The 183428-nt window shown below is 71.9% G+C and carries 163 protein-coding genes, 3 pseudogenes and 1 riboswitch; of the genes and pseudogenes, 46 read left to right on the top strand and 120 right to left on the bottom strand.

From position 1 onward, the window contains the following. Window positions 1–444: 444 nt before the first annotated feature. Window positions 445–1701 (bottom strand): tyrosine--tRNA ligase, encoded by a 1257-nt coding sequence (gene tyrS, locus AB0M08_RS15280; RefSeq protein WP_364492882.1) that lies wholly within the window; start codon window positions 1699–1701, stop codon window positions 445–447. A 61-nt stretch (window positions 1702–1762) separates the two neighbouring features. On the opposite strand from tyrS, the gene AB0M08_RS15275 reads away from it, so the two are divergent. Next, window positions 1763–2551 (top strand): UDP-galactose-lipid carrier transferase, encoded by a 789-nt coding sequence (locus AB0M08_RS15275; RefSeq protein WP_364492880.1) that lies wholly within the window; start codon window positions 1763–1765, stop codon window positions 2549–2551. Window positions 2552–2578: 27 nt separating this feature from the next. Then, complete coding sequence (locus AB0M08_RS15270; protein ID WP_364492878.1) at window positions 2579–3103, top strand: hypothetical protein; 525 nt, start codon at window positions 2579–2581, stop codon at window positions 3101–3103. A gap of 55 nt (window positions 3104–3158) precedes the next feature. Here the strand turns inward: AB0M08_RS15270 and ptsP are convergent, their stop codons facing one another. The 8 genes from ptsP to AB0M08_RS15230 form a co-directional block, all read right to left on the bottom strand. Beyond that, window positions 3159–4811 (bottom strand): phosphoenolpyruvate--protein phosphotransferase, encoded by a 1653-nt coding sequence (gene ptsP, locus AB0M08_RS15265; RefSeq protein ID WP_364492876.1) that lies wholly within the window; start codon window positions 4809–4811, stop codon window positions 3159–3161. Continuing rightward, a complete protein-coding gene (locus AB0M08_RS15260) occupies window positions 4801–5079 on the bottom strand; it encodes an HPr family phosphocarrier protein (RefSeq protein ID WP_364492874.1) in 279 nt (92 codons plus the stop codon). Before AB0M08_RS15260 ends, ptsP begins: the two co-directional genes overlap by 11 nt. A 20-nt stretch (window positions 5080–5099) precedes the next feature. Then, window positions 5100–6140, bottom strand: coding sequence for a zinc-dependent dehydrogenase (locus AB0M08_RS15255; protein ID WP_364492872.1), 1041 nt, complete (start codon window positions 6138–6140; stop codon window positions 5100–5102). Beyond that, window positions 6137–6583 carry a PTS sugar transporter subunit IIA gene (locus tag AB0M08_RS15250; RefSeq protein ID WP_364492870.1) on the bottom strand — a complete coding sequence of 149 codons (447 nt, stop codon included), beginning with the start codon at window positions 6581–6583 and terminating at the stop codon, window positions 6137–6139. Before AB0M08_RS15250 ends, AB0M08_RS15255 begins: the two co-directional genes overlap by 4 nt. After that, entirely contained in the window at window positions 6576–6884 is a 309-nt protein-coding gene (locus tag AB0M08_RS15245) for a PTS lactose transporter subunit IIB (RefSeq protein WP_364492868.1), read from the bottom strand. Before AB0M08_RS15245 ends, AB0M08_RS15250 begins: the two co-directional genes overlap by 8 nt. 29 nt (window positions 6885–6913) lie before the next feature. Next, the gene (locus AB0M08_RS15240) at window positions 6914–8119 is read right to left on the bottom strand and encodes a PTS mannitol transporter subunit IICB (protein ID WP_364492866.1); all 1206 of its coding nucleotides are present in this window, start codon (window positions 8117–8119) and stop codon (window positions 6914–6916) included. Window positions 8120–8210: 91 nt separating this feature from the next. Continuing rightward, entirely contained in the window at window positions 8211–9152 is a 942-nt protein-coding gene (locus AB0M08_RS15235) for a 1-phosphofructokinase family hexose kinase (RefSeq protein WP_364492864.1), read from the bottom strand. Next, window positions 9149–9910 carry a DeoR/GlpR family DNA-binding transcription regulator gene (locus AB0M08_RS15230; RefSeq protein WP_364492862.1) on the bottom strand — a complete coding sequence of 254 codons (762 nt, stop codon included), beginning with the start codon at window positions 9908–9910 and terminating at the stop codon, window positions 9149–9151. The genes AB0M08_RS15235 and AB0M08_RS15230 overlap by 4 nt, the downstream gene beginning before the upstream one ends. Window positions 9911–10593: 683 nt before the next feature. Between AB0M08_RS15230 and AB0M08_RS15225 the strand changes: the two genes are divergently transcribed. Continuing rightward, entirely contained in the window at window positions 10594–11295 is a 702-nt protein-coding gene (locus AB0M08_RS15225) for a hypothetical protein (protein WP_364492860.1), read from the top strand. A gap of 41 nt (window positions 11296–11336) precedes the next feature. Then, a complete protein-coding gene (locus tag AB0M08_RS15220; RefSeq protein WP_364492858.1) occupies window positions 11337–11909 on the top strand; it encodes a redoxin domain-containing protein in 573 nt (190 codons plus the stop codon). Between the two features lie 20 nt (window positions 11910–11929). On the opposite strand, the gene AB0M08_RS15215 is transcribed toward AB0M08_RS15220, so the two are convergent. From AB0M08_RS15215 to AB0M08_RS15205, 3 genes are read right to left on the bottom strand one after another with little or no spacing between them, the layout of a single operon-like run. Further along, complete coding sequence (locus tag AB0M08_RS15215; RefSeq protein WP_364492856.1) at window positions 11930–12577, bottom strand: nucleoside monophosphate kinase; 648 nt, start codon at window positions 12575–12577, stop codon at window positions 11930–11932. A 58-nt stretch (window positions 12578–12635) separates the two neighbouring features. Then, entirely contained in the window at window positions 12636–13277 is a 642-nt protein-coding gene (locus tag AB0M08_RS15210; RefSeq protein ID WP_364492854.1) for a hypothetical protein, read from the bottom strand. Between the two features lie 39 nt (window positions 13278–13316). Further along, the gene (locus tag AB0M08_RS15205) at window positions 13317–13958 is read right to left on the bottom strand and encodes a type II toxin-antitoxin system PemK/MazF family toxin (protein WP_364492852.1); all 642 of its coding nucleotides are present in this window, start codon (window positions 13956–13958) and stop codon (window positions 13317–13319) included. A 164-nt stretch (window positions 13959–14122) separates the two neighbouring features. Between AB0M08_RS15205 and AB0M08_RS15200 the strand changes: the two genes are divergently transcribed. Further along, complete coding sequence (locus AB0M08_RS15200; protein WP_364492850.1) at window positions 14123–15079, top strand: hypothetical protein; 957 nt, start codon at window positions 14123–14125, stop codon at window positions 15077–15079. Between the two features lie 10 nt (window positions 15080–15089). Here AB0M08_RS15200 and AB0M08_RS15195 read toward each other — a convergent pair whose 3' ends face one another. Further along, on the bottom strand, window positions 15090–15326 hold the full coding sequence (locus AB0M08_RS15195) for a hypothetical protein (RefSeq protein WP_364492848.1): 237 nt from the start codon (window positions 15324–15326) through the stop codon (window positions 15090–15092). A 163-nt stretch (window positions 15327–15489) separates the two neighbouring features. Between AB0M08_RS15195 and AB0M08_RS15190 the strand changes: the two genes are divergently transcribed. From AB0M08_RS15190 to AB0M08_RS15180, 3 genes are all read left to right on the top strand, one after another. Beyond that, window positions 15490–16491, top strand: a complete 1002-nt coding sequence (locus AB0M08_RS15190; RefSeq protein ID WP_364492846.1) for a helix-turn-helix transcriptional regulator — start codon at window positions 15490–15492, stop codon at window positions 16489–16491. Then, on the top strand, window positions 16484–16690 hold the full coding sequence (locus tag AB0M08_RS15185) for a DUF397 domain-containing protein (protein ID WP_364492844.1): 207 nt from the start codon (window positions 16484–16486) through the stop codon (window positions 16688–16690). The genes AB0M08_RS15190 and AB0M08_RS15185 overlap by 8 nt, the downstream gene beginning before the upstream one ends. A gap of 145 nt (window positions 16691–16835) precedes the next feature. Beyond that, window positions 16836–17621: a CAP domain-containing protein gene (locus AB0M08_RS15180; protein ID WP_364492842.1), complete on the top strand. Its 786-nt coding sequence runs from the start codon at window positions 16836–16838 to the stop codon at window positions 17619–17621. A gap of 8 nt (window positions 17622–17629) precedes the next feature. Here AB0M08_RS15180 and AB0M08_RS15175 read toward each other — a convergent pair whose 3' ends face one another. Beyond that, complete coding sequence (locus tag AB0M08_RS15175; RefSeq protein ID WP_364492840.1) at window positions 17630–18004, bottom strand: DoxX family protein; 375 nt, start codon at window positions 18002–18004, stop codon at window positions 17630–17632. Window positions 18005–18121: 117 nt separating this feature from the next. Here AB0M08_RS15175 and AB0M08_RS15170 point away from each other — a divergent pair, with 117 nt between their 5' ends. Then, a complete protein-coding gene (locus AB0M08_RS15170; RefSeq protein ID WP_364492838.1) occupies window positions 18122–18607 on the top strand; it encodes a MarR family transcriptional regulator in 486 nt (161 codons plus the stop codon). 21 nt (window positions 18608–18628) lie between these two features. Next, window positions 18629–19492 carry a class III extradiol ring-cleavage dioxygenase gene (locus AB0M08_RS15165; RefSeq protein WP_364492836.1) on the top strand — a complete coding sequence of 288 codons (864 nt, stop codon included), beginning with the start codon at window positions 18629–18631 and terminating at the stop codon, window positions 19490–19492. A 7-nt stretch (window positions 19493–19499) separates the two neighbouring features. Here AB0M08_RS15165 and AB0M08_RS15160 read toward each other — a convergent pair whose 3' ends face one another. After that, window positions 19500–20129: a DNA-3-methyladenine glycosylase gene (locus AB0M08_RS15160; RefSeq protein WP_364492834.1), complete on the bottom strand. Its 630-nt coding sequence runs from the start codon at window positions 20127–20129 to the stop codon at window positions 19500–19502. Window positions 20130–20162: 33 nt separating this feature from the next. After that, window positions 20163–22328, bottom strand: a complete 2166-nt coding sequence (locus AB0M08_RS15155; RefSeq protein ID WP_364492832.1) for an ATP-binding domain-containing protein — start codon at window positions 22326–22328, stop codon at window positions 20163–20165. Window positions 22329–22467: 139 nt separating this feature from the next. Between AB0M08_RS15155 and AB0M08_RS15150 the strand changes: the two genes are divergently transcribed. Beyond that, complete coding sequence (locus tag AB0M08_RS15150) at window positions 22468–22977, top strand: hypothetical protein (RefSeq protein WP_364492830.1); 510 nt, start codon at window positions 22468–22470, stop codon at window positions 22975–22977. Window positions 22978–23166: 189 nt separating this feature from the next. Here the strand turns inward: AB0M08_RS15150 and AB0M08_RS15145 are convergent, their stop codons facing one another. From AB0M08_RS15145 to AB0M08_RS15125, 5 genes are read right to left on the bottom strand one after another with little or no spacing between them, the layout of a single operon-like run. Then, entirely contained in the window at window positions 23167–23979 is an 813-nt protein-coding gene (locus AB0M08_RS15145; RefSeq protein ID WP_364492828.1) for an ABC transporter permease, read from the bottom strand. Continuing rightward, window positions 23976–24833, bottom strand: coding sequence for an ABC transporter permease (locus tag AB0M08_RS15140; RefSeq protein ID WP_364492826.1), 858 nt, complete (start codon window positions 24831–24833; stop codon window positions 23976–23978). The genes AB0M08_RS15145 and AB0M08_RS15140 overlap by 4 nt, the downstream gene beginning before the upstream one ends. A 1-nt stretch (window position 24834) precedes the next feature. Continuing rightward, a complete protein-coding gene (locus AB0M08_RS15135; protein WP_364492824.1) occupies window positions 24835–26016 on the bottom strand; it encodes an ABC transporter substrate-binding protein in 1182 nt (393 codons plus the stop codon). A gap of 34 nt (window positions 26017–26050) precedes the next feature. After that, window positions 26051–27037 carry an ABC transporter ATP-binding protein gene (locus tag AB0M08_RS15130; protein ID WP_364492822.1) on the bottom strand — a complete coding sequence of 329 codons (987 nt, stop codon included), beginning with the start codon at window positions 27035–27037 and terminating at the stop codon, window positions 26051–26053. Next, complete coding sequence (locus AB0M08_RS15125; protein ID WP_364492820.1) at window positions 27034–28449, bottom strand: aldehyde dehydrogenase family protein; 1416 nt, start codon at window positions 28447–28449, stop codon at window positions 27034–27036. Before AB0M08_RS15125 ends, AB0M08_RS15130 begins: the two co-directional genes overlap by 4 nt. Window positions 28450–28560: 111 nt before the next feature. On the opposite strand from AB0M08_RS15125, the gene AB0M08_RS15120 reads away from it, so the two are divergent. From AB0M08_RS15120 to AB0M08_RS15100, 5 genes are all read left to right on the top strand, one after another. Next, window positions 28561–30030 carry a PucR family transcriptional regulator ligand-binding domain-containing protein gene (locus AB0M08_RS15120; protein WP_364492818.1) on the top strand — a complete coding sequence of 490 codons (1470 nt, stop codon included), beginning with the start codon at window positions 28561–28563 and terminating at the stop codon, window positions 30028–30030. 101 nt (window positions 30031–30131) lie between these two features. Then, window positions 30132–32228: a toll/interleukin-1 receptor domain-containing protein gene (locus AB0M08_RS15115; protein ID WP_364492816.1), complete on the top strand. Its 2097-nt coding sequence runs from the start codon at window positions 30132–30134 to the stop codon at window positions 32226–32228. A gap of 7 nt (window positions 32229–32235) precedes the next feature. After that, window positions 32236–32892 (top strand): class I SAM-dependent methyltransferase, encoded by a 657-nt coding sequence (locus AB0M08_RS15110; protein WP_364492814.1) that lies wholly within the window; start codon window positions 32236–32238, stop codon window positions 32890–32892. A gap of 51 nt (window positions 32893–32943) precedes the next feature. Continuing rightward, complete coding sequence (locus AB0M08_RS15105; protein WP_364492812.1) at window positions 32944–33435, top strand: NUDIX domain-containing protein; 492 nt, start codon at window positions 32944–32946, stop codon at window positions 33433–33435. 71 nt (window positions 33436–33506) lie between these two features. Next, the gene (locus AB0M08_RS15100) at window positions 33507–34088 is read left to right on the top strand and encodes a hypothetical protein (RefSeq protein WP_364492810.1); all 582 of its coding nucleotides are present in this window, start codon (window positions 33507–33509) and stop codon (window positions 34086–34088) included. A 19-nt stretch (window positions 34089–34107) separates the two neighbouring features. Here the strand turns inward: AB0M08_RS15100 and AB0M08_RS15095 are convergent, their stop codons facing one another. Beyond that, window positions 34108–34359 carry a hypothetical protein gene (locus tag AB0M08_RS15095; RefSeq protein ID WP_364492808.1) on the bottom strand — a complete coding sequence of 84 codons (252 nt, stop codon included), beginning with the start codon at window positions 34357–34359 and terminating at the stop codon, window positions 34108–34110. A gap of 189 nt (window positions 34360–34548) precedes the next feature. Further along, entirely contained in the window at window positions 34549–34917 is a 369-nt protein-coding gene (locus AB0M08_RS15090; protein ID WP_364492806.1) for an STAS domain-containing protein, read from the bottom strand. Between the two features lie 128 nt (window positions 34918–35045). Here AB0M08_RS15090 and AB0M08_RS15085 point away from each other — a divergent pair, with 128 nt between their 5' ends. Continuing rightward, complete coding sequence (locus AB0M08_RS15085) at window positions 35046–36041, top strand: hypothetical protein (RefSeq protein WP_364492804.1); 996 nt, start codon at window positions 35046–35048, stop codon at window positions 36039–36041. Here AB0M08_RS15085 and AB0M08_RS15080 read toward each other — a convergent pair. Continuing rightward, window positions 36031–36228, bottom strand: a complete 198-nt coding sequence (locus AB0M08_RS15080) for a hypothetical protein (RefSeq protein WP_364492802.1) — start codon at window positions 36226–36228, stop codon at window positions 36031–36033. The two genes, AB0M08_RS15085 and AB0M08_RS15080, sit on opposite strands and share 11 nt — an antisense overlap. A gap of 215 nt (window positions 36229–36443) precedes the next feature. Between AB0M08_RS15080 and AB0M08_RS15075 the strand changes: the two genes are divergently transcribed. Beyond that, the gene (locus AB0M08_RS15075; RefSeq protein ID WP_364492800.1) at window positions 36444–37331 is read left to right on the top strand and encodes a sulfite exporter TauE/SafE family protein; all 888 of its coding nucleotides are present in this window, start codon (window positions 36444–36446) and stop codon (window positions 37329–37331) included. A gap of 25 nt (window positions 37332–37356) precedes the next feature. Here AB0M08_RS15075 and AB0M08_RS15070 read toward each other — a convergent pair whose 3' ends face one another. Then, a complete protein-coding gene (locus AB0M08_RS15070) occupies window positions 37357–37977 on the bottom strand; it encodes a DinB family protein (RefSeq protein WP_364492798.1) in 621 nt (206 codons plus the stop codon). Between the two features lie 116 nt (window positions 37978–38093). On the opposite strand from AB0M08_RS15070, the gene AB0M08_RS15065 reads away from it, so the two are divergent. Both AB0M08_RS15065 and AB0M08_RS15060 read left to right on the top strand, forming a co-directional pair. After that, the gene (locus AB0M08_RS15065) at window positions 38094–38786 is read left to right on the top strand and encodes a GntR family transcriptional regulator (RefSeq protein ID WP_364492796.1); all 693 of its coding nucleotides are present in this window, start codon (window positions 38094–38096) and stop codon (window positions 38784–38786) included. Between the two features lie 39 nt (window positions 38787–38825). Continuing rightward, on the top strand, window positions 38826–39764 hold the full coding sequence (locus AB0M08_RS15060) for a hypothetical protein (protein ID WP_364492794.1): 939 nt from the start codon (window positions 38826–38828) through the stop codon (window positions 39762–39764). 102 nt (window positions 39765–39866) lie between these two features. On the opposite strand, the gene pulA is transcribed toward AB0M08_RS15060, so the two are convergent. The 4 genes from pulA to AB0M08_RS15040 all read right to left on the bottom strand — a co-directional run bounded on the left by pulA (window position 39867) and on the right by AB0M08_RS15040 (window position 48992). Beyond that, complete coding sequence (gene pulA, locus AB0M08_RS15055) at window positions 39867–45233, bottom strand: pullulanase-type alpha-1,6-glucosidase (RefSeq protein WP_364492894.1); 5367 nt, start codon at window positions 45231–45233, stop codon at window positions 39867–39869. Between the two features lie 107 nt (window positions 45234–45340). Continuing rightward, window positions 45341–46186, bottom strand: coding sequence for a sugar ABC transporter permease (locus AB0M08_RS15050; protein WP_364492792.1), 846 nt, complete (start codon window positions 46184–46186; stop codon window positions 45341–45343). Further along, window positions 46183–47742, bottom strand: coding sequence for an ABC transporter permease subunit (locus tag AB0M08_RS15045; protein WP_364492790.1), 1560 nt, complete (start codon window positions 47740–47742; stop codon window positions 46183–46185). Before AB0M08_RS15045 ends, AB0M08_RS15050 begins: the two co-directional genes overlap by 4 nt. Continuing rightward, entirely contained in the window at window positions 47742–48992 is a 1251-nt protein-coding gene (locus AB0M08_RS15040) for a maltose ABC transporter substrate-binding protein (protein ID WP_364492788.1), read from the bottom strand. Before AB0M08_RS15040 ends, AB0M08_RS15045 begins: the two co-directional genes overlap by 1 nt. A gap of 225 nt (window positions 48993–49217) precedes the next feature. Between AB0M08_RS15040 and AB0M08_RS15035 the strand changes: the two genes are divergently transcribed. Then, window positions 49218–50267: a LacI family DNA-binding transcriptional regulator gene (locus tag AB0M08_RS15035; RefSeq protein ID WP_364492786.1), complete on the top strand. Its 1050-nt coding sequence runs from the start codon at window positions 49218–49220 to the stop codon at window positions 50265–50267. Window positions 50268–50638: 371 nt separating this feature from the next. Here the strand turns inward: AB0M08_RS15035 and AB0M08_RS15030 are convergent, their stop codons facing one another. From AB0M08_RS15030 to argH, 3 genes are all read right to left on the bottom strand, one after another. After that, on the bottom strand, window positions 50639–54427 hold the full coding sequence (locus AB0M08_RS15030; protein WP_364492784.1) for a DUF4132 domain-containing protein: 3789 nt from the start codon (window positions 54425–54427) through the stop codon (window positions 50639–50641). Between the two features lie 47 nt (window positions 54428–54474). Further along, complete coding sequence (locus AB0M08_RS15025; protein WP_364492782.1) at window positions 54475–57165, bottom strand: DUF4132 domain-containing protein; 2691 nt, start codon at window positions 57163–57165, stop codon at window positions 54475–54477. A 104-nt stretch (window positions 57166–57269) separates the two neighbouring features. Continuing rightward, entirely contained in the window at window positions 57270–58700 is a 1431-nt protein-coding gene (gene argH, locus AB0M08_RS15020) for an argininosuccinate lyase (protein WP_364492780.1), read from the bottom strand. Between the two features lie 95 nt (window positions 58701–58795). Between argH and dapE the strand changes: the two genes are divergently transcribed. Both dapE and AB0M08_RS15010 read left to right on the top strand, forming a co-directional pair. After that, complete coding sequence (gene dapE, locus AB0M08_RS15015) at window positions 58796–59854, top strand: succinyl-diaminopimelate desuccinylase (RefSeq protein ID WP_364492778.1); 1059 nt, start codon at window positions 58796–58798, stop codon at window positions 59852–59854. Between the two features lie 86 nt (window positions 59855–59940). Then, window positions 59941–60354 (top strand): hypothetical protein, encoded by a 414-nt coding sequence (locus AB0M08_RS15010; RefSeq protein ID WP_364492776.1) that lies wholly within the window; start codon window positions 59941–59943, stop codon window positions 60352–60354. A gap of 22 nt (window positions 60355–60376) precedes the next feature. On the opposite strand, the gene argG is transcribed toward AB0M08_RS15010, so the two are convergent. The 12 genes from argG to AB0M08_RS14950 form a co-directional block, all read right to left on the bottom strand. Continuing rightward, window positions 60377–61612, bottom strand: a complete 1236-nt coding sequence (argG, locus tag AB0M08_RS15005; protein WP_364492774.1) for an argininosuccinate synthase — start codon at window positions 61610–61612, stop codon at window positions 60377–60379. Beyond that, window positions 61609–62502 (bottom strand): hypothetical protein, encoded by an 894-nt coding sequence (locus tag AB0M08_RS15000; protein ID WP_364492772.1) that lies wholly within the window; start codon window positions 62500–62502, stop codon window positions 61609–61611. The genes argG and AB0M08_RS15000 overlap by 4 nt, the downstream gene beginning before the upstream one ends. Continuing rightward, complete coding sequence (locus tag AB0M08_RS14995; protein ID WP_364492770.1) at window positions 62502–62993, bottom strand: arginine repressor; 492 nt, start codon at window positions 62991–62993, stop codon at window positions 62502–62504. Before AB0M08_RS14995 ends, AB0M08_RS15000 begins: the two co-directional genes overlap by 1 nt. Further along, entirely contained in the window at window positions 62990–63934 is a 945-nt protein-coding gene (gene argF, locus AB0M08_RS14990; protein WP_364492768.1) for an ornithine carbamoyltransferase, read from the bottom strand. Before argF ends, AB0M08_RS14995 begins: the two co-directional genes overlap by 4 nt. Then, on the bottom strand, window positions 63931–65085 hold the full coding sequence (locus tag AB0M08_RS14985) for an acetylornithine transaminase (RefSeq protein ID WP_364492766.1): 1155 nt from the start codon (window positions 65083–65085) through the stop codon (window positions 63931–63933). Before AB0M08_RS14985 ends, argF begins: the two co-directional genes overlap by 4 nt. Then, window positions 65082–65948 carry an acetylglutamate kinase gene (gene argB, locus AB0M08_RS14980; protein ID WP_364492764.1) on the bottom strand — a complete coding sequence of 289 codons (867 nt, stop codon included), beginning with the start codon at window positions 65946–65948 and terminating at the stop codon, window positions 65082–65084. Before argB ends, AB0M08_RS14985 begins: the two co-directional genes overlap by 4 nt. Continuing rightward, window positions 65945–67120, bottom strand: coding sequence for a bifunctional glutamate N-acetyltransferase/amino-acid acetyltransferase ArgJ (argJ, locus tag AB0M08_RS14975; RefSeq protein ID WP_364492762.1), 1176 nt, complete (start codon window positions 67118–67120; stop codon window positions 65945–65947). Before argJ ends, argB begins: the two co-directional genes overlap by 4 nt. Beyond that, window positions 67117–68118: an N-acetyl-gamma-glutamyl-phosphate reductase gene (gene argC / locus AB0M08_RS14970; protein ID WP_364492761.1), complete on the bottom strand. Its 1002-nt coding sequence runs from the start codon at window positions 68116–68118 to the stop codon at window positions 67117–67119. Before argC ends, argJ begins: the two co-directional genes overlap by 4 nt. A gap of 912 nt (window positions 68119–69030) precedes the next feature. Beyond that, on the bottom strand, window positions 69031–70002 hold the full coding sequence (gene egtD / locus AB0M08_RS14965; RefSeq protein WP_364492759.1) for an L-histidine N(alpha)-methyltransferase: 972 nt from the start codon (window positions 70000–70002) through the stop codon (window positions 69031–69033). Beyond that, complete coding sequence (egtC, locus tag AB0M08_RS14960; RefSeq protein WP_364492757.1) at window positions 69968–70741, bottom strand: ergothioneine biosynthesis protein EgtC; 774 nt, start codon at window positions 70739–70741, stop codon at window positions 69968–69970. Before egtC ends, egtD begins: the two co-directional genes overlap by 35 nt. Next, entirely contained in the window at window positions 70741–72024 is a 1284-nt protein-coding gene (gene egtB / locus AB0M08_RS14955) for an ergothioneine biosynthesis protein EgtB (RefSeq protein WP_364492755.1), read from the bottom strand. The genes egtC and egtB overlap by 1 nt, the downstream gene beginning before the upstream one ends. Continuing rightward, a complete protein-coding gene (locus tag AB0M08_RS14950; RefSeq protein ID WP_364492753.1) occupies window positions 72021–73361 on the bottom strand; it encodes a glutamate-cysteine ligase family protein in 1341 nt (446 codons plus the stop codon). Before AB0M08_RS14950 ends, egtB begins: the two co-directional genes overlap by 4 nt. A 272-nt stretch (window positions 73362–73633) precedes the next feature. On the opposite strand from AB0M08_RS14950, the gene AB0M08_RS14945 reads away from it, so the two are divergent. Both AB0M08_RS14945 and AB0M08_RS14940 read left to right on the top strand, forming a co-directional pair. Continuing rightward, window positions 73634–75874, top strand: a complete 2241-nt coding sequence (locus AB0M08_RS14945) for a glycoside hydrolase family 3 N-terminal domain-containing protein (RefSeq protein ID WP_364492751.1) — start codon at window positions 73634–73636, stop codon at window positions 75872–75874. A 197-nt stretch (window positions 75875–76071) separates the two neighbouring features. Then, window positions 76072–76905, top strand: coding sequence for a class I SAM-dependent methyltransferase (locus AB0M08_RS14940; RefSeq protein WP_364492749.1), 834 nt, complete (start codon window positions 76072–76074; stop codon window positions 76903–76905). Here the strand turns inward: AB0M08_RS14940 and AB0M08_RS14935 are convergent. The 6 genes from AB0M08_RS14935 to AB0M08_RS14910 all read right to left on the bottom strand — a co-directional run bounded on the left by AB0M08_RS14935 (window position 76863) and on the right by AB0M08_RS14910 (window position 87977). Continuing rightward, a complete protein-coding gene (locus tag AB0M08_RS14935; RefSeq protein WP_364492747.1) occupies window positions 76863–77558 on the bottom strand; it encodes a GNAT family N-acetyltransferase in 696 nt (231 codons plus the stop codon). The genes AB0M08_RS14940 and AB0M08_RS14935 overlap by 43 nt on opposite strands. Window positions 77559–77656: 98 nt before the next feature. After that, entirely contained in the window at window positions 77657–79858 is a 2202-nt protein-coding gene (locus AB0M08_RS14930; RefSeq protein ID WP_364492745.1) for a hypothetical protein, read from the bottom strand. Further along, window positions 79855–80970, bottom strand: coding sequence for a VWA domain-containing protein (locus tag AB0M08_RS14925; protein WP_364492743.1), 1116 nt, complete (start codon window positions 80968–80970; stop codon window positions 79855–79857). Before AB0M08_RS14925 ends, AB0M08_RS14930 begins: the two co-directional genes overlap by 4 nt. Then, window positions 80957–83584, bottom strand: coding sequence for a DUF5682 family protein (locus AB0M08_RS14920; RefSeq protein ID WP_364492741.1), 2628 nt, complete (start codon window positions 83582–83584; stop codon window positions 80957–80959). The genes AB0M08_RS14925 and AB0M08_RS14920 overlap by 14 nt, the downstream gene beginning before the upstream one ends. Further along, entirely contained in the window at window positions 83581–84675 is a 1095-nt protein-coding gene (locus AB0M08_RS14915; protein WP_364492739.1) for an AAA family ATPase, read from the bottom strand. The genes AB0M08_RS14920 and AB0M08_RS14915 overlap by 4 nt, the downstream gene beginning before the upstream one ends. Continuing rightward, window positions 84672–87977, bottom strand: coding sequence for a DUF4132 domain-containing protein (locus tag AB0M08_RS14910; protein ID WP_364492737.1), 3306 nt, complete (start codon window positions 87975–87977; stop codon window positions 84672–84674). Before AB0M08_RS14910 ends, AB0M08_RS14915 begins: the two co-directional genes overlap by 4 nt. Before the next feature lie 106 nt (window positions 87978–88083). On the opposite strand from AB0M08_RS14910, the gene AB0M08_RS14905 reads away from it, so the two are divergent. Then, entirely contained in the window at window positions 88084–88779 is a 696-nt protein-coding gene (locus AB0M08_RS14905; RefSeq protein ID WP_364492735.1) for an ElyC/SanA/YdcF family protein, read from the top strand. 37 nt (window positions 88780–88816) lie between these two features. Here the strand turns inward: AB0M08_RS14905 and AB0M08_RS14900 are convergent, their stop codons facing one another. After that, window positions 88817–92191: a DUF4132 domain-containing protein gene (locus tag AB0M08_RS14900; RefSeq protein ID WP_364492733.1), complete on the bottom strand. Its 3375-nt coding sequence runs from the start codon at window positions 92189–92191 to the stop codon at window positions 88817–88819. A gap of 105 nt (window positions 92192–92296) precedes the next feature. Next, a complete protein-coding gene (locus AB0M08_RS14895; RefSeq protein WP_364492731.1) occupies window positions 92297–93682 on the bottom strand; it encodes an FAD-dependent monooxygenase in 1386 nt (461 codons plus the stop codon). Window positions 93683–93794: 112 nt separating this feature from the next. On the opposite strand from AB0M08_RS14895, the gene AB0M08_RS14890 reads away from it, so the two are divergent. The 5 genes from AB0M08_RS14890 (at window position 93795) to AB0M08_RS14870 (ending at window position 97329) form a co-directional block, all read left to right on the top strand. Further along, window positions 93795–94391 (top strand): TetR family transcriptional regulator, encoded by a 597-nt coding sequence (locus AB0M08_RS14890; RefSeq protein WP_364492729.1) that lies wholly within the window; start codon window positions 93795–93797, stop codon window positions 94389–94391. A gap of 274 nt (window positions 94392–94665) precedes the next feature. Then, entirely contained in the window at window positions 94666–95412 is a 747-nt protein-coding gene (locus AB0M08_RS14885) for a GNAT family N-acetyltransferase (RefSeq protein ID WP_364492727.1), read from the top strand. A gap of 215 nt (window positions 95413–95627) precedes the next feature. Then, window positions 95628–96362: an SDR family oxidoreductase gene (locus tag AB0M08_RS14880; RefSeq protein WP_364492725.1), complete on the top strand. Its 735-nt coding sequence runs from the start codon at window positions 95628–95630 to the stop codon at window positions 96360–96362. A gap of 389 nt (window positions 96363–96751) precedes the next feature. Then, a complete protein-coding gene (locus AB0M08_RS14875; protein ID WP_364492723.1) occupies window positions 96752–97003 on the top strand; it encodes a toxin HicA in 252 nt (83 codons plus the stop codon). Then, window positions 97000–97329, top strand: coding sequence for a toxin-antitoxin system HicB family antitoxin (locus AB0M08_RS14870; protein ID WP_364492721.1), 330 nt, complete (start codon window positions 97000–97002; stop codon window positions 97327–97329). Before AB0M08_RS14875 ends, AB0M08_RS14870 begins: the two co-directional genes overlap by 4 nt. Window positions 97330–97381: 52 nt before the next feature. Here AB0M08_RS14870 and AB0M08_RS14865 read toward each other — a convergent pair whose 3' ends face one another. The 12 genes from AB0M08_RS14865 to AB0M08_RS14810 all read right to left on the bottom strand — a co-directional run bounded on the left by AB0M08_RS14865 (window position 97382) and on the right by AB0M08_RS14810 (window position 107904). Then, a complete protein-coding gene (locus tag AB0M08_RS14865) occupies window positions 97382–98071 on the bottom strand; it encodes a class I SAM-dependent methyltransferase (protein WP_364492719.1) in 690 nt (229 codons plus the stop codon). Then, window positions 98071–98661: an isochorismatase family protein gene (locus AB0M08_RS14860; RefSeq protein ID WP_364492717.1), complete on the bottom strand. Its 591-nt coding sequence runs from the start codon at window positions 98659–98661 to the stop codon at window positions 98071–98073. The genes AB0M08_RS14865 and AB0M08_RS14860 overlap by 1 nt, the downstream gene beginning before the upstream one ends. 16 nt (window positions 98662–98677) lie before the next feature. Then, complete coding sequence (locus tag AB0M08_RS14855) at window positions 98678–99988, bottom strand: MFS transporter (RefSeq protein WP_364492715.1); 1311 nt, start codon at window positions 99986–99988, stop codon at window positions 98678–98680. Window positions 99989–100154: 166 nt separating this feature from the next. Then, window positions 100155–102623, bottom strand: a complete 2469-nt coding sequence (gene pheT / locus AB0M08_RS14850) for a phenylalanine--tRNA ligase subunit beta (RefSeq protein ID WP_364492713.1) — start codon at window positions 102621–102623, stop codon at window positions 100155–100157. Window positions 102624–102627: 4 nt separating this feature from the next. Continuing rightward, window positions 102628–103689, bottom strand: coding sequence for a phenylalanine--tRNA ligase subunit alpha (gene pheS, locus AB0M08_RS14845; RefSeq protein WP_364492711.1), 1062 nt, complete (start codon window positions 103687–103689; stop codon window positions 102628–102630). Between the two features lie 175 nt (window positions 103690–103864). Then, complete coding sequence (locus AB0M08_RS14840) at window positions 103865–104638, bottom strand: RNA methyltransferase (protein WP_364492709.1); 774 nt, start codon at window positions 104636–104638, stop codon at window positions 103865–103867. 67 nt (window positions 104639–104705) lie between these two features. Further along, window positions 104706–105098 (bottom strand): 50S ribosomal protein L20, encoded by a 393-nt coding sequence (gene rplT, locus AB0M08_RS14835; RefSeq protein WP_122980136.1) that lies wholly within the window; start codon window positions 105096–105098, stop codon window positions 104706–104708. A 38-nt stretch (window positions 105099–105136) separates the two neighbouring features. Next, window positions 105137–105331: a 50S ribosomal protein L35 gene (gene rpmI, locus AB0M08_RS14830; RefSeq protein ID WP_364492707.1), complete on the bottom strand. Its 195-nt coding sequence runs from the start codon at window positions 105329–105331 to the stop codon at window positions 105137–105139. A 57-nt stretch (window positions 105332–105388) separates the two neighbouring features. Then, entirely contained in the window at window positions 105389–105997 is a 609-nt protein-coding gene (gene infC / locus AB0M08_RS14825; protein ID WP_364492705.1) for a translation initiation factor IF-3, read from the bottom strand. A gap of 294 nt (window positions 105998–106291) precedes the next feature. Next, on the bottom strand, window positions 106292–106750 hold the full coding sequence (locus tag AB0M08_RS14820) for a PH domain-containing protein (protein ID WP_364492703.1): 459 nt from the start codon (window positions 106748–106750) through the stop codon (window positions 106292–106294). Window positions 106751–106755: 5 nt separating this feature from the next. Then, complete coding sequence (hisG, locus tag AB0M08_RS14815; protein WP_364492701.1) at window positions 106756–107598, bottom strand: ATP phosphoribosyltransferase; 843 nt, start codon at window positions 107596–107598, stop codon at window positions 106756–106758. Window positions 107599–107640: 42 nt separating this feature from the next. Further along, window positions 107641–107904 carry a phosphoribosyl-ATP diphosphatase gene (locus tag AB0M08_RS14810; protein ID WP_364492699.1) on the bottom strand — a complete coding sequence of 88 codons (264 nt, stop codon included), beginning with the start codon at window positions 107902–107904 and terminating at the stop codon, window positions 107641–107643. Between the two features lie 78 nt (window positions 107905–107982). Between AB0M08_RS14810 and AB0M08_RS14805 the strand changes: the two genes are divergently transcribed. The 3 genes from AB0M08_RS14805 to AB0M08_RS14795 are packed head-to-tail and all read left to right on the top strand — an operon-like array spanning window position 107983 to window position 110433. Next, a complete protein-coding gene (locus tag AB0M08_RS14805) occupies window positions 107983–108855 on the top strand; it encodes an ABC transporter substrate-binding protein (protein WP_364492697.1) in 873 nt (290 codons plus the stop codon). Then, complete coding sequence (locus AB0M08_RS14800) at window positions 108852–109691, top strand: amino acid ABC transporter permease (protein ID WP_364492695.1); 840 nt, start codon at window positions 108852–108854, stop codon at window positions 109689–109691. The genes AB0M08_RS14805 and AB0M08_RS14800 overlap by 4 nt, the downstream gene beginning before the upstream one ends. Window position 109692: 1 nt before the next feature. Further along, window positions 109693–110433: an amino acid ABC transporter ATP-binding protein gene (locus AB0M08_RS14795; protein ID WP_364492693.1), complete on the top strand. Its 741-nt coding sequence runs from the start codon at window positions 109693–109695 to the stop codon at window positions 110431–110433. A 5-nt stretch (window positions 110434–110438) separates the two neighbouring features. Here the strand turns inward: AB0M08_RS14795 and ribH are convergent, their stop codons facing one another. From ribH to AB0M08_RS14770, 5 genes are all read right to left on the bottom strand, one after another. Next, window positions 110439–110915 (bottom strand): 6,7-dimethyl-8-ribityllumazine synthase, encoded by a 477-nt coding sequence (gene ribH / locus AB0M08_RS14790; RefSeq protein WP_364492691.1) that lies wholly within the window; start codon window positions 110913–110915, stop codon window positions 110439–110441. A 45-nt stretch (window positions 110916–110960) separates the two neighbouring features. Next, window positions 110961–112169 (bottom strand): bifunctional 3,4-dihydroxy-2-butanone-4-phosphate synthase/GTP cyclohydrolase II, encoded by a 1209-nt coding sequence (locus AB0M08_RS14785; protein ID WP_364492689.1) that lies wholly within the window; start codon window positions 112167–112169, stop codon window positions 110961–110963. Further along, window positions 112162–112761 (bottom strand): riboflavin synthase, encoded by a 600-nt coding sequence (locus AB0M08_RS14780; RefSeq protein WP_364492687.1) that lies wholly within the window; start codon window positions 112759–112761, stop codon window positions 112162–112164. The genes AB0M08_RS14785 and AB0M08_RS14780 overlap by 8 nt, the downstream gene beginning before the upstream one ends. 24 nt (window positions 112762–112785) lie before the next feature. Next, the gene (gene ribD / locus AB0M08_RS14775) at window positions 112786–113865 is read right to left on the bottom strand and encodes a bifunctional diaminohydroxyphosphoribosylaminopyrimidine deaminase/5-amino-6-(5-phosphoribosylamino)uracil reductase RibD (RefSeq protein WP_364492686.1); all 1080 of its coding nucleotides are present in this window, start codon (window positions 113863–113865) and stop codon (window positions 112786–112788) included. 193 nt (window positions 113866–114058) lie between these two features. Beyond that, window positions 114059–114231, bottom strand: a riboswitch (FMN riboswitch). Between the two features lie 99 nt (window positions 114232–114330). Next, window positions 114331–115509 carry an aminotransferase class V-fold PLP-dependent enzyme gene (locus AB0M08_RS14770; RefSeq protein WP_364492684.1) on the bottom strand — a complete coding sequence of 393 codons (1179 nt, stop codon included), beginning with the start codon at window positions 115507–115509 and terminating at the stop codon, window positions 114331–114333. An 88-nt stretch (window positions 115510–115597) separates the two neighbouring features. Between AB0M08_RS14770 and AB0M08_RS14765 the strand changes: the two are divergent. The 3 genes and pseudogenes from AB0M08_RS14765 to AB0M08_RS14755 all read left to right on the top strand — a co-directional run. Beyond that, window positions 115598–115753, top strand: a pseudogene (locus AB0M08_RS14765) (TetR family transcriptional regulator); the annotation flags it as partial. A 36-nt stretch (window positions 115754–115789) separates the two neighbouring features. Beyond that, window positions 115790–116170: a TetR-like C-terminal domain-containing protein gene (locus AB0M08_RS14760; RefSeq protein WP_364492892.1), complete on the top strand. Its 381-nt coding sequence runs from the start codon at window positions 115790–115792 to the stop codon at window positions 116168–116170. Continuing rightward, a complete protein-coding gene (locus AB0M08_RS14755; protein WP_364492682.1) occupies window positions 116167–116832 on the top strand; it encodes a lysophospholipid acyltransferase family protein in 666 nt (221 codons plus the stop codon). Before AB0M08_RS14760 ends, AB0M08_RS14755 begins: the two co-directional genes overlap by 4 nt. A gap of 94 nt (window positions 116833–116926) precedes the next feature. Here the strand turns inward: AB0M08_RS14755 and AB0M08_RS14750 are convergent, their stop codons facing one another. The 20 genes from AB0M08_RS14750 to pyrR all read right to left on the bottom strand — a co-directional run bounded on the left by AB0M08_RS14750 (window position 116927) and on the right by pyrR (window position 138995). Further along, on the bottom strand, window positions 116927–117898 hold the full coding sequence (locus AB0M08_RS14750; RefSeq protein WP_364492890.1) for a response regulator: 972 nt from the start codon (window positions 117896–117898) through the stop codon (window positions 116927–116929). Window positions 117899–117923: 25 nt separating this feature from the next. After that, complete coding sequence (gene rpe / locus AB0M08_RS14745; RefSeq protein ID WP_364492680.1) at window positions 117924–118598, bottom strand: ribulose-phosphate 3-epimerase; 675 nt, start codon at window positions 118596–118598, stop codon at window positions 117924–117926. Window positions 118599–118645: 47 nt separating this feature from the next. Continuing rightward, the gene (locus tag AB0M08_RS14740) at window positions 118646–120115 is read right to left on the bottom strand and encodes a transcription antitermination factor NusB (RefSeq protein WP_364492678.1); all 1470 of its coding nucleotides are present in this window, start codon (window positions 120113–120115) and stop codon (window positions 118646–118648) included. Beyond that, window positions 120112–121038 carry a methionyl-tRNA formyltransferase gene (gene fmt, locus AB0M08_RS14735; protein WP_364492676.1) on the bottom strand — a complete coding sequence of 309 codons (927 nt, stop codon included), beginning with the start codon at window positions 121036–121038 and terminating at the stop codon, window positions 120112–120114. The genes AB0M08_RS14740 and fmt overlap by 4 nt, the downstream gene beginning before the upstream one ends. Before the next feature lie 4 nt (window positions 121039–121042). Beyond that, the gene (def, locus tag AB0M08_RS14730; protein ID WP_364492674.1) at window positions 121043–121600 is read right to left on the bottom strand and encodes a peptide deformylase; all 558 of its coding nucleotides are present in this window, start codon (window positions 121598–121600) and stop codon (window positions 121043–121045) included. 49 nt (window positions 121601–121649) lie between these two features. Then, complete coding sequence (locus AB0M08_RS14725) at window positions 121650–123650, bottom strand: primosomal protein N' (RefSeq protein WP_364492672.1); 2001 nt, start codon at window positions 123648–123650, stop codon at window positions 121650–121652. A 66-nt stretch (window positions 123651–123716) separates the two neighbouring features. After that, a complete protein-coding gene (locus tag AB0M08_RS14720; protein ID WP_364492670.1) occupies window positions 123717–124280 on the bottom strand; it encodes a histidine phosphatase family protein in 564 nt (187 codons plus the stop codon). 412 nt (window positions 124281–124692) lie between these two features. Further along, entirely contained in the window at window positions 124693–125883 is a 1191-nt protein-coding gene (gene metK / locus AB0M08_RS14715; protein ID WP_364492668.1) for a methionine adenosyltransferase, read from the bottom strand. A gap of 42 nt (window positions 125884–125925) precedes the next feature. Next, window positions 125926–127143, bottom strand: a complete 1218-nt coding sequence (gene coaBC / locus AB0M08_RS14710) for a bifunctional phosphopantothenoylcysteine decarboxylase/phosphopantothenate--cysteine ligase CoaBC (RefSeq protein WP_364492666.1) — start codon at window positions 127141–127143, stop codon at window positions 125926–125928. Between the two features lie 108 nt (window positions 127144–127251). Further along, window positions 127252–127515 (bottom strand): DNA-directed RNA polymerase subunit omega, encoded by a 264-nt coding sequence (gene rpoZ, locus AB0M08_RS14705; RefSeq protein ID WP_364492664.1) that lies wholly within the window; start codon window positions 127513–127515, stop codon window positions 127252–127254. Between the two features lie 11 nt (window positions 127516–127526). Next, the gene (gene gmk / locus AB0M08_RS14700) at window positions 127527–128126 is read right to left on the bottom strand and encodes a guanylate kinase (RefSeq protein WP_364492888.1); all 600 of its coding nucleotides are present in this window, start codon (window positions 128124–128126) and stop codon (window positions 127527–127529) included. A 32-nt stretch (window positions 128127–128158) separates the two neighbouring features. Beyond that, a complete protein-coding gene (gene mihF / locus AB0M08_RS14695) occupies window positions 128159–128476 on the bottom strand; it encodes an integration host factor, actinobacterial type (RefSeq protein ID WP_067705076.1) in 318 nt (105 codons plus the stop codon). Window positions 128477–128650: 174 nt separating this feature from the next. Beyond that, on the bottom strand, window positions 128651–129481 hold the full coding sequence (gene pyrF, locus AB0M08_RS14690; protein ID WP_364492662.1) for an orotidine-5'-phosphate decarboxylase: 831 nt from the start codon (window positions 129479–129481) through the stop codon (window positions 128651–128653). A 21-nt stretch (window positions 129482–129502) separates the two neighbouring features. After that, window positions 129503–130780, bottom strand: coding sequence for an adenosylmethionine--8-amino-7-oxononanoate transaminase (locus AB0M08_RS14685; RefSeq protein ID WP_364492661.1), 1278 nt, complete (start codon window positions 130778–130780; stop codon window positions 129503–129505). Continuing rightward, window positions 130777–131805, bottom strand: coding sequence for a quinone-dependent dihydroorotate dehydrogenase (locus AB0M08_RS14680; protein ID WP_364492659.1), 1029 nt, complete (start codon window positions 131803–131805; stop codon window positions 130777–130779). The genes AB0M08_RS14685 and AB0M08_RS14680 overlap by 4 nt, the downstream gene beginning before the upstream one ends. Next, the gene (gene carB, locus AB0M08_RS14675; RefSeq protein ID WP_364492657.1) at window positions 131802–135158 is read right to left on the bottom strand and encodes a carbamoyl-phosphate synthase large subunit; all 3357 of its coding nucleotides are present in this window, start codon (window positions 135156–135158) and stop codon (window positions 131802–131804) included. Before carB ends, AB0M08_RS14680 begins: the two co-directional genes overlap by 4 nt. A 3-nt stretch (window positions 135159–135161) precedes the next feature. Further along, window positions 135162–136268 (bottom strand): glutamine-hydrolyzing carbamoyl-phosphate synthase small subunit, encoded by a 1107-nt coding sequence (gene carA / locus AB0M08_RS14670; RefSeq protein WP_364492655.1) that lies wholly within the window; start codon window positions 136266–136268, stop codon window positions 135162–135164. After that, the gene (locus tag AB0M08_RS14665) at window positions 136265–137533 is read right to left on the bottom strand and encodes a dihydroorotase (RefSeq protein WP_364492653.1); all 1269 of its coding nucleotides are present in this window, start codon (window positions 137531–137533) and stop codon (window positions 136265–136267) included. The genes carA and AB0M08_RS14665 overlap by 4 nt, the downstream gene beginning before the upstream one ends. After that, window positions 137530–138438: an aspartate carbamoyltransferase catalytic subunit gene (locus tag AB0M08_RS14660; RefSeq protein ID WP_364492651.1), complete on the bottom strand. Its 909-nt coding sequence runs from the start codon at window positions 138436–138438 to the stop codon at window positions 137530–137532. The genes AB0M08_RS14665 and AB0M08_RS14660 overlap by 4 nt, the downstream gene beginning before the upstream one ends. Then, a complete protein-coding gene (gene pyrR / locus AB0M08_RS14655; RefSeq protein WP_364492649.1) occupies window positions 138435–138995 on the bottom strand; it encodes a bifunctional pyr operon transcriptional regulator/uracil phosphoribosyltransferase PyrR in 561 nt (186 codons plus the stop codon). Before pyrR ends, AB0M08_RS14660 begins: the two co-directional genes overlap by 4 nt. 312 nt (window positions 138996–139307) lie before the next feature. Here pyrR and AB0M08_RS14650 point away from each other — a divergent pair, with 312 nt between their 5' ends. Beyond that, window positions 139308–139796 carry a transcriptional regulator gene (locus AB0M08_RS14650; protein ID WP_014446326.1) on the top strand — a complete coding sequence of 163 codons (489 nt, stop codon included), beginning with the start codon at window positions 139308–139310 and terminating at the stop codon, window positions 139794–139796. A 140-nt stretch (window positions 139797–139936) separates the two neighbouring features. On the opposite strand, the gene nusB is transcribed toward AB0M08_RS14650, so the two are convergent. The 15 genes from nusB to AB0M08_RS14575 all read right to left on the bottom strand — a co-directional run bounded on the left by nusB (window position 139937) and on the right by AB0M08_RS14575 (window position 154349). Continuing rightward, a complete protein-coding gene (nusB, locus tag AB0M08_RS14645; RefSeq protein ID WP_364492647.1) occupies window positions 139937–140371 on the bottom strand; it encodes a transcription antitermination factor NusB in 435 nt (144 codons plus the stop codon). Then, window positions 140371–140928 carry an elongation factor P gene (gene efp / locus AB0M08_RS14640; protein WP_364492645.1) on the bottom strand — a complete coding sequence of 186 codons (558 nt, stop codon included), beginning with the start codon at window positions 140926–140928 and terminating at the stop codon, window positions 140371–140373. The genes nusB and efp overlap by 1 nt, the downstream gene beginning before the upstream one ends. 78 nt (window positions 140929–141006) lie before the next feature. Further along, window positions 141007–141426 (bottom strand): type II 3-dehydroquinate dehydratase, encoded by a 420-nt coding sequence (aroQ, locus tag AB0M08_RS14635; protein WP_364492643.1) that lies wholly within the window; start codon window positions 141424–141426, stop codon window positions 141007–141009. Next, window positions 141423–142496, bottom strand: coding sequence for a 3-dehydroquinate synthase (gene aroB, locus AB0M08_RS14630; protein ID WP_364492641.1), 1074 nt, complete (start codon window positions 142494–142496; stop codon window positions 141423–141425). Before aroB ends, aroQ begins: the two co-directional genes overlap by 4 nt. A 64-nt stretch (window positions 142497–142560) precedes the next feature. Continuing rightward, window positions 142561–143064, bottom strand: a complete 504-nt coding sequence (locus AB0M08_RS14625) for a shikimate kinase (protein ID WP_364492639.1) — start codon at window positions 143062–143064, stop codon at window positions 142561–142563. Beyond that, window positions 143064–144242, bottom strand: coding sequence for a chorismate synthase (aroC, locus tag AB0M08_RS14620; protein WP_364492637.1), 1179 nt, complete (start codon window positions 144240–144242; stop codon window positions 143064–143066). Before aroC ends, AB0M08_RS14625 begins: the two co-directional genes overlap by 1 nt. Window positions 144243–144421: 179 nt before the next feature. Beyond that, window positions 144422–145330 (bottom strand): shikimate dehydrogenase, encoded by a 909-nt coding sequence (locus tag AB0M08_RS14615; protein ID WP_364492635.1) that lies wholly within the window; start codon window positions 145328–145330, stop codon window positions 144422–144424. Between the two features lie 229 nt (window positions 145331–145559). Continuing rightward, window positions 145560–146735: an endolytic transglycosylase MltG gene (gene mltG / locus AB0M08_RS14610; RefSeq protein ID WP_364492633.1), complete on the bottom strand. Its 1176-nt coding sequence runs from the start codon at window positions 146733–146735 to the stop codon at window positions 145560–145562. A gap of 147 nt (window positions 146736–146882) precedes the next feature. Then, window positions 146883–148064 (bottom strand): endolytic transglycosylase MltG, encoded by a 1182-nt coding sequence (gene mltG, locus AB0M08_RS14605; protein WP_364492631.1) that lies wholly within the window; start codon window positions 148062–148064, stop codon window positions 146883–146885. After that, a complete protein-coding gene (gene ruvX, locus AB0M08_RS14600; RefSeq protein ID WP_364492629.1) occupies window positions 148065–148526 on the bottom strand; it encodes a Holliday junction resolvase RuvX in 462 nt (153 codons plus the stop codon). It lies immediately after the preceding gene. Window positions 148527–148777: 251 nt separating this feature from the next. After that, window positions 148778–151459, bottom strand: a complete 2682-nt coding sequence (alaS, locus tag AB0M08_RS14595; RefSeq protein ID WP_364492627.1) for an alanine--tRNA ligase — start codon at window positions 151457–151459, stop codon at window positions 148778–148780. Further along, on the bottom strand, window positions 151456–151746 hold the full coding sequence (locus AB0M08_RS14590) for a hypothetical protein (protein WP_364492625.1): 291 nt from the start codon (window positions 151744–151746) through the stop codon (window positions 151456–151458). Before AB0M08_RS14590 ends, alaS begins: the two co-directional genes overlap by 4 nt. A 140-nt stretch (window positions 151747–151886) precedes the next feature. Continuing rightward, the gene (locus AB0M08_RS14585; protein ID WP_364492623.1) at window positions 151887–152339 is read right to left on the bottom strand and encodes a DUF948 domain-containing protein; all 453 of its coding nucleotides are present in this window, start codon (window positions 152337–152339) and stop codon (window positions 151887–151889) included. A gap of 79 nt (window positions 152340–152418) precedes the next feature. Further along, the gene (locus AB0M08_RS14580) at window positions 152419–153393 is read right to left on the bottom strand and encodes a hypothetical protein (RefSeq protein ID WP_364492621.1); all 975 of its coding nucleotides are present in this window, start codon (window positions 153391–153393) and stop codon (window positions 152419–152421) included. Window positions 153394–153914: 521 nt separating this feature from the next. Next, the gene (locus AB0M08_RS14575; protein ID WP_364492619.1) at window positions 153915–154349 is read right to left on the bottom strand and encodes a hypothetical protein; all 435 of its coding nucleotides are present in this window, start codon (window positions 154347–154349) and stop codon (window positions 153915–153917) included. A gap of 349 nt (window positions 154350–154698) precedes the next feature. On the opposite strand from AB0M08_RS14575, the gene AB0M08_RS14570 reads away from it, so the two are divergent. Beyond that, window positions 154699–156555, top strand: coding sequence for a hypothetical protein (locus AB0M08_RS14570; RefSeq protein WP_364492617.1), 1857 nt, complete (start codon window positions 154699–154701; stop codon window positions 156553–156555). A gap of 899 nt (window positions 156556–157454) precedes the next feature. On the opposite strand, the gene AB0M08_RS14565 is transcribed toward AB0M08_RS14570, so the two are convergent. The 8 genes from AB0M08_RS14565 to AB0M08_RS14530 all read right to left on the bottom strand — a co-directional run bounded on the left by AB0M08_RS14565 (window position 157455) and on the right by AB0M08_RS14530 (window position 165923). Beyond that, window positions 157455–159377: a replication-associated recombination protein A gene (locus AB0M08_RS14565; RefSeq protein WP_364492615.1), complete on the bottom strand. Its 1923-nt coding sequence runs from the start codon at window positions 159375–159377 to the stop codon at window positions 157455–157457. A 123-nt stretch (window positions 159378–159500) separates the two neighbouring features. Further along, window positions 159501–159719 (bottom strand): hypothetical protein, encoded by a 219-nt coding sequence (locus AB0M08_RS14560; RefSeq protein WP_364492613.1) that lies wholly within the window; start codon window positions 159717–159719, stop codon window positions 159501–159503. After that, window positions 159719–161032 carry an MFS transporter gene (locus tag AB0M08_RS14555; RefSeq protein WP_364492886.1) on the bottom strand — a complete coding sequence of 438 codons (1314 nt, stop codon included), beginning with the start codon at window positions 161030–161032 and terminating at the stop codon, window positions 159719–159721. Before AB0M08_RS14555 ends, AB0M08_RS14560 begins: the two co-directional genes overlap by 1 nt. Window positions 161033–161034: 2 nt before the next feature. Further along, the gene (locus AB0M08_RS14550; RefSeq protein WP_364492612.1) at window positions 161035–161679 is read right to left on the bottom strand and encodes a helix-turn-helix domain-containing protein; all 645 of its coding nucleotides are present in this window, start codon (window positions 161677–161679) and stop codon (window positions 161035–161037) included. Window positions 161680–161808: 129 nt separating this feature from the next. Then, window positions 161809–162297 (bottom strand): GyrI-like domain-containing protein, encoded by a 489-nt coding sequence (locus AB0M08_RS14545; protein WP_364492610.1) that lies wholly within the window; start codon window positions 162295–162297, stop codon window positions 161809–161811. 63 nt (window positions 162298–162360) lie between these two features. Beyond that, window positions 162361–164163: an aspartate--tRNA ligase gene (gene aspS / locus AB0M08_RS14540; RefSeq protein WP_364492608.1), complete on the bottom strand. Its 1803-nt coding sequence runs from the start codon at window positions 164161–164163 to the stop codon at window positions 162361–162363. A 405-nt stretch (window positions 164164–164568) separates the two neighbouring features. Next, window positions 164569–165474 (bottom strand): hypothetical protein, encoded by a 906-nt coding sequence (locus AB0M08_RS14535; protein WP_364492606.1) that lies wholly within the window; start codon window positions 165472–165474, stop codon window positions 164569–164571. A 104-nt stretch (window positions 165475–165578) separates the two neighbouring features. Further along, window positions 165579–165923 (bottom strand): hypothetical protein, encoded by a 345-nt coding sequence (locus AB0M08_RS14530; RefSeq protein WP_364492604.1) that lies wholly within the window; start codon window positions 165921–165923, stop codon window positions 165579–165581. A gap of 195 nt (window positions 165924–166118) precedes the next feature. Between AB0M08_RS14530 and AB0M08_RS14525 the strand changes: the two genes are divergently transcribed. Beyond that, on the top strand, window positions 166119–167846 hold the full coding sequence (locus AB0M08_RS14525) for a serine/threonine-protein kinase (protein ID WP_364492602.1): 1728 nt from the start codon (window positions 166119–166121) through the stop codon (window positions 167844–167846). Between the two features lie 174 nt (window positions 167847–168020). Here AB0M08_RS14525 and AB0M08_RS14520 read toward each other — a convergent pair. Continuing rightward, a pseudogene (locus tag AB0M08_RS14520) lies at window positions 168021–168086 on the bottom strand (hypothetical protein); the annotation flags it as partial. A gap of 145 nt (window positions 168087–168231) precedes the next feature. On the opposite strand from AB0M08_RS14520, the gene AB0M08_RS14515 reads away from it, so the two are divergent. The 6 genes and pseudogenes from AB0M08_RS14515 to AB0M08_RS14490 all read left to right on the top strand — a co-directional run bounded on the left by AB0M08_RS14515 (window position 168232) and on the right by AB0M08_RS14490 (window position 172927). Further along, a complete protein-coding gene (locus AB0M08_RS14515) occupies window positions 168232–168534 on the top strand; it encodes an urease subunit gamma (RefSeq protein WP_364492600.1) in 303 nt (100 codons plus the stop codon). After that, window positions 168531–168836 (top strand): annotated as a pseudogene (locus AB0M08_RS14510) (urease subunit beta); the annotation flags it as partial. The gene AB0M08_RS14515 and the pseudogene AB0M08_RS14510, both read left to right, overlap by 4 nt. 98 nt (window positions 168837–168934) lie before the next feature. After that, window positions 168935–170653: an urease subunit alpha gene (locus AB0M08_RS14505; RefSeq protein WP_364492598.1), complete on the top strand. Its 1719-nt coding sequence runs from the start codon at window positions 168935–168937 to the stop codon at window positions 170651–170653. Beyond that, entirely contained in the window at window positions 170653–171312 is a 660-nt protein-coding gene (locus AB0M08_RS14500) for an urease accessory UreF family protein (RefSeq protein ID WP_364492596.1), read from the top strand. The genes AB0M08_RS14505 and AB0M08_RS14500 overlap by 1 nt, the downstream gene beginning before the upstream one ends. After that, window positions 171302–172030: an urease accessory protein UreG gene (ureG, locus tag AB0M08_RS14495; protein ID WP_364492594.1), complete on the top strand. Its 729-nt coding sequence runs from the start codon at window positions 171302–171304 to the stop codon at window positions 172028–172030. The genes AB0M08_RS14500 and ureG overlap by 11 nt, the downstream gene beginning before the upstream one ends. A gap of 153 nt (window positions 172031–172183) precedes the next feature. Further along, window positions 172184–172927 carry an urease accessory protein UreD gene (locus AB0M08_RS14490; RefSeq protein WP_364492592.1) on the top strand — a complete coding sequence of 248 codons (744 nt, stop codon included), beginning with the start codon at window positions 172184–172186 and terminating at the stop codon, window positions 172925–172927. A 293-nt stretch (window positions 172928–173220) separates the two neighbouring features. Here AB0M08_RS14490 and AB0M08_RS14485 read toward each other — a convergent pair whose 3' ends face one another. The 7 genes from AB0M08_RS14485 to AB0M08_RS14455 form a co-directional block, all read right to left on the bottom strand. After that, entirely contained in the window at window positions 173221–174123 is a 903-nt protein-coding gene (locus tag AB0M08_RS14485; protein WP_364492590.1) for a sigma-70 family RNA polymerase sigma factor, read from the bottom strand. A gap of 353 nt (window positions 174124–174476) precedes the next feature. After that, window positions 174477–174725: a hypothetical protein gene (locus AB0M08_RS14480; protein ID WP_364492588.1), complete on the bottom strand. Its 249-nt coding sequence runs from the start codon at window positions 174723–174725 to the stop codon at window positions 174477–174479. A 347-nt stretch (window positions 174726–175072) separates the two neighbouring features. After that, entirely contained in the window at window positions 175073–176983 is a 1911-nt protein-coding gene (locus tag AB0M08_RS14475) for a protein kinase (RefSeq protein ID WP_364492587.1), read from the bottom strand. A 362-nt stretch (window positions 176984–177345) separates the two neighbouring features. Next, window positions 177346–180105, bottom strand: a complete 2760-nt coding sequence (gene cphA, locus AB0M08_RS14470) for a cyanophycin synthetase (RefSeq protein WP_364492585.1) — start codon at window positions 180103–180105, stop codon at window positions 177346–177348. Beyond that, window positions 180102–180902, bottom strand: a complete 801-nt coding sequence (locus tag AB0M08_RS14465; protein WP_364492583.1) for a cyanophycinase — start codon at window positions 180900–180902, stop codon at window positions 180102–180104. Before AB0M08_RS14465 ends, cphA begins: the two co-directional genes overlap by 4 nt. 95 nt (window positions 180903–180997) lie before the next feature. After that, the gene (locus AB0M08_RS14460) at window positions 180998–182716 is read right to left on the bottom strand and encodes an MFS transporter (protein ID WP_364492581.1); all 1719 of its coding nucleotides are present in this window, start codon (window positions 182714–182716) and stop codon (window positions 180998–181000) included. 89 nt (window positions 182717–182805) lie between these two features. After that, complete coding sequence (locus AB0M08_RS14455) at window positions 182806–183240, bottom strand: helix-turn-helix domain-containing protein (protein ID WP_364492884.1); 435 nt, start codon at window positions 183238–183240, stop codon at window positions 182806–182808. Between the last annotated feature and the right edge of the window lie 188 nt (window positions 183241–183428).

The raw sequence follows: 183428 nt of genomic DNA, 5'->3' as shown, positions 1-183428 counted from the left end.
TCTCCAACCCATCCCCAAAGAGATAGGCCGGGGTAATGCCATATTGGCACTGGCTTATCAAGCACCCTGTTGAGTTCTCAAAGAACAACCGCACACCTTCGAACGATCCGCATTTCCGCGGCCCGTTCCCCGGGGCACTCGCTCTACTTTACTCTCTCGTTTTCCGCTCCGTCAAATCCGCGTTTTCGTGGTCGAAACCAGTCGCGAATTCGAAGGAATCAAGAATCCGTTCGAGTCCCGCGAAACAGTACACGGTGATTCACCGTAACTATTTCTTGGGGTCTGCCCCAGGACGGCCGCTCCGGGCCTCTTTCGAGTCCCGCTCGCTCGCCCGTCTCCCTGGCGGCTTGGAAAACATTACAGGCTCGTGTCCCGGACACCAAATCGGCCCGCCGCGACGTGGGTCACAGCGGGCCGATCATGAAAAAAGCACAGGTCAGCGGGTCATTTGACGATCTCGACGCCGGCGAACGTGCGCTTGCCCCGGCGGAGGACCAGGAAGCGGCCGTGCAGCAACGCCGATTCCGGGATCACGGCCTCACCGTCGGTGATCCGCTCGTTGTTCACGTACGCCCCGCCCTCGGTGATCGTGCGGCGGGCCTCGTTGGCGCTGGCCACCAGACCCGACTCCTTGAGCAGCGCACCCGCCGGGGGCAGCTCACCCCGTACGGTGAAAAGCCCTGCCTCGGAAAGCGCGGCACGCAGCGTCTCCGCGGAGAGCTCTTCCAGGGACCCGCGCCCGAAGAGCGCCTGGCTCGCCGCGACGGCCTGGCGCGCCTCCTCCGCACCGTGCACCAGCGCGGTGAGCTCCTCGGCCAGGGCACGCTGCGCGAGACGGGCCTGAGGACGCTCCGCGGTCGCCTTCTCCAGCTCCTCCAGCTCCTCCCGGGACTTGAAGCTGAAGTACTTCAGGTACCGGCTCACGTCGCGGTCGTCGCTGTTGATCCAGAACTGGTAGAACGCGTACGGGCTGGTCATGGCCGGGTCGAGCCAGACCGCGCCGCCCTCGGTCTTGCCGAACTTGGTGCCGTCCGCCTTGAGCACCAGCGGGGTGACGAAGGCGTGCACCGGGCCGGCGCCGCGACGCCGGACGAAGTCGACGCCGGCGGTGATGTTGCCCCACTGGTCGGAGCCGCCGAACTGCAGCGAGCAGCCGTTGCGCACGTGCAGCTGGTAGAAGTCGTTCGCCTGGAGCAGCTGGTAGCTGAACTCGGTGAAGCTGATGCCGCTCTCCAGGCGGTTGCGGACCACGTCCCGGGCCAGCATCTTGTTGACCGGGAAGTGCTTACCGACGTCCCGCAGGAACTCGATCACCGACATCGGGCCGGTCCAGTCGAGGTTGTTGACCGGGATCGCCGCGTTCTCCCCGTCGTAGGTGACGAAGGGGGCGAGCTGCTCGCGGATCCGGAGCACCCAGGCCTCGACCACCTCCGGCGGGTTCAGCGTGCGCTCGGCGGACTCGCGCGGGTCGCCGATCTGTCCGGTCGCGCCGCCGACCAGCAGCAGCGGCCGGTGCCCGGCCCGCTGGAGCCGGCTGGCGGTGAGGACCTGCATGAGGTGACCGACGTGCAGCGAGGCGGCGGTGGGGTCGAAGCCCACGTAGAACGTGATCGAGCCGTCGTCGAGCGCTTTGCGCAGCTCGTCGGGGTCGGTCGAGTCCTGGATCAGTCCGCGCCACTGCAGGTCGTCTACGAAAGTCACGCCACGGATTGTCCCGCACCGCTCGCTGCGGAGCACACCGGGTTTCGGGGATGCTGAGCGGATGGGTCACCTGGGTAGTGCCGAACCACCGGTCGAGATCTCGAAGAAGAAGGCCGTGGCCCGCCTCGCCGCGGCGCAGCAGCGGTTACTGCGGTTGCGACTGCTGCTCGGCGGGCAGATCGGGCGCAAGACGATCGGGCCGCCGCTCTGCGTGCTCTTCGAGGGGTGGGACGCGTCTGGCAAGGGCGGCGCGATCAAACGACTGACCGCGCCGCTGGATCCCCGGCACGTCCGGGTGTCGCAGTTCGCCGCGCCGACGTACGACGAGAAGCGGCACCACTTCCTGCAGCGCTTCTGGAACGTCCTTCCGGGCCGGGGCGGGATGACCGTGCTGGACCGCTCCTGGTACGGCCGGGTGCTGGTGGAGCGGGTCGAGGGCTTCGCGACCGGGGAGCAGTGGAAGCGGGCGTACGACGAGATCGTGGAGTTCGAGCGGACGCTGACCGCCGAGGGCATGATCCTGATCAAGTTCTGGATGCACGTCTCGGACGAGGAGCAGCTCCGCCGGTTCCGGGACCGGGCCGGTGATCCGCTGCGGACGTGGAAGCTCACCGACGAGGACTGGCGGAACCGGGAGAAGCGTGCGGAGTACGAGAAGGCGATCGAGGAGATGCTCGACCGCACCGACCGCCCGAAGGCACGCTGGCTGGTGGTCCCGGGCGACGAGAAGCCGTACGCCCGGCTGGCCGTGGTCGAGCACGTCTGCCACACCATCGAGAACAAGCTGGCCAAACGCGGCTACGACCTCTCCGAGGCAGCCTTGGACAACGGGCGCGTTTTACCTGATTAGCACGTTTTTGACCGATATGCTCTGTGGATGACCATGAGCAGGAAATTCCCATCCCGCGGGCTGCGGACAGTCGCCCTGCTGGTCGGCTTCGCCGGCGCCACCATCGGTGGCGCCGGGGCCGCCGTCGCGGCGGAACCGGCGGCCGCGGTCGTGCCACCGGGAACCACGGCGCCGGCCAAGTCCACGACGAAGCAGGCGACCGCGATCGCGGTGATCCGGACCGGCGGCATCAGCGGTGACCGGTCGATCTACGCGCTGGCCGGCAAGGGTGGCAACAAGCAGTCCCTCGAGGCCTACCGCCTCGCGTCCAGTGCGGCGTTCCTCGCGGTCAAGCCGCGATACGTCGCCAAGAACGCCTGCTGTGACCGGTTCTCGTACCAGATCGAGGTCGGCTACAGCGACGGCACCAAGAAGAAGCTCACCGTCCTGGAGGGCACGCCCGGGACACCGAAGGTGGTGAACGATCTGATCCGCGCGGTGACGAGCGTGCCGCCGCCGAAGATCGTCATGCCGACGGTGCCGAAGTTCCCGGCCGGCTTCCCGTTCTCCTGATCCGGCACCTCCGAGCGAGTCCCGCCTGCGCCGTTCGGGCGCAGGCGGGAACAGTTCAGCCGACCAGCTTCCGTGCCTGGGCAGCGTCCGGCGCGGAGACCGCGAGCCCGGCCAGGCGGCGGCACTCCTCGTACGTGTGCCGGGCCAGCGAGGCGCGTACCGCCGGCAGTGCCCGCGGTGACATCGACAGGCTGGTGACGCCGAGCCCGGCCAGCACCGGGGCGAGACCCGGATCCGCGGCCGCCTCGCCGCACACCCCGACCGGTTTCCCGGACTCCCGGCCGGCCTCCCCGCAGATCGCGATGAGCTGCAGCAGCGCGGGCTGCCACGGATCCAGCAGGTCGGCCAGGTCGCCGCACATCCGGTCGGCGGCGAAGGTGTACTGGCTCAGGTCGTTGGTGCCGATACTGAGGAAGTCGACCACCCCGAGCAGGTCGGCGGCGCGCAGCGCGGCGGCCGGCACCTCGATCATCACGCCCGCCGTGGGCAGTCCGGCCTCGTGCACCGCCGCGGCGAAGTCGGCCGCCTCGGTGACCGTGGAGACCATCGGCGCCATCACCCAGACGTCGGCGTCGCACTCACCCGCCGCCGCGGCGATCGCCGCCAGCTGGGTGGTGAGCACGTCCGGCCGCTGCCGGGCCACCCGCAGTCCGCGTACGCCCAGCGCCGGGTTCGGTTCGCCCTCCTGGTTCAGGAAGGGCAGCGGCTTGTCGGCGCCCGCGTCGAGCGTGCGGATCACCACCCGCCGGCCCGCCATCGCCCGGAAGACCTCCCGGTAGGCGACGGTCTGCTCCTCCAGCGTCGGCTCGGTCCCCCGGTCCAGGAAGAGCAGCTCGGTGCGGAAGAGACCCACCCCTTCCGCGTACGCCTCGTCGGCCGCCGGGACGTTCTTGGCCGAGCCGACGTTGGCGAGCAGCTTGACCGCGTGCCCGTCCGACGTCGCTCCCGGGCCGGTGAGCCCCGCGGCCTCCGCCCCGGCCTGCGCGGCGGCCTCCCGGGTGGCGGTCACCGTGGCCTCGTCGACGTCCAGGTCGACCCGGCCGGTCGCGCCGTCCACCAGCACCAGCGTGCCCTCGGGCACGGCGAGCGCGCCGGGGCAGGCGACCACGGCGGGCAGGCCGAGGGCCCGGGCCAGGATCGCGGTGTGACTGGTCGGGCCGCCGATCTCGGTGACCAGGGCGAGCACCTGCTCGGGGTCGAGGTCGGCGGTGTCCGCGGGCGCCAGGTCCCGGGCGGCCAGCACGTACGGGTGACCGGGCTGCGGCACGCCGGGCATCGGCAGCCCGAGCAGCACGGCCACCGCGCGGTCGCGCAGGTCGTCCAGGTCGGCGACGCGTTCCGCGAGATATCCACCGGCTTCGGCGAACATCTCGCGGAACGCGCCGAAGGCGGCGTCGACGGCGTGCGGCGCGTCGCTGCCGGAGCCGATGTGCTCCTGAACCGCGTCGCGCAGCTCCTCGTCGGCCGCCATCAGGGCCTCCGCCCGCAGCACCTCGGCAACGGTGCTGTCGGTGGCCCGGTCAGCGCGGGCCTGAAGTTCGGCGACGACGGCCGCCAGGGCCGCGTACGCCCGCTCGGTCTCCGCGGCGGGGTCGCCGACCGGCGCCGGCGCGGGGAGCGCCGGCGCCGCGGCGATCCGCAGCAGTGGGCCGGCCGCGAGGCCCGCGCAGACGCCGATGCCGGAGAGGCTCACCGTCTCAGGCGGCATCGTCGGCGTCCAGGTCCCTGGCGAGCAGCGCGGCCAGGCCGTCCAGGGCCTCCTCCGCGCCGTCACCCTCGGCCTCGAGGATCACCTCGGTGCCCTTCTTGGCGCCGAGCGCGAGCACCGAGAGCATGCTCTTCGCCGGCACCGGCTTCTTCTCCCCGGTCCGGATGGTGACCTTGACCGGCGCGGCCGCGGCCGCCTCGACGAAGAGCTTGGCGGGGCGGGCGTGCAGCCCGCTCGCGGAGCCGACGGTCACCGTACGCGTGGGCATCGGTGTTCTCCTTTTCCGGACTACGGTTCGATGGTGACCTTGATGGCCTCGCCGCGGGCGACGATGCCGAACGCGTCGATCGCGCTCTCCAGCGGGAGCCGGTGCGTGATCAGGTCGGCGACCGGCACCGCGCCGGTGGCGACCAGGTCGAGCGCCTGCTTGTTGTGCGTGGGGCTGGACCCGTTGGCGCCCACGATCATCAGCTCGCGGTAGTGCACCAGGTTCGAGTCGCAGGTGATGGTCGGGTTGTCCTTGGGCAGCCCGCCGAAGAAGCTGATCCGGCCCTGCCGGGCGGCCATCTGGATCGCCTGCTCCTGCGCCTTGCCGGAGGCGGCCGCCGTGATGATCACGTCGGCACCGCGGCCGTCGGTCAGCTTCAGGACCTCCTCGATCGGGTCGACCTCGGCGGCACAGATCGCGGCGTCCGGCTTGACCAGGTTCGCGGCCATCTCCAGGCGCTGACGGCTCAGCTCGACCAGGAAGACCCGGGCGGCGCCGCGGGCGCGGGCCAGCCGGACGTGCAGGCAGCCGATCGGGCCGGAGCCGATCACCACGACGTCGTCGCCCTCGCCGACCCGGGCCAGGTTCTGCGCGTTGAGGGCGCAGGCCAGCGGCTCGGCCACCGACGCCTCGGCGAACGAGACGCCCTCCGGGATCCGGTTCAGACCATCAACCTTCAGGACCTCTTTGGGTACGACCATGAACTGCGCGAAACCGCCCTCGAAGTGGTAACCCATCGAGACCTGGTTCGGGCAGATGGTCATCCGGCCACGGGCGCACTCGCCGCACTCGCCGCACGGGATGGCCGCGATGACCTGGACCCGGTCGCCCTCGGCCCAGCCCTCGACGCCCTCGCCGACCGCGACCACCTCGCCGGCGATCTCGTGGCCCATCACCCGGGGCGGGTGGATGTGGTGGTGCCCGAACTTGGAGATCTTGACGTCGGTGCCGCAGGTGGAGCAGTTCCGGACTCGGATCTTCACCTCACCGGGGCCGGCCTCGGGCTCCGGCGCGTCCTCGAAGCGGACGTCGCCGGGGGCGTGGAAACGCACGACCTTCATGAGTTGCTGTCCTCCTGTACCGGCGCGAGCAGCCGGATGACGGTGTCGGGATCGGTGGCCTCGCGCAGTTCGCGGGCCTGGTCGTCGTCGAGCAGGATCTCGGCGAGCGCGGCGAGCAGCTCGACGTGCCCGTCGCCCCTGGCGGCGATGGCGACGCAGACCGAGACCCGGTCACCACCCCACTCCACGCCGTCCGGGAAGCGGAGCACCACGAGGGCGTCCCGCTTCACCAGGTCCTTGCCGCCGAGGGTGCCGTGCGGGATGGCGACGCCCACACCGACGTACGTGGAGATGGACTGCTCCCGGGCGAGCATGGTGTCCACGTAGCCCGGGTCGACGGCGCCGATCTCGACCAGCGCCTGTCCGCAGCGGCGGATCGCGTCCTCGCGGTCCGCCGCCTTCTCCGCGAGCCGGATGCCCCGGCGGTCCAGCAGCTCAGACATTGATATCGGTGCCCTGCTGGATGGCCTTGACCACCTTGGTCACGGCCGGGTCGCCGAGGAAGATCTGGAACGGCACGATCGGCTTGCCGGGCGCGATCGAACGGGCCCGGGCGGCCAGCCCGTTGTGGCAGACAACCAGGTCGGCGTCGGCCGGGATGCTGTTCACCGGGGTGTGCTCCACCGTGACGCCGCTCTTGCCGAGCTGCTTGCGGAGCGTGCTGGCGAGCATCACGCTGCTGCCCATGCCGGCGTCGCAGGCGACGACGAGCTTGTGGATGTCCTTGCCGTTGATGGTGGCCATGACCGGGTCCTCCGTCCGAGGGGGGTTGCTTAGGCGGTTTCCTGGGTGGTGGTGACGGGCTTGCCCTCGGCGGCCGTGGGGGGCTCGGTCGCCGAGGAGTCGGTGTGCTCGGCCACGGCGTCCGGGTTCTCGGCCGCGGCGTCCGCGGCGGCCTGCTCCTCGGCCACCTCGTCGATCTCCTGGTCGGCCTTGAGCTTGCCGAAGCCGAGCAGGGCGGAGGCCACCGCGAAGGTGACCGCGGCCGCGATGATCACGCCGAGGATCATGCCGGCGTAGCCGCTCTTCGCGGTGACCGCGAAGTAGGCGAAGATGCTGCCCGGCGCCGGGGTGGCGACCGTGCCGGTCCCGGTGATCATGAAGGTGGCGACGCCGGACATGCCACCGGCGATCATCGCGAGGATCAGGCGCGGCTTCATCAGCACGTACGGGAAGTAGATCTCGTGGATGCCGCCGAAGAAGTGGATGATGATCGCGGCCGGGGTGCTGGGCCGCAGCGACTTCGGGCCGAAGAAGAGGTACGCGAGGAGCAGGCCCAGACCGGGGCCGGGGTTCGACTCGATCATGAAGAGGATCGACTTGCCCTGCTCCGCCACCTGCTGCACGCCGAGCGGCCCGAACACGCCGTGGTTGATCGCGTTGTTCAGGAAGAGCACCTTGGCCGGCTCGACCAGGATCGAGGCGAGCGGCATCAGGCTGTGGTCGAGCAGCCAGTCGACGGCGTTGCCGGCCGCCTTGGTGAGCCCGTCGACGACCGGGCCGATGGCGAGCTTGCCGAGGATGGCGAACGCGCCGCCGATGATGCCGGCGGAGAAGTTGTCGACCAGCATCTCGAAGCCGGGGCGGATCCGGTCCTCGATCGCGTTGTCGAACTTCTTCAGCACCCACGCGGTGAGCGGGGCGATGAGCATGGCACCGAGGAACATCGGCACGTCCGCGCCGACCACGACGCCGAAGGTGGCGATCGCGCCGACCACGGCGCCGCGCTGGCCGTGCACGATCCGGCCGCCGGTGTAACCGATCAGCACCGGGAGCAGGTACTTGATCATCGGGTCGACGAGTTCGGCCAGCGTCGCGTTCGGAATCCAGCCGACCGGGATGAAGAGGGCGGTGATCAGGCCCCAGGCGATGAGTGCGCCGATGTTGGGCATGACCATGCCGGCGAGGTGGCCGCCGAGGGTCTGCACCCGGGCCCGTATGCCGGTACCGGTGACCTCGGGGGTGTACGAAGAGGCCATGAGGGGTCTCCATTCAAGGATTGGGGTCGGCCCCCGCGCTGAAGGTGAGGTTTTATACGGGTGCGGCGGCCCAGGACGGGAAGCCGCGGACTCAGTTCCGGTGGAGTCGCCGGAGGGGATCGGGGTGGGTGTCGATCCGGACCAGGGAGCGGTCCAGATCGGCGGGGCCGGGCATCCGGCTCCCGGGGAGGCCGACCGAGGCGGAGCCCCAGGCCAGGCCTTCGATCAGGGCGGCCTCGCCGCGCGCGCCGGCCGCGAGGAAACCGGCCAGCATCGCGTCGCCGGCGCCGACCGTGCTTCGCGGCACGGTCACCGGGGCCGCGCCGGCCAGCACGCCGGAGTCCGCGACCAGCACCGCGCCGTCCGCGCCGAGGCTGGCCAGCACCGCGCCGGCGCCCGCCTTGCGCAGCTTCTCGCAGGCCTCCAGCACGTCGCCCACGGTCCGCAGCTCGCCGCCGACCGCCTCGGCGAGCTCCTCCCGGTTCGGCTTGACCAGCGCCGCGCCGGCCGCGACGCCGGCGAGCAGCGCGGGACCGCTGGAGTCGACGGCCAGCCGGGCGCCGGCGGCGACCAGTTGCTCGCAGAGCCCGGCGAAGGCCGGCAGGGAGTCGCCCGGCGGCAGGCTGCCGCAGAGCACCACCCAGTCGGCGGCGCCGGCGGCGGCCAGCACGGCGGAACTGACCTGGGCGAACTCGGCGGCGGTGAGGACCGGACCGGCCTCGTTGACCTTGGTGACCGTGCCGTCCGGCTCGGCCAGGGTGATGTTGGAACGGGTCCGCCCGGCGATCGGGACGGCCAGCATGTCGACGCCCTCACCCTTGAGCAGGTCGACGAGTTGCTCGCCCTCGGCGCCGCCGGCCGGGACGACCGCGGTGGAGCGGACCCCGTTGGCGAGCAGCGCCCGGGAGACGTTGACACCCTTGCCGCCCGGGTCGATGTGCGAGTCGACGGAGCGCAGCACCTCGCCGCGGACCAGCGCCTCGACCTCCAGAGCCCGGTCGACACTGGGGTTCAGGGTGACGGTGAGGATCATGCCTGCACCATCCGGACGCCGGCGCCCTCGACCTCGGAGGCCAGCTCGTCGTCGAGCCCGTTGTCGGTGATCAGCAGGTCCAGCTCGGCGGGGCCGCCGAACCGGGCCAGATAATCGTTGCCGATCTTGGTGTGGTCGGCGAGCAGCACCACCCGGCGGGCCGCGGCGATCATCGCGCGCTTGACCGCCGCCTCGGCCGGGTCGGGGGTGGTCATGCCGCGTTCCACGGAGAACCCGTTCGTCCCCATGAAGGCGACGTCCACGTACATCTCGGCGAGCGGGCGCAGCGCCCAGTCGTCCACAGTGGCCAGGGTCTTGCCGCGTACTCTGCCTCCGAGCAGCAGCACCGTGAGGTTGGGCTTGAGGCCGAGCAGGGCGGCCAGGACCGGGGAGTTGGTCACGACGGTGAGTTCGCGGTCGGCGGGGAGCAGCTGGGCGAGGCGGGCCGTGGTGGTCCCCGCGTCCAGGATGATCGCGCCCTCCTCCGGGATCTCGGCGAGGGCGGCCTTGGCGATCCGCTCCTTCTCGCCGATCAGCACGGTGTCGCGGGTGGCCAGGGTGGGCTCGAAGCCGAGCCGCTCCACCGGGATGGCGCCCCCGTGCACCCGGCGCAGCACACCGGCCCGCTCCAGAACGGTCAGGTCACGGCGGATCGTCTCGGCCGTCACCGTGAAACTCTCGGCCAGGGTCACCACGTCGACCCTGCCCGCGGCACGGGCACGGCGCACGATCTCCTGCTGCCGTTCCTCCGCGTACATCCACTCACCGCCCGGACTTGATTTGGCTTTGTCTTTGTTTACGCCCGACTGTGCCCGAAAGCAATATGTCAAAGAGATTTCGGTCTCCCTACCCCCCAAGTTTCTGTCCAGTAGACGGGTGCATGCTGCGATTTCGGGCGCACACGGAGTTACCCGTCACATGATCATGATTCCCGCGCCGATGCCCGGGTGTGTTGGTTTTCCGGCGGGCGGCGCGGCCCCGTCAGGCGACGGCGACGGCCTCGCGGGCGCAGGCACGGAGCCACGCGTGACCCCGCTGATCAATTCCGGCGGGGGTCTCCCCCGGCCGGGGTGGGCCCCGCCTGTCCGGGCTTGATCGACATTTCATGATCAACCGTGGGGATGATCTTCGCGGCTGGTGGTCAGGGGTGTCTCGGCGGGCTTGAGGGACCTCCGGGCACCAGCTTTCCCGGCGCGGCTGGCGTTCACGGGTCTCTCGGAGCGCCCGAGACACCCCGGATCGCCAGCCCACCGCTCTGAGGCACCCCGGATCGCCGGCCGACCAGCCGAGGCACCCCGGACCGCCGGCTCACCGCCCGCGGGGTACCGCCCGGCCGGTCCACACCCGGCGCCTCGGCCCGGACTCGGGCGAGCAGCTCGGGACCGACCGAGACCGCCACGGCATCATCGAGGGCCCCGAGCGGTGCTGGACCGACGTCGCCGTGCTGGGCGGGTTCGGCGCCGGGGCACTGCCGCTCGTGAGCTTCACCACCTACGCGCTGCGGGTCCGGGACCCGCTGCTCGACCCTCGGGTCCTCCGACTGCCCTCGATGCGCGCCGGCGCACTCGGCGCGGGGGCGACGTTCTTCGCGCTCCTCTACGCCAACGCCCAGTTCCTGCCAGATGTGAAGGGGTACTCCGCGCTGCTCACCGGGGTCGCGATCGGGCCCCTGGCGATCGGGACGGGCGCCGTCTCGCGCCGGGCGGTGCCGCCGACCCTCCGGTGCGGCCCGCGCCGGATCATCGCGACCGGGCTGGGTCTGATCGTCGGCGGGCTGTTGCTACTCTCCACCGTGGACGCCGGGACGGCGTACCCGATCCATGCGGCCCACCTGCTGCCGATGGCTGCCGGGATCGGGCTGTGCGCGCCGGCGCCGACCGGTGGGATCCTCTCCGGGCCGCCGGCCGGCGGCGTGGGCCTGGGTTCCGGGCTCAACTCGGCGGCCCGCGAGGTCGGGGCGGCCCTCGGCGTCGCGGTGATCGGGACGGTGCTCACCCAGCACCATGCGCCGCGGTCCGCGGACGGCTTCCTCAGCGGACTGACCGTGGGCTACCGGGGTACTCGCGGTCGCCGCCGTGGTCGTGGTGGCGGGCCGGCCCGCTCCGGCCCGGCAGTCATCGGAGTCTATCCCGCCGGGGTTTAGGCCCTTAAATCCTATGGGCTTAGTAGGGTAAGGTGAGCGTCATGAAGACGACCGTGCACGACCTGCGACGCGTCGACGAGGTGGCGTTCCGGGAGCTGCTCGACCGCAACGCGGTGTGGCACCGGATGGTGGCGGCCGGCGATCGCCTGCCCCTCCAGCCACTGCTCGAGGTCGACCTGGGCCCGATCCACCTGGACCGGCTGCTGCACACCGGGCCGCTCGTGCTGCTCTTCGTCCGGTACGCCGGGTCCGAGGACTGCGACGCGGCGCTCCGGGCGTACCAGGACACGCTCCTGCCGGCGCTCACCGAGCTCGACGCCCACCTGGTGGCGGTCAGCCCGCAGGCCCCGGACCGGCTGGCCCCCGTGAAGCACCGGCACGACCTCGGCTACCTGGTCGCCTCCGACCCCCGGCACCGGCTGATCGACGCGCTCAACATCGGTTTCAGCAGCCCGGCGGCGGGCCGGGTGCTCGGCACCAAGCGCTCGGTGCTGCCCTTCGCGGCCGCCGTGGTGGTGGACCGGGCGGGGGTCGTCCGCTTCGCCGAGATAAGGGCCGACTGGTCGGTCCCGATCCCGGCGGAGCGCATCGTCGAGGCGGTCCCGGCACGCTAGCCCGCGTTTCGGAACCCGGGCTAGCCCTGGTAGGACGGCAGGTTCAGCGTCTTGCGGATCGCGGCCTGGACCTCCTCGACCGGCGGGCGGGCGTCCACGTCGTGGACGACCTCCTTGCGGCGGAAGAGCTCCAGGACCGGACGGGTCTTCTCGTGGTAGTCGCGCAGCCGGGCCTCCAGGGCCTCCGGCGTGTCGTCGGCGCGGGTGACCAGCTCGTGGCCGCAGATGTCGCAGCGGCCCTCCTGCTCCGGACGGTCCGCGATCAGGTTGTAGTCCATGCCGCAGTTCGGGCAGAGACGGCGGCTGAGCACCCGGCGGCGGACCTCGTCGTCCGGGAGCTCCAGGTGGATCACCGCGTCGATGTCGTAGCTCTCCATGAAGAACTCGGCCTGCCGCCCGTTGCGCGGGAAGCCGTCGATGACGAAGCCGTAGTTCCAGTCGTGCTCGTCGAGGCGGCGGCGGACCACCGACTCGACCAGGTCGTCGCCGACCAGCTCGCCGGCCGCCATGATCCGGCGAACCTGGGCGCCGAGCTTGGTGTGGTTGCGGACGTGCCAGCGGAAGATGTCGCCGACGCTGATGTGGACCAGTTCGAGGTCACCGATCAGCATCTGGCTCTGGGTGCCCTTGCCACTGCCCTGAACGCCCATGATCACGTACTTGCGCATCTGGCCTCCCTAAGCCGTGTCTCGTGGATCACGCGAGTGCGCGGCGCGGTCCAAGGGGTCAGTCCGCCGCGCCGATCCGCAGCGGTCCGGGTGCGAGCCCGGTCAAGGTCGTGGGGTCGATGCTCCAGGCGCCGGCCACGTGGAACACGTCGCGCTCGGCGACCAGCACCGTACCCTCCTCCGGATCGAAGTCACCGGGGAGTCCGGCGTCCCGCTCCGCCGGGTCCGGGTCGCCGAACCAGGAGGTGACCTCGCCGGTCTGGCCGACGTAGCCGAAGGTGCGCACCAGGTCGCCGCCGACCGCGCGCTGCCAGCGATGAGATTCGGTCACCCGATGAGTGGCGAAGAATTGCGCTTCGGTACGCAGGAGCGCCGACAGAGCGACCAGGTCGGGGACGTGGGTGATGAGGCGGCGCCCGGCTGCCAGGATCCAGCGGGTGTTCCGGGCTCCGGGCAGCGCCGGGGTGACCACCACCCGGTCGTCGGTGAGGTGCGCCAGGTCGAGGCCGTGGCGCCAGGGTGCCGTGCCGAGGTCCCGGAACCCGAGAGCCGCCAGCACGGCAGCCTGATCGATCGCGTCCCGTCCGGCGGGCTCCGCACCATCGGCGGGCTCCGCACCATCGGCGGGCTCCGCTTCGGTGACGGCGATGGCGAGCCAGGCCTGCTTGGCGCCGAAACCGGCCATCACGTCCATATCCATGCCCGCCACGCTATCCGGCGAATGCCCCATGCCGCCCTCTTACGCCCATCCGTAATCTCGCCGCAGCTTCGCGGCCACCCGATCGAAGCGTGCCCGGTCCAGGATCGCACCCTCGCGGCGGATGCCGTCCTCCTCGACCTCGAGGACACGGTCCAGGCGGAGCCAGCTCGGACGGTTGTCACGGTCCCACTCCCCCGCGCCGAGCGCCAGCCAATTGCGCTGGCCGTCGCGCTCGCTCTGGCTGGAGAGCATCAGGCCGAGCAGCGTGGCGTCGTCGCGGCCGACGACCAGGACGGGGCGGTCCTTGCCCTGGGCGGGGTCGTCCTCGTACGGCACCCAGGTCCAGACGATCTCGCCCGGGTCCGCGTCACCGTCCAGGTTGGGGGCGTAGGCGATGGCCCGGCCGCGGTCGGCGGTCGGGACGTGGCGCGGTGGGCGGGGCTTCGGGGCGGCGGGCTTGGGCGGCGCGGGCTTCGGGCGCGCGGCGGGCTTCGGTACCGGCCTCTCCGCCTCGCGCGGGGGTGCGGGGCGCGGAGCGGGCGGGGCCGGGCGGGGCGCGGGGCGGGCGGGCGGAGGGGTGGACGGCGCCGACTTCCGGGGCGGGACGGTCCGTCCCCGCTTCGGTTCGGCGGGGGACGAGCCGAAGAGACGGCGCAGGAAGGAGATCAGCGTTTCGAGCACCGCTGAACCTTAACGCTCCCCCTCACCTGCGGCTTCCGGAGCGAATCCGGCGGGCCGGAGCCGCGGCGTTACCGCGTGGTAACAATTGTCGTCGCGCCCCGTGACGAGCCGATTCCGCGTCGATATAGTTCGTCGCCTCAGGGATGGGGCCGGGGAGCGAGCGCATGGAGCAGGCAGGGAAGCCACCCACCGGGCCGGCGGACGACGGCACGGACGATCCACAGTCGGCAGCGGAACCCCCGGGCCCGCAGGAGTCGCAGACCGCCGGGGAGGCCGAGCCGGACCCGGAGCCCGAGGCGGCGCAGACCGTCGTCCTGCCGATGACCGACGAGCTGGCGCGGCAGCTGAAGGACTCGGTCGACCGCGCCCGGGCGGCGGACGGTCCGGTGGTGCGACCGGCGACCGGGGAGAACCCGGCCGGCGCGACGACCGCCGGGGTGTCGCGTACCCGGAGATGGGCCTGGATCGTGGCGGCGGTGATGGTGCTGACCGGGGTGGCCCTGGTCCTGCCCGGCGGGGGCGGCGACGGCGCGCAGAACGTGGCGGCGACGTCGGCGGACCCGGCCGAGGCGCTCTGGCCCTCCGCCACCACGGTGGACGCGTCGGCGCCGGTGAGCGTGGCGGCCACCCACGCGGCGCGCACCGAGGACGACCTCGACGACGTCTGCGGCGGGACCTACTACCCGGCCTCGCCGAAGTACGCGGGGAAGGCGCCGCACCCGATCGTGATCAGCGCGCGGGAGCGGCTGGACCTCTCCGGGCGCACCACCCGGACGCTGAACCGGGCGGCCTTCGCCGGAACCGCGAAGGACCGGAAGACCTGGGCGCCCTCGGTCGGCAGGACGCAGCTGGTGGCCTGTCTGGATCTGCTCAGCGGGGGCACGCAGGTCGCCGAGTGCACATCGGACGACGCGAAGCCGGTCACCCTGCCGATGAAGTCCGCGAAGTACCGGCTCACGGTCTACGAGGTGCGGACCCGCCGCGAGGTGTCCACGACCACGCTGACCGGTGGGGACAAGTCCTGCCCGTGGGTGACGATCACCGGTGCGGACCACACGCTCTACACCACCGTGGACGACGACCAGCTCTACAAGGCCCTGCGCAAGCGCGCCGAAAAGTGATCCGGAGCGGTCAGACCCAGCCCAGGAAGCGTTCGTAGAGGTCGGCGGGCGGCCCGCCGCAGCCGGCCGCCCAGTCGTCGATCGCCTCGATCATGCACGAGCCCAGGTAGACCGAGAGTCCCTGCGGGAACTTCTGGTACTGCTCGGCGAGCTCGACCTTGGCGGTGGCGCACGGCCACGGCCTGCCACAGACCAGGCAGTCCCACGAGGGGCGCTCCCCCACGTGTTCGGTCCGCGGCACCAGCATATCCACTCCCCGTGATTCAGTGACTACACATCGGAGCGTTGCGTGCCCTAGGCTCGGCCTCAAGCCAGCGCGGCGAGAATCCCAGAAATGGATTCTCATCGTCTCTCTCGAGCCGATCGGATCGTCTCGTTCGAGACACTCCACGGCGAGGAAGGGTTCTGAGATGGGCGATACCGGGTCAACCGTGCCAAGGCGGCAAGTCGGGCGCCTGCTGCGGCAGCTGCGCGAGCAGGCGGGCGTCTCGCTGATGGCGGCCGCGCAGGAGCTGGAGTTCTCCCGCGCCCGGATGTACCGGATCGAGAACGGCGAGGTCCCGGTCCGCAAGCACGACGTGATCGCGATGTGCGGGGTCTACGGCGCACCCGGGCACATGACCGAGGTGCTGATCGGGCTGGCCGCCGAGTCCAAGGCGAAGGGGTGGTGGCACGCGTACGGCGACGTGGTCCCGGCCTGGTTCGAGCTCTACGTCGGCATGGAGCAGGCCGCCGGCCGGCTGCGCTCCTTCGCGCCCAGCGTGATCCCCGGGCTGCTGCAGACCCGCGAGTACGCCCAGGCCGTCTTCGCCGGATGGCACGGAACGGGCGGGACCGGCACGGAGAGCGAGACCGGCATAGCGCGCGGGACCGGCACAGCGGGCGAGACCGGCACAGGGGGACGGGACGGCGCGGAGAACGCGAGCACGGTGGCGGGCAGGGAGGCCGCGGAGAACGCCGTGGCGGTGGAGAACGCCGTCGCCGTACGTCTCGAGCGGCAGTCGCTGCTGAACCGGAACCGGCCCCAGGCGCCGCGGCTGGAGGTGATCCTCGACGAGGGTGTGCTACGCCGATCGATCCCGGACACGCTGGGCATGCAGAAGCAGCTCGCCCACCTGGTCAACGTCTCCACCCGGCCGAACATCAGCGTCCGGGTCATCCCGTTCCGCGCCGGTCCGCACAAGGCGGCCGGATGCGGCCAGTTCACCGTTCTGGAGTTCCCGGCGGTCGGCACCGCCTCCCCCGAGCCGACGACGATCTACTGCGAGAACCTCACCGGCGCGTTGTACCTGGATAAGCTCGCTGAGGTCGAGGCGTACGAGTCCATCTGGGCCCATCTCGAGGCGGTCGCCCTGAGCCAGGCCGACTCCGACGACCTCATCGGCACGATCATCGAGGAGAGCGATGGCTGATCTGACCGGTGCCGTCTGGCACAAGAGCACACGGAGCGGCGGCAACGGGGGCGACTGCGTGGAGGTCGCCCGCAATCTTCCGGGCATCGTCGCGATCCGGGACACCAAGGACCCGCACGGCGACACCCTGGTCTTCACCCACGCCGAGTGGGCCGCGTTCCTGGCCGGTGTGCGCGACGGGGAATTCGACGTATCGTGACGTCGGGATGGACGGGCCACGACCCGGTCTTATGACTGCGTGTGCCCTTCCTTAAGCATTCCTTTCCTTCGGTCACCTCGGCGAACGGCCCGCGCATAGTGATGGGGCGCCGTCCCCCCTGCCCGAGCCACCGAGGTGAATATCCGTGCCGTTCTCCGCTGCCGCCCGATTCCGGTTGACCCTGGTGGCGGGCACGACAGCCGTGGTGATCGGCTCCGGATTCACGGTGGCCGGCCTGGCGCAACATGCCGCCGAGAAGGCGAACACCGTCTCGGCGGACGTCCCGCTCGCCGCCGCCGTCTCGGCCTCCCCGGGCGGCGCGAGCGAGGGCGAACTCCTCCTCGAGGACCTCGCCTCGGCATCGCCGTCCCTGTCGGCGAGCGCATCCCCGTCGGCGTCCTCTTCCTCCGCTGCAGTGAAGAAGAAGGCGTCGTCCTCGCCGGCGAAGACCACCTCGCCCGCCGCCACCAAGACCACGAGCAAGACCGCCGCGGCGGCCGTCGCCACCGCGGACTCGATCCTCGACCAGGTGGTGGCGCACATCAACGAGGCCCGGGCCGACGAGGGGCTGGACCCGCTCACCCTGGACGACGACCTGTCGAAGGCCTCGGCGCTGCACAACCAGCTGATGATCGACGGCTGCGGGCTGTCGCACCAGTGCTCGGGCGAGTCCGGGATCGGTGACCGGTTCAGCGCGCAGGGCGTCTCGTGGAGCACCGCCGGCGAGAACATCGGGTACGCCTCCAGCGGCAGCAGCACCAGCGCGATGGTGAGCGCCGCGAACGGCCTGACCGACTCGATGCTGGCCGAGGTCGCGCCGAACGACGGTCACCGGAAGAACCTGCTGAACGCGGACTTCGACCGGATCGGGCTGAGCGTGGTCCGTGACGGCGACGGCATCACCTGGATGACCCAGGACTTCGTGGGCTAGCCCGCGGGTTAGAAGGAGTACGGGCCGAAGCGGCCCCAGGCGACCACCGCGGCCAGGAGCAGCAGCACCACGTTCGGGACGATCATCGGGTTCTCCTTGCGGCGGGCGTGCACCACGATGGCACCGATCATGGTGAGCACCAGGCCGACGGCGGCGAGCGGGACCAGCACCGGCGCGATGTCCAGGGCCGCCGGGAGGATGAGCCCGATCGCGGCGAGCAGCTCCAGCGCGCCGATCGCCTTGACCGCGCCGGGGCTGAAGTCGCCGGCCCAGCCCATGCCCGAGGCGACCAGCTTCTCCCGCGGCTGCGACAGCTTCATCGCGCCGGCGCCCAGGAAGGCGACGGCGAGCAGCCCGGCGATGATCCAGAGAACGATGTTCATGAGTTCCTCGTTATCCCGTATGACTTCAACAGTTGAGTGCAAGCTAGACCTCATGACTTAAGCACGCAAGCGAATCCGGCCGCCGATGAGTTAAACGATTGAGCTATGCTCGGCGGCATGGACACCGAGCCACGCTGGTTGAGCAGCGACGAACGGGAGACCTGGCTCGCCCTGATGAGCGTGCTGATGCGACTCAACTCGGCGCTCGACACGCAGCTGCAGCGCGACGCCGGCATCAGTCACTTCGAGTACGGGATCCTCGCCGCGCTCTCCGAGCGACCCGAGCGGACGCTGCGGATGAGCGACCTCGCGATCCTCGCCGAGGGCTCACTCGCCCGCCTCTCGCAGGCCGTCGGCCGGCTGGAGAAGCGCGGGTGGGTACGCCGCACGCCGGATCCCGCCGACGGCCGCTACACGCTCGCGGCGCTCACCGACGACGGGATGGCGAAGGTCGCCGACACCGCACCGGGGCACGTGGCGCGAGTCCGGGAGCTGGTCTTCGACCCGCTCACCAGGGCCCAGGTACGACAGCTGGGCGATATCGGACGGCGGATCATGCGGGCGGTCGACCCCGACGACCCGTGCGGCGCCACCCGATCCTGATCAACCGCGAGGAGTCACACGATGGATCACCTCTTGAGCGCGGCGGGTCCTGCTGCTGCGTACGATCGATTCCTGATCGAAGCGCAACCGCGCGCCCAGCGTCAGCGGAGCTGGCAGGCCGGGGACGCCGCCCTGCCGGCGCTCTATCTGAGCCATGGCGCGCCGCCGCTCTTCGACGACGGGCCCTGGCTCCGGGAGCTCTTCGGGTGGGCGCAGTCGATGCCGAAGCCGACGGCGATCCTGATCGTCTCGGCGCACTGGGAGAGCGCGCCGCTGATGATCAGCGCACCCCGGGCCGAGCTGGTGTACGACTTCGGCGGCTTCCACCCGCGCTACTACGAGATGCGGTACGACACGCCGGACGCGAGCGCGCTGGCCGACCGGATCGCCAGGACGCTCCCGGTGCACCGGCATCCGCGGCGCGGACTCGATCACGGCGCGTGGGTACCGCTGATGGCGATGTACCCGCTCGCCGACGTGCCGGTGCTGCAGCTCAGCATGCCCACCCAGGATCCGGCGCGGCTGATGGCGATCGGCGATCGGCTGCGTGAGCTGCGCGCCGAGGGCGTACTGGTGATCGGCAGCGGGTTCATGGTGCACGGGCTGCCGTTCATCACCCGCGAGATGATCTTCAAGGGCGCGATTCCGTCCTGGTCCTCGGAGTTCGACGCGTGGGCGGCCGAGGCGCTGGGCCGGGGCGACGTCGACGAGCTGGCGGCCTATCAGGATCGGGCACCGGGGATGCCGTTCGCGCACCCGACGCCGGACCATTTCACCCCGCTCTTCGTCACGCTGGGCGCGGCGGACCGGGCGGATCGGCCGGTGACCACCGCGATCGAGGGGTACATGATGGGCTTCTCCAAGCGCTCGTTCCAGACGACGTGACCGATTCCTACCGGCTCGCCGGCCCGGGCGGCGAGACCGCCCGGGGGACGTGGCGGCGGTAGGCGCTGACCGTCGGGTCACCGGCGATCCAGAATCGCCACGCCAGGTCGTGCGCGGCGGTGACGCCGACCCGAGGACCGGCGAGGATGCGCTCCTCCGGTACCGGCTCGGCCGGGGGATGCAGGGTCAACGGTCCGGTGCCGTCGACCACCGACGTCCCGTAGGCCGTGAGCGGCAGGCCGAGCGCCTCGACGAGGCGGGCCGGCCCCGAGGCGAGATCGGCGTCGCGCCTGGCCGCGGGGCGCCGGGAACGGGCGACGTCGGCGCCGTCCACGACCTGCCCCGCGCGCAGCAGGACCGCCGCGGGCTGCCCCACCGGCCCGCACGTCACGTTGGCACAGGTGTGCAGTCCGTAGATGCGGTACAGATAGAGGTGACCCGCCGGGCCGAACATGGCCGCGTTACGTGCCGTCCGCCCTCGATGGGCATGGCTGGCGGGGTCGCCGCCCAGTCCCGCATACGCCTCGGTCTCGGTGAGCCGGATCGTGACGCCGCCGGCGACCGCCAGCCAGCCGAGGAGCCGGCGCGCGGTGCCGGCGACCGCGGTCGCGGGATCGTCGAGCCAGGCGTGCGTCACGTGTCAAGGAAAGCAGACGGGGCGTATCGCCGGTCAACGATGATGACGGCACGTGGTGAAGACGCCCAGGCGCTGAGTCGGACGGGTCAGCGCGACGTAGAGGTCGTTCTCGCCGCGCGGGGACTCGGCCACGATCAGGTCCGGATCGACCACGATCACCGCGTCGAACTCCAGTCCCTTCGCCTCGACCACGGTGAGCTGGACCTTCTCCGCGTCCGGGTCCCGCCCGGCCAGCTCACCCCGGAACGAGGCCGGGACGATCACCGCGAGCCGGCCGGTCTCCGCCGCGATCAGCTCGGCCAGCCGTTGCGGGGTGCCGGTCTCCTCCCACGGCTCGACACCCGAGTTGCGGACCGGGCGCGGGGTGACGATGCCGGGGAGACGGCGGGCGGCGTACGCCATGATCTCGGCCGGGGTGCGGTAGCTGACCGTCAACTCGACCATCCGCCAGCGGTCCGCGACGTACGGGCCGAGCACCTCGGACCAGCTGGACGCCCCACCCAGCGCGCCGGTCTGGTCGAGGTCGCCGACCACCGTCATCGAGCGGCTCGGGCAGCGGCGCATCAGCAGGCGTACGGCCATCGGCGAGAGCTCCTGCGCCTCGTCGACGATGACGTGCCCGAACGCCCACTGCCGGTCGGCCGCGGCCCGGCTCGCGGCGGACCGCCACGGGCGGTGCTCAAGCCGCTCGGCCAGCACGTCGGCCTCCATCACGTCGGCGAGGTTCGGGATCGCGGCCTCGTCGTCGTCCTCCAGCTCGTACGACTTGGACCCGGCGGTGATGTCGAGGATGCCCTGCGCGTAGGCGATACGCCGTTCGGTCTCGCCGTCGTCCCGCCGTTCCCCGACGGGGCCCAGCAGCTCGGCGGCCTCGTCGAGCAGCGGGACGTCGGCCGGGGTCCAGCCTCCGCCCGGCTCGCGGCGCAGCGGCTCGTGCCCGGTGTCCCGGTAGAAGTCCTCCAGGAACCGCTGCGGGGTCAGCACCGGCCAGAGCTCGTCGAGGACCGCCCGGATCGCGGGCTCCCCGGCCAGGTCGGCGCGGATGTCCGCGACGTCGCCCTCGTCGAGCACGTTCGGCGACGGCAGCACGTCGCCCTCACCGAGCGGGTCGTCCCAGAACGGGTCGTAGCCGATCCGGTCCGCGAGCTGCCGGGCGAGCCCGTCGAGGACCCCGGCCACGAAGATCGCGCGGGCCGCGTTGTGCAGCAGGCCGGAGTCGCGGGCCCGCCGCCGGGCCGGCTCGCAGATCACCCGGCCGAGCACGAGCACGGTCCGGTCGACCTCGATCTCGATCGGTTCGTCCGGCACGCGCTGCCGGTCGCGGAGCCCGGCGGCGAGCACCTCGACCATCTCGGCCCGGCCCTTGAACGCGGCGACCGCGGGCGGCTCCGGGCGGCGCGCGGTGACGCCGGGGAACAGGTCGCCGAGCGTCGCCAGCAGCACCCCGGTCTCGGCGAGCGAGGGCAGCACCTGGGAGATGTAGCGCAGGAAGGTGGCGTTCGGGCCGACGATCAGCACGCCGCGCGGGGCGAGCTGCTCCCGGTACGTGTAGAGCAGGTACGCCGCCCGGTGCAGGGCCACCGCGGTCTTCCCGGTGCCCGGGCCGCCCTGCACGACCAGCACGCCGTTGAGCCCGGTCCGGATGATCCGGTCCTGCTCGGCCTGGATGGTGGCGACGATGTCCCGCATCCGGCCGGTCCGGTTCGCGGTCAGCGCCGCGATCAGGGCCGCCTCGCCGACCAGCGTCTCGGTGCCGCCCTCGGCGCGGCGCAGGTCCAGGATCTCGTCGTCGATCGCGACCACCGTACGGTCCCGGGTCCGGATGTGGCGGCGGAGCGTGACGTCGTGCGGGGTGATCGCGGTGGCCACATAGAACGGGCGGGCGGCCGGTGCGCGCCAGTCGACCAGCAGCGGATGCTCGGTGTCGTGGATACCGATCCGGCCGATGTGCAGCCGGTCGCCGTCGGCCAGGTCGAGCCGGCCGAAGCAGAGGCCCTGCTCGACGGCCTCGTACTGGGCCAGCCGTTCGGCGTAGTCCCAGGTCGCGGCGTCGCGCTGGGCGAGCGCCTGCTTGTTGACGCCGTGCTCCCGGCGCAGCTCGCCGATCCGGGCCCGGGTCCGCTCGCGCAACCCGTCGAGGCGGTCATACAGCACACTCAGGTGAACCTGCTCCTCGGCAAGGCTTGACAGACTTGACACCCATGCCTCCAGGGCTTATTCTGATAGTGGATTTCTCGGCTTGAGGCACATTTGCCCAAAGCAATACCCGAGCATAGCAGCCTGCGCCCGGCCGAAACAGGCCCGTGGAGCGCGGCGGAAGATTAGCGTTTCCGTGGTGATGTCGGGTCGGACGCTGCTCTGGTACAGCGTGCTCTGCGGAACCGGCGTGATCTGGTCGAGTGTGCTCGTGGTGGCCCTCGCCCTGGGTCACCGGCCGGTTCACAGCGTGGTGGCGGTGGGTGTCGCGGCCCTGCTGACCGTGCCGGGCTTCGCGGTGGGGGTGACGGCGAACCGGCGGGCGTACATGACGCGGCAGCCCCGGCGGTTCTGGAGCCTGCAGTCCTGGGTGCCGCCGCACGTGCCGGTCGCGGCCGCGGTCTTCGCCGGGGCGCTGCTCTTCGGCTTCTGGCTCTCCATCGTGCTGGCCTTCGTGGCGCTCGACGGCAGCCCGGAGGTCCGCGGCGGGCAGTACGTGCTCGACGACCACAGCCGGATCGTGGTGGTGTCGGCGGAGACGTACGAGCGGCAGATGGACCACGAACAGCAGATCTCGCTGAGCGTGCTGGGCGCGTTCGCGATCGGCGGCTGCTTCCTCTGCTACGCCCGCGCCACCGACCACGAGACGTGACCGGCCGCCGCACCCGCGGCTCCGCGCGCACGCCGCGTTCGTGCCCCGTGCCGCGCTCACACCCCGCGCCCACGCCGCGCCCGCTGCGCCGCGCACGCGGACGGGCGGGCGCCGGCGGGCGGCGCGCACGCGGGCGGGCGGGCGGCGCGAGCGCGGGGGTGGGTAGGGCGCGGGTGCGGGGTGGGTGGGTCAGGTGCGGGTGGCGGCCTCGGGGCCGGCCAGACGCTGGGCCAGCCAGACCGGGAGGACCGAGAGGACGATCAGGACCGCGGCGACCACGTTGACGACCGGGGCCTGGTTCGGGCGGAACAGGTTGTTGAAGATCCAGATGGGCAGCGTGGTGACGCCCGGGCCGGCCGTGAACGTGGTCACGATGATCTCGTCGAAGCTGAGCGCGAAGGCCAGCAGCCCACCGGCGAGCAGCGCCGACCGGATCAGTGGGAAGGTGACGTACCGGAAGGTCTGCAGGGGTGAGGCACCCAGATCGGCGGAAGCGTCCTCCAGGTTGGTGCCGGTGCGGCGCAGCCGGGCCAGGACGTTGTTGTAGACGGTGACCACACAGAACGTCGCGTGGCCGACCACCACCGAGAAGAGGCCCTTGCCGATGCCGAGGTCGCCCATCACCGAGCGCCACGCGCTGTCCAGGGCGATGCCGGTGACGATGCCGGGCAGCGCGATCGGCAGCACGATCAGCAGCGAGAGCGTGTCCCGGCCGAAGAACGCGAACCGCTGCACCGCGAAGGCCACCATGGTGCCGAGCAGCAGCGCGATCGCGGTGGCGCCGAGACCGGCCTGGACCGAGGTGAGCAGGGCCTGGCGGGCGCCCTCGTTCTCCCAGGCCGACGACCACCACGCGGTGGTCCAGTCGTGCGGCGGCCAGGCGAAGGTGCGGTCGCCGTTGAACGAGTTGACCAGCACCAGCAGCAGCGGCACGTAGATGAAGGTCAGGCCGATCGCCATGAACGCGCGCAGCGCCCAGCGCGCCGGTGCGGACAGCGTCACAACTCCTCCAGGGCGCCCGAACGGCGGACCGCGACCAGGTAGACGACCATGATCAGCACCGGGACGGTGGCGATCGCGGCCGCGAAGGGCAGGTTGTTGGCCGCGCCGATGTTGGCGTAGACCAGGTTCCCGATCAGCTGGGACTTGCCGCCGACGATCTGCACGGTGATGTAGTCGCCGAGCGAGAGCGAGAACGTGAAGATCGAGCCGGCGAAGACCGACGGGATCAGCATCGGCAGGACCACCGCGCGGAACGTACGCCCGGCGCGGGCGCCCAGGTCCGCGGAGGCCTCCAGCAGCGAGTCGGGCAGCCGCTCCAGCCCGGCGTAGATCGGCAGGATCATGTACGGCAGCCAGAGGTACGAGAGCACGATGATCGTCGCCGGGAGGCCGTAGCCCGGACCGTGCCCCGGGCCGCCGAGGAGCGTGTCGATCGGGCCGCCGTTGGCCAGCAGGATCCGCCAGGCGTACGCCTTGACCAGGTAGGACGCCCAGAGCGGGGTGAGGATCGCGATCACCAGCCAGTGCCGGGACCGCGGCGAGGCGACCTTGGCCATGAAGAACGCCATCGGCACCGCGAGCACGGTGCAGATGACGGTCACCGCCGCCGCCACCCCGAGACTGCGCAGGGTGACGGCACGGTAAACCTCGCCGGTGAAGACGGTCCGGAAGTTCTGCAGGGAGAACGTCCGGACCACCTCCCCGGTGAACCCGTTCACGGTCCAGAACGCCGACACGAGCAGCACCGCGAGCGCGCCGAGATACGCGACGACCAGCCAGAGCAGGGGCGCCGAGAGCAGGCCGGCCAGGCGCAGGCGCGGGTGCCGGTGCAGGTACGAACCGAGACTGGTCACGCTATCCCTTGATCTCCGTCCAGGCCTGGGTCCAGGCGCTATAGTCCTTGCACGTCACGTCGGTACGGCCGTCGACACACTGTGCCAGTGGGGTGGTCCAGTACCAGACCTGGTCGAAGTAGGACTCGTCGTCGGCGTGGTACGTCTCGCAGAAGCTCTTGTCCGCGGTCTGATCGCAGGCCAGCTTGTTCGCCGGCGCCTCACCGAACCACTCGGCGACCTGGGCGTTCGCGGTCGGCGAGACGATGTAGTTCATCCAGAGGTAGCCGCAGTTCGGGTGCTTCGCCTCGGCCGCGATCATCCAGGTGTCCGACCAGCCGGTGGCGCCCTCGCTGGGCAGCACCGACGCGACCTTGGCGCCGTCCGCCTCGGCCAGGTTCGCGATGACCTGCCACGAGGTGCCGATCACCGAGTCACCGGACTTGAACGCCTGCACCTCCTTGGTGTAGTCGCTCCAGTACTCGCCGATCAGCTTGTTCTGCGCCTTCAGCAGGTCGACCGCCGCCTGGAACTGGGTGTCGTCCAGGGCGTACGGGTTCGTGATCTTCAGGTCGGGCTTGGTCTTCATCAGGTAGAGCGCCGCGTCCGCGATGTAGATCGGCGAGTCGTACGCGGTGATCTTGCCGGTGTACGGCGAGTTCGCGTCGAAGACCGAGGACCACGAGGTGGGCGCCGGGGTGACCGTGTCGGTGCGGTACATCAGCACGTTCGCGCCACGGCCGTGCGGTACGCCGTACGCGGTGCCGTCGACGGAGTTCCAGGTCTTGTTCTTCAGTCCGTCGAAGACGTCCTTGTAGTTCGCGATCAGGTCGGTGTTGACCGGGGCCACGTCACCGCCGTAGATCAGCCGCAGCGACGCGTCGCCGGAGGCCGAGACCACGTCGTAGTCGCCGGTCTTCATCAGCGTGACCATCTCGTCGGAGGTCGCCGCCACCTTGTTGTTGACCTGGCAGCCGGTCTCCTTCTCGAACGGCGTGACCCAGTCGACCGTCTTGTCGGTGGTGCCGTCCTCGACGTACCCCGCCCAGGAGACGATGTCGACCTCGCCCTCGCCGGCGCCGAGCGACGCCAACTTGTCGATCTTCGGGAGCGAGAGACCGCCCGGGCCGGAGCCGCTCTCCTCGGTGCCGCCGCCACCACACGCGGAGAGCGTCAACACGCCCACCGCCAGCATCGCCGTCATCCATCTGCCGCTATGCCGCATCGCGCTTCCTCTCTCAGGGGATTTCGATCACGTGCTCGTCAAGCCAGCTGAGCCGGACACGCTGCCCCCGCAGCGCCTTCGCGGGAACGCGGCGGTTCTGCTCCACCACCGTGACCCGGGTACCGGCGTCCAGGTCCACCACGTAGCGGGTGACCGCCCCCGCGTAGATCACCTCGGCCACGGCGCCGGGCGCGCCGCCCTCGCCGTCCAGGTCGATCTTCTCCGGGCGTACCGAAAAAGATCCCTCTCTGTTGAAGAGGGCCTTGGCCACGTCGCCGGTGAAGACGTTGGAGGTACCGACGAACCCCGCGACGAACGCGGTGGACGGTCGCTCGTAGACCTCCTCGGGAGTACCCACCTGGACGATCCGGCCCTGATCGAAGACGGCCACCCGGTCGCTCATGGTGAGCGCCTCGTCCTGGTCATGGGTGACGAAGACGAAGGTGATGCCGACTTCGCGCTGGATCGCCTTCAGCTCGACCTGCATCTGTTCGCGCAGCTTGAGGTCGAGAGCGCCGAGTGGCTCGTCGAGCAGGAGCACCTTGGGGCGGTTCACCAGCGCCCGGGCCAGCGCCACGCGCTGCCGCTGCCCACCGGACATGGCGGCCGGCCTGCGCTTGCCGAAATCGGCCAGCCGGACGCTGGCGAGCGCCTGCTCCGCGCGTTGGATCCGCTCCTTCTTCGGTACGCGCCGGACCTTGAGGCCGTACTCCACGTTCTCCTGCACGGTCAGGTGCGGGAAGAGCGCGTAGTCCTGGAAGACCGTGTTCACGTCGCGCTCGAACGGGGCCAGCCGGGTCACGTCGCGCCCGCCGAGTTCCACCGTGCCGCTCGTCGGCAACTCGAACCCGGCGATCATCCGGAGCACCGTGGTCTTGCCGGAACCGGACGGGCCGAGCATGGAGAAGAACTCGCCGTCGGCGATCTCCAGGTCGACGCCGGCGACCGCCTCGACGGCCCCGAACGACTTGCGCAGGCCGGACAGCTTGATGGCGTTCATGCGCTCACACTCACGAATCTCAGCTCGGTCATCTCGTTGATCGCGTACGCGGGACCCTCCCGGGTGTTCCCGGCCGCCCCCGAACCCCCGTACGGCTGCTGGTCGGCCCGGAAGGTGGGCACCTCGTTGATCAGAACCCCGCCGAAGTCGAGGTCGTTCGCGGCGCGCAGGGCCGCACCGAGGTCCGGGGTGAAGATCCCGGCCTGCAGCCGGAAGTCGCTCGCGTTGGCGAGCGCGATCGCCTCGTCCAGGTCGGCGTACGGCGTCACGGTGATCACCGGGCCGAACACCTCGCCGCGGTAGACGTCCAGGTGCCGGGGCGGGTCGGCGACCACCGCCGGGGTGATCAGCGTGCCGTGCACCTCGCCGCCGGTGACCTCGGCACCGGCCCGGCGCGCGGCGTCCAGCCAGCCGGCGACCCGCGCGGTGGCGGCCGCCGAGATCAGCGGGCCCACCTCGGTCCGTCCGTCGAGCGGGTCGCCGAGCCGGAGCGTGCCGGCCGCCCCCCGCAGGCCGTCCAGCACCGCGCCGTAGACCGAGCGGTGGGCGAGGACCCGCTGGGTGGAGACGCAGCTCTGTCCGGCATAGGAGAAACCACCGCGGCGTACGGCGGCGACCGCGCGCTCCAGGTCCGCGGCCGCCTCGATGATCACCGGGGCGTTGGAGCCGAGCTCCAGCAGCACCCGCTTGCCGGCCGCGGCCCGCTGGATCCGGCGCCCCACCGCGACGCTGCCGGTGAACGAGACCACCGCGGGCACCGGGTGCTCGACCAGCGGCTCGCCGGTCGCCGGGCCGGTGCCGGTGACCACCGAGATCCAGTCCTCCGGCAGCCCCGCCTCGACCAGCAGGTCCACCAGGCGGATCGCGGAGATCGGGGTGAGCTCGGCGGGCTTGAGCACCACCGGGCAGCCGGCCGCGATCGCCGGGCCGATCTTGTGGGCGACCAGGTTCAGCGGGAAGTTGAACGGGGTGATGGCGGCGACCACCCCGGCCGGGTGCCGGACCGCGAGGCCCAGCCGCCCGGCGGCGGCCCGGGACGCGTCCATCGGGATCATCTCGCCGGCCAGCTTGCGGGCCTCCACCGCGGCGAAGCGCAGGGTGTCGGCGCAGCGGGCGGTCTCGCCCCGGGCGTCGGCGATCGGCTTGCCGGCCTCCCGGGCGACGGTGACCGCGAACTCCTCGGTGCGCTCGGTGAGCAGCCCGGCGGCGCGCTCCAGTACCTCGGCGCGGGCGTGCTGCGGGAAGTCCCGGCGGGCCAGCACCGCGGCGGCGGCCGTACAGGCCTCGGCGACATGCGCGGCGGTCAATGCGGGCACCCGGCCGACCGGGGTGCCGTCGTACGGACTGCGCACCTCGATCCACTCGGCGGCACCCACCGGGCGGCCGCCGATCCGGGCCGGAACCTGCAACACTTGTGAACCTCCTGCGACGTTCCGGTCACCGTAGGGGCAGCGGAGCGTACTGGTAAATGGACATGCGTCCAGTCCTTACGCGCGGACGTTGTGCAGTCGTACAGTCCCGCCATGACGCTGCGCCTGGCCGACGTGCTCGCGGACCCCGACCTGAGCCTGCGCCTGGCCGACGGGGAGCAGGCGGCACTGCACCGGCCGGTCCGCTGGGTCGCGGTCACCGAGCTCGCCGACCCCCGGCCGTTCCTCAGTGGCGGCGAACTCGTGCTCACCACCGGGCTGTCCCAGCGATCGGCGCGGGCACAGCGCGAATTCGTGGCGCGGGTCGCCGGGGGCGGGGCGGCCGGGCTGGGCTTCGGGATCGGGCTCAGCCACGAGAAGATCCCGGCGGGGACGCTCGCGGAGGCGCGCTCGCTCGGGCTTCCGGTGCTGGAGATCCCGTACGAGACACCGTTCATCGCGGTTGACCGGTTCGTCGCCGACCGCATCCTGGAGGAGCAGTACGGGCGCTTCGCCGACCTGCTCGACGAGCACGACACGCTCGCCAAATCGCTGCTCTCCGGGCGGGGACTGGGCGCGCTGATCGAGTCACTGCACCAGATCCTCGGCGCGCCGGCCATGGTCCTCGACGTGCACGGCGGGGTGCTGGCGACCGCGCCGTCCAGCGCGGCGTGGCCGGTCGAGCAGATCCTGTTCACCGCGTTCTCCCGGGACGGCGCGGCCGCTCCCCGCGACGGCGAGCCGGTCGCGCTGCCGGTCACCGTGGAGGACGGTGTGGAGGCGTACCTCTGCTACCGCCGGCCACGCCGATCCGCGGACGTGCTGCCGTACGCGGTCTCCCTGGTCGGACTCGAGCTCGCCCGGCGGCGCGCCGAACTGGCCGGCAAGCGGCGGCTGGCCGGCCAGGTGCTGGAGGACCTGGTCCGCGGCATCATCGGCGCACCCGAGGCGGAACGCCGGCTGGCCCCGTTCGGCATCCGCGCCGCCGACGAGCACGCCGTGCTGGTCGCCACCGTCCCCGGGGGCCGGGGCCTGCTGAGCAGCCCGCCGCTGGCCGGCGCCACCACCGGCGTGATCGAGGACTGCCTGATCGCGGTCCTCGACCCCGGCCGCCCGGCCCGGGAGACCGCGCACCAGTTGCACGCCCACCTGAGCCGGGACGGCGCCACCGCCCGGGTCGGCATCGGCGGCTGGTACACCGGGATGACCGGTCTGCGGTGGAGCTACTACGAGGCGCACGAGGCGATGACCCGTGGCCCGGGCATCAACGAGCGCGAGCAGATGAGCCTCTCCGGACTCCTGCTGGCCAGCGAGGACGTGCCGCTGCGCGACCTGGCCAAGGACGTGCTCCGCCCGCTCCGCGAGTTCGACACCGCACACGGCGGCGCCCTGGTCGAGACCCTGCGCACCTACCTGGACGCGAACGGCTCGGTCGCCGCGGTCGCCGACCGCCTGATCGTGCACCGCAACACGGTCCGCTACCGCCTGGACCAGATCGAGAGACTCACCGCCCGCTCCCTCGACGCCACCGCCGACCGCGTCCAGTTCTGGCTGGCCCTCGCCGCCACCCGCCTCGACAACTGACACGACCCGCCCAGGTCAACACAGGGGTGGCCATCGACGCCATCGCAGGTGACACTCACCTCCTCAGACCTCGAAGACATTGCCTGACCTGGGGAAGGGCCATGGAGGAGACGCTCCGCAGCCCGTGGGACTACGACGCTTTCATCAGTTACACGCGCTTCGACAACCACATCGCCGGGATCGTGACTGCGGTGATCCGGGAACTCCGCCGACAGTTCCGCCGGCTTTCCGGACATCCTTTCCGCACATTCCTCGATGAGGAGGACATATCGATCTCGACGATCTGGCAGGACCGGCTCGAACTCGCACTCGAGCGGAGTGCCGTCCTGATCATCTTCGTGACACCGTCCTACCTCACCTCTGGCTGGTGCGCCCGGGAGTTCGACAAGTTCTCGGCGCTCGAGGAGCATCGGCGCATCGCCTTCGGGCTCGCGCCGCATCAGTCGCTCGTCTTCCCGATCACGGTCACCGAGGTCACCCTCCGAGGCGGCGAGCCGCCCGGCGTCGAGGAACGCTATCGGCGAATCCGCGGGCGCCAGGCCGTCGATCTCACCTCCTGCAAACCGGGTAGCACCGCGTTCACCACAGCGATCGAGCGTCTCGCCCGGGATCTGCGGGAGAGTCTCCAACAGCTGATCCCTCACGACCGGCCCGCCTCCGCGAATCACGTACCCGACTTCGCGACTGCGGATCAGGGCGTGCCGATCGTCGCGACCCACTCCGGCACCGACCGGGAAAGGTTGACCAGGCTGCTCGCGGACGCGGAGAGCACGATCATCGTGGGCGTGACGAATTCCTGGTTGCCGGAGTGCCTCGAAGCAGCGATACACATCAAGCGGCAGAGGCCCTCGGGAAAGCGCTTCTGGGACGACCTCCAGATCGTCTTCCTCGCCGAGGAGGTCCTGCCGTTTGTGAAGGACGAGCTCTCCACCGAGTTCCCGATCGCCGCACAGGCCCTGCGCGAGCGTGTCCGACGGGCCGGACAGGCGAAACGGCACATCATGTCGCTGCTCCTGCGCGAGGGGGCCGCAGGCCGCTGGAGCCTGCACTCCTACCCCTTCGCGCTCCCGTTCACCGGCAACATCTTCGTCTTCCGCGACGGGCACCGGCGCGTGCAACTCGGCGTCACCCGCCCGATGCGCGGTGAGGACGACAGCCTTCGGATCGACTTCCTCGATCGGTTCGACCAGTCCTTCGAGGCCGCGTTCCGGGAGATCGTAGAGAACAGTCGCGAGGAGCACGAGCTGGTCCTCGTGGGCTCACCGGGATCCGGACCGGATCGTTTCCTCTGCCGATCGGTCCGGTTCCGGCGAAGCGTACTGGAGGGCGGTGGCAACGCGTCGGACTGGCTGCCGGCGGTCGTCGTGCTCACCTGGCGGATCGGAACCTCTGGCCCAGAGGCACTCCTGCAGGTGAACACCCCGACGAACTCGACTCGCGAAATGGGGAAGGTTTCACACGTCAGCGGCTACATCAATCAGGTCGACCACGTAGACATCGGCCACGGCGCCGGAGAACGGGAGACCTTCGAGATCTCGTGGGACGAGGCGACGGCTGCCGCGCATCGTGAACTGCGGACGGATTTCGGCATCACGGAAACCCCGATGCCCCCCGAACGAATCAGCGCCGTACCTTTCTACTACTGCGACAAGGAGAACTTCCTCTTCTACATGCTGTCGCAACAACTGGACGCCTCGACGTCCTTCGGAGAGCACACACGGATGTTCGCCTGGGCCCCGGCCGATCTGATGCGAATCAGAGGGCATCAGGTACTCCGCGGTGTCCTACGCCTGTTCGGGCACCCGATGGCCGGCGAGCAGCGGCGGCGCGCCACGGCCCTGGTGCTGAACAACCTGATCGCCCACGAGGAGGACGCCGTGGCACAGTCGCTGTCCCGGCACGCAGAGCTGAGTTCTCCCCCCGATTCCCTGAAGGAACTCGTGACGAAGCGACTGCAGGCGACCGCGTACTCGAAATACGCCCGGGGACGCGAGATCCAGGTGACAGGCATTGCGGGACTGCAATACCGCGCTTTCTTCTCACACATTCTCCCCGCATATACAGCACTCCGGATTCAGGGAGCGGGCGAGATACTGACGAGCATCCACGCGGATCGTGACCGAGCCGAGGCGGTGGCCGCGCTGTCGGTGTCATACCTGAACGAGGACTACATCACGTCGTTCCCGATGGAGGTCTGAACCGCGGATGAAGGTCGTACGCTTCTTCGAGGAAGCCTACCGTCGGCCCGGAAGGTACTGGTGGAAGGGCGCGCACGCGTATTCGACCGATCCTGACGACCACGCGGGTTCGCTGATGGCCCAGGCCGTACTCCGGCATGCACGCGCAGCACCCACGGGCAGGGCGCTCGACATGGGCAGCGGCGAGGGGGCGGACGCCATTCGGCTGGCACGTTTGGGCTGGGACGTGGACGCGGTGGAACCGGCCTCGACGGGCGTGCAGAAGATCAAGGAATTCGCGGCCGGGCAGAACGTCCATGTGAATGTCTTTCAAGGAAACATCCTTGAGTGGGACTACCCTGGCGAGGCCTACGATCTTATAGTCTGCAACGGCGTTCTGCACTACATCGAGGACAAGTACACGGCGTGCCGGAGGCTTCAGAGCGCAACCAGGGTGGGCGGGCTGAACGCCTTGTCGTTATGGAGCGACTTCACACCGGTTCCACAGTGCCACGAAATCGTTCCAACTTTTCCGGACACTGAATTCGGATCCGTATACGAAGCCTATCGAAGCTGGGAGAAGACGTTGCTCTACTTCGAACGGAACCGGGCGGAGATGGGGCACAACGACATGCCTGATCATCGGCACAGCTTCATCAAGATCATCGCCCGCCGATCCGGCTGACCCGGTAGTCACGGCGGTATGCACCTCAAGACAACAGGCGGAGAGATACCGATGAGTAATCTGCGTGACGTCGTCAATGAACGGGACGAGGTGATCAGGCAGGCAGGCAAGGAGGAGATCCAGGAACAGGGATTGATCTGCCGGGTCGCGTTCATCATGCTCGTCAATGACGAGGGTGAGCTCCTGCTACACCAGCGCGCGGCAACCAAGAGGTCCTACCCGCTGTACTGGTCGGGGGCCGCGGCGGGGCACCTCAACGCCGGCGAGTCGTACCTGGAGTGCGCGATTCGGGAGACCAAGGAGGAGATCGGCCTCACCGTGGATCTCACGGAGATCGGGCGCTTCTACTCGGAGCCCGATCGCGAGATGGTCGGCGTCTTCCTGGGACGCTGCGACGATCTCGAGGACCTCACGGTGGAGCCGATGGAGGTGGAGAAGGTCGAGTTCTTCAGCCTGGAGCGACTGGACGAGCGAAGGCCCACCATGATGATCACCAGCTACGTGGAGCGATCACTCCCGCTCGTCCTGTCCCACCTGCGGTGATCGGCATCCGGACGGCGTGAAACGGTCTTGACGGGTGGTGCGGCGTGATTGCTACGCTGCCGCCCTCATCGATGATCAATGACACGGGGTCGATCATGTCCTTCGCGCTGCCCGCTGGGCTGGTGCACTACGGCACCGGGGTGCCGTCCGTCTGCGTGCGGCACGGGGAGACCGCCGTCAAGCACCACAAGGTCACCTTCATCTCCAAGCCGCCGGGCTGGGCGTATCTCATGATCCTGTTCGGCTTCCTGCCGTACCTGATCGTGGTGATGTCGCTGCGCAAGACGGTGCAGTCGCCGCAGTGGCCGTTCTGCGCGCGCTGCCTCGATCTGCGGCGCAAGCAGTGGATCATCGGTGCCGCGCTGGCGATCGGCGTGCCGGTGCTGATGTACGCGCTCGGCCAGACCGCCCTCAGTAGTCCGGCGCTCTTCTTCGTCGGGCTCTTCGCGTTCATCATCGGGATGATCGTGGTGGCCCGGTCCGCGTGGGGGCTGATGGCCGGTGGGGTCGCCGCCCGGGACGGTGCGACGGTGATCTTCGCAAAGCCGCACGCCACGTTCGTGACCGAGGCGACCGCGGCGTGGCAGCGGGCCGCCGAGCAGTACGCCGCCCAGCAGCAACAGCAGGTGCCGGCGCCGTACCAGCAGCCCTGACGTGACCGGGGCGGCCGGGTCAGAGGATCCGGCCGCCGGAGGCGGTCAGCGTGCCGGAGTCCGCCCCGTCGACGGTGAACGCGATGGACTCGTCGTGGCTGATGGCGGTCGACGCGGACTCGGCGAACCGCTCGGCGACGTCGATCGCCCGCAGGACGGCGTCGAGCCGCTCCCCCGGTGAGACGCGCCGCCGGGAGTCGCCGATGTCGGTGCGGAGCAGGGAGAGTTCGGTGACACAGTCGTCGATCAGCGCGAGCACCTCGTCATGCATGAGGGCCTCCGTTCACCCGGGCAAGCAACGATCGTAGGCTCAGCGCCGAGCCCGGCAGCAGCGTTTCGCCACTCGGCGTCGAGCCTACGTTCACTTCTCGTTCCACTGGTTAGGCGAGAGTTAATTTCTCTCACGGCGGCGGGAAGCACCCATCCCGGACAGCGGACCCCGTACCGGAAAGAGTCTTTGTCACTCAGCGTGACTGACCAACCGGCCAGAGAGCGCCGGGGTGCCGTCATCGTCCTCCCGGCGGGCGCAGAGGCCGGTCGCCTCCAGCGCCTGCCGGACGTGGCCCTCGGCGCCCACGATCCGGTAGCCGTGCCCGCCCCGCATCGCCCTCGTGTAGCCGACCAGCAGGACCTCGATGCACTCGCTGCCGAGCAGGGTCACCCCGGTCGCGTCGATGACGATCCGGGCACCGCGGGCACGGTCGAACGACTGCCGCAGCTCCCGGCGCAGATCCTGCACCGCGGCACGGCCGAAGTCGCCCGTGAGGTGCAGGAGGACCGTCGCGGACCGGTTCGGATCACGGTGGATCGCACAGCGCACATCACCCATGGCACCCGGTGTACCCGGGCCAGATGGACGGCCGGGGAACACCGGGTGAGCCCGCACGCATCGAGGGTGAGGTTCTCATCACTCAACACCCTGCGTGACCGTGGAGGATCACCCGTTACCGTGGGCCGGTGGTGATCGAACCCTGGTCGGTGGTGGCCGAGCACGAGGCCCTCGCCCTGGCCGGGCCGGGGGCGACGCTGCTGACGAGCGACGAGGTCGCGTACGCGGTGGGCCAGAACACCATCGTGGTGATCGGCGGCGGCGACCGGACCACCGAGGAGATGGCGGTGCCCGGGCCGGTCCCGGACCTGGTCGAGGCGCGGCTCAGCGGGGTGCTGCGGCCGGCGTTGCTGGCCTTCGCCCGGATCGACGAGGGATGCCTCGCGCTCGGCACCGCGCACGCCACCGACCTGGGGTACCGCCGGGGACGGCTGCACGGGATCCGGCTGCACTTCGAGGCGCCGATCCCGCCGGACCTGCTCGACCACGTCTCCCCCGGCGTGGAGTGGCTGGACCTGCTGCCGGACGACCCGCACGGCGCGCTGGAACGGTTCATCACCGGCTGGTACGACGACATCCCGCCCGCCGCGCCGTTCCCCGGGCGCGACGTCTTCAACCAGGCGGCCGCCGGGCGCGCGGAGGTCTACGGCTCGGCGACCCGGATCTTCCCGGAGGCGATCGCCGACGGGCCGTGGCCGGATCACCTGGTCGCCTTCGGCGAGGCCGGGGACGGGGTGTTCACCCTGCTCCGGGAGGCCGAGGGGGACGATCCCCGGGTCTACTACCACGGGCTGTCCGACCGGCTGCTGCCGGAACGGGACCGGCTCAGCCGCTTCCTGCTGCACTCCACGATCGGCCGGGCCGCGATGGACGCGCCACTCGGCGGGATGGCGTTCGTCGACCGGGCGCAGGCCCACCGGGTGCTCGCCCCGCTGCGCCGGGTGCCGCTGCGGCCGATGCGCTGGCCGTGCGCGTTCTCCCGCTGCTACGTCGGGCCGGGCATGGCGGTGCTGATCGGCGAGGACGACACCGACTGGTTCGAGATGTACGTCGGCGCCCGGCACCGCGGGCTGCTGCGCCGGCTGCGCAAGCTCGGCCTGGACTGGGAGTCGTTCAGCGACTAGGCCGTAGCTGACCGGCCGCGTCGGTGAGCTCGGCGATGGCGGCCCGCAGCTGGTCCGCGCCGGGCCGGTCGCCGACCAGGTCCCGCACCGCGGTGAGCAGCTCGGCGGTCGCGCTCAGCTGCCCCGCGGCGGCGTCCGCACGCCGGGACAGGTCGTCGCGCAGGTAGAGCAGCAGCTGGTCGTCCACCGCGATCCCCCGTCGTCCGGTTCTCCCGCACCCCTCGATCGGGCGGGCCGGGCCGCCCCTGAGGCACTCACCGGTTGTTTTCCCCTCACCGACCCCCTATACGTCCGACTTATCGGCCAGTCTTCGCAAGAGACATCGCCGCTGATCGCTGATACTCGACAAACTCAACTGATTTAGTAGACAAGGTGGGGGATCTTGACGCAGACTCTCTGCCCATGGACCCCACCATGGCGCTCGCCGGTCTCGGCGTCGGAATCATCGTCGGCCTGACCGGCATGGGCGGCGGCGCCCTGATGACCCCCATCCTCGTACTCTTCTTCGGCATCAACCCGGTCGCCGCGATCGGCAGCGACCTGGTCGCCAGCGCGATCATGAAGCCGTTCGGCGGGGCGGTGCACGCCAAGCTCGGCACGGTCAACTGGAAGCTGGTCGCCTGGCTCTGCGCCGGCAGCGTGCCGAGCGCCTTCCTCGGCGTACTGCTGCTGCGGGCGTTCGGCGACGACGAGAGCCTGCAGAACGGCGTCAAGATCGCGCTGGGCGTGGCGCTGCTGCTGGCCGTGGGCGGGATGCTGCTCAAGGCGTGGACCAGCCGGCGCAACGGCGACGGCCCGGCCGCCCCGATCACGATCAAGCCGATCCCCACGGTCATCATCGGGATCCTCGGCGGGCTGGTGGTCGGGCTCACCTCGGTCGGCTCCGGCTCGCTGATCATCGTGGCGCTGCTCGCGCTCTACCCGACACTGCGCTCCAACGACCTGGTCGGCACCGACCTGGTCCAGGCGATCCCGCTGGTCACCGCGGCGGCGCTGGGTCACATCCTGTTCGGCGACATGAAGTGGGGCATCGCCGGCGCGGTGGTGATCGGGTCGATCCCGGGCGTGCTGATCGGGTCGCGGATCTCGTCGCGGGCGCCGGGCGGGCTGGTCCGGTCCGCGCTGATCATCGTGCTGCTGGCGAGCGCGCTGAAGCTCTTCGACGTGCCGACGCTGGTGGTCGGGGTGGTCGCCGGGGCCGCCACGCTGGTCGCCGTCGGCCTGGGGGTCGCGAAGAAGGCCCGCACCACGGCGACCACGAACGCGCCGGAGCCCGTCTCGGTCACCTGACCGGCCCTCCCGCCGATCGGCCGCGTCACCGCGCGACCGATCGGCGGTACAGGTCCCGGAGCAGCGCGATCTCCGCCCCGTGATGGATCACCTCACGGTTGATGTGCAGGATCAGCACCGCCATCGGCTGGTCGCCCCACGCACCCTCGGCGGGACCGCACGCTTCGAGCAGGTCTCGCTCACTCCGGGTGCCGACACCTTCATGCCATTTCCGGTACGCGCCATCCAGCTGGTCGAGCGCGGAAGAGGCGGTCGCCGCCCACGGAAAGGTGCCGTAGCTCATCGGTTCACCGCCGAAGTGCCCGGCCACCCGCATCCCGAGAACGCCGACGATCAGGTGTCCGAGCCGCCAGGCGATCGTGGTCACCGGCGCCGGCTCGGGCGCGGGATACTCCCAGTCGATGACCAGCCCGTCCTCGCCGCCGTTCGCGTCCCCGCCGCCGTTCGGGCCGCTGCCTTTCGGGCCGCTGCCTTTCGGGCCGCTGCCTTTCGGGCCGCTGCCTTTCGCGCTCCGGCGCCGGATGCTCCAGCAGTCCGGGACCGGCTCCCAGAGGTACTCCTCGTCGGTCAGCCCCTCGAGCCGGGGCCGCAGCTGATGCCGCCAGTGAAAGTCGAGCTGATCCCGAAGTAGGGCATTCCACTCCATCACCTCAGGCTAACCGCCATGCCGCGTACTCCGACGTCGTCCGGGTTCGCGGGCGGCGGGCGGCGGGCGGCGATCCCATTAGGGTTGCAGCGCCGCATCGGCAAGAAAGGACATCCGTGACATCGCTGCGTGATCGTGCGTACCAGGAGCTACGCCACCGGATCCTCACCACCGAGCTGGCTCCCGGACGGCGCCTGGTGGAACGCGATCTCGCCGCGGAGCTGCGGGTCTCCCGGATTCCGCTGCGCGAGGCGCTGCGCCTGCTCGAGGCCGACGGCCTCGTCGTCCTGGTGCCCCATCGAGGTGCGCTGGTCGCTCCTTTCACCCCTTCCGACGTACGCGACCTCTTCGACGTCCGGGAGTCGTTGGAGGCGCTCGCCGCCCGGCTCACCGCGGAACGGCGGGACGAGACGGGCCTGGCGCGACTGCGGACACGGCTGGCCGACGCGCGCGCGGCGACCACGGCGGGCGACGAGGCGGGGATAGCGGCCGCCAACGCCGGATTCCACGAGGACATCGTCGAGCTGGCGGCCAATCCCCTGCTCAGCGGCGTGATGCGGCCGCTGGCGGCGCGGACCCACCGGCTGTTCCGGCTGACCGCCCAGCGCGACCCTGCCCGGCAGTGCGCGGAGCACGAGGAGCTCTACGCGGCGATCGAGGCGGAGGACGCCACCCGGGCGGCGGCGCTCGCGCACGAGCACGTCGCGAGCGGCCGGGAGACGAGCCTGCGGCTGGCGGCGGAGTGGTCGCTGCCCGAGATCGACCCGGCCGCCGTCGCGGCCCGGCGCCGCCGCCGCGCCACCGTATGATCCCTTCCCGCGAGCGGTAAGTCAGCGGGAGGACGACGCATGCCCATCGACCGGCTCTTCATCGCCCGGGACGCGAAGAGCACCATCGTGTCGCTGCGGCGGCTCCGGGTGACCGGGGAGGACATGACGGTCTCCCGGTGGGGCGGCATCGAGGCGCGGGAGTCCGCGGCGCAGACCGTGCACCCCGCACCCTCCGGTGCCCGGCCCGCGGTGGCCCTGCTGCCGCCGGTCCTCGCCACCGGCGTGCTCTGGGCGGCGGGCGTGACACCGGGGCTCGCCGTGGGCGCCGGTGGCGTCCTCTTCTTCGCCCTCGCCTACCTGGATCCGGTGCTCCGTGCGCGCCGGCAGGCGAAGACGGTACCCCGGGCGGAGCAGAGCGGGACGGATCGGGACGGGACGGATCGCGGTGGGATCGAACAGGGTGGGGCGGATCAGGGTGGGGCGGGCCGGGGCGGCGCGCTCTTCCGCACGCTCTTCGACGAGCCGGAGCGGCGGCGGTTCCAGGACGCCCTGACCGTCGCCGAATCGGTGGCCGGCACCTGGCCGGCGCTGGCCGGGCTGATCGACGAGCGGGACGCCCGATGGGCGCTGAACCAGGCGCTCTGGGACCTGGCCGACGTGCTCGCCCGGCATCAGGACATCCGGCGGATCCTCGCCGCGCTGGAGGAGTACGCCGACGACGACCTTCCCCGGGCCCAGCGTGACGTCACCGAGCAGCTGACGACGGCGCGTGCGGCGCTGCGCCGGCTCGACGAGCAGATCGCGTCCCGGGAGGCGAGCCTGGCGGCGGCGGAGCGGGCCGGGCGTCGCCTCGACCGGGAGCGGCGGCTGGACGAGACGCTGCGCGAGTCGGCCGCGTCGATCGACATCCAGGCCGTCGGCAGCCCGGGCGTCGACACCGCCGGGGAGCTGGCCGAGCAGACCGACGCGGTGGTCCAGGCGTACCGGGAACTGGCGGCCGAACACCGGAACGACTGAGCACCGGGCGGGCGAGCACCGGGCGGCCGAGCGCGGGAATGGTGACCGGCCCCGCCCACCCGGGATGGAGGTCGGGTGAGCGGGGCCGGGGATCGGGCTCGGTCAGCTCTGGACGAAGACCGAGACGGTGCGGGCGGGGACGGTGAAGGTGCCGGTCGCCGCGGCGAACGACGCGGTGCGGACCAGCGGATCGGCCGAGGACTGCTGCACCGGGTGCAGGGTGATCCTCTTACCGGCCAGCGCGGCGACCTCCGGGGTCGCCGTCGAGGCGGTGGCGTTGAAGACCACGGTGATCGACGTGTACTTCCCGCCGAGGCCGCGGGCGTCCAGCGTCATGGTGATCACGCCGGGCGTCTCGGCCGTGCCGGAGAGCGGGAAGGCGAGCCGCTTCTGCACCTCGGCCGCGGTGGCCAGCCCGAAGACCGGCGAGGACTTCCGGATCCGGAGCAGCTCCTGATAGCGGGAGTCGGCCAGGTCGATCGCCGCGCAGTCCGCCTTCAGGGCCGCATCGGCGAGCAGGGACTTGGCGTACGGCCATTTCGACTCGTTGTCGGCCGCCGGCGGCAGCCCCTTGCCGAAGCCGTTCCCCTGGGTGCAGTCCCACTGGATCGCGTTGAACCAGTCCCCCGAGTCGTACGAGTTCCGGTCCAGCGACTTCGACCGGAGTCGCTCGCTGCCCGCCGCCACGAACCCGGCGCCCTGGCCGAGCACCGTGGTAGCGAGCGCCACCGACTGCATCCGGGCCCGGTCGATCGCCGAGGTGGACTGCGGCAGCTTGTAGGCGAGCGCGTCGTACAGGATCTCGTTGTCGTGCGCGTCGACGTAGGTGATCGCCTCGTCCGGCGCCGCGGTGTACCCCGCCGGTGAGCCGTTGTAGTCGACCTGCGCCCCGGTGACCGTGGCGCCGCTGGTGTCGGTGAAGGAGTAACCGGCGAGGTTACCGCTCAGGCCGACTTTGATCAGGTCCTGGTAGTGCAGCAGCCGCGCGCGCCGGGAAGCCGCGTCGCCGTTGACCGCGTCGCCGTTCGGCTGGTCCGCGAGACCCGAGGCGAAGCCCTGGATCCGCGGGTTCTCGTCGAACGGGCCGCCGCCCCGGACCGCGTCGCGAAGCCGGTCGTTGAAGGTGCCGATCCCGGTGCCGGCCATGTTCGCCTGGGTGGCCTGGACGAAGCGGACGTCGTCCGCCACCTCGCCGAAGTTCCAGCCCTCGCCGTAGACGTAGATGCTCTTCCCGTCCACGCCGTCCCTGGCGAGGGTGAGCTTGTCGAGGGCCTTGCGGACGGCGAGGATGTTCGCCTTCGGGTGGTGGCCCATCAGGTCGAACCGGAATCCGTCCACCTTGTACTGCTTCGCCCAGGTGACGATGGAGTCGACGACCAGCTTGCCCATCATCGCGTTCTCCGGCGCGGCGTTGGCGCAGCAGGTGGAGTTCGCGACGGTGCCGTCGGCGAGCAGCCGCTGGTAGTAGCCGGGCACGATCTGGTCGAGCACCGAGCCGTCGGCGACCCCGGCGGCCGAGGTGTGGTTGTAGACGACGTCCATCACCACGCGCAGACCGGCATTGTTGATCCCCTGGACCATCGTCCGGAACTCCTTCGTCCGGTTCGACGGGTCGACCGCGTAGCCGCCCTCCGGGACCGTGTAGTGCAGCGGGTCGTAGCCCCAGTTGTAGCCGTCGGTCGCGGCGGTCTTCGCGACGCAGGCCTGCTGCTCGGACGAGTCGGGGGCCATCGCGGCCAGGTCGCAGTCGGGCTGCGCCTGGTCGGCCCGGTTCTCCGGGATGGTCGCGAAGTCGAAGACCGGCAGCAGGTGGAGATGGGTGACGCCCGCGGTGGCCAGCTCCTTCAGATGCCTCATGCCGCTCGATGTGGTCGAGGTGAAGGCGCGGTAGGTGCCCCGCTCCTGTTCTGCCACCGATTCATCCGATATTGAGAAGTCTCGTACTGAAAGCTCCTGGATCTGGATGCTCTTCGACGCCGCGGGCTTCTTGAGCGAACTCCATCCGGTCGGGGCCAGCGCCGGGTCGTCGAGATCGAGGAACCGGCTGAGCGTCGAGTCGGTGGAGAGGGCCACCGAGTACGGATCGGTCACCGAGGCGGTCACGATCTTCTGCGCGGCGGGCTGCCAGGCGGTGACCCGGAACGTGTAGTACTTGCCGTACCAGTCCTTGGCGCCCTTGACCGACCAGACACCGGTCGCGTCGTCGCGGGTCATGGCCTTGACCGTCGTCGCGGAGCCGTCGTGCAGTTCCAGCGCGACGCTGCTCGCGGTCGGCGCCCAGACCGCGGCCGATGGGGTCCCGTTCCGGAAGGCCGGCCCGAGCGTCGCCTCCGTCGCCGAGGAGTAGATGTCGTCGAGCACCCCTGCCGTCTGCACCCCCGTCGCGGCGAGCAGCTTCCCGTCGGTGTCCCGCTCGGTGATCACGACCTGTCCGCGAAGGATCGTCTCGGCGTTCCTCAGTGGAGCGTGGAAGGCGCCGTACTGCCAGAGGTGCGGGAACTCCGCGCGCTGCGCCTCGGTCAGCCCGTTGCGCCGCGAGGTGAGCCGGACGCTGTCGTAGTCGCCGGTCAGCTCGCCGTCGGCGACCCCGATCCCGCCGGTCGCGGAGTAGACCAGGTCGTAGACCTTGCCGTCGGTGCCCGCGCCGACCGGTTCCAGGGTGCTGCCGGTGCTCGTCTTCCAGGCCACCGTCGACCGGTCGATCCAGACCGCCGACTCCTTGCTCAGGTCGGTCGAGCCGGTGCCGCCCGCGGTCGCCACCAGCGGCAGCAGCCGGTCCGCCTGCCCGGCGAGCAGCCAGACCTCCGGGCCCGCCGTGGTGACGTCGAGACGCTGGTCGGCGGGGAGATCCTTGGTGTCGCCGTTGTGGATGATGTAGCTCAGGCCGGTCGCGCCCGCCGCGAGCGGCACCTCGAAGACCGCGCCGTAGGAGTCGATCCGGGCCGGCTGCAGCGGGCTGCCCCAGTCGGTGCCGGTCGCCGCGCCGTCCCAGACGTACAGGCCCCAGCCGGTGTAGTCGCCGTCCGCCTTCCGCCAGTGGATGATCGCGGTCGTCGCGTCCGGAGCGGGGTCGGGTTCGCCGGTGGCGGCCTGCCGCGAGGTGTAGACCGTGGTGTCGCCCTGTTTGAGCCAGACCTCGGGCGTCGTCGTGGGATCGAGCGAGCGGTCGGCGTCGGTGTCCTTCACCCCGTCCTTGCTCACCACGATGAACCCGACGCTCTTCGCGTCAGGAGCGAGTTTGACGTACGCGAATCGTCCGTAGGAGTCCTCGCCCGCGAACGGCTGTCCGGCGGGCCAGGTGGTGGACATCGAGGAGTCGGTGTCACCCCAGGTGTAGAGGCCGTAATCGTCGTACGCGTCGTCGGTGCGCTGGTAGTGCACGATGGCGTACCCGACCGACGACGCCGCGGCGGGTGTGGCGACCGTGATGCCGGTGGCCGACGAGGCGAGCCGTCCCCTGCTGTCCTTCACCACTGCTTTGTATTTCACCGTGGTGCCGCCGGGCAGGCCGTCCAGGTCGTGGTAGATCCGGTACGGCGCCCTGTCCGCGGTGCCGAGCAGCTGCCAGGAGCCGCCGCCGACCTGGACCGCGTAGGTGACCGTGGCGAGCGGGTCGCCGGTGGTCGTCGCGGTGAGCTCGGTGCGGGTCGCCGCCGTCGCGCCGCTCGTCGCCGCGATGGTGATGGTCGGCGCGGCGGTGGCCTTCGCGATCGCGGTGCCGGCCTTGAGGACGACCGAGGAGAGCGCCGGCACGGTGATCGTGATCGTGCCGTCGGCGCCCGCGGTGACCGCGGAGGCCCCGCCGTAGAGGCCGGCGAAAACCGCGCCCGGCGACGAGGTGGCGAAACTGACGGTCTGCGTGATGGTGGCGTTGTTCGAGGCCACCACGTACTCGGCCCGGGTGGACCGGTCGATCCGGGAGGCCGCGAAGACGCCCTGGCCGCCGGCCGCGTACCGGGTGATCTGCTCGCCGTTCACCAGGGCCGGGTTGGCCCTGCGGAGCGCGGCGAGTGCGGCGATCGTCCGGTAGAGCGGGTGCGACGTGTCGTAGTTGTCGACCGCGTGGGTCCGGTCGGTGCCGATCAGGTCGTCGTCCAGGTAGTCCGCGCTCTTGGTCGCGAACATGTCCTGCCGGGCGTCCTTGTCGCCGCCGGCGCCGGTGAAGCCCTGCTCGTCGCCGGAGTAGACGACCGGCTGACCCCGGGTGAGGAACATCAGCTCGTGGGCGAGCTGGTCCCGCTTGAGCTGGGTGTCGGCGCTCGCCGCCCCGGCGATGTAGTAGCCGATCCGGCCCATGTCGTGGTTGCCGAGGAAGGTCGGCAGCCGCTCGGCGCTGGTGTCCCGCGCGGTGTAGAGGTCGTCCTTCGCGTACAGGTCGGAGAGACTGCTCGCGGAACCCGCCCCGGTCACGAAGTTCTTCGCGGCCTCCTGGAAGGAGAAGTCGAGGGTGGCCGGGAGCCCGCCCTCGCGGACGTAGGTGGACTCGATCTCCTGGTCGGCGCTGTAGACCTCGCCGAACATGAAGAAGTCCTTGCCGCCCGCCTTCTCGATGCCCTGGGTGAACTGCGGCCAGAACTCCAGGTCGGTGTGTTTGACCGTGTCCAGGCGGTAGCCGTCGATGCCGGTCGAGGTGATCCAGTCGGCGTAGATCTTCGTCATCCCCTGGACGACCTCGGGACGCTCGGTCCACAGGTCGTCCAAGCCGTAGAAGTCACCGTATTCACTGTTCTCACCGGAGAAGGTGGAGTCACCCCGGTTGTGGTACATGGTGACGTCGTTCAGCCACGAAGGCACCTTGACCGATTTATCCGACTTATTGGCAAATGTCGGCGTGTATGGGAACGACGTCGCATCTACCGACGGGAATCCGCTTCCGCCCGACGCATAGTTGGCGTCCTCGAACGGCTGCCCCTCGGTGTCCGTGTACGGTGACGTCGATTTATCGACATATCCGTATTCGTCCTCGGCGTATTTGATCACGTCGGCCGTGTGGTTGACGATGATGTCGAGGTAGATCTTCATGCCCCGCTGGTGCGCGAGCCTGACCAGCCTCTTCAGGTCCGCGTTGGTGCCGAAGTGCGGGTCGACCCGGGTGAAGTCGGTGATCCAGTAACCGTGGTAGCCGGCCGAGACGTCCGACCCGCTCCCCTGCACCGGGCGGTTCTCGAAGACCGGCGCCAGCCAGATCGCCGTGGTGCCCAGACCCTGGATGTAGTCGAGGCGGTCGATGACGCCCTTGAGGTCGCCGCCGTGGTAGAAGCCCTTGTCCGTGGGGTCGTACCCGGTGGAGAGCCGGTCCCCGGCCAGTCCGCCCCGGTCGTTGGTGGTGTCGCCGTTCGCGAACCGGTCCGGCAGGACGAAGTAGTACTGCTCGTTCGTGGCGGGCTGGTCGGAACCCCAGCTCGCGATGACCGACGCGCTCGGCTCGGCCGGTGCGGCGACCGCCTCGGCCGCCGGCACCGCGATCATGGGAAGAAGAAGGCTGAGCAGCGCGGCCCCCAGCCGGCGTTTACTCGATGCCACGATGTGCCCTTCCGATTCGGTGGGATCGGTTCAGGAGTTACGCATGTCGATGGTCAGCCCTTGACGGCACCCGCCGAAAGCCCTTCGACGATGTAGCGCTGCAGATACATGAAGACGCCCACGGTCGGGATCGCGGTGAGCAGGGTGCCCGCGCAGAAGATGCCGAAGTTGGTGTTCCGCTCCGAGCCCTGGACCAGGCCGTAGAGCCCGACCGCGAGGGTCTTCGAGCCGCCGTCGCGCAGGAAGACGTTGGCGATCAGGAACTCGTTGATCGTGCCGATGAAGGCGAGCAGGCCGCTGACCGCGATGATCGGCGAGACCAGCGGCAACAAGATCTTGAAGAAGATCTCGGCGTGCGAGGCGCCGTCGACCGTCGCCGACTCGTCCAGTTCCTTCGGGACCGTGTCGAAGAAGCCCTTCATCAGCCAGGTGCTCACGCCCAGCGCGCCGCCGAGGTAGAGCAGAATCAGGCCCCACCAGGTGTTGAAGCCGATCGGCGGCCACCACTCGGTGATCTTCGAGAAGATCAGGAAGAGCGCGACGATCGCCAGGAACTGCGGAAACATCTGGATCAAGAGCAGCGACAGGAGTCCGGTACGCCGTCCCGTGAAGCGCAGCCGGCTGAACGCGAACGCGGCGAGTGCCGAGAGGAAGACCGCGATCGCGCTGGCCAGCCCGGCGATCACCACCGAGTTCAGGAACCAGGAGCCGAAGTCGGTGTCCCGGAACAGCCGGGTGAAGTTGTCGATCGAGAACCCGCGGGGGACCAGGTTGCTCGTCGACAGGGTGCCCAGCGGGTTCAGCGCCGCGGAGAGCACGAAGACGATCGGCCCGAGCGAGAAGAGCACGGCCGCGATCGCGACGAGGTGCCGCCACCCGACCTCACGGAACCACTTCACGAGTACACCTCTTCCTGCGAACGGGTCTTGCGGAAGCTCACCGCGGAGACGACCGCCACGATCAGGAAGATGAAGATCGAGACGGCGGCGGCGTAGCCGTACTGCGCTCCGGAACCGCCGAAGGCCAGCCGGTACGTGTACGTGATCAGCAGGTCGGTGGCGCCGCTGTTCGGGTTGTCCGCCGGGAACGGCCCGCCCTCGGTGGTCAGGTAGATCGCGTTGAAGTTGTTGAAATTGAACGCGAACGACGAGATCAGCAGCGGGGTGAGCGCCACCAGCAGCAGCGGCATGGTGATCTTCCGGAACGCCTGGAACGGGCCGGCACCGTCCACCCTGGTCGCGTCCCGCAGCTCGCCCGGGATCGACTGCAGCGCACCGGTGGTCACCAGGAACATGTACGGATACCCGAGCCAGAGCTGGACCAGCAGCACCGCGAGCTGGGCCGTGATGCCGGTGCCGAACCAGTCCACGCCGATCCCGAGCACGTTGTTGATCAGGCCGAAGTCGGTGTTGAACATGTCCCGCCAGACCAGCAGCATCGCGAACGACGGCATGGCGTACGGCAGGACCATCAGGATCCGGTAGAGGCCGCGGAACCGGACCCGGGTGGACTGCAGGGCGATCGCGCAGAACATGCCGAGCAGGAAGGTCCCGCCGGTCGAGCCGAGCGCGAAGACCAGGTCCCAGATCAGGGTACGGAGGAAGTCCGACCCGATGGTGTCGTCGGTCAGCACCCGGGTGAAGTTGGTGAACCCGACGCCGGTCTGCCAGCCCTGGGCCAGCTTCTCGCCGTCGCTCGCCACGAACGATCCGGTCGCGCCGTCCGCCGTCCACACCTTGCCGGTGTTCGCGTCCCGGATGCTGTCGGTCGCCGCGTCGTACGCCCGGACCGCCTGTCCCTCATACGCCCGGGAGAGGCCGGAGGAGCGGATCGCCCCGCCCCCGGTCGGCACGGTGAAGTCGGTGATCTCCTTGCTCCGGGCGCTGGCCTGCCCGGCGTTGAGCACGGTGTAGCCGTCCCCGGTTCCGTCCTTGAGGCCGTCGGCGTCGCCCACCTGCACCGCGCCGGTCTTCGGGTCGGTGATCCGGAAGGCCAGGGGACCGGTGAGCGGGTCACCCTTGACCAGGATCTGGAGCCTGTACTCGGTGGAGCCGGGCACCCGGGTGACCGACGCTGTCTGGATGGCGGTGATCGCGTCGGCCTTGCTGCCCCGGTGACCGTCCCCGAAGTTGGTGAACGCGGTACTCGCCGTGTAGAGCACCGGGTAGATCTGGAAGACGATCAGGAAGATCGTGCCGGGCACCAGGTACTTCGCCGGGACGTGCCGCCGGGTGAGGTACAGGTAGAGCAGCGCGGCGGTGGTGAGCGCCAGGATGCCCACGCCGGTCCAGTGCCCGCCGCCGGCCAGCGGGAACGCAGCCCAGACCGCGATCGCCACGACCACGCCGAGCAGCAGGACCTTGATCAGGAGCCCGCCGGCCGTCTGGTTCCTCTCGGTCACCGTCGCGGGGGCGGGAAGGGCCCGCGTGGCGGGCCCCTCGAGCTGCGTCGTCATTACTTGATCGCGGCCTGGATCGTCTTGGCCGCGGCCTCGACCGTGGTCTTGGCGTCCGCGCCACCGATCACGGCGGCCTCGGCCTTGCCGAACGGCTCCCAGATGGCGGCCATCGCGGGGATCGCCGGCAGCGGGATGGCGTTCTTACCGGCCTCGGTCCACTTCGCCAGGTCCGGGTCCTGCGCCTTGACCTGCTCCAGGGCGGCGGTCAGCGCCGGCGGGCGGGCCTCGGCGTCGTAGAGCGCGACGGCCAGGTCCGGGGTGGTCACGTAGTTGGTGACGAACTCCTGGGCCAGCGCCTTGTTCTTGCCCTTCGCCGCGACGTAGAAGGTCTGCACCCCGAGGAACGGCGTGGCTTCCTTGCCGCCCTTGAACGCCGGGACCGGGCTGATGTCGTACGCGATGTTCGCCTTCTTGACGTCGGCGGTCGCCCACGGCCCGGAGACCAGGTACGCGCACTTCTTGCCGGTGAAGGTGGCGATCGCGTTGTCCGGGGTGATCGAGCGGGTCAGGGCGCCGTCACCCTTCTCGCCGAGCGCGCGCAGCTTCTCGAACGCCGCGATCGAGCCCGCCGTGCCGACACCCAGGTCGGCGGCGTCGTAGTCGCCGGCCGCGTTGGTGCCGAAGAGGTAGCCGCCGGCCGAGGCGTAGAGCGGGTACGCGTGGTACGCGTCGCCGGTCTGACCGGACTGCAGGCAGAGGATGTTGGTGACCTTCTTCTCCGCCTTCAGCTTCTTGCCGGCGGCGACCAGGTCCTCGATGGTGGCGGGCGCGTCCGGGGCCAGGTCGGTGTTGCGGATCAGGCCCAGGTTCTCGGTCGCGTACGGGACGCCGTAGGTCTGGCCGTTGAAGGTGACCGCCTTGAGGGCGCCCGCCTCGAACCCGGCCTTCTGCTCGTCCGAGAGCTGGACCGGGTCGATGGCGCCGTTCTGCACCAGGTTGCCGATCCAGTCGTGCGCGCCGACCATCACGTCCGGGCCGCTGCCCTGCTGGGAGGCGGTGAGGAAGGTGGTCTGCTGGTCCTTCGAGATCGCCTGGATCGTCACGGTCACGCCGTTCTCCGTGCCGAACTTGTCGGCGAAGGGCTTCAGCGCGGCGGCCCGCTTGTCGTCCGCCCAGATCACGAGTTCGCCGGAGGCGGCCTGCGCGGAGGGGTTGCTTCCCGCCGCCTCATCCTTGTCACCACACGCGGCCACACCGAGCGTGGCCATCATGCAAACGGCAATCACACCCGCGGTTCGGATGCGCATCGAGCTGCTCCTGTCATCGGGTTCCGGGCACGCGGAAGTGACCGGGCAATGAGATAAAGGGGTGTCCGGAGCGCGGGCACAGCTACGCGGAAGAGGCGCCAGCAGCCCGAACTCACGAGATCGGTTACGTGTCGTCCTTGTTGCGGGGACGTTAGCAAGCACTTGCAGTCAATGGAAGACCTTGCAGAACGATGACCGGTAACAGCTCGGCACTACAGTGACAACATGCGCGCACGGATGGCGGACATCGCCAGGCAAGCCCAGGTCAGCGAGGCGACGGTCTCGCGTGTCATCAACGACCGGCCGGGCGTATCCCCGGAGACCCGGCAGGCGGTCCTGACCGCACTGGACGTTCTCGGTTACGAGCGCCCGGAACGGCTGCGCAAGCGCAGCGCCGGCCTGGTGGGCCTCGTCGTGCCCGAGCTGGAGAACCCGATCTTCCCGGCGTTCGCGCAGGTCATCGAGTCGACATTGGCCCAGTCCGGGTACACGCCGGTGCTCTGCACGCAATCACCCGGCGGCGTCACCGAGGACGAGTACGTGGAGATGCTGCTCGATCGGCAGGTCTCCGGCATCATCTTCGTCTCCGGCCTGCACGCCGACACCACGTCCGACCGCGAGCGCTACCTCCGCCTGGTCGGCCGGCCGCTGCCGATCGTGCTGGTCAACGGCTTCACCGCGGGCATCGACGCGCCCTTCATCTCCTGCGACGACGAGCTCGCCGGGGACCTGGCGGTCAGCCACCTGGTGGCGCTCGGTCACCGGCGGATCGGCATGATCTCCGGACCCAACCGGTTCACGCCGGTGAAGCGCAAGCTGGCCGGTTACCGTGTGGCGCTGAAGCGCGAACTCGGCATCGCCGACTCCGATGTGGACGAGCTGGTCGAGCTGACGCTCTTCGGCGTCGAGGGTGGCGAGGTCGCGGCGGATCACCTGATGGCGAAGGGCGCGACCGGCATCGTCTGCGGCTCCGACCTGATGGCGCTCGGCGCGATCCGGGCCGCCCGCCGGCGGGGACTCAGCGTGCCCGGCGACGTCTCGGTGATCGGCTTCGACGACTCGCCGCTGATGGCCTTCACCGACCCGCCGCTGACCACGCTCCGTCAGCCGGTCACGGCGATGGCGGTGGCCGCCGTCCGCTCCCTCGTGGACGACATCAACGGTCACGGTTCGCCCAGGTCGGAGTACCTTTTCCGCCCCGAGCTGGTGGTCCGCAACTCGACCGCGGTGGCACCCGCCCGCCGCCGCGTCCCGGCCGACACCACCGCCGCGTGATCATGTTTCTGAAAGTTCTTGCATGAACACCGCAGCGCTTCCGCGGGCCACCCGTGAGAGCGTGTTCACGCCCACAGCGGTCGCTCGGAGTGACGACTGAGGGTCGGCCCACGCCCGCGTTTCTCCGGCCGGGGCCCGCATTTCTCCGGCCGGCGGGGATGCCCACCGACCCGGGGCGGTCATCCAGCGGAAGCTCTTCCATGTCCGGCGGTTCCCGGGCAGCTCAGCGCCACCCTCCCGAAAAAGTGACACAGACCACAGGGATGCCGAAACCTCACGCCAAGTGAAAGCAATGTCGGAAAATTCCTTCACTTGCGGCTCCCTTCCACCGCTGCACCCTTCCGCTGGCGTCTCCTCCGGTGCGGCCGGGCTCAGACGGTCAGGCGGGTCAGGTCGCGGAGCAGCTCCGACACCGCCACCGGGTTCAGCTCGCCCAGGGTGCGGTGCCCGCGCGTCCCGACCGGGCCCAGCGTCTGCTCCGGGTGCAGTTCCAGCACACCGGGGATCACGCCCGGCTCCAGCGTCAGGATGAACTCCGGCCCACCCGGGTACGTGACCACGACCTCCGACTGCACCCCGTCGCCGTGCGGGCTCACCCGCCGCCACCCCACCCGCTCCAGCCCGAGCACGGCCCCGGTCGGCACCACCCGCCCGGCGAACCGGGTCAGCCGGCGAGCCGCCACCTCGTCCTCCCCCAGAACGCCGACCTCACGCCCCAGCTGCGCGAACGGCTGCAGGATCGCGTAGTCGCCGAACACCTCGACCCACCCCGCGAGCGCCTCCCCGAGATGCAGCGGGTGCGCCACCCCGACCCGCGCATCGGCCGCGAGGGTGACGGTCTCATCGTCCACATCGGCCAGCGTCCCGTCCTCGGCCACGCGCACCGACCCGACCAGCCCTCCCACAGCCCCGTGGACGCCCGCCGCCCCATCAGCACCCGCAGCCCCGTGGGCGCCCGCCACCCCATCAGCACCCGCAGCCGCGCGGACGCCCGCCGCCCCATCAGCACCCGCCGCCGCGCGGGCGCCCGCCGGTTCGTAGACGCCCCACACCAGCCGCCGGGCCAGATGCCGGAGAAGTGGGTGATCGAGCAGATAGCGCCGAAAATCCCCCACCGCCCAGCGCCGACCGGAGATCATCGCCCGTTCCAGCCGATGGATCTGGTCCCCGGAGATCGTCTTCAGGTCCTTCTTCAGCGCCGTGAACCGCCGGTTCGCCGCCGCGGCCTTCGCCGCGTCATCCTTCGCACCGGGTTTCGGCAGCGTCGTCAGCCGCCGGCCGTTCTCATTCCTGACGTACGGCCGGAGCTGCTCGTCGAAGCCGATCATGAATCGACGGCTCCCGTAGTCGGCGACGTCGTTCCCCGGTTCCGACAGCCCGAGATCCGGCGTCACCCGGTCGGCGAGGGCCTCCGTGGTGAGCCCGAGCCCCATCGCCACCTCGGTCAGGTGCTGCTCCGCGCGGGCCTTGAACGCCCGGTACGTCGACCGCTCGGCGATGTGGTGCAGGTGCATCAGCGCGCTCTCGGTCCCGATCCGGGCGAGCACCGCCAGCCCGGCGCCGGCCCGCTGGTGCGCACTCTGCCCCGGCCAGACCAGGAGCCGTGCGGTGAGCCGTCGTACGGTCTCGTCATCCGCGATCCGCGCCAGCGCTTCCAACGGGCAGTCCTCCCGGAGCTTCCCACCCGCCGACTCCCAGCCCTGGAGCAGCGCCCACCCGAACGCCGCCAGATCACCGGGCTCCACCGCGTCCCGGACCGCTCGCACCGCGGGATACTCGATCTCCTGCCCCGCCAGCATGATCGCCGTGACGAGATCCGGCACCGACGCCGCCGGAAGAACCGCCCCAGGGCCGCCACCGTCACCCACGCCCGCACTCGCATCCTCACCGCTGTCACCGCCGTCACCGCTGTCACCGCCGTCACCGCCGTCACCGCCGTCACCGCCGTCACCGCCGTCACCGCCGTCACCGCCGTCACCGCTGTCACCGCGCAGGCGGACCGGGGGCAGCAGCGCCGGGTCCACCCAGGACGGCAGCCGGAGGATCCCGGCCGGGAGGATCGACAGGGGATCGGTGGCGAACAGCCGCTCGACCGCCTCGGCGACCGCCGGTCCGTGTTCCTTGGCTGCCGTCTCGATCGCCGCGCCGTGACCCATTTCGATCATCGCGAGCACGGCCAGCCGGAAGACGGTCCGTTCGTCCTCGGCGGTCGAGGTCGCGTTCCAGGTGAGCACCGGGGCGGCGGCCTCGGCGTGCCGGTCCAGCCAGTCCAGGGCGACCTCGCGCGCGTCCCGCTTGGTGGCCAGCGCCCAGGCGGCCAGCGTCACGGCCCGGGTGCAGACCAGCGGCCGCATCACGCGCACCGCCTCGGCCGGGCACACCGGGTAGAGCGACCAGAGCGGGCGTACCGCCCGGGTGCCGAAGCGGGCCACGATCCGCCCCATCCACGCACGGACCGGAACCGCGGCGGCCATCGGCCCCTCCGGGTGCGGCATCCAGCCACCGATCAGTGGCCCGGCCAGCTCCTCCGGCGCGGTGACGAAGAACCGGATCTCCTCCCCGAAGTCCTGCTTGCGCATCCACCCCGGGCTGTGGTCCGCCAGCCGCCGGGCGACCCGCTCCGGATCGGCGAGCGGCTCCGGCTCGAACCCCGCGAGCAGTTCCGCACGCTCCCCCGGCGCCCACTCCTCCCGCTCCGGGATGACGTGCTCGGCGATCCGCCCGCGGTACCCGCTCGGCAGCTTGATCACCCGCTGGGCGTCCCGCCACGGTGGCGCCGCGAAGACCGGCGGCAGCTCCGCCACGGCGGCCACCGCGGGCGCCTCGCCCGTGAGCAGCGCCCGGATCCGCCCGGCCGCGGCACCGCTGTGGCCGGCGGCGATCCGCTCGGCGAGTTCCGGCTCGGCCCGGACCACACCGTGCAGCAGGTCGCCGAGGCCGGCTCGGTCCGGCTGGGCGGCCAGCAGCGGCAGCGCCGTCGCCGGGAAGCGCAGCGCGGCCTCGCCCAGGTACGTCCGGACGTGCCGTCGCCGCGCCCGGTCGATCAGTCCGGTCATCGCGGTCTCCCCCGGCAGGACCGCGAGCAGGGCGAGCAGTGGTTTCCGGTGCAGGTTGTCCGATTCCGGCAGCTGGTCGAGCCAGCTCAGCAGTGGCCCGGCCGCCGCGGCGCCCACCCCCTCGACGAAGCTGGGCGCGATGCCGGGCCAGTGCGTACCGAGGCGGAGCCCGTATCCGGCGAGGGCCTCGGCCTGCTCGGCGGTCCCGGCCGAGGTGAGCAGGAGGCCGCCGCGATACCGGTCCGGCTCGTCCGCCAGCGCGGCGATGTCGGCGGCCACCCACGCGGTCTCGGCCGGCGCCAGCACCGAGGTCGCGCACCGCTGAAGCTCGCCGTGTTCCCGGTACCCGGCCAGCGCCGTCACCGTGTCCGCGTAGACGTCGCCGGGCGCCTGGGCGAGGTAGGCCCGCACCCGCAGCAGGGCGAGCAGCTCCGGATCCCGGTCGACCGCGACGACCCGGCGTTCCCCGGCCCGGCGGCGCCGCACCCCGAACGACGGCACCGGCGTCCCCGTCAGCGGCATCCGCATCGGCCGGTCCTCGTCGTCCACGATGACCAGCGCGAGCAGCTCGGTCACCGCCTCCGCCGCGAACCGCACCCCACGCTCCAGCGTCCAGGCGTCCGCGAACCAGGCCGTGCTCCCGGTCTCCTTGGTGACCGCCTCACTGATCAGCGCCACCACCGCCGCGCCGGCCGGCTCTCCCGCGGAGCCCGCGATCGCGGCGGCCGGCGCGACCGAGCCGGACTCCACGACGGCGTGCGAGCCGGCGGTGGCGGCGTGCGAGCCGGCGGTGGCGGCGTGCGAGCCGGCGGTGGCGGCGTGCGAGCCGGCGGTGGCGGCGTGCGAGCCGGCGGAGGCGGCGTCGGCGGAGGCCGCGTCGGCGGAGGCGGTGGACTCGGTCGCGAGCCAGGTGGTGAGGGCTCGCGCCAGGGTGGGGTCGGTGTGCGGGTGGGCGAGCGCCGCGGCGAAGTGGCCCGCCCGGAGCTTCATCGTGGACCGGACTCCCGACGGTGCCGTCCGCTCCGGCCGGCGGCGGGGCGGAACGGCACCCCCACGGCGCGGGTGCACACGGTTCGGCCACGGCTTCGGGAGTTCGAAGAGCATGCCGGCACGCTACCGGCCGGGTGCGACCGGACCCGCGGGGCCGGGTGTCAGGAGGTCAGCCGGATCAGGTCGCGGAGCAGTTCGGAGACGGTGACGGGAGTCAGGTCGCCGAGCGTCGTGCCGGCCGGGGCCTGGAGCAGGACCCGGCCGAGGGTCTGCTCGGGGTTGATCTCCACCATGCCGGCCACGATGCCCGGGTCCAGGTCCAGCGAGAACGCGGCGTCGGCATAGGAGACCCCGACCGCGGACTGGACGCCGTTGTCGCCGGCGCTCTCCCGCCGCCAGCCCCGGCGTTCCAGGCCCAGCACCGCCCCGGTGGGGACCGGCCGCCCCCGGAACCGGGTGAGCTCGCGGGACGCCGCCTCCTCCGCGGTGAGCGTGCCGGTCTCCCGGGCGAGCTGCGGGAACGGCTGCAGGATCTCGTAGTCGGCGAAGAGTCCCGACCAGCGAGCCAGGGTCTCGGCGTCCAGCTCGATCGGGTGCACGAGCCCGATCAGGCCGGTCTCCGCGAGCTCCACCGTCTCGTCGTCCACATCGGCCGGGGAACCGTCCTCGGCGACACGGAAACAGCCGGGTGCGCCGGGCGAGCCGGGTACGTGGTGGGACCAGAGGAGGCGGCGGGACAGGTGCCGGAGCAGGGGATGATCGACGAGGTACCGGTGGAAGTCCGGAAGCGACCAACGGCGCCCGGCGACCATGGCCCGTTCGAGGCGGCCGATCTGCTCGACCGCGACCGCGCGGGCGTCCTTCTTCAGCGCGGTGAACCGGGCGTGCGCCGCCGGGGCCAGCGCCGCGTCGTCGCGGGCGCCGGGCCGCGGAAGCGACGTCAGGCGGCGGCCCACGGCGTCCAGCACGTACGGCCGCATCTGCTCGTCGAAGCCGACGGTGAAGCGGCGCGGACCGTACTCCAGGGTGAGGCTGCCGTCCCCGGCCAGACCGAGGTCCGGCACGAGGCGGTCTGCCAGTTGCCCGGTGCCGAGGCCCAGGGCCTCCGCCACCTCGGCCAGCCGGTACGTGGCGGCGGTCTTGATGGTCGCGAACCGGGACCGCTCGGCGATGGTGTTCAGGTGGCGGAGCGCGAGTTCGGTGCCGATCCCGGCCAGCACGCGGACCCCGGCCGTCGCGCGGGCGTGGGCACTCTCGCCAGGCCAGATCATGATGTACGGCGTCAGGACCCGGACGGTCTCGTCGTCCCCGGTCAGCGCGAGGGCCTCGAGGATCCAGCTCTGTCCGCTCGCCGCGCCGTCGGAGATCCACGCCTGGAACAGCGCCCGGGTGAACCCGGCCAGGTCGGCGGGCTCCAGGAGCTCGCGCACCACCTCGACGCCGGGGTAGGGCGTGCCGGGGCGGCCCAGCGCGAAGACCATCGCCAGGTCACGGGAGACCTCGGCGGGGAGCACCGTCCCGGAGCGGAGGCGGACCGGGGGCAGGAGATCCGGATCGATCCAGTCCGGCAGGCGGGGCAGCTTGGGTGGGAGGAGGGCGAGCGGGCCGGTGGCGGTCTTCGGGGCGCGCCAGGGCGGGCTGGTCAGCAGGTCGGGCAGCTCGGCCGGGGTGGCGACCGGGCGCTCGGCGCCGGCGAGGACGGACCGGATGCGGGCCGCGGCACGGTCCGAGACGGTGTAATCCCCCGCGCGGGACGGGCCGGCGAGCTCCCGGGCACGGGCCGGGTCGGCGAGGACCAGGGCGCGAAGGATCGTGGTGACGCCGGACCGCTCCGGTGCCTCGGCGAGCAGAGGCAGGGCGAGGGCGGGGAAGCGCCGTGCCGCCTCGATCAGGGCCGGGCGGACGTGGCGCTCGGTGGCCCGGTCGATGAGACCCCGCACCGCGTCCTCGACGGGGAGCAGCGCGATCAGGGCGAGCAGCGGGCGGCGTTCGTCGGCGTCTTTCGGGGCGAGCCGGTCGAAGAAGCGGAACAGTGGGGCGACGGCGGCGTCCGGGCCGACGCCGTCGATCAGGGTGGCGTAGCCGCCGCGCCAGGCCCGGGGGTACGCCTCGGCGAGCGCGCCGGCCTGCTCGGCGGTGCCCGCGGCGAGGCGGAGCAGGGCCAGGCGGCAGGTGTCGCCGTCCGCGATCGCCGCGGCGCAGTCCTCGGCCACCCAGGCGGTCTCGGTGGGCGCCAGGACGGAGGTGGCGCAGCGCTGGTACGCGCCCAGCGAGCGGTAGTCAGCCAGCGCCTTGACCGTTTCCGCATAGGTGCCGGCGGGAGCGGTCGCCAGCGACAGCCGTACCCGGAGAAGGGTGTTGATCTCTGGGGTGTGGAAGTAGTGGGACCAGCGGTGCTCGTCGGAACGGCGGCGACGGACGCCCGCGGTCTCGGTGCCGTCGTGGCGGACCGCCCGGCGAAGCTCCCGATCGTTCTCGGCCACCAGGTGGAGGCCGAGCAGTTCGGTGGCGGCCTCGGCGGCGAACCGGATGCCGTGCTCGGCGAGCCAGACCTCGGCGAACCACGGGTGCCGGGCCGCCTCCGGCCAATCGGCTGCCGCGGCGGCCGTCGCGATCAGCGCGGCTCCGGCGGGAGTGGCCCGCGGATCACCGGTGAGCCAGGCGGCGGCCGGGGCACGCAGCGCGGGATCGGTGTATTCGCTGGCGACCACGGCCTCGGGGAAACCGGGGACCTTCGCCAGGATCTCGTCGACGACCTTCCGGGCGGCGGGATCCGGATCGACCGGGAGCGCGCTGGTGCCGCGGCGGGGACGGATCTCGGAACGCCAGGGTTCGGGTAGCTCGAACGACATGGCGGCACGCTACAACGGCGGTACGACGGAACCGCGTGCGGTGATCCGTACGGCAAAAAGATCGGAAGCGGTCAACGGACCGCTTCCGATCTCTCTGAGCGGAACTACCGCGGTACGACCTTCGCGACCGCCCACTGGCGCCACGTGTCGAGCTTGTGCTGGACCGTGGCGAGCTGGTCGGCGACCGGGCCCGGACCGGTCGAACCCGGCGTGGTGCGGGCGGCCAGGGCGGACGCGACGGAGAGGACCTCGCGGACCGACGGGTCGAGGTGCTCGCTGATCGTCTTCAGGTCGTCGTCGGTCACGTCGTTCAGCTCGCAGTCGCGCGCGGAGCAGAGCGCGACCAGCTTGCCGGTGATCTCGTGCGCGTCGCGGAACGGCACACCCTTGCGGACCAGCCAGTCGGCGACCTCGGTGGCGAGCGAGAAGCCGACCGGCGCGGCGGCGGCCAGCCGGTCCACCCGGACCGTCATCGTGGAGATCATGCCGGCCAGCGCGGGGAGCAGCAGTTCGAGGGTGTCGACCGCGTCGAAGGCGGGCTCCTTGTCCTCCTGCATGTCCCGGTCGTACGTGAGAGGCAGGCCCTTGAGCATGGTCAGCACCGCGACCAGACCGCCGATGAGGCGGCCGGACTTGCCCCGGGCCAGCTCGGCGATGTCGGCGTTCTTCTTCTGCGGCATGATCGAGGAGCCGGTGGCGAAGGCGTCGTCGAGCTCGACCCAGCCGAACTCGGTCGAGGTCCAGAGCACCACCTCCTCGCCGAGGCGGGAGAGGTGCACGCCGATCAGGCTGGTGATGAAGAGGAACTCGGCGACGAAGTCACGGTCCGCGACGGCGTCCATCGAGTTCGGCGCGGGGGCGGTGAAGCCCAGCTCCTTGGCGACGGCGGCCGGGTCGAGCGGCAGCGACGAGCCGGCGAGCGCGCCGGAGCCGAGCGGGCTGATCGCGGTCCGCGTGTCCCAGTCCCGGAAGCGCTCCAGGTCGCGCAGCAGCGGCTGCACGTGGGCGAGCAGCCAGTGACCGAAACTGACCGGCTGGGCGTGCTGCACGTGGGTGAGACCGGGCGCCGGGGTGTCGACGTTGCGGGCGGCCTGCTCGGTGAGCGCGTCGGCCAGCTCGATCACCGACTGGGCCACGCCGCGGGCGTGGTCGCGCAGGTAGAGCCGCAGGTCGGTGGCGACCTGGTCGTTGCGGGACCGGCCGGCGCGCAGCTTGCCGCCGAGCGCGCCGAGGCGCTCCAGCAGACCCCGCTCCAGGGCGGTGTGCACGTCCTCGTCCTCGATCGTGGGACGGAACTCGCCCGCGGCGCAGGCGGCGTCGAGGTCGTCCAGCGCGGCCAGCATCTTTCCGAGCTCGTCCGCGTCGAGCAGACCCGCGTTCGCCAGGACGCGGGCGTGGGCGCGGGAGGCGAGCAGATCGTACGGCGCGAGGCGCCAGTCGAACTGGACGCTGACGCTCAGCCGGGCCAGCGCCTCCGCCGGGCCACCCGCGAAACGAGCACCCCAGAGCCGTGTGGGCTCTTCGCTCTCCGGCACACCTACTCCTCGTTGTTCACGTTCGGCATTCTTCGCTGACCCTACCGCTACCAGGTCGCTGCATAATAATGCCCCGACTCTGATAAAGTTGCAACATGGCTAATCTCGATCTCACCGGCGACGTGGTCACCCTCACCCAAGCGATCTGCGACGTCCCCTCGGTCAGCGGGGACGAGACGGCACTGGCCGACCTCGTGGAGGCGGCGCTCCGCGGGTACGCCCACCTGGAGGTGCTGCGCGACGGTGACGCGGTGGTGGCCCGCACCCACCTCGGCCGGGACACCCGGATGGTGCTCGCCGGGCACCTGGACACGGTGCCGATCGCGGACAACCTGCCGACGGTGCTCGACGGGGAGATCCTGCGGGGCCGGGGCACCACCGACATGAAGGCCGGCGTGGCCGTGATGCTGCGGCTCGCGGCCGTGCTCACCGAGCCCCGGCACGACATCACCTACGTCTTCTACGACCACGAGGAGGTCGCCGCCCGGCTGAACGGGCTGGGCCGTCTGGTGCGCAACCACCCGGAGTGGCTGGCCGGGGACTTCGCGGTGCTCGGCGAGCCGTCCGACGGGACCGTCGAGGGCGGCTGCCAGGGGACCATGCGGGTGAAGATCTCGGTGCCCGGGGTGGCGGCCCACTCGGCGCGCTCCTGGAAGGGAAGCAACGCGATCCACAGCGCGGGGGCGGTGCTGGACGTGCTGCGGGCGTACGTGCCGCGGCAGCCGGTGGTGGAGGGGCTGAAATATCACGAGGGCCTCAACGCCGTGAAGATCGAGGGCGGCATCGCGGGGAACGTGATCCCGGACCTCTGCACGGTGTACGTCAACCACCGGTTCGCGCCGGACCGCAGCACGGACGAGGCCGAGGCGCACCTGCGCGAGGTCTTCGCCGGGTTCGCGCTGGAGGTGACCGACCGGGCGCCGGGTGCGCGGCCGGGGCTGGAGGCGCCGGTGGCCAAGGAGTTCGTGCAGCTGGTCGGCCGGGAGCCGCAGGCCAAGCTCGGGTGGACGGACGTGTCGCGCTTCGCCGAGCTGGGCATCCCGGCGATCAACTTCGGCCCGGGCGACCCGCTGCTGGCCCACACCGACGGCGAGTTCGTCCAGGTCGGCGAGATCCACGCGGCCTTGCGGGTCCTGACCGACTGGCTCTCCTGAGGTCAACGACGGCTCGCCGAGGAGGCCGAGCCGCGTGGGTCCCTCTGCCCGTCCGATGCGACACTCTCGACGGGGAGAGGGGCCGGATGGAGCCGCACCGGGAGTTGGTCGAGACGTCGCTGGCCCTGCGCAGTCAGGTCGGCGGGCACTACCCGGCGGGCTGGCGGGAGCTCTGGTGGGCCGCCGTGCGGCGCCAGGCCGACCTCGCCGATCAGAGCGAGGACGAGGCTCACGACGCCGTGCGGGACATCGTCGGGCAGCTCGGGCGGCTGTCCGAGGAGGCCGCCTGGTTCCGCGAGGACGACGGGCTGCGGCAGCGCGCGATCACCGAGACGCTGCTCTACGGCACCGGCCTGACCGAGCGGGTGCCGAGCCGGGCCGCCCAGGAGCTGTGGCGCGCGGCCGGCCGTCCGCCGGCCGGGCCCGCGGAGATCGAGGACGCGGTGGCCGCGCGGAACCGGTGGATCGACGAGTGGCACGCCTGGGCGCTGCGGGACTGACCGCTGCGCCCGGGCGTGACGGTCACTCGGCGGGCTGGGCGGCGGCGCGGGCGATGGCGCCGGGGACCGCGTACATGTGGGCGAAGGCGCGGGCCTGCTCGCCGGTCCACGCCGAGGAGCCGTGGCCGTAGACGACGCCGGAACGGGTGGCCGCGTCGAGCAGGCTGTGCGGGCTCCGGCTGCCGAGCAGGACGATGTTGCCCTTGTGGAGCAGGACACGGACGGTACCGGTGACCCGGGTCTGGCTGGAGTCCAGGAACGCCCGGAAGTCGTCCATGATCGGGTCGAAGTAGACGGCCTCGTGGAGCAGGTCACCGTACGTGTTGCCGAGGGTGGCCTTGGTCGACTGCTGCCGGTTGGAGAGGACCAGCTTCTCCAGCTCCCGGTGCGCCGCGATCAGGATCAGCATGCCGGGGGCCTCGAAGCCGACCCGGGCCAGGTTGCCGACCATGGTCGAGCCCATGTGGATGCCGCGGCCGACGCCGTGCTCGCCGCCGAGCGTGTTGAGCTTCTGCAGGATCTCGAAGTTCTCCGCACCGGCGCCCACGAGCGGCTCGCCGTCGACGGTGGCGGCCTTGACCTCGCCCTTCTCGAAGGTGAGGTGCAGCTCGACGCCCTGCTCGGGCGCGTCGGCGATCGACTTCGTGTACGTCCACGCGTCCTCGGGGAGGTACTCCCAGGAGCCGTACGTCTCCTCGCCGCCGATCGAGGTGCCGATCAGGCCCTCGTTGATCGAGTACTTCTTGACCTTCTCGGAGACCGCGTAGCCCCGGCTGCGCAGGAACTCGGCCTCCTCCTCGCGGATCAGCCGCTCGTCGCGTACCGGAGTGATGATCTCCAGATGCGGAGCCAGGGCACGGATGACCGCGTCGTAGCGGACGTGGTCCGCGCCGGCACCGGTCGAGCCGTGCGCCACCGCGTCCGCGCCGACCGCCAGCGCCACCCCGACGACCTTCTCCGCCTGGATCAGCCGCTCGGCGCCGACGCACGACGGGTAGGCGCCGTTGCGCAGGTAGTTCGCCTTGATCGCGTACGTGACGACCCGGTCGTAGAGCTCGGCGCGCGCGTCGACGACGTGGTGCTCGACGGCACCCAGCTCCTCGGCGCGGGCCCGGACGACGTCGGCCTCACCGCTGTGCAGGCCACCGGTGTCGACGTTCGCGGTCACCACGTCCCAGCCCTTCTCGCGGAAGTCCACGAGGGCGTACGAGGTGTCCAGCCCGCCGGAGAAGGCGAGAACGATCTTGCGCTTGGTCATCGGGGCAGTTCCTTCTCGAGAATCGGTACATATGTCTTACCGTCCCGTCGGACGTGACCGGGCGGCAGGACATAGAACTCCGAGCGGCCCGCCTCGATCTGCTTCTGCATCGCCCGCTGGCGGACGTAGTCGAAGGGGTCGAGCAGGAAACTCGGCTCGGGCAAGTCTCCCCCGGCGGGGAGGGTCAGGTCGCTCTGGTAGACGAACGAGCCCGGGGATGTGTGGAACGGCACGGTGGCGACCAGCACCTTCAGCGCGCCGAACTCGGTGTGCACCTTGAGGGCGCTGTTGTCGTACTGGGTGACGCCGTCCAGCTTCTGCGCCCGGTACGAGGAGAGCGCCAGCGCCTTGGCCGCCCGGCCCAGCCCGACGGCCGGCATCAGCGACCAGAGCGACCAGCCGACCCAGCGACCCGGCTCGGCCGAGGGCGCCGCGCAGTACCCGCCGACCGGGACCGGCCCGCGGTACCCGCTCTCCTTCATGTCCGACTGCACCTTGCGCAGCAGCTGCTTGACGTCGGTGTCGAAGCGGAACGTGGAGCGCTCCACCATCGCCGCGAACTCGTCCTGCGGCAGGCCCGCGATGATCGCCGCGGCCGGCATCAGGATCAGGTCGACCATCACCCACTGCGGCATCGGGATACCCCGGTCACCGAACGCGATGCCGTTGATCACGTTGAAGTAGTTCAGGAAGTCCCGGATCGACCAGTCCTTCTCGGCGGTGTCGGTGAAGTCGAGCCAGCTCAGCTTGTGGCCGTACGGCTGCTCGTTGAGGTGCGGCCGTACCGTCTCGTTGGAGGCGAGGAAGAACTCCACGCCGAGCCCGGCGAGCTTGCCGGTGTGGTCGGCGAAGTCCGGGAACCGGGTCTCCACCGCGGGGGTAAAGGTCATCAGTGTTCCTCACGGTGATCTGACTCGGCCCGGCTCCAGTTGCCGAGCTTCTCAGCGAGCGCGGCGCCGTCGTCGCGGGCCACGACGAGGATGGTGTCGTCGCCGGCGATGGTGCCGACGACGTCCGAGAGGCCGGACCGGTCCAGCGCGCTGGCCAGGAACTGCGCGGCGCCCGGCGGGGTGCGCAGCACCGCGATGTTGCCGCTGGAGTCCACGCCGGTGAGCAATTCCTTGAGCAGCCGGATCAGCCGGGCCGGGCCCTGTCCGGTGGTCTCGCGCAGGGGGCGCTTGCCGTCCTCCGGGATCAGGTAGGCGCCGCTCACCTTGACCGCGTTCAGCTCCTCCAGGTCACGCGAGAGCGTGGCCTGGGTGACCTGCACGCCCTCGGCGGCGAGCAGGTCGGCCAACTCGGTCTGCGAGTGCACGGTCCGGCTCCGGATCAGTTCGACGATCCGGGCGTGCCGCCCCGCGCGAGTCACCGGAGAGCTCATGCTTTCCCCTGCTCCTCGTTCACCGCCAGCAGCCAGGTGAGCAGGGCCTTCTGCGCGTGCAGCCGGTTCTCCGCCTGGTCGAAGACGGCGCTCTGCGGCCCGTCCATCACCTCGTCGGTGATCTCCTCGCCGCGGTGCGCGGGCAGGCAGTGCAGCACGATCGCCTCGGGCGCGGCCACCTTGAGCAGCGCGGCGTTGAGCTGGTACGGCCAGAACGGGGTGAGCCGGTCCTTGCCGTCCTCCTCCTGACCCATCGACGTCCAGGTGTCGGTGGCGAGCACGTGCGCGCCGTCCGCCGCCTCGCGCGGGTCGCGGAGCACCTCGACCGAGCCCCCGGTCCACGCGGCGATCTCGGCGGCCCGGCTCACCACGGAGGGCGCCGGGTCGAAACCGGACGGGCCGGCCACCCGGACGTGCATCCCGGCGGTCGCCCCGGCCAGCAGGTACGAGTGCGCCATGTTGTTCGCCGCGTCGCCGACGTACGCCAGAACCCGCCCGGCCGTGCCGCCCAGCCGCTCCCGGACGGTCTGCAGGTCGGCGAGGAGCTGGCACGGGTGGTACCCGTCGGAGAGCGCGTTGATCACCGGGACCTTGACGCCCGAGGCCAGCTCGGAGAGGCGCTCGTCGCCGTGGGTGCGGTAGACCATGGCGGAGACGTACCGGGCGACGACCTTACCGGCGTCGGCGAGGCTCTCGCCGCGGCCGAAGTGGGTGTTCTGGGTGTCCACGATGATCGGCTGACCGCCCAGCTCGGCGATGCCGGCCTCGAACGAGAGCCGGGTGCGCAGGCTGGCCTTGTCGAAGAAGACCGCGACCGAGCGGGGCCCGGCGAGCGGCGTGTAGCCGAACCGGTTCGCCTTCATCTGGGCGGCCAGGTCGAGGACGTCCGACTGTTCCTGCGGGGTCAGGTCGTCGTCGCGGAGCAAGTGGCGGGTGGTCACCGGATACCGTCCAGGGCAGCGATCAGGGCGTCCGCCTGATCGGAGGAGATGATCAGGGGCGGGGCGAGCCGGATCACGTCCGGCTTGGCCGCGTTCACGAGGAACCCGGCGTCGGTCAGCTTCGCCGCGACATCGGCGGAGACCGGACCGTTGAAGACGATGCCGAGCAGCAGGCCGGCGCCGCGGACGTGCTTCACGAGCGGGTGGTTCAGCCCCTCGATGCCGCGGCGCAGCTGCTCGCCGACCCGCTTGACGTGGTCGAGCAGGCCCTCGTTGGCGATCGTCCGGATCACCGCGAGGCCGGCCGCGCAGGAGACCGGGTTGCCGGCGAAGGTGCTGCCGTGCATGCCGGGCTGGAACAGCTCACCGGTCTCGCCGAACGCGATGCAGGCGCCCAGCGGCAGGCCGCCGCCGAGGCCCTTGGCCAGGGTCACGATGTCCGGCTCGACGCCCTCACTCTGGTGGTGGAACCAGTGCCCGGTCCGGCCGACGCCGGTCTGGATCTCGTCGAGGGCGAGCAGGGCACCGTTGCGCGTGCAGATCTCCCGGGCCGCGGCGAGGTAGCCGGCGGGCGGGACGACCACGCCGTTCTCCCCCTGGATCGGTTCCAGGATCACCATTGCGGTACGACCGGTGACCGCGTTCTCCAGAGCGGCCACGTCGCCGTACTCGACATGGGTCACGTCCCCGGGCAGCGGCAGGAACGGCGCCTGCTTCGACGGCTGCCCGGTCAGCGCCAGCGCGCCCATGGTCCGGCCGTGGAAGGCGCCGTCGGTGGCGACCACGTGGGTGCGCCCGGTCAGCCGGGAGATCTTGAAGGCGGCCTCGTTCGCCTCGGCGCCGGAGTTGCAGAACAGCACCCGGCCGGGGCGCCCGGCGAGCGCCAGCAGCAGCTCGGCCAGGGCCAGGGAGGGCTCCGAGACGTACAGGTTGGAGACGTGTCCCAGCTGCTGGATCTGGCTGGTGACCGCGGCGACCACGGCGGGGTGGGCGTGGCCGAGGGCGTTGACCGCGATGCCGCCGAGGAAGTCGGTGTACTGCTTCCCGTCCTCGGCGGTGAGCACCGCGCCCTCGCCGCGGACCAGGCCGATCGACGGGGTGCCGTAGTTGCTCATCATCGTCTGCTGCCAGCGTTCCGGCAGAGTGCTCATTGGGGGACCACCATGGTTCCGAATCCTTCTTCCGTGAAGACTTCGAGCAACGTCGAGTGGGCGACCCGGCCGTCGACGACGTGTGCGGAGGGGACCCCGCCACGCACCGCGCGCAGGCACGCCTCCATCTTGGGCACCATCCCCGACTCCAGCGACGGCAGCAGCTTCGCGAGCGCGTCCGCGTCGATCTCACTGGTCAGCGAGGAGGTGTCCGGCCAGTTCGTGTAGAGGCCCGGCACGTCGGTCAGCACCACCAGCTTGCGGGCGCCGAGCGCGACCGCGAGCGCCGAGGCTGCGGTGTCGGCGTTCACGTTGTGCAGCAGGCCGTCCGCGTCCGGGGCGACCGTGGCGATCACCGGGATCCGGCCCGCCGCGATCAGGTCGTCCACCGCGGAGGTGTTCACCCGGTCGACGTCGCCGACCTGACCGATGTCGACCTCCTCGCCGTCGATCATCGCGCCCCGGCGGACCGCGGTGAAGAGCCCCGCGTCCTCACCGGAGAGGCCGACCGCGTACGGCCCGTGCTGGTTGATCAGGCCGACCAGCTCGCGCCCGACCTGGCCGGTCAGCACCATCCGGACGATCTCCATGGTCTCCGGGGTGGTGACCCGCAGCCCGCCGCGGAACTCCGACTCGATGCCGACCCGCTTGAGCATCCGGTTGATCTGCGGCCCGCCGCCGTGCACCACGACCGGCTTGATGCCGACGTGCCGCAGGAACACCATGTCCGCCGCGAACGCCCGCTGGAGCTCCGGGTCGATCATGGCGTTCCCGCCGTACTTGACCACGATGGTCGCACCGTGGAAACGCTCCAGCCAGGGCAGCGCCTCGATCAGGATCTCCGCCTTCTTGGCGGCCTTCATGAGGAGTACGCCGAGTTCTCGTGGACGTACGCGTGCGACAGGTCGGTGGTCCAGATCGTCGCGTTCATCTCGCCCTCGTGCAGGTGGATCGTCACCCTGACGTCCCGCCCGGAGAGGTCGACCTTGTTCCGGTCCTCGGCGGCGGCGCCGTTCCTGCAGACCCACACACCGTTGATGGCCACGTCGATCCGGTCCGGCTCGAAGGCGGCGGTCGTGGTGCCGACCGCGGCGAGGATCCGGCCCCAGTTCGGGTCGTTGCCGAAGAACGCCGTCTTGACCAGGTTGTTCCCCGCGACCGAGCGGCCCACCTGCACCGCGTCGGCCTCGCTGGCCGCGCCCGCGACCTCGATCGCGATGTGCTTGGTGGCGCCCTCGGCGTCGGCGATCAGCTGCTGGGCCAGGTCGTGGCAGACATCGGTGACCGCGGCGGTCAGCTCGGCGAGCGTCGGCTGCCGGTCCGAGGCGCCGCTCGCCAGCAGCAGCACGGTGTCGTTGGTCGACATGCAGCCGTCCGCGTCGATCCGGTCGAAGGTGACCCGGGTGGCCGCGCGCAGCGCCGCGTCGAGCGTCTCGTTGTCGGCCGACGCGTCCGTGGTGATCACCACGAGCATGGTGGCCAGCGCCGGGGCCAGCATGCCGGCGCCCTTGGCGATGCCGCCGACCGACCAGCCCTCGCGCTGTGCCACCGCGTTCTTGGCCACCGTGTCGGTGGTCATGATCGCCTCAGCGGCCCTCGGCCCGCCGTCGGTGGCGAGCGCCTTGGCGGCCGCGTTCACGCCCGGCAGCAGCTTGTCCATCGGCAGCAGCTCGCCGATCAGGCCGGTCGAGCAGACCGCGACGTCACCGGGGCCGATCATCACCGGCTTGGCACCGGTGGTCCGCAACACGGTGGCGGTGTGCTCGGCGGTGCTGTGCGTGTCCCGGAAGCCCTGCGAGCCGGTGCACGCGTTGGCGCCGCCGGAGTTGAGGACCACCGCGCGGATCACGCCGCCCTTGAGCACCTGCTGGCTCCAGAGCACCGGCGCGGCCTTGACCCGGTTGCCGGTGAAGACGCCGGCCGCGGTGAAGTCCGGGCCGTCGTTGACGACGAGGGCGACGTCGGGGTTGCCGCTGGCCTTGAGCCCGGCGGCGACGCCGGACGCGCGGAAGCCCTTGGGCTGGGTGACGGTCATGGAGCGACTCCGTAGACACTCAGGCCCGTCGTCTCCGGCAGGCCGACCATGATGTTCGCGTTCTGTACGGCCTGGCCCGCGGCGCCCTTGCCGAGGTTGTCCAGCGCGCTGACGACGATGATGCGGCCGGAGTCGACGTCGACCGTGGCCTGCAGGTGGCACGAGTTGGAGCCGGCGGTCGCCGCGGTGTGCGGCCAGACGCCCTCCGGCAGCACGTGGACGAAGGCGTCTCCGGCGTACGCCGCCTGGAGTGCCTCGCGCGGGTCGCCGCCGTTCCTCCGCTTCGCCGTCACCGTCGCCAGGATGCCCCGCGGCATCGGCGCCAGGATCGGCGTCATCGAGAGCGAGGCGGCCCCGGTGGCCTGCTTGATCTCGGCGACGTGCTGGTGCGCGCCGACCTTGTACGGCGAGAGGTCGCCCATGATCTCGCTGGCGAGCAGGCTCACCTTGGCGTTGCGCCCGGCGCCCGACGTGCCGGAGCTGGCCACCACGACCACGTCCTCCGGGTCGGCGACGCCCGCGGCGATCAGCGGGGCCAGCGCCAGGATCGTCGTGGCGGCATAGCACCCGGTGTTGGCGACCCGGTCACTCACCGCGATCGCCTCCCGCGCACCGGGCAGCTCGGGCAGCCCGTACGTCCAGGTGCCGGCGTGCCCGCCGCCGTAGTAGCGGGTCCACTGCTCGGCGCTCTCCAGCCGGAAGTCGGCGCCGAGGTCGACGACCCTGACCCCGCTCGGCAGCTGGGCCGCCACGCTCGCGGACTGCCCGTGCGGCAGCGCGAGGAACACCAGGTCGGCCTCGCCCAGCGTCTCGGCGTCCGTGCTGCCGAGCGTCAGGTCCAGCCCGGTGAGCTGCGGATGCACCGACGCCACGTGCTGTCCGGCCTGACTGTGCGCGGTAGCCGCCACCAGTTCGAACTCAGGATGCCCGGCGAGCAGGCGCAGCAGCTCGCCCCCGGCGTATCCACTGGCTCCCGCGACCGCGACCCGGATTCCCATACCCACCTCCGCATGACTATGCAGAGAACCGTATCAACTCACATTGCCTCCGGCAACCACCATCCCGATCGTCACTCCGCGTCCCCCGACACACCCCCATCTCCGCGAAACCCACCGGGGCCCGGACAGCACGATGGCCGGCGTTCAGGGGTGATCCCGCTGGTCAATTTCGGCCAGGGCCCTCACCCGGTCGTGCTGCCCCGTGTTCGTGCTCTCGCCCCGACACGGCGTTGTCCACAGGCGGCCTGCCAAGATCACTCGTTTTCGGGCAGGATGCCTGTTGGGATGGGGGATTCCCCCGGTATGGGGTGGGCCCCCTCTCCGGGCGTTTGCTCTGTCAAGATCCACATTGATTCGTGATCTTCGATTGAGTCGCGGGTGGGCCGGGGGCGGTCCAGGTTCACGATCATGCTCTGTGGGGGCGGTGGGGATCCACGTTCGCCGTCCGTGTCCTCGGGGCGCCCCTATGGCGGCTGTGCGTGCACATGATCATGGATGGCGTGCACCCGTCGCCCCTGTTCCGGGTTGATCGTGTGCATCTGCGGCCCGGCCCGCGTCGTTGGTGTGCACGTGCCGCCCGGCCGGAGTCGTTCGTGTACACGTGCGGCCCGGCATGCGCCGTTCGTGTGCACGCGTGGCCCGGCCCGCGCCGTTCGTGTGCGCCCGCGGCCCGGCACGCGCCGTTCGCGCGAACGGCCCGCGCTGCCCGGGCCGTTCGCGCCGTGCGCCGTGCGCCGTGTCAAGATCGGCGGACGGGGCGGGAAACGGGCATACGCGCCGAATGAGCCATCAGGGGTGTCTCGACAACGGTGAGACACCCCTGAACACCAGCCAGAACCGGGAGGCGCGCTACGGCCCGGGGTGGACGCGGTGGCCGCGCGCTCCGGCGAGGAGGGCCTGACCCGGGGCGGCTCAGGGGTGGACGGCTTGGGCCAAGGTCAGGGCGAACCAGGAACGCGGGTCGGTCCACCAGTGGCGGATGGCGAAACCGGCCGACTCCAGCTCGGCGGTGAGGCCCACCCGGCGGAACTTGGTGGAGATCTCGGTACGGATCTCCTCGCCCTCGGTGAAGGAGAGGTCCAGGGACAGGTCGCGGATGTGCACCCGCTGCGGACGCAGGGAGCGCAGGCGCATCTCGATCCATTCGTGGGACGGGTTCCAGGCGGCCACGTGGTCGAAGGCCCCGGGGGTGAAGTCGGCTGCGAGGGCACGGTTGATGACGCGCAGGACGTTGCGGTTGAACTCGGCGGTCACGCCCGCGGCGTCGTCGTAGGCGGGGAGCAGGACGGCGGGGTCCTTGACCAGGTCGGCGCCGAGCAGCAGCCACTCGCCCTCGTGCAGGACGGAGCGCAGGTCGGTCAGGAAGGCGGCCCGCTCGCCGGGGACCATGTTGCCGATGGTGCCGCCGAGGAACGCGACCATCCGGTGGTCGCCGTCGGGCAGGTGACGCAGGTGACGGGTGTAGTCGCCGACCACGCCGCTGATCGCCAGGCCCGGGTAGGCGGCGGTGAGCGCGGCGACCGCGGCGACCAGGGCCGGCTCGGAGACGTCGAGCGGGACGAACCGGCCCAGCGTGCCGCGCTCCAGCATCGCGTCGAGCAGCAGCCGGGTCTTCTCGGACGAGCCGGAACCGAGCTCGACCAGGGTCTTCGCCTCGGCCAGGCGGGCGATCTCCGGGGCGTGCTCGACCAGCACGGCCCGTTCGGTACGCGTCGGGTAGTACTCCGGCAGCCGGGTGATCTCCTCGAAGAGGGTGCTGCCACGGCCGTCGTAGAACCACTTCGGCGGCAGGGTCTTCGGGGTGCCGCTCAGACCGGCGCGGACGTCGTCGCGCAGGGAACGGGCCAGGTCACGCTCGTCGAGGTACTTCTCCATCGAAGCCATCTCCCAACGGGGTAAGGGACAGAGAGGACGGGGTGGCGACCAGCAGGTGACGGTCGGGGACGGGTCGCCAGGACGGGTGGTCGTCGAGGGGCTCGGAGCTGACCAGGACGGCACCGTCGCCCGCGCGCACCGACAGGGCGTGGCCCCAGGTGGTCGCGATGATCCGGGTGCCGTCGGTGAGCAGCAGGTTCAGCCGGGAGTCCGGCGCGACCCGGGCCACCTCGGCGATCAGCGAGGGCACCACCTCCTCCGGTCGTTTGCCGGCCCGCATCTGGTGGCGTACCAGGGAGAAGAGCGTGACCGCGTCGACCGGGGCCTCCGCCGTCAGGAGGTCCTCGATCGGGAGATCGGCCGCCAGGCCGGCGATCGATTGCGGCCACCCCCGCACCACGCCGTTGTGACTGAAGAGCCAGCGGCCGTCGACGAACGGCGCGGCCGCACTCTCCGTCACCGGCATGCCGACGGTGGCCGAGCGGACCGCGGCGAGCATCGCGGAGGCCGGGGTGACCGCCGCGAGCCGGGGTAGCGCGGCGTCCGACCAGATCGGCATGGCGCTGCGGTAGCGGACCGGCGGACCGGCCCGCGGGTACCACGCCACGCCGAAGCCGTCCGCGTTGACGGTGCCGCCGCCCCGCATGTCGGCGGGTGCCCAGGCCTGCTTGGCCAGGGAGTGCGGCGCGTCGAGCAGGAACGCCGAGAGCGGTACGGCCGGACCGAGATAGGCCAGGTGACGGCACATCAGGTGAGGTCCCGGGCGCAGCGGAAGCCACTGAAGATCTGCCGCCGGATCGGGTGGTCCCAGTTCCGGAAGGTGCCCCGGACGGCGGCCGCGTCGGTGCCGAACGAGCCGCCGCGCAGCACCCTGTAGTCGCCGCCGAAGAAGACCTCGGAGTACTCGCGGTACGGGAACGAGGAGAACCCGGGGTAGCCGGAGAAGCCGGAGGATGTCCACTCCCAGACATCGCCGATCAGCTGGTGGACGCCGAGCGGCGACGCGCCCGCCGGGTAGGCGCCGACCGGGGCGGGCGAGAGGTGCCGCTGGCCGAGGTTGGCGTGTTGCGGGCCGGGCGGCTCGTCACCCCAGGGAAAACGCCGGGAGCGCTCGGTCGCCGGGTCGAACCGGGCGGCCTTCTCCCATTCGGCCTCGGTCGGGAGGCGCTTCCCGGCCCACGCCGCGTACGCTTCCGCCTCGAAGTAACCGACATGCACGACCGGTTCGTCCGGATTTATCGGAACGATCCGGCCGAACTGCCGGCAGTGCCCCTCCCCGACCCAGTGCATCGGCGCCGTGAGTCCGGCCGAGAGCCGATGCGCCCAGCCTCGCTCGCTCCAGAACTCGGGGCGCTCGTAACCGCTCGCGTCGATGAACGCGCTGAAGTCCCGGTTCGTCACCGGGGCCACGTCGATCAGGAACGCGGGCACGTCGATGGTGTGCGCCGGGCGCTCGTTGTCCAGCGCCCACGGCTCCGTCGACGTCCCCATCGTGAACGGCCCACCGGGGATCATCGCCTCACCCCGCACCCGGTGGCTCCCCGGGGGCGTGGGCGCGAACGGCAGGACCGGGTCCCCCGCCCGCAGCTGATGGGTGGCGAGCATGGTCTCGTCGTGCTGCTGCTCGTGCTGCACGATCATCCCGAACGCGAACCCCTGATCGACCAGGGGCCGGTCGTCCAGCCGGACCCGGTCCAGCACGTCGAGCGCCTTCTCCCGGACCTGCGCCACGTAGCGCCGGGCCTCGCCCGGATCGAGCAGCGGCAACGCCGGCCGGTCGCGCCGGGCGTGCTGGAACGCGTCGTAGAGGTGGTCGATGTCCTCGCGCACCGGCTCGCGCCCGCCGACGTCGCGGACCAGCCAGAGCTCCTCCTGGTTACCGACGTGCGCCAGATCCCAGACCAGCGGCGACATCAGCGGGGAGTGCTGCCGGACCAGGTCGTCGGAGTCCACCGCGCCGGTCAGCAGCGCGGTGCGCTCCCTGGCCCGGGTGAGCTCCGCGGCGATCGTCAGTCGAAGGTCCCGGGTCATGTCGCATTTCCTTTCGCGAGGCGTCCGGTCCGGCTTCCTGTCGCGTACGCCCGGCGCCGGGCGTTCCCGGCCACCGCCGCGTCGAGTCGGCGGGACACCGCCCCGGCGACCTCGGCCCGGACCGGCTCCGGCAGTCCCGTGCGGTCCAGCCGCGCGCAGGCGAGTTCGGCCACCCGGGCCGCCGCCACCCGGATCACCGGGTCGGCCAGTCCGAGCCGGGCGGCGGCCCGCCATCGGCCGGCGGCCGGCCGGACCAGTTCCCGGGCCCGCTCGGTGGTCGCGTCGTCGGCGAGCAGGGCCGCCACCACGGCGACCGGGGCCACCCACTCCGCACCCGGCTGGGTGTCCAGGTAGCGGACCTCCAGGTAGCCACGCGGGCGGACCGGCGGGAACAGGGTGCCGAGGTGGTAGTCGAGATCGGCGAGGGTGGGCGGGCGGGCGACGTGGTCGCTGGTCCGGGGCGTCCCGCCACGGCGGGTACCGACCCGGCGCAGCGCGACCCGGCCCGGCCCGGCACGGCGCTCCTCGAGACCACCGGCCGTGATCCAGTCGGCGAAGGTCACGCCGGGCGGCGCGTCCCAGCGGTCGTGGTCACGGCGTACGCAGAGAAGGGGTGAAGCGAGTGCGTAGTGCGCCCAGGCGGTGGCCGGGTCCGCGGACGTGCCCGGGTGGGCCGGGCCCGCGCGCCGGGGATCGATGCCCAGCCAGGCGGCCATCCGGGCGGAGGCCCAGCGGGTGTCCCGGCCGGCGTGGGTGCGGGAGTTGGCGAAGAGCGCGACCAGCGCCGGGCCGATCTCGTGCAGCGCCGCCCAGCGGAGCGGCACGCTCGCACCCTCCCCCGCGTCGAGGCAGACCTGCAGGCCGGCGGTGCTGCCCATCATGGTGCGGCCGGGCCGGTCGAAGGCCCGCTCCATCGCGGCGTAGCGGGGTGTGTCGAGAATCCGGCGCGGTGACCGATACGGATCGATGCCGTGCTCGCCGAGGACCAGCCCCCGGCGGGCGAGCAGCTCGGTCAGTGACTCGCGGTCGGCGCAGACGGCGTCGTACAGGGCGGTCAGGGAGCCGGCCGGCGCCGAGGAGATCTCGACCTGACCGCCGGGTTCGACGGTGACCGCGCCACCGGCGGGCAGCGGCTCGGGCTCCGGATTCCCCAGGCTGGCGGGGGCGTGCGGGCCGAGGGCGGCGCGGAGGTCCCCGGGCGGGACGGGGGCTGCGGGATCGCCCGCGCAGTGCAGGGTCCACTCCAGTTCGGCGCCGATCGTGCGGGGTGGGCCGGTCTTGAAACAGATGCCGGCGATGTGGGCGACGGCCTCTTCGGTCCCTCTCAGGGCTCTCATGCTCTCCCCCTCAATGTCTGGGCTTGATCACTAGAAGTGATTGAGAGACTCCTATCCGTTGATTCCTCCTTCGGACCCTACCGGGATCCCGGCGCATTCGCCGCCCGCGCTCCTGTTGTTCCTCCACCGGTTCCCCGGTCCTTACCTACGATCACGTTTTTCTAGAAAGTTCCGGAACCGTTGCGGGGTGCCGGAACCGGTTCCGGACTGGAAGACTCCGATCAGTTCGCCATCGTCATCGGCCGGCCGTCCGGCGTCTCCGGGGAGGACAAATGCCCGCAGATTTCCCGTTCCAGAACCCCACCCTCCCCGTCGAGGAACGGGTCGAGGACCTGCTGGCGCGCATGACGCTGGCCGAGAAGGCCGGGCAGATGCTGCAGCTGGACGCCCGGCAGGACCTCTCGGAGATCATCCTGGCGAAGCTGGCCGGGTCGATCCTGCACACGTCACCCGCCAAGCTGATCGAGGCGGGCGAGCTGGTGGCCCGCACGAGACTGAAAATTCCGGTGCTCACCGCGGAAGACTGCATCCACGGGCACTCGTTCTGGCCGGGCGCGACGATCTTCCCGACCCAGCTGGCGATGGCCGCAACGTGGGACCCCGGCCTATTGGAGAGGGTGGCCCGGGCGACCGCCGTGGAGGTCTCCGCGACCGGGATCCACCAGACCTTCTCGCCGGTCCTCTGCATCGCCCGGGACCTGCGCTGGGGACGCGTCGACGAGACGTTCGGCGAGGATCCGCTGCTGATCGGCGACCTCGGCGCCGCGATGATCCGGGGTTACCAGGGCGGCGGGCTCACCGATCCGACCGCGATCCTGGCCACCGCGAAGCACTTCGCCGGGTACTCCGAGACGCAGGGCGGACGGGACGCCAGCGAGGCGGACATCAGCCCCCGGAAGTTGCGATCGTGGTTCCTGCCGCCGTTCGAGCGGGCGGCGCGCGAAGGCTGCCGGGTCTTCATGCTCGGTTACCAGTCGATGGACGGCGTGCCGATCACCGCGAGCCGCTGGCTCCTCAACGATGTGCTCAAGCAGGAGTGGGGATTCACCGGCACGCTGGTGACCGATTGGGACAACGTCGGCCGGATGGTCTGGGAGCAGAGGGTCTGCGCGGACCACGCGGAGGCGTCGGCGGTGGCGGTCTCCGCCGGCAACGACATGATCATGACAACCCCCGCGTTCTTCGAGGGGGCCCAGGAGGCGGTGCGGCGCGGGCTGCTGCCCGCCGACGCCCTGGATTCCGGGGTACGCCGCATCCTGCGCCTCAAGTTCGAGCTGGGCCTGTTCGAGAACCCGCGCACGCCGGACCCGGACCGCCAGCGCGAGGTGATCGGCTGCGCCGAGCACACCGGCCTGAACCTCGAGGTGGCCCGGCGGTCCCTGGTGCTCCTCCAGAACGACGGGGTGCTCCCGCTCTCCGGAGCCGGGCGGATCGCCGTGCTCGGGCCCAACGCGGACGACGTGCCGGCGCAGCTCGGGGACTGGGCCGGCGACTCCGGGCAGGTGGACTGGCTGCCGGACGGGCATCCGCGCGAGCTCACCGCCACCGTGCTGGACGGGCTCCGCGCGGTGGCCGCCCCGCACTGGGAGATCCGGTCCGCCCGGGGTGCCGCCATCGGGCGCCTCGTCCCGGACCCCGAGGGCCCGGCGTTCCAGGACGGTCAGCCCCGCCCGCCGATCCTCTCCCCCGCCCCGGCGTCCCCCGCGGAGATCGCCGAGGCCGCCGCGCTCGCCGAGGACGCCGACTACGCGATCGTGGTGGTCGGCGACACCGTCGACCTCACCGGCGAGCACAAGTCGACCGCCACGCTGGAGCTGATCGGCGGCCAGATCGCGCTGCTCGACGCGGTCGCCGCCACCGGCACCCCGATGATCGTGGTCCTGATCGCCTCGAAGCCGCTGGTGCTCCCGCCGTCCGCCCTGCACGCGGCCGCCATCGTGCAGGCGTTCAACCCGGGCATGCGCGGCGGCCAGGCGATCGCCGAGCTCCTCCTCGGCCTGATCGAACCGAGCGGCCGGCTGCCGATCTCGATGGCCCGGCATGTGGGCCAGCAGCCGGTCTACTACAACCAGGTACGCGGCCAGCACGGCACCCGGTACGCGGACCTCACCCAGGAGCCGGCGTTCGTCTTCGGCGACGGCCTGAGCTACACGACGATCGTCTACGACGGCCTGACCGTCGACGAACCGGAGGTCACGGCCGACGGCATGATCGCGGCCTCGGTCCGGTTGACCAACACCGGCTCCCGGCCGTCCCTGGAGACGGTTCAGGCGTACGTCAGCGACCTGGTCACCAGCGTGACCTGGGCCCAGCGCGAGCTGAAGTCCTACCGCCAGGTGGTGGTCCCGCCGGGCGAGAGCGTGACCGTGGAGCTGTCGATCCCGGCGCCGGCGTGCTCCCTGGTCACATCGGACGCCCGCCGCGTGGTCGAGCCCGGCGACTTCGAGCTCCTGGTCGGCCCCAGTTCCCGCCCGTCGTCCCTGCTCTCCGCCAAGTTCCGCATCAGCGCCTGACCCACGCTTCTGGCTGGCGCTCACGGGTGACCCCGCCGGCCAGGTTCCGGCGGGGTCACCCGTGAACACCAGCCAGAAGTGCACGCCCGGAGCCCTGGCCGGTGGTCACGGGTGGCCGTCCGCTGTTCGGGGGACGAAGTGGCTGAAACCCGTCTTTGGCATGGTTCGGGAGCGCCGAGATGCTTACCGTCGGTGACATGACGAGCACAGAAACAGCCGTGAAGGTCAAGCACCGCGCGATGTGGGCGTCCGGGGACTACCCGGCCGTCGCCTCCGAGCTGGTCGCGCCGCTCGGGCCGGTCCTGGTGGAGGCGGCCCGGATCGGGGCCGGGCAGAGCGTTCTCGACGTGGCGGCGGGCACCGGGAACGCCGCGATCCCGGCCGCGCTCACCGGCGCCGAGGTCACCGCCAGTGATCTCACCCCGGAGCTCCTCGCGGTCGGGGAACGACTGGCCACGGCCCGGGACGTCAAGCTCCGCTGGGAGCAGGCGGACGCGGAGGCGCTGCCGTTCGACAGCGCCTCCTTCGACGCGGTGATCTCCTGCATCGGCGTCATGTTCGCGCCGTACCACGAGGCGGCCGCCGGGGAGCTCCTGCGGGTCTGCCGTCCGGGCGGCACCATCGGGCTGATCAACTGGACGCCGGAGGGCTTCATCGGGCAGATGTTCGCCGCGATGAAGCCGTACGCCCCGCCACCACCCGCCGGCGCCCAGCCACCGCCGCGCTGGGGCGACCCCACCCATCTGGCCGCGCTGTTCGGGGATCGGGTACGCGACGTCCGTACCGAGCACCGCACCCTGCGGATCACCGGCTTCGGCGACGGCGAGGCGTTCCGCGACTACTTCAAGAGCCGGTACGGCCCCACCATCGCCGTCTACCGGTTCATCGCGGACGATCCCGGGAAGGTCGCCGCGCTCGACGACACCCTGGCCGAGCTGGCGAGACGGTTCGACCAGGGCTCCGGCGCCATGGAGTGGGAGTACCTGATCTACACCGCCCGGCGGGCCGCGGCGACCGGCACCGACGAGTAGCCCAGCTTCCGGTAGGTCGCGATCGCGGACGTGTTGACGTAGTCGACGATCAGGGCGGTCCGCTCCCGGCCCTCGCGGAGCAGCTCGTCGGTCATGAAGCCGCACAGCTCCCCGGCCAGGCCCCGGCCCCGGGCGCCCGGATGCGTGGTCACCCCCGCCAGGAACCCGATCTCGTCGGTCGACCACGCGTCCGCCGCCACCGCGACCAGCCGCCCGGCCGCGTCCCGGATCCCGGCCCAGCGCCGCACGTCGGGATCCCCCGGCTGCGCGTAGCTGTCCGGGAACGACTCCGCGATCAGCGCCGCCACCTCGGCCTCGTCGCCGGGCGCGAGCCAGCCCGGCCGGTTCTCACCGCCCCGGCGCACCGGCTCGACCGTCTCCATCCAGGCGAACCGGGCGGTCATCTCCAGCTCCGGCACTCGCGCGACCACCGCCGTCACCAGGTCCTCGTTCCCGAACGGCCGGAACATCCCGTCCACCTCGGCCATAACCTCACGAACCAGACCGGCCACCGCGTCGGCGTCCCCACCGAGCACCAGCCGATCCCAGTGCGCCAGCCCCGGAGAGGCCACCACGACGGCGTCCGGCCGCCTCCAGACACGGGCGTCCCGGGACTTGGCCGCCCACCGGACGAAGAGTTCCTTCTCGATCACCCACCCATGCTGCCCCATCGAAGATCATCGAGGCGCCCCCGCGGCGGGCGCGCTCCTCGTCAGGCCGGCCCCGCACCCCTCGGCCGTGCCTTCTCCCGTCAGGTCAGCTCGGTCGCCAGGCCGAGGCGCAGGTAGGCGTCGACCCAGGCCCCGACGGCGGCGTCGCCGGGGTCCGGGCCGAGCAGGGCGGCGAAACGGTCCAGCGCGGCCGCCACCCGGTGCAGGCCCAGGCGGTCGATCTCCTCGCGGGTCTCGCGCAGCCGGGCCGGGAAGCCGCCGGGCAGGTGGGCCAGGCCCGCGTGCGCCGCCTCGGCCAGCGTGCCGCGGGCGCGGAGGATCGCCTCGGCCAGGAGACTCGGTTCCGCCGCGGGGGTGGTCCAGGCCGGGAGCCCGGCCCCGCTGCCCGGCGCGCTCAGATCCGGGACCACCGGGCGTCCGTCTCCGGCTATCGCGTACGGGTCCAGCACCAGTCCACCCCCGCCCCGGTGCACGCTGCCCGCCACGAATCGCGGGGTACCCCCGTCGCCGTCGCCGGAGAACGCGGCGGCGATGGCGTCGAGCCGTCCCGGAGCGGCCGACGCGTGTGTCGCGGTGACGATGGCCCGTACCCCGGAAAGGTCGTGAATCTCCACGCTGAGGCGCTGCTCACCCGGGGCGTAGCGGATGCCGCGCACCTCGCCGACCGCCAGGATCCGGACCAGCTCGGCGCGCACCCGGGCCCGGACCGGGCGGGGCGGCAGCGCGGCGAGCTCCGCGGCCAGCCTCGCGTAGTCGTGCACCAGCAGATTCGGCGGCATCGCGTCCCAGGCGCCGGTGCCCGCGGTGACCGTGGACTTCGCCACCCGGCCGGCGGTCAGTCGCACCGTGCGGCTGGCGCTCCGGATCGCCGACTCGGTGACCAGCACACCCGCGGCGAGGTCGCCGATCGCCGCGCCCGCGTACCGCCGCCGGGCCAGGGCCGGGCCGTCCTCCTCGGCGGTCCAGGTACGCGACGAGATGAGCACCACGCCGGTGGCCGGGTCGGCGTGGAAGACCTCCACCCGGCGCTGGTCGTCGACCGCGGTGACCCGGGCGCCGAGGCCGTCCAGGCGTACCCGGCGCAGCGGCGTCTCGGCGGCCTCCTCGGTGCCGAGCACCCGGGCCCGCACCGACGCCGGCGCCGCCTGTCCCGCTGTCTGTGCCGCTGTCTGTCCGGGTGCCGGTGTGTGCCCGGGTGCCGGTGTCTGCCCGGGTGCCGGTGTCTGCCCGGGTGCCGCCGCCTGTCCCGGTGCCGGTGGCACGCGGTGTCCGGTCGCGGCCGCGCGGTGCCGGGCGAAGAGCTCGGCGATCAGGTCGGCGGCGGTCTCCGGCGAGTACCGGGCGCTGCGCTCGCGATAGCCCGCGAGCTGGTCGGCTAGGTCGGCGGTGGCGTCGTGCGGCCAGCGCAGACCGGCCCGTTCGAGCTGGGCGAGGTGACCGGCGGCGGCCGCCTCCAGACCGGCGCCGGCGTGCGTCACCCCGCTGCGCAGCAGGTCCGCGGCGAACCCGGTCAGCGCCTCCAGCCCGGTGCCGGACGCGGCCGTCGCGCCGCCCGCGCCGCCGACGTCGACGAGGCAGTCGGCGGCGCCCGGGTGATCGGCGTCGGCGGCCCGGAACGCCCAGACGGCGAGGGCGATCACATCGTCCCGGACACCGGCCCGCGCGTCGGTGTGCACGTACCCGAGATCGTGCGGCACCAGGAACCGGACCGTGGCGGAGGGCAGCTCGACCGAGGGCGCGGGGCCACGGCGGATCCGGGCGGTGTAGCCGGAGCGGGCGGCACGGCGGGCGGTCTCGACCAGGCGCGCGCCGATGCGTACCGCAAGCTGCTCGTCGCTGAAGTCCCCGGGTGACCAGAACCGGTCATCCGGCGCCGCAGCGTCGATCGGCGTGGGCGCAGGTTCCGATGCCGGTACGCCGGTCGGCGCAGGTTCCGATGCCGGTACGCCGGTCGGCGCGGGCCCCGGCTCCGGGGTCGTGGTCTCGGCGGTGGTGGAGTTCCGGGCCTGCTGGTAGGCGAAGACCAGGCCGATCAGGTGGCGGCAGACCGTGACCGCGCCACAGGAGCAGCTGCCCCGGTCCAGGCCGCCGGCCGGCAGCTCCGTGCGCGCGCCGTCCGGGAACTCGGCCACCACCGTGTTATCCGAACCGGACAGCGCCGGCGGCTCCCGGTCGACCTCGCGGGCCGCCCGCTTGACCAGGCCCCGGTTGGCCAGCGTGGCGAGGGCGTCGGCGTCCAGCGCGAGCAGGTCCGCCCGCACCGGCAGGGTGTCCACGCTCATCGGCCCACCCGCTCGGCGACGAAGGCGGCCAGTTCTCCCGGTGTCATCGCGCCCACCCAGGCGCCCACGTCCGCGAGCCGCTGGGCGCACTCCCGGTCGTACGCCGGATCCGCCTCCTCGTCGAGCGCCGCCAGTCCGAGCACGATCGTCCCCTGTTCGCAGAGGTCGCGGACCGCCCGGACCAGCGTCGCCGCGGAGCCGCCCTCGTAGAAGTCGCTGACCACGGCCACGATCGTGCGGCGCGGCTGCTCGATCAGCCCGCTCGCGTACCGGACCGCGCGCCCGATGTCGGTGCCGCCGCCGAGCTGGGTCCGCATCAGCAGCTCGACCGGGTCGCTGACGTCCGAGGTCAGGTCGACCACCTCGGTGTCGAAGGCGACCAGGTGCGTCCGTACGCCGGGCAGCCCCCAGAGGCAGGCCGCGGTGACCGCCGAGTGGATCACCGAGGAGAGCATCGAGCCGGACTGGTCGACGAGCAGGATCACCTGCCACTGGGCCAGGTGCCGCCGGCTGCGGGAGAGGAAGTACGGCGTCTCGACGTAGATCCGCCGCTCCCCCGGGTGGTAGTGCCCGAGGTTCGCGCGGATCGTCCGCTTCGCGTCGAAGTCGCGCGCCTGCCTGAACCGGCTGGCCCGCCGCGCCCGGGCACCCGAGAAGCTGTGCCGCACCTCGGTCGAGAGCCGCTCGACCAGGTCCCGGACCACCGCCTCGACGATCCGGCGGGCCAGGCGCAGCACCTCCGGGTTCATCAGGTGCTTGGTCCGCAGCACGGCACGCAGCAGCGCCGGGTTCGGCTCGACCCGCCCCAGTACCTCCGGGTCGGTGACGATGTCGGTGATCTCGTACCGCTCGACCGCGTCGCGCTGCAGTCGCTCCACGGTCTCCTTCGGGAAGAGCCGGGTGATCCCGTCCAGCCAGTCCACCGTGGTCAGCCGCGACGGTCCGGAGCCGCCGGTACGCCGGATGTCGCGCCGGTCCAGCTCCTCGTCCCGGCCGTAGAGCCAGTCCAGCGCGGCGTCCCGCTCGGCCGCCTCGCCCTCCGGCCCGCCGAGGCACCCATCGGCCGGATCGCCGAGGATCAGCCGCCAGCGCTCCAGATCAGGATCGGTCATCGGTCCGCCCTCGCCTCTCCGGTCCCGGGCTCACCGGTCCCGGGTCACCGGCTCCGGGCTCTCGTGTTCCCATCGCCGCGCCGGCCGTGACCGGCTCGATCAGGCCCGACCGGGTCAGGCGCTCCTCGATCAGCTCGTCCAGCGCCAGCCCGGCGGCCACGATCTCCGCCGGGATGCCGGAGCGCAGCAGGTCCCGGCCCGCGCCCGCGATCCCGCGCCGGGCGAGGAGCTGCTCGGCGATCGCCTCCCGCTCCCGGGGCGGGAAGAACTCGAAAGCCTGACGCAGCGCGGGCAGCGCGACCAGGAAGTCGTCGGCACCGAGGCCGCCGACGAGCTCGTCGAGCAGCCCCAGGATGCCGCCGGGCGCGAGCACCGATTCCCGCGCGACGGCGAAGAGCCCGGCCAGCCAGTCCCCCGCCCCGCCCCCGGCGAAGGCGCCACGGACCGCTCGCGCGGTGTCCGGCCACACGGGCCCCGGTCCGGCGGGCTCCGGTTCGGCAAGCCCCGGCTCGGCAGGCCCCGGCTCGGCAGGCCCCGGCTCGGCGGGCCCCGGCTCGGCAAGCCCCGGTTCGGCAGGCCCCGGCAGCGCGGTCGCGGCGAGGACCTGGGACAGGCCGAAGAAGGCGCCGCGCAGGTCGGGAGGCGCGGCACGATCGGCGGCGATCCGGTCGGCGACCTCCCTGGCGGCGGTACGGCCGATGCCCTGATCCGGCCGGCCCGCCCCGGACCCGCGGCCGTCAGCGCCGGGACCAGCGCCCGAGTCGTTGCCGGAACCGGGGCCGGGACCGTGCAGCAGCGCGTCGCGGACCGCGACCACGGCGCGGATCCGGCGGACGTCGGCGGTCTCCCCCGCGCCGTGCAGACCGTCGGCCAGCCAGAGGATGCGCCGGGTCGCCGACGCGACCACCGCGGCGAGCGTGCCGCTGCCCGCCGTACCGAGAAGCCGGTCGTGGCGCCACAGCGCGAGCGTCACCGAGAGCACCCGCCCGAGCTCGGCCGGGTCGGTGCCCGCCGCGACCCCGCGGGCCAGGCGTTCCGGCACGTCGCCGGGGAGATCGGCGACCCCGCAGAGCGCCGCGTCGAAGAGTGCGTCGGCGAGCCGCCCCAGGTCGCCGGTGGCCGCGTCGACCCGCTGGCCGATCCGGGACGCCGCCGCGGACTCCAGGGTGGTGCCGTAGCCACCCGCCTCGATCAGCGCGACCAGCCGGTGCTCGTGCGCCCGGACGGTCCACCGCTCCACCAGCACCGGGTCGATGCCGGTCGCCGGGCCGGACGTCCGGGCGTACCCGGGGATCTCCAGGACCCGCAGCCGGTGCAGCACCCGGCTGCGTGCCCGCCCCTCGGGTTCGAGCAGTTCGGCGCTGCGCTCGCCGGGTTCGTCCAGGCCGTACCGCGAAAGCTCCGCGGTGGCGGCGTGCACCAGCGGCGGCAGCGGCGTGTCCGCGTGCAGCCGGCCGACCCGCTCGCCGCTGAGCGCCGCGGTCATCTCGACCACCGCGGGATGCTGCCCGGCGGTGAGGGTGCCACGGACCGACCAGGGCAGCGGTACGTCGAGAGCCTCGTTGACCAGCGCGGACGCCAGCCCGTCCAGCACGTCGACCCGCGCCGGTACGCCGTGCCCGCGCAGCCGGGAGAGCGCCTCGGCGGTGGCCCGCGCCGCGATCAGGTCGGCGGTGGAGACCGGCTGTCCCCGCTTCCGCAGCCGCCCGGCGACGGCCGTCATCAGGTACCGCCCCGCCTCGAGGGGGCCGTCCGCCCAGAGCCGCTGGTAGTACTCCGGCGACGGCATCCCGGACTGGTATCCCCCGAACGCGTCCAGCCGCCGGAACGAGTACGGCACCAGGTAGCTGCCCGCGCTCGCCCCCTCCGGCACGGCGGGGATCTCCGGCCACGCGTCCTCGCCACCGCCGGCCGGGATCTCGGCGCTCGGCGAACCACCGCCGACCGGGATCTCAGCGCTCGGCGAACCACCGGCGGGAGCGGCGAGACGGAGCAGGGCCGGGCGGTGGAAGCCGCCGACGACCGCGACCACCGGGCGCCCGTCCGCCGCCCGCAGCGCCGCCCGGATCCAGCGGGCCATGTACGCCTCGCGGATCGTGTCCGGCCCACCGGCCGCCGCCTCACCGCGGATGAGCTCGAAGTACGCCGCCAGCCGCTCGGCCAGGCCCTCCGCCGGCTCCATCTCGATCAGGTGGTCCCAGAGCGCGTCCGTGTTGTCCACCCCGAACGCCGCGCAGAGCCGGTCGATCGCCTCCGCGTAGCGCAGCTCGGCGTCCGCGTACCGGTTGCTGCGGTCGGCGAACGCCTCGTGCCAGGCCGGCAGGTCGATGAACCGCAGCTCGGCACCGGCGTCCCGCCCGGCCCGCAGCGCCACCCACTCCGGCGAGTACGCGCAGAACGGCGCCCACGACCCGTGCCGCCGCTCGGCGTCGGCGTAGCTGGTGAAGACCGCGACCGGCAGCTCGTGCTCCAGCAGCAGCTCCCCGATCCGGCCGTTCATCTCGGCGGGCCCCTCGACCAGCACATACGCCGGCCGGAGAACGGCGATCGTCGCCTCCACGAGCCGGGCGCAGGCCGGGCTGTGGTGCCGCACCCCGATGACGGTGAGACTCATGTGCCCGGGAGTTCCCGCCGGGCGTCGTGCAGGGCCCGCCACTGCTCCCCGGTACGCCACGAGGTGTGCTGTTCCAGGTAGCGCCGCAGCTTCGCGAGATCCTCCGGGCTGTCCTTGGCCGCCGTGCCCGCCAGGCAGGAGACCAGGTCGGCGGCGGTGCCCGGCGTGCCCCGCAGGAACCAGCCGCGGAGCCCGACCGCGTGCGCCACCGCGACCGCCTCGGCCGTGCTCATCACCGCGGTGAGGCGTTCCATCTCGTCGCCCCGCGCCGTACGCCCGGACCGCAGCTCCCGGAACGTGGTGACCAGCACCTCCAGCACGTCACGCCGGGGCGGCACGGCGACCCCGGAGCGATCGAGCAGTGCGCCCGCCTCCGCCTCGACCAGGGCCAGCTCGGTGTCGAAGTCGGCGATCGGGAAGACCGTCTCGAAGTTGAAGCGCCGTTTCAGCGCCGAACTCATGTCGTTGACGCCGCGGTCCCGGGTGTTCGCGGTGGCGATCACGTTGAAGCCGTCCCGGGCGAAGACCATGCCCTGATCGCCGGGGAGCTCGGGGACGGCGAGAACCCGGTCGGAGAGCGGCGAGAGCAGCGAGTCCTGCACCTCGAGCGGGCAGCGGGTGATCTCCTCGAACCGGACCGTACGCCCCTGGGCCATGCCGCGCAGCAGCGGCGCCGGGACCAGCGACCGCTCGGTCGGCCCCTCGGCGACCAGCAGCGCGTAGTTCCACGAGTACCTGATCTGGTCCTCGGTGGTGGCCGCACCGCCCTGGATGGTGAGCGTGGAGTCACCGCTGACCGCCGCCGCGAGCAGCTCGGAGAGGAGCGACTTGGCGGTGCCCGGCTCGCCGACCAGCAGCAGGCCCCGGCTGGTGGCGAGGCTGACCAGGGCCCGGTCGATCAGCGACGGGTCGCCGACGAACTTGCGGGTGACACCGAGCGCCTCGTCGCCGACGATGAACGCGCGGGCGGCCCGCAGGCTCAGCGCCCAGCCCGGCGGCTTCGGCGCGGTGTCGCCGGCACGGAGCCGGGCCAGCTCGTCGGCGAACCGCACCTCGGCCGGCGGTTTCTGTACGGCACCGTGATCGGTCATGCGAGCACCTCGGTCAGGTCGCGCAGCGCCTCGGCCGCGACGATGGGGGCGAGTTCCTGGAGCCGGTGGCCGGAGCCGGACCGGTTCCAGCGGTGCCCGGCCCGGTCCTCCACCCAGATGTCGCGCACCGACTGGTCCGGCATGAGGTCCGGCACGCCGACGGCGATACCGGGCTCGATCTCCACGATCAGGCTGAGGCCGCCGGGGACGTCCCGCTCGAACCAGCCCTGGTTCCCGGCGTCCTGCGGCGCACCCCGCCGCCAGCCGCGGCTCTCCAGGCCGAGGAGGGCCGTGGTCGGCGCCGTACGCCCGGTGAAGCCCGCGCCGAGCAGCTTGCGGACCTCCTCCGGGTCGTGGGCCGGCATCTCCCGCCCGAGCTGCGGGAACGGCTGCAGGATCGCGTAGTCGGCGAAGACCTCGGACCAGGCGGCCAGCTCCTCCCCGAGCTCCAGCGGATGCGCGACGCCGATCCGCTCGCCGGCGCCCAGGGTGACCGTCTCGTCGTCGACGTCGGCGAGCGTCCGGTCCTCGGCGAGGCGCACCCCGCCGATCGGGGTGCCGTCCGCGTCGAGGCGCAGCCAGACCAGCCGCCGGACCAGGTGCCGGAGCAGCGGGTGCCCGGCGAACCAGGTCTGGAAGTCGCCCGCGCTCCAGCGCCGCTGGTCGACCATGGCCCGCTCCAGACGGCGGACCTGGTCGGCGGCGATCGCCCGGACGTCCTTCTTCAGCCCGGCGAACCGCTGGTACGCCGTCGTACCCGCCTCCGGGTCGTCCTGCGCCCCGGGCTTCGGCAGCGCCTTGAGACGCTTGCCGGCGGCATCGGTCACATACGGCTTGAGCTGCTCGTCGAAGCCGACCGTGAAGCTCCGCCGACCGTAGTCCAGCACCAGGCTGCCCCCGGCGTCCAGCCCCAGATCGGGCACGAGCCGGTCGGCCAGCTCGTCGGCGGTGAGCCCGAGCTCGGCGGCCAGCCCGGCGATCTTCTCCTGTGCCCTGTCCCGCAGGCCGCGGAACTTCACCTTCTGCGCGATGCCGTGCAGATACATCAGCGCGACGTCGGTGCCGATGCCGGCGAGCACGTCGAGCCCGGCGACGGCGCGTGCGTGCCCGCCCTCACCCGGCCAGGACCGGATGATCGGGGCGAGCCGGCGGACCGTCTCGTCGTCGCCGAGGTGGGCGAGGGCCTCCATCGCCCAGCCCTGTTTGGCCGGGTGCCCGGCGTGCCGCCACTCGCCGAAGAGCGTCCATCCGAACGCGGCCAGGTCACCCGGCTCGGCCTCGGCGAGGACCGGGTCGAGGCCCGGGTACGCACTGTCCACCCGGGAGATCGCGAGCATGGTGAGCAGGCTCTCCAGAGCGGTGGCGGGCAGCGCGCCCCGCCCGCCGGTGAGCCGGATCTGCGGCAGCAGCGCCGGGCTGGCCCAGTCGGGCAGCACCGGCATGCTCCGGGGCAGGACGCTCAGCGGGTCGACGCCGAGGATCTCCTCGACGGCGGCGGCCGCCTCCGGACCGTGGCCGGCGGCGACCGACCGGACCAGGGCCGGGTCGAGCAGGCCGAGGGCGGCCTCGGCGGCGGTCCGCGCCGCGCCGGCCGGGCCGGCCGCGACCGGGACCAGGGCCCGGGCGGCCGTCTCGGGGTGCCGGGCGAACCAGGCGAGCGCGTGCTTGCGGGTGGACTTCATCCGCTGCCAGACCGCCATCCGCTGGGCCAGCTCGGGCGCGGCGAACGGCAACAGCACCGGCAGGGTGGCGGCCGCCTGATGGCTCGCGCAGTGCAGCAGGGCGGGCAGCGCCGCGGTGCCGTAGCGGGCGGCGATCTCCCGGCCCCACTCGCCGACGCCCCAGACGTCCCGCGGCCGCCAGCTCTCGATCACCGGACGGGTGAGCGCGTCGGGGGCCTTGAGGAAGGTGTACGCCTCCAGCCAGTAGGTGCCGGAGCCGAGGCTCGCCAGCGTCGCCGCGAAGTCCGCGGCGTCGTGGTGGTAGTGCACGGTCCAGCCGCCCCGGGCCCAGGCCTCGCGCTCACCCGGCGCCCAGACCTCGGTGACCGGATCGTCGCAGCTCAGACCCTTGACGACGAGTGGCTTCCGGCGCACCGGGGTAAGCCACGGCGGGCTGACCAGCACCGGCGGCACGTCCGCGGGGCCGGCCTGCTCGACGCCGCCGGCCCGCAGCGCGTCGAGGATCGCGCCGAGCCGCTCGGCGGCCGCCCCGTCCAGCCGGGCGTGCACCGCGGCGGCGAGCTCCGGGTGGTGGGCCGCCTGGCGCTTCAGCAGCCGCGCCGCCGTCGGCCCGTCCACGTCGGCGAGCAGCCGGATCACCGGCTCGGGGAACCTCCCGGCGGCCTCGGCGAGCGCCGCGACCACGTGCGGGCGGTCCCGTCGCTCCACCAGCGCGCCGATCGCCGCGTCGCCACCGACCGCGGTCAGCATCGCGAGCAGCTTCTTCTCCAGGTCGGACGAGTGGGAGTCGTCGAACCAGCGCACCAGCGCCGGGACCGCGGCCGGCCCGTTGTGCGCGACGAACGTGTAGATCAGCTCCGGTTGCCGCAACAGGACGTAGGCACGCAGCTCCCGGGCGAGGCCGAGCCCGGCGCCGGCCGGGCCGCCGACCACGGTGAGCAGCACCGACTTGATCTCGTCGAAGCGCTGCTTGCGCCCCAGCAGCCGCGCCGCCTGCTCGTCGACCCAGGCGGTCTCGTCGGGCGCCATCACCGAGATCACCGCTTGCTGCGGCATCGACACGGTCCGTACCGCGGTGAGGGCCGCGACGACACCCGTGTACCCCTCGTGGTCGCTCGCGACGATCACCCGCCGCAGCCGGTAGGCCAGCCGCAGCGCCAGGACGGTGGAATATCCCCGCAGATCGCGCTCGTCGGCGCCGCGGGTGATCGGCCGCCCGACGGCGAACTCCCCCGGCTCCAGCGCGGCCAGCTCGGCGGTCGCCGCCGCCGCGAAGGCCACGCCGTGCCGGTCCCGCCAGAGCTCCGCGAACGCCTGCAGCTCGTCCAGCCGCTGCCAGCCCAGCACCCCGGAGATCGCCTGCACCACGACGGCCGCGCCGAGCGGGGTCGCCGCCGGGTCCTCGGCCAGGTAGGCCCGCCCGGCCTCGCTCAGATCGCCCTCGGTCTTCCGGTGCCCGAGCGAGGTGAGCACGTCACCGTGGTAGGCGATGAGCAGCTGCGCCGCCGCGTCCACGTGCACGCTCTTCACCGTCGCGAGCGGCGGCGCGTCCGCCCGGCGCGGCAGCACGAACCTCCGCCACGCGACCGGCACGACGAACGGCTCCACCACTTCGGTCACGGCACGACCCTCCCCCCGGAGAACTTCGGAACGCGCTGAACCCTAACGACCCCCTCCGACAAAACCCGGTCCGTGGTCCTTGCCCCGGCCTGCCATCCTGGGCCCGGTGCGGAAGATCTCACTCACCCGGCTGCGCCGGTTCGTCACGCTGCGCCGTCTGGTCGCCCTGGGCGCGCTGAGCGCGGTGGCCGTTCTGAGCGTCATGGCCGCGGCGGTTTTCTGGGTACGCGCGGAGTCCCGGACACACGTCTACACGGCCGGGAGTGTCCCGTCCGCGCCCGTGGCGATCGTGCTCGGGGCGCAGGTGGACGCGCAGGGTGAGCCGTCGCCGTTCCTCGCCGCGCGGCTGGAGATCGCGCGGCAGCTGCTCGTCGCCGGCAAGGTGAAGGCGATCCTGGTCTCCGGCGACCACGCCGAGTGGTCCTACGACGAGCCCGGCGCGATGCTCGTCTGGCTGGTCGCCCGCGGCGTCCCCGCCGACCGGATCGTGATGGACCACGCCGGCTTCGACACCTACGACTCGTGCTCCCGGGCCCGCCGTATCTTCGGCGTCACCCGGGCGATCGTGGTCACCCAGTCCTTCCACGTACCGCGCGCCGTCGCCCTCTGCCGCACCCTCGGCATCGAGACGGACGGCGTCGGCGACGACACCGTCCGCGTCTACCGCCAGGTGTGGCTCCGCGGCGAGCTCCGCGAGTACGGCGCCGCCGTCAAGGCCGTCGCCGATGTCGTCACCCGCCGCGACCCGGTCTTCCTCGGCCGCCACGAGACCGGCGTCGAGTCCGCCGTCGCCCTCGGCTGACCCACCCCGTCCTCGTCGGGCGGTCACCCCGTCCGTGTCAGGCGGTCACCTCGGTCAGCTCACGGATCAGCTCGGCGGCGGTGATCCCGTCGAGCGTGCCGAGGGGCGGCGCCTCCTCGGGGCGGTGGTGATGACGGCCGCCGGGCGGTTCCAGCCAGATGCGGGTGATCTCCTGGTCCGGCCACTCGGCGGGTGCGCCGACCACGATGCCCGGCAGGATCTCCAGGATCAGCGTGCGGTCGCCGGGAAGGTCGCGTTCGAGCCAGCCCTGGATGCCCGCGTCCTGGGGCACACCGCGCCGCCAGCCGCGCCGCTCCAGGCCGAGCAGCCGGCCGGTCAGCACCTTCGCGCCCACGAACCCGTCACCCAGGTCGGCCCGGACCTGCTCCGGGGTGCGGGCCCGCACGTCCCGGCCGAGCTGCGGGAACGGCTGCAGGATCGCGTAGTCGGCGAAGACCTCGGACCAGCCGGCCAGCTCCTCCCCGAGCTCCAGCGGGTACGCGACGCCGATCCGCTCGTCCGCGCCCGGGGTGACCGTCTCGTCGCGCACGTCGGCGAGCGTGCCGTCCTCGGCCAACCGGACGCCGCCGATCGGGGTGCCCGCCGCGTCGAGGCGCAGCCAGACCAGCCGGGCGGCGAGGTGCCGGAGCAGCGGGTGCCCGGCGAACCAGGTCCGGAAGTCGCCGGCGCTCCAGCGCCGCTGGTCGACCATCGCGCGTTCGAGCCGCCCGATCTGGTCGGCGGCGATCGCGCGGACGTCCTTCTTCAGCCCGGCGAACCGCTGCCACGCCGCCGGGGCGGTGACCGGGTCGTCCTGCGCCCCGGGTCTCGGCAACGCTTGGAGACGCTTCCCGGCGGCATCCGTCACATACGGCTTGAGCTGCTCGTCGAAGCCGACCGTGAAGCTCCGCCGACCGTAGTCCAGCACCAGGCTGCCCCCGGCGCCCAGCCCCAGATCGGGCACCAGCCGGTCGGCCAGCTCGTCGGCGGTGAGCCCGAGCTCCTCGGCGAGATCGGCGATCTTCTCCTCGGCGCTCTCCCGGAGCGCACGGAACTTCACCTTCTGCGCGATGCCGTGCAGATACATCAGCGCGACGTCGGTACCGATCGCGGCGAGCACGTCGAGCCCGGTGACGGCGCGCGCGTGCCCACCCTCACCCGGCCAGGCCCGGATCACCGGGGCGAGCCGCCGGACCGTCCCGTCGTCGCCGAGCAGCCCGAGCGCGGCGAACGCCCAGCCCTGCCGCGCGGGATGCCCGGCCCGCCGCCACTCGTCGAAGAGCCCCCAGGCGAACTCCGCCAGGTCCCCCCGATCACACGCCTCGGCCACGAGCTCCAGCCCGGCATAGGGCCGATCGAGCCGGGAGATCGCCAGCATGCTGATCAGGTGCCGCACCGCCGAGGCGGGCAGCGTCCCCCCGGCGTCCGTCCCGGGCGATCCCTGGGGAGGGCCCGGGACGAGACGGATCGCCGGGAGCAGCGCCGGGTCGGCCCAGTCCGGGAGCTTGGGCATGCTGCGCGGCAACATGTCGAGCGGGTCGACGGCCAGGATCTCCTCGATCGCGGCGAGCACCTCCGGACCGTGCACGGTGGCGGCCGACCGGACCAGCGCGGGGTCGAGGACGCGCAGGCCCGCCTCGGCGGCGGTCCGCGACGATCCGGCCGCACCGACGGCGACGGGGATGAGCGCCCGGGCGGCGAATCCGGGATGCCGGTCGAACCACATCCCGGCGGCCCGGCGGCCCCGCTTGCCCTCGGCGTGCCACCCGGCCATCACGAGGGCGACCTCGGCCGAGGCGACCGGGACGAGCAGTTCGGCGATGTCCGGCCGCCGCGCCACCCGGTCGGCCAGGACCGGGACGGCGTCCGGGCCGAAGCGGGCGAGCAGCGGCCAGCCCCAGTACCCGATCGCGCACTCCTCGGCGGGACGCCAGGCGGCGACCGCCGGACGGGCCGACTCCTGCGGGCCCTTGAGGAGGAACCAGACCGCCTCCTCCTCGCCGAGCGTGCCGGCCGCCATCTCCCGGGCGAACTCGTCGAAGGGCCGCGGCACCACGGACCAGGCGCCCGGCTCGTAGAACGCGGCGAAATCCTCGCGCTCGCCCTCCTCCCAGACGACCCGCGGCGCCTCGGCGGCGAGCGGCAGCCGGACGACCAGCGGCGTGCGTCTCGTCCGCTTCGTCCAGGGTGGAGTGACCAGGACCGGTGGCAACCGGTCGGCGGGGGCGGCGCCGGCGGTGCGCGCGTGCAGCGCGGCGAGATGCTCGTCGAGGCGGGACCGGGCCGGCCCGGCGAGGTCGTCCCGCAGTGCGACGGCGAGCTCCGGGTGCCTGGCGACCTGGGCGCGCAGCATCCGCACGGCGGCCGGATGATCGGTCGCGGCGAGCCGGCGCACCGCCGCCCGGGGGGAGCGCGCGACCGCGTCGAGCGCCGCGGGCAGGGCCTGCGGCTGGTCGAGGCGGGCCAGCAGGGCGGCGATCGCCTCGTCCCCGCCGACACCCGCGAGCAGGCCGAAGAGGCGCTTGCGGTCCTCCGCGTCGGCGTGGTCGCGGTCGGCCCAGTCGGTGAGCGCCGGGACGACGGCCGGGGACCGGGACGCCGCGAAGGTGTAGAGGATCTCCGGGGTGAAGAGCACGTAGTAGGGAGAGAGCGCGCGGGCGAGCGGCAGCGCGTACTTCTTCTCGGTCACCGCGGTGAGCAGGAGCGCCTTGAGGGACTCGCGGGCCGGGCGGCTGATCAGCTCGGCGCTGATCTCCGCGGACCAGGCCTGTTCGTCCGGCACCAGCACCGAGATCAGCACCCGCTGCACGAAGGACCGGCCCCGGACGGCGGCCAGCGCGGCGACCACCTCGGCGTACTCCTCCGGCGGGGCGGCCACGATCACCCGCCGCAGCTCCTTGACCATCGCGGTGGCCGTCTCGCTCCCGTACCCCTGAAGATCGCGGTCGGGCACCGAGGTGATGATCGGGCGGTGCCGGGCGAACGGTCCGGGCCGGAGCTCGGCGAACTCGGCGAGCGCCGCGGCGGCGAACGGCAGCCCGTACCGCGCGCGCCAGGCCGCCGGGAAGACGAGCAGGTCCTCGCGCTCCCCGTGCCCGAGCCGGCAGACCAGCGCCATCAGCACGGCGGCCGCGCCGAGCGGGTCGGCGGGCCCGGCGCCGTCGAGCAGGCGACGGCCGGCCTCGGCGACCTCGCCCCGGGTGCCCGGATGGCCGAACGACCCGAGGATCTCGTCCCGGTGCTCCGCGACCACCTCGTCGGCCCGCCCCAGCGCGACGGCCATCTCATCGGAGACGATCGCCGCGGCGGAGGTGCGGGCCGAGGTGGGGGAAAGAGCGGTGAGGGACGAGCGCCGGGGCAGCACGAACCGCCGCCACGCGGAGGGGATCTCCCACGTGTCCTCGATCGTCATGACCCGGCTCCCCCCTCTGTCGTCCGCCGGAAGTCCTGCCGGGGAACGGGCGGTTCGCCGGGAAGCGGGAAGGTCTGCCGGAGGAGACGTACGAACGGGCGAACCCTAGCGCTCGCCTCCGACAAAACGCGCCACGGCCGCCTCGGCGCCGGAGACCGGGCCCCGCCACGCCACGTAGCCGTCCGGCCGGATCAGGGTCGCCGCCGTGCTGTCCGCCTTTTGAGCGGTCACGGTGAGGCGGTCGGCGTACCCGAAAGGACGGGGTGACGGGGTGAGAAGCACGAACCTGGACCCACGCAGCGCCTCGTAGAGGCGGCCGCCGTCGCGGAGGGTGACGTCGGCGGCGCGCGGTGACCCGGGGTATCCGATGCCGATGCCGGAGACGGTGCCGGTGGCGCGGCGCTGGAGCGCGGGGACCGCCATCAGCGCGGAGCCGATCAGGTCGCGGGCCAGGCGAGCCGCGCGGGAACGGATCTTGGCGAGACGGATCAGGGCGCCGCTGGTCCGCAGCACCAGGGCGCCGACCGGGTGGCGCTCGGTCTGGTACGTGTCGAGCAGGCCCGCCGGTCCCCAGCCGCCGATCGTCGCGATCAGCTTCCAGGAGAGGTTGGCGGCGTCCTGGAGTCCGGTGTTCATCCCCTGCCCGCCGGCCGGTGAGTGCACGTGGGCGGCGTCCCCGGCGAGGAACACCCGGCCGGAACGGTACGCGGGCACCTGGCGCTCGTCGCTGTGGAAGCGGGAGAGGAAGCGCGCCTCGGTGATCCCGAAGTCGGTGCCGAGGGCACGGCGGGTGACCGCACGGACCTCCTCGAGGGTGACGGGCTCGGTGTCGGGGACCTCACGGTGACGGTCCCACGCGAAGATCCGGTACCAGCCGTCACCGAACGGGGCGACGAAGGCGAGGGCGTCGCCGACCGCGTTGACCGCCAGCACGTCGGCGGGCGGGTGCTCCAGCCGCACGTCGGCGAGCATGATCGAGGTGAGCACGGCCACGCCGGGGAAGGGCAGGCCGAGCGCGCCCCGGACCGCGCTGTGCACGCCGTCGGCGCCGACCACCCAGTCCGCTGTCCGTTCCTGATCACCGAAGGCCAGGGTGACCCGGCTCGCGTCCTGACGCAGGCCGGTGAGCTCCGCGCCGCGGACCACGGTCGCGCCGGCCTTCCGCGCGCGCTCCTCGAGGATGCGCTCCACGTGGTACTGCGGGGTGATCAGCAGGTACGGGAAGCGGGTCGGCAGCCGCCCGAGGTCCAGGCGGATCCGGTCGAAGAGGCGCAGCCGGTCGATCGTCCGCCCGGTGCCGACGAGCTCCTCGGCGAGGCCCCGGGCGTCGAGCATCTCCAGTGTGCGGGCGTGCACGCCGAACGCCCGGGTCAGGTTGGACGCGTCGGTCCGGCGCTCGAAAACGGTCACGTCCACGCCGGCGTCCGCGAGGTCACCGGCGAGCAGGAGGCCGGTGGGCCCGGCGCCGACGATCGCCACGGTGGTGTGCATGTCTCCACTCTCCCCAGCTCGTTTGTCAACGCTTGTTGGCAAAACCATAGGCACGTCGGGAAGATCAGGTCAACAGTTGTTGGCCAACAGTTGTTGACATATGCTGAACACCATGACCGCCGCACGCCGATCCGACGGCACCCGGGCCGCGATCCTCACCGCCGCGCGGGAGCGGTTCGCCGCCGACGGGTTCGAACGGGCCACCATCCGGGCCATCGCCGCCGACGCGAACATCGACCCGTCCCTGGTCATGCGCTACTACGGCAACAAGGAGAAGCTCTTCGCCGCGGCCGCCGAGTTCGACCTGCGGCTGCCCGACCTGACCGCGCTGCCACCCGAGCGGATCGGCGCGGTGCTGGTCGAGCACTTCCTGGAGCGCTGGGCCGGCGACGAGACGCTGCTCGCGCTGATCCGCGCCGCGGTCAGCCACGAGGCCGCCGCCGAGCGGATGCGCGAGGTCTTCGCGACCCAGGTCGGGCCGGTCGCCGCCCGCCTCGCGCCCGATCCGGCGACCGCCGCCGTCCGGGCCGGGCTGGTCGCGACGCAGATGCTGGGCTTCGCGCTGTGCCGGTTCGTGCTGCGGGTGCCACCGGTGGTCGCCCTCGACCGGGCCGAGGCGGTCGCCTGGCTGGCACCGACCGTGCAGCGCTACCTCCTGGGCGAGGCGCCCACCGTCCCGATCGATCCTCCGGCCGACTTTGCACATTGACGCCCGTGGAGACGTGGGCCAAGGTGGATCACGGACGCGGCCGCACAGACCGCGTCGGCGCGGGCCGCGCAGGCGGCCGGCCCGCGCCGGCGCCGGCCACCGATTGACTCACCGCCCGCCGCATGACAGGGTCATGAGATCACCGAGCCCTCCGGGGCTCCACGCTTTTCGAAAGAGTGACGCCAATGATCACCGCGGTCTCCAGCGGCCGTTGCCGCTAAACGCTGCACTTTTCTTGGCATTCGCACCATCTTTCGAAAGGCATCACCTCACCATGGATCTGCGCATCCAGCGCTCCGTCGTGTCCAACCTCCGCTCCCGCCCGCAGGCCGTCGAGGTCGGCCCGTTCGTGCTCGGGCTGGACGAGAGCACCGACAGTCCGTTCATCAACTACGCGACGCCGCTGCCCGGCGTCACCGTCACCGCCGCCGACGTGACCGATCTGGTCACGGCCTTCGGCAACCGCAAACCCCGTCTCGAGTACGTTGTGAGCAGTAGCCCCGAGCTGGAGCCCCTGCTCCTCGACGCCGGTTTCGCCGTCGAGGTCCGCAATCAGTACCTGGTCTGCACGCCGTCGACCCTGACCACCCCGGAGAGCCCGGCCGGTTTCGACCTGTTCGAGCCGGACACCGACGCCGACCTGGCCGGCATGATCGGCGCGCAGAACGTGGCGTTCGGCGGCGAGGACTCCGCGACCCCGGCCGACCTCGACCGGATGCGCCGCAACCGGGCCCGCGGCGCGGTCGCCGTGGCCGCCGTCACCACCGACCGCACGCGCTACGCGGGTGGTGGCACCGCGGTCGCCCCGCACGACGGGGTGAGCGAGGTGGCCGGCATCGCGGTCCGCCCGGAGTTCCGCCGCCGCGGCCTGGCCGGCGCGATCACCGCCGCCGTCACCCGCCGCCTCTTCGGCCAGGGGGTCGACCTGGCCTGGCTGGAGGCCTCCGGCGACGACTCGTGGCGCGTCTACGAGCGCATCGGCTACGCCCCGGCGGGCCAGCGCCTCTACATCTCGCGGTAGCCGACATCCCCGCCGGCCGGCGACCCGGCCGGCGGGACACCGCCGGGTCGGCGCTCCGGGCTGGTCCCGGCCGGGCCACGAGCCGGCCGGGGGAAGGCGCGTGGGCGTGGCTGTCACGCATCGGCCCGGAACGTCGTTGCGCGCTGCCGCCCTCCTGACGTCATCCACGGGAAGCGATACTGACGGTCACCCGGCGGAAGCGATACCGTGCGCGGGTGGGGATCAAGGGGAGCGCCCTGGTGACCGGGGCGTCGCGAGGACTCGGCGCACACATCGCCCGGCGGCTGGCCGCCGACGGCTGGCCGGTCGCGGTCAACTATCACGCGGAAGCGGCGGGCGCGAAGCGGGTCGCGGCCGGCATCGTCGCCGCCGGCGGCCGGGCGGTCGCCCTGCACGGCGACGTCACCGACGAGTTCGACGTACGGCGGCTGGTCGCCACCACGGCCGAACGGCTGGGCCCGGTGCAGGTCGTCGTCGCCAACGCCACCGGCCCACAACCGGTCTCCCCGGCCGAGCTGGTCAGCTGGCAGGACCACCTGGACCAGCTGGAGTTCTTCGTGAAGAGCCCGACGCTGCTGCTCCAGGCGACCCTGGCCGGCATGCGCGAGCTGGGCGGCGGCCGCTTCATCCACATCGGCTCGGACTCGCTCCGGCGCGCCTTCCCTGGGACGTCGGCGTACAACGCGGCGAAGGGGGCGCAGCTCGCGCTCGCCCGCACCTGGGCACGCGAGTTCGGCCGCCACGGCATCACCGTCAACGTGGTGTCCCCCGGCTGGATCCCGGTGGAGCGGCACGGCGAGGTCGACGCCCCGGAGTACGTCGCGGACGTAGCTCTGCGCCGGATGGGCACCCCGGAGGAGGTCGCGGACGTGGTCGCGTTCGTGGCTTCCGACGCCTCCCGTTTCATCACCGGCGAACAGCTCACCGTCAACGGCGGCCACCACGGTTAGCCGGTAGCAGGCGCAACAGGCGCTCGGCGCCCGACTCCGTGAGATCCGCAGAGACGCCGGACTTACGGGGCGGGCGCCGGCTACTGCGACGGGTCAGCACTACACCAGGGTGAGCAAGGAGGTGAACAGTGGAACGCCTCCGTGAGGCGCCCCGGTACCAGCGGCGATCTCCTCGGCCGGTACACGCCCAAGACGAGGCGGTGAAGGCCATCGTGACCGCCTGGGACGCCGGCGTTGCGCTCCCGAACGGATGCCGGGCTGGACGGCACCACCGCGCCCACCGTATTCGGTGGCAAGCCGCGAAGCGGCGCGGCAGCTACGCCTTGGCCGCTCACCCCGCCCAGATTTGTAGTATCACCGGCGATACTAAACGGAGTATCGTGAGAGGTGTGGCGGACAGGCTGGCGAAAATCTTGGCGGAGATGCGCCGGAACCCGAACAACGTCCGGTTCGCGGATCTGTTGTTCGGGTTCCGGCATTACTTCGGGGAACCACGATCGCAAGGCACATCGCACTACGTGTTCAAGATGCCGTGGCCCGGCGACCCCCGGGTCAACATCCAGGACAAGGGCGGCAAGGCAAAGCCTTACCAGGTCAAGCAGGTGCTGACCGCGATCGAGAAACTGGGGGAGCGATCGTGAGCGTGGCGGACCACTACACCTACCGGGTCCACTGGTCGGCGGAAGACGATGAATACGTCGGCACCGTCGCCGAGTTGCCGTCCGTCTCCTGGCTCGCTGAGGACCGGATGGAGGCCTTCATCGGTGTCCAACGCGTCGCCGAGGAGATCGTCGCCGACATGGAAGCCTCCGGCGAAACCCCGCCCGTGGCCATCGCCGACCGCCACTACTCCGGCAAGTTCCAGGTCCGCGTACCCGAAGAGGTCCACCGTCGGCTGGCCATCCGGGCCGCCGAGCAGGGCGTCTCCTTGAATGCACTGGCCTCCTCGCGCCTGGCCGGCGCCTGAAGGTTCTGCGGTGATCACGGACCCCGGCGGCAACCACTGAGCAACGGATCGCTTAAAGCGGTTTCGCCGCTGCCCAGGTGTGGTCGGCGGTGAGATAGCGGGGTTGAGACAGGCCGGCCGTGTTCAGTACCTCCTCGAAGGCGGGTGTGGAGAGGGGGCGGGAGCGGAACTGCTGGGTCCAGGTGGCGTCGGGGAAGGTGTACTCGACGTGGACGGTGTGGATGCCCTCGTCGTCGGGGGTGCTGTGCAGGACGCGGGCGGTGCCGTCGCCGAGTGGGGACGACCGGGGGACCCGGGTGTGCCAGTCGGTGCCCTCGCGCTGGATCAGCACCACGCCGGACGGGGCGACGTGGCGGCGGCAGGTCGCCAGCAGTGCGCGGCGGACGGCCGGGTCGGGGGCGTGCACCAGGAACGACGAGAGGAGCACCACGTCGAAGCGGGTGGGCAGGTCGAGGTCCTCGATCGGTGAGCAGACCGGCGTCGCGGCAGCGCCCAGACGGTCCAGCATGGCGGGTGACTCGTCGACCGCTGTCACGGCGTACCCGAGAAAGGAGAGTGGGCGGGTCACCCGGCCGGCGCCGCAACCGAGCTCGAGAAGGGTGGCCGGCGGCGGAACCGCCGCCGCGATGATCTCCGGCTCCCGGCCGGGTGGGATGCGTGAGTAGAGATCGACCGCGCAACCGTCGGGGGTGAACGTGCCCGGTCCCGTTCCGGAGTACCCGGGCCGATGCCGTGTCGTCATCACCCCAGGCTATCGAGGAGCGTCAGGATCTCGGCGGTGGTGCCGAGCTCGCCCAGGCGGGGGAAGATCCGGGTGAGGCTGTTGTGGTGGGCGTCGGGGTCGATGTCGGTCATCGCGTCGGTGGCGAGGGTGACGTGGTAGCCGTGCTCGTACGCGGCGCGGGCGGTGGACTCGACGCCGATGCTGGTGGCGATGCCGGTGAGGACGATCTGGGTGACGCCGCGGCGGCGGAGCTGGAGGTCGAGGTCGGTGCCGTAGAAGGCGCCCCAGTTGCGCTTGGTGACGATGATGTCGCCGGCACCGCGGATCTCGGCGGTGATCTCTTCCGGGTCGGGTGCGGAAGCCACGGGTGCGGGCGGTGCCGGGCGCGGGCCGACCGGGCGGCCGGGTGGCATGTCGGCACCGTCCGGGGCGAAGGCGACCCGGACCAGGACCACCGGGAGGCCGTGGGTGCGGAACGCGGTCGCCAGCTCGGCGGTGCGCGCGACCACCTCGGCGGCCGGGAGCGGGGTGACCGGACGGGCGAGGATGCGGTGCTGGAGGTCGATCACCACGAGGGCGGTCGTCGGGTCGATCGTGGAGAGGGGCATGCGGGAGTGCCTTTCGTCAGGAGGAGGCGGACCGGGAGAGGGAACGGTCGGCGGCGATCAGGAGCAGGAGCGCGGTCGCGACCGCGAGCAGGAAGAGGGTGAAGTGGTGCAGGCCGGTGGCGCCGGCCGCGCCGTGCCGGAAGAAGACGCCGTACGCCGCGGAGGCGACCATCGCGCCCAGGTAGTTGAAGGTGCGGAGCAGGCCCGCGGAGGCGCCGATCCGGGCCGGGTCGGCCTGGTGGTACAGCGCGTTCTGGTTGGCCAGGGTGTGCAGGCCCTGCGGGAGGCCACAGATCACCGCGATCAGGAGCAGCAGCCAGATCGGGCTCCGCGCGTCCGACCGGAGCATCAGCAGACCGGCGGCGACCTGGGCGACCGCGCCGGTCAGCAGCTTGCCGCGGACCCCGGGGCTGCGGCCGGCCAGCGCGGCGGCGCCGATCGCGACCACCGACATCGGCATCAGGATCAGGCCGGTGTGCGAGGCGCTCAGGCCCCGGCCCGCCTCCAGCCACTGGGTGAAGCCGTAGAGGATCGCGTAGCCGACGGTCTGGGCGAGCAGGGTGCGCGCGTACGTGGCGATCAGCGGCGCGTTGCCGCCGAAGACCCGCAGGTCGATGAAGGGGTCGGCGGTACGCAGCTCGCGGAGCGCGAAGGCGGCGCCGAGCAGGACGGCGAGCCCGGCCGGCCAGAGGCGCGGGACCGCCGGGTCCATCAGGAAGATCATCAGCACGGTGAGCATCCCGGCGAAGAGGCCGATGCCGAGCAGATCGAATCCGGTCGTGGCCGGGGCCGCCGGCGTGCGGGGCAGGCGCCGCAGGCCGAGGATCAGGCAGGCGGCGGCGAGCGGGACGTTGACGGCGAGGATGGTGCGCCAGCCACCCGCGCCGATCAGCAGGCCGCCGAACGTGGGGCCGATCACCACGATGGTCTGCGCGGAGACGGTGAGCAGGGTGAGCACGCCGGCGGGGCGGTCCGTGCCGGTGCGCTCGGCCTCCCGGCGGACCAGGTACATCGCGGCGGGATAGCCCGCGCAGGTACCGAAGCCGAGCAGGACCCGGGCCGCGATCAGCACGCCGAGCGAGGGGGCGAGCGCGCCGATCATCCCGGCGACGCCGACCATGCCGGTGCCGATCAGGTAGAGGGGGCGCGGGCCGAACCGGTCGACGAGCCGGCCGACCACCGGCTGCCCGGTCGCGGTGGCCAGGTAGAGCGCGGAGACCAGCCAGGCGGTCTCGGCCGGGACCGCACCGAACGCGGCACCGATCGGGACCAGGGCCACCGCGATCATCGACGAGTTGACCGGGTTGAGGACGGCGCCGAGCACCATCGGCGCGATCAGCCGCCGGTCGAACCCGCGGTCACCGGCCTCGCCGCGACGGACATGACCATGACGCCCACGCTAAGTTCGTCCGCCCGGACCGGCCAGACGGGGTGGGGCAGGACACAACGAAGGCCGGGCCACTCACGGTGGCCCGGCCTTCGTCCGGGAGTGATCAGGCGCCGCGCAGGGTCGCTCCGTGGCGCGAGGTGGTGAGCGCGACCGCGGCGTCGCGCGCGGCGATCGTCTCCTCCGAGGTCAGCGTCCGGTCCGGGGCGCGGAACGTCAGCTTGTACGCCAGCGACCGCTTCCCCTCGCCCAGCTGCTCGGACTCGTACACGTCGAAGAGCGCGACCGACTCCAGCAGCTCGCCGGCGCCCTCGGCGAGCGCGTCGAGCACCTCGCCGGCCGGAACCTTCCGGTCCAGGACCAGCGCGACGTCGATCAGCGCCGGCGGGAACGTGGAGATCCGGCGGGCCTCGACGACCGGGCGGGCCGGGAGCAGGTCGAGGTCGATCTCCAGCGCGCTGGTGCGCTTCGGCAGGTCGAGAGCGGAGAGCACGGCGGGGTGCAGCTCGCCCGCGTACCCGACCCCGACGCCGTCGACCAGGATCGCGGCGCAGCGGCCCGGGTGCCACGGTGCGTACTCGGCGGCGCGTACCGAGACCCGGCCGTCCTGCACGCCCGCGGCGCTGACCGCGACGCGGGCGGTCTCGATCGCGTCCGCCCAGCCGGCGGCGCGGCCCGCGCCCCACCAGCCGGCCGGTTCGGCGTCGCCGGCCAGCACCGCGGCGAGGTGCCACGGCTGGTCCGGGACGATCGCGTTGGCCCGCGCCCACTCCTCGTCGGTGGGGCGCCGGTCGACGCCGAGCACCGGCGGGGCGGCCGCGGTCAGGCGCGGCAGGAAGACGGTGCCGGTCTCGAAGAGCGCGACGTCCCGGTGCCCACGGCCCAGGTTGCGCTTGAGCGTGGTCAGCAGCGGGCCGATCAGCGCGGTCCGGAGCTGCGGCTCCTCCTCGGAGAGCGGGTTGGTCAGGCGTACGGCGCTGCGGCGCGCGTCGTCCGCCGCGAGGCCGAGCAGGTCCGGGGCGGACGGCGACTCGAACGGGTACGAGATGACCTCGACGTACCCGTTCTCGGCGAGCGCCCGGCCGATCGAGCGCCGCGCCCGCTGGGCCGGGGTGAGCCCGTTGCTGGCACCGGCCGGCGGGAGCACGCTCGGGATCTCGTTGTAGCCGCCGAGCCGGGCGACCTCCTCGACCAGGTCGATCGGGGTGAGCAGGTCGGGACGCCAGCTCGGCGGGAGGACCTCGTCGCCGGTGACCGTGCAGCCGACCGTGGTCAGCAGCTCGGCGACCCGCTCCGCGGAGTAGGGCAGGCCGATGATCCGCGACGGCAGGTCCGCGGGGAGCGTGACCGGCCGCGGCGCGACCACGTGGTCGATGTCCAGGATCCGCTCGTCGACCTCGCCGCCGGCGTGCTCGGTGAGGATCTCGACGGCGCGCTGCAGGGCGACCAGGGCCAGCTGCGGGTCGACGCCCCGCTCCCAGCGCTTGGCGGCCTCGCTGAAGAGCTTGTGACGGCGGGCCGTACGGCCGACCATCACGGCGTCCCAGTGCGCCGCCTCCAGCAGCACGTCGACCGTGCCCTGCTGCCACTCGCTGGTCTCGCCGCCCATCACGGCGGCGAGCGAGATCGGGCCGGTCTCGTCGCAGATCACCATGTCCTCGGCGTCGAGCGCGCGGGCCACACCGTCCAGGGTGGTCAGCTTCTCGCCCTGCCGGGCCCGGCGCACGACCAGGCCGCCGCGGAGCGACGCGAGGTCGAAGACGTGCATCGGCTGACCGAGCTCGATCATCAGGTAGTTGGTGATGTCGACGGGCAGCGAGATAACCCGGATGCCGGCCGCGACCAGGCGGCGCTGCATCCACTCGGGCGACTGCGCGTCCGGGTTCACGCCGCGCACCACGCGGGCCGCGAACCGGTCACACCCGACGGTGTCCTCGACGGTGAGCGGATACGGCGACTCGGCCGTGGCACCCGGCGCCGGGATGCCGGCCGGGTCGGTGAAGGCCACACCGAAGTGGGTGGCGAGCTCCCGGGCCATGCCCCGGACGCTCATCTCGTAGCCCCGGTCCGGGGTGATCTCGACCTCGACCAGCACGTCGTCGAGGCCGACCACCGGCCGGGCGTCCGTGCCGGGGGTCGCGGTGCCCTCAGGGAGCACGATGATGCCCGAGTGGTCGCCGGAGAGCCCGAGCTCGGCCGCCGAGCAGATCATGCCGTGCGAGTTGCGCCCGTACGTCTTCCGCGCACCGATCTTGAACCCGCCCGGCAGCTCGCCGCCGGGCAGGATGACCACGACGAGGTCGCCCTCGGCGAAGTTCCGCGCCCCGCAGACGATCTCCTGCGGCGCCTCGCGGCCCACGTCGACGGTGCAGAACCGGATCGGCTTCTTGAAACCGGTCAGCTCCTCGACGGTCAGCACCCGGCCGACGACCAGGTCGCCGAGGATGGTGCCGGCCTGGTCGACGATCGACTCGACCTCCATGCCGAGGTCGGTCAGCGCCTGGTCGAGCCGGGCGACGGTGAGGTCGGCGGGCAGGCCGGCGTACTCGCGCAGCCACGACAGTGACGTCTTCATCGGATCAGGCCTCCATTCCGAAGTTCGTGGTGAAGCGCACGTCGCCCTCGACCATGTCGCGCATGTCGCTCACGCCGTTGCGGAACATCAGGGTCCGCTCGACGCCCATGCCGAAGGCGAATCCGGAGTACCGCTCGGGGTCGATGCCGCAGGCGGTGAGCACCCGCGGGTTGACCATGCCGCAGCCACCCCACTCGACCCAGCGCGGGCCGTCGCGGTGCTGGGCGAACCAGACGTCGAACTCGGCGGACGGCTCGGTGAACGGGAAGTAGTGCGGCCGCCAGCGGGTCTTCGCGTCCGGGCCGAACATCGACCGGGCGAAGTGGTCGAGCGTGCCGCGCAGGTGGGCCATCGTGATGCCCTCGTCGATGACCAGGCCCTCGATCTGGTGGAAGACCGGGCTGTGCGTGGCGTCCAGCTCGTCGGTCCGGTACGCCCGCCCGGGGCTGACCACGTAGATCGGCGGCGTCCGGGTGAGCATGCTGCGCACCTGGCCGGGCGAGGTGTGCGTCCGCATCACCAGGCCGGGCAGGTCCACGAAGAACGTGTCGGAGGCGCCGCGCACCGGGTTGTCCGGGCCGATGTTGAGCGCGTCGAAGTTGGCCCACTCCAGCTCCAGCTGGGGACCGTCGACGATGTCGTAGCCCATGCCGCCGAAGACGTCGCCCATGTGCTCCATCAGCGTGGTCAGCGGGTGCCGGGCGCCGCGCGGCCGGCGGGCCCAGGGCAGGGTGACGTCGACCCGCTCCTCGACCAGCACCCGGGCGGCACGGTCGGCCTCCAGCTCGGCCTGGCGGGCGTCGTAGGCACCCTGGACGGCCTGGCGGGCCACGTTGACACGCTTGCCGGCGTCGGACTTCGCGGCCGGGGGCAGCGAGCCGATCTCCCGGCGGGCCAGCGACACCGGCGAGCGGTCGCCGAGGTGCGCGGGCTTCAGGGCGACGAGCGCGTCGAGGTCACCGGCCTGCGCGAACGCCTTCTCGGCGTCGGCGACCGCGGCCTCGAGAGCCTCGGGCGCGAGCAGGGCGGCCTGCTTCGGATCGTACGGATCGTTGCGGTAAGACATGGTCGGGCGAACTCCCTCACACCGGATGAGCCATCGGGCAGTGTACGGAGGCACGGCTGAGCCGCAGCCCGCCGGTCACGGGGAGTCGCGCAGGAGTGTGTCAGATCCGGCGCCCGCGACCAGCGGGCCGGATAAACAGTCCCCTCAGACCTGACATGCGGCCCAGCTTACCTGCTCAGCGATGCGCGCGGGCACTCGCATATAGGCAGACGGCAGCGGCGGCGGCCAGGTTGAGGCTCTCCGCACCGCCGTAGATCGGCACCCGGACCCGGCGGTCGGCGGCCGACAGCAGCTCGTCCGGAAGGCCGTGCGCCTCGGAGCCGAAGAGCCAGGCGGTCGGCTCGTCCAGCAGACCGCCGTCGAGCAGCGAGTCCACGTCGTCCTCGCCGGTGCCGCTGGTGGCGAGCGTCTGCAGTCCGGCCGCCTGCAGCAGATCCAGGACGTCGAGCGGGGCGCGGACCACGTCCACGTGGAAGAGCGAGCCGGCCGACGCCCGGACGCACTTGCCGTTGTACGGGTCGACCGCGTCGCCCGCGAAGATCACCGCACCGGCGCCGGCGGCGTCCGCCGTACGCAGGACGGTCCCGGCGTTGCCCGGGTCGCGGATCTCGGCGACCACCGCGACCAGCCGGGGCTGCTTCGCCAGGGCCTCGCCGAGCGAGACGTCGACCCGCTCGCAGACGGCGACCAGGCCCTGCGGGTGCACGGTCTCGGTGAGCGCGGCCAGCGCGTCGTCGGTGACCGGCGAGACCTCGGGCGCCAGGGCGGTGAGGTCAGCGTACCGGTCCAGGCCGGACGGGGTGCCGAAGAGCTCCAGCACGGCACCGGCGGCGAGGGCCTCACGGACGGCCTGCGGCCCCTCGGCGAGGAAGCGGCCGGACTGGTCCCGGTCCTTGCGGCGCTGCAGCCGCCGGGCCGCGACGATTCTGGGGGTACGCGGTGTGAACATGGGCTCCGGTTTCGGGGGCAAAGGAAACGCCCCCCGAGTGTTCGGGGGGCGTTCCGTACGCGAGAACTCAGGCAGCCTGAGCGGCGGCGCCGCCGGTGCCCTCGGCCGCGACGGCCGCGCGGGCGATCTCGACGATCGCCGCGAAGGCGGCGGCGTCGTTGACCGCGAGGTCGGCCAGGATCTTGCGGTCGACCTCCACCTCGGCCAGCTTCAGGCCCTGGATGAGGCGGTTGTAGGTCAGGCCGTTGGCCCGGGCCGCGGCGTTGATACGCGTGATCCACAGCTGGCGGAAGTCGCCCTTGCGGTCACGACGGTCACGGTACGAGTACTGCATCGAGTGCAGCACCTGCTCCTTGGCCTTGCGGTACAGGCGGGAGCGCTGACCGCGGTAACCACTCGCGGTCTCGAGCAGGGTGCGGCGCTTCTTCTGGGCGTTTACCGCCCGCTTGACGCGTGCCATTTCAAGTACTCCTTACAGGGGAACGTGTCAGGCGCGCGTCAGCGGCCCAGAAGCTTCTTCACTCGCGCGGTGTCGGCCTTGGCCACCGTGACAGTGCCGGTCATCCGGCGGGTAACCTTGGAGGACTTGTGCTCCAGGAGGTGACGCTTACCGGCCTGCTCGGTGACGAGCTTTCCCTTGCCGGTGACCTTCACCCGCTTACCCATGCCGGTGTGGCTCTTCATCTTCGGCACTTGTAACGCCTCTTTCTGATCTTTCCTCGCGCCCGGGGAGCGCTACGGAAAAGCTGACTACTCTACGGTGGTCTCGGCCGGTTCGGCCGACGGAACCTCGGTGCCGTCGCCCTCGCGCGGCTCACGAGCGGGCTTGGCACCCGCGGCGACCGCAGCGACCGCGGCTGCCTTGGTGGCCCGGTGGGGGGCCAGCACCATGATCATGTTCCGGCCGTCCTGCTTGGGACTGGCCTCCACGAAGCCGAGCTCGGAGATCTCCTCGCTGAGCCGGCGGAGAAGCCGGAAGCCCAGCTCGGGGCGGCTCTGCTCACGGCCGCGGAACATGATCGTCACCTTGACCTTGTCGCCCGCCTTGAGGAACCGCACCACGTGACCCTTTTTGGTCTCGTAGTCGTGCGGGTCGATCTTCGGACGGAGCTTCATCTCCTTGATGACGGTCTGCTGCTGGTTGCGCCGAGCTTCGCGGGCCTTGAGTGCGCTCTCGTACTTGAACTTGCCGAAGTCCATGAGCTTGCACACCGGCGGCCGCGCCATCGGAGCAACCTCGACCAGGTCCAGGTCTACATCCGCGGCCAGCTGGAGAGCGCGCTCGAGCGGCACGATGCCGACCTGCTCACCCTCCGGACCGACCAGGCGGACCTCACGAGCCCGGATCTGTTCGTTCACGCGTGGTTCGACGCTGATGGGGCCTCCTCAGAACGTACCTACTCTGCCAATGTCGGTCGGCCCCGGTCACCGTCCCGCAGATCTTGGGACAGCCCGGGAAAGCAGAAGGCCCCAGCGCATGCCGGGGCCCGCTCGACCGGTCATCGGCGTCCATACGGAGGACGCGCCCCAAGCAGGAAATATTCCCTGATCAGGTGACCGGACCCGGCTGCTGAACAGCTCGGGTGGGAGCCGGCGGGCTCCTCTTTCGCGCCGTACTCGAGGCACGGCGTGGTCGACTTCCCGGTCAGTCTATCAGGCCGTACCGGAGGCCGAATGCAAGGCCCGCAGCGTACGGACTCCGTCGACCGCGTAGTCCTTGTCGACCGCCTGGAGCGCGTGGATCGGCACCTGATCGTCGTTGGCCAGCTCCAGGTGCGCCCAGGCCGAGTTCCGGTCGAAGCGCACCGCCCGGACCACGTCCCAGGGCAGGTCGTACCCGCCGATCACGTTGCGCACGTGGACGCCCGCCTCGTCGGCGATCACCCGCGGCCGGCAGAACGTCAGGATGCCCAGCCCGATCAGGATGCCCAGCCCGATCATCGCGGCCTGGTCGCCCCGCTGGAAGCTGCCGGAGCCGACCTGTCCCGCGTTCTCGAAACCGGCCTGCCCGTGCAGCCCGAAGCTGAGCACGGTGAAGAAGATCGCCACACCGGCGGCGATCGGCGCCGCCACCCAGCGGATCCGCTTGGGGCGGTAGATCACGTCAGCCATTGTCATCACAGCCTGCAGTTGGCGATGTCCGTCACCAGGATGGCACGGGCACCGAGGTCGTACAGCTCGTCCATCACACGGTGCACCTCGGAGCGCTGGACCATCGCCTGGACGGCGACCCAGCCCTCGCGGTGCAGCGGGGAGACCGTCGGCGACTCGATGCCGGGGGTCAGCCCGGTGGCCTGGTCGAGCAGGTCCGCGCGTACGTCATAGGCCAGCATCACGAAGTTGCGCGCGACCAGCACGCCGTGCAGGCGCCGCAGCAGCTGGGCGGCGCCCGCGGGCGCCTCGACCTCGCGACCGATCAGGATGGCCGAGGAGCGCATCAGCGGCTCGCCCAGGGTGACCAGGCCGGCCTGGCGCAGCGTGGCACCGGTCTCCACCACGTCGGCGATCAGGTCGGCGACGCCGAGGCGGACCGCGTTCTCCACCGCGCCGTCCAGCCGGACCACGTCCGCCTTCAGTTCGTGCTCGGCCAGGTAGCGACCGACCACCCCGGGGTACGCGGTGGCGATCCGCTTGCCGCCGATCTGGTCCACCGAGGTCAGCGTGCCGGCCGGAACCGCCCAGCGGAACGTGGCGCCGCCGAAGTTCAGGTCGAGCAGTTCGGACGCCGGGACGCCGGAGTCGGCGAGCAGGTCCCGGCCGGTGATACCGAGATCCAGATCACCCGTCCCGACATAGGTCGCGATGTCCTTGGGGCGCAGGTAGAAGAACTCGACCTTGTTGGCCTCGTCACGGCAGATCAGATCTTTGGGGTCGGTCCGCTGCCGGTAACCGGCGTCCCGCAACATCTGTGACGCCGGGGCGGAGAGGGTTCCCTTGTTCGGAATGGCGATACGCAGCATCGACGTGCTCCTTCGTTCTCGTTCGACGGGTGGGAGGGCACGTCAGAGATGTCGGTAAACGTCCTCGAGCTTCAGACCGGAGGCGATCATCAGGCATTGTGCCTGGTAGAACAGCTGGGAGATCTCCTCAGCGGTGCGCTCGGGGCCCTCGTGCTCGGCCGCCATCCACGACTCGGCCGCCTCCTCGACGACCTTCTTGCCGATGAAGTGGACCCCCTTGTCGAGCGCCGCGACGGTGCCCGAGCCGGGAGCCCGTTCCGCCGCCTTGCTTTGCAACTCGGCAAACAGTTCTTCGAACGTCTTCACGGGAGTTGATTCTGGCAGCTCATCACGTTCTGACGACGAAGGCCCCCACTCACTGGGACGTCTTCTAAGCTGCCCGGCATGACCACCCGTTTCACCTACCTCCTCACCGGCGGCGCCGTCCTCGCGCTCGCCACGCTCACGGCCTGCGCGCCGGCTGACGACGACACCACCAGCTCGAGCGCCTCCCCGTCCGCCTCGTCCGCCACGTGCGACCCGGCGAGTCTCAGCACCCTGACCGCCGGCAAGCTCACGATCGGCACCGACAACCCGGCGTACGAGCCGTGGTTCAAGGACAACAAGCCGGCGAACGGCGAGGGCTTCGAGTCCGCGGTGGCGTACCGGGTGGCCGAGCGGCTGGGCTACTCCAAGGAGAACGTGGTCTGGACCTCGGTGACGTTCAACAACGCGATCGCCCCGGGTGCGAAGAAGTACGACATCGACCTCAACCAGTTCTCCATCACCGACGAGCGCAAGCAGGCCGTCGACTTCTCCTCGCCGTACTACCTGGTCCGGCAGACGGTGATCACCACCAAGGGCTCGAAGATCGCGAACGCGAAGACGCTCGCGGAGCTGGCCGGCGCGAAGCTCGGCGCCCAGGTCGGCACCACCAGCTACTCCGCGATCACCGACGTGATCAAGCCCACCGAGAAGCCGTCGGTCTTCAACAGCAACGACGACGCCAAGGCCGCGCTGCAGAACGGCACCATCGACGGCCTCGTGGTCGACCTGCCGACCGCGTTCTACATGACCGCCGCTGATCTCGACGACGGCGTCATCGTTGGTCAGCTTCCGCAGGTCGGGGTGCCCGAGCAGTTCGGTATCGTGCTGGACAAGGGCTCGTCGCTGACCGGTTGTGTCAGCCAGGCCGTGGACAGTCTGCGCCAGGACGGCTCCCTCGCGGAGCTGGAGAAGACCTGGCTCTCCGAAGCCGGAGCACCCGAACTCTCGTGACCCACGCACCAAGTCCGCGGCAGCGGGAGCGGTTCGCCTACCGTCGCCGGCAGGCGATCCGCTCGGTCCTGCTCGCCGCGCTCTCCACCGCCGTCCTCGGCACGCTGCTGGCCGTCGGTATCACCGGTGCACCGGGCTGGGACCGCGTCAAACAGTCCTTCTTCGCCTGGGACAAGGCCGTCGAGTACCTGCCGGACATCCTCGACGGGCTCTGGCTCAACCTGAAGCTGCTGGTCGTCTGCGCCACGGCGGCCCTCGCCCTGGGACTGCTGGTCGCGGTCCTGCGCACCCTGCGAGGTCCGGTCTTCTTCCCGGTACGGGCCGTCGCGACCGGTTACACGTACGCCCTGCGCGGCATGCCCCTGATCATCGTGATCTACCTGTTCGCCTTCGGCATCCCCGGGCTCCGCCTACAGGGCACGCCGGACGTGCTGGTGCTGGGCGGCGCGGCGATCGTGATCACGTACGGCGCGTACCTCGCCGAGGTGTTCCGGGCCGGCATCGAGTCGGTGCACCCGAGCCAGATCGCCGCCGCCCGCTCACTCGGGCTCAGTTACCGCCAGGCGATGCGGCACGTGGTGCTGCCCCAGGCCGTCCGCCGGGTGGCCCCGCCGCTGCTGAACGACACGGTGGCCCTGCAGAAGGACGTCGGCCTGATCTCCCTGGCCGGGCCGATCGACGCGATCCGGGCCGCCCAGATCGGCGTCGCCCAGGACGCCAACTTCACCCCGTACATCGTCGCCGGGGTGCTCTTCGTCCTGCTCGCCCTGCCGCTGATCGGGATCACCGACTGGGTGACCCTGCGCGCGGCCCGCCGCCAGAACGCGGGGACGTGACGTGGTTCTCTCCTGTAGGAACGTCCGCAAGAGCTTCGGCGGCAACGTGGTCCTCGACGACCTCAGCCTGGACGTCGGCGAGCACGAGGTGGTGGCCCTGATCGGCGCCTCCGGCTCGGGCAAGTCGACGCTGCTGCGCTGTGTGAACCTGCTCGCCGAGATCGACGACGGAACGATCCACCTGGACGGCGAGGAGATCACCGATCCCAGGATCAACCCGGATCTGGTACGCCAGAAGATCGGGCTGGTCTTCCAGTCGTACAACCTCTTCCCGCACATGACCGTGCTGGAGAACATCACGCTCGCGCCGGTCCGCGTACACAAGAGGAAGAAGGACGAAGCGCAAGCACAGGCGATGCAGTGGCTGGAGCGGGTCGGTCTGGCGGCGAAAGCCGGCAGTTACCCGGACCGGCTCTCCGGGGGCCAGCAGCAGCGGGTGGCGATCGTGCGCGCGCTGGTGAACAACCCGCGGGTGCTGCTGCTCGACGAGGTCACCTCGGCGCTCGACCCGGAGCTGGTCGGCGAGGTGCTCACGATGATCCGGGACCTCAAGGGCGAGGGCATGACCATGGTGCTGGCGACCCACGAGATGGGCTTCGCCAAGCAGGTCGCCGACCGGGTCGCCTTCCTGGAGGCCGGCCGGGTCCTCGAACAGGGGCCGCCCGAGCAGGTGCTGGGCGACCCCGTCGAGGCACGCACGCGCCAGTTCCTGGCGCGGATCATCGAGGCCGGGCGGCTCTAGGCGGCCTAACCCTTCTCGATCTCACGGATGGCGAGCGCGGCGTCCAGGACGGCGACCGTGCTCTGCCATCCCTTGTCCTCGATCGAGTCCTCCAGACCGGCGCGGTCCCGGGCCTGGCCCAGGCTCTGCACGGTGAGCACGCCGTGCGCGACCGGGGTCTTCTCGTCCAGCGAGACCCGGGTCAGGCCGGCCGTGACGGCGTCGCAGACGTACTCGAAGTGCTGGGTCTCGCCCTTGATCACGACGCCGAGCGCCACCACCGCGTCGCAGCGCCGGGTCAGCGCCTGCGCCACGATCGGCAACTCCACCGAGCCGGCCACCCGGGCGACGTAGACGTCGGTGACCCCGCACGCCTCGGCGGCCGCCTGGGCCCGCTCGATCATGTGGTCGACCAGGTCGTTGTGCCAGCGCGAGCCGACGATGCCGAGCCGCAGCCCCGCGGCGTCGACCGTCTCCATGTGCGGATCACCAAAGCCGGCCATAAAGATCCCCCTTTTTCATCATCTTCCCGCGCATCACCGCGACGATCAGCCCAACGCCTCGAAGAGGTGGCCCATCCGGTCCCGCTTGGTCCGCAGGTAGTGCACGTTCTCCGGGTGCAGCCGGACCGGCAGCGCCTCGCGGCCGGTGACCCGCAGGCCGTAGCCCTCCAGCCCGGCGCGCTTGGCCGGGTTGTTGGTGAGCAGGCGCATCGAGCGCACCCCGAGGTCGTAGAGGATCTGCGCGCCGGTGCCGTAGTCCCGCGCGTCGGCGGGCAGGCCCAGCTCCAGGTTCGCGTCGACGGTGTCGAACCCGCGGTCCTGCAGCTGGTACGCCTGCAGCTTGTGCAGCAGCCCGATCCCGCGCCCCTCGTGCCCGCGCATGTAGAGCACCACCCCGCGCCCGGCCGCGGCCACCCGTTCCAGGGCGGCGTCCAGCTGCGGTCCGCAGTCGCAGCGCTTGGAGCCGAAGACGTCCCCGGTCAGGCACTCCGAGTGCACCCGGACCAGCACGTCCTCGCCGTCGCCCAGTTCGCCGTAGACCAGCGCCACGTGTTCGCCCTGGTCGGCCTCGGTGCGGTAGCCGACCGCGGTGAAGACGCCGTGCTCGGTCGGCATGCTGGTCTCCACCACCCGCTCGACCTGCCGGCCGTCCCGGTCGCGCTGGTACGCCACCAGGTCGGCGATGGTGATCAGGACGAGGTCGTGCTCGGCCGCGAACCTCTCCAGGTCGGGGCGGCGCTGCATGGTGCCGTCGTCGTTGACCATCTCGCAGAGCGTGCCGGACGGGCTGCACCCGGCCAGCACCGCCAGGTCGACCGCGGCCTCGGTGTGGCCCGGACGGCGCAGCACCCCACCGTTCTTGGCCCGCAGCGGCACGATGTGGCCGGGCCGGTTGAGGTCACCGGGCTCGGTAGACGCCGCGCCGAGCAGGCCGATGGTGCGGGCCCGGTCGGCGGCCGAGATGCCGGTGGTCCCGCCGACCCGGGCGTCCACGGTCACCGTGTACGCCGTCTTGAAGTTGTCCTCGTTCGTCGCGACCATCGGCGGCAGGTGCAACCGGTCGGCCTCGGCCTCGGTGATCGCCACGCAGATGTAGCCCGACGTGTAGCGGACCATGAACGCGACCAGCTCCGGCGTGGCGAGCTCGGAGGCGAAGATCAGGTCGCCCTCGTTCTCCCGGTCCTCGTCGTCCACCACGATCACCGGCCGGCCGGCCTTGATCTCGGCGATCGCGCGCTCGATGCTCTCAGACATTGCGGCTCCCCAGCATCTTCTCCACGTACTTGGCGATCACGTCGACCTCGAGGTTGACCGGTTCGCCGACGGCCTTGCTCCCCAGCACGGTGTGCTGGGAGGTGGCCGGGATCATCCCGACCGAGAACGTGTCCTCGGTGACCGCCATCACGGTCAGCGACACCCCGTCCACGGTGATCGAGCCCTTCTCGACCACGTACTTCGCCAGCTCGGCGGGGAGCGTGAAGGTCACCACCTCCCACTGGTCGGCCGGTTCGCGCCCGGCGACCGTCGCCACCCCGTCCACGTGCCCCTGCACCAGGTGGCCGCCGAGACGGCTGCCGAGCGCGGCGGCCCGCTCCAGGTTCACGTTGCTGCCGGTCGTCAGATTCCCGAGCGACGAGCGGCGCAGCGTCTCACCCATGACATCGGCGGTGAAGACCCCGCCGACGTTGTCGATCACGGTGAGACAGACGCCGTTGACGGAGATCGAGTCGCCGTCGCGCGCGTCCGAGGTGACCAGTGGCCCCTTGATCGCGATGACGGCCGAGTCCTCTGCCCCCTCGGTCAGGCGGACGACCTCACCGAGTTCTTCGACGATGCCGGTGAACATGGGGATATGTCCCTTCATTCCGTTTTAAGGGTGGCGGGTGGGGTGGTCGGATGGCTCTTTGGACCGGAGCGTGGCGGTGAAGCGCAGGTCGCCCCCGATCTGCGCGATGTCGGTGAAGTCCAGTTCCAGGGCGTCGGCGATGGTGCCGACCCCCGCGTCCAGCAGGGCGGCGCGGCCCGCGCCCAACAGCTTCGGCGCGACGTATCCGATCACCCGATCGACCAGTCCGGCCGCGAGGAAGGCCCCGGCCAGGGTGGGACCGCCCTCCAGCAGCACGTTGCGCACGCCGCGGGCGAAGAGCTCGGTGAGCATGGTGGAAAGGTCGACGCGCCCGTCCGGTCCGGGTCCGGTCGCGTCCGCGGTGACGATCCAGGTGGGTGCCGCGGCGTCTCGCACGCGTGCGCTTTCCGGGGTACGCCCGCAGGAGTCGACCACGACGCGAAGCGGTTGGGTGATCGCCAGCGAGTTGTCGCGGAGGTCCCTGACGGTGAGCTGCGGGTCGTCGGCGAGCACGGTGCCCACCCCGGCGACGATCGCGTCCACCGTGCTCCGCAGCACGTGCACGTCGGAGCGGGATTCGGCCGAGCTGATCCACTGGCTGGTGCCGTCCACGGCGGCCGAGCGCCCGTCCAGCGTCGCGGCGAACTTCCAGGTCACGTAGGGGCGGCCGCGCCGGACGGCGGTCAGCCAGGCGATGTTGCCCAGCTCCGCCTCGGGACGGCGTACCCCGGTCTCCACCGGGATGCCGGCCGCCCGCAGCCGGGCGGCGCCGCCCGCGGCCACCGGGGTCGGGTCGTCGACGGCGATCACCACGCGGCGGACCCCGGCGGCGATCAGCGCGTCCGAGCAGGGGCCGGTGCGCCCGGTGTGGTTGCAGGGCTCCAGGGTGACCACGCAGGTGCCGCCCCGGGCCAGCTCACCGGCCTGGGCGAGGGCGACGATCTCGGCGTGCGGGCCGCCCGCGTAGGCGTGGAAGCCCTCGCCGACCACCTCGCCCCCGGCGTCGAGCAGCAGGCAGCCGACGACCGGGTTGGGGCTGGTCGTGCCGAGTCCCCGGGCGGCCAGCGCGATCGCGCGGCGCATCGCCTCGTCCTCGGTCACCATCTCCGGCTCGTCCTCTCACGCGCTTCTGCGCCGCACACGATCGCTCGTGGGCGGTCCGGTCTGCGCGTGATCCCTCACGCGCGGCCTGGTCACGCGCGTCGAGAGAGTGGGAGAACGCCAGGAATCGGGCACACGGGTACGCTTCGCGCACCCCGGTTGGGCAGCGCCCATGAGGGCACACCCGTCCGATTCCGCGCGCTGTCTCCCATCCGGACTGTCTGAACGGGCATACGCCCGTTCAACCGTCGGCCCCGGAGTCTCACCAGGTCCACCGGATCGTCATGGTCGACGTCCGGGTCGCGGGCTTACCGATGCGAGCATCGGATCACCGCCGGTTCGGAATCTCACCGAGTCCCGCCAGCGCGTGGTGGGTTACCCACGAGTCTTGCACTGATTCTTCGTTTTGCCACCCCGCGGGCGAGGGATCTCACAACCGTTTACCAGTACGCCGGTGTTAAGCCTTGGTCACAGCGACCGCAGCGCCGCGACCAGGGCTGCGGCGTGCTGGAGCTCGTCCTCGGTGTTGTAGTAGTGCGGCGAGAAGCGGACCAGCGGCGGCAGACCCCGGTTCTCGGTGTCGAACTGGGTGTGCGCCGGCGTGGTGACCGTGACGTTGACGCCGGACTCGGCGAGCCGGGCGACCACCCGCTCGGCGGGCATCCCGTCGACCGTCGCCGTGACGATCGCGCAGTGCTCCCGGCCCAGGTCGCGAATGGTCACCCCGGGGATGTCGTCCAGCTCGCCGCGCATCCGGTCGCCGAGCTCCAGGGTCTGCTTGCCGATCTCGTCGATGCCCAGTTCCAGGGCCTGCCGGACGGCGGCGCCGAGACCCAGCACGGCCGCGTAGTTGAGCTCCCAGGTGGCGAACCGCCGGGCGCCGGGCGCCCAGTCGAAGCCCCGGCCGCCGTCCCACACCCCCGACTCGATCTCCACGGCACCCGGGTCGAGGCTCTCCAGGAGGGAGTCGCGTACCCAGAGGAAGCCGGTGCCACGCGGCCCGCGCAGGAACTTGCGCCCGGTGCCGCAGAGGAAGTCGCAGCCGATCTCGCCGACGTCGACCGGGAACTGGCCGACCGACTGGGTGGCGTCCAGGAGATACGGCACCCCGGCGGCGTTCGCGATCCGGCCCACCTCGGCGGCCGGGTTGACCAGGCCGCCAGCGGTCGGCACGTGGGTCAGGCCGATCAGCCGGGTCCGCTCGTCGATCAGGCCGGCCAGCGCGAACGTGTCGATCTGGCCGTACTCGTCGTCGGGGACCACCACGACCTCGGCACCGGAGCGGCGTACGGCGTGCAGATAGGAGAGGACGTTGCTGCCGTACTCGTTGCGCCCGGTGAGGATCCGGTCGCCCGGCTTCAGCGGGAGCGAATGGAAGGCGGCCTGCCACGCGTGGGTGGCGTTGTCGAAGAGCGCGATCTCCCCGGCGCGGCCGCCGAGCAGCCGGGCGAGTCCGGAGTAGACCTCGGCGACCCGGCCCCGGGCGGCGTCGGCGGCCTCGTAGCCGCCGATCTCGGCCTCGGCACGGAGATGCGCCGTGATCGCGTCCAGTGTGGGCCGCGACATCAGGGCCGCACCCGCGTTGTTGAGGTGGAGCCGGAACTTGCAGCCCGGCGTGAGCTCCCGGAGCGCCTCGACGTCCATCATCTCCGCACGATCTCACGCGCGCCATACCCCGGGCGAGAGCCGCGTCCGCGTGGTAGACAGTGTCTACGGACCCTGGTAGACAGTGTCTATGGCCTCTGACGACGACTTACGCGATCGACTAGTACGCGTAGGCGCCGCATTGCTGCGTACGGAAAGTCCGGGCGCCCTCTCACTCCGTGAGATCGCACGCCGCGCCGGTGTCTCACACGGCGCGCCGCGGCGGCATTTCCCCACGCACCTGTCGTTACTCTCGGCCATCGCGAGATCCGGCTTCGCCGACTTGTCCGAGAGGATTTCCGGGGCCCTGAACGCCGCTCCGGACACCCCGCGCGAGCGCATCGCGGCACTCTCCCGGGCGTATCTGAGCTTCGCCACCACCGAGCGGGGCATGTTCGAGCTGATGTTCCGGCACGATCTGCTCCGCAGCGACTACCTCGGCCTCCGGGACGCGGCCCTGCCGCTCTTCCGTCTCCTGGTCGGGCTGGTCGCCGCCGCCTCGCCCGAACCCTCGCCCCAGGTCGTCGCGGGGGCGATCTGGGCCGGGCTGCACGGCACCGCACAGCTCTGGAACTGGGGCAGCCTGACCCTGGCCACCGGAGCGACCGACCCGGCCCCGTTCGTCGACGCCCTGCTCACCGCCCACCTCGGAAGGCAGCCGTGACCGCATCCCCGCCGCTCTACAACTTCGCCGACCACACCCTCGGCAAGAGCCTGCGCACCTTCTGGCCGCTCACCGTCACCGGCCTGGAGAACATCCCGTCCGACACCGGTGCGATCCTCTGCTCGAACCATCTCACCGTCGCGGACCAGCTCTTCATCGGCATCACCGCGCGGCGGCACGTCACCTTCTGGGCCAAGGCGGAGTACTTCTCCGCCCCCGGCCTGCGCGGGTGGCTCAACCGCACGGTGGTCAACGGCATGGGCTCCATCCCGGTGGAGCGCGCCGGCGGGCGGGCGGTGCTGGCCGCCTTCGACGCAGCCGTGCCGATCCTGCGCGGCGGCGGCCTGGTCGCGGTCTTCCCGGAGGGCACCCGCTCGCCGGACGGCCGCCTCTACCGGGGCCGCACCGGGGCCGTCCGGCTGGCCGCCCAGGCCGGGGTCCCGATCGTCCCGGTCGGCATCACCGGCACCGACCGGATCCGGCCCCGCGGGTCCCGGTTCGCCCGGCCGCACCCGATCAGCCTCTCGTTCGCGCCGCCGATGCCGGTCAAGGTCGAGTCCCCGGCCGACGCCCGCGTGCTCACCGACGAGCTGCTCAGCGTGATCCAGTCCCTGACCGGCCAGGAGTACGTCGGCGAGTACGCCCCGCCGCGCAAGCGCTGACCGTCGCGGTTTCCGGCTGGTGCTCAGGGGTGCCTCAAAGCCCGCGAGGCACCCCTGAGCACCAGCCAGAAGAGCGAGCCGCGCTACGGCCGGGTCAGTCGGTGTCCTTGCGGCGGTCGATCGCCACGTAGGACCCCGGCTGGGACTTGGCCACCTTCTTCATCTCGGAGGCGACCGCGATCACCACCCGGGGGTCGTCGAACCGACGGTCCCGGGTGGCCTGGGCCACCCCGATGGAGAGGGTGACCAGGGCGGCACGCTGCTTGTTGCCCCGGCGGTCCGGCACCTCGATGTAGCCCCGGCGCGCGTCCTTCTCGTCGTAGAGCCGGTCCGCGGCCGACTCGAAGTCGGTCACCATCGCCTGGGTCAGCGGGAGGACCTGCTCCGGGTGGCAGATGAAGACGAAGTCGTCGCCGCCGATGTGGCCCAGGAAGATCGACGGCTTCCCGGTGCTGGAGCTCGCCCGCTGCAGGCTCCGGGCCATCGCGGTGATGAACTCGTCGCCGCGGTCGAAGCCGTACACGTCGTTGACGCTCTTGAACCTGTCGATGTCGATGTAGCCGACCGAGTAGTCCCCGCCGCCCCGGATCCGGTCGACGATCTCGCGGCGCACCCGGGCGTTGCCGGGCAGGCCGGTCAGCGGCGAGACCTCGCGGAACTCCTTGTTGCGGCGCAGCGTAGTGGAGACACGCGCGACCAGCTCCGCGGTGTCGAACGGCTTCACCAGGTAGTCGTCGGCGCCGGACTTGAGCCCGATCACCTTGTCCACGGTCATGCTCTTCGCGGTCAGCATGATCACCGGGACCGCCGAGGTGAGCGGGTCGGCCCGCAGGTGCTGGATCAGCTCGAGGCCGTCCATCCGGGGCATCATCCAGTCGACCACGGCCAGGTCCGGACGGTGCGTCTCCATCAGGTCGAGCGCCTCCTGGCCGTCGCGGGCCCGCAGCACCTCGAAGCCCTCCACCCGGAGGTTGAACTCGACGAAGCTGGCGATGTCCTGATCGTCGTCGACGACCAGGATCAGGTCCGGACCCTCGTCGGCGTCGAGCCCGAGATCGTCGACCACGGGCCCCGGCTCGGCAGTACTCACATCACGTCCCCATGCGGTTGGCGGCCAGTGCCCGAAGCTTACGCACCGCCTCCGCCGGATCGGCAGCCCCATAGACGGCGGTGCCCGCGACGAACGCGTCGGCGCCCGCCTCGGCCGCCTGCTCGATGGTGTCGGCCGCGATGCCGCCGTCCACCTCGATCCGGACGTCCAGGTCGCCGACCTGCACCCGGCGCCGGACGTCGCGCACCTTGCCGAGCAGCTCCGGCATGAACGACTGGCCGCCGAACCCGGCCTTGATCGTCATGATCAGCACGGTGTCGAAGTACGGCAGGAGCTCCAGGTACGGCTCGACCGGCGTGTCCCGGTCGATCGCCAGCCCGGCCTTGGCACCCGCCGCGCGCAGCGTCTTCGCGAGCGCCACCGGGTCCTCGGAGGCCTCCGCGTGGAACGTCACGTTGTACGCCCCCGCCTCGGCGTACCCGGGCGCCCACCGCTCCGGATCGGTGATCATGAGGTGCACGTCGAACGGGATCACGGTCGCCTTGCGCAGGCTCTGCACCACCGGGAGGCCGATCGTCAGGTTCGGCACGAAGTGGTTGTCCATGACGTCGACGTGTGCCCAGTCGGCCGCGCCCTCGATGCGGCGCACCTCCTCCGCCAGGCGGGAGAAGTCGGAGGCGAGGATGCTCGGCGCGATGATCGGCGGTGGTGTCACCGCGCCAGTGTAAGACGCCGCACCGAGCACCCTCGTGGACAACCCCGTCAGCCGGTCCGGCGCAGGACCGCCAGGAACATCGCGTCGGTGCCGTGCCGGTGCGGCCACAGCTGGACGGTCGGCCCGGGGCCGAGGCCCGGCATCCCCGGCGGCAGCAGCGGCCGCGCGTCCACGAAGTCGACCTCGACGCCGCTGCGCCGGGCACCCTCGCTCACCGTCACCTGGGTCTCCACCATGTGCGGGGAGCAGGTCACGTACGCCACCACGCCACCCGGCCGGACCGCCCGCAGCGCCGCGACCAGCAGCTCACGCTGGAGCTTGGTCAGCGGCGGCAGGTCGGCCGGCTGACGGCGCCAGCGCGACTCGGGCCGGCGGCGCAGCGAGCCGAGACCGGTGCACGGCGCGTCCACCAGGACCCGGTCGAAGGACTCCTCCGGCAGGTCCGGGTCGCGGCCCACCGAACGGCCGTCCATCGGGAAGACCGTGACCGGCATCCCCTCGGTGGCCTGCTCGACCAGGCGGGCCCGGTGCTCGGCCACCTCGACCGCGGTCACCTCGGCGCCCCGCCCGGCGGCGATCGCGCCGATCAGGCCGGTCTTGCCGCCCGGGCCGGCGCAAAGGTCCAGCCAGCGGGTGTCCCGCCCCTCGATCGGCGCGGCCAGCAGCGCCGCGGCGACCAGCTGGGAGCCCTCGTCCTGCACGTGGGCGCGGCCCTGGCGGATGGCGGCCAGATTGCGCGGCGCGCCGCCGTTCAGATAGACCGCGTACGGCGAGAAGGCACCCGGCACCCCGTCGACCTCGTCGGCCAGCTCGACCGCGTCGGCCCGGCCCGGGCGTGCGCAGAGGTGCACGGCCGGCGGCTGGTTGTCCTCGATCAGCAGGCGCGCGGTGTCCTCCAGGTCACCGCCGAGCGACTCGGCGAACGCCCGGATGACCCACTCGGGGTGGTGGTGATGCACCGCCAGGTTCCCGATCGGGTCGTCCTCGTACGACGGGGCGACCCGCTCCAGCCACTGCTCCAGCGGCGTCTCCGAGATGGTCCGCATCACCGCGTTGGCGAAGCCGGACGCGCCCGGCGCCACCGAGCGGACCAGGTCGACCGTCTGGTTCACCGCGGCGTGCGACGGCACCCGGGTGTAGAGCAGCTGGTACGCCCCGAGGCGCAGCGCGTCCCGGGCCGGCGGGTCGATCCGGGCCACCTCGCGGCCGGCCGCGGACGCCACGATCTTGTCGAGGGTGCCGAGCGCGCGCAGGGTGCCGTAGGTCAGCTCGGTGGCGAACGCCGCGTCCCGTCCGTGCAGGTTCAGCCCGTCCAGGATGTCGGAGAGCACCAGGTTCGCGTACGCGTCGTCCCGGTGCACCGCGGCGATCGCCTCGTACGCGGCCTGGCGTGCCGGGTCGGACGGCGGCCGCCCGGCCCGGGGTGCGCGCCCGCTGCGGGCGTCGCGGGGGTGGCCCGGCCCGGCCGGCCGGCGGGGGCCGGCGCCGTGTGGCCTGGAGGCCCGATGTTCCGTCACGCCAGCTTCTCCCCTGCTTCGAGCCGCAGTCCGCGTGCCCAGTCGGTGGCTTTCATCGGCTTCTTGCCGGCCGCGCGTACCTCACCCAGCTGCACCGGGGTGGTCGCCGTACCGGCCAGTACCTGGGTGCGTTCCACCCGCAACTCGCCCGGCTCCAGATGCGGAGCGTTCGCGATCGGGCGCACCGGTCCCAGTTTGATCCGGTCGTCGCGGAGCGTGGTCCACGCACCGGGCGCCGGGGTGCAGGCCCGGATCCGCCGGTCGACCGCGAAGGCCGGGTCGGTCCAGCGGACACGGGCGTCCTCGGCCGTCACCTTCGGTGCGAACGTGATCCCGTCGTGCGGCTGCGGGTGCGCCCGCGCGGTGCCCGCCTCGATCGCGTCCAGCACCGCGACGAGCAGACCGGCGCCCTCCCGGGCCAGCCGGTGCAGCAGGTCGCCGGAGGTGTCGTTGAAGCGGATCTGATCGGTGACCGTGCCGTAGACCGGGCCGGTGTCCAGCCCCGCCTCCAGCTCGAAGACGCTGGCGCCGGTCACCTCGTCACCGTGCAGGACCGCGTGCTGCACCGGCGCGGCGCCGCGCCAGGCGGGCAGCAGCGAGAAGTGCAGGTTGATCCAGCCGTTCTTGGGGATCTCCAGCGCGGTGGGCGGGACCAGCGCGCCGTACGCCACCACGGGCACACAGTCCGGCGCCAGCTCGCGCAGCCGCTGCTGGAATTCGGGCTCCCGGGGTCGTTCCGGGGTGAGCACCTCGATGCCCCGCTCGTCGGCCCAGGCCCCGGCGGGCGACCGGACCAGGCGGCGGCCACGACCGGCCGGGGCGTCCGGGCGGGTGACCACGGCGAGCAGTTCGTGGCCGGACGCGGCGATCGCGTCCAGGCTGGGCAGCGCCACCTCGGGCGTGCCGGCGAAGACCAGGCGCATCAGCTCACCGCCCCACGCCGAAGATGCCCCGGCCGTGCGGGGACTCCTTGATCGTCGGGGGCCGGCCCGCGTCGTACCACTCGGCGGAGCGGATCTGCTTCATCGCGTCCTTGCGGGAGGCCGCGTCCAGCCGGTCCAGGAAGAGCACCCCGTCCAGGTGGTCCGTCTCGTGCTGCACGCAGCGGGCCATCAGGCCGGTGCCGACCAGCTGTACCGGCTCGCCGTGCTCGGTGAAGCCGTTCGCCACCACGTTCTGGCGGCGCTTGGTGTCGATGTAGACGCCGGGGATGGAGAGGCAGCCCTCGGGGCCGTCCTGCTCCTCGTCGTCCGGGAAGGAGAGCACCGGGTTGACGATGTGCCCGACCACCTCGTCCACGTCGAAGGTGAACACGCGCAGGCCGACGCCGAGCTGCGGCGCCGCCAGTCCGGCCCCGCCCTCGTCCAGCATCGTCTCGACGAGGTCCTTGACCAGGTTGCGCAGTTCCTTGTCGAAGTCGACCACGGGATCGGCGGGTGAGCGCAGCACCGGATCGCCGAAGAGTCGGATGGGCTGGACGGTCACGCGGCGGAACTCCTGATTCTCGGGAACGGCACCCGACCATCCTACGGATTCAGAAGAGGTCGGCCGGGTCCACCTGTATCCGGACGGACAGCGCGGCCTTCTTGGCGCTGCGCACGCCCGCGGCCTCGTGCAACGCGTGCGCCAGAGCCGCCGCCCGCCCCCGGCCGACCCGCAGCAGCATCCGCTCCTGCGCCGGGCCCGCGCCGTCCCTCTCGTCCACCGGCACCGGCCCGAGGATCTCGGTCTCCTCGGGCAGCCGGGCCAGCGCGAGCAGGTCGGCGACCGCCTCCGGCTGCCCGGTGACGCTCGCCATCCGGGCCGCGGGCGGGAAGCCCAGCTCGCGGCGTTCGGCCAGCTCACGGGCGGCGAACCAGCCCGGGTCCCAGCGCAGCAGCGCCTGCACCGGGGCGAGCGAGCCGTCCGCCACCACGATCACCCGGCCGCCCTCCGGCGCCGGCCGGGCCAGCGCGGAGGCGTTCAGCCAGCGCCGCATGGTCTCCTCGGCGGCCCGCAGATCCGAGCGGCTCAGCAGCGCCCAGGTGTCGAGCAGCAGGACCGCGCCGTACCCGCCCTCGGCGACCGGCTCGGCGCCCGGTGTGGCGACCACCACGGCGGCCTCGGCGGGCACCGTGGTCAAGATCTCGTCCCGCCCCGACGTGCGGACCGGCACACCGGGGAACGCCCGTCCCAGCTCCTCCGCGGTACGCCGGGCCCCCGTCACCGAGGCTCGCAGCCGCTGCGCCCCGCAGGCCGGGCAGGAGTAGGCCGCCGACGCCCGCCCGCACCAGTGGCAGACGGGCACGTCCCGCGCCCCGGAGAGGCCGAGCGGCCCGGCACAGTGCGGGCAGCGCGCCGGCGTACGGCACTCGGCGCACGCCACCGAGGGCAGATAGCCCCGCCGGGGCACCTGGACCAGCACCGGGGCACCCGCCTGGAGCGCCTGCCGTGCGGTCTGCCAGCAGAGGCTGGGCAGCCGGGCGCTGACCGCACCCGGGTCCCGGGCCAACTGCGGGTCGTCCCCGGTCGGCGCCATCCCGGGCGAGCGCCGCCGCAGCACGACCCGGTCCGCGGCGATCTCCCGCGCCCAGCCGGTCTCCAGGAGCAGCTGGGCCTCCCCGGTCCGCGCGAAGCCGCCGACGAGCGCCGCGCAGTCGGCCAGCTGGGCCCGGGTGAGCAGCACCTCGCGGGCGTGCGGGTACGGCGTCCGCGGCTCGGCGTGCACGTCGTCCCCGTCGTCCCAGATCACCACCAGCCCGAGCCGCGCGACCGGCGCCCACACGGCCGCCCGGGTGCCGACCACCACCGGCACGCGATGCCGGCTCGCCGCGAGGAACCGGCGGTAGCGCTCGGCCGGCCCGAGCGCGGCGTTCAGCGCGACGTGCCGCCCGGCACCGAGCACCGCCTCGAGCGCCCGGTCGACCCGGTCCAGGTCACGGGCGTCGGCGACGACGATGACGACGCCCCGCCCGCCCCGCACGGTGGCGGCGGCCGCCTCGGCGATCCGCGCCGGCCACTGCTCACCGGGGAGCGCCGACCAGACCGCCCGGGCCGCCCGCCCCTCCTCCAGAGCCCGCAGATAGGGCGGCCCGGCCGGGTAGGCATCCCACCCGCCCGGCGCCGGTGGCGGGTCGCCGCCGGACTCCGGGGTCTCCACGACGGGCACCGCCTGCGCCTCGACCCGTGCGTGCCGGGGTGGCACCGCGAGCCGCAGCACGTCGGTGAGGCTCCCCGCATACCGCTGGGCGACCGCCCGCGCCAGCCGGACGATCTCCGGATCGAGCACCCGTTCCGCCGAGACGACCCTCTCCAGGTAGGCCAGCCTCCCCTGATGCCCGGACGCCTCGGCCCGCTCCAGCAGGAACCCGCTCACCTGCTGCCCGGCGAACCGCACCTTGACCCGGACCCCCGGCTGGGCGGCCTCGTCGTCCTCGGCCGCGACGAGATAGTCGAACGGCCGATCGAGATGCGGCAGCGGCACATCGACGCACACCCGGGCGACCGGCAGCCTCTCGGCCGGTTCCCGCTCCGCACGTGCGCCCTTGGTACCCATCGCCGAACATTCTGCCCGCCGGGTCCGACACTTCGCCGACGCCGCCGCCGCGCTGTGGATACCGCGTCAGTGTGCGAGGCAGCTCACCGTCTCGCCGACCAGGTCGATCTCCAGGATGTCCGGGAACCGCAGCCCCGCCCAGAAACGCACCGGGTCCGGATCGAGCGGGTACCGGCTGGCCATCCAGACCGTCGGGGCCAGCCCGTGCGTCCCGATCACCAGCGTCCGCCCGTGCTCGGCAGCCGCCGCCGCGTGCCGTATCACCGCCGCGTCGAACCGCTCGATCACCCGGTCGTGGCTCTCCCAGCCGTCCGGGCACTCCCCGCTCAGGTAGGCCAGCATCGCCGCCTGATACTCGTCATCGGTGAGCCACACGTGCGGCCGGTGCACCTCGGTGAGATCCGGATCGGTCACCACCCGCTGCGCACCCGCGATCTCCTGCATCGTCTGCGCCGCCTTGGGCTCGGTGCTCGCCACGTAGTAGGCCGGATGTTGAACGTGCAACCTGATCAGCCGGGCCGCCACCCTGCTCTCCTGCGCCAGCTGCCACTGCTCGGCCGGAACCCCCGGATCGACCGCGGGCATCGCATGCCGCACCAGAAACAGCCGTTCACCTCGGACAGCCGTCATCGCCGAAGAGTAGCCGCCCATCCCACCCATGACTCTCATGCGAACAGACACGCAAATCCCCCCGCCTCCGGATCACCCCACTTCGATGCCGCTCCCCTCCAGTGCCTTTTGAACCCCATTTCTCCCGTACGCCCACCGCCTGCCGCGCCCCACCCCAGCCGGCACTCGGCCACGAAACCCGCCGCCCGTTCCACGCCCACCGCCGGCCGCAACCGCAGCCCACCACCCCGGCCGGCACTCAGCCACGGAATCGCCCGGAGATGACATGCGCCGGCGCCGGCAAGCACGCGGCGGTCAGGAGCGGCCGCGGCGGACACGAAGAAGCCGGCACCCCACGTGGGGTGCCGGCTTCTGTCGAGCGGTGAGCCGAACAGCGGCCCGGAGGCGGCTCCGGCAGGGAGCCGAACCGGGATCAGGAAGCGGCGTTCTTCAGGTCCTGGGCGCGGTCGGTGCTCTCCCACTTCAGCTCGGGCAGCTCGCGGCCGAAGTGGCCGTACGCCGCCGTCTGCTGGTAGATCGGGCGCAGCAGCTCCAGGTCGCGGATGATCGCGGCCGGGCGCAGGTCGAAGACCTCCTTGATGGCCTTCTCGATCCGCTCGACCGGGACGTTCTCGGTGCCGAACGTCTCGACGAAGAGGCTGACCGGGTGGGCCTTGCCGATCGCGTAGGCGACCTGGGTCTCGCAGCGCTCGGCCAGACCGGCGGCGACCACGTTCTTGGCGACCCAGCGCATCGCGTACGCCGCGGAGCGGTCGACCTTGGACGGGTCCTTGCCGGAGAACGCGCCGCCGCCGTGCCGGGCGTACCCGCCGTAGGTGTCGACGATGATCTTGCGACCGGTCAGGCCGGCGTCGCCCATCGGGCCGCCGATCTCGAAGCGGCCGGTCGGGTTCACCAGCAGGCGGTAGCCCTCGGTGTCCAGGCCGAGGCCCTCCAGCTCGGGCGCGATCACGTGCTCGCGGACGTCCGGGGTCAGCAGCGACTCCAGGGAGATGTCCGCGGCGTGCTGCGAGGAGACCACGACGGTGTCGAGGCGGACCGGGCGCAGCCCGTCGTACTCGATGGTGACCTGGGTCTTGCCGTCCGGGCGCAGGTACGGAATCGTGCCGTCCTTACGCGCCGCGGAGAGCCGGCGGGCCAGACGGTGGGCCAGCGCGATCGGCAGCGGCATCAGCTCGGGGGTCTCCGAGCAGGCGAAGCCGAACATCATGCCCTGGTCGCCGGCGCCCTGCTGGTCGAGGATGTGCTCCGAGTCGCCCTCGCGCAGCTCGATCGCCGAGTCGACGCCCTGGGCGATGTCCGGCGACTGCGAGCCGATCGAGACGCTCACGCCGCAGGACGCGCCGTCGAAGCCCTTCTTCGACGAGTCGTAACCGATCGCCAGGATGGTGTCCCGCACGATCTTGGGGATGTCGGCGTAGGCCTGGGTGGTGACCTCGCCCGCTACGTGCACCTGGCCGGTGGTGATCAGGGTCTCGACCGCGACACGGCTCCGCGGGTCCTGGGTCAGCAGGGCGTCGAGAATCCCGTCGCTGATCTGGTCAGCGATCTTGTCCGGGTGGCCTTCCGTGACCGACTCGGAAGTGAACAGACGGCGTGCCACGGTGCTCCTCAGTTGTCGAATACAGGTAACGCGGAAGTGTAGTCAGCCCGCATGGACGTCCCGGACCTGGGCATCCAGGCGTGCCACGACGTGGTCGAAAATCATATCTGCCACATCGTCTTTAGGGAGTTCACCGGCGGTCACGGTGGAGCCGTCGGCGCCCAGGATGGTCACCGTGTTGCGGTCCTGACCGAACACCCGGTCGACGCCCACCTCGTTAACGACGATCAGGTCGGCACGTTTCTTGACCAGCTTGGCCCGGGCGTTGTCGAGGGCGTCGTGGGTCTCCGCGGCGAACGCGACGAGGACCTGGCCGACCGGCTTCACGGAACCCAGTTCGGCGGCGATGTCCGGATTTTTCACCAGCTGGACGGGGGCCGGCTCGCCGGAGTCGGACTTCTTGATCTTCTGATCCGAGAAGGACGCGGGACGGAAGTCCGCCGGAGCGGCCGCCATCACCACCACGTCCGCCGAGGACGCCGCCTCGACCGTGGCCCTGCGCAGCTCCTCGGTGGTGCCGACCCGCACGACGGCGGCCCCGGACGGTGCGGGCAGCGCGACGTTCGCCGCGATCAACGTGACCTCGGCACCCCGGGCGAGAGCCACCCTGGCCAGCGCGTAGCCCTGCTTGCCGGAGGACCGGTTACCGAGGAAGCGGACCGGGTCGAGCGGCTCCCGGGTGCCACCGGCGGTCACCACGACACGGCGTCCGGCGAGATCGGCGGACGCTCCCCGGCGCAGCACCCGGAGGGCGTACGCGAAGATCTCGGAAGGGTCGGGAAGTCGGCCTTTGCCGGTGTCCTTTCCGGTCAGGCGACCGGAGGCCGGCTCCATCACGGCCAGCCCCCGGGAACGCAGCGTGGCGACGTTGGCCCGGGTCGCGGGGTTCTCCCACATCTCGGTGTGCATCGCCGGCACGAAGACCACCGGGCAGGTCGCGGTGAGCAGCGTGTTGGTGAGCAGGTCGTCGGCGATGCCGTGCGCGGCCCTGGCGAGGATGTCGGCGGTGGCCGGCGCGACCACGACGAGTTCGGCGGCCCGCCCGATCCGCACGTGCGGCACCTCGTGGGCGTCGTCCCATACCTCGGTGGCGACCGGGCGGCCGGAGAGCGCGGCCCAGGTCGGCTCGCCGACGAACTTCAGCGCGGAGGCGGTCGGCACCACCCGGACCCCGTGACCCGACTCGGTGAACAGCCGCAGCAGCTCGCAGGCCTTGTACGCCGCGATCCCGCCACAGACGCCCAACACGACCTCAGTCAACGCGCGTTCACCTTTGACAACGATTCAGTAACGGATACCACAGTGCCCCCTGCTCACGCTCGCGAACAGAGGGCACCGGCGGGTTCTCGCGGGGTCTCCCCCTTGCAGCTACGGCTGGTCGGTCGACTCAGCGGTCAGGAGGCCGGCGTTGATCTCACGCATCGCGATGGAGAGCGGCTTCTCCTGCGGCGTGGTCTCGACGAGCGGGCCGACGTACTCCAACAGGCCCTCGCCGAGCTGGCTGTAGTACGCGTTCACCTGGCGGGCGCGCTTGGCCGCGAAGATCACCAGCGAGTACTTCGACGAGGTCTTGTCGAGCAGCTCGTCGATCGGCGGGTTGGTGATGCCCTCGGGGTTGGCGACAGTTCCCACGTGATAAATCCTTAATGCTCGTGAGCTTGGGCAGGCGCTAAAAATGACGAACCGAGCAAGCCTACCAGCTCATCGGCCGCACGCTCGACGAAGTCGTTCACCACGGTGACGTCGAACTCGGCCTCGGCGGCGAGTTCCTCGTCCGCGTGGGCCAGCCGGCGGCGGATGGTCTCCTCGTCGTCGGTGCCCCGGCCGACCAGGCGGCGCTGGAGCTCCTCCTTGCTCGGCGGGGCGAGGAAGACCAGCTGGGCGTCGGACGTGGAGGCCCGCACCTGACGGGCGCCCTGCAGGTCGATCTTCAAAAGAACGGGCCGGCCCTGTTGGAGCCAGCCCTCGACCTGCGCGCGGGGGGTGCCGTAGAGGTTGCCCGCGAATTCCGCCCACTCCAGTAGCTGACCGCCATCGATCAGGCGCTGGAACTCGGGCCGGGTCACGAAGTGATAGTGCTCGCCGTCGGTCTCGTAGTCGCGTTTCTTGCGCGTCGTGACCGACACCGACAACTTGATCCAAGGCGAGCGCGCCCGGATCAGCTCGATCACGCTGTCCTTACCGACCCCCGAGGGGCCGGACAGAACGGTGAGGCGGGCTGCCGGGCGCGCGTCGTCATCCATGCTCACGGCTCATGTCTACACGAGCCCATGAGTCAGTTCGCAGCGAACTCCCCCAGGAGGGCCTTACGCTGCTGGTCGCCGAGACCCCGGAGCCGGCGGCTCTCGGCGATCTTCAGCTTCTCCATGATCTGAGTCGCGCGGATCTTGCCGATGCCCGGCAGCGCCTGAAGCACGGCCGAGACCTTCAGCTTGCCGACGACCTCGTCGCCCTCCGCGCGGTCGAGCACGGCGGCGAGGGTGGTCTTGCCGGACTTGAGCTGTTCCTTGAGCTCAGCCCGAGCCTTACGAACTTCCGCAGCCTTCTCCAGCGCGGCAGCGCGCTGCTCGGGGCTCAGTGACGGGAGCGGCACCAGTTCTCCTCAGGTCCCTATCGCGGCGGTAGTTCAATACCGGCGCTTCTGTGAAACGTGGTGTGCCAGGGAACCAAAGGGGCATGTGGTTCCCGGCGCCGGGAAAACTAGCGGTCATCGGCGCGTTCGGCAACGTGGGGGTACCCCGGTCGCCACCCCGTTACGCAGGTCGTTTCACCCGAGCGCGGTGCGACAGTCTGCCAGAACACGGTCCGCGGCGTCCCGGAGACCGGCGATCCCGGGCCCCGCCGAGAGAACTTCGCGTGAGTACGACGGCAACACGTTGTGCAGGCTGTCACCGAAGACGGAACGCAGGTCGGCGGCCGTTCCGCCCTGCGCTCCGAGGCCCGGCGAGAGCAGCGGCCCGTTGACCGCGGAGAGGTCATGACCGGTCTCCCCGATCGTCGCGCCGACCACCAGGCCGAAACTTCCGAGCGGGCTCGCACCCGCGTTGAGCTGGGAAATCTCGTCGATCACGGTCTGCGCGACGGTCTTCCCACCAGGCGCGACGGCATGTTGCACGGACGGCCCCTCCGGGTTGGACGTCAGGGCCAGAACGAAAATTCCGGCGCCCGTTTCGGTCGCGAGATCGAATGCCGGCTGCAGCGAACCGACCCCGAGATAGGGACTCACAGTAATCGCATCCGCACGCAGAGTGCTGCCCGAATCGAGGTACGCCGAGGCGTACGCGGCCATCGTCGAGCCGATGTCGCCACGCTTCACGTCAAGGAGGATCAAGGCTCCGGCCTCGCGAGACTGTCGGATAGTTGACTCAAGAATAGCGATGCCACGTGACCCAAATCTCTCAAAAAACGCGGACTGCGGTTTGAGCACAGCCACCCGATCGGCCAGCGCGTCGACCACCGTACGGGCGAAGCGTTCCAGGCCGGCCACATCGTCGGAGAGGCCCCAGCGAGCCAGCAGAGCGGCATGCGGATCGATGCCCACACAGAGCGGCCCCCTCTTCACGGTCGCCTCGTGCAGCCGTTCTCCGAAGCTCTTCATGCGCACTCCCTCATTGATAGGTCAGCCTGCCGCCACCGCGGCGGCGATTCCCGCGACGATGCGGGTCACGTCTGCCTCCTGCGCCACATAGGGCGGCATGGTGTAGATCAGGTCCCGGAACGGCCGCAGCCAGACGCCCTCCGCAACGGCCGCGGCGGTCGCCCGCGCCATCTCCACCGGATGGTCCAGCTGCACGACGCCGATCGCGCCCAGGACACGCACGTCCGCGACGCCTCGCGCACCGCGGAGCGCCTCCAGGCCGTCTCTCAGCCCGCTCTCCTTCTCCCGTACGCGCATTCGCCACCCCTGGTCGCTCAAGAGGCCGACGGAGGCGTTGGCGACCGCACACGCGAGCGGGTTCCCCATGAAGGTCGGCCCGTGCGCCAGCCCGCCCCCCTCGCCCGCGGAGATCGCCGACGCCACCTCCGCCGTGCACAGGGTGGCCGCCAGGGTCAGGTACCCGCCGGTCAGCGCCTTCCCGAGGCACATGATGTCCGGGCTGACCCCGGCGTGGTCGGCCGCGAAGAGCTCACCGGTCCGGCCGAAACCGGTGGCGATCTCGTCGAAGATCAGGAAGATCCCGTACGCCGCGGTCGCCTCCCGCAGCACACGCAGGTACTCCGGATGGTGGAACCGCATCCCGCCGGCCCCCTGCACGACCGGCTCCACGATCACCGCGGCGATCTCGTCCGCGTGCTCCCGGATCAGCGCGCGCAGCGAGTCCGCGTACGCCTCGTCGTACTCCACCGGCGGCGCGTCCGCGAAGATCTGCACGGGCAGCACCCCGGTCCAGAGCGCGTGCATCCCGCCGTCGGGGTCGCAGACGCTCATCGGGTGGAACGTGTCCCCGTGGTACCCGCCGCGCCAGGTGGCCAGACGACGGCGCCCGGTCCGCCCGAGCGCCCGCTGGGCCTGCAGCGCCATCTTGACCGCCACCTCGACCCCGACCGAGCCGGAGTCGCAGAGGAAGACGTGCTCCAGGCCCGCCGGCGTGATCTCCACCAGCGTCCGGGCCAGGGTGATCGCCGGTTCGTGGGTGAGCCCGCCGAACATCACGTGGCTCATCCGGCTCGCCTGGTCGGCGAGGGCGGCGTCCAGGACCGGGTGCCGGTACCCGTGGATCGCCGCCCACCAGGACGACATCCCGTCGATCAGCTCGCGCCCGTCGGCCAGCCGCAGCCGGACCCCGTCGGCCCCGGTGACCAGGTAGGGGTCGCTGCGGCCCGGCATCGGCCCGTACGGATGCCAGACGTGCGCCCGGTCGAGCGCAAGCAGATCGTCGCGCCCGGCCGGGTTCATCGGCCGGCGTGAGCGCGCGCGGGACGGGCCCCGGCGGCGACCGCCCGGACCAGGTCGGGACCCCGGTAGATGAACCCGGAGTAGAGCTGCACCAGCGAGGCGCCCGCGTCGAGCAGCCGGGACGCGTCGTCGGCCGACATGATCCCGCCGACGCCGACGATCGGCAGCCGCCCGCCGGTCTCGTCGTGCACGAACTTCACCACCGCGCGGGACCGCTCGGTGAGCGGCTTGCCGGAGAGCCCGCCCGCCTCGGCGGCCAGGTGCTGGTCGCCCGGGGCCAGCCCGTCGCGGGCCAGCGTGGTGTTGGTCGCGATCAGCCCGGCCGCGCCGTGCTCCAGGCAGACCTCGAGCAGCTCGGCGATGGCCGGCTCGGTCAGGTCCGGGGCGATCTTCACCAGCACCGGCACCGGCCCGCTGAGCTCCTTCAGCAGGGTGGTGAGGAAGTCCCGGTCCTGCAGGCTGCGCAGCCCCGGCGTGTTCGGCGAGGAGACGTTGACCGCGATGTAGTCCGCGTACGGGTGCAGCAGCCGGTACGACTCCAGGTAGTCCTCGACCGCCTCGTCCAGCGGGGTGACCTTGGACTTGCCGAGCGAGATCCCGAGCGGGACACCGATGGGGCCGAGCTCCGCCAGCCGGGCGGCCAGGGCGGCCGCGCCGTCGTTGTTGAAGCCCATCCGGTTGATGATCGCCTCGCTGTCCCGGAGGCGGAACAGGCGCGGCTTCTCGTTGCCCGGCTGGGCCTTCGCGGTCACCGTGCCGACCTCGACGAAGCCGAACCCGAGGGCCGGCCAGGAGGGCAGCGCGAGACCGTTCTTGTCCATCCCGGCGGCCAGGCCGACCCGGTTCGGGAACCGGACGCCGAAGACCTCCACCGGGGCGGAGAAGGCGTACCGGCGGCGCATCACCTCGCGGGCGGCCGGCGGCATCGAGGCGAGCCGGTGCAGGGTCCACTCGTGCGCGGACTCGGCGTCACCGCCGCCCAGCCGGAAGAGGACCGGCCGGACGGCGTTGGTGAACAGGCTCATTTGCCGGCGCCCCGGAGCGCCTTGTGGAGTTCCTGGAGCGGGCGGACCTTCATGTCGCCGCGCATCAGGGCCTCGATGCCCATCACGGCGGCCGCCGCGCCCGGCACCGTGGTGATGCACGGGGTGTCCGCGGTGACCGCGGCGCTGCGGATCTCGTACCCGTCCAGGCGGGCGCTGGCACCGGAGCCCTGCGGGGTGTTGATGATCAGGCCGATCTCGCCGGCCAGGATCAGCTCGACCGCGTTCGTGCCCGGGCTCTCGTAGTGCTTCGGGACCACCTCGCAGGCGATGCCGTACCGCCGCAGCACCTCACCGGTGCCGGCCGTGGTGACGATGGTGAAGCCCAGGTCGGCGAGGCGCTTGATCGGGAAGATCATCGCCCGCTTGTCCCGGTTCGCCACCGAGACGAAGACCTTGCCGGAGGTGGGGAGCGACCCGTACGCGGCGGCCTGCGACTTGGCGAACGCCTCACCGAAGCCGGCGTCGATGCCCATCACCTCGCCGGTCGACTTCATCTCCGGGCTGAGCAGGCTGTCCACGCCCTTGCCGGCCGGGGTGCGGAACCGCTTGAACGGCAGCACCGCCTCCTTCACCGCGATCGGCGCGTTCTCCGGGGTCGAGCCGCCGTCCGAGTCGGCCAGCAGGACGCCCTCGGCGCGCAGCTCGGCGATGGTGGCACCGAGCATGATCCGGGCGGCCGCCTTGGCCAGCTGGACGCCGGTCGCCTTGGAGACGAACGGCACCGTCCGGGACGCCCGCGGGTTGGCCTCCAGGACGTAGAGCGTCTCGTCCTTGAGGGCGTACTGGACGTTCATCAGGCCGCGCACGCCGATGCCCCGGGCCAGCGCCTCGGTGTAACGGCGCACCTCGGCCATGTGCGAGGCGGCGAGCGTGATCGGCGGCAGCGAGCAGGCCGAGTCGCCGGAGTGGATGCCGGCCTCCTCGATGTGCTCCATCACGCCGCCGAGGTAGACCTCGCCGGTGGCGTCGCAGAGCGCGTCCACGTCGATCTCGATGGCGTCGTCGAGGAACCGGTCGACCAGCACCGGGTGGTCCGGCGAGATCTCGGTGGCCCGCTCGATGTAGCCGGCCAGGGTCGGCTCGTCGTAGACGATCTCCATGCCCCGGCCGCCCAGCACGTACGAGGGCCGGACCAGCACCGGGTACCCGATCGTGTCGGCGATCGCCTTGGCCTCCTCGAACGAGACCGCGGTGCCGTGGTCCGGCGAGCGCAGCCCGTTCTCGGCGAGCAGCGCGCCGAAGAGGCCGCGGTCCTCGGCCAGGTCGATCGACTCGGGCGAGGTGCCGACGATCGGCACGCCGGCCGCCTTGAGCCGGTTCGCCAGGCCGAGCGGGGTCTGCCCGCCGAGCTGGACGATCACGCCGACCACGCCGGGGCCGCCGGCCGCCTTGCCGGAGGTGTCCTCGGAGTGGAAGACCTCCAGGACGTCCTCGAAGGTGAGCGGCTCGAAGTAGAGCCGGTCCGCGGTGTCGTAGTCGGTGGAGACCGTCTCCGGGTTGCAGTTGACCATGACGGTCTCGAAGCCAGAGTTTTCCTTGCCGGCTTCGCCGGAAAACCCGGGAACGGTTGTTGACCGCAGCGCCTGCACCGCGTGCACGCACGAGTAGTCGAACTCGATGCCCTGGCCGATCCGGTTCGGCCCGGAGCCGAGGATCAGCACCTTGGGCCGGTCGCTCGGCGCCACCTCGGTCTCGAGGTCGTACGTCGAGTAGTGGTACGGCGTGTTCGCCTCGAACTCGGCCGCGCAGGTGTCCACGGTCTTGTAGACCGGCCGGACGCCGAGCCGGTGCCGCAGCGCCCGGACCCCGTCCTCGCCGGCCAGTTCGGGCCGGAGCGCGGCGAGCTGCTTGTCGGAGAGGCCGGCCCGCTTCGCGACGCGCAGCAGCTCCTCGTCGAGCACGGCCGCGTCCAGGATCTCCTGCCGCAGGTCGATCAGCGCCTGGATCTCGTCCAGGAACCACGGGTCGATCCGGCCGCTCGCCTCGTGCACCTGCTCGATGGTCGCGCCCAGCCGCAGCGCCGCCTCGACCGTGTAGAGCCGCCCGTCGTGCGGCACCCGCAGGGCCGCGAGCGCCTCGTCCACGCTCTCGAACGTCGGCGCCGTCCAGAACCCGGCGGCCTTGGTCTCCATCGAGCGCATCGCCTTGTTGAGCGCCTCCTGGAAGTTGCGGCCCAGGCTCATCGCCTCGCCGACCGACTTCATCGTGGTGGTGAGCTCCTTGTCGGCGTTCGGGAACTTCTCGAACGCGAACCGCGGGATCTTCACCACCACGTAGTCCAGGGCCGGCTCGAACGCGGCCGGGGTCTTCAGGGTGATGTCGTTCGGGATCTCGTCGAGCGTGTAGCCGATGGCGAGCTTCGCGGCGATCTTGGCGATCGGGAAGCCGGTCGCCTTCGAGGCCAGCGCCGAGGAGCGGGAGACCCGCGGGTTCATCTCGATCACGATCATCCGGCCGTCGTCCGGGTTGATCGCGAACTGGATGTTGCAGCCGCCGGTGTCCACGCCGACCTCGCGGAGCACCGCGATGCCCAGGTCACGCAGCTTCTGGTACTCCCGGTCGGTGAGCGTCATGGCCGGGGCCACGGTGACGCTGTCGCCGGTGTGCACGCCCATCGGGTCGACGTTCTCGATCGAGCAGACGACCACGACGTTGTCGTGCTTGTCGCGCATCAGCTCGAGCTCGTACTCCTTCCAGCCGAGCACGCTCTCCTCGATGAGCACCTCGGTGACCGGGGAGGCGGCCAGGCCAGCACCGGCGATCCGCTCCAGGTCCTCGTCGTTGTGCGCCATGCCCGAGCCGAGGCCGCCCATGGTGAACGACGGGCGGATGACGACCGGCAGGCCGATCTCGGCGACGGTCGCGCGCACCTCGTCCATCGAGTGGCAGACCCGCGAGCGCGGGGTCTCGCCACCGGCGAGCGCCACGATGTCCTTGAAGAGCTGGCGGTCCTCGCCCTTGCGGATCGCCTCGACGTTGGCGCCGATCAGCTCGACGCCGTACTTCTCCAGGACGCCGTTCTCGTGCAGCGCGATCGCGGTGTTCAGCGCGGTCTGGCCGCCCAGCGTCGGCAGGATCGCGTCCGGGCGCTCCTTGGCGATGACCAGCTCGACGAACTCCGGGGTGATCGGCTCGACGTAGGTGGCGTCGGCGTACTCCGGGTCGGTCATGATCGTCGCCGGGTTGGAGTTGACCAGCGAGACGCGCAGCCCCTCGGCGCGCAGCACCCGGCACGCCTGGGTGCCGGAGTAGTCGAACTCGCAGGCCTGGCCGATGACGATCGGACCGGAACCGATCACCATCACATGCTTGAGATCTTCACGCTTCGGCATGGGTCAGCCCTTCTTCTCGACGAGTTCCACGAACCGGTCGAACAGGTAATCCGCGTCGTGCGGACCCGCCGCAGCCTCGGGGTGGTACTGGACAGTGAACGCCGGGACCTCGATGCCCCGCAGGCCTTCCACCACGTCGTCGTTCAGGCAGACGTGCGAGACCTCGACGCCACCGAACTCGGTGTCGATCACCTCGCCGATCGGGGCGTCCACGGCGAAACCGTGGTTGTGGCTGGTCACCTCGACCTTGCCGGTGGTCTTGTCGAGCACCGGCTGGTTGATGCCGCGGTGGCCGTACCCGAGCTTGTAGGTGCCGAAGCCGAGCGCGCGGCCGAGGATCTGGCTGCCGAAGCAGATCCCGAAGAGCGGCACCTCGCGGCGCATCACCTCGCGCGCCAGCGCGACCGGGCCGTCGGCGGTGGCCGGGTCGCCCGGGCCGGGCGAGAAGAAGACCGCGTCCGGGCTCACCGCGAGCAGGTCCTCGATCGACGAGGAGGCCGGGAAGACGTGGGTGGTGACGCCGCGCGCGGCGAGCCGCCGGGAGACGTTCCGCTTGATGCCCAGGTCCAGCGCGGCGACCGTGTAGCGGTGCGCGCCCTCGGCGGCGACGGTGTACTTCGCGCCGGTGGTCACCTGCGCGGAGAGGTCGGCGCCGAGCATCTCGGGCTGGCCCTTGACCCGCTCCAGCAGCGATTGCGGGTCCAGGTCGACCGAGGAGACGCCGACCCGCATCGCGCCGCGTGAGCGCAGGTGGCGGGTGAGGGCGCGGGTGTCGATGCCGCTGATCCCGACGACGCCCTCGGCGGCGAGCCGCTCGCCCAGGTCGCCGGTGGCGCGCCAGTTCGACGGGCGGCGGGCCGGGTCGCGGACCACGTAGCCGGAGACCCAGATCCGGTCCGACTCGTCGTCCTCGTCGTTGACGCCGGTGTTGCCGATCTGCGGCGCGGTCTGCACCACGACCTGCTTGTGGAACGACGGGTCGGTGAGGACCTCCTGGTACCCGGTCATGCCGGTGGTGAACACCGCCTCGCCGAACGTCTCGCCGATGGCACCGTATGCCGTGCCGGAGAAGGAACGCCCGTCCTCCAGCACCAGAATCGCCTTGGTCACTTGACCGCCTTCCCGTCCAGAACCGTCGCTTCGCCGCGCAGGAAGGTCGCCACGATGCGACCCGGCAGCTCGGTGCCCGCGTACGGCGTGTTGCTGCTGCGGCTCGCCAGGCCGGCCGGGTCGACGACCCAGCGGGCGGACGGGTCCACCAGCGTGAGGTTGGCCGGCGTACCGGCCTTGGTGAGGTCGCCGCCGTGCCCGTCCAGCCCGGCGATCCGGGCCGGCGCGATCGACATCCGGTCCGCGATCAGAGCCCAGTCCTCGCCGAAGACGCTGAGCACGATCGGCAACGCGGTCTCCAGTCCCAGCATGCCGGGGCGGGCGTACGACCACTCGCATTCCTTGTCCTGCACCGCGTGCGGAGCGTGATCGGTGGCCACCACGTCGATCACCCCGTCGCGGAGCGCCTGCCGGAGCGCGGCCACGTCGTCCGCCGTACGCAGAGGGGGGTTGACCTTGAAGACCGGGTCGTAGCCCGCAGCGAGCTCGTCGGTGAGCAGCAGGTGGTGCGGCGTGACCTCGGCGGTGACCTTGACGCCGCGCGCCTTGGCCTGGCGCAGCACCTCGACCGACCCGGCGGTGGAGACGTGGCAGACGTGCAGGCGGCTACCGACGTGCTCGGCCAGCAGCACGTCCCGCGCGATGATCGCCTCCTCGGCGACCGCGGGCCAGCCGGTGAGGCCGAGCCGGGCGCTGACCTCGCCCTCGTGCATCTGCGCGCCCTCGGTGAGACGCGGCTCCTCGGCGTGCTGGGCGATCACGCCGTCGAACGCCTTCACGTACTCCAGGGCCCGGCGCATCAGCTTCGGGTCCGCGACGCAGAAGCCGTCGTCGGAGAAGATCCGGACGGCGGCGGCCGAGTCGGCCATCGCGCCGAGCTCGGCCATCTGCTTGCCGGCCAGGCCGACGGTGACCGCACCGATCGGCTGCACGTCGACCAGGCCGGCCTCCCGGCCGAGCCGCCAGACCTGCTCGACCACGCCGGCGGTGTCGGCGACCGGCGAGGTGTTCGCCATCGCGCAGACCGCGGTGTACCCGCCGAGCGCGGCGGCCCGCGAGCCGGTCTCCACCGTCTCGGCGTCCTCGCGGCCGGGTTCCCGCAGGTGGGTGTGCACGTCCACGAGCCCGGGAAGGGCTACCAGCCCGGTCGCGTCGATCACCGTCGCGGATTTATCCGATTTGTCGGAAATAACGCCATCGTTGATGAAAAGGTCGGTCGGTTTTCCGCCGAGAATCGAGACGCCCTTGAGCAGGTACGCCATCACTTGCCTCCCAGGAGCAGGTAGAGGACGGCCATCCGGACGCTGACGCCGTTGGCGACCTGTTCGACGATCGTGGAGCGGGGCGAGTCGGCCACCTCGGGCGCGATCTCCATCCCGCGGTTCATCGGGCCGGGGTGCATGACGATCGCGTGCTCCGGCATGCGCTGGAGCCGGCGCAGATCGAGCCCGTAGCGACGGCTGTACTCGCGCGACGACGGGAAGTAGGAGTCCTGCATCCGCTCGGTCTGCACGCGGAGCATCATCACCACGTCGCTGTCCGGCACCACGGCGTCCAGGTCGTAGGAGACCTGAGCGCCGCCCGGCACGTCCAGCGGGATCAGGGTGGGCGGGCCGACCAGGGTCACCTTGGCACCCAGCGTGGTCAGCAGCAGCACGTTGGAGCGGGCCACCCGGCTGTGCAGCACGTCGCCCACGATGGCCACCTTGAGCCCGTCGAGGCGGCCCAGGCGCGAACGCATCGTGTACGCGTCCAGCAGCGCCTGCGTCGGGTGCTCGTGGGTGCCGTCGCCGGCGTTCACCACGGAGCCCTCGACCCAGTTCGCCAGCCGGTGCGGCGCGCCGCTGGCCGAGTGACGGATCACCACGGCGTCGGCGCCCATCGCCTGCAGGGTGAGCGCGGTGTCCTTGAGACTCTCACCCTTCGAGACGCTGGATCCCTTGGCCGAGAAGTTGATCACATCGGCGGAGAGGCGCTTGGCGGCCGCCTCGAAGGAGATCCGGGTCCGGGTGGAGTCCTCGTAGAAGAGGTTGACCACGGTGCGGCCGCGCAGCGCGGGCAGCTTCTTGACCTCGCGCCCGGAGAGCGCGGCCATCTCGGCCGCGGTGTCCAGGATCAGGGTGGCGGTCGCGGCGTCCAGGTCCGCGGCCGAGCGCAGGTGCTTGATCACTGAAGGCCTCCGATCAGGCGGACCTCGTCGGCGCCGTCCACCTCGGTGAGCGCCACCTTGACGCTCTCGCTGAGCGCGGTCGGGATGTTCTTGCCCACGTAGTCGGCGCGGATCGGCAACTGCCGGTGACCGCGATCGACCAGCACCGCGAGCTGCACCGAGCTGGGCCGGCCGAGGTCCTTGAGCGCGTCCAGCGCGGCCCGGACCGAGCGGCCGGAGAAGAGCACGTCGTCGACGAGGATGACCCGCAGGCCGTCGATGCCGCTCGGCGGCAGCTCGGTCCGGCCGAGCGCGCGGGTGGCCTTGAGCCGCAGGTCGTCGCGGTAGAGCGTGATGTCGAGCGAGCCGACCGGGACCTCGACGCCCTCGAAGGCGTGTATCCGGGCGGCCAGGCGCTCGGCCAGCGGAACGCCGCGCGTGGGGATGCCGAGCAGGACGGTGCCGGTGGCGCCGGAGGTCTTCTCGAGGATCTGATGGGCGATGCGGTCGACGACCCGGTGCAGGTCGGACCCCGCCAGAATGATCTTGCTAGGCGCGTCTGCGCGTGGCTGTGCCACGGCGGACCTCCTTCCCCGCCTCACGGGACGGGTCGTTAAAGGACGTCAGGTGGAACGGCCCCCGAGGGCGGCCTTTCCGATGGCTGACGCTACGTTACCAGTGGACGGAGCGTTGACCATGGTGACCTGCCCGACCCGGAGCAGGACCGGACAAATCCAGCAATGAGGGATACAGCCGGTAACTTTGGTGCGGTGCGCGCGACTCATCGGTAACCAACACTTGACCGGCGGTCGCAAACTCCGTACCGTCACGCAGCGTAGCGATCCGTGAGGAAGAACCCTCCGGGCCAGCACAGTACTGGGAGTGTCCGAATGCCGTCTGAGTACGCGAAGTCGCTGGGCGCTCGCCTGCGCTCCATCCGCCAGCAGCAGGGCCTGTCCCTGCAGGGCGTCGAAGAGAAGTCCAACGGCCGCTGGAAGGCGGTCGTCGTGGGCTCGTACGAGCGTGGCGACCGCGCGGTCACCGTATCGCGCCTGGCCGAGTTGGCCGACTTCTACCGTGTGCCCGTCTCCGAGCTGCTGCCCGATGGCAGTGGCATCCGCCTCGAGGCCACCAACAAGATCGTCCTGGACCTCGAGAAGCTGTACGACACCACCGGTGAGGACCTCGCCTACGTGGCGCGGTACGCCCGGGCCATCCAGCAGCAGCGCGGCGACTACAACGGCCGCGTCCTGTCGATCCGTGCCGACGATCTGCGCGCCCTCGCGATCGTCTACGACATCTCTCCGTCGGGCTTGATCGAGCGCCTGACCGAGCAGGGTGTTCTGGTTGCCGACCCCCGGGCGTTCTTCGCCTCCTGAGGGCGGCTCACCGTAGAGCCCGCGTCGGCCCCCCTCGATCGACGCGGGCTTTCACCAACGGGTTTCACCGACGGTTTTCACCGAGAGAAAAACGGCCCGGACCGCATAGGTCCAGGCCGTTTCGCCGTTTCCGGGACTGGTCAGCGCGTCGCGAACGCCGCGATCCGGTCCAGCAGGCCGTTGAGGAAGCGCGGGCTGTCGTCGGTGGACATCTCCTTCGCCAGCTCCACCGCCTCGGTGATCGCGACCGGGTCGTCGACCTCCGGCTGGTACAGCAACTCGTACACGGCGATCCGGGCCAGGTTGCGGTCGACCACCGGCATCCGGTCGATGGTCCAGCCCTCGGCGTAGCTGGCGATCAGCTCATCGACGCGGTCCAGGTGCTTCGCGACGCCCTCGATCAGGATCATCGCGTACGCCAGGTGCTCGGGGTGCGGCTTGGCGATCCGGTCCAGGTAGGTGACCAGCACCTCGCTCGGCGGGAGATCACGCATGTCCGCTTCGAAGAGCACGTCCAGCGCCCGCTTGCGCGCCTTGCGGCGTGCGAGCCGTTCCTTCTTGGGACCTTCCGCCATCAGCTGCGGCCGAGGTAGCGGCCGTCGCGGGTGTCGACCTTGATCTTCTCGCCGGTGGTGATGAAGAGCGGCACCTGAACGGTGGCGCCGGTCTCGATGGTGGCCGGCTTGGTGCCGCCGGTCGAGCGGTCGCCCTGCAGGCCCGGCTCGGTGTAGGTGACCTCGACGAAGACGCTGGTCGCCAGCTCGATGTAGAGCGGGACGCCCTCGTGCAGCGCGACGGTCGCCTCGGCCTCGGGCAGCAGGTAGTTCGCGTTGTCGCCGACGGTCGCGCCGGGGACGTGGATCTGCTCGTAGGTGTCCAGGTCCATGAAGACGTAGTCGTCGCCGTCCTGGTACAGGTACTGCATCGTGCGCTTGTCCACGGTCGCGGTCTCGACCTTGGTGCCCGCGTTGAAGGTCTTGTCGACGACCTTGCCGGTCAGGACATGCTTCAGCGTGGTGCGCACGAAGGCCGGACCCTTACCGGGCTTGACGTGCTGGAACTCAACGACGGACCACAGCTCCTTGTCGAGGTTGAGAACCAGGCCGTTCTTCAGGTCGTTGGTGGAAGCCATGTCCTGCCTTGATGTTTGACGCGGAAATCGGTGACCGAACCACTTTACCGGCGCTGACCAGGAGAGAGCGAATCGGGTCTACCGGGCGATATGCTCCAACGCCAGCCGGTAACCGTCGATACCGAGCCCGGCGATCACCCCGGTCGCCACTCCCGAGATGACCGAGTGGTGCCGCCACTCCTCCCGTTTGTGGATGTTCGAGAGGTGCACCTCGATCAGCTTTCCGCTCAGCAGCGCGCAGGCGTCCCGGATCGCGATGTTGTAGTGCGTCCACGCGGCCGGGTTCAGCACCACGTCGGCGCCCTCGTCGACCGCCTGGTGCAGCCAGTCGATCATCTCGTGGTCGGCGTTGGTCTGCCGCACCTCGACCGTCACGCCCAGGTCCTCGGCGGTGGTCAGGCAGAGGTCCACCAGGTCCTGGTAGGTCGTGGTGCCGTAGATGTCCGGTTCCCTGGTCCCGAGCCGGTTCAGGTTCGGCCCGTTCAACACGTAGATCATGCCGCCACCGCCTCGTACGCCCGCTCCAGCATCTCGTCGTCCGGCCCGGCCAGGACGCCCGGCTTCGCCAGGCCGTCCAGGACCACGAACCGCAGGGTCGCTGCCCGCGTCTTCTTGTCGACGCGCATCCCGGCCAGCAGTTCCTTCCAGGCTTCTCTCCGGTACGCCGTGGGCAGCCCCAGGCTCTCCAGGACGGCACGGTGCCGGGCCGCGGTCTCCTCGTCCAGCCGCCCGCTGAGCCGCCCCAGCTCGGCCGCGAAGATCATCCCGACCGCCACCGCGTGCCCGTGTTTCCAGGTGTACCGCTCCCGGCGCTCGATCGCGTGCCCCAGGGTGTGCCCGTAGTTCAGGATCTCCCGCAGCCCGGACTCCTTCAGGTCCACCCCGACGACGTCCGCCTTGACCTGGATCTTCCGTTCGATCAGCTCGCGCAGCACGGCGCCCCGCGGGTCCAGCGCCGCCGCAGGGTCCGCCTCGACCAGATCCAGGATCCTCGGGTCCGCGATGAACCCGCCCTTGACCACCTCGGCCAGCCCCGCCGCGATGTCCTCCCGCGGCAGCGTGTCCAGCGCGTCCAGGTCGCAGAGCACCCCGGCCGGCGGATGGAACGCGCCGACCAGGTTCTTCCCCGCGCCGATGTTGACCGCCGTCTTCCCGCCGACCGCGGCGTCCACCATCCCGGCCACCGAGGTGGAGACCGGCACCCAGCGGACCCCGCGCAGCCAGGCCGCCGCGACGTACCCGGCCAGGTCGGTGGTCGCTCCCCCGCCCACGCCGACCACCACGTCGGTCCGGGTGAACCCGGCGGCGCCGAGCTCGTCCCAGCACCGCGCCGCGACCTCGACGGTCTTCCCCTTCTCGGCGTCCGGCACCTCGATCGGCACCACGGTCCCGGCACCGGCCGCCTTCGCCACCGCCTCGGCCCGCTCCCGCAGCGTGGGAGGGTGAATCACCGCCACCCGCGCCGCACCGTCGATCAGGCCGGGCAGCTCACCTTCGAGCCCCCGCCCCACGATCACGTCATACGGGCGGTCTCCCGCCACCGAAATCCGCGTCACCACGGCCGTCACCCTATCCGCGCACCCGGCCCGCCCGTGGCCCGCGGTCGCCGCGTTCCACCTCCCGGACAGCGGGTCAGGTGGCGAGCAGGGCCACGACCTCGGGAGCGATCTCCTCCGCCTCGCGGCCGTCGGTGACCACCGTGTGCGTGGCGATCTCCAGATACAGCGGGCGGCGCTGCTCCAGCAGGTACTTCAGGGTGGCGCGCGGGTTCATCGCCAGCAGGGGGCGGCCGGCGCCCAGACCGACGCGCTTGATGGCGTCGGTCAGCTCGACCGAGAGGTAGACGACCGTGTGGCCGGCGAGGAGCCCACGGGTGCCCTCGTCCAGGATGGCGCCGCCGCCGAGCGCGAGCACGCCCGGGAACGAGGCCAGCGCCTCGGCCACCACCGTGCGCTCCAGCGCACGGAACGCGTCCTCGCCCTCGTCGACGAAGATCTCCGGGATCGGCTTGCCGGCCTGTTCCTCGATGATCGTGTCGGTGTCCGCGAAGCCGACCCCGAGGGCCTCGGCCACGGCGGCGCCGATCGTGGTCTTGCCGGCGCCCATCACGCCGACGACGACCGCGACCGGAGCCATCAGCGGATCACCAGGTTCTCGAGGTACGACGCCAGGTTGCGGCGGATCTCGGCGACCGAGTCGCCGCCGAACTTCTCGGTGGCCGCCTCGGCCAGCACCAGCGCGACCATCGCCTCGGCCACCACGGCGCCGGCCGGCACCGCGCAGACGTCGGAGCGCTGGTTGATCGCGGTGGTCGCCTCGCCGGTGACGATGTCGACGGTCTGCAGCGCCCGGTTCAGCGACGAGATCGGCTTGAGCGCGGCACGGACCCGCAGCGGCTCGCCGTTGGTGATGCCGCCCTCCAGGCCACCGGCCCGGTCGGTCACCCGCTTGACGCCCTCCGGGGTCGGGATGATCTCGTCGTGCGCCACCGAGCCCCGCGACCGGGCCTGGGTGAAGCCGTCGCCGATCTCCACACCCTTCACCGACTGGATGGACATCAGCGCGGTGGCCAGGCGGGCGTCGAGCTTGCGGTCCCACTGCACGTGCGAGCCGAGACCCGGCGGGATGTTGTACGCCAGGACCTCGACGATGCCGCCGAGGGTATCGGCGTCCTTCTTCGCGGCGTCGACCTCGGCGACCATCCGCGCGCTCGCCTCCGGGTCGAGGCAGCGCAGCGGGTCGGCGTCGATCCGGTCGAAGTCGTCCGGCGTCGGCACCAGGCCGGACTTCGCGGCGACCGAGCCCAGCTCGATCACGTGCGAGACGATCTCGATGCCGAGCGCCTGCCGGATCAGGTTCTTGGCGACCACGCCGACGGCGACGCGGGCCGCGGTCTCCCGGGCGCTGGCGCGCTCCAGGATCGGCCGGGCGTCGGTGTGGCCGTACTTCTGCATGCCGGCGAGGTCGGCGTGGCCGGGACGCGGACGGGTCAGCGCCTCGTTCCGCGACTGGGCGGCGAGCACCTCCGGGTCGACCGGGTCGGCGGCCATCACCGTCTCCCACTTGGGCCACTCGGTGTTGCCCACCCGGATCGCCACCGGGCTGCCCAGCGTCAGCCCGTGCCGGACGCCGCCGATGAAGTCGACCTCGTCCTGCTCGAACTTCATCCGGGCACCACGGCCGTAGCCGAGACGACGGCGTACGAGATCACGGGTGATGTCCGCGCTCGTCACCTCCACCCCGGCGGGAACACCCTCGAGCAGCGCGACAAGCGCCGGTCCGTGCGATTCACCTGCAGTCAGCCAGCGCAACACGGTTCACAGTCTGACACGGCGCGGAGACAGCCCGGCACGAGGTGGCCCGCATCCCACCCGGCGGACAGCGCGGCGCTCGTCACAGCATCGCCGAGCCGAGCCGCCGCGCGCCCAGGGTCGGGACCCAGGTGCAGCTCTCGCTCACGTCCTGCCTGGTCACCCTCGCGCCGACCCATCGGTCAGCGGTTGCGGGCGGCCTCGTCGAGGGCCTCGCGCATCGCCTGCTCCGGTGCCTCCTCGACGCCGGTGAACTGCTCGAACTGGCTCAGCGCCTGGGCCAGCAGCAGGTCCAGCCCGGAGGCGACCTGCACCTGAGCCGCGATCGCCGAGGCCGCCAGCGGGGTCGGCCACGGGTCGTAGATCGCGTCGAAGAACACCGTCCCGGCCCGCCAGGTCACCTCGCCGGCCAGCTGGTCGGCGGCGCCCTTGGGCACGGTCGAGATCACCGCGTCCGCCTCGAACGCGCCGGGCGCCTCGCTCCAGTCCAGGCCGGTCAGCGTCAGCCCGAGCGCACCGGCGACCGGCTCCAGCTCGGCCCGCGCCTCGGGACGCCGGGTGACCACGGTGACCACCTCGCCGCCGAGCTCGGCCGCCGCCGCCAGGGCCGCGCGGGCGGTGCCGCCGCCACCCAGGACGGTCAGCCGGGGCGGGTCCGTCTTGACCGCGTGCCGGCCGCGGCTGACGCCGAGACCCGCCTCACGGAGCACCCGGACCATGCCGAGGATGTCGGTGTTGTCGGCGTGCCAGCCGCCGTCCTCCTGCCGGACCAGCGTGTTCGCCACGCCCGCGGCGATCGCGGCCGGCGTCGCCGAGGTGGCCAGCTTGAGCGCGGCCTCCTTGAGCGGCATGGTCAGCGACAGCCCGGCCCACTCCGGCCCGAACCCGGCGACCAGGTCGGGCAGCTCCGACTCGGCGCACTCGATCGCCTCGTAGGACCACCCGGTGAGCCCGGAGGCGGTGAAGCCGGCACGGTGGATCACCGGCGAGAGCGAGTGGGCGATCGGCTTGCCGAGCACGGCGGCACGCCGCACGGGCGTGGATGGCTGCTCGCTGGAAAGCACAGCGGGTCCCGTCCTTGTCGTCGTCATAGGGTCGCCGCCGTAGTCTACGGAGTCCGTTCCCCAGCCCCGCACGGCGAACCGGCCGGGTCACGGTGGCATACCGTGAGCCGGCCGGTTCGGTTCGACGCGTCCTGGAGATCCATCGCCGACGAGCAGTTGCCGACGCCGGTGCGGCAGATCCGGTGGTAGTAGTTCGGCCCGCCGGGGCCGGCCTGCTCCAGGTCGCCGCCGCGGGCCGCGTCGAGCCGCTGCCCCGTCAGCAGAGCGGGATATCGTTCCTGCAGGCGAGCTGCCGGTTCTTCTCGTGGTCGGCGGCGGTCTTGCCGTACGCCATGGTGCCCTTGGTGTCGACGCTGATGAAGTAGTAGTACGGGAAGTTGACGGTCGGGCTCATCGCGCCCTTGAGCGCCGCCTCGCCCGGGTTCCCGATCGGCCCCGGCGGCAGCCCGGACTTGTCGTGCGTGTTGTACGGGTTCTTCGGGTCGTGCAGCTCCGACTGGGTGAGGTGCTCGGACGCCTTGACCTCCTTGCCGCTGATCCGCAGCCAGTAGTTGACCGTGCTGTCCAGCCCGAGGCAGTGGCAGTCGAAGTCGCCGTAGAGGCGGTTGTAGAGGACACGGGAGACCTTCGCCATGTCCGCGTCCTTGAGCGCCTCGGCCTGGGCGATCGACGCCACGATCAGGGCCTCGTACGGGGAGATCTTGCGCTGCTTCTCGACCGTGGAGACGAACTCCAGGTCCTCGGTGACCTTGACGAAGTGCCCGACGATCGTCTTCAGCACCCCGGTCGCGTCCGCCTTGGGGGAGAGCTCGTACGTGGCAGGGAAGAGGAAGCCCTCGATGTCGGCCTTGTCGGCCTTCTTGCCGTCGGTCCGGTTGAACCAGTAGTCCGGCACGCCGAGCCCGATCGGGTCCTTCGCGGCCTTCTGGAAGTCGGCCAGCGGGATCCCGGTGGCCTTGGCGAGTGCGTCGAGGCTCTGCTGGTACGTCAGCCCCTCCGGGAGGGTCACCTTGGTCACCCAGCGGTTCGCCGGGTCGAGGAGCGCGGTGAGCGCGTCGCTCGCCTTCATCTCCTTCTTGAGCTTGTACCAGCCGACCTGGATGTTCTTGCTCCGGGCGTTGTCCTTGGCCGCGTCGATGAAGGCGTCCGAGGAGGCGACCACCTTCTGCGTGTAGAGCATGTTGCCGATGTCGGTGGCCGAGTCGCCGGTCTTGACCTCCACGGCGACCTCGCCGCTGCCGGGGCCCGCGTAGTCGGCGTCGACGAAGAGGCCGCTCACCTTCCGGTAGCCGTACCAGGCACCGCCGGCGAGCAGGCCGAGCAGGACCAGCGTGAGGAAGAAGGCGGCGAACGAGCGGCCGCGCCGTGACCGTGCCGGGCGGGCCGCCCGTATCGGCTCCTCCTCCAACACGGATTCCAGATCGTCGAGCATCGTTCTCGCCTCCGGTGCATCTCCAGCTTTTTCAAAGCCCCTGGCTGGAACTACGACGCGAAGCGTGCCACGGATCGACGTCCGGCGCTATACACAGGTACGGCCGACCGGGTGAACCGGTCGGCCGTACGTGTCGGAATTGGCAGCTCAGCAGATCGGAATGCCGTTCTTGCAGGCCTTCTGGATATTCTTCTCATGATCGGCGTTGGTCACACCGAACGCGGTCTTACCCTTCTGGTCGATCGTCACGAAGAAGAAGTAATTGCTCTTCGGCGGGTTCATCGCACCCTTGAGCGCGGGGGCGCCGGGACTGCTGATCGGCCCGATCGCCATACCCTTGACGTCGTAGTTGTACGGATTCTTCGGGTCGTGCAACTCGGAGGCGAGAAGCTTCTCCGACGATTTCGCGTCCTTGCCGGAGATACGCAGCCAATAGTTCACCGTGCTGTCCAGCTGCAGACAGCTGCACGGGAAGTTCCCGGTGTACGCCCGGTTGTAGAGCACGCGGACCACCGGGCCCATGTCCTCGTCCAGCTTCGCCTCGACCTGGGCGATCGACGCGGCCACCAGCGCCTCGTACGGCGAGATCTTGAGCTTGGACTCCACCGTGTCGACGAAGTTCAGCTCCTCCATCTCGGCGTTGAAGTGCTTGATGATCTCCTTGAGGACGTCCTCGGCGGTGTCGTCCTTGGCGAACTCGTACGTCGCCGGGTAGAGGAAGCCCTCGATGTCCGTCTTGTTGACCTTCTTGCCGTCCCGGCGGGTGAACCAGTAGTCCGGGACGCCGAGCCCCTCCGGGTCCTTGGCGGCCTTCGTGAAGTCCGCCACCGGGATACCCGTCGCCTCCGACAGCCGATCGAAGATCTGCAGCGAGATGATCCCCTCAGGAATCGTCACCTTGTTGACGTTCTTGTTGTCCAGATCGAGCAGCGCCGTCACCGCGTCGCTGGCCTTCATCTGCTTCTTGAGCTTGTAAGAGCCGACTTGAATGCCGGTGCTCTTCGGATTGTCCTTGGCCGCGTTGATGAACGCCGCCGCGCTCTTCACCACATCGGCCTTGTAGAGCGTGCCGGCGATGTCGGTCGCGGTGTCACCGGTGGCCACCTCGACGACGGCCTCGCCGCTGCCCGGGCCCGGGTAGTCCTCCACCGTGAAGTAGTCGCGCACCCGGTCGAAGCCGTAGTAGGCCCCGCCGCCGAGCGCGCCGAACAGGAGGAGAACCATCGTGAAGGCGATCAGGGTACGACCCCGGCCGCCCTTCTTCTGCCGATGTCGCCATCGGCCGCGGTCGACGGCACCCTCGAACGCCAGATCCAGTTCGTCGATCACTTAAGTCTGCCTCCGCTGCGCGTCCAGCCAGCCCTGCAGGATCTCGACGGCGGCCGCCTGGTCGACGACCGCGCGCTGCCGGCGTCCGCGAACGCCCCGCTCACTCAGCCTACGGCTGGCCACGACGGTCGACATCCGCTCATCCGAGAGGACGACCGGCCGGGGTGTGAGCACCTCGGCGAGCTTCTGGACGTACGTCCGGACGTGGCCGGCCGCCACGCCCTCCCGCCCGTTGAGAGCCACCGGGAGCCCGACGACGACCTCGACCGCCTCGTGCTCGTCCGCGAGCCGGGCCAGCTCCGCCATGTCGGCGGGAATCGCGTCCTCGCCGCTCTGCTGGTCCCGTGCCACGGTCGCCACCGGACTGGCCAGAATGCCGTCCGGATCGCATTTCGCGACCCCGACACGGACCTGGCCCACATCCACCCCGAGGCGTACGCCCCGGGCGAAGCGTGGTGTCACGCTCTCACCCCGCACAGCAGCAACACGTCTCCCGTTCCCGATCACCACAAAGCTTAAGAACAACGAAAGGTGACCTCGATCGATGCCGTGCCACGCAATCGCGCCAAGAGCTTAACCGCTTCGCCGGGCGAAACCACGCCCCCCTGTGTGGGAGCTAGGCATTCTCAAGGAAAAGGAAAGGATCCGTCGCACAAGGCGACGGATCCATCACCGATATCTGATGATTCCTCGGCTCGCTGCGGGTCGCCCGCTCAGCTCGCCTCGGCCAGACTCTTCTCGATCGACGCCAGCAGTCGCGGAGCCTGGTCCGCCGGGATGCCGCCGCCCTGCGCGAGGTCGGCGTTGCCGCCGCCCCGGCCGGAGAGCGCACCCTTGACCAGGTCGGCCGCGGAGAGGCCCCGGCTCTTGGCGGCCGCGTTGATCGCCACGATCAGCGACGCCTTGCCGTTCGACCGCGACGTCACCGCGACGACCGCAGGGCGGGCCGGGTCGATCTTGCCGCGGATCTCCTGGGCCAGCGTGCGAACGTCGTTGCCGGCCGCGCCCTCCGGCGCCTCGGTGCCGACCCACGCCACGCCGTGCAGATCCTTCGACTGGTCCGCGAGGGCGCCCGCGCCGCCGAGCACCATCTGCGCCCGGAGCTTCTCCAGCTCCTTCTCGGCGTCCCGCAGCGCCGTGACGGTCTGCTCGACCCGGTCGGCCACCTGGTCCCCGGGAACCCGGAAGAGGTCCGCCAGACGGGACACCAGCAGGTGCTCCTTCGCCAGGTAGCCGAACGCGTCCAGACCGACCAGCGCCTCGACCCGGCGTACGCCGGAACCGATCGACGACTCGGTGAGGATCTTCACCAGGCCGAGCTGGCCGGAGCGCGACACGTGTGTGCCACCGCAGAGCTCGCGGGCGTAGTCGCCGACCTCGACGACCCGGACCTCGTCGCCGTACTTCTCGCCGAAGAGCGCCATCGCGCCGAGCCGCCGCGCCTCCTCCTGCGAGGTGACGAACGCGGTGACCTCGAGGTCGCGGAGCAGCACCTCGTTGATCTGCTGCTCGACGTCGAAGAGCACCGACGGGTTGACCGCGCCCGGCGTGTGGAAGTCGAACCGCAGCCGGCCCGGCGCGTTCAGCGAGCCCGCCTGGGTCGCCGACTCGCCGAGGAAGTTCCGCATGGTCTGGTGCACCAGGTGGGTCGCGGTGTGCGACCGGGAGATCGCCTTGCGCCGGGTGACGTCGATCTCGGCGAAACCGGTCTCGCCCGCGCGCACCTCGCCACGGATCACCCGCGCCTTGTGCACGATCAGGCCGGGGATCGGCTGCTGCACGTCGACGACCTCGAGCTGGCCGCTGCCGACCTTGATCACGCCGGTGTCGGCCTGCTGACCGCCGCCCTCGGCGTAGAACGGCGTGGTGTCCAGGACCAGCTCGACGAAGTCACCCTCGCCGGCCACCTCGATCCGGCCCTTCTCGCCGATCAGCGCCCGGACCCGGGACTCCCGGGTGATCTCCTGGTACCCGGTGAACTCGACCTTGCCGCCCGCGTCCAGCGCGGACCGGTACGCCGAGAGGTCCGCGTGGCCGGTCTTGCGCGCCGCCGCGTCCGCCTTCGCCCGGGCCCGCTGGTCGGCCATCAGCCGCCGGAAGCCCTCCTGGTCCACCTGCAGACCCTGCTCCTGCGCGATCTCCAGGGTCAGGTCGATCGGGAAGCCGTACGTGTCGTGCAGCTGGAACGCCTTGTCACCGGCGAGCTGCTTGCCACCGCTCGTCTTGGTGTCGGCGATCGCGGTGTCCAGGATCGTGGTGCCCGCCTTGAGCGTGGAGAGGAACGCGTCCTCCTCCGCGTACGCGTACGTGGAGATGCGGCCGAACTCCTCGGCGAGCTCCGGGTACGACGGGGACATGCAGTCGCGGGCGATCGGCAGCAGGATCGGCAGCGCCGGCTCCTGCCAGCCCAGCAGGCGGATCGCCCGGATCGCCCGGCGCATGATCCGGCGCAGCACATAGCCGCGGCCCTCGTTCGACGGGACCACGCCGTCGCCGATCAGCATCAGCGCGGTCCGCACGTGGTCCGCGATCACCCGCAGGCGTACGTCGTCCGGGTGCGACTCGCCCGCCACGTGGCCGGAGTGCGCGCCGTACTTCTTCCCGGTCAGCTCCGCGGCCTTCGCCAGGATCGGGTGGACCTCGTCGATCTCGTACAGGTTGTCGACGCCCTGCAGGATCGACGCGATCCGCTCCAGGCCCATGCCGGTGTCGATGTTCTGCTTCGGCAGATCGGCGACGATCCGGAAGTTCTCCTTCGAGGTCACATCGGTGATCTCGTGCTGCATGAAGACCAGGTTCCAGAACTCCATGAACCGGTCCTCGTCGACCTCCGGGCCACCGTCCCGGCCGTACTGCGGGCCACGGTCGTAGAAGAGCTCCGAACACGGGCCCGCCGGGCCCGGGATGCCCATCGACCAGAAGTTGTCCTTCTTGCCCCGGCGCACGATCCGCTCGGACGGCATCCCGGTCTTCTTCCAGATCTCGATCGCCTCGTCGTCGTCGAGGTAGACCGTCGCCCAGATCCGCTCCGGGTCCAGACCGAAACCACCCTGCTCGACCGGCTTCGTGGAGAGCTCCCACGCGAGCGGGATCGCGCCCGCCTTGAAGTAGTCGCCGAACGAGAAGTTCCCGTTCATCTGGAAGAACGTGCCGTGCCGCGACGTCTTGCCGACCTCGTCGATGTCCGGCGTCCGGATGCACTTCTGCACGCTCGCGGCCCGCGAGTACGGCGGGGTCTGCTGCCCGAGGAAGAACGGCACGAACTGCACCATGCCGGCGTTGATGAAGAGCAGGTTCGGGTCGTCGATGGCCGGCAGCGGGGCACTCGGGACCACCGTGTGCCCGTTGGCCTCGAAATGCGCCAGAAAGCGCCGCTTGACTTCCGCCGTTTTCATCGAATTCCCTCCTGGAAACCGGGCCGCGTGTCCTCGCGCAGCTCGGCGAACTTGTCCTCGTACAGCTCCCCGTTGGCGAACGCCTCGTGGATCTGCTGTTCCCGCTCGGCCATGCCGTCGCGGACGTCTTCCACGAAGCTACGCAGCGACTCGACGAGCCCGCCAGCGGATTCCGACAGCGAGGTCGCGATCCCGGTGGGGGTGAACTCTTCGGCCTTCTGGGTGAGCTTGCGCACGACGATGGCGCCGACCGCCAGGCCGACACCGAGCCAGAGCAGGCGCTTCATGGCAGCGATCCCCTATCTGCTTCTTCTTCTCGCTCTTCCGAGGGCTCAGCTTCTCCGGCCGCTCAGCTTCTCCGGCCGCTCAACGTTCGTCACACCGCTCAGCGTCTTCATCACACGCTCAGCGCCCGCGCACGCCCGCTCTAGCGGCCGGTCTTGCGGCGCTTGAGCTCGGCGCGGACCTCGCGGTCCTCCTCGGCCGCACGGCGCGCGTTGGTCGCCTTACGCAGGCCGTACCCGAAGGAGGCGACCTTGACCAGCGGGTTCGCCGCCGCCGCGGAGACCACGGTGACCAGGTTCGCGACGTTGGCGGTGATGTTCTGCACGTGCTCGGTCATCGTGTCGACCTTGGCCAGCTGAACATTGACGCCGTCCAAAGAGACCTGAACCTGTCCGAGCGCGGTGTTCACATTCTCCACGGTCGTGTTGACGTTGCCGAGCAGCGGCCCGGTACGGTCCACCACCTCGTTGATCCCCCGGGTCGCGGCGTCCACGGTCCGCCCCAGCTTGAGGATCGGCACGGCGAGCACCAGCACGAGCATCAGGAAGGCGCCCGCCGCGATCAGACCTGCGATTTCTCCGGCGTTGGCGTTCATGTAGCGCGTCTCCTCTTCGGGTGGTCACGGTTTCGGCGGCACAACGTGCAGACCCTACCGTCCGTGACCACCGCCCGCCTCACGACGCCTCTGGTGTCGGAGCCAAGAGTGGATCGTCGGTCCCCAGGATCGGATCCGGCGTCTCGCCGACCGGCCCCGGATTGGTGTCGGTCTTGCCCCGCTCGTCCGCGATCGCGTTCCGCACCTTGATACTGACCGACGACCCGTCGCACTCCTCCACGGAGGTCTCCCCCGCTTCCGCCTCCTCGGACCCGGCCTCCGGCACCGCCTCGGCGGCCACCTGATCGACCGCGCACCCGGGCAGGCTCACATACAGGTCCAGAGTGAACTCGTCCCGCTTCCAGCAGCTGTAGAGCCCCTCGTCCGCGTTGACCGCCGTCTCCGGGCAGTCGGCGACCTTCCACGAGGTCCACCCCGCCTTCTTGAGCGCCGTGGTGTACGCCTCCGAGGTCTCCTTGAACGGCCGCTCCGAATCCGCGACCCGCTCCCGGAACCGGCAGTCCATGAAGCACCAGCGGTTGCCGCTCCCCTGGTCATCGACGTTCTTGTCGGCCCACGAGGGCACACTCAGCGCGTCCAGCGAGGCGAAGACCGGGTCGCTGCTCATCGCCCGCAGCCCGAAGAAGGCCGGCAGCACCAGCAGCACCACGATCGCCAGCGTGGAGAGCGTGCCCAACCGGAGCCGCCGCTGCGTCCGCAACTTCCGGCGCAGTTCGCTCAGCCCACCCTCGGCCTCGTCACCGGCGTCGTCCGCGTCCGCCCGGCCGCCCTTGTCCGACCGTGCCGCCTGATCCGGCCCCGCGCCACTCCCCGGCCGCCCACCGGAGTCCGGTCCGCCGCCGATCCCGGGCCGGCCGCCGGCGGCCGGCCCCGCGCCGCTCCCCGCCCTCGCGGCCGAGTCCAGCCGATCGGGCTGACCCTTCTCCGGGGCGACGACAGCTCCGGTTCCCACCGCGGTCGGCACCGTGGTCCCCGCCCGCCGAACCGCGACCGTCCCGGTGTCCTCCCCGGCCGGAACCACGATGCCGGGCACGGAGGCACCACCGCGCGCCGTACCCCCGGGAACGACAGCCGCACCGGCCACCGCCCGCCCGGGCACACTCGCACCACCGACGACGGCCGCGCCCGCCGCTCCCGGCACACCCGCCGACCCCGGCGCCCCGGCACCTCCCGGTACTCCGGCACCTCCCGGCACTCCGGTGTTTGCCGGGGCGCCCGCCGCACCGACAGCTTTCGTTGCACCGACGGCTCCCGAAACTCCGCCAGGACCCGGCACACCCGCCGACCCGGTTACCCCGGCTGCTCCGACCGCTCCGGCTCCCGCTGCTCCGGCGACGCTCGCGGCACCCGTGACACCGCCCGGAACGCTCGCGGCGCCCTTGCCCGGACCACCGCGCCGGGGGCCACCCGTTCCACGGCCGCCCATGCCGGATCCGGCCCTGCCGGGGCCACCCGGCCCGGCCTCGTCAGCAACGTCGGGACCTGCACCACCCGGTCCAGCGGCACCCAGGATCGGGGCACTGCCCGGGACCGGGGCTTTTCCCGGGCCCGCCATCACTCCGGCACCACGTGCCGGCCCACCAGGAACCATCGCTGCACCGCGCCCTGACCCACCGGCTCCGCCAGGCCCACCAGGCCCACCAGGCCCACCGGGCCCGCCAGGGCTTCCAGGCCCGCCAGGTGATCCGGATCCACCCGGGCCACCCGCTCCGCCAGGCCCACCCTGCCCGCCAGGCCCGCCAGGCCCGTTGGGGCCACCCGATCCGTTGGGACCACCGGGCCCGTTGAGACCACCCGGTCCGGCTGCGGCACCGGGACCACGCGCCCCGCCCCTCGGAGGGCCACCGGCGGGTCCACCGGGCATCCCGCCAGGCCCACCCGGCCCTCCGGGGCCGCCACGGCCACCGGGGCCGCCCGGACCGCCCTGTCCCAGCTCTCCCTGACCGGGACCGGCCTGTCCCGGACCGCCGGGCGCTCCCGGCTTGCCACGCCGCGGTCCCGGCGCCTGGCCCGGACCGGGCCCCCGCCGTCCGCCCGGCTGTCCCTGCTCGGGGCCGGCTGCCCGTCGGCCCGTCGCCTGGCCCTGTTCCGGGCCGCCCATGCCCGCCGCGAAGCCCTGGCTGCTCTCCGGGCCCGCTCCGTGCCGCCCGGCCGGCTCCCCGGCCGGGAAGCCCTGACTCGTCTCGGGACCGGCGCCGTGCCGGCCGCCCCGCTCCGGACCACCCGTTCCCGCGGCGAAGCCCTGACTCGTCTCCCCGCCGGAACCATGCCGGCCACCACGCTCGGAACCGGTACCCGGCCCTGCCGCGAAGCCCTGACCGCCCTCCGGAGCGGCGCCGTGCCGGCCGCCGCTACCCGTTCCCGCGGCGAAGCCCTGACTCGTCTCCGCACCGGAACCATGCCGGCCACCACGCTCGGAGCCGTAGCCCTCCCCCGCGGCGAAGCCCTGGCTGCTCTCCGGACCGGAGCCGTGCCGGCCACCCATCCCGGTGGCGCCGAAGGCCTGACTCTGCTCCGGGCCCGCGAAGCCGGTGGCACCGAACGCCTGGCTCTGCTCGGGACCCGCACCACGGCGGCCGATCTGTTCCGGACTCTGTGCCTGCTCCGGCACCGCCCGGCGACGTCGGCCACCACGCCCCTGCCCGGGACCGTCAGGTCCCTCGGGCACGCCAGGACCACCCGGTCCACCGGGCCACCCACCCGCACCGGCCGGGAACGCCTGACTGTGCTCGGAACCGCCCATGCCCGCGGGGAAGCCCTGGCTCTGCTCCGGGCCGCCCATCGGGAAGCCCTGGCTCTGCTCCGGGCCGCCCGTCGGGAAGCCCTGGCTCTGGTCGGGGCCCGGGCCGCCATAGCCACCGGGACCGCCCGAGCGACGGCCGGAACCCGACACCGGACGGGCGCCACCGGCATCGCGGCGTCCGGGCTGCCCCGGACCGCCGGCAGCGTGCGCCGCGTGCTCATGAGCGGCCGGGTCACCGTTGACCTCGTCGCCGACCTGGTCGTCGAACGGGTTGCCGGAGGCGGGGGAGATCGGGTGGGCCGGGCGGCGCCCCGGACCGGGCTGGCCGGGCACCATCACTCCGGGAGCGCCGTTGTCGCCGCGCGTGCCGTTACCGGGGCCCTGCTGCGGGCCACGCCGGATGACTCCGGACGTGCTCTCCGCCATCGCGCCGGCTCGTCCGGGCACCGCGGGTGCGCGAACACCCTGCGGCCCGGGGACCACCGGGGGCGCAACGGCGGCGGCAGCGCGAACCGGGCGGCCGTCACCGGGGCCGATCCGGCGAGGAGAGGGCACGCTGGGCTGGCCGGGCTGCGCCCCGCCATACTCCGGGCCGCCCTGGGCGTCCTCGTCGGGCCCGCGACGGGTGACCCGGTTGTCGCGGATCACGAAGTTGTGCGTACCGGTGTCGGCACCCGCCTCACGCGGGCCGTCCTCGGCCGGGCCGCTGCGCCGCATCGGAAGGTTCTCGCCCGGCACCTGGCCGGGACCGCCGATCAGGCCGGGTCCCTGCGGCAGGCCACCCGCCCGGCGCGGGTCGTCCGGACCCTGCGGACCGGCGGCTCGCCGGGCACCGCCGGGACCGCCCCCCGGCACCTGGCCCGCACCACGGGGATCGCCCTGGCCCTGCGGCCGGGCGCCGTACACCCCGTCGCGGCGGGGCCCCTCGGCGGGAGCACCGTAGACGCCGGCCGGAGCACCGGAGACCGGGCCCGCAGTACCGCTCTGCCATCCGTCGGGCGCGCCGGAGACCGGACGCGGGAAACCCTGCCGGCCGTCCGGGGCACCCGAGACCGGGCCGACCGCGCCGCCGGGCATGCCGTCGGACTCGTCCCTGGCCCGCCGGTTCCGGCCGCGGCTGTTCCGCTCCTCCGGCGACATCTCGCTCTGCTCGACCGCGGCGCGACGGCCGCGACGGCCGCTGGGCTCGCCCGGGACGGCCTGAGCGCCGTAGACCCCGCCCTGCACCGGGCCGGTCGGACCGGACTGCATCGGACCGGGCCGCTCGGGACCGGGCTGCTCGCCCGGGATCGGGCCGGTTTGGTACACCGCGGGCGGGACCACGTCGGTCTGGTACGCACCAGGCGGAATCGGACCGGACTGGTAGACACCCGGCGGCACCGCGCCGGTGTGCTGACCCGCGGCGCCCTGCTCGGACAGCCGGAATCGGTCGCGGGCCGGACCCGCCGGTGAGGTGGGCCGCACGCCCGGGCCCGAGCCACGGGGCGGGCGGGCGACCGGGATCTCCGGAGCGTTCCCGGAGCGCGGCACCACGACTCCACCCGCCGGCGTCGTGCCGGTGGGGTCACCCTGCGGCGGGCTGACGTCACCTAGATCCGCCGGTCGGCGGCCACTCTGCCCCATGCCTGAAGAGCCTGGTCCGCCGGGAGCGCCCGGACCAGCCGGAAGGCCCCCGTTTCCGGGCGGGCCACCCGGGCCCTGCTGCCCTCCATAGACCTGGGGGTTGCCCGGGCCCTGCGGACCGCCGCGGCGCCCGCGAGGCTGCTGGCCGGCCGCACCCGGGTCGCCGGGCGGGAACCCAGGGGGTGCCTGCCCCATCTGGCCGGGTGAGACCGGGCCGGCCGGGAACTGACCGGGACGCTGCGGCATCGCGGGCCCAGCGGCCGGCGACACCTGGCCGGGCATGCCGGGACCGGAAGGGATCGGACCGGAACGATGCCCCGGACCCTGCTGGGGGGCACCGCCGGGCTGGTTCTGCCACGGGCCCGCCGCGAACTCGGCCGAGCCGGACTGCCAGGCGGGCTCGGCGTGGCCGGGCGCGTCCGGAGCCTCGCCCGGGGACGGGGCTTCATCGTCCCCGTCGAAGCCCGCGCCGAACCCGGGCAGGTCACCCTCGTCGGGCACATCGTCCGGTCCGGGCGCCAGCCGCCCGGACTTGCTGGTCCGCGCCTCGCCCGGCCGGGTGCCGGGGCCGATCGCCCCGGCCTGCTCCTTGACCGTACGCAGGTCGTCGAGCCAGCCGGTCTCCTCCTGCGAGATCTCCACCGGGGCAACGGGCTGTTCGGCACGGGCACGCCCGAAGCGCCGGCCCTTCTTGCCGCCCTTGAGTCCGGAGTCCTCGTCGGGCCCGTTCACGGCTGTTCCTTCCCGGCGGCGTCGCCGCTGTCATCTGACCGCTTATCGTCACCCTGGGCGTTCTCTCCGCCCGGGTCTGTCCCGTCGTCCGCCGAACCTGTTCGCACCGGTCCGGCAGCCTCCTTCGGTTCCACGGTTCGCGGCTTCCTGCCGTTCAACCTCGCGCCACCCGGCTTGGTTCCGCCCGGTCTGCTCGTTTCGCCCGGTGTCACGCCGCCGGACGTCGCACCGGCCGGCTCCGCGCCGCCCGGTCTCACGTCGTCTGACGTCATCACGTCTGACTTCACGCTCTCAGTCCTGGTCTCGCCCTCAGCTCCGGTCCCCTCCGACGCCACGACGTCCGGCGTCACCACGACGTCCGGCGTGATGACGTCCGGCGTGGTGACGTCCGGTGCCGGATCGGCCGGCTTCGCTCCGTCCGGTGGTGCCGGAGGCGGCGACGCCGAGTCCGACGAAGACTGTGACGCATCAGTGGCCGGAGCACCACCCGCCGCGCGGCTCACACCGCCCGCCGAAGCGGCACCCGGCCGGCCCGCGCCCACGGGGCCACCGAGGCCCCGGACGATGCGCCGCAGTCTCGGCACCCGCTCCCCGACCGCGCGCTCCGCACCGTGATCGGTCGGCCGATAGTAGTCGGTTCCCACCAGATCATCCGGAACGTACTGCTGCCGGACGACACCACGCGGATCGTCGTGCGGGTATCGATAGCCGAGACCGTGACCGAGGCCCTTCGAACCCGGGTAGTGCGCATCCCGCAGATGCGACGGCACCGGCCCGCCACGACCGGCCCGGACGTCCGCCATCGCGGCGCCGATGGCCGTGGTGACGCTGTTCGACTTCGGCGCGGTCGCCACGTGCACGACGGCCTGGGCCAGATTGAGCTGGGCCTCGGGCATGCCGATCAACTGAACGGCCTGGGCCGCGGCGGTCGCCACCAGCAGCGCCTGCGGATCGGCCATCCCGACGTCCTCGCTCGCGAAGATCACGATCCGCCGGGCGATGAACCGCGGGTCCTCGCCGGCGACCAGCATCCGGGCCAGGTAGTGCAGTGCCGCGTCCGGGTCACTGCCTCGCATGCTCTTGATGAAGGCGCTGGTCACGTCGTAGTGCGCGTCGCCGTCCCGGTCGTAGCGCACGGCGGCGACGTCGACGGCACGCTCCGCGGTGGCGAGATCGATCTCCGTGGCCCCTTGCGCCAGGGCGGATCCGGCGGCGGCTTCCAGCGCCGTCAGAGCTTTGCGTACGTCACCCGACGCCAGCCGTACGACATGGTTCTCGGCCTCCGCGGCGAGGGTGACCGCGCCACCCAGCCCACGCGGGTCGGAGACCGCACGGCGGATGAGACGGCGCACGTCGTCCTCGTCGAGCGCCTGGAGAGTGAGGAGCACGCAGCGGGAGAGCAACGGCGAGATCACCGAGAAGTAGGGGTTCTCGGTCGTCGCCGCGAGCAACGTGACCGTCCGGTCCTCGACCGCCGCGAGCAGCGAGTCCTGCTGGGTCTTGCTGAAGCGGTGCACCTCGTCGATGAAGAGCACCGTGGGCGGCCCGCCCGAACGGCGCTGGCGGCGCGCGGTGTCGATCACGGCACGGACGTCCTTGACGCCCGCCGTCAGCGCGGACATGGCCACGAACTTGCGGTCGGTGGCGTGCGCGACGAGGTGCGCGATGGTGGTCTTACCGGTGCCCGGCGGACCCCAGAGGATCACCGACATCGGGCTGGTCCCGGTGACCAGCTGGCGCAACGGGGCGCCCGGGGCGAGCAGATGCTCCTGTCCGACCAGTTCGTCGAGGCCGGCCGGGCGCATCCGCACAGGCAGTGGCGCATCGGCCGCCGGCGAGCCGAATCCGGTCTCGACGCCGGTACTCGCCGTGGTCGTCAGACCCGGCTGCGCGAGGGAGAAGAGACCTTCGGTGTCCATCAGAAACGACAGTACCGGGCGGCCGGGGCCGATCCGAAATGCTGTCCGGCGCCTGTGGACACGCTCCCGGCCCGCGAGCGCTCAGTCACTGAGCGTGCATGCGCGGGCCGGGACACGCCGGCATCAGCCGCGACCGGGACGACGGCCGTAGAACCGGCGGCCGCCGGTGCCGGAGCCGGCGCCCGGGCCGCTGCCCACGCCCGCCAGGTACAGGGAGATCAACAGCAGGCCGAGCGAGGCCATGGTGGAGAAGTTGAACAGGTCGGGGGCACCGAAGTTGGTGTCGAGCAGGTCGGCGAGCAGGTAGATGCCGAAGACGACGGCTGCGGCGATGGCGAGCATCAGATTCCTCCGGGGGTGAGAGCCGATGCTGGAGTGGTACCCCCGTCGATGGGTTCGCGAAACGTGGGCCTCACCAGATAGAGGGGTGCGGCGACGGCCAGCACGACGGCGCCCACCACGATCGCCGCACTGACGCTGACACTCTGTGCAATAGCGGTCAGCATGATCGAGCCGACCGAGAAGCCGGGCTGCCCGACCATGGAGTTGAGCGAGAGCAGACTCGTCCGGTACTCCCCCTCCGCCTGCCGGTGCAGCAGCGACATGTGGATCGGGCTGGACGCGCCGTGCGCCGCGTAGGTGAACAGGAACCCGGTGATCACCCCGACCGGACCGGCGAGCAGCCCCATCCCGACGATGCCCAGTCCCAGCGCGATCCGCATGGCGAAACCGGCCCAGGGCCCGCCGATCCGGCGGACGAGCAGCGGGATGAGCGCGGCACCGGCCGCCGAGGCCGCCCACCCCGCCGAGCTGACCGGGCCCATCAGGGCGGCCGCCGAGTCCGGGTCGCCCATCACCTCGCTGAGCCGGACCGGCATCAGCTTCTCGAAGGTGACCATGCCGAAGCTCCAGAACACCTCCACAATGATCAGCGCGAACACCACCCGCGACCGGCGGACCACCCCGAGCGCGGAGGCGATCGCCGTGGGCACGCCCCGGAGCGAGGCGGCCAGTGCCGCCCTCCCCCGCACCGGACCGCCGTCGCCCGTCGTCGCGCCGCCCCCGAGCGCGGGACGCTCCTCGCTCATCAGCAGTGCCACCGCCAGCGTGCTCACCCCGCTCAGGGCCAGGGCCAGCACGACGGGCACGGTCAGCGCGCTCATCGGCCCGATCGGCCCGAGCCAGACCAGCCCGCCGCTGACGAGAGCCGTCCCGGCGATCGCGAGGCTCAGCACCACCGAGCTGTGGCTCAGCCCGGATTCGATGTCGGCGTCCGGGTCGGCGGCGAGCGCCTGATCGACATACCACGAGTCGAGCGGACCGCTGTCGAGCGCCCGGTAGACCCCCTGTAACAGCCAGCCCAGCGCGAAGAGCGCCACCGAGTCGGCCACACACATCACCGCCAGCGCGACCAGATTGATCACGCCGGCCGCCAGCAGCACCGGCCGGCGGCCGAGCGCGTCGGCGAGACCACCGGTGGGCAGCTCCAGGATCAGCACGACGAAGCCCTGGACCGCGCCGACCATACCGGCCTGCGCGATGGTGAGCCCACGCTCCAGCGGCAGCAGCACGAGCACCGGGATCGTGAGCCCCACCGGCAGCCAGCGCAGGGCGATCAACAGGAGGAACCGGAAGCGGGCCTGACGCGCGGACATGCTCACGTGTCCTCCCTCGCGCCGTCCTCCGCCGCGTCCCCCGCGGCCGCGCCCTCCCCCGCGACCGGTCCGTGCGGCCCGACCCGGGGCAGAGCCGCCAGGTAGAGCGAGATCGCCCGCGACCCGGGCCGCGGATCGTCGGCGGCCTCCGCGCGATACCGCTCGATCACCACTTCCAGGTCGGCCAGCAGGCTCCCGACCCGGGCGACGTCGAGGGTCAGCAGGTAATCGGAGATCTCGCCGGCGTCGCGCCACTCGGCCGGCTCCCCGGGGATCGCCTGCCGCCAGGCCTGCGCCAGCTCCGCGAACCGGCTCACCTGGTGCCGCTCCAGCCACTCGGCGGCCGCGGTCGCGTCCGGGTCGCCCTCGTAGTAGCTCCGTCGCCAGCTGGACATGTCGTGCGCGGCCCGCCACCAGCGCTGCCGGCCGCCGCCCGGTCGCGCGATGTCGAGCACCAGCCCCACCTCGGCCAGCTGGCGCAGGTGATAGCTGGTGGCGCCGGTGTTGGTCGCCAGTCCCACGGCCAGCTGGGTGGCCGTGGCGGGACCGTGCATCCGCAGCTCACCCAGCAGCCGCAGACGCAGCGGGTGGGCGAGTGCCCGGATCTGCCGCCCGCTCAGATTCACCTGACTCAGTTCCTCCGCCATGCCTCCACAATAACCATGCAAAGAAATTGTGCAAAGAGATTGTGGATGATCTTCTCCGATGTCTAGGCTTCCGGTACGCATCAGGCCCCGGGCTCCACGCGGAGAAGCCCGGGGCTCAGGAGAGAAAGATCAGTCGGCCAGCTTGAAGAGCAGCACCGTCTCCCACTTGTGCATGTCGGGCTGCTCCGCCGGGCTGGTCATCAGCATCTCGATCCGGCAGCCCCACAGCTCGCCGGTCGGGGTGGGAGTCATGTCCCAGGTCAGGCCGTTGTGCCGGGCCCAGTCGAGCAGGCGGGCGGTGACCGCCATGAGTTGATCGGGGTGCCCGACGTGCGAAACCGTGGCGTAGCGGCCGGCCGGCAGCGTGTCGGTGAAATCGGGCGCGGCGACCGTGACCGGGCCGGCGACCGGGATGCCGGCCTCGACCACCATCTCCGCCGCCATGTCGATCATGCGGTAACGGAAGAAGGGCGCCCCCGCGACCGGGACGCCCCGGCGAGCCAGACCGGCGAACATCGTGGGCAGATGATCGGCGACCCTGGCGAACTCGGTCATCCTGATCGACTCGCGGCGCCCGACGTAGGGTTGCTCAGCACATTGGACGATGGTCGGCTCCACGCCGATCAGTGTCACAGGAACGGCGGCCGGGCGCACGCCCGACCGCCGATCGCGGACCGTGAATCAGTTCGAGCGCTCCACCGGAACGGCCTGGCCGTCGGTGCCCGGCGTGCCGGCGGCGGCCTTCGGCTTGGCGTCGACGCCCGCCTCCAGACGTTGCTGAGCGGTGATCGGCGTCGGCGCGCCGGTCAGCGGGTCGAAGCCACCACGGCTCTTCGGGAACGAGATGACCTCGCGGATCGAGTCGAAGCCGCCGAGCAGCATGCAGGTACGGTCCCAGCCGAGGGCGATGCCGGCGTGCGGCGGCGGGCCGTACTTGAAGGCCTCCAGCAGGAAGCCGAACTTGTCCTGCGCCTCCTCCGGCGTGATGCCGAGCAGGTCGAAGACCCGGCTCTGCACGTCACCCCGGTGGATACGGACCGATCCGCCGCCGATCTCGTTGCCGTTCACCACGATGTCGTACGCGTACGCGAGCGCCTTGTCGGGAGCGCTCTCGAAGTTGTCGAGCCACTCGTCGTTCGGGGAGGTGAAGGGGTGGTGCACCGCGGTCCAGCCGCCCTCGTCGGTCTTCTCGAACATCGGGGCGTCGACCACCCAGCAGAACGCCCAGGAGGACTCGTCGATCAGCTTGGCCCGCTTGGCGATCTCGATACGGGCCGCGCCGAGCAGTTCCTGCGCCTCCCGGCGCTCGGCGGCCGCGGCGAAGAAGACGGCGTCGCCCGGCTTCGCACCGACCGCGTCCGCCAGACCGGACAGGTGCTCGGCCGACAGGTTCTTCGCGACCGGGCCCTTCGGCTCACCGGTCTCCGCGTCGAGGACGACGTAGGCGAGACCACGGGCGCCGCGCGCCTTCGCCCAGTCCTGCCAGCCGTCCAGCTCCTTGCGAGTCTGCGAGGCGCCGCCCGGCATGACCACCGCGCCGACGTAACCCCCGGCGTCGATCGCGCCCGCGAAGACCCGGAACGCGGTGCCCCGGAGATACTCGGTCAGCTCGATCAGCTCGACGCCGTACCGCAGGTCAGGCTTGTCGGACCCGTACCGGTTCATCGCATCGGTCCAGGTGATCCGCGGGATCGGCAACTGCACCTGGTAATCGGCGAGCTCGCTCCAGAGCTTGGAGACGATCTCCTCGCCGAGCGCGATGATGTCGTCCTGGGTCACGAACGACATCTCGATGTCGAGCTGGGTGAACTCCGGCTGGCGGTCGGCGCGGAAGTCCTCGTCGCGGTAACAACGGGCGATCTGGTAGTACCGCTCCATGCCGGCGACCATCAGCAGCTGCTTGAAGAGCTGCGGGGACTGGGGCAGCGCGTACCAGGCGCCGGGCTGCAGGCGGACCGGGACCAGGAAGTCGCGAGCGCCCTCCGGCGTCGACCGGGTCAGGGTCGGCGTCTCGATCTCGTTGAAGTCGTGGGCGTGCAGCACCTCACGGGCGATCTGGTTGGCCCGGCTGCGCAGCCGCAACGCCTTCGACGGGCCGGAACGGCGCAGGTCGAGGTATCGGTACTTCAACCGGATGTCATCCGAGGCGGTGACAGCGTCGTCGATCGGCAGCGGCAGCGGCGCCGCCTCGGAGAGCACGGTCAGCTCGCTGGCGACGACCTCGATCGCGCCGGTGGCGAGCTCCGGGTTCTCGTTACCGTCCGGGCGGGCGTTGACCTCGCCGACCACCTTCACGCAGAACTCGTTGCGCAGTGCGTGCGCGTCCTCCTCGCGGAAGACCACCTGCACCACGCCGGAGCCGTCCCGCAGGTCGACGAAGATGACACCGCCGTGGTCGCGCCGGCGGGCAACCCACCCGGCGAGCGTCACCGTCGTGCCGGCGTCGCTCGCACGCAGGCTGCCGGCGTCATGGGTCCTGATCACGGAAACGTCTCCTAACAGAGTTCGCGGGGCGCACCCGACATTCTGTCAGGAGCGCCCCGCGCCGCGCGCCACGGGCCGGTTCAATGCTTGACCTGCCGGATCTCGATGTGCTTGACCTGCCGGGTCAGGACTGACCAGCCACGGAGTGACGCGCGGGCCGGCGGTGCCGGTTCCGCCGGCGTCGACCGGCTTCCCGCCGGCCGGTCAGCCACTCGAAAGCGGCAGAGAGGGCGGAAAGCTGTTAAAGACCCTAAAGAACCGCTATCTCCGCGGGAATCCCCCGGCAAGGCGATTCCCCTGGTGACCGTCTCTGATCCCGGACCCGGCTGAACCGCCCGGGGCCGGCTGAACCGCCCGGGGCCGGCTGAACCGCCCGGGGCCGGCTGAACCGCCCGGGGCCGGAACTCAGCCCGGCAGGGGCCGGAACCATCCGTCCCGGAGAACCGGCACCGACTCGCTCCCGCCGGCCTCGGCCGCGACGGCCACGTCTCCGGCGAACCCGTTTCCGGCGAGTTCCCGGCCGGACGCGATCCTCATCAGCTCGGCCGGAAGGTTCCCCTCGACCGCGCGGTAGGCGGCGAGCGTCGTCTCCGCCTCGGGAGAGAAGCCGGAAACGCCCCGAGCGACGAGCCCGGCCAGGAAGGCACCCGCTCCCCAGAGATCCTCGACGGCCGGCCGCAACGAGCCGTCCGGCCAGCGCTCACCGGCCGCGATCACCGCGATCGACCAGCCCACTCCGCCATCGCCATCGCCATCGCCGTTGCCACCGCCGTTGCCGTTGCCAGCGCCGTCGCCGGCCACCGTCCGAGCCGCGGTCTGGTCGCCTGCCCGGGCCGGGACCTGCGCCGCTGCCCAGGCTGCGGCCGTCGCCGCGTTGCGCAGGCTGACGCCGATCACCGTGGCGCCGGTGGCGGCCAGCCGCGCCGAGATCGCCGATCCGTTCGGCGAGGGCAGCACCAACCGCTCGATGCGATGTCCCGCGGCGATGCGGCCCGCTGCCACCCGCCGGACCGTCGCCGGCGAGAGGCTGATCTCGTCCGGCCCCGCGACCGACCTCCCGACCGCGAGGACCGCGTCGTGACGCTCGGCGGCCTCCTCCGCGGAAGCGTCCCGCCACCGGTACGGCAGCACCGCGATGCCGTGGTCGGCCGCCACGCTCAGCGTCGTGGTGAACGAGAGCACGTCCACCACCGCGACGAGCGCCGTACCGGGACCGATCGCCTCCGCACCGCCCAGCCCCCAGTCGAACCTGACGGTGTACCCACCCTGCCTGGCCCAATCGGCCACCCGCGAGCCGTCGCGCGTGGTCACCCCGGGCCCCGGGCCCTCCCGCCCGACGGCGCCGGGCTCACCCTGCCCGGCGGATCGGCCGGGCTCACCCTGCCCGGCGGATCGGCCGGGTTCACGCGCGCCACTCACCGGAACTCGTGCATGACGTCGATGGTGCCGACGATGTGGTCGTTGAACTCGTCGAGTTCCCCGGCCGGCACCCAGAGCTCCAGGATGCTGTCACCGCCCACCTGGCGCACCGGATACCGGGCCGCGAACTCCGCGTCCACCTCGAACCGGGTCACGAAACCCGCACCCGAGGCCGGCACGTTCCAGTCCCTGGCGATCTTGATCGCGTAGTCCTCGTGGAGAACCGGGTAGAAGATCGGCTGGTCCGGCAACCGCGGTGGCCAGCGCCGCCAGCCGCTGTCGCGTACGAGATCCAGTTCCGCCGGCCCGGTGGGGCGCCAGAGCGTCAGCGTCCGATTCATGGTCACGAGTGTGGCAGCGCCGATCCAGCACTGGGCCCCGGCTCAGAAGAAGCGGCGGACCGGGCGAAGCAGCGGGCCGGGCAGAAGGGCAGGCCGGGCAGAAGGGCGGGCCGGTGGACGGCGTCGAACAGGGAGGAGCGGGGATAGTCACAGGACTTAATGGGTACGGGGAAGCGCATGCCTTACCCCGGAGACTTGCTCGGCGATCGTTACCGGCTGGACGAGAGAATCGCGGCCGGTGGGATGGGGGAGGTCTGGCAGGCGACCGATACGGTGCTGGGCCGGGCCGTCGCGGTCAAGACGCTGCTGGACGGCCGGGCCGGTGAAGCCGGGTTCCAGGAGAGGTTCCGGCACGAGGCGCGCGTGATGGCGTCGCTGCGGCATCAGGGCGTCGCGGCGGTGTACGACTTCGGGAGTACGGACGACGCCGCCTACCTGGTGATGGCCAAGGTGGACGGGCAACCGTTGCATCAGCGGCTCGCGGAGCGTGGACGGCTGGGCGCGGAGGAGACGATGTCGATCGTGGCGCAGGCCGGACGGGCGCTGAACGCGGCGCACGCCGCCGGAATCGTGCACCGGGACGTCAAGCCGGGCAACCTGATCATCGAGCCGGACGGCACGGTGGTGCTGGTGGACTTCGGGGTGGCCCGGTCGGCCGACTCGGTCACGCTGACCGGGGCGAAGGAAGTGGTCGGGACGGCGCTCTACATGGCACCGGAACAGGTGTCCAAGAAGAGCATCGGGCCGGCGGTGGACGTGTACGCGCTGGGGGCCGTCGCGTATCACTGCCTGGCGGGGCACCCTCCGTTCGAGGGGGACAATCCGCTGGCCGTGGCGCTGCGGCACCTCGACGACGAGCCTGAGCCGCTGCCCGGGGACGTTCCCGAGCAGGTACGAGCGCTGATCACCAGGGCGCTCGCGAAGGAGCCCGGGGACCGCTTCCCGTCCGCCGTGGCGATGGCGCAGGCCGCCGATGCCATGCTCGCCGCCATGCCCGCCTCAGCGATGACCGGGGGCCCGTCGGCCTCGGCCGCGGCGACGATCGCGGCCGGCCTCCTGGCCGCCGACGTCTCCGCAGCCGGCACGACGAGCCCCGGCCGGACAGCTGACACCGGCCCGGCGACGGGCCCCGGGCGGGCGCCGGGCCCCGACGGGACGGCGAGTGGGCGCCGGGTGGCGGATCCCGCGAAGACCTCGGTCGACAACGCCGCGGCCGGTGTGGTCGGCGCCGCGGGGATCGCCGGGGGAATCGCGGCCGGCCGGTACGCGGGACTGCTCGACGACACCGGCCAGCTGACCGACACGAAGCTCACGAGCCACGACGGGCCGGGCGGCGCGGCGGGCGCCGGGACAGGAACGGGAACGAGAGCTGGGACGGCACCGGCCGCGGGAGTTCCGGTGCGAGCCGGGACCGGCCCCCGGCCGGGAGTGCCTGACGGCACTACCACGACCCGCGGCACCACGACCCGCGGCACCACCACCGGCGGCACCACCCGACGGCGCGTGCTGCCGATCGTGGCCGGGGTACTCCTGGTACTGCTCCTCGGCGGGGCGGTGCTCGCGCTCACCGATCCGTTCGGGTTCCGGGACAGCGGTAAGCCGGCGACCACCGTGCCCGCCCAGGTGCCGCGACAATCGGCCACGGCCGGGAAGACCGAGGACGACGAGCGGACCACCGCACCGACCGGACGGCGGACCACCACCAGGACGCGGACCAGCGCGACCGAGAACGGCGGCGGGGAGCAGACCTCGACCGGCGGCGCGACCACCACGGCCACGACCGAGCCGGAGGAGACCGGGACCACGCCGGCGGAGACCGGGACCACGACCACGACCGCGGCACCGACCGAGACGACCGGGGACGACGACTCCGGCGACGATCAGGGCGACGACGGCGAAGCGGACGCCGTCGCCACCGACTGACCCGTCAGACAGGATCCCCGTACGCCGCCCACCGCTCCATCGCCGAGCGGTACAACGGCGGCGCCGGGATCCGGACGTGGCCGAAGAACGTCTCGCCGATCGCCAGGCGGGCTCCCCGTTCCCGAACGGCTGGTACGCGTGCGGATGGCGCCCCGCCTTCGCCTCCGGCAGCCACCGGTCGATGTCGAACACCTCGGGCTCCGGGCCCCCGGCGGACGGGTCGGCGTGCAGCGGCCGCATCAGCACCGCGACCTTCCGGTCCGCCGCGATCTCGGATGGCGTTGCGGCCCGCGTCGGCAACCCACCCGTGATGTGATCACTGCGAGCGGTTACACGGCGGAAACTTCCAAATGCAAGCATCTGCGGGCGTACTCAGGAGGTTCCTTTGTTCCTCAGCCAGCACGAGCAGGACCGGCTGCTCATCCACGTGGCTGCCGACGTCGCACAGAGACGACGCGACCGTGGACTCAAGCTGAACTACCCCGAGGCCACCGCGATCATCACCGCCTTCCTGCTGGAAGGCGCGCGCGACGGGCGGACCGTCGTCGAGCTGATGGACGCCGGGCGCCGGGTGCTCACCCGCGACGACGTGATGGAGGGTGTCCCCGAGATGCTCGCCGAGGTCCAGGTCGAGGCCACCTTCCCGGACGGCACCAAGCTCGTCACCGTGCACGGGCCGATCTCGTGATCCCCGGCGAGGTCTTCTTCGGCGACGGCCAGATCGAGATCAACCCCGACAGGCCGGCCCTTTCCCTTCCGGTACGCAACACCGGCGACCGCCCCGTCCAGGTCGGCTCGCACTTCCACTTCTCCGAGTCGAACGCCGCCCTCGAGTTCGACCGCACCGCGGCCTGGGGTCACCGGCTCGCGATCCCCGCCGGGACCTCGGTGCGCTTCGAGCCGGGCATGCCCCGCGACGTGGCGCTCGTCCCGTTCACCGGCAACCGGATCGTCCCCGGCCTTCGTGGCCTGGCCGGTGGCCCGCTGGACACCCCGGTCGCGCCCGCCGAGCCCGACCCGACCGACATCGAGCCCGCCGGCTCCCTCGACGAGGACACCGGCGAGGCCCAGCCCGACGGGAGCCCCCGGTGACGACTCTGGACCGCAGCCGGTACGCGGCTCTCTACGGCCCCACCAAGGGCGACCGGATCCGGCTGGCCGACACCAACCTGCTGATCGAGATCGAGGAGGACCACAGCGCCGGGCCGAAACCCGGTGACGAGGTCGTCTTCGGCGGCGGCAAGGTGATCCGCGAGTCGATGGGCCAGTCCCGCGCCACCCGCGCCGAGGGCACCCCGGACACCGTGATCACCGGTGCGGTGATCGTCGACCACTGGGGCATCGTCAAGGCGGACGTCGGCATCCGGGACGGCCGGATCGTCGCGATCGGCAAGGCCGGCAACCCGGACACCATGGACGGCATCCACCCGGACCTGGTGATCGGCCCGAGCACCGAGATCATCGCGGGCAACGGCAAGATCCTCACGGCCGGTGCGATCGACAGCCACGTGCACCTGATCAGCCCGACCATCCTGGACACCGCGGCCGCCACCGGCACCACCACGATCATCGGCGGCGGCACCGGGCCGGCCGAGGGCACCAAGGCCACCACGGTCACCGCGAACGCCTGGCACCTGGCCCGGATGCTCGAGGCGATCGACACGTACCCGGTCAACGTGCTGCTGCTCGGCAAGGGCAACACCATGTCGGCCGAATCGATGTGGGAGCAGCTGCGCGCCGGCGCGGGCGGCTTCAAGCTGCACGAGGACTGGGGCACCACGCCCGCGGCGATCGACGCCTGCCTGACCGTCGCGGACGCGTCCGGCGTCCAGGTGGCGATCCACACCGACACGCTGAACGAGGCCGGGTTCGTCGAGGAGACCATCCGGGCGATCGGCGGGCGGTCGATCCACGCGTACCACACCGAGGGCGCGGGCGGCGGGCACGCGCCGGACATCATCACGGTGGCGTCCCATCCGAACGTGCTGCCCTCGTCGACCAACCCGACCCGGCCGTACACCCAGAACACGCTCAGCGAGCACCTCGACATGCTGATGGTCTGCCACCACCTGAACGCGGCGGTCCCCGAGGACCTGGCGTTCGCGGAGAGCCGGATCCGGCCCTCCACGATGGCCGCCGAGGACCTGCTGCACGACCTGGGCGCGATCTCGATGATCGGCTCGGACTCGCAGGCGATGGGCCGGGTCGGCGAGGTCGTGATGCGTACCTGGCAGACCGCGCACGTGATGAAGGCGCGGCGCGGCGCCCTGCCCGGCGACGGCGCGGCGGACAACAACCGGGTCAAGCGCTACGTGGCGAAGTACACCATCTGCCCGGCGATCGCCCACGGTCTGGCCGGCCAGGTGGGTTCGGTCGAGCCCGGCAAGCTGGCCGACCTCGTGCTCTGGGATCCGGCCTTCTTCGGCGTACGCGCGAGCCTGGTCCTCAAGGGCGGGATGATCGCGTACGCGCAGATGGGCGACGCCAACGCGTCCATCCCGACGCCGCAGCCGATGCTGCCCCGGCCGATGTTCGGCTCCTACGGGGTGGTGCCGGCGCAGACGTCGCTGGCGTTCGTCGCGCCCGCGGCGATCGACGCGCTGCTCAGCGACCGGATCGGCGTGAAGCGGGCACTGGTCCCGGTGGCCGACACCCGGTCGGTCGGCAAGGCGGACATGCCGCTGAACGACGCCATGCCGCGCATCGAGGTCTCCGCGGACACCTTCGAGGTCCGGATCGACGGCGAGGTCATCGAGCCGGACCCGGTGACGTCGCTGCCGATGGCCCAGCGGTACTTCCTGTTCTGATGAGCCTCGCGACCCTGCTCCTGCTGGCCGATGGGCGGCTCCCCTCCGGGGGGCACGCCCACTCCAGCGGGCTGGAGGCCCAGGTCGTCGCCGGCCGGGTCGCCGACGTCGGCGACCTGGACCGTTTCCTGCGCGGCAAGCTGGCCACCACCGGCCTGGTCGCGGCTGCCTTCGCCGCGGCGGCGTGCGCGGCGAAGGCCTCGGCAGCGGACCGCTGGGCCGAGCTCGACGCCGGGCTCGACGCGCGGACGCCTTCGCCCGCTCTCCGGAAGGCATCCCGGGCTCAGGGCCGTGCGCTGCTGCGTGCCGGTCGGGCCATGTGGCCGATTTCCGGAAATATCGGGCGAGAGCCGCATCAGCCCATCGCCCTCGGCGCCCTCGCGGCCGCGGCCGGTCTGGATGCCCACCAGGTCGCCGTCGCCGCGGCGCACGGCACCGTCACCGGCCCGGCCAGCGCGGCCGTCCGGCTCCTCGGACTCGATCCCTACGGGGTGCACGCGCTGCTGGCGCGGCTCGCCCCGGAATGCGATCGGATCGCGGCCCTCGCCGCGGAGAAGAAGAACGCCCCGGTCGACGACCTGCCGGCCGTGGGCGCACCCCTGCTCGACATCGGCGCCGAGCACCACGCCACCTGGGAGGTGCGTCTCTTTGCATCCTGAACTGCAGCATCCTGAACTGCACGAACACGGCCCCGACGAGGTCCCGCACACACACCCCGAGCCGGGTGTCGACCCGCACGCGCCACTCGACGCCGGCCCCCGCGCGCTGCGCATCGGCATCGGCGGGCCGGTCGGCTCCGGCAAGACCGCGCTGGTCGCGGCGCTCTGCCGGGCGCTCGGCGAGGAGTTGCGGCTCGCTGTCGTCACCAACGACATCTACACCACCGAGGACGCGGACTTCCTGCTGCGCAACGGTGTGCTCCCGGCCGAACGGATCCGCGCGGTGGAGACCGGCTGCTGCCCGCACACCGCGATCCGCGACGACATCTCGGCGAACCTGGACGCGGTCGAGGACCTCGAGGCCTCGCTCGGCCCGCTCGATCTGGTCCTGGTCGAGAGCGGCGGCGACAACCTGACGGCCACGTTCAGCAAGGGCCTGATCGACCAGCAGATCTTCGTGGTCGACGTCTCCGGCGGCGACAAGGTCCCCCGCAAGGGCGGCCCCGGCGTCACCACGGCCGACCTGCTCGTGATCAACAAGACCGACCTGGCCCCGCTGGTCGGCGCCGACCTCTCGGTGATGGACCGGGACGCCCGCGCCCGCCGGCACGACCTGCCCACGGTCTTCCTCTCGCTCGCCGAGGACAGGGCCGCCACCCCCGTCGCCGACTGGATCCGCTCCCTGCACGCGGCCCGCACCACTCCCGCCCATGCCTGACCTCGCCCTCTTGGCTGGCCCTCAGGGGTGGGTGGGCGAGCCCGGCACACCCCTGAACACCAGCCAACTGCCGCGGGTCCCGCTCCTGGCTGGCGCTCACGGGTGGGCCGGGTCCGTTCGGACACCCCGGAGCGCCAGCCGGGGGCGTGGCCGGTGAGGGCGGAGGCGCGGATCGTCGCGGAGGCCGACGGGCGGGGTGGGACCCGGCTGGCGGTCCTCCGCGGGGAGTCGCCGCTGCTGCTACGCCGGACCGGGCCGCGCGCCGGGGGGATGACGGTTCATCTCGTGGGTGGTGCGGCCGGTCCGCTGCGCGGGGACGAGCTGCGGCTCGACATCGAGGTGGGTCCCGGCGCCGCGCTGGAGATGCTCAGCGTGGCGGCCCAGCTCGCGCTCCCGGGGCGGCCGGCGCCCGCGTCGCGGATGACGGTGACGGCGTCGGTGGCGGCCGGGGGCACGTTGCGCTGGCTGCCGGAGCCGCTGATCGCCGCCTCCGGGTGCGATCACGTCGCGATCACCCGGGTCACCGTCGCGGAGGGCGGGTCGCTGCTGTGGCGCGACGACCTGGTCTGCGGGCGGCACGGTGAGGGATCCGGCGACATGCTTCAGGACAGTCTCTTCCGGTACGCCGGGAGCACCGTCCACCGCCATGAACTGGCCGTCGGTCCTCGCGCACCGGGCTGGGACGGCGCCGCGGTCCTCGGCGAGGGCCGGGCGATCGGCACGCTGGTCGCTCTCGGTTCCGGGCTGCCCGCTCCGGACGCCACGAACCCGCACGCCGCCGTGATGCCGCTGGCGGGTCACGGCGTGCTGGCCACCGCGGTCGGCCCCGACATCCGCGACGTCCACGCCGCCCTCGGCCCGCTCTGCCACCGGCGCTCCCCCGCCCTCGCCGCCTGACACACGCGTAGCACTCCGGGGCGCACGACGCGCGTGTCCCGGCACACGACGCACGCGTCCCGTCCCGGCGCACGACGCACGCATCCCGTCCCGGCACACGACGCACGCGTCCCGGCACACGACGCACGCGTCCCGGCACACGACGCACGCGTAGCGCGCCGGGCGCCCCGAGCCGGGGCGGCCGTGCGCCGTGGCGTGGCCTCTCCCGGTGCGGGCGGGAGCACGAGGACCGTACTTCTAGGGAAAGAGGGCGAGGGCGGCAGAACGCCGCCCTCGCCGCAGGGAGAGTGCGGTCAGGCCGCGACCGCGATCGGGACGCCGTGGCTGTCAGTGAGTGCCAGGCGGGTGTGCAGGCTGCCCTGTTGCTGGACCTTGGCGAAGTACTCGGTACGGCGGCGCTGCAGACACCCCTTCCGGGTCCGCGGGCCGCCGGCCGCCACGGTCAGCAGCTCCGGGGCGAGAGAGCTGTTCAGGCCCTCCCGGAGCAGGCGCAGCGCCTCGGTGCGCAGCTGGGAGATGCGCGACTCGGTCACGCCGAGTCTCGCCGCCACCTCGCTGAGCGGCTGTTCCTGCAGGAACGACTCCTCCACCACCTGGCGCAACCGCTCCGGCAGGGCCTGGATGGCCTGATGCAGGTAGCCGAGACGCTCCCGCTTCAGCAACAGGTCCTCCGGCCCCTCGGAGAGCTCCGGCACCATCTCCTCGGCGGCCCCGGTGGGGAACCCCTGGAGGCTGAGCAGCGACGCCTTCTGCACGTCGTCCTCCACACTCGCCAACTCGGAGACGCCGATACCGAGCATCTCGGCCACCTCGGCGTCGCTGGGCGTGCGCCCGAGCGCGGCGGTGAGTTCCTGACGGGCGGCGCCCGCGCGCCTGGCCCGGGCCCGCACGGATCGGCTGGCCCAGTCCTGGCCGCGCAGCTCGTCCAGCAGCGCGCCGCGGATGCGTACGGCGGCGAAGCGGTGGAACGGGATGCCACGGGTCACGTCGAAGGAGCGTGCCGCCCCCAGGAGTGCCGCGAACCCGGCTGACGAGAGGTCATCTGAGTGGACGTGGCCGGGCACCCGGTTGAGCAGTTCCCGGACCAGATGGCCAACCATCGGCATGTGTTCGCGGATCAGGTCCTCGATGTCGCGCGCGGAGGGCGCGTCGTGAGTCGTGCCGATGGTGGCGGGGAGTTCGGTCGTGACGGTCACGTAGTCCTCCTCGCTCGTACTAACCGGCTGGTGAAAACCGGCTGACGAGAAGAACAGTGGTCGCCGTCGGGTGCAGGCGCGCCGGAACTCGGTTGCTTTTGTGGAGCTTTTTCACGAAAAACCTCAGCCGGATGGGGACCAGCACGGACCGCTAGCGGGTCCTCGGGATTCGTGGTGGCGTTTCCGGGATTTTCTCTACCGGCGGTCTCGCCCCGGCCAGGGGCGCCCACGCAGAGGCGCCGCCGGGCAGGCCCGGGCGGGCACCCTGCATGGGATTGCGCTGCATGGGATCACGCTGCATGGGATCACGCGAGCGTTCGGGTGGGGGTCTGCGCGGAGAGCCGGGAGTGCTCTCAGTGCATGACCGGCATCCGTGCCACCTTGCCGACCAACTCCGTCTGCACCCACCGCATCCGCTGCACCGCGCAGTCCGGGTGATCGCCGAACTCCACGGCCACTCCCGCGGCACAGCCGTCGCTGCCGTGCCGGAGGATCATGCTGGTGATCGCCTCCTCCACGGCGGCACGGTTGGGGTACTGGGACGGCTGAAGCCACGAGACGAAGAGCGCCTCGGCGGCCAGATCCTTCACTGTGCTCATCATGTCGAACTCCCCGATGTCGACGACCTGCTTGGTACCCGGCTGACACTCGTGGTGATGGCTCCGACAAGCCATCTTCCTCGTGAGTCGCACGCCGATCGGCAGCCACGCCGTGCGAAAGTGCCCGCAATCCGGGCGGCCGGGCCCGGCTCCCGGAAGGGAACCGACTCGTGTCGTCGCCCCGTGCGGATCGAGCAGAGCGCCTGTCGTTCTCGTCTTCACCGTAACGCGGTGAACCGGCCCGCTGCCTCTGCTTTTCCACCCGGCACCGCACGCACCGGCGCGGTGGCCGTCCAGGCTTTCGCACCCCGGACAGCCACCGCGTCATCCGGTCCGTCCCGGCCGCCGTCCTACTCCGACGCGCAGACGACGGTGTCGTCGGCCGCGTCGCAGTCGTCCCCGACCATCACCGGCGTGGTGGTCGCGGCGGTGGTCGGCGTGTCGGTGGTCGACTCGGTGGCGACCGTGGTCGGTTCGGTGGTGGTCGGTACCACCGGCGGGATCGTGGTGCCGGTGGTGGTCGGGTCGGTCGTCGTCGTGGTGCCGCCGGTGGTCGGGTCGGTGGTGGTCGTCGCCCCCGAGGTGGCGGTCGTGCCGCTGGCCGTGACCGTGGTCGGCGTGATGTGCACTATCCCGCCCGGGTCCACCGAGATCCCCGCCTCCGGCGAGGAGTCGGAGACCACCGCGCCGAGCCGGACCGTGCCGTCGGAGAGCGTCTCGACCTGCCGCGAGGGCTCGCCGGGGTCGCTCGACACGTAGGCCACGCAGTTCTCGCCGTTGAGCTGGAAGACCATCGGGGCGGCGTTGCTCTGCGAGTACCGCCCGGTGATCTGCACGGTGGCGTTCTGCTGCGGCTCGAGCGCCGCCGCCGAGCTCACCGTGACCTGCCGGTCCTGCTGCTCCAGCGCGGTCTTGCCGTTGCCGGAGACCACCTGGTCGCCGGGCATCAGGAACCAGAGCTTCCAGTCGTCGACCGCCTTCGCCGCCCGGTTGGCGAGGGTGACCTGCGCCTTGAAGCGGTGGTTGGTGTCGGACCAGACGGCGTAGCTCACGATGCACGTGCCGGAGGCCGGCACCACGGTCGGCTGCGGCGTGCCCACGTTGGCCTTGTCCTCGGTGCCGTCCGCCCCGACCACGGTCCACCCGTACGTCAGGGAGCTGAGCAGCGCGATCATGCCGACCACGACCAGGCCCCGCCGGGCGCGGACCCGCCCGGGAGGCACCGCCGCGGGCTGCTTGGCGGGCCGGCCGCCGCTCGCGCCGGGCCGCAGCGGCGGCGCGGTCGTCGCGTCCGAGAACGGCCCCGAGGCGACGGCCGCGGCCGGTCCGATCCCCGAGTACGGATACCCGGACGGCAGGATCGTGGTGTCCTCGGCGTCGTCCCAGTCCGCGCCGATCCCGCCGGCCATCATCGGCGGGACTCCCGCGGCGATGCCGGCCAGCACGTGCGCCACCTCGGCGGTGGGCGGCCGGTCCGAGGGCCGCTTCTCCAGGCAGCGGCCGATCAGGGCGTCCACCGCGTGCGGCAGGCCCTCGACCGGCGGCAGCGGCTCCGGTTCGGTGTACTGGTGCGCCCGCAGCAGGGCGGTCGTGGTGCCGACGTCCCACGGGAGCTGGCCGATCAGCATCCGGTAGATCAGCAGGCCGACCGCGTACACGTCGGTGGCGGGGCTGACCTGGCCGCCCTCCAGCCGCTCGGGCGCCAGGTAGGCCGGGGTGCCGAGCAGGCTGCCGTCCGGGTCGATGTCGTTCTCGCCGATCAGGGCGGAGATGCCGAAGTCGACGACCTTGGCCCCGGACCCGGTGAGCATCACGTTGGCCGGGGTGACGTCGCGGTGCACGATCCCGCGCGCGTGCGCGGCGGCGAGCGCGGCCGCCACGTCGGCGCTGATCCGGACGGCGTTCTCCCAGGGCAGGGTCCGCACCCGGGCCAGGACGGCCGCCAGCGACTCGCCGTCGACGAGTTCCATCACCACGTACGGCACCGGTTCACCGTCGACTGTGGTGGCCTCGCCGTAGTCGTACACATTGGTTATGTGCGGGTGGCTGAGCCGCGCCGCGGCCTGTGCCTCCGCTCGTAATCGCCGCCGGAACGAGGGGTCGGCGCTGGTGGACGGGGGCAGGACCTTGACCGCGACCTGTCGCCCGAGCACTTCGTCGAACCCTCGCCAAACCACAGACATCCCGCCGGCACCGAGCCGCTCGACCAGCCGGTAACGGCCGGCGAGCAGTCCCGAACCGGGCAGGTCCGTCGTGCTCATGTGCCCCCACATGCGCGCTTCTGAGGAAAACACCGGGCAACACCGCCATGCCGCCCGACGCCGGGCGAGTCGGGCCCACCATCGGACTCCGAGCATCCCCCATCGACGGCGTGGATGTTAGTCCCTATCGGTCACGCTTTCGACCCGCGCATCGGGCGATCTACCAGGTCTTCATTACGGTCAGTTGGTTTCGGTGAGCCGCGCGTACCGGGGACCTGACCGGACGGAAAGCGTTTTCAGCGTTCGGTCCAGCACGGAGGGCGACGACTCCCTGGCGGGTATGCCCGCTTCGTCGGAACTTGCAGCTTCAACTTCAGGTTCCCTACCTCCACGATCGGTTAAGCAAACAATGCGCAACGTGATCATGAGTGTCCAAGATCTGTCACCCGACCGGAACCGACCGGCGCCCCGGTGACCAGCCCTCGGGACAGGTGCGGCGTGGCCCGCAGTGCCGGAGCGACCGGGATCACCGGCGCGGACCCGGCCGGCACGGCGCCCAGCCCGGCCAGGTAGTCCCGCATCGGCGCCCATCGCTCGTAGACCACCAGCACCACCTCGCCCGGCGCGGCCAGCCCCAGCGCGGTATCGACCGCCTCCCGGTAGCCGTCCGCCCGGATCGCCCGCAGCTGCGGGCGGCGCAGCCGCATCTCCCGCTCGACCAGCGCGGAGACCTCCCCCGGACGGCGTCCGCGCAGGTCCTGGTCGTCGTAGAGCACCGCCCGGGTCACCCCGTCGGCGAGCACCTGGGCGGAGGCGGCCAGCAGATCGTCGCGCCGGTCGCCGGGGAGCGTGACGGTGGCGACACAGCGGTCCGCGCCCCAGAGCCGGTGCAGGGTGCGCAGGGTGGTGGCGAGCGCGGCCGGGTTGTGCGCGTAGTCCAGGAAGACCGAGACGTCGCCGAGGCGCATCAGCGTGCCACGGCCCGGGTTGTCCACACTCGGCTCGAACTCGGCGAGCCGGTCCACCACGGTCTCCGGGCGGGCGCCGAGCGCGCGGGCGGCGGCGATCGCGGCGAGGGCGTTCGCGGCGGCGTGCAGGGCGGCGCCGCCGTACGCGCCCGGGACCTCGGCGAGCCGGACCAGCGGGGTACGGCGGGCGCCGGTCGCCTGCACCAGCCAGCCGTCCTGCAGCACGTACGCGGTGGCCCCGCGCGCCAGGTGACCGGTGATCACCGGATCGGCCGGGTCCAGCCCGAACCAGACCAATCGTTTCCGGTCAGCGCGGACCCGGGGACGGGCGGCGAGGCTGCGTACCCAGGGGTCGTCGGCGTTCAGGATCAGCGTGCCGCCGTCCCGGACCCGCTCGGCCACCAGCGCCTTCACGTGCGCCAGGTCCTCGATCGAGTCCAGCCCGTCCTGGCCCAGGTGGTCCGCGGTGATGTTGGTGATCACCCCGACGTCCGACCAGTCGTACCCGAGCCCCCGGCGCAGCAGGCCGCCCCGCGCGGTCTCCAGCACCGCCACCTCGACCTGCGGGTCGCCGAGCACCATCTGCGCCGAGCGCGGGCCGGTCGCGTCGGCCAGGAAGACCGCGCGGCCGTCCACGTACACGCCGTCGGTGGTGGTCGCGCCGACCCGGCGGCCACCGCCGCCGAGCAGGTGGGCGGTGAGCCGGGTGACCGTGGTCTTGCCGTTGGTCCCGGTCACCGCGACCGTCGGGATCCGCCCGTCGGAGCCGCCCGGGAACATCGCCCGGACGATCGCGTCGCCCACGTCGCGGGCCCGGCCGCGGACCGGGGCCAGGTGCATCCGCAGCCCGGGCACGGCGTTCACCTCGATCACCCCGGCCGCCGACGGCTGCTCCCCGGCCGGCGGCAGCGGCACGGCGATGTCCGGCAGGCGCAGGTCGATCCCGGCGATGTCCAGGCCGACCAGGGACGCCACCCGCTGGCAGAGCCGGGTCACGTCGGGGTGGACCTGGTCGGTCACGTCCCGGCTGGTGCCGCCGGCCGAGAGGTTCGCGCAGTCGTGCAGCCAGACGGTCGCCCCGCGGGCCGGGACGCTCTGCGGGGTCAGGTCCTGGTCCTGGAGCATCCGGGCCGCCCGGGGGCCGAACTCCAGGCGGGTCAGCACCCGGGAGTGGCCGACACCCCGGCGCGGGTCGGCGTTCTCCCGGCCCACCAGCTCCGCGACGGTGGCGAGGCCGTCGCCGACCACGTGCGCGGCGATCCGCTCGGCGGCGGCCACCACCGCGCCGGCGACCACCAGCACCCGGTAGTCCCGGCCGTCCAGCTGCCGTTCCACCACCACGTCGCCGCCGGCCGCCGCGAAGGCCGCCCGGATCTCGTCCGCGGTGGTCAGCCCGAGCGCCACGTTCCGTCCCTGCCGCCCGTGCCGGGGCTTGACCACCACCGGCGCGCCCAGCGCGGCGAGCAGCGCGGCCGCCGCCTCCGGGGTCCGGGCCGCGCCGCCCGGCGCCACCGGGATGCCCGCCTCGCCGAGCAGCCGCCGGGTCACCTGCTTGTCCCCGGCGATGTCGATGCCCACGCCGCCGGTCCGGTCGGTCATCGCGGCCCAGGCCATCCGGCGACGGGTGCCCCAGCCGAGCCGGACCAGGCTCAGGTCGTCGAACCGTTCCACCGGGATGCCGCGCCGCCGGGCCGCCGCGATGATCGCCCGGGTGCTCGGGCCGGTCGCCTCCCGCTCGGCGAGGGCCGCCAGCTCGGCGAGCCGATCCGCCGGGGTTCCCCCGGCCACCCCGTCGTGGGTGGCCAGCACGAGATCCACCGCGGCTTCGAGCAGTTCCCCGGGTACGCGCGACTCCGGCGACTCGTCCACCGGGCACTCCACGATCACGTCGTACGAGCCCGGTTCGCCGGCGCCGAGCGTACGCCCGAAGCTCACGTCCCTCCCGATGAGCTGGGACAACTCGATGGTGACGTGCTCGGTCACGTGCCCGAAGTAGGTGCCGTTGCGCAGCCGGCTGACGAACCCGCCGGGCGAGCCCGCCGCGCAGTGGTGCTCGGCGAGCCCCGGCAGTGCCCGGAGCAGCCGCTCGGTGAACCCGGTGACGTCGCTGGTCTCCACGCCGGTCAGCGCGCCCAGATGCAGGCGGGCCACCACGGCGGGGCGGGAGAGGTACACGTTGGGGCCGCGGAGGCGGCGCAGGCTCTCGATCTTCATGCGGCTCGTTCCCGTTCGGCGGCGGGCACGCCGGCGACCGGTCGACGGCCCGTGAGGTGGAAGGTGCATCCGGCCGGCAGGACGTGCACGCACGCACCGGTCAGGGTGATCGGACCGGTGGCGGGTACCCGGATCTCGGCGGCCGTACCGGCGTCGACCACGGTCACCGCGCCGCTGCCGACCACCTCGAAGCGGTCGCCGTCGGTGAGGATCGCGGTGTCCTCGTCGATGCCGAGGCCGAGCTCGTGCGGGTACCGGGCGACCGCGCTGAGCAGCCGGTTCAGGCGACCACGCTCGGCGAAGTGCTGGTCGATCAGGACGCCGGGGAGGAACTCCAGGCCGGGTCCGGTGCGTACGGCGTCCGCGGTCACCCCCGGCCCGTCCCCGCCGACGATCATCGTGGCGGACATCATCGCGGCGCCGGCGCTGGTACCGGCGAGGACCAGGGCGCCGCTCGCGACCAGCTCCTGGAGCAGCGTGTCGGTCGCGGTGCCGCCCAGCACGGTGGTGATCCGCTCCTGGTCGCCGCCGGTGAAGAACACCCCGGTGGCGCTCCGCAGGACCGTCTCGGCCGAGGGCGCGGCGGCGAGGGCGCGGGTGGCCAGCGGCAGCGCGCAGGCCGTGCCGGCGCCGAGGGCGGTGAACCGGTCCACGTACCACGCACCGGCGGCCTCCGGTGTCTCGCTGGCGGTCGCGATCACCACGATCCGGGCGGCGGCTCCCCCGGCCAGCTGCACGAACCGGACGAGCAGCTCCGGTCCGGCGGCGCCTCCCATGATCATCAGCCGGGCGTCCACCGACCCTCCTCAGCTGGGGCCGACTCGGTCGGGCCCACTCGGCGGCCCTCCTGGGCCACTACTGAGGTTAATCGGAACAAAACCGAAACATCCGGCTAATCCGAATGCTTCGCCTCAGCCCCGGACGGCAGCAGATGCCGAACCTCCGGCGGCCCCTCGGCCAGCGCGATCGCCCGCTCCTCGGCCCGCTCGTCGTCACCGGTCAGCCGCCCCTCGTGCTGGCGCAGGTGCTCCTCCCAGGTCGGCACCAGGTAGACCTCGACGAACGAGCCCGGGTCGGCGCCGTCCCGGAACAGCCCCCACTGGGTCGCACCGGTGCGCCGCCGCGACCCGGCCACCCGCCGCATCGCCCCCTCGAAGGCGGCGGCGTTCCCCTCCGGCACCCGGAACACGGCCGTGACCAGCACCGGCCCGTCGTTCAGGTGGGGCTGGAGCATCAGGTGCGGCTCGGCCCAGAACACCGCGGGAGAATGGTCCTCCTCCTCATGGGTGTGTACGGGCCAGAGGCGTACCGTCAGGAGCCCGGCGAGAAGCGACGCGGCCGCGAGCCCGAAGGTGTGCCGCAGGCCGAAGGCCGAGGCGACCTGCCCCCACCCGAACGCGCCGAGCGCCTGACCACCCGCGAAGACCAGCTGATAGATCGCGAGCGCCCGGGCGCGCACCCAGTTCGGCAGGGCCAGCTGCATCGCCGCGTTCATCCGCGACACCAGCATCATCCAGGCCAGACCCGCCGCGACCAGCGCCGGCACCACCGCGAACCGGTTCGGCACCAGCGCCGTGACCAGCAGCGCCGCACCGTAGACCAGCCCCGACCCGACGATCATCTGATCGGTCCGGAGCAGCCGCCGGGCCCGCGGCATCAGCAGCGCGCCGGCGATCGCCCCCACGCCGAGCGCCGCGAGCAGCACGCCGTAGCCGCTCGCGCCCATGCCCAGCTCCTCGCTCGCCACCAGCGGCAACAGCCCCCAGACGACGCTGCCGGGCAGCACGAAGAGCAGCACCCGCCCGAGGATCCGCCGGATGACCGGGGAGTAGCGCACGTAGCGCCCACCGGCCCGCAGCGCCGAGCCGAAGTGCTCCGGACGCCGGACCGGTGGTGGCGCGGGCCGGCGCCAGCGCAGCAGCGCCACCGCGAAGACCAGGAACGAGAGCGCGTTCAGCGCGAACACCGTCCCCGACCCGAAGTGCGCCACCAGCAGACCGGCCACCGCGGGCCCCGCCGACCGCGCCAGGTTCGTGTTCACCGCACCCAGCGCCGACGCCGCCGGCAGCTGATCGTGCCGCACCACCTCCGGGATCACCGCCTGCCACGAGGGCAGCGTCAGCGCCTGACCACACCCCAGCAGGAACGTGAAGATCAGGAGCAGCGGCGGCGGCAGGTGGTCCAGCCAGGCGAGCGCGGTCAGCCCGGTTGCGATCAGAAACAGACTTCCCTGTACGGCGAGAAGCAGCCGCCTGCGGTCGAGCGCGTCCGCCAGAGCACCTGCCGGCAGCGCGAACAGGAGCACCGGCGCCGTGGTCGCGGTCTGCACGAGGCTGACCCAGGTGGCCGCGTCCGGCTCGTGCACGACCATCCACTGCGCCCCGACGGTCTGCATCCAGGTCCCGGCGTTCCCGGCGAGCGTGGCCAGCCAGAGCGCCCGGAAGACCGGCTCCCGCAGCGGCGCCCAGGCGCTCCCGCCCGCTCCTGCCGCAGTCCCCGTCGCGGCTTCACTCCCGCCCTCCGCCCCGCCCCCTGCCGTGCCCTCCGCCCCGCCCTCCGCCCCGCCCTCTATCCCGTCCCCTGTCCCGCCCTCTGTCGCCCTTCCTGTCACGCCGAGGAACTTAGATCTCTCCTCCACGCGCCCGGCGCTCAGGCTGCACTTACCTCAGCCGCCCTCCCCCGCGCCAACTGCCCGATTTATCAGCCTTTTTCGTTCTCTATTCGCCGCTTGGCTCCCGGGCCGGGGCGGGGCAGGATCGCGCGATGGTCGGTGACGGGGTGGCCGTCGGCACAGCGGAGCTCGGCATCGACCCCGGCGCCGCAGTCCCGGTGCACGAGCCGGATCGGCGGCCCCTCCGGATCGGCCAGATAGCGGTCCCCCCACCCGGCCAGCGCGATCATCACCGGGTAGAGGTCGAACCCCTTCTCCGTGAGCCGGTACTCGTGCCGCACCCGCGCACCCGGCTCCCGATACGGCTCCCGCCGCAGCACACCGTGCCCGACCAGCGCCGACAGCCGATTCGCCAGCACCTGACGCGGAATCCCGGTACGCACCCGCATGTCGTCGAAGCGCCGGATCCCGCTGAACACCTCCCGCAGCACCACCATGGTCCACTTCTCACCGAGGATCTCCATGGCGCGCCCGATGGTGCAGTTCTCCACACTCCAGTCCAGCGCGCCGGGCCTCCCCCCATCGCCCGCTCCCGCGCCCACGCCGCCCACACCCGCACCATCCGTGCCCGTGCCGCCCGCGCCCACGCCGCCCGCGCCGCCCGCGCCCGCCCCGCCCGCGCCGCCCCCGCCGCCCGCGCCCACGCCTGCAC

Source organism: Actinoplanes sp. NPDC051851 (assembly GCF_040681165.1).
Taxonomy (GTDB): Bacteria; Actinomycetota; Actinomycetes; order Mycobacteriales; family Micromonosporaceae; genus Actinoplanes.
Note: the sequence above shows the minus strand (reverse complement) of the source record. Positions and strands in the feature narration are given on the sequence as shown.

Coding starts and splice junctions, on each gene's coding strand:
- AB0M08_RS15275 (WP_364492880.1), top strand. CDS start 1,763: ATGGGTCACCTGGGTAGTGCCGAACCACCGGTCGAGATCTCGAAGAAG.
- AB0M08_RS15270 (WP_364492878.1), top strand. CDS start 2,579: ATGACCATGAGCAGGAAATTCCCATCCCGCGGGCTGCGGACAGTCGCC.
- ptsP (WP_364492876.1), bottom strand. CDS start 4,811: ATGCCGCCTGAGACGGTGAGCCTCTCCGGCATCGGCGTCTGCGCGGGC.
- AB0M08_RS15260 (WP_364492874.1), bottom strand. CDS start 5,079: ATGCCCACGCGTACGGTGACCGTCGGCTCCGCGAGCGGGCTGCACGCC.
- AB0M08_RS15255 (WP_364492872.1), bottom strand. CDS start 6,140: ATGAAGGTCGTGCGTTTCCACGCCCCCGGCGACGTCCGCTTCGAGGAC.
- AB0M08_RS15250 (WP_364492870.1), bottom strand. CDS start 6,583: ATGTCTGAGCTGCTGGACCGCCGGGGCATCCGGCTCGCGGAGAAGGCG.
- AB0M08_RS15245 (WP_364492868.1), bottom strand. CDS start 6,884: ATGGCCACCATCAACGGCAAGGACATCCACAAGCTCGTCGTCGCCTGC.
- AB0M08_RS15240 (WP_364492866.1), bottom strand. CDS start 8,119: ATGGCCTCTTCGTACACCCCCGAGGTCACCGGTACCGGCATACGGGCC.
- AB0M08_RS15235 (WP_364492864.1), bottom strand. CDS start 9,152: ATGATCCTCACCGTCACCCTGAACCCCAGTGTCGACCGGGCTCTGGAG.
- AB0M08_RS15230 (WP_364492862.1), bottom strand. CDS start 9,910: ATGTACGCGGAGGAACGGCAGCAGGAGATCGTGCGCCGTGCCCGTGCC.
- AB0M08_RS15220 (WP_364492858.1), top strand. CDS start 11,337: ATGAAGACGACCGTGCACGACCTGCGACGCGTCGACGAGGTGGCGTTC.
- AB0M08_RS15215 (WP_364492856.1), bottom strand. CDS start 12,577: ATGCGCAAGTACGTGATCATGGGCGTTCAGGGCAGTGGCAAGGGCACC.
- AB0M08_RS15210 (WP_364492854.1), bottom strand. CDS start 13,277: ATGGATATGGACGTGATGGCCGGTTTCGGCGCCAAGCAGGCCTGGCTC.
- AB0M08_RS15200 (WP_364492850.1), top strand. CDS start 14,123: ATGGAGCAGGCAGGGAAGCCACCCACCGGGCCGGCGGACGACGGCACG.
- AB0M08_RS15195 (WP_364492848.1), bottom strand. CDS start 15,326: ATGCTGGTGCCGCGGACCGAACACGTGGGGGAGCGCCCCTCGTGGGAC.
- AB0M08_RS15190 (WP_364492846.1), top strand. CDS start 15,490: ATGGGCGATACCGGGTCAACCGTGCCAAGGCGGCAAGTCGGGCGCCTG.
- AB0M08_RS15185 (WP_364492844.1), top strand. CDS start 16,484: ATGGCTGATCTGACCGGTGCCGTCTGGCACAAGAGCACACGGAGCGGC.
- AB0M08_RS15175 (WP_364492840.1), bottom strand. CDS start 18,004: ATGAACATCGTTCTCTGGATCATCGCCGGGCTGCTCGCCGTCGCCTTC.
- AB0M08_RS15170 (WP_364492838.1), top strand. CDS start 18,122: ATGGACACCGAGCCACGCTGGTTGAGCAGCGACGAACGGGAGACCTGG.
- AB0M08_RS15165 (WP_364492836.1), top strand. CDS start 18,629: ATGGATCACCTCTTGAGCGCGGCGGGTCCTGCTGCTGCGTACGATCGA.
- AB0M08_RS15150 (WP_364492830.1), top strand. CDS start 22,468: ATGTCGGGTCGGACGCTGCTCTGGTACAGCGTGCTCTGCGGAACCGGC.
- AB0M08_RS15135 (WP_364492824.1), bottom strand. CDS start 26,016: ATGACGGCGATGCTGGCGGTGGGCGTGTTGACGCTCTCCGCGTGTGGT.
- AB0M08_RS15130 (WP_364492822.1), bottom strand. CDS start 27,037: ATGAACGCCATCAAGCTGTCCGGCCTGCGCAAGTCGTTCGGGGCCGTC.
- AB0M08_RS15120 (WP_364492818.1), top strand. CDS start 28,561: ATGACGCTGCGCCTGGCCGACGTGCTCGCGGACCCCGACCTGAGCCTG.
- AB0M08_RS15115 (WP_364492816.1), top strand. CDS start 30,132: ATGGAGGAGACGCTCCGCAGCCCGTGGGACTACGACGCTTTCATCAGT.
- AB0M08_RS15110 (WP_364492814.1), top strand. CDS start 32,236: ATGAAGGTCGTACGCTTCTTCGAGGAAGCCTACCGTCGGCCCGGAAGG.
- AB0M08_RS15105 (WP_364492812.1), top strand. CDS start 32,944: ATGAGTAATCTGCGTGACGTCGTCAATGAACGGGACGAGGTGATCAGG.
- AB0M08_RS15100 (WP_364492810.1), top strand. CDS start 33,507: ATGATCAATGACACGGGGTCGATCATGTCCTTCGCGCTGCCCGCTGGG.
- AB0M08_RS15095 (WP_364492808.1), bottom strand. CDS start 34,359: ATGCATGACGAGGTGCTCGCGCTGATCGACGACTGTGTCACCGAACTC.
- AB0M08_RS15090 (WP_364492806.1), bottom strand. CDS start 34,917: ATGGGTGATGTGCGCTGTGCGATCCACCGTGATCCGAACCGGTCCGCG.
- AB0M08_RS15075 (WP_364492800.1), top strand. CDS start 36,444: ATGGACCCCACCATGGCGCTCGCCGGTCTCGGCGTCGGAATCATCGTC.
- AB0M08_RS15070 (WP_364492798.1), bottom strand. CDS start 37,977: ATGGAGTGGAATGCCCTACTTCGGGATCAGCTCGACTTTCACTGGCGG.
- AB0M08_RS15060 (WP_364492794.1), top strand. CDS start 38,826: ATGCCCATCGACCGGCTCTTCATCGCCCGGGACGCGAAGAGCACCATC.
- pulA (WP_364492894.1), bottom strand. CDS start 45,233: ATGATCGCGGTGCCGGCGGCCGAGGCGGTCGCCGCACCGGCCGAGCCG.
- AB0M08_RS15045 (WP_364492790.1), bottom strand. CDS start 47,742: ATGACGACGCAGCTCGAGGGGCCCGCCACGCGGGCCCTTCCCGCCCCC.
- AB0M08_RS15040 (WP_364492788.1), bottom strand. CDS start 48,992: ATGCGCATCCGAACCGCGGGTGTGATTGCCGTTTGCATGATGGCCACG.
- AB0M08_RS15035 (WP_364492786.1), top strand. CDS start 49,218: ATGCGCGCACGGATGGCGGACATCGCCAGGCAAGCCCAGGTCAGCGAG.
- AB0M08_RS15030 (WP_364492784.1), bottom strand. CDS start 54,427: ATGCTCTTCGAACTCCCGAAGCCGTGGCCGAACCGTGTGCACCCGCGC.
- AB0M08_RS15025 (WP_364492782.1), bottom strand. CDS start 57,165: ATGTCGTTCGAGCTACCCGAACCCTGGCGTTCCGAGATCCGTCCCCGC.
- dapE (WP_364492778.1), top strand. CDS start 58,796: ATGGCTAATCTCGATCTCACCGGCGACGTGGTCACCCTCACCCAAGCG.
- AB0M08_RS15010 (WP_364492776.1), top strand. CDS start 59,941: ATGGAGCCGCACCGGGAGTTGGTCGAGACGTCGCTGGCCCTGCGCAGT.
- argG (WP_364492774.1), bottom strand. CDS start 61,612: ATGACCAAGCGCAAGATCGTTCTCGCCTTCTCCGGCGGGCTGGACACC.
- AB0M08_RS15000 (WP_364492772.1), bottom strand. CDS start 62,502: ATGACCTTTACCCCCGCGGTGGAGACCCGGTTCCCGGACTTCGCCGAC.
- AB0M08_RS14995 (WP_364492770.1), bottom strand. CDS start 62,993: ATGAGCTCTCCGGTGACTCGCGCGGGGCGGCACGCCCGGATCGTCGAA.
- AB0M08_RS14985 (WP_364492766.1), bottom strand. CDS start 65,085: ATGAGCACTCTGCCGGAACGCTGGCAGCAGACGATGATGAGCAACTAC.
- argB (WP_364492764.1), bottom strand. CDS start 65,948: ATGAAGGCCGCCAAGAAGGCGGAGATCCTGATCGAGGCGCTGCCCTGG.
- argJ (WP_364492762.1), bottom strand. CDS start 67,120: ATGACCGTCACCCAGCCCAAGGGCTTCCGCGCGTCCGGCGTCGCCGCC.
- argC (WP_364492761.1), bottom strand. CDS start 68,118: ATGGGAATCCGGGTCGCGGTCGCGGGAGCCAGTGGATACGCCGGGGGC.
- egtD (WP_364492759.1), bottom strand. CDS start 70,002: ATGGCTTCGATGGAGAAGTACCTCGACGAGCGTGACCTGGCCCGTTCC.
- egtC (WP_364492757.1), bottom strand. CDS start 70,741: ATGTGCCGTCACCTGGCCTATCTCGGTCCGGCCGTACCGCTCTCGGCG.
- egtB (WP_364492755.1), bottom strand. CDS start 72,024: ATGACCCGGGACCTTCGACTGACGATCGCCGCGGAGCTCACCCGGGCC.
- AB0M08_RS14950 (WP_364492753.1), bottom strand. CDS start 73,361: ATGAGAGCCCTGAGAGGGACCGAAGAGGCCGTCGCCCACATCGCCGGC.
- AB0M08_RS14945 (WP_364492751.1), top strand. CDS start 73,634: ATGCCCGCAGATTTCCCGTTCCAGAACCCCACCCTCCCCGTCGAGGAA.
- AB0M08_RS14940 (WP_364492749.1), top strand. CDS start 76,072: ATGACGAGCACAGAAACAGCCGTGAAGGTCAAGCACCGCGCGATGTGG.
- AB0M08_RS14930 (WP_364492745.1), bottom strand. CDS start 79,858: ATGAGCGTGGACACCCTGCCGGTGCGGGCGGACCTGCTCGCGCTGGAC.
- AB0M08_RS14925 (WP_364492743.1), bottom strand. CDS start 80,970: ATGACCGATCCTGATCTGGAGCGCTGGCGGCTGATCCTCGGCGATCCG.
- AB0M08_RS14920 (WP_364492741.1), bottom strand. CDS start 83,584: ATGAGTCTCACCGTCATCGGGGTGCGGCACCACAGCCCGGCCTGCGCC.
- AB0M08_RS14915 (WP_364492739.1), bottom strand. CDS start 84,675: ATGACCGATCACGGTGCCGTACAGAAACCGCCGGCCGAGGTGCGGTTC.
- AB0M08_RS14900 (WP_364492733.1), bottom strand. CDS start 92,191: ATGACGATCGAGGACACGTGGGAGATCCCCTCCGCGTGGCGGCGGTTC.
- AB0M08_RS14895 (WP_364492731.1), bottom strand. CDS start 93,682: ATGCACACCACCGTGGCGATCGTCGGCGCCGGGCCCACCGGCCTCCTG.
- AB0M08_RS14890 (WP_364492729.1), top strand. CDS start 93,795: ATGACCGCCGCACGCCGATCCGACGGCACCCGGGCCGCGATCCTCACC.
- AB0M08_RS14885 (WP_364492727.1), top strand. CDS start 94,666: ATGGATCTGCGCATCCAGCGCTCCGTCGTGTCCAACCTCCGCTCCCGC.
- AB0M08_RS14865 (WP_364492719.1), bottom strand. CDS start 98,071: ATGACGACACGGCATCGGCCCGGGTACTCCGGAACGGGACCGGGCACG.
- AB0M08_RS14860 (WP_364492717.1), bottom strand. CDS start 98,661: ATGCCCCTCTCCACGATCGACCCGACGACCGCCCTCGTGGTGATCGAC.
- AB0M08_RS14855 (WP_364492715.1), bottom strand. CDS start 99,988: ATGGTGCTCGGCGCCGTCCTCAACCCGGTCAACTCGTCGATGATCGCG.
- pheT (WP_364492713.1), bottom strand. CDS start 102,623: ATGAAGACGTCACTGTCGTGGCTGCGCGAGTACGCCGGCCTGCCCGCC.
- pheS (WP_364492711.1), bottom strand. CDS start 103,689: ATGTCTTACCGCAACGATCCGTACGATCCGAAGCAGGCCGCCCTGCTC.
- AB0M08_RS14840 (WP_364492709.1), bottom strand. CDS start 104,638: ATGTTCACACCGCGTACCCCCAGAATCGTCGCGGCCCGGCGGCTGCAG.
- rplT (WP_122980136.1), bottom strand. CDS start 105,098: ATGGCACGCGTCAAGCGGGCGGTAAACGCCCAGAAGAAGCGCCGCACC.
- AB0M08_RS14820 (WP_364492703.1), bottom strand. CDS start 106,750: ATGGCTGACGTGATCTACCGCCCCAAGCGGATCCGCTGGGTGGCGGCG.
- hisG (WP_364492701.1), bottom strand. CDS start 107,598: ATGCTGCGTATCGCCATTCCGAACAAGGGAACCCTCTCCGCCCCGGCG.
- AB0M08_RS14805 (WP_364492697.1), top strand. CDS start 107,983: ATGACCACCCGTTTCACCTACCTCCTCACCGGCGGCGCCGTCCTCGCG.
- ribH (WP_364492691.1), bottom strand. CDS start 110,915: ATGGCCGGCTTTGGTGATCCGCACATGGAGACGGTCGACGCCGCGGGG.
- AB0M08_RS14785 (WP_364492689.1), bottom strand. CDS start 112,169: ATGTCTGAGAGCATCGAGCGCGCGATCGCCGAGATCAAGGCCGGCCGG.
- AB0M08_RS14780 (WP_364492687.1), bottom strand. CDS start 112,761: ATGTTCACCGGCATCGTCGAAGAACTCGGTGAGGTCGTCCGCCTGACC.
- ribD (WP_364492686.1), bottom strand. CDS start 113,865: ATGGTGACCGAGGACGAGGCGATGCGCCGCGCGATCGCGCTGGCCGCC.
- AB0M08_RS14770 (WP_364492684.1), bottom strand. CDS start 115,509: ATGATGGACGTCGAGGCGCTCCGGGAGCTCACGCCGGGCTGCAAGTTC.
- fmt (WP_364492676.1), bottom strand. CDS start 121,038: ATGCGCCTGGTCTTCGCCGGCACGCCCGAGGTGGCGCTGCCCAGCCTG.
- AB0M08_RS14725 (WP_364492672.1), bottom strand. CDS start 123,650: ATGGGTACCAAGGGCGCACGTGCGGAGCGGGAACCGGCCGAGAGGCTG.
- AB0M08_RS14720 (WP_364492670.1), bottom strand. CDS start 124,280: ATGACGGCTGTCCGAGGTGAACGGCTGTTTCTGGTGCGGCATGCGATG.
- gmk (WP_364492888.1), bottom strand. CDS start 128,126: ATGGATGACGACGCGCGCCCGGCAGCCCGCCTCACCGTTCTGTCCGGC.
- pyrF (WP_364492662.1), bottom strand. CDS start 129,481: ATGAAGAGCTTCGGAGAACGGCTGCACGAGGCGACCGTGAAGAGGGGG.
- AB0M08_RS14685 (WP_364492661.1), bottom strand. CDS start 130,780: ATGAACCCGGCCGGGCGCGACGATCTGCTTGCGCTCGACCGGGCGCAC.
- AB0M08_RS14680 (WP_364492659.1), bottom strand. CDS start 131,805: ATGAGCCTGTTCACCAACGCCGTCCGGCCGGTCCTCTTCCGGCTGGGC.
- carB (WP_364492657.1), bottom strand. CDS start 135,158: ATGCCGAAGCGTGAAGATCTCAAGCATGTGATGGTGATCGGTTCCGGT.
- AB0M08_RS14650 (WP_014446326.1), top strand. CDS start 139,308: ATGCCGTCTGAGTACGCGAAGTCGCTGGGCGCTCGCCTGCGCTCCATC.
- nusB (WP_364492647.1), bottom strand. CDS start 140,371: ATGGCGGAAGGTCCCAAGAAGGAACGGCTCGCACGCCGCAAGGCGCGC.
- efp (WP_364492645.1), bottom strand. CDS start 140,928: ATGGCTTCCACCAACGACCTGAAGAACGGCCTGGTTCTCAACCTCGAC.
- aroQ (WP_364492643.1), bottom strand. CDS start 141,426: ATGATCTACGTGTTGAACGGGCCGAACCTGAACCGGCTCGGGACCAGG.
- AB0M08_RS14625 (WP_364492639.1), bottom strand. CDS start 143,064: ATGGCTCCGGTCGCGGTCGTCGTCGGCGTGATGGGCGCCGGCAAGACC.
- AB0M08_RS14615 (WP_364492635.1), bottom strand. CDS start 145,330: ATGACGACGACAAGGACGGGACCCGCTGTGCTTTCCAGCGAGCAGCCA.
- mltG (WP_364492633.1), bottom strand. CDS start 146,735: ATGCTCGACGATCTGGAATCCGTGTTGGAGGAGGAGCCGATACGGGCG.
- alaS (WP_364492627.1), bottom strand. CDS start 151,459: ATGAAAACGGCGGAAGTCAAGCGGCGCTTTCTGGCGCATTTCGAGGCC.
- AB0M08_RS14590 (WP_364492625.1), bottom strand. CDS start 151,746: ATGAAGCGCCTGCTCTGGCTCGGTGTCGGCCTGGCGGTCGGCGCCATC.
- AB0M08_RS14585 (WP_364492623.1), bottom strand. CDS start 152,339: ATGAACGCCAACGCCGGAGAAATCGCAGGTCTGATCGCGGCGGGCGCC.
- AB0M08_RS14565 (WP_364492615.1), bottom strand. CDS start 159,377: ATGGACACCGAAGGTCTCTTCTCCCTCGCGCAGCCGGGTCTGACGACC.
- AB0M08_RS14560 (WP_364492613.1), bottom strand. CDS start 159,719: ATGCTCGCCATCGCCGCAGCCGTCGTCTTCGGCATCTACCTGCTCGCC.
- AB0M08_RS14555 (WP_364492886.1), bottom strand. CDS start 161,032: ATGTCCGCGCGTCAGGCCCGCTTCCGGTTCCTCCTGTTGATCGCCCTG.
- AB0M08_RS14550 (WP_364492612.1), bottom strand. CDS start 161,679: ATGGCGGAGGAACTGAGTCAGGTGAATCTGAGCGGGCGGCAGATCCGG.
- AB0M08_RS14530 (WP_364492604.1), bottom strand. CDS start 165,923: ATGAATCGGACGCTGACGCTCTGGCGCCCCACCGGGCCGGCGGAACTG.
- AB0M08_RS14500 (WP_364492596.1), top strand. CDS start 170,653: ATGAGCCTCGCGACCCTGCTCCTGCTGGCCGATGGGCGGCTCCCCTCC.
- AB0M08_RS14480 (WP_364492588.1), bottom strand. CDS start 174,725: ATGATGAGCACAGTGAAGGATCTGGCCGCCGAGGCGCTCTTCGTCTCG.
- AB0M08_RS14475 (WP_364492587.1), bottom strand. CDS start 176,983: ATGAGCACGACGGACCTGCCCGGTTCGGGACTGCTCGCCGGCCGTTAC.
- cphA (WP_364492585.1), bottom strand. CDS start 180,105: ATGAAGATCGAGAGCCTGCGCCGCCTCCGCGGCCCCAACGTGTACCTC.
- AB0M08_RS14455 (WP_364492884.1), bottom strand. CDS start 183,240: ATGGAGATCCTCGGTGAGAAGTGGACCATGGTGGTGCTGCGGGAGGTG.